We start from the raw sequence: 223,009 nt of genomic DNA on the forward strand, positions 1-223,009 counted from the left end.
CCGGGAGGTGGCGGCCCGCCGCTCTCGTGCATCGGGCGAGGCGTCGGGGCACGGGGTGGGCAGTGGTGCGTCGGGCGGCACGTCCGTGAGCCCGTATGGAGAATTTTGTGTTGGCGCATGCTCGATAATCCCGAGAAACGAGCAACTCTTGCCATTCGGGTGCACCGTCGTGAACTATGGGCCTGCCGCCGGTGAAGACGTCCCCCACGGAACAGCCGCACCACCAGCACCACCCGCACAGACAGAAGGGACCACCGTGTCAGACCTGCGACTCGGCGTCATCGGGCTCGGCCTGCGCCGCTCCATCGCGATGTCGGCCCACCGCCCCGGAGAGGGGTCGGCCATCACCGCCGTCTGCGACCTCGACCCGGAGGTGCGCCGACGCGAGGCCGAGCACTTCGGCACCGATGTCGCCGTCGACGACTACAAGCTGCTCCTCGGACGCGACGACCTGGACGCGATCATCGTCGCCACCCCGGACGACACCCACGAGACCATCGCCGTCGACGCGCTCCGGGCCGGCAAGGCCGTCTTCGTGGAGAAGCCGCTCGGCATCACGGTCGAGAGCTGCGACACCATCCTGCGCACGGCGTACGAGACCGGCACCCGGCTGTACGTCGGACACAACATGCGTCACATGGGTGTCGTGCGGCTCATGCGCGACGTCATCGCCCGCGGTGACATCGGCGAGCCGAAGGCCGTCTGGGTACGGCACTTCGTCGGCTACGGCGGTGACTACTACTTCAAGGACTGGCACGCCGACCGGACCCGCACCACCGGTCTGCTGCTCCAGAAGGCCGCCCACGACATCGACGTCCTGCACTGGCTGGCGGGTGGCTACACCCGCCGCGTCAACGCCCTCGGCGACCTCCTCGTCTACGGCGACCTGCCGCGCCGCGAGCCGGACACACCGCGCCCGGCGAACTGGCTGCGCGAGTTCGACTGGCCGCCGACGGCCCGCAATGACCTGCACCACGTGGTGGACGTCGAGGACGTCTCGGTGATGAACATGCAGCTCGACAACGGCGTCGTGGCCGCGTACCAGCAGTGCCACTTCACCCCCGACTACTGGCGGAACTACACGGTCATCGGCACGGAGGGCCGCCTGGAGAACTTCGGCGACGGTCCGGGCGACGAGGTCAGGGTGTGGAACTCCGGACCCACCGGATACCGCCGTGACGCCGACATCACCTACCGGGTGCCCGACGCCGGCGGCTCGCACGGCGGTGGCGACACCCGGATCATGGCGGAGTTCTGTCGCTTCGTGCGCGACGGCGGAGTCACCGACACCTCGCCGGTCGCCGCCCGGATGAGCGTGGCCGCCGGTGTGCTCGCGACGCGCTCCCTGCGCGAGGGTGGTGTGCCGTACGAGGTGCCTGGCCTCGATCCGGAGCTGAGCGCGTACTTCGAGCGCGGCCAGGTCCGCTGAGGCGCCCCGGGGCCCGATCGGTTCGATCGGTTCGACCGGGCCGGAGGGTGTCGCGCCCCTCCGGCCCGCCCCTCCGTCGCGCCCCTCCGGCTCGCCCCTCCGCCGCGCCCCTCCGGCTCGCCCCCTCCGGCCCTCCGACGAGTGTGTCGACCGCATCGCCGCGCCCTTCGCCGAAGGAGTCGCAGCGTCACTTTTTGGTCATGCTCGGTGGGTGACCGGCATCGGCGGGTTTGACGACCGCCCGGAGACGCTTCGCTGTGATGCGTGAGGGCTCCGGGGGAGTTGATGGCATTCACCCGGTAAGTCCCGCGCCAGGATTCGAGGTGTCGGTCTCTCAGGGTCACCAGACCGCCACCATGAGAGTTCGGTGTGATCGATTTCACGCCAATGGGGCACATTGATGGCCGACTTCGAACGCGTGGCCGGATCGCGGTCGGCATAATCGCGTCCATGTCGATCACGGGTGGAGACGTCGTTGATCTGGGGCGGGGCCTGTACGCATGGCTCCCGCCGAAACGGGGCTGGGGGCTGGCGAACTGCGGCCTGCTCGTCTCACCCCGCGGCGCGCTCTGGATCGACACCCCCTACGACAGGACGCTGGCCGGCCGGTTCCTGGCCGAGTCGAGCGCGCTCCTGCCCCACGGCGTCTCCGTCGACCGAGTGATCGTCACCCACGCGAACGGTGACCACTTCTGGGGCGCGGGTGTGCTCCCGGACGCGGAGATCATCGCGACCCGCGAGGCCCGCGAGCACATCCATTACGAACCCACGCCGCAGCAGCAGCACGCGCTCGTCACCGGCGGCGACCGGAAGTCCCCGCTCGGGGACTACCTCGCGCGCCACTTCGGCCCGTTCGACTGGTCGGGGACCGAGCCCGTGCACCCGACGACGTACTTCACCGGCGAGCTCGAACTGACCCTGGGGGAGTACCCGGTCCGGCTCACCGCCCTGCCCTCCGCCCACACCACCGGCGACCTGATGGTCCATCTGCCCGAGCAGAAGGCCGTGTTCAGCGGGGACGTCATCTTCTCCTCCACCGCGGCCCGGCCCGGTGACCACGCGGTGCACTGGGCGGGCCCGCTCGACAACGTGATCGCGGCCTGCGAACAGGTCCTCGCCACGGGCGCCGAGACGATCGTTCCGGGGCACGGACCGGTGCTCGACCGTGCCGGGGTGCGCGAGCACATCGTGTACCTGGAGTACGTGCGCGAGCGCGCCCACGCCTTCCACACCGCCGGCGTCCCCGCCCTGGAGGCGGCTCGCCGGGTCATCGGCGAGGGCCGCTATCCGGAACTCGGGCTCCCCGAACGGCTGGTGGTGACCATCGGCAGCGAGTACCGGCAGCTCGACGGCTCCGAACTGCCCGGAGTGCTCCAGGTGATGACCGATGTCGCCGTCGTCGCCAGGGAAGTGGAGCAGTCCCGCGAGCCGGTGGGTACGGCCGAGCAGTGAGCAGAGTCTCCGCGGCCGTTTCCGCCGGACACCGGTCCGGGCAGCCGGAGGCCCGGACCGGCCGAAGACCCACGTGGCCGACGACCGGTCCGACGACAGGGATGTGGTGACGGCATGGGATGGATCGTGGCGCTGATCGCCGCCTTCGTGGCCGTGGCGGCGGGCGTCCGCACACGGGACGTGGCGCGTTCGGAGCACCTGGCGCTGGCCCGCGCCGAGATGGCCGAACGGCAGGCGAAGGCCGCCGAGGCCCGTACCGCCGCCCTCACCGACGAGATCCGGCAGCTGGCCCGCCGTCGCATACCCGCCGCCGCGCTCGCCCTCTCCCACCCCACCGCACCGGTCCCCGGGCTGAGGGAGCCGGGCGAGATCGACAGCGAGGCCGCCCGGCTGCTCGCCGAGGCCGTACAGGCCACCCGCGCGGCGGTCGTCGAGGAGCGCGGACGGGTCGACGCCGCCGCCCGCGCGGCGATGCGCGGCACCTCCGCGAAGATCCAGTCCTTGCTCAACCAGTCGCAGCAACTGCTCCACGAGCTCCAGCACGAATACGACGACCCCCGGATCCTGCAGCTCGACTTCCGCAACGAACTGGCGTTGCGGCGCACCCAGGCCACCGCCGTGCTGTGCGACGCCTGGCCGGGGCTCGCCCGGCAGAACTCGCCGCTGGTCGAGATCGTGCTCGGCGCCCAGTCCCGCGTCGCGGGTTACGAACGGATCAAGGTCGCCAACCATCTGCGCGACGAACGGCTCGCACTGGTCGCCCGCGCCGCCGAACCCCTTGCCATCGCGCTCGCCGAACTGCTGGCCAACGCCACGGCGTACTCGCATCCCGACACCGACGTGCAGGTGACCGTCCAGCAGAACGGGGGTCGCGGGGCGTTCCTGGTCGTCGACGACGGTGGCATCGGCATGGACGACGACCAGCTGGAACGGGCCCGCGGGCTGCTGGCCGGCCGGTCCGAGGTGCTCCTGACCGAGCTGGGCGACCCTCCCAGGACCGGCTTCGCCGTCGTCGGACGGCTCGTGGCGCAGTACGGCTTCGGCTGTCACATCGAGGCGTCGCCGTTCGGCGGCATGCGGACGATGCTGCGCGTCCCCGCCCACCTGCTGACCGTGCTGGAGGACGACCACAGTCTGTCCGCGCTCGCCCCGGCACCGATCCGGTCCCACGGCCCGGCACCGGCGTCCGGGTCCGCCGTCCCGGCGGGTGCCGCGGCACCTTCGGGTTTCGCGCACGGCCCCACGGCGCCCTCCGGTTCCGCTGTGTCCTCTGGATCCTCCGGTTCCGCGACCGGGCACACGCCCGCCGCCGCGACCACGGCCACGGCCTCGTCCATCGCCCCCGACTCCGCCGAGTCCTCCACACCCGACTCCGCTCCCGGGAAGGCATCCGCCTCCGCCGGGCAGCCCACCGGGCTCCCCACCCGCCGCCGGCGCTCCCCGAGACCGGCCCCGGTCCGTTCCGCCACGGCGGCCGGCCGGGACCGCGAAAGCGTGCCCCGTACACCGGAGCAGGCGGGGGCTTCCTGGGCGGCGCTCCAACAAGGCACCCTCAACGGCAGGAGTTCGACCGGACGGGCGGCCGCCGCACCCGCACCGGACGGCCGTGCGTGCCACCGCCCCGACGACGAGCACGGCCACCACGACCACGAGCACCACCATGACGGCCAGGACGACCAAGGAGACGAGACGTGAGCGCCCCCACCCCCACCACCGGTGACCTCGCCTGGGTGCTGACCCCCCTGCTGGAACTCCCCGGGGTCCAGCACGCCGTGGTCGCCACCGGTGACGGCCTCGTCGAGGGCGCGTCGCCCGGCCTCGATCAGGCCTCGGGCGAGCGGGTCGCCGCCATGACCGCCACGCTGCACGCCGCGGCCCGCGCGTTCACCACCGCTTTCACCGACGTCCAGTCGCCGCACCTGGCGCAGACGGTCGTCGAGTCCGACCAGGGTTTCGCCATCGTCGTACCGGCCGGGAACAACACCACGCTCGCGCTGTTCGCGGAGCCCGGGGCCAAGCTCGGCGACATCGCGTACCAGATGCAGGTTCAGGTCAGCGCCCTGATCCGGGCGATGAACGCGCCCGCCCGCCGACCGGACATCGCCGACCGGCCATGACCGCCGGCCGAGGACGCCGCCTGATCCCCGCCTACCTGGTCACCGGCGGCCGGTCCCGGCCCGCCGGGCCCGCACTCGACCGGCTCGCCGTGCTCGTACGCACCGACACGGCACTGCCCCCGGACACCGGTTCCGAGCAGCGCAGACTGTGCGAACTGCTGGAACCGGGCGCGCTCACCGTCGTCGAGTGCGCCGCCCACCTGGATCTGCCGGTCAGCGCAACCGTCTTCCTGGCCACGGACCTCGCGGCCGCCGGACATCTGCACACCCGACCGCCCATCCCCAGCGCAGGGGAGATCGACCGGTCGCTCGTCGAGAGGCTGCTCGTTGGACTCCGCTCCCTCCACTGACCGCGCGGGCGTCGGCTATCTGCCGTCCGCCGCCCGGACCCTGATGAAAATCGTCGTCACAGGTCCGTTCGGCGTGGGCAAGACCACGCTGATCCGTACGCTCTCGGAGATCGCCACGCTCCACACCGAAGAGGCGATGACCCAGTCCAGCACCCGGTTCGACGACACCGCGGGCCTGCCGGACAAGACCACGACCACCGTGGCCGTCGACTTCGGCCGGCTCACCGTCCTCGACGACCTGGTGCTCTACCTGTTCGGCACCCCGGGCCAGCAACGGTTCTTCCCGCTCTGGGAGGACATCGTGCGCGGCGCGCTCGGCGCACTCGTCCTGGTCGACACCCGCAGGCTCGCCGACTCCTTCGCGGTCATGGACATGGTCGAGGAGCAGGGGCTGCCGTACGCCGTGGCCGTCAATCGCTTCCCCGACGCCCCCGCCCACAGCGACGAGGTCCTCCGCAAGCACCTCGACCTCGCCCCCGAGACACCGCTGGTGCAGTGCGACGCACGCGAACGCCGAGGCAGCATCGACGCGCTGATCGCACTGGCCGAGCACGTGCTGACCCGACTGCCCCGCCCCGAGGACGCGTCATGACACCGTTCGTACAGCCTCCGCAGCCCCTCGCGCTGTACGGCCCGGACTTCGCCGCCGATCCGCAGGGGCACTACCGGCGGTTGCGGGAGCACGGCCCGCTCGCCCCCGTCCGGCTCGCCCCCGGCATCGACGCGCTCCTGGTCATCGACTACCAGGCCGCCGTCGACCTGCTGCGCGACACCCACACCTTCACCAAGGACCCGCGCGCCTGGCAGGCAACCGTCCCCGAGGACTCGCCGGTCCTGCCGATGCTCGGATACCGGCCCACCGCGCTGTTCAGCGACGGCCAGGTGCACGCCCGCTACCGCGAGGCCATCAACGACGGCCTCGCCCTGATCGAGCCGCACGTCCTGCGGGCCGAGGTCGCCGGGGTCGCCCGCCGCCTGATCGGCGAGTTCTCCGCCACCGGCAGCGGCGACCTGATCGCCCAGTACGCCCGACGTCTTCCGCTGCACGTCTTCGCCACCTGGTTCGGCGTGGCTCCCGGTGATGCCGAGCGCGTCGTCGACGGCATCGCCGGGATGTTCAACTCCGCCGAGAACGCCGCCACCGCGTACGCCGACCTCGTCCGCGTCGTCACCGATCTGGTCGCCGCCCGGCGTGCCCGGCCGCTCCGCGACCTGACCTCGTACCTCCTCGCCCATCCGGCGGGTCTGGACAACGACGAGACGGTGCGTCAGATCACCCTGCTCATGAGCGCCGGTCACGATCCGACGACGAATCTGATCGGCAACGCGCTGCTGCACATGCTCACCGACGCCCGCTACGCGGGTTCGCTGCACGGCGGCGCGATGACGGCGCACGAGGCGATCGACGAGGTCCTCTGGCAGGATCCGCCGCTGGCCAATCTCTCGGCCCACTACCCGCGCCACGACACGGAGTTCCACGGCGTCCGGCTGCGCGCCGGACAACTGGTCCTGGTCTCCTACGCGGCGGCCAACACCCAGTCCGGGCCCGGCTTCTCGGCCCCGGGAACCCGCTCCGGATCCAGCGCCCACCTGGCCTGGTCGGCCGGTCCGCACCGGTGCCCGGCGAAGCAACCGGCGCTGCTGATCGCGATGACCGCGATCGAGCAGCTCACCAGTCAGCTGTGCGATGTGGAATTGAGTATTCCGGTCGATGGTCTGAAGTGGCGTCCGGGACCCTTCCACCGTGCCCTCGTGAGGCTTCCGGTACGTTTCACTCCTGTCGAGATGAACGCGGCCATGGAGCCGACGGACGCGGCCACGACGCCGGACGACGCAGCCGACATCGCGCACGACCTCGCACGGGGCGTCACGCACGACCTCACGCGAGGTGTCGCGCACGACCTCACGCGGGAAGGCCCGCCGGCGGCGTCGATCGGTCCGTGAACCGTGTCGGTAGTACGCCGAACGGGTGAGGGGCGAGAGAATTGCCCGATGAACAGCGGGCGCAGCGGGCGCAACGCCGATCGAAGTACAGACGGGGTGGTCCGGTGAGCAGGTATGACAGGTACGACGTCACGGACGAGCAGTGGGAGGGGCTTGCCCAGGTCGTACCTCTGCGCAGCCGCAACGAATGGCCGTCCAGGGTCGATCACCGCACGGTCCCGGACGAGATCCCGGAAGCCGAACAACGGCGCCTCGTCGTGATCCGGGTCCAGGTCTTCGCGGACGCGCGCGAGGTCGCGGAATACCTGGTCGCGCAGGTTCCGGTGCTGCTCGACCTGACCAGCGCCGAGACGGACGTGGCCAAGCGCATCCTGGACTTCACCAGCGGGGTCGTCTTCGGGCTGGGCAGCGGGATGCACCGGGTCGACCGGAACGTCTTCCTGCTGTCACCGGTCGGCATGGAGGTCGAGGGGGCCGCGGCGGCGGGCCTCCCGGGTTCGTAGCGGAGCCGGCCCCCGGTTCGTGGAGGGCGGGCGGCAGCGGTGTGCGGGCGCCGGTCGGGCGGGTGTGCGGCGGTCGCGTGGCGAGTGGGGTGTGGTGGTGCCGGGGCGGGTCGGTCGGTTGGGGTGCGGGTGCCGGGGTGGGGCGGGTCGGTTCGGGTGGGGCGCGGGTGCCGGGGTGGGCCGGTTCGGGGTGGCTCCGGTGGGGGAAGGTCCCTCGATCGAGGGAATTGCGGCCGTGCAGGATTGCCGCGACAGACGTAGCCCGATCGTAGGAAGGTCCGTCTGGCGGAACGATTCTTCTCCGCGTGGTCTGCATACGGTCCGCCCATGACTGCACTCCGCCCGGGTGTCACCACCCCGCCGCCCGTTCCCGGTACGTCGGGGCCCGGTGCCGTCGTCGCGGGGGTGCCCGGCGGTGAGGGTGCCCGCGTCCGTACCGGCCCGGTCGTGCGGCCCCTCGCGGACGCCGGGACCGTCGTGCGGGCCGTCACGGGTGCGCCGGGTTCCACCACCGAGTCCCTCCGCCACGCCGGAACCCGCCGGTCCGACGGCTGCGTCCGGACCGCCGGGCCGGTGGTGACCGAACTGCGCCTCTCCGCGTTCGCCGCGCACCGGGGCGCCACGTTCCCCATGGGCCCGGTCACGCTCTTCACCGGCCCCGGAGGCAGCGGCAAGTCGAGCGTCCTGCGGGCGTACGAGGCACTGGCCCGGCTGGCCGGCGGGGATGCGCTCGGCGAGGTGTTCTTGGATCCGGCGGGCTGTGTACCGGAGGGTGCCGCAGCCGATGCCCAGGGGCGGCGAGGGTTCCGGATCGGCTGCACGACGGACGGCCCGGCGGGGCCGGTGCGGCTCGATGTCGCCGTCCAGGCGGAACCCACCCTCCGCATCGTCGGTGAACGCCTCACCGGCGGCGGTGAGACGCTGCTCACCACCGCGTTGCGCGATCCGGGCCGCTCGATGGTCCAGGCGGCCTGGCACACGGCGGGCACGGTCCCGGTCACCAGGGCACCGCTGCCCGACGACCGGCTCGGAACGGCCCTGCTGCCCCTGCGGGTGGCGGGCAGGACCGCGGGACAGTTACGGGTCCTGGCCGCCGCGGAACAGACGATCGTGGCCCTCCGGTCCGTCTTCTCCTGCGAACCGCGGCCGTCGCGGATGCGCGCCCCGGTCCCGGCGGGCGACGACCGGCTGCGCCGGGGCTGCGACAACCTCGCGGCGGTGCTGGAGCGCACGCACACGCGGTGCGTGCGCCGCCACGCCCGCCTGGTCGCGGCGGCTCGCGTCGGCTGCGCGCGGCCGGTCACCGCGCTGGGCGTCGAACGGTCGGCGGACGGCTTGGTGCGTGCGACGCTCGGGCGTGACGGCGGGGGCGCCACACCGCTCGGACGGCTCGGCGACAGCGAGCTGAGGTACCTCGCGCACGCGCTGGTACTGCTCATCGGCCCCGGGGCGCTCGCGGTGGACGCTGTCGGGGAGGTGCCGTCGGCGATGCAGACACTCACCGTGCTGGCCGACGGATTCGACCGCGACCTGGACGGACGGCAGTTGCGCGGACTGCTGGATCTCGCGGTGTCGGTCGGCGCGACCGGGCACATCGGGCTGGTGGGCACGGTCACGGAACGGGGTGCGGCCGGGGCCAGGGAGACGGCCGGGGTGACGGTGGTAGACCTGTAACGGTGACAGAACTTGATGTACGGGCCCTGCAGCGACGACTTGCCGCGTTCGCGGCCGCGCGGGACTGGGAGCAGTACCACACCCCGAAGAACCTGGCGATCGCCCTGAGCGTCGAGGCGTCCGAACTGGTGGAGATCTTCCAGTGGCTGACGCCGGAGGAGTCGGCGCGGGTGATGGAGAGCCCCGGCACGGCGCATCGGGTGAAGGACGAGATCGCGGACGTCCTCGCGTATCTGCTGCAGTTGTGCGAGGTGCTGGGGGTCGACGTGCTGGCGGCACTGTCGGAGAAGATCGACCGGAATGAGATCAGATTTCCGGTTCCGGAAGGCCCCGAGGTCGCCGAATCCCAGGATCGTCACTCTTCGGAGTGATCAACTTGTCCACAGTTGGATTCGTGTCCACAGATTTCCGAATTCCCCTAGCTATTCGGTGCTGGTGCCCTCACTGTGGGTAATGGATGAGTTGAGCGGCTTTTCGTACGGACGGGGGCAACACATGGAAGCGGAGCGGCTTGTGGGAGTCAGTCGGCGTGCGCTGGCGCAGAGCCGGGGCACGCCGGACATCATCGCCGAGGCGTGGCAGGCCCAGGCGCTCGCCCAGGCGATCGGCAGCCGACTGGCTGCGGAAGGTCCGAAGGAGTTACGGGGCGAGGCGCGCGGACTCAGCGAGATCGGTGGCAGGAGCGGGGGGCCACTGGACCATCCGGCGGCTCGGGCGCAGGTGGCCAGGGCCGCCCAGTTGTCCGAACTGACCGAGCCCCGGGCTACGTTGACGGGATTGGGCGCGCTGCTCGGGGAGGTGGGGATGGCCCTGGTCGGGGTGGCGTGCGAGACCGACGAGCAGGCGCTCTACTGGCAGTGCATGGAGGCGATCGACGCGGCCGACGAGTCGATGGACCGGGTGCACGGAATGCTGCGGCGCCTCGACGAGCACGAGCGTGAACGACAACAGGATCTGGAGCGCGGCCGGGAGCGGGACGGCCCGTACGGGGCGGTGGGCGGACCGGCCGCGTCGGTGAAGGGCCGACCGTGAGCGACGCGGTCGTCGACGTCCACGACCGGTGCCCCGAGGTGCAGGATGGAGGCATGGATCTTCGAATCTTCACCGAGCCCCAGCAAGGGGCGAGCTACGACACCCTGCTCGCTGTGGCCAAGGCGGCCGAGGACCTCGGCTTCGACGCCTTCTACCGCTCCGACCACTACCTCCGCATGGGGCCGGGTGACGGGCTGCCCGGGCCGACGGACGCGTGGATCACCCTGGCCGGGCTGGCGCGCGAGACCAGGCGGATCCGCCTCGGCACGCTCATGACGGCGGGGACCTTCCGGCTTCCCGGTGTGCTCGCCGTCCAGGTCGCACAGGTCGACCAGATGTCCGGCGGGCGTGTCGAGCTCGGACTCGGCGCGGGCTGGTTCGAGGAGGAGCACAGGGCCTATGGCATTCCGTTTCCCAAGGAGAAGTTCGGCAGGCTGGAGGAGCAACTGGAGATCGTCACCGGACTCTGGGCGACCGAGACCGGCCAGACGTTCAGCTTCGACGGCACCTACTACCAACTGACGGACTCGCCCGCGCTGCCCAAGCCCGCGCAGGCCAAGGTGCCCATCCTGGTCGGCGGCCACGGCGCGAGGCGTACGCCGAGGCTGGCCGCTCGGTACGCGGACGAGTTCAACATCCCCTTCGCGTCGTTGGAGGACAGCGAGAAGCAGTTCGGCCGGGTCGGGGAAGCGGCCCGAGCTGCCGGCCGCGAACCCGGCGATCTGGTGTACTCCAACGCTCTGGTCGTCTGCGTCGGCAAGAACGACGCGGAAGTGGCGCGCCGCGCCTCCGCCATCGGCCGCGAGGTGGCGGAGCTGAAGGCGAACGGGCTCGCGGGCTCGCCCGCCGAAGTGGTCGACAAGATCGGCCGGTACGCGGCGATCGGGTCGTCCCGCATCTACCTCCAGGTCCTGGACCTGGAGGACTTGGAGCACCTGGAGCTGATCTCGTCTCGGATCCAGCCCCAGCTCGGCTGAGACGGCCTCCGGCTCGTACCACCCGGCCGGAGAGCGGCCCCGGCGCCGGGGCGGAGGGTTCGGATCGGGTCCTGCAGGCCGGGCCGGGCACCGTCGAGGCCCGGTCGTCGAGGCCGGCGGTGGGGAGAGGCCGAGGTGAGGCCCGGCCGATGAAGGAGGTCACCGTGCAACCCGTCCGACGACCGGCCGAGGGAGCACCCGCCCCTGGACCGGGACACGCGCTCTCCCGGGGGACGGTCCTGCTCGACGGCGGCCTCTCCAACCAACTGGAGGCCCAGGGCTGCGACCTGTCCGACGCCCTGTGGTCGGCCCGGCTGCTGTCGGACGGGCCGGAGCAGATCCTGGCCGCGCACACCGCCTATGTGCGGGCCGGTGCGCAGGTGCTCATCACGGCGAGCTACCAGGCGACCTTCGAGGGTTTCGAGCGGCGAGGGATCGCACGGGCCGGGGCGGAGGAGCTCTTCGCCCGCAGCGTTCGCCTCGCGCGGCGGGCCGCGGCCGGGGCCGATCGGCAGATCTGGGTCGCCGCCTCGGTCGGCCCGTACGGGGCGATGCTGGCGGACGGCAGTGAGTACCGGGGCCGGTACGGGCTCTCGGTCCGGGAACTGGAGCGGTTCCACCGGCCCCGGGTCGAGGCACTCGTCGAGTCCGGGCCCGATGTGCTGGCGCTGGAGACGGTGCCGGACGTCGACGAGGCCGAGGCGATGCTGCGCGCGGTGGAGGGGTGCGGCCTGCCCGTCTGGCTCTCGTACAGCGTGGCGGGGGACCGCACCAGGGCGGGGCAGCGGCTGGAGACGGCCTTCGCCCTGGCCGAGGGGCGCGACCAGATTCTTGCCGTGGGGGTGAACTGCTGCGAGCCGGCGGACGCGGACCGGGCGGTGCGGGTGGCGGCGGAGACGGCCGGGAAGCCGGTCGTCGTCTATCCCAACAGCGGCGAGCGGTGGGACGTCCGGAGCCGGGGATGGACGGGCGGTGCCACGTTCGATCCGGGGAGGGTGCGGTCCTGGCGGGACGACGGGGCCCGGCTGGTGGGCGGGTGCTGCCGGGTCGGACCGGCGACCGTCGCGGAGCTGGCCGGAATGCTCGACGCCGACGCCGACGCCGAGCGTGCGGAAGGGAGGAACGACCAGGAAGGACGGCAGTGTCGAGGCACTTGAAAATGCTTGGTGGTGGGCGAGTGGACCGGACCATACTCGTACGCGTGTTCCTGACGATCAGTACCACCGGCGATCCGGAACGTCCGGCGACCGACCTCGGTTTTCTGCTGCACAAGCACCCCGACAAGGCGCAGGCGTTCTCCACCTCCCACGGCACGGCCCACGTCTTCTACCCCGAGGCGTCCGCCGAGCGGTGCACCGCGGCGCTCCTGCTGGAGGTGGATCCGGTGGCGCTGGTACGTCGAGGCAAGGGGAAGGGCGGAACCCCCGACGCGGCACTCGCGCAGTACGTCAACGACCGTCCGTACGCGGCGTCCTCGCTGCTCTCCGTGGCGATGAGCACCGTTTTCAAGTCGGCGCTGAGAGGGGTGTGCCAGGCACTTCCCGAGCGTGCCCGGACGCCGCTCCCGTTGCGGATCGAGGTACCGGCGCTGCCGGCGCGCGGTGGGCCGGAGCTGGTGCGCAGGCTGTTCGAGCCGCTCGGCTGGACGAGCGTGGACGCCGTGGCCGTACCGCTGGACGAGCGGTTCCCGGAGTGGGGAGACTCGCGGTACGTACGGCTGGCGTTGAACGGCGAGTTGAGACTCGCCGACGCGTTGCGGCAGTTGTACGTGCTGCTGCCGGTGCTCGACGACGCCAAGCACTACTGGGTCGCGCCGGACGAGGTGGACAAGCTGCTGCGAGCGGGGGAGGGCTGGCTGGCCACGCACCCCGAGCAGAAGCTGATCACCAGCCGCTATCTGTCCCGGCGGTGGGGTCTGACCCGGCAGGCGGCACAGCGGCTCGAACTGGTGCGGCTCGCCGAGTCGGACGACCTCGACGTCGAGAACGTCGACAACGCGGTGGACGAGACCAAGGACACCGAGGAGAGGCCGGTGCCGCTGGCCGAGCAGCGGCGTACCGCGATTCTGGAGGCGCTGCGTACGGCCGGTGCGGGCCGGGTGCTCGACCTCGGCTGCGGCCAGGGCCAGTTGGTGCAGGCACTGCTCAAGGACGCCGCGTTCACGGAGATCGTGGGCGTCGACGTCTCCATGCGCGCCCTCACCATCGCCGCGCGGCGGCTGAAGCTGGACCGGATGGGCGAGCGACAGGCCGCGCGGGTCACGCTCCAGCAGGGTTCGCTCACCTACACCGACAAGCGGTTGAAGGGCTACGACGCGGCCGTTCTCAGCGAGGTCGTCGAACACCTCGACCTGCCGAGGCTGCCCGCGCTGGAGTACGCGGTGTTCGGCTCGGCCCGCCCCCGGACCGTGCTCGTGACGACGCCGAACGTCGAGTACAACGTCCGCTGGGAGACGCTCCCGGCCGGACAGGCGCGTCACGGCGACCACCGGTTCGAATGGACCAGGGACGAGTTCCGCGACTGGGCCGGGGACGTGGCGGAGCGGCACGGATACGGCGTCGAGTTCCGCCCCGTGGGGCCCGACGACCCGGAGGTCGGGCCGCCGACGCAGATGGCCGTGTTCACGATGACCGCCGCCGACGACACCACTCACCGGTCCGGAGGCCGGGCCGGGGACACCCCCGGGAACGCGCCCCGGGACAACCGTGGCAACGAACCCCGGGACCGGCCCCGGAACGGATCGGACAACGGGACCGAGAATCCGGCCGAGTGCCGGGCCGAGAAGGAGGGAGAAGCCGCATGACCAGTACGTCCCGCACCCTGCCCGTGACCGACCTCTCCCTCGTGGTGCTCATCGGGGCCAGTGGTTCCGGCAAGTCCACGTTCGCCCACCGGCACTTCAAGCCGACGCAGGTCGTCTCCTCGGACTTCTGCCGAGGGCTCGTCGCCGACGACGAGAACGACCAGAGCGCCAGCCGCGACGCCTTCGACGTCCTGCACACCATCGTCGGCAAGCGGCTCGCCGCCGGCCGGCTGACCGTGGTGGACGCCACCAACGTCCAGGCCGAGGGCCGCAGACAGCTGGTCCAGCTGGCCCGCAGTCACGACGTGCTGCCCATCGCGATCGTCCTCGACCTGCCCGAGGAGGTCTGCCTCGCCCGCAACGCGACCCGCCCCGACCGCGCCGACATGCCGCGCCATGCCGTCCAGCGCCACCGCCGCGAACTGCGGCGCTCGCTGCGCGGTCTGGAGCGCGAGGGCTTCCGCAAGGTGCACGTCCTGCGCACCGAGCAGGAGGTGGAGCACGCCGAGGTCGTACTGGAGCGCCGATACAACGACCTGCGCCACCTCACCGGCCCCTTCGACATCATCGGCGACGTCCACGGCTGCAGTTCCGAACTGGAGACACTGCTCGGCAAGCTCGGATACGTCGACGGCGCGCACCCCGACGGGCGCACGGCGGTCTTCGTCGGCGACCTGGTGGACCGGGGCCCGGACAGTCCCGGCGTGCTGCGCCGCGTCATGTCCATGGTCTCGACGGGCAACGCCCTGTGCGTACCGGGCAACCACGAGAACAAGCTGGCCCGGTACCTCAAGGGCCGCAAGGTCCAGCACACCCACGGACTGGCCCAGACCATCGAGCAGTTGGACCGGGAGGACGAGAAGGACCCGGCCTTCCGCGAACGGGTGCGGGAGTTCATCGACGGACTCGTCAGCCACTACGTGCTCGACGGGGGAGCGCTCGTCGTCTGCCACGCCGGGCTGCCCGAGAAATACCACGGCCGCACCTCCGGCCGGGTCCGCTCGCACGCGCTGTACGGGGAGACCACCGGCGAGACCGACGAGTTCGGCCTGCCCGTGCGCTACCCGTGGGCGGAGGAGTACCGCGGCAGTGCCGCCGTGGTCTACGGCCACACCCCGGTGCCCCGCACCTCCTGGGTCAACAACACCCTCTGCCTGGACACGGGCGCGGTCTTCGGCGGAAGGATGACCGCGCTGCGGTGGCCGGAGCGCGAGATCGTCGACGTACCGGCCGAGCGGGTCTGGTACGAGCCGGTCAGGCCCTTGGCCACCGAGGCACCCGGGGGCCGTGAGGGGCGGCCGCTGGACCTCGCCGACGTGCGGGGCCACCGGATCGTGGAGACCCGGCACATGGGCCGTGTCGCGGTCCGCGAGGAGAACGCGGCGGCGGCGCTCGAAGTGATGAGCCGGTTCGCCGCCGATCCCCGGCTGCTCGGCTATCTGCCCCCGACCATGGCGCCCACGGCCACCTCGCGCGAGGACGGTTATCTGGAGCACCCGGCCGAGGCGTTCGACCAGTACCGGGCGGACGGCGTCGCCCGGGTCGTGTGCGAGGAGAAGCACATGGGCTCCCGTGCGGTGGCCCTGGTCTGCCGGGACGCGGAGACCGCCCGCGAGCGCTTCGGTGTGGGGGACACCCCCCGCGTCCCCGGCGGTGCGGACGGCCCGACCGGCGCGCTGTACACCCGTACCGGACGCCCGTTCTTCGACGACGCCGCGCTCACCGAGGCGGTTCTCGACCGGCTGCGCACCGCTGTCACCGCGGCCGGGCTCTGGGAGGAGTGGGGCACCGACTGGGTGCTGCTCGACGCCGAGCTGATGCCGTGGTCCCTCAAGGCGTCCGGCCTGCTGCGCTCGCAGTACGCCGCCGTCGGCGCCGCGGCGGGGGCGGCCCTTCCCGCGGCGGGCGACGCCCTCGCGGCAGCGGCGGCGCGCGGTGTGGACGTGACCGCTCTCGCGGACCGCCGACGCGGGCGGGCCGAGGACGCGGCCGCGTTCACCGAGGCGTACCGCCGTTACTGCTGGAGCACCCGGGGCCTGGACGGGGTCCGGCTCGCGCCGTTCCAGGTCCTCGCCGTGGCGGGCCGCTCGCTGGCCCCGGTACCGCACGACGAGCAGCTCGCCTGGATCGACCGGCTGGTCGAGCACGACCCGACCGGACTGCTCCAGGTCACCCGTCGGCTCGTCGTCGACACGGGGGACGAGGCATCCGTGCGCTCCGGGATCGACTGGTGGCTGGAGCTGACGCGGAGCGGCGGCGAAGGCATGGTCGTCAAACCGCTCGCCGCGCTCGGGCGGGACGCCCGGGGACGGCTCGTCCAGCCCGGTCTCAAGGTGCGCGGCCGGGAGTACCTCCGGATCGTCTACGGACCCGAGTACACCCGCCCGGAGAACCTGGAGCGGCTGCGCGGCCGGTTCCTCGGCCACAAGCGCTCGCTGGCGCTGCGGGAGTACGCGCTCGGGCTCGAAGCGCTGGAGCGCCTGGCGGGAGGGGAACCGCTGTGGCGGGTGCACGAAGCGGTGTTCGCGGTGCTGGCCCTGGAGTCGGAGCCGGTCGATCCCCGTCTCTGACGCCCACCTCCGAGGCCCCTTCCGTCGGTGGGGCCATGAGGGCGCCCGCCGGTCACGGCACCCGGCCCCGCGCGGCACGTCGCGCCGGGACACGGTGCGCACGCCGTCCGTCCCGCCCGCGGCGGCCGGGACGGACGGCCTGCGTGCCGCGCAGTGCGGAAACCCGCTGGCGATTCGCCGGGTGAACGGCGCTCCGCACGGTGAGGATGGAGACATGGGATTCCACGTCGACTCCGAGACCGGGCGGCTGCGCCGCGTCATCCTGCACCGTCCGGATCTGGAACTGAAGCGGCTCACACCCGACAACAAGGACGCGCTCCTGTTCGACGACGTGCTCTGGGTCCGCCGGGCCCGGCAGGAGCACGACGGCTTCGCGGACGTGCTGCGCGACCGCGGGGTGGAGGTGCACCTCTTCGGCGAACTGCTGCGCGAGTCGCTGGAGATCCCGGTGGCCAGACGGCTCGTCCTGGACCGGGTCTTCGACGAGAAGGAGTACGGGCCGCTCGCCACCGAGCACCTCCGGGCCGCCTTCGAGGAGTTGCCCGCCCCCGAGCTGACCGAGGCGCTGGTCGGCGGGATGACCAAGCGGGAGTTCCTGGAGCGGCACAGCGAGCCGACCTCCGTCCGCTTCCACGTCATGGACCTCGACGACTTCCTGCTCGACCCGCTGCCGAACCATCTCTTCACCCGGGACACCTCCGCCTGGATATACGACGGGGTGTCCATCAACGCGATGCGCTGGCCCGCCCGGCAGCGCGAGACCGTCCATTTCGAGGCGATCTACCGCCACCACCCCCTCTTCACGGGCCCCGACGCGGGTGCCTTCCACCACTGGTCCGAGGGACAGGACGACTACCCCTCCACCATCGAGGGCGGTGACGTCCTGGTCATCGGGCAGGGCGCCGTGCTCATCGGGATCAGCGAGCGCACCACCCCGCAGGCGGTCGAGATGCTGGCCCGCGGGCTGTTCGACGCGGGGTCGGCGCGCACGATCGTGGCGCTCGACATGCCCAAGCGCCGGGCGTTCATGCATCTGGACACGGTCATGACGATGGTCGACGGCGACACCTTCACGAAGTACGCGGGTCTGGGCATGCTGCGCTCGTACACCATCGAGCCGGGCGACGGACCGAGGGACCTGAAGGTCACCGATCATCCGCCCGAGCACATGCACCAGGCGATCGCGCACGCCCTCGGGCTGGACTCGATCCGGGTGCTGACGGCCGTCCAGGACGTGCACGCCGCCCAGCGCGAGCAGTGGGACGACGGCTGCAACGTGCTCGCCGTCGAGCCGGGCGTCGTCGTCGCCTACGAGCGCAACGCCACCACCAACACCTATCTGCGCAAGGAAGGCATCGAGGTCATCGAGATCCGCGGCAGCGAACTGGGCCGGGGCAGGGGCGGGCCCCGCTGCATGAGCTGCCCCGTGGAACGCGACGCCGTACGGTGACCGGGTGCCGCCCCGGTGAGCGCCCCCGGTGAGCGAGGACTCCCTTCACGCCTCTCCGTGCCGGCCTGTGGGGTCTCTCCCCCGTCGGCCTTCCGGGAGGGGCTGTATAGCGATGCATAGTGTCGTATAGACTTCCAAAGTCGCTGTACGTTCGATCATCGCCCTACCCAGGAGCTGTTCCATGGCCATAGACCTCGCAGGCCGCCACTTCCTCAAGGAGCTGGACTTCACGGCCGAGGAGTTCCGCGGTCTGATCGATCTCGCGGCCGAGCTCAAGGCCGCGAAGAAGTCGGGGACCGAAGTGCAGCGGCTGCGCGGCAGGAACATCGCGCTGATCTTCGAGAAGACCTCGACCCGCACCCGTTGCGCCTTCGAGGTGGCCGCCGCGGACCAGGGGGCCTCCACGACGTATCTCGATCCTTCGGGCTCCCAGATGGGGCACAAGGAATCGGTGAAGGACACGGCTCGCGTCCTCGGTCGCATGTTTGACGGCATCGAGTACCGCGGCGACAGTCAGGCGGCCGTCGAGGAGCTGGCCGCCCACGGCGGCGTTCCGGTGTTCAACGGGCTCACCGACGACTGGCATCCGACGCAGATGCTCGCCGACGTCCTGACCATGACCGAGCACTGCGAGAAGCCGCTGGACCGGATCGCTTTCGCCTACCTCGGCGACGCCCGCTTCAACATGGGCAACTCGTACCTGGTCACCGGTGCGCTGCTGGGCATGGACGTACGGATCGTCGCGCCGAAGTCGTACTGGCCGGACGACGAGGTCGTCGGCGAGGCCCGCAGGCTGGCCGACGCGAGCGGTGCGACCGTCACGCTCACCGAGGACGTCGCCGAGGGCGTCAGGGGCGCGGACTTCGTCGCCACCGACGTCTGGGTCTCCATGGGGGAGCCCAAGGAGGTCTGGGCCGAGCGGATCGAGGCCCTCGCCCCGTACGCCGTGACCATGGACGTCCTGCGGGCCACCGGCAACGCGGACGTGAAGTTCCTGCACTGCCTCCCCGCCTTCCACGACCTCGGCACCGCGGTCGGGCGGGAGGTCGCCGCGGCCCACGGTCTGACGGAGCTGGAGGTGACCGACGAGGTCTTCGAGTCCGCGCACTCGATCGTCTTCGACGAGGCGGAGAACCGGATGCACACGATCAAGGCCGTCCTGGTGGCCACCCTCGCCGGCCCGGCGGCCGGTGCCGCGGCCCCGGCCGAAGGCAACTGACTGCATGATCATGCGCCCAATTGGGTGAACATGCACAGAGGCGATTAATATCGTGCTTCTTGGTGGGGTTCGGGCCCGGACGCTCGGACCCCGCTCGCGTGAGGGCCGCCCGCACCGGCATCGCGACCCCGTCCGGCAGCCTCGTCCCGAACCGGCCGCCGTACTCCCGTCCGGCTCCGAAGCCCCGGCGGCCCCGAACCCCCGGCGGCTGCGAAGTCCCACCGGCACCGAGGCCCCCCACAGGCCCCGTGTGCCGCCCCCCCACATGCTCCACCAGAGAAGAGATCCCCCCGTGAGTGCGCTGCGCCCGCCGAACCGCTCGATCCCGTCCGGTCCGCGCGTCAAGAACCCCCACCAGCTGATCGCCGAATCCGGCGCGGACCTGGAGGGGCACGGCCTCAAGCGCACCATGGGCCTCTTCCAGCTCGTGTGCTTCGGTGTCGGCGCCGTCGTGGGCACCGGCATCTTCGTCGGCCTCTCCGACAGCGTCGCCGAGGCGGGTCCCGCCGTGGTGCTCTCCTTCGTGCTGGCCGCGATCACCTGTGTCTTCACCGCCTTCTCCTTCGCCGAGCTGGGCAGCGCGATCCCGGTGTCCGGCAGCTCGTACTCCTTCGCCTACGCGACCTTCGGCGAGCGCGTCGCGTTCCTCGTCGGCTGGTGCCTGCTGCTGGAGTACGGGGTCTCGGTCTCCGCGGTCGCCGTCGGCTGGAGCCAGTACGTCAACGAACTCCTGGACAGCCTGTTCGGCGGCCAGCTGCCCGCCGTCCTCTCGGCGGGCCCCGGTGACGGCGGGCTGATCAATCTGCCGGCGGTTCTGGTGATCATGATGGCCGCCGTTCTGCTGGTGCGCGGCGTCCGGGAGAGCGCCGGGGCCACCGCCGCGATGGCCGTGCTCAAGATCGGCGTTCTGGCCCTGTTCTGCGCCATCGCCTTCACCGCCTACCAGCACGAGAACCTCACGCCCTTCGTCGCGCACGGGGCGGGCGGGATCACCGCGGGCGCGTCGCTGGCGTTCTTCTCCTACATCGGCTTCGACGCCATCACCACCGCGGGCGAGGAGGTCAAGAACCCGCGCCGCAACATCCCGATCGCGATCATGGTCTGCATCGGCCTGGTCACCCTCCTCTACTGCGCCGTCGCGCTCGCCGCCATCGGAGCGCTCGGCCCGCGGGACGTCGCCGACAAGCCCGCCGCGCTCTCGATCGTCGTCGACCAGGTGACCGGCTCGGCCGTCGGCGGCGCGGTCATCGCCTTCGGGGCGGTCGTCGCGATCGCCTCCGTCGTGCTCGCGGTGATGTACGGGCAGACCCGCATCCTGATGTCGATGTCCCGCGACGGCCTGATCCCGCGCGTCTTCGAACGGGTCTCGCCGCGCACGTCGACGCCGGTCGCCAACACCTGGATCGTGGCGGCCGTCTTCGCCGTTCCGGCGGCCTTCTCGTCGCTCGACGTGGTGGTGAACCTGACCACCATCGGCACCCTGGGCACCATGGTCGTGGTGAACCTGGCGGTGATCATGCTGCGCCGCCGCAACCCCGAGGTGCGGGGCTCGTTCCGGGTGCCGCTGTATCCGCTGAGCCCGCTCCTGGGCGTCGTCTTCTGCCTGTACCTCATGTACGGGACGGGCTGGGCGACCTGGGTGCAGTTCGCCGTGTTCCTGCTGGTGGGCGTGGGGGTGTACGCCGGCTACGGCCGCAGCCGCTCCCGGCTGGCCGCGGCGGAGCCCCGATAGGGACCGGACGGCTCCCGTTCATCGGACGGACCCCGGTTCGCCGGGCGGCGGCCGTCGCTGCGGGGTCAGTCCCGTGGCGACGCCTGGGACGGCAGGGTGAACCACACGGCCTTGCCCTGTTCCGTCGTGCGGTGACCGCAGGAGGCGCTGAGCGTACGGATGAGCAGCAGGCCCCGGCCGTGCTCCTGCCAGGGGTCCGGTTCGCCGCCGGGCGCGGGACGGGACAGGTCGCCCGGCGGTGTGGGGTCGCGGTCGTGCACCTCCACCTGCCAGCCGCTCGGACAGAGCTCCACCACCAGCTCGATGGGTTCGTCGCCGCGCGTGTGCTCCACCGCGTTCGCGACCAGCTCCGCGGTGAGGAGCTCGGCGGTCTCGGGGTCGGCCGCCTCCCCGATGTCCGCCAGTGCCGTACGGATCAGCGCGCGGGCGACCGGTACGGCCACCGTCGAGTGCGGCAGGACGATCCGCCAGGAGGCGGGAAACGGGGCATCGGAGGGCACGGCAGCGTTTCCGTTCCGGAGTCGGGGACTCTCTCGAGGTCAATAACTTCTGAGCTTCAACCTTACGAAGCGCAACAACACAGACAAGGGTCCGCCGACCGGTACGAAGGGGGACGTTCGGCACTACGCTCTCACGCCCCCGCTTATCTCGTTCCCATGACGGGAGTCACATACGAGTGATACGTTCGTGTGCAGGCAGCGGCCCGACGGCTGAAGGGGAGTCCCCTCCATGAGTCCGTTTCCCAGCTCCGCCCCCCGAACGGATGACTGGCGTCATCTGCGGCTGACGACCCACGACGGGGTCGCCACCGTCACCCTCGCCCGCCCCGAGAGACTCAACGCGCTCACCTTCGGCGCCTACGCCGATCTGCGCGACCTGCTCGCCGAACTGTCCCGCGAGCGTGCCGTACGCGCTCTGGTCCTCGCGGGGGAGGGACGCGGATTCTGCTCCGGCGGGGACGTCGACGACATCATCGGCGCCACCCTCACCATGGACACCGCCCAACTGCTCGACTTCAACCGCATGACCGGCCAGGTGGTGCGGGCCCTGCGCGAAGCGCCGTTCCCCGTCGTCGCCGCCGTGCACGGCGTGGCCGCCGGTGCCGGGGCGGTTCTCGCACTGGCGGCGGACTTCCGGATCGCCGACCCCTCCGCCCGCTTCGCCTTCCTCTTCACCAGGGTCGGCCTCTCCGGCGGCGACATGGGCGCCGCCTATCTGCTCCCGCGCGTCGTCGGCCTCGGACACGCCACCCGGCTGCTGATGCTCGGCGAACCGGTTCGCGCTCCGGAGGCGGAGCGGATCGGGCTGATCAGCGAGCTGACCGAGGAGGGCGGCGCGGACGCGCGGGCGGCGGCACTGGCCCGCCGCCTCGCCGACGGACCGGCGCTCGCCCTCGCCCGGACCAAGGCGCTGCTGACCGCCGAACTCGACATGCCCCTCGCCGCCGCAGTGGAGATGGACGCCGCGACCCAGGCCCTGCTGATGAACGGCGAGGACTACGCGGAATTCCATGCCGCCTTCACCGAGAAACGGCCGCCGAAGTGGCAGGGGCGGTAGTGCCGTGCCTCCCGATACGACGGTGCCCGAAGCGTCGGCGTCCGATGCGGCGGTGTGCGGGGCGACGGCCCTCGGCTCGGTGACGGCCGGCGCGAATCCGGCCGCCGGGCTACGCACGGGCGTGCAGCGGATCGCGGTCATCGGCGGCGGGCCCGGCGGTCTCTACGCCGCCGCCCTGCTCAAGCGGCTCGGCCCGGAGCGCGACATCACGGTCTGGGAACGCAACGCCCCCGACGACACCTTCGGTTTCGGTGTCGTCCTCTCCGACGAGACCCTCGGCGGCATCGAGCACGCCGACCCCGTCGTCCACGCCGCCCTCCAGGACGAGTTCGTCCGCTGGGACGCCATCGACATCGTCCACCGGGGGGTGACCCAGACCTCCGGCGGGCACGGCTTCGCGGCGCTGGGCAGACGCAGACTGCTGGAGATCCTGCACGCGCGCTGCGACTCCCTCGGCGTACGGCTCCGCTTTTGCACCGAGGCCCCGCCCGCCGCCGAACTCGCCGCCGCGCACGATCTGGTGATCGCCGCCGACGGGGTGCACAGCCTCACCCGCGCCGCCCACGCCGACGTCTTCGTCCCCCGCCTCACCCCGCACCGCTGCCGCTACATCTGGCTCGCCGCGGACTTCGCCCTCGACGCGTTCCGCTTCGAGATCGCCGAGACCGCGCACGGGGTGATGCAGCTCCACGGCTACCCCTTCTCCGCCGACGCCTCCACGGTCATCGTCGAGATGCGCGAGGAGGTGTGGCGCGCCGCCGGATTCGACACCGCCGACGTGACGCACTCGATCGCACACTGTGCCGACGTCTTCCGCGAGACGCTCGGCGGCCGGCCGCTGCGGTCCAACGACTCCGCCTGGCTCACGTTCCGTACCGTCGTCAACGCCCGCTGGTCGCACGGCAACACGGTGCTCATCGGCGACGCCGCCCACACCGCGCACTTCTCCATCGGCTCCGGCACCAAACTCGCCGTCGAGGACGCCCTCGCGCTCGCCGCCTGCGTCGAGGAGCAGCCCGGCCTGCCCGCCGCGCTGGCCGCGTACGAGGCCGAACGCCGGCCGGTCGTCGAGTCGACCCAGCGGGCCGCGACGGCCAGCCTGCGCTGGTTCGAGGAACTGGGCACCTACGTCGACCAGCCGCCCCGCCAGTTCGCGTTCAACCTCCTCACCCGCAGCCGCCGCGTCACCCACGACAACCTGCGGATGCGTGACGCCTCCTTCACCACCGCCGTCGAGGAGGAGTTCGGCACCGTTCCCGGCACCCCGCCCATGTTCACCCCGCTGCGGCTGCGCGGTCTCGCACTGCGCAACCGCGTCGTCGTCTCACCGATGGACATGTACTCGGCCGTCGACGGCGTTCCCGGCGACTTCCACCTCGTCCACCTGGGCGCCAGGGCGCTCGGCGGGGCCGGACTCGTCATGACGGAAATGGTGTGCGTGAGCGCCGTAGGCCGCATCACTCCTGGCTGCGCCGGGCTCTACACCGCCGAACAGGCCGCGGCCTGGGCCCGGATCACCGACTTCGTCCACGCGAGCTCACCCGGGACGGCCATCGGCGTCCAGCTCGGTCACGCCGGGCGCAAGGGCTCCACCAAGCTCATGTGGGAGGGCATCGACCAGCCCCTCGACCACGGCAACTGGCCCGTGGCCGCCGCCTCCCCGATTCCGTACACGGCCGGCGTCAGCCAGATTCCGCACACCCTGGACCGGGCCGGGCTCGCCGCCGTGCGCGAACAGTTCGCGGCTGCGGCCCGGCGCGCCGACCACGCGGGATTCGACCTGCTCGAACTCCACTGCGGGCACGGCTATCTGCTGTCCGGCTTCCTCTCGCCGCTCACCAACCACCGCACCGACGCGTACGGCGGGCCGCTGAGGAACCGGCTCCGCTACCCCCTCGAGGTCTTCGACACGGTCCGTGCCGCATGGCCCGACGACCGCCCGGTGATCGTCCGTATCTCCGCCACCGACTGGGCCGGGGGCGGCACCACGGCCGAGGACGCCGTCGAGATCGCCCGCGCCTTCGTCGCCCACGGGGCCGACGCCATCGACGTGTCGACGGGGCAGGTCGTCGCCGAGGAACGCCCCGAGTTCGGCCGCTCCTACCAGACCCCGTACGCCGACCGGATCCGCAACACGGTGTGCGTGCCCGTCGTCGCGGTCGGCGCGATCTCCTCCTGGGACGACGTCAACTCCCTGCTGCTCGCGGGCCGCGCCGACCTCTGCGCCCTGGCCCGCCCGCACCTCTACGACCCGCATTGGACCTTGCACGCCGCGGCCGAACAGGACTACGGCGGCCCCGGCGCGCCCTGGCCGCCCCCGTACCGCGCGGGCAGTCGCACCCCGCCGACCGGCCGCACCGACGCCCCGAGACCCCGGCTCACCCTGGGGTGACGGGGCTGCACTCGTGGCAGAGGCACGGATCGGGGTGCGGCGCCCCGTGGTGGGCGTGCCGCTCCTCCCGCGCCACCCGCTCCAGCAGGCCGGCCAGTTCCTCGGCCTCCTCCCTCGTGGCGCCGACCTGCCCCGGACATCTGCGCAGTACCGCCGGGGCGTACACCAAACGGGCCCGGAAGGTGTGCAGTTGACGGGTCCCCATGTCGATGGCGATCCAGCGACCGGTGCGCCGGGCGTGCCCCACCGCCGTCAGTTGCCCGTGCCCCGCCCCCGGGTGGGTGTCGACGACGTACACTCTCGCCCCGCCCCGGTACGCCTTCGTCCCGGGGCGGAACTCCCGGCCCAGGTCCCCGTACCGCCGCCACCGCACCACGGTCGCCGTGACCAGCCACCGCGGTTCGAGGGGCCGGGGCTCGGACGGCCGGGATCCGGGAGGCCCGCTCATCGGTCCGCCGCGGCGAGCAGCAGGCGGTCCGAGACCGGGCGGTAGCCGATGCGGCGGTACACGCCGTTGCTCGTCGGATTGGCGAGATCGGTGAAGAGGAGCACCTCCGCCGCGCCGGCCTTCCGTCCCGCCCGGCTCGCCTCCGCCACCACCGCGGCCGCGTAACCGCGGCGACGGTGCTCGGGAGGTGTGTAGACCGCGTTGACCCGCACCATGCCGGCGATGCGCGGCGAGACGCCCGCCATCGACACCGGGACGCCGCCGTCCTCCCAGAGCGTCAGCCTGCCGGACGCCGTCCGTTCGTCCACCAGCCGCTCGGCATGGGCAGCGGACTGGCCGGTGCCTTCGCCGAACGCGTGGTGCCAGCGCACCAGCAGTTCCCGGTCGGCCCCTGCGGCCGCCCTGGCCCGGCCCGGCGGCGCGGGTACGGGCGGGGTCAGCGTCCCCAGGCGGTACAGCCGCTGCTCCTGGACGACCCGGTGACCGGCCCAGAGCGCGGCGGCCAGGGCCTCGGCGGTGGCCCGGTCCGCGTTGACCTCCGCCGGGACGGTGCCCGTCCGGGAGAGCGCGGCGGCCAGCGGACCGACCGCCTCCGGGGCGACGAGGGCGAGCACCGGCGGCCGGGGCGGAGTCTGCACCAGCGTCCCCGCGACCCGCCCGTCCGCGCCGCGCCACCACCCCAGCAGCGGATCGGCGTCACAGAAGGCATGGGGGCCGCCCAGCCGCAGGGCGGCGGTGACGGTCAGAACCAGGGTGTTCTCGGTGGGCCGGGCGGTCAGCGAGGCCCCGGCCGCGTCGAGGAACACCCCGACGTCATGGGTGAGGGTCCAGGTCATGCCTCATCCTGCCGGGAGCGCCGGGGACGGAGCACCCGTATTTCCCTCAGGCCCCTTCGGGACGCTCCTCGCGAAGACGGAAACGCTGCAGCTTCCCGGTCGCCGTGCGGGGGAGGGCGGGCAGGAACTCGATGACGCGCGGACACTTGTACGGGGACAGCTCGCCCTTCACGTACGTACGCAACGCCTCGGCCGACAGCTCCGCGCCCGCGCGCAGCACCACGTACGCCACCACGATCCGGCCGCGCAGCTCGTCCGCCCCGCCCACCACCGCCGCCTCCGCGACCGAGGGATGGCGCAGGAGGACGTCCTCGACCTCGGGGCCCGCGATGTTGTAGCCGGAGGAAATGATCATGTCGTCCGCGCGGGCGACGTAATGGAAGTAGCCGTCCGCGTCGCGCACATAGGTGTCGCCGGTGATGTTCCAGCCGTGTGCCACGTACTCCCGCTGGCGCTCGTCGGCGAGGTAGCGGCACCCGATGGGACCGCGCACCGCGAGGAGACCGGGTTCCCCGTCCGGCACCTCTCGCCCCTCGCGGTCCAGCACCCGGGCCTGCCAGCCGGGCACGGGAACGCCGGTGGTGCCGGGGCGCACCGCGTCGTCGGCGGCGGAGACGAAGATGTGCAGCAGCTCGGTGGCGCCGATGCCGTTGATGATGCGCAGCCCCGTCCGCTCGTACCAGGACCGCCAGGTGGCGGCCGGAAGGTTCTCCCCGGCGGAGACGCAGCGCCGCAGCGCGCTCAGGTCGTGCGCGTCCACGTGGTCGAGCATCAGGCGGTAGGCGGTCGGCGCGGTGAACAGGACCGAGACCCGGTGGGCGGCGAGCGCGGGCAGCAGCCGCTTCGGACCGGACTGTTCGAGCAGCAGCGCACTGGCACCGGCCCGGAGCGGGAAGACCACCAGACCGCCGAGTCCGAAGGTGAAGCCGAGCGGGGGACTTCCCGCGAACACGTCGTCGGGCGTGGGGCGCAGCACATGGCGCGAGAACGTGTCCGCGATGGCGAGCACGTCCCGATGGAAGTGCATGCAGCCCTTGGGGCGACCGGTGGTGCCCGAGGTGAACGCGATCAGCGCGACGTCGTCCGCCGCCGTGTCCACCGGGACGTACGGCTCTCTTCCGTCCTCGGCCCCGTTCTTGGTGACGGCCCCGGCCCCCGCCCCGGTCAGGCGGAGCAGATCGTCCGGTGCGTCACCCCCGTACACCGTGATCCGCAGCCCCGGCACCTCTGCCCGCACCAGGTCGTCGACCGACCGGACGTCGCACAGGGCGTGGCTCACCCGGGCGATCGAGCAGATGGTGGCGAGTTCGGCCGCCCGCTGCCGGTCCAGGACCGTGACCGCTATGGCGCCCGCCTTCAGCACCGCGAGCCAACAGGCGGCCAGATGGGGGGTGGTGGGACCGCGCAGCAGCACCCGGTTGCCGGGGACGACCCCCAGACCGGAGGTCAGGACGTGGGCGATCCGGTCCACCCGCTCCCGCAGCTCCCCGTAGCTCCACACCCCGCCGTCGGGGGTGCGGAAGGCGGGACGGTCCGGGCCCAGCCGGTCGACGGTCCGGTCCAGGAGTTCCGCCGCGCAGTTGAGCCGGGCCGGATAGCGCAGTTCGGGGAGATCGAAGAGCAGGTCCGGCCACTGGTCCGAGGGAGGGAGGTGCTCCCGGGCGAAGGTGTCGAGGTGCGCTGAGGTCTTCGGGTCCATGAAGGATCGCCCCCTTGTCGCCTCTGGAGCGTATCGTTCGGGTGACGGTAGTCAACGGTCCGCGATGGACAAAGAGGCGCGAAACCGTCGAAGGGCCGGCGTGCGGACCGGGTACGGAACATGACGTACCGAGAGGTCCGGTGGGCGGAGGACGGAAGTCCGGCGGAAAGGAGACGCAAGAACGGGGAAGACGACAGTAACGAGAAGGACGACTCAGACGAGACGCGACAGGAGAGACGCCGCGATGACGGCATTCTCGCTCGATCCGGCACAGACCTCGTGGTGCGAGGAGTTGAGAGCCCTCGCCGAACAGCGACTGCGGCCCCTCGCCGAAAAGGGCGAACCGGGCCACGTGAACCGCCCCTTGATCGCCGCGCTCGGCGCGTCGGGTCTGCTCGACCGGATGTTGGACTCCGGAGCGCTCGACCTCTGTCTGCTCCGCGAATCCCTGGCCCGTGGCTGTACCGAGGCGGAGACCGCCCTGGCCCTCCAGGGGCTCGGCAGCCACCCGGTGCTCCGGGCCGGTACGCCCGCCCAGCGGGCGCGCTGGCTGCCCGAGGTGCGGGCGGGGCGCGCCGTGGCCGCCTTCGCGCTCAGCGAGCCGGGTGCCGGCTCCGACGCGGCGGCCCTGTCCCTGGACGCCGCCCCCGACGGGGGCCTCGGTCCCGGTTCCGCTTCCGGTCAGGGCCGCGGCTGGCGGCTCACCGGTGAGAAGTGCTGGATCTCCAACGCCCCGCAGGCCGACTTCTACACCGTCTTCGCCCGTACGACCCGGGGGGTCGGATCACGCGGCGTCACCGCGTTCCTCGTGCCCGCCGACCGTCCCGGACTCACCGGCTGCGCACTGGACATGCTCTCGCCGCACCCCATCGGAACCCTGTGCTTCGACGGTGTCCCCGTCACCGTCGAGGACGTGCTCGGCGAACCGGACCGCGGCTTCCGGGTCGCCATGGACACCCTGAACCTGTTCCGCCCCAGCGTGGGCGCGTTCGCCGTGGGCATGGCCCGCGCCGCCCTGGACGCCACGCTCGCCCACACCGCCGGACGCACCGCGTTCGGCGGCCCGTTGAAGGACCTCCAGGCCGTCTCCCACCAGGTCGCCGAGATGGCCACCCGCACCGAGGCCGCTCGGCTCCTGGTGTACGCGGCGGCAGCCGCGCACGACGCGGGCGAAGAGGGCGTGCCGCGCCGCGCGGCCATGGCGAAGCTGTACGCCACCGAGACCGCGCAGTACGTCGTCGACACCGCCGTCCAACTGCACGGCGCCCGCGCCCTGCGCCGCGGCCACCTGCTCGAACACCTCTACCGGGAGGTCCGCGCCCCGCGGATCTACGAGGGCGCCAGCGAGGTGCAGCGCACCATCATCGCCCGGGAGTCGTACGCGAACAGGGAGGCGTCCGCATGAGTCCGGTGCACCGGATCAACCCCGCCGAACTGTCGCCCCCGGCGGGGTTCTCGCACGCCACGACGGCCGTCGGTGGCCAACTGGTCTTCCTGGCCGGGCAGACCGCGCTCGACGTGGACGGCAAGATCGTCGGCGCCACGCTGCCCGAGCAGTTCGCGACGGCGCTCGCCAACCTGCTCACCGCCCTGCGCGCGGCGGGCGGCGCCCCGGCGGACCTGGCCCGGGTGACGGTGTACGCCACCGATGTCGCCGACTACCGGGACCGAGCAGGTGAACTGGGCCGGATCTGGCGCCGGTTGGCGGGCCGCGACTATCCGGCGATGGCGGTCATCGGGGTGGCGAGACTCTGGGACGAGCAGGCGCTCGTCGAACTCGACGGGGTGGCGGTCCTGCCCTGAGCGTGTCGGTCGGACACGAACCGGCCGGCCGGTGTCGGGCGCCTCCGCCCCCGTCCGTGAGGGGGCGGAGGCGGAGGCCGGGAGCGGACGGGAGGCGGGCGCCGGTCAGTAGGGCTTCACCAGTGCGTGGGCCGCGCCCGGTATCCCGATCCTCAGCAGTTCGTCCTCCTCGGGCGTGGTCTCCAGGCCCGTCTCCTGCTTGAGCACGGCACGCGACATGGCCTGTACCCACATGGCCCGGGGGCGGCGGCGAGCCTCCCACGCTTCGAGGGCGGAGTCCACATCGTCCTCGGCGTCCAGCGACTGCGCGAGCACCAGCGCGTCCTCGACGGCCATGGCCGCGCCCTGCGCGATGTGCGGAGTGGAGGCGTGCGCGGCGTCACCGGCCAGCACCACCCGGCCGACGTGCCACGGCTCCTCGACCGTGACCTGGGAGATCCGCGAATACACCACCGCGGCCGGGTCGGTGACCGCGGCGAGCGCCTCGGCGACCGGACCGGAGAACATCGTCAGCCGCTCAGCGAGCTGCTCGTGCGCGCGCTCCGGATCCGGACGGAAGTCCTCGGGCTCCGCGAAAACCGCTGCCAGATACATCAGTTCGTCGGTGATCGGGGTCAGCAGGGCCTTGGTGTCCTTGCCCGCGGTGCCCATCACCACACCCCGGACCCCGGGCTGCCGGGGGACCGTCACCCGCCAGTTGGCGAAGCCGGTGTACCGGGGGGTGCAGCGGTCCCCGTAGAGCCGGGCGCGCAGCGGCGAACCGATGCCGTCGAAGCCGGCCACCAGGTCCCAGCGGCCCGAGGAGCCGTCGGACAGGGTGACGTCCACGCCCGAGCCGTCGTCGGTCAGCTCGGTGATCGTGGTGCCGAAGCGGATCCGCGCACCCGCGCCGACGGCGGCGGAGTTCAGCACCCGGGCCAGGGCGGGGCGCGGGATGCCGTTGTTGGCGGGGACGTCGCCCATCCGGGGCTGGGGTATCTCGGCGAGGGTGTGGCCGACCGGGTCGGCGATGGTCAGGACCTCCCACGCGAAGCCCGCCTCCAGGCAGTCGTCGAGGACCCCGATCTCCCGCATGACGTGCAGGGCGTTGGACGGCTGGATGATGCCGACGCCGAGCGCGTCCACCTCGTCACGGAGCTCGGCGACCTCGACGGTGTGGCCGCGCCGGGCCAGTGCGGTGGCGAGGGTGAGCCCGCCGATGCCGCCGCCGTGGATCAGGACGCGCAGGGGTGATGCCATCTCGGAGCTCTCCGGAACGGGGAAGGGAGGGGCGGGGTGTCAGCCGGCCGCCGCGGGCAGACCCATCAGGTGGTCCACCAGCGCCAGCAGCACGTCCCGGGAGAACGTCCGCTGACGGACGTCGCCGATCAGCAGCGGCACCTGCGGATCGAGGTCGAGTGCGGCCCTGATCTCGTCCGGGGTACGGGTGTTGTGGCCGTGGAAGCAGTTGATCGCCACGACGAACGGGATGTTCCGGCTCTCGTAGAAGTCGATCGAGGCGAAACTCGTCTCCAGCCTGCGGGTGTCGGCGATCACCACACCACCCAGCGCCCCGTTGACCAGGTCGTTCCACATGAACCAGAAGCGTTCCTGGCCGGGGGTGCCGAAGAGGTAGACCACCAGCTCGTCACTGACCGTGATCCGGCCGAAGTCCAGGGCCACGGTGGTGGTGTCCTTCTGGTCGACGCCGGCCAGGTCGTCGACGCCGACGCTGGCCTGGGTCAGATACTCCTCGGTGCTCAGCGGGGTGACCTCGCTGACGGCACCGACCATGGTGGTCTTGCCGACGCCGAAGCCTCCGGCGATGAGGATCTTGACGGCGGCGGGAGCCGCCTGACTGCTTGTCATGTTGGTTCAGAGTCTCCGGAGTCCGTCACGAACGGCGGCCAGCAGGCCCATGTCGGCGCCGCCGGCCGCCCGCGCCACCGAGAGCGGCGCGCGGGCAGTCAGCAGCCCCTGGGCGACGAGGTCGGCCAGCAGGATCTTGGTCACCGACACCGGGAGGCCGAGGCCGGACGCGACCTCGGCGACCGCAGAGGGCCGACGGCAGCGCTCCAGGATCAGCCGGTGCTCCGGCTGGAGCCGCCCCGGCAGGACCGGCGCACCGTGCTCGTCCCGCGGGTCCTGTGCGGTCGTCAGCACGGTGATGAGGCTGAAGTCGTCCCGCTCGGGAGCGGTCCGGCCCCGGGTGATCGTGTACGGGCGCACCATCGTGCCCGCCCCGTCCTCCCCGGCGTCCTCATCCCAGTACTCGGTCACGCGTGCTGCCCGTCCGCGGAACCGAAGGCGTCGAATTCGCCGCGGGCCGGGGTGGAGAGCTTCTGGCCGACCTGCTGGACGAGGTTGTGCATGGCGAGGGACATGATCTCGGCGTCCACCTCCTGGGAGGCGATCACGGCCAGATGGGTGCCCTGCCCGGCCGAGATGATGAACAGCCACAGGTCCGCGAGTTCCACGATCACCTGGTGGACGACGCCGCCGTCGAAGAGCTGGCCGACGCCGCGGGCCAGGCTCTGCTGGCCGGTGCAGATGGCGGCCAGCCGTTCGGCATCGGCGCGCTCGATGCTGCGCGAATGGCTCACCACGAGACCGTCGTCGGAGAGCAGGACGGCGTTGCGGGTTTCGGCCACCGAATCCACCAGGCCGTCGAGCAGCCAGTCGAGGTCCTGGTGTGTGGCAGTTGTGCGTGTCATGACCGTTCTTCTCTCGTGGGATGCGGGGTGGCGGGCGGCGCGGGCCGCGGTGTCGTCTCCGAGGTCGCGCGGGCCGCGCGCGACCGGCGCTGGAAGGCGCCGATCGCCGCTCCGGCCCGGTGCGGGGCCGGTCGCGCCTGCGGGTTCTCTTCCGGGCCCGGCGGTCGGGGCACGGTGTTTCGGGTGGCCGGGCCGACCCGCAGCTCGTCCACCAGGCTGGCCTGCCGGACGCGGCGCGGCAGCGGCGGTTCCGCACCGGGCGCGGGCGGGGCGCCCGGCGCGGGCGGCGCGGCTCGGTCGGAGCCGTTCTCCGCGTGGACGGCTTCCGGGTCCGGCGGTGCCGGGTGGTCCGGCTCGGACACCGGCAGCCGCGCCGGGCGGTGGTCGTCCTGCCCGGACCGGTAGGGGACCGGGAGGCCGACGGTGTCCACGGGGCCCATGGGACCTGCGGGCCCGGCGAGCGGCGGGTGACCGGACTCGGTACTGGCGGAGTACGCAGCGGGGTAGGGCTGTTCCGGTCCCGCGGGGGTGGGGTAGGGCGGCGGCGGGTCCACCGGGTACTGCCCGGCGGCCGTCATGTAGGGCTGTTCGTCCGTGCCGTACGGGGACGGGGACGGGGACGGGTGCGAGGCGTACGGCCCGACGGGCGCGGCTGTGTACGTGTCGCCGGTGGGCGCGGGCGCCCCGTACTGCTCCTGCGGTGCCGGGGGGTGCGGGGCGGGAGCGGCGTTCTCCGGGGCCGCGTAGGGGTGTTCCGCGGCGGCGGGGTATCTGGTCCCGGACGGCTGCTGGGGCTGTTCGGCGGTCTGGTGCGGCTGCTGGGCGTAGGGGGTGCTCGCCGTGTTGATCGCGGTGACGTCGGCCAGGGCGCGGCCCTGGACGCGGGTGGGCAGCGGCTGCCCGTCGGTCGTCTCCGGTGCCAGGGGTGGGGCCGACGCGGACGCGGGGGCCTGCGCGGGTGCGGGCGCGGCGGCCGGGGGCGCCACGGCCACCGGGCCGGAGTTCGGTCCGGGGACGGTGAGTTCGTCGGGGACGAGCAGGACCACGCGGGTGCCGCCGTACGCCGAGGAGCGGAACTCCACCCGCAGTCCGTGCTGGTTCGCGAGCCGTGCGATCACGTACAGGCCGAGCCGGATGTCCTCGGAGTGGGCCAGCACGTCCATCCGGGGCGGATGGGCCATCAGCTCGTTGGCCTCGGCCAGCTGCTTGTCGTCCATCCCCAGGCCCCGGTCCTCGACCTCGATGGCCAGACCGCGGCTCACCTTGGCCGCACGGACCTCGACCGGGTTCGGCGGCCGGGAGAAGGTGAGCGCGTTCTCGATGAGCTCGGCCAGTACGTGCGTGACCGGGCCGACGACCCGTTCCGACAGCCAGGGGCTGTCGTTCAGGTCCAGCGCCACACGCCGGTAGTCCTGCACCTCGCCCTGGGCGGAACGCATCACGTCCAGCAGCGGGACCGGCTTGCGCCAGCGCCGGTGCGGGGTGCCGCCCGCGAGGATCACGAGGTTCTCCTCGTACCGGCGCAGACGCGCGGTGAGGTGGTCGAGGTCGAAGAGATCCTCCAGGATCTCGGGGTCCTCGTGCTTGCGTTCCAGGTCGTCCAGCTTCCTGAGCTGCTGGCCGATCAACTGCTGGGTGCGGCGGGCGATCCGCTGGAGGAGCCGCTCGAACCCGCGGTGCTGGTCGGCCTGCTTGACGGCCGCGGTCAACGCGCTGGTGCGCGCCAGGTTGAGCGCGTCGCCGAGCCGGCTCAGCTCGTCGCCGTTCTTGGCGTCGCGCTCGATGGCGCCGGCCTCGGCCTCGATGTCGATGCGCTCGCCCAGGGCCAGCCGGTCGACCACGTCGGGCAGCGCCTTCTCCAGCTCCTCGGCCCGTTCCTGGAGGCTGCTGATCCGGCGTCGGAGGTTGCGGGTCAGACGCCAGGTGGTCCAGATGACCGCGATCACGGCGAGCAGCCCGACCAGCGTGGTCAGCGCCACTGTGAACAGCAGGGACCGCACACTCTTGTCGCCCTCCTCGACCACGGAGGTGACGCGCTGCTCCAGCAGGTCCTTGAGCTGGGCGTTCACGCCGTCCATCGCGCCGCGCCAGGTCTTCTCGTCGTCGGGGTCGAGGGCGATGAAGCCGGAGCTGTCGGCCTGCGTGGGACGCAGCATCCGGTTCTCCAGCCGCGTCTTGGTCTTCCAGGCCGGGCTGCGGACGAGCTTGTCCCACGTGGCCCTCTCGTCCGCCGACAGATACGGGACGACCTGGGTGGTGAACAGGAGCGGCTGGCCCATGATGGCCTCTTCGACAGCGGCGAACTCCTCGACGCCGAGCTTCCCGTCGGACCAGCCGCGCGCCAGCAGGGCGTCCGAGCGGGAGACCATCTCCTTGCCGTAGAAGAGGTCGACGAGCGGCTGGGAGAGCGTGCTGATCCGGCCGTCGTCGACGTGGCTGAGCGCCCCGAAGAGTTCGAGGTCCGCCGCGATCAGGTCCGAGTAGTAGGTGTACACGGCCTGCTGCTGCTCGGCCCCGCTCTCGTCGACCAGGGTGCGCTGGGCAGGGAGTTGGGCGATCACGTCGTGTGCCGTACGAACGGCGTCCCGGACCTCGGACCGGTCGTCGTCGGCCACCACGTCGGAGAGCGCCTGAAAGCTCTTGATGGCGTCGTCGGTCAGCACGCGCTGCCGTCGCAACGGTTCCTCGGCGGCCTTGTGTCCGCCCAGTACGTCGGCGCTGAGCCGACGCTCCTCCTGGAGGCTGTAGTACACGATGGTGGACGGCTGGCCGGCCTTCTCGGCCGACTTGCCCTGGGCCGCCTGCCGTTGGAAGTCCGCCAGGGTCTGTCCACTGGTGACGGCCCAGAGGGCGGCCAGCGCGACTCCCGGAACGATGGCCAGTACGAGAAGGGCTGTCCGCAGCGACATGGTGGTCGATTTGGTCCGCCGTGAGACGCGCGTGCGCAGGGCGTGCTCCTAGACGATGGTGCCAGTTTCAGGACTGGCCAGATCCGTTGAGAACTTCGACAGACAGATAGTAGTCACATCGCAAAAGATGAAAAGAAAGTGGTCTCACAGGTGCATTACTGATCAGGCACAGTGTCATCACATGGTCCGGAAGTGCCCGTTCCATACCGGTTCGCGGGGCGGGGCGGGGCGGTCGGTCGGCCGGGAGCGGACGCGGGCGGTGTCCGTGCGCGTCGGGCCGCCGCGCTCCGGCGGCGTACGCGGACCGCGCCCGGCGGCGTACGCGGCGTGCCGGGACGGGTGCGGCGCGCCGTAGGGGTGAGATGCGGTCGGGGATATATCTGTATTGAGTGGCTTTTGTCCTTGATGCATCGTCCGGTTTCCGGATCTCGGGCCGGGGTGGGCGCGCGGCGCTCTCCGGGGCCGCATGACCGCGCTCATCGTCTGTCACTTCGTGCTCGCCGGCTGCGCGCGCCCGCTGGTACGACTCCTGGGCAGGCGCGCCTTCGTCGTGCTCGCGGCGGCACCGGCCGCCGCCACCGTGTGGGCGGCCACGCGGTGGAACGCCACCGCGTCGGGCGACGTGCTCACCTGGACATGGTCGTGGATGCCCGCCTACGGCGTCGGCGCCGACCTGCGGCTCGACGCGCTCGCCGAGCTGATGGTGCTGCTCGCGGCCGGAATCGGCACGCTCGTCCTGCTCTACTGCGCCTCGTACTTCACCGACTCGGCCCCGGGCCTGGCGGGCTTCGCGGGAAACCTGCTGGCGTTCGCGGGCGCCATGCTCGGACTGGTCCTCGCCGACGACCTGATGACGCTCTACGTCTTCTGGGAACTGACCACGGTCTTCTCGTACCTGCTGATCGGGTACGACAGCGAGCGCAAGCACAGCCGCCGCTCCGCGCTCCAGGCGCTGGTGGTGACCACGCTCGGCGGCCTCGCGATGTTCGTCGGCTTCCTGATCCTCGGTCAGGTGACTGGTACCTACCGGATCTCCGCGATCCTCGCCGACCCGCCCCCGGCCGACGCCGCCGTCTCGACCGCAGTGGTGCTGATCCTGTGCGGGGCCCTGTCGAAGTCGGCGATCTGGCCGTTCAGTCTCTGGCTGCCCAACGCCATGGCCGCGCCCACTCCCGTCAGCGCCTATCTGCACGCCGCCGCGATGGTGAAGGCCGGCGTCTACCTGATCGCGCGACTGGCCCCCGCCTTCGCCGACGTCCCGGTCTGGCGGCCAGTGGTGCTGGTCCTCGGCAGCGTGACCATGCTGCTCGGCGGCTGGCGGGCGCTGCGCCTGAACGACCTCAAGCTCGTCCTCGCCTACGGCACCGTCGGCCAACTCGGCTTCCTCACCGTGCTCGCCGGATTCGGCAGCCGCGACACGGCACTGGCCGCCGCCGTGATGATCCTGGCCCACGCCCTGTTCAAGGCCCCGCTGTTCCTGGTCACCGGCATCGTCGACCACGCGGCCGGCACCCGTGACCTGCGCGCCCTGTCCGGCGTCGGCCGGGCGCTGCCGCAGGTGTGCGCGGTCGCGGTGGCGGCCGCCGCCTCCATGGCGGCCCTGCCACCGCTGCTCGGCTTCGCCGCCAAGGAGGCCGCGTTCGACACACTGCCGCACGGCGACACCGGGGAACGCTGGGTCCTGGCCGCCCTCGTCGTCGGTTCCGCCCTGACCGTCGCGTACACCCTGCGGTTCGTATGGGGTGCCTTCGCCCGTAAACCCGGGGTCGAGGACACGCCCGTGCACCGGGTCGGTCCGGCGTTCCTCGCGGCGCCCGCGTTCCTCTCGGTGTGCGGGCTGCTGCTCGGGCCGGGTGTCGCATGGGCCGACCGGCTGCTCGGCGCGTACGCGGACGCGTTCCCCGCGCCCGCGCACCCGTACCACCTCGCGCTCTGGCACGGGATGGGGACCGCCGTGCTGCTCTCGACGCTCGCCGCGGCGGGCGGGGTGCTGCTCTTCGCGGGACGCGCCACCGTCACCCGGCTCTCCCGGCGGATCGCCTGGCCGACCGCCGACAGCGTCTTCGGCCATCTGCTGCTCGGCCTGGAACGGCTCTCCCTCCAGCTCACCGGCTTCGTCCAGCGCGGCTCGCTCTCCGTCTACCTCGCCACCACCCTGCTGGTGATGCTGGCCGGCCAGCTCACCGTCCTGGTGTTCGACCAGCCCTGGCGCGGGGCCACGGCCCCGCGCCTCTGGGACGCCCCGCTGCAGGGCGCCGTCGCCGTGCTGACCTGCGCGGCGGCGCTCCTCTGCCTCACCGTCAGACGCCGGATGAAGGCCGTGGTCCTGGCCGGGCTGACGGGATACGGCGCGGCGCTGCTGTTCGTCGTCGAGGGCGGGCCGGACCTGGCACTCACCCAGTTCTGCGTCGAGACCGTGGCGATGATCGTATTCGTGCTGGTGCTCCGCCGGATGCCGGTGCGCTTCCAGGAGTCGGCCAGCAGCCGGCGGCGGGCCGTGCGCATCCCGGTGGCGCTGGCCGCGGCGGCGACGCTCAGCGTGGTGGTGTGGGTCGCGGCGGCCGCCCGGAGCGCCGCCCCGGCGGGTGCGGCCATGGTCGAGGAGACCGCCCACCACGGGCTCAAGGACGTCGTGGCGACCATCCTGGTGGACCTGCGCGCCTGGGACACGATGGGGGAGTCCGCCGTGCTCGCCGCGGCGGCGATCGGGGTGACGAGCCTGATCTATCTGCACCGCCGTACGGAGGAGCCGTGGCTGAGGGAGGAGGTGCGGGGGCGCACCGCCTGGTCGTTGTCCGCACCCCCGATGACGGGTCTGCCGCGCGGCGACGAGGGGGCACCGGAACGCGGCTGGCTCGCGGCCGGTTCGACGCTCGCCCCCGAGCACCGGTCGATCGTCTTCGAGGTCGTGACGCGGCTGCTGTTCCATCCGGTCCTGGTGCTCTCGGTGTACCTGCTGTTCTGCGCCGAGAACATGCCGGGGGGCGGTTTCGTCGCCGGTCTCGTCGCGGGACTCGCCCTGATCACCCGATATCTGGCGGGCGGCCGTTTCGAACTCGCCGAGGCCGCCCCGCTGCAACCCGGACTCTTCACCGGCCTCGGGCTGTTCGTCTCCACCGGTGTCGCCCTGCTCGGTCTCATCGGCGGAACGGTCCTGCACTCCTGGTCCCACCACGGGCGGCTGCCTCTGTTCGGCGAGTACCACCTCGCCACCCCCGTCCTCTTCGACTTCGGGGTCTATCTGCTGGTCCTGGGCGTGGTGCTGGACATCGTGCGCGCGCTCGGCGCCAAGATCGACCGGCAGATCGAGCGGGCGGCGGCCGTCGAGGCGGGCACGGGGGGACCGGAGCAGGGGCCGGGGCAGGGGCCCGAGCAGGGATCCGGCGCCGGACCCGGACCGGGAGGCGGGCGGGAGCCCGGGACGGGAGGCGCCCCCGCATGACGGTGAGCGCCTCGCTCCTGGCCACCGCCGCGGTGCTGTGCGCGGTCGGCGGCATCCTCATGCTCACCCGGCCCCTGACCCGTATCCTGCTCGGCGCGGTGATCGCGAGCAACGGCATCAACCTGCTCGTCCTCGCCGCGAGCGGACCGGCCGGCCGGGAACCGCTCCTCTACGGCGTCCCCCTGGGACTCGTCACCGACCCGCTGCCGCAGGCCATCGCGCTCACCGCCATCGTCATCACCCTCGCCACCACGGCGTTCCTCCTGGCCATGGCCTACCGCAGCCACCAGTTGAACGGCACGGACGAGGTCCACGACGACGACGAGGACCGGCGGATCGCCCTGCGCGCCGAGGTGCTGGGGGAGCGGGACGAACTGCGTGAACGCTACCGGGCCGCCGCCGACGTCACGGCCGAGGACCGTGAGCGGTACCGCGAGGAGCGCCGCCGGCTGCGCGCCCGGCTGCGCGCCGATCGCGCGCTCCAGGCCCGGGGCCGGTACGCCACCGGGGACCTCTGGCACGACGTCCTGGGCGCGGACCCCGAGGACTACGCGGCGGGACGGGCCCGCCCCCAGAACCACGCACCGAGCGCGCCCGGCCCGCGCGGCGGTCCGAAGCCACCGCCCCGCCCCGGGGATCCGCACCCCGAGGATCCGCACCCGCAGGAGCCCCGCCCCGACGACGGCCCCTCGCGGCCGTCCCGCCCGGGGGACGGTCCGCCCCGGCCCGAGGACGCTCCGCCCCGGTCTCCCCGCCCCGACGACACCGACCCGGGAGCCACCGGATGAACGTCCTCGTCCCGCTGATGAACGCACTCGTCCCCCTGCCGGTGCTGCTGCCGCTCTGCGCCACCGGTTTGAGCCTCGCGTTCGGCACCCGGCTCAAACTGGTCCAGCGCCTGGTCAGCGTCGCCGTGCTCACCGTCGTACTGGTGCTCTCCGTCGCCCTGATGATCGTCACCGATCTGCACGGCCCGCTGGCCGTCCATCTCGGCGACTTCGCACCGCCGATCGGCATCACCCTGGTGGCCGACCGGCTGTCCGGGCTGATGCTGACCGTCTCCTCCGCCATCACACTCTGCGTGCTCGTCTACTCCATCGGCCAGGGCATGGCCGACCGGGACGAGCAGACGCCCGTGGCGGTCTTCCACCCCGCCTATCTGATCCTGGTCGCCGGGGTCTCCGACACGTTCCTCGCCGGTGACCTCGTCAACCTCTTCGTCGGCTTCGAGATCATGCTCGTCGCGAGCTTCGTCCTGCTCACCCTCGGCGGCACCGGCCCCCGCGTCCGCGCGGGCTCCACCTACGTGATCGTCTCGCTGCTCTCGTCGATGCTGTTCCTCACCGCCATCGCCATGACCTACGCGGCGACCGGCACCGCCAACTTCGCCCAGCTGGCCGGCCGGATCGCCGAACTGCCGACCGGCGTCCAGACCCTGATCCAGGCGATGCTGCTCACCGTCTTCGCCCTCAAGGCCGCCGCCTTCCCGCTCGCCGCGTGGCTCCCCGACTCCTATCCGACCGCGCCCGCCCCCGTCACCGCGGTCTTCGCCGGACTGCTGACCAAGGTCGGCGTCTACAGCATGCTCCGTACGGAGACGCTGCTCTTCCCCGGCAACCGGCTCGGGGACCTGTTGATGGCCGTCGCCCTGGCCTCGATGACCGTGGGCATCCTCGGGGCCGTCGCCCAGACCGACCTGAAGCGGCTCCTCTCCTTCACGCTCATCAGCCACATCGGGTACATGGTCTTCGGCATCGGCCTCGCCACCCGGGACGCGTACGGTGGCGCGATCGTCTACGTCGCCCACCACATCACCGTCCAGACCACGCTGTTCCTGGCGACCGGCCTGATCGAGCGCCGGGGCGGCACCACCGAACTCACCCGCATCGGCGGACTGGCCGCGGCGGCGCCCCTGCTCGCCGTCCTCTTCTTCGTCCCCGCCATGAACCTCGCCGGTATTCCGCCGTTGTCCGGGTTCATCGGCAAGCTCGGACTGATGCGGGCCGGTGTCGAGGACGGCGGCGCCTGGGCCTGGCTCCTCGTCGTCGGGTCGGCCGTGACCAGCCTGCTCACGCTGTACGTGGTGGCCAAGGTCTGGAACCTGGCGTTCTGGCGGGCGGCGCCCCCGGGGCAGGCGGCGTACGGCACCGTCCTGGAGTCCGGCTCCGACGAGGGCGACATCGACATCGGTCCGGGCCCCGACCACATCCCCGGCAGCGGCGACGAACCGGTCCCGCACCGCCACGAGCCCGCCGGACGCGCGGTCGCCGCCACCCTGCACGGACACGCCGTCACCACCACCACACAGCTGCCGCGCCCGATGACGGCGGCCACCGCCGCGGCCGTCGCCCTCGGACTGGCCTTCACCGTGTTCGCCGGGCCGCTGACCTCGTACGCCGACCGCTCGGCCGTCGAACTCCTCGGCCGTTCCCCCTACACGGAGGCGGTGTTCGGCCGGTGAAACGCGTCATCACTCTGTCCTTCCGGCACAAGGGACCGCCGCCCTACCGGGGTTGGTACGCGCGGCGACGCGTGCTGGACCTCCCGCTGATCGCCTGGCTCACCCTGATCTGGGTGCTGCTCTGGTCCGGGCCGAACTGGGCCAACGTGGTCACCGGCGCGGTCGTCGCGATCGCCGTGTGCCTGGCCTTCCCGCTGCCCCGGGTCGACCTCGGGCTCCGCCTGCACCCCTGGGGCATCCTGGTGCTCACCGGCTCCCTGCTCCACGACATGTACACCTCGGGCGTGCGGGTCACCCGGCAGATCTTCGTCGGCCATCCGCACCGGGCCGCGGTCATCGCCGTACCGCTGCGCTGCCGTTCCGACCTGATGCTCGCGGCCACCGCGGTCGCCGTGTCGAACGTGCCCGGCGGATCGATCGTCGAGGTGCGCCGCGCCACCGCCACCGTGTTCCTGCACGTCCTCGACGCGGACCGGCCCGCCGCGCTGGACGCGGCCCGGCGCTCCGTGTGGCGCCTGGAGCGGCTGGTCGTACGGGCCTTCGGCACCCCCGACGAGATCGCCCGGGTGGCCGGACCACCGCCGTCCGTCGCCCACCGAGGGAGGCACGAAGCGTGAGGAGCCACCTCGTACGAACAGGGGGCGGCACATGAGGAGGTACGGCGCATGAGTGTTCCGGAGACCGTCGACCGGGTGCTGCTCACCGCGGCCGTGGTCGTGATCGTCATCGCCGGCGCGCTGCTGCTCGCCCGTATCCGGCGAGGCCCATCCATGCTGGACCGGGCCATCTCGCTGGACGTGGCCGCCGCGCTCATCATCGCGGGCCTCGGCGCGAAATCGGCCTTCGCGCGCGACCCGTTCTACTTCCCGATCATGCTGGTGCTGGCCTTCCTGGGATTCACGGGATCGGTCGGCATCGCCCGTTTCATCGCCGCCCGCGACCGCCCGGCGCCCCGGAACGGAACGGGCCCGGCCGCGCACGGCGGCGGACGCGACGGCGTCGAGGGGGAGACACGGTGAACGTCTGGGTCCAGGTCCTCGACACGGCCGGTGCGGCACTGGTGTTCACCGGCGCGGCGATCTGCCTGCTCGGCGTGATCGGCATGCTGCGGCTGCCCGACGTGCTCTCCCGCAGCCACGCAGCCACCAAACCGCAGACCCTCGGCATGATCCTGGTGCTCGTCGGAGTCGCCCTGCGACTGCGCAGCGGCGTGGATCTCGCCACCCTGGCGCTGATCGCGTTCTTCCAGCTGATGACCGGACCGGTCGCGGCGCATCTGGTGGCGCGGGCGGCCTACCGTACCGGCCAGATCGACCACAGCGAGCTGCTCTTCGACGAACTCGACGAGCAACTGACCGAGGGGAACTGATCATGCTGCGCGTCACCGACACCCGCACCGGCCGCCTCGTGGAGGTACCCGCCCCACCGCGCCGGCTGCTGCGCAGCCGCGTCCATCTGCCCGCCCTCGACGCGGGGACGGACGACGGCACCGGAATCCGGCCGGTCCATCTGCGCGTGCTGCTGATCGGCGACGTACTCGCGCGCGTGGCGGAGCTCCAGGGGCTGCAGGTCGTCACGGTCCTCACCACCACCGCGCCTCCGGCCGACGACCGGTCCCGGGCGCTCGACCGGGTCATGGACGTGCTGGGCATCCACCCGCCTGTCGTCGTGGGAGCGCGCCATCCGGACGCCGCGCTCGGTGGCCCCGCCGACGTCCATGTGACCGCCCGGGGCGAGGGTCCGGCCGACGCCACGAGCGGGGTCCGGATCGAGGTGGGGCCGGTCACCACGGTCCCGTCGGGCGAGGACACCCCGCCGGACGGCCCCCGTCCCCCGGACAGCCCGGCCCCGGCCGGAGCCGAGGCCGCCACGCCGACCACGCCCGGCACACCCGTCGACCCGGCCGTGCCCACCGTGCCGGGCACGGGCACCGCGGGCGCACCGGACGCGGCCGATCCGCTCGCCCTGCGCCTGCTCCTGCTCGGGTGCCCCTACGCCTCGCCGGTGACGGTCACCGGCGAGGCCCTGGCCGCCGCCCGGCACACCCTGCGCGAGTGGCGCCGGCAGGTGGCCGGCTGGGCACGCGAGCCGTCCGCGCCGATCCCCGCCGAACTGCTGCGCCGCTCGCACGAGGCGCTCGTCGACGACCTCGGTGTCCACGCCGTCCTGGACCTGCTGGCCGACGTGGCCGCCCGGGGCGACGTGCGGTCCGGCGCCAAGTTCGAGACCTTCGCCCATCTCGACCGCGTCCTCGGCCTGGACCTCGCCCGCGACATCGGGCGCTGACCAGCCGTCGGGGCATCCGTGCGTGGCGGGCGGCGGTCCGGCGACGGCCCTCAGGGCAGGAGGCCGGCGAGCAGGCCGCGGACGCGTTGCTCGATCTCGTCCCGGATGGGACGGACCGCCTCGACACCCTGTCCGGCGGGATCGTCCAGCTCCCAGTCGAGGTACTTCCGGCCGGGGAAGACGGGACAGATGTCGCCGCAGCCCATGGTGATCACGACATCGGATGCCCGTACGGTTTTTGTGGTCAGCACCTTGGGGGTCTCGGCGGAGATGTCGATGCCGACCTCTGCCAGCGCTTCGACCACGGCAGGGTTGACGGTGTCGGCCGGAGCGGATCCGGCGGAGCGGACCTGAACGGCGTCGCCCGCCAGGTGGGTGAGGAAGGCGGCGGCCATCTGGGAGCGCCCGGCGTTGTGGACGCAGACGAACAGCACCGACGGCTTCGCGGATTCAGACACGGGCGGAACCTTCCGGGGACGCCGCCGGTTCGGCGGGGCGGGGTGGGGGGAAGCAGCGGCGGGCGGCCAGGGAGACATGGACCAGGCCGATCAGGACGGGGACTTCGATGAGGGGGCCGACGACTCCGGCGAGGGCCTGGCCGGAGGCGGCGCCGAAGGTGGCGACGGCTACCGCGATGGCCAGCTCGAAGTTGTTGCCCGCCGCGGTGAACGCCAGCGTGGTGGCTTTCGGGTAGTCCAGTCCGGCCGCGCGGCCGACGGCCATGGACCCGGCCCACATCACGGCGAAGTACACCAGGAGTGGCAGGGCGATCCGGGCGACGTCGAGCGGCCGGGAGGTGACGGCTTCGCCCTGGAGGGCGAACAGGACGACGATGGTGAACAGCAGTCCGTACAGGGCGAACGGGCCGATGCGCGGCACGAGCTTCGTCTCGTACCAGGTACGGCCCCGGGCCCTCTCGCCCAGGCGACGGGTCAGGAACCCGGCGGCGAGCGGGACGCCGAGGAAGACGAGCACGGAGCCGGCGATCTCCTGGACGGAGACGTCGAGCGCGGTCCGCTCCAGGCCGAGCAGGCCGGGCAGGAAGGTCAGGTAGAACCAGCCGAGCAGGCCGAAGGCGACGACCTGGAACACCGAGTTGAGGGCGACCAGGACGGCGGCGGCCTCGCGGTCGCCGCAGGCGAGGTCGTTCCAGATGATGACCATGGCGATGCAGCGGGCCAGGCCGACGATGATCAGCCCGGTGCGGTACTCGGGCAGGTCCGGCAGGAACACCCAGGCCAGGGTGAACATCAACGCCGGGCCGACGACCCAGTTCAGGACCAGCGACGGGACGAGCAGGCGCCGGTCGCGGGTGACGGTGTCGAGACGGTTGTAGCGGACCTTGGCGAGCACCGGATACATCATCACCAGCAGGCCGAGCGCGATGGGCAGGGAGACCCCCGCGACGGTGGCCCCGGCGAGCACGTTCCCCAGGCCCGGCACGAGGCGGCCCAGCCCCAGGCCGGCGGCCATCGCGGCGAGGATCCACACGGCGAGGAAGCGGTCGAGGAACGACAGCCGCCCGGCCACCGGCATGGCCGTGATCCCGTCCTCGCTCACGAGGCGGCCCCGGCAGTGGAGGGTTCGGCAGGCCGCTGCCCGGTGGGTCGGGCGAGGACCCGGGCGAGGTGGTCGGTCGTCTCGGGCAGCAGCCGGTAGTACACCCAGGTGCCGCGGCGTTCGGAGTCGATGAGCCCGGCCTGCTTCAGCAGCTTCAGGTGGTGGGAGATCGTCGGCTGCGACTGGTCGAAGGCCGGGGTGAGGTCGCAGACGCAGACCTCGCCTCCCTCGCGGGAGGCGATCAGGGACAGCAGCCGCAGCCGCACCGGGTCGCCGAGCGCCTTGAACACCTTCGCCAGCGTCTCGGCCCGGTCCTCCTCCAGCGGGGTGGTCAGCAGGGTGGGACAGCACTCTCGGGCGTCGTCCCCGCCGAGCACCACGAGCTCTTGTTTCGACATGCTTCTATGTTGACGTTCTTCGATCCAAGGCGCAAGGTTGCATCGACCAACATCGATACAACGTGATCGGGGAGACCGTCATGTCCCGTGTCCAGCTCGCGCTCAACGTCGCCGACCTCGAAGGATCGGTGGCCTTCTACGCCAAGCTGTTCGGCGTGGAGCCGGCCAAGCGCCGCCCCGGCTACGCCAACTTCGCCATCACCGACCCGCCGCTCAAGCTCGTCCTCATCGAGGGCGAGCCCGGTCGGGCCACTCGCCTGGACCACCTCGGCGTCGAGGTCGCCACGACCGACGAGGTCGCCGCGGCGGCCACCCGTCTCGAGGACGCGGGACTCGCGACGTTCGAGGAGAACGACACGTCCTGCTGCTACGCGCTCCAGGACAAGGTGTGGGTACACGGCCCCGGCAAGGAGCCGTGGGAGGTCTACGTCGTCAAGGCCGACGCCGACCGGCTGGGCAAGGGAACTGTCCTCGACGACGCCTGCTGCTCCGGCCGGACCGGCGTCGCCGACCCCGCGGCCGGGGCGGTCGAGCCGTCGATCGAGCGATGCGCCTGCGACGGCTGAAACGGGCCGTCCTGCGCATGGGGCGCGGCGGGTGTCCGTCCCCTCGGACGTCGGCGACGGCCGAGGGGAGCACGCCCACCAGTGCCGGCGCCGACAGGGGTGGGGCCGTGCGGTGGCGTCCGGGGGCGGAGCGCGACCGCGTCAGGCAGTGGGTGGCAGGGGCGGGGGCCGCCCGCCCTCCGACCGGTGGACCGGTCGCGGTGAGCATCGGGAACGGCGGGAGGGGATGCGGAGGTCGATCACCGTCGGGGCGCCGTGGTCACCAGCTCAGCTGTTCACCGCGCAGAGCGTGCTCGTACATGCGCTGGGTCTTGTCGTTCGGGGGCACCTGGAGCTCGTCGCGCAGCCGTTTGACGCAGAGCCTGTACCACCGCTGAACCTGCGTCAGCTGGCCCAGTTCGGCATGCACGGAGATGAGCATGCGATACGAATCCTCGTGCAGGGAGTCGACGGCCAGCATACGGCGGCACACATCGATGACACCGAGGTGATCGCCCTGCTTGAGATGCCTCTCGGAAAGGAAGTTCAACGCGACGAGTTGACGGCTCCTCAGCCACTCGCGCTGAGTGGCCGCCCAGTCGTCCGTGAGGCCCGGCAGGAATTCGCCTTCGTAGATTTCGCTCGCTTTGCTGTAGAGCTCGTCCGCGCGGTGGATTTCGTGGTTCTTCTGGGCGTTGTACGCCCGGTCGACCAGTGATTCGAACTCGTTGAAGTCGGTCCAGACGTTGTGCGTCTCCAGCTTGTAGCCGGATTCGTATGTGTGGACACGCAGTGAGGATTTCAGATGCTCCGAACTGTGCAGGAGCTGGGCCTGCTGCAATATTTTCCTGAGCGCATGCACCGCGACTTTGAGTGAGCTGGAGTTGGCCGCCGTCGATGCTTCCGGCCAGAGTGCGTCGTAGAGGCTGTCGCGTGACACCACCTGATCCCGGTGCGGCAACAGGAACTGAAGTAATTTCCGCGCCTTTCCGGCCTGCCACCTTCAACGGGGTCTCCGTTGAACGTAACCTTGAAGGCGCCCAAAGCGCGTACCGAAATAGTACAGTCGCCACTCATGAAACTACCCGTGAACCTTTCTCGGTAACGTCTCGACATGCTCGGTGACACCGATCGCGACTCGTGGCTCGTGGCCCGTGTGCCGCTCAGGCTCTCGAATTCCCCACAGCAGAAGGCCCCTGGCAGGAACGATCTCGCCGAGGACACGTCCGACCGAGGGGCTCCGCAGGGCCTGGGGTGTCACCTACGCCGCTGCGCTGGACATCGACCGCTTCATCGCCAGGCATACGGCCCGGCGGTCGGGAGGGCGCCGTACTCGGGCCGATGGCGTCCGGATCCGCGCGCCCGGGGCTGCCCGGGGCAGTCCCTTCCGGCGTGGCGCTGGTTCCTCGTCGGAATCCGGGGACCGTCGATCGACCCACGACAACGCACTGTCCACCCCAACCTCCCCGTTGGCATCACCGTGCTCGTCCGCATCGTCTCTGTCAATCCCCCCCGAGCTGTGGGGATCTTCTCTCCATCCGCCTCGTCACGGAGTCGTCCGAACGGTGGAGCGTGTCTTCTCCCGGCGCAAACACTCTCATTCCGCATGCTCGGCCTTCCGGAGTTTTCGGGGGCCTCCGCCACAGCACCGGAAAAATCCGGTCAGGCGTCGCTCGGGTATGGAGACGTGCAGCCGTGAACCCCATGAATCCCGACCTCCCGGAGAAATGTTCGGTCCATGCTGTGAAGGGGGTACGGTCCCGTTCCGTCCGTTCGGTGCGCAATGGTCGATCGGTCTCCCGCGCCCTCCGGTTCCGGGGCCGTGAAGACAATCGGAGGCGCGTGCTCCGATCGCGGGCTGGCCGCACGCGAATCACAGCGGATTCACAGGCGGGCGACACCGTCCGGCCTTCCCTTCGGAGTGTTCCGCGACAATTCGAACCCACTGAACTCGGGGAACGGTGAAAACCGTTCCCCGAGTTCAGTGGTGATCGACTATGTCGCGGCCTTTTCCTTCGTGAGGTGAATCGATGTCCGCCCGCCCCGAAGAGGAAAGGAATCCGCTTTACCGGCCCTTGGTGCCCCGTTGACCGCTCAGCCGTCGGTCGTCATGGACCGCCGACGGCTCGCGAGATCCCGGAGGGAGATGCCCAGCGGCCGTGCCGGAGCCGCGTCGGCGAGCCGCCGTGCGAGATCCGCCACCACGGGCGCCTCGAACACCGTCCGGATTGTGAGCTCCAGGCCCAGCGACGAGCGGGCGCGGTTCACCAGCTTCGCCGCCGTCATCGAACTCCCGCCGAGGGAGAAGAAGTTGTCCTCCCTGCCGACCGACGTGACGTCCAGTACGTGTTCGATCAGCAGACACGCCTTCCGCTCCCATTCGTCGCGCGGCGGCGCGCCGCCCGGCGCGACGGCCGCGCGGACCTCGGGCAGGGCCCGGTGGTCCAGCTTGCCGTTGCCGGTCAGAGGCAACGCGTCGAGCGCGACGAAGGCCGACGGAACCATGTACTCCGGGAGCGCCGCGGCGGCGTGCCCGCGCAGTACCGACGTGTCCGGGCAGCGCTCCCCGGACGACGGCACCACATAGGCCACCAACTGCTTCTCCCCGGAGGGCGACGCCTTCGCCACCACGGCGACCTGCGCCACCCCGGGACAGCCGGAGAGCACGCTCACGATCTCGTCCGGCTCGATGCGCACACCCCGGATCTTCACCTGGCCGTCGGCGCGCCCGAGGCAGTCGAGCTGCCCGTACCGTGCCACGGTGGAGCGCCGGGGCGGCACATACCTGCCCGTCGACGACCGGTACCCGACGGATCGCGTCGCGTTCATGCTCGACGACGTGCGACCGGCCCTGATCGTGACGGCGGGCACCGTGCGCGACACCGTCCGGCGGGCGGCGCACGACACCGACACCCCGGTGCTGACGCTCGACGGTCCCGGGACGACGGACGGGCCGGCCGGGGCCGACCGTGCCCTCTCCTTGCTGCCCGGTCACCTCGCCTACATCATCTACACCTCCGGATCCACCGGCCGGCCCAAGGGGGTCGCCGTCCCGCACGCCGGGGCCTTCGCCGGTCTTCGGTATCTGCTGGCCGGAGGCGATGTACTCGCCGCGTCGCAGTGCCGGGCGCTGCTGGAATCCGCCCCCTCGGTCGCCCTGATCAACGGATACGGGCCGACGGAGAACACGACGTTCACCACGACCCACCCCGTACGGGCCGCCGACCTGACCGGGAGCGCCGGTGTGCCCGTCGGGCGGCCCATCGGCAACACACGGGTGTACGTGCTCGACGAACACCTCGCTCCCGTGCCGCCGGGCGTGGTCGGCGAGCTGTACACCTCGGGCGCCGGTCTGGCCCGGGGCTACCACAATCGCCCCGGGCTCACCGCCGAGCGCCTGGTCGCCTGCCCCTTCGGCCCGGCGGGCGCACGCATGTACCGGACCGGGGACCTGGTCCGCTGGAGCCCCGAGGGGGTACTGGAGTTCGCGGGCCGCGCCGACGACCAGGTGAAGGTCCGCGGATTCCGGATCGAGCCCGGCGAGATCGAGACGGTCGTCCTGCAGACACCGGGGGTGGGCCGGGCCGTGGTCGTGGTGCGCGAGGACGCCCCCGGTGACCGGCGCCTCGTCGCGTACGTGGTCCCGACGGGACGGCCCCGCACGGGCGGCGACGCCGCGCCGCGGACCGTCGACGACCACGAGCTCGCCTCGTCCGTACGGCGGTTCGCCGCGTCACGGCTTCCGGAGTACATGGTCCCCGTCGCGGTGGTCGTGCTCGACGCCGTACCGGTGACCGCGAACGGCAAGCTGGACCGCCGGGCACTGCCCGCGCCCGGCCGCGCCGCGGCCGGCTCCGGGGCCGGGCCCGCCGGTTCGCACCGTACGCTCGCCACCGAACAGGAACGCGTCCTGTCCGGCCTGTTTGCCGAGGCACTCGGCCTCGAACAGGTCGGTCTGCACGACAGCTTCTTCTCCCTGGGGGGCCATTCGCTCCTGGCCACCAGACTGATCAACAGCGTGCGCTCCACGTTCTCCGTGAAGCTTCCGCTCAAGGCACTGTTCCAGGCGCCGACCGTGGCCTCACTGATGGGAGTCATCAGCAGCAACGAGGAATCCCGTCCCCCCTTGCAGCGCCAGGAGCGCACCGGGCCGGTCGAGCTCTCGCTTGGGTGGGAGCCGCTTCCGGTGCAGTACACGGACTACGCGGTGTGGCAGCGCCGGGTGCTGGGCGAGGAGTCCGATCCCGAGAGCCTGGCCGGCCGCCAACTGCGGTACTGGCGCGAGGCGCTGGCGGGGATACCCGATGGGCTGGCGCTGCCCTACGACCGGCCGCGTCCGGCGGTGAGTTCGCATCGCGGCGACCTCGTCCCGGTCGTCCTGGACGCGGAGCTGCACCGGGCGCTGACCGGGCTGGCCCGGCGCACCGGGACCAGCCTGTTCATGGTGTTCCAGGCCGCGTTCGCCGCGTTGCTGACCCGGATGGGTGCGGGGCGCGAACACACTGTGAGCACCGGGCACGGCCCGTCGGCTCCCGCAGACCGTCCCGCGGCCGTCCCGCGTCCCTGCGCCGATGCGGTGGCGGGACCGTGCTCCCGACACGGGCGGGGGCGATCCTGCCGGGCCGCGGAACGCGTCGGGTCCGCCTCGGGAGCCGGGCGGCCGTCAGGGAGGATCGAGCAGGACGGTGCACGTGAACCGGCATACGGCTCCCTGCCGGGCGGTCACCCGGACCGTACGGCGGGCCGTCGCGCCGTTCGCCGTCCCGGCACCGGACTCGGACTCGATCCAGCAGGGCGCGTCCAGCTCGGCATAGTGGTGGAACGAGGCGTCCATGCCGACCACGACCATCGGCGTCGGGGCGAGGGCGGCGTGCGCCGCCTGGCGGGCGCCCTCGAGCAGCAGCATCCCGGGGATGTGGTCGACGGGGTGGTCGAAGAGCACCGGATGGGTCAGGTCCACGCGCAGCCGGCTGCGGGCCGGGGAGCCGGCCGGGGACAGGACGACATCGGTGAGGCTGTCGCGGGCGACGTCGGCGGGAGCCATGGGCGGGGCGGGGGGAACGGCGTCGGCGAGTGCGGTGTCCAGGTCCCCGTAACGGCCGCGCAGCCAGGCGTAGACGGCCGGAGGGTGGTTGTGGAAGCCCAGTTCGGCGCGGCCGATCGTCCGCCCGCCGCGGACCATTCGTACCCGCATGGACAGCGACACCAGTCGTCCGGCGCGCCGGACGATGTCCGCGCAGGTGATGTGGAGTTCCACCTCGGGGCGTTCGGCGGTCGCCGCCAGGGCGGCCATGTCGGCCGTGCAGCGGAAGTAGTCCCAGGACTGTCTGTGCCCGAAGGGCACGTCGTACCCGGCGTGGCTGAGCAGTGGCACCGCCTGCCGTACGGACTCGGCGACCAGCAGCGGATCGTAGCCGCCGTGCACCGGGCGATAGAAGCGATGGCGCGTGGGCCAGCGGGCGACGACCCGGAAGGTGTCGGGGCCCGAGCGCCGGTAGGCGGCGAGCAGGACTTCGGACTCGTCGGTCTTGTGCACGTAGACACCCGGTACGCGGTCGACGGGGCCGGGTGCCCGGCGCGGGCCGTCGATCCCCGGAGCGTCGTCGATCACATGGACCTCCCGGAGGCGGGCACGGGTCTGACCCTGCCGGGTGTGAAGTGGCTCGATGTCATGGACGCAACCTATAGAGAACTCGCTCTGCCGTGCCGCGAGTTCGGTCAATCACCTTGATTCGCCCGGGAGTCGCGAATGCCCCGTGGCAGCCCGGATTCCTCCTTGTGCACCGCTCTTAGGATAGGAAGGGACGTTTCATTTGGAGTGGAGAGGGGCGGCCGATGGGTCGGCCACGACAAGAACGGGCCGCGCGGACGCGCGAAGCGCTGCTGCGGGCTGCGGCCGAGGCGTTCGATCAGCACGGCTACGCCGGTTCGAGCATCAACCAGATCCTCAGGGCGGCCGGGGTGACGGCGGGGGCGCTCTACTTCCACTTCAGTTCCAAGGAGGAACTGGCGCGGGCCGTGATGAACGCGCAGCCGGACACGATCCTGCCGCTGCTCGCATCGGAGGGGATGCAGCGCCTGGTCGACATCACCATGGTCTGGTCGCAGCGGTTGCAGGTCGACGTGCTTCTGCGGGCCGGGGTGCGGCTGACCGGTGAACAGGAGTCCTTCGGCATGCGGGACGCCAACCCCTACCGGGAGTGGGTGCGCATCATGGAGGACTGCCTGCGGGTGGCCCGGGACAAGGGCGAGCTGCAGCCCGGCGTGGAGCCGCGCGAACTCGCCGAACTCGTCGTCGAGTCCTGCACCGGCATGCAGATGTACGCGGCGGTGGAGAACGGCCGGGCCGACCTCCCTGAGCGAGTGGTGCGGATGTGGCGGCTCGTCCTGCCCGGTGTCGCCGTGCCGTCGGTGATCGCCCGCACGGAGGTGAGCCCCGCCCGGGTGCGCCCGCTGATGGAAGCGGTCGCCGCCGACCGGCGCGCCGAGGCGGGCCCCGGATCTCCGGGTGGCGCGGACGACCGGGGCCGGGGGGACTGAGATGCTGAACGGCAAGGTCGCCATGATCACGGGGGCGTCCAGCGGGATCGGCGCCGCGGCCGCGCGCCTGTTCGCCCAGGAGGGCGCGGCGGTGGTGCTGATGGCCCGTCGGCGGGAGCCCCTGGCGCGGATCGAGGAGGAGATCCGTACCGCCGGGGGCCGGGCTCTGGCCGTCCCCGGTGACGTGACGGTCCCGCAGGACGTGGAGCGGGCGGTGTCGATGGCCCTGGACACCTTCGGCACGCTGGACGCCGCGTTCAACAACGCCGGGTTCGCCACGGCCGGCACCCCGCTGCACGAGATCGACGACGAGGTGTACGCCCGGACGATGGACGTCAATGTGCGCGGCGTGTGGAACTGCCTGCGGCACCAGATCCCGGTGATGCTCGCCTCCGGCCGCGGCGGGTCGGTGGTCAACACCTCCAGCGTGGCCGGTGTGCGCGCCACCAGCGCCTCCGCCGCGTACATCGCCGCGAAGCACGCCGTGATCGGGCTGACCAGGGCCGCCGCACAGGACTACGGGCAGCGGGGCATCCGTGTCAACGCCCTGGTCGTGGGCAGCACGAGAACGGAGATGATGGACGAACTGATCTCCCGCTCGCCCCACTTGGAGGAGCGCTTCCGGTCGCACACGTTGCGCGGACGTATCGCGTCCGCCCAGGAGGTGGCGGAGGCCGCGGCCTGGCTCTGCAGCGACCGGGCGACGTTCGTGACGGGGATCGCGATGCCCGTGGACGGCGGCCGGACCGCGGTCTGACACCGCGCACCCGGGCGCGCACGGCGCAGGGGGCGGTCCCTGAGAGGGGGGCCGCCCCTCCGCATGGGGAAGCCCGCTTGTCGGTACCGGGGTAATTCGGGGTCCGCCCACCTCTGGAAAAATATAACGAGCGTTTGGTTTGCTTCTGCTGCTGCCCGGCCGGACCTCCGATCGCCCGCCCGTCGCCGTCCGCAGCGTGCCGGCCCACTGGAAGAGGTGACATGGGGACCGAGAAGAAATCCGATCGCACCCGGAGGCGGTTGATCCGGGCCGCGGCGGTCGAGATCGACCGGAACGGCTACGAGCGCGCCACGCTCGCCCGCATCTGCCGACTGGCCGATGTGTCCATGGGGGCTCTGACCTTTCACTTCGCCTCCAAGAGCGAGCTGGCGGACGCCGTTCGGGCCGATGCCCGCGTGCTCGTGGACGCCCGGATGGAACAGGTGGCGAACGACCCGTCGCCGGCCCTGGGCTCAGCCGTCGGCCTGACCGTCGGGCTCGCTCGTCTCCTGGAGGGCGAGGCGGTGGTGCGTTCCGCGGCGCGTCTGGCCCGGGACGACCCCCGTGGCGCCGTCGACTGGACGGCCGCGTGGATCCCCGTGGTGCGCGAGCTTGTTCTCAGGGCCGACCGCGAGGGGGAGCTGCGGCCGGGCGTGGATCCGGACACGGTGGTCGCGCTGGCCGCCTGCCTGCTGGCGGGGGCGGAGATCCTCGCCCGGACACCGGACGAAGCCGCTCCCGCCAGGGTTGTCGACCAGCTCGAATCCATGTGGCGGGTGGTGCTGGGCGGCGCTGCCCGTGCGTCGGGCGAATCGGGCGGCCGACGGCGGGGCTCCGCACGCTCCGGTCACCGATCCTGAGCGGACAGTATTGATCCCCTAGTAAACAAAGCGCGGATTCTGTATGTTTCATGGGCGCGGGCGCCCCAGGGCTCGAACGGGCCGGGTGCACCTGTGCGCGTTTCGCTTGCGAAGGACCGGGGGAAGGAGGGGGGACTTCGACGGCCGGCACCGCCGTGCGGCGCCCGGTACGCCGAGTTCATGACGTCTCTTCGACGGGCGAACGTTCCGATGGCCGGGGCCGCTGTGTCCGCCAGGCATCGACCGGGCAATTCCATGAGCCGTTCCGGCGGTTGAGGACCAGCACGAAGACGTGTCCGTGCCGGCCCCTCGGGGCCAGGGCACCTCCACGTTCCCGATCGCGTCTTCCGGTGCCGTCCCGTGTGCGCCGTCCCCGGTTGCGGGGTGTGCCCGGACCGGCGCTCCTTGCCCTTCCCGGCGCTCCGTCAACGTCGACGGTGCCATCTTCCGGGCCGCGAACCGTCCTGGTCCCGCGGCCTTCCGTTCGACGCTCCTGCCCGTCGTCCCGTCGGTGCCGCATGTTCGCAACTGCCCTCACCCGCACCGCAGATCACCTGAGCATCACGTCACACGGAGGATTCCCATGACAGTGAACACTGAGATCGCCCGGGCGCAGATCTTCGCGAACGACGGATTCGTCACCACGGGCCCGTTGCTGTCGACGGAGGAGGTGAGGACCTACCGGGACATCTACGACCGGTTCCTCAGCGGCGAGATCGAGAGCGGCGACAAGCGCTCCGACCTCGGGTCGCACGAGCCGCGCCGGGGCGGCGGCCAGGAGAACATCACCCAGATCATGTGGCCCTCCGCGCTCCACGAACCCCTGCGGGAGATGCCGTTGCACGCCAGGGCGCTGGAGACGGCGAAGGAACTGATCGGCGACGACGCCGTGTTCGACTTCGACATGCTGATCCACAAGGCGCCCCGCACCGGTGTGCCGACCCCGTGGCACCAGGACGCGGCCTACTGGATCGATCTGCCCGACAAGCGCGCGGTGTCCATCTGGGTGGCGCTGGACGACGCCGTCCTGGACAACGGCTGCATGTGGTACGTCCGGGGCTCGCACCGCGAGCCGATCCGGCCCCACTACGCGACCGGCGACGGCAAGAACATCCAGTGCGACTGCGCGGAGACGGAACCGGGCGCCACCGCGGTGCCGCTGTCCGCGGGCGAGGGCGTCGCGCACTCGGGCACCACCCTGCACTACTCGCGCGGCAACACCACGGACGGAGTGCGCCGCGCCTACATCCTCAACTTCCGGCCCGCAAAGATGCTCCGGCTGGAACGGGAACGCGGCTACGACGTGGGGCTGACGGAGAACGTAAGGCTCGTCCGCAACAGCGAGTTCGACGCGCAGAGCTGAACGCCCAGGCCCCTCCACCCCCTGACACCATCGAGGTATCCCATGAACACTCCGGACCGTCCGGTGAAACTGAGTGGCGCGGTGATGACCCACCCTCGCCGACTGGAAGAGGCCCGTGAGGTCGCGGCCACCGACCCCCAGGGCCGCATCACGGTGGTCGTCGACCCCGAGCCCGACGGACGCCCCACCGCGCTGCGGGTGGCGCCGCTCTCCTGGGACTGCGTCGCCCCCGACGCCACGCACCACATGGTGCTGCAGGACGACGTGGCGATCGCCGACGGCTTCTTCGCCTACGCCGAGCAGGTCGCCGCGGCGGCCGGTGACGAAGCGGTCGCGTTCTACGCGGGCTGGGAGACCCGCAACGGCGCCGTGGCGCGGCTCGCGGCCCTGACCGGAGATCCGTGGGCCTACACGCTCCAGGAGCACGTGCCGTGCTACGCGCTCATGCTGCCGGCCGAACTGGCCCGCGGTTACGCCCGGTTCCAGGCGGAGGACGAGCCCGGCTGGCCCTATGACGTCGTGGTGCAGCGCTATCTCAACGCACGCGGGGTCCGGGTCAGATTCTGCACGCCCAGCCTGGTGCAGCACATGGACATGCCCAGTCTCGCGGGCAACGCCTACCACGGGCTGCGCCAGGCGACGTCGTTCGCGGAGCGGGCCGGGGATCCGGAGCCCTACGAAGCGGTCCGCTTCCCGGTGGTGCCCTTCTACCAGTACGGTCTGGCCCGTTGTGCCGTCCGGCACGAGGAGGGCTGGGAGTACGTCGAGACCGAGCGTCACCTGAAGCGTATCGGGCTGCTGGACGACTGCCTCGCCGCCCTCGCGTCGGCCGCCGCGTCCCCGCTGTCCGACGAGACGCGCAGGGCGGTGTGGGTCACGGCCTACACCATCGGAGTCGTCACGGCCGGCTCCCCGGCCCCGGACGCGGCCACCGTCGAAGCGGCGATGCGGACACTGGGCCCCGGTGGCCTGTGCGAGGACTACCCCGTCGACGAACTGCTCGCCCTGGCCCGCCCGATCGCCGGTCTCGCGACGGACGCACTCTGGGCGGGGAGGGGGGCGCGCCGCGCCGACGCCGCCCGGCCGACGGCCCCGGCCGGGAGCAGGACCGTGGTGACCGGAGGATCGAGTCGCTTCGCCCGGCAGCTCGCGGGTCTGCTGGGCGACGGGGGTCTGGACGCCGTGCACCGGGCGGAGCCGCCGTCGGTGACGGATCTGACCGGGGCGCGGTACGTGGTGCATCTCGGTGGCGCCGTCCAGGGCGACGACCAGAGGCTCGACGGCGTGCTGAAGGCCGCGGAGGCCGCCGGCGTGGAGCGCCTGGTGTACGCCGGTTCGTACGCCGTGTACCGGGGGAGCGCGGCGGAGCGGATCGACGAGGACGCACTGACCGCGGCGCCGCAGGACCCCGTCGCGCTGGCCTGGTGGCAGGAGGAGCAGCGGTGCCGGGAATGGGGCGGGCGCACCGGCATCCCGGTGCAGGTGCTGCGGCTGGGCGAGCCGGTGGGGCCGTACGCCCCGCGCGAGGGCGCGTGCGTGCAATGGGTGCATTTGGCATGGACACGACACCCTGTGACTCTCTCCCCGGGGGACATCCACCAGGTCCTGGACTACCGGGACATGGCCGACGCGATCGGGGCCGTCCTCGCCGCCGAGCCGTCGCGGCCGGTGTTCAACATCGCCACGGCGGCCTGCGCCGAGGAGGAACTGGCCGGCCTGGTCGCGGACGTCTCCCGCCGCACCCCCCGGGAGACCGGACCGCACACGGCGCCGCGCAACCGGCACATGGCGACGGATCTCATCGAGTCCGAGCTGGGCTGGACGAGTTCGGCGTCCCTGGTCGAGGGGCTGCGCGATCTCGCCCAGTGGTACGCCTGCGACATCCACGGCGGCGACCTCCTTCCCTGACTCCCGCCCCGGCTCCCTTCCCGACCAACCGTTTCCTCAGTAACCGTCCTCCCTCCACACCCCTAGGAGCACTCGATGTCCGGTATAGCCGGATGGGTAGATTTCTCGCGCGACGTGTCGGCACGGCAGGACGTCGCCGACGCAATTACGCGGACCATGGCACGCCGCGGGCCGGCCGTCGGCGGCACCTGGACCTGCGAACACGCCGCCCTGGGACAGCGGGTCCTGTCGGCCCACGGCCTGGAAGGCCGTAGCCTGCCCCTCACCGCCGCCGACGGCTCCGGCACCCGCGCCGTCATCTCCTTCAACGGCGAGCTCTACAACGCCGGGGAACTGCGAGCCCGGCTCCGCTCGCTCGGCCGGATCCTCGAAACCTCCACGGACGCCGAGGTCGCCCTCCACGCCTACCTGGAGTGGGGAGCGGACTTCGTCGGGCGGCTCGAAGGCGTCTACGGCTTCGCCCTCTGGGACGAACGGCGCCAGGAGCTGCTCCTCGTGCGCGACCGCCTGGGCGTCAAGCCGCTCTTCTACGCGCCCGCGCACACCGGCGTGGTGTTCGGGTCCGAACCGAAGGCGATCCTCGCGCACCCGGATTTCTCCCCCGTCCTGGATGCGGACGGGCTGCGGGACATCCTGTCGGTCGCCAGGGTCCCCGGCCACGCCGTCTTCCGCGGCATGCGGGAGGTCCTGGCCGGCTGCACGGTGCGTGTCACCCGGGAGGGCACGACGCAGGAACGCTACTGGGGCATGCGGCTCGGGGAGCACACCGACTCCTTGGAGCGGACCGTCTCCACCGTGCGCGAACTGCTCGAAACGGTCGTCGGCGACCACATGGTCGCCGAGATCCCGCCCGCGGCGCTGCTGTCGGGAGGGCTGGACTCGAGCTCCCTGACGGCGCTGGCGGCCCAGGTCGCCCGGCGCGAAGGACTGGGCACGCTGCGCTCCTTCGCCGTCGACGACCACGACCCCTCGCTGCCCGACGGCACCTCCGGCAACGAGGACCACATCTACGCCCGGCTGATGGCGGACCACGTCGGCTCGGACCTGACCGAGATCCCGCTCGGCTCGCTGGACCTGCTCGACCCGGCCCTGCGGGCGTCCGTCCTGGGCGCCTACGACCTGCCCATCAACAAGGGCGACCAGTACGCCTCCCTGTACCGGCTGTTCGGCACCGCTCGCCGACACGCCACGGTGGCCCTGTCCGGCGAGTGCGGGGACGACGTCTTCGGCGGCTACAACTGGCAGCGTCTGCCGGAATGGGTCTTCGCCGGTACGTATCCCTGGGTGGCGCAGGGGCGGGACCGCTACGTCGGGAACGACGAGATCTTCGATGCCGGCCTGCTGGCCAAGCTCGACCTGACCGCCTACGAACTCGACACGCACAGTGCCGCGCTGGCGGAGCTGGGGGCGGCCGGGCAGATCTCCGACCCGAAGGAAGCACGGCACCGTGAGGTCACCTATCTCGCACTGACCCGCCACTCCCGCGTCCTGTTCGACCGGCTCGACCGGCTGGGCATGAGCTGCGGCCTGCAGATCCGCATCCCCTTCGCCGACCACCGGCTCATCGACTACACGTTCAACGTCCCCTGGGCCATGAAGAGCTTCGACGGCCGGGAGAAGAGCCTGCTGCGCGCGGCCATGCGCGATCTGCTCCCCGAACGCGTGGCCATGCGGATCAAGACCCCGTACCCCAATCTGCGCACCGGCGCCTACGACCGTGTCCTGCGCGAGCGCCTCGCCGGGATCGTCCGGGACCCGCACAGCCCGAGCGCCCCGCTCTTCTCGGAGGAACTCAAGCAGGCGGTGGCGTCGCACGGAGCGGACGGGCTGCGGCAGGGCGTGAGCCGGGCCGCTCTGGAGACCGCCCTCCAACTCGACACCTGGCTCACGTCCTACGACGTCCGCGTCGCTCTGTGAGCCCCCGCCTCCGCAGGCGGTGCCCCGGCCACGCGCAGCACGCCGGGAACCCGCCTGCGGCGGCGCCCCCTTCCTGTCCACAGCCCTGGAAACCTTCCTGCCCACAGTCCTGGAAAGTCAGATGAGCCTGTCCCTCGCCACGCCGTCCCGTCTGTGGACGCCGAACTTCGCGTTCTACTTCACCGCCCGCGTCGCGTCGCAGGTCGGCGACACCATGATCCCGGTCGCGACAGCCGTGGCGATGTTCTCCCTCGGATACGGCGTCAGTGGCGTCGGCTACTCGCTGGGCGCCTGGATGGGGGCCTTCGCGCTCTGCGTCGTCTTCGGAGGCGTGTTCGCGGACCGCTTCCACCCCCGTCCCCTGATGATCGGCGCGGACGCGACACGGTTCCTCGTGCAACTGCTGCTCGCCGCCTACCTGTGGCTCGGTCACCCGCCCCTCGCCGTCATGATCGTCGGATCGCTGATCGGCGGGGTGGCCACCGCCATGTTCCAGCCCGGCACCTCCAGTCTCGTGCCCCAGGTCGCGGCCGACCCGCAGAAGGCCAACGGTGTCCTGCGGGTCAGCGAGGGCTTCGCCACCATGGCCGGTCCGGCACTGGCCGGCACCCTCGTCGCCATGGCGTCACCGGCCTGGGTCTTCGCTCTCGACGCCGTCACCTTCGCGGTCAGCGGGCTCTGCCTGCTGGCACTGCGCCTCGCACCCGTCCGGGCCGACCGGGACGCCTCCACGCTCACCAACCTCCTCACCGGGTGGCACGAGTTCCGCTCCCGCGCCTGGCTGTGGTCCGTCATCCTCATCTGGTGGGTCCTGGGCGTCTTCGTCTGGGGCCCCATCGTCCCGCTCGGCTCCGCCGCCATCATCGCGGAGCACGGCAAGGCCGCCTTCGGTTACGCGGAGGCCGCCTTCGGCGCCGGCTGCGCGATCGGCGGTCTCGTCGCCATCCGCGTCCGCGCCGCGCGTCCGCTGCGCGCGGGCGGCATCGCCATGCTCCTGTTCCCCCTCATGCCCCTGGCCGCCGCCCTCGTCCCCGTCCAGCCCCTGCTCATGGCCGGGTACGCGATCAGCGGCATCGGCTGGGCGTTCTGGGGGGTCCAGTGGTCCACCACGGTCCAGACCCAGATCCCCGAGGACCGACTCAACCGGGTCGCCGCCTACCAGGTCGCCGGATCCATCCTCGCCGTCCCGCTCGGCCAGGTCATCGCCGGTCCGGCCACCCACCTCGCCGACCTGCGGTCGCTCCTGCTGGCCTCGACCGTGGCGGCCGTCGCCTGCGCCCTCGCCCTGCTCGCCATCCCCGCCATCCGCAACCTGCCACGCGCCCGTCCCTGACCGACGCCCGTCCCCGACCCACCGGCCACCCCACACCCACCAGCCCGCACACCACCGGCCACTTTGCACCCACCGGCCATCCGCGGCGCCTCCGGTCCCGTATGCCCGAGGCGCTCCTCACCCGTGCCCGAAAACCGCTGAAGGAAGGACCACGACCTTGCACGCGCCCCGCAGAATCACCGTGATCGGCACCGGATACCTCGGAATCACCCATGCGGCCTGCATGGCCGAACTGGGCTACGAGGTCCTGGGCCTGGACATCGACGTGGACAAGGTCCGCCGACTCGCAGGCGGCGACCTGCCCATCCACGAGAACGGACTCGGAGCCCTCCTGCGCAACGGGCTGGAGTCGGGACGGCTGCGGTTCACCACCTCCTTCGAGGAGGCAGCGGCCTTCGGAGACGTGCACTTCCTCTGCCTCGGCACTCCCCAGTCCGCCGACGGGCACGCCGCCGACACCTCCCAGCTCGACGCGGCCGTCGACGCCCTGGCCCCCCACCTCGTCCGGCCGTGCCTCGTCGTCGGCAAGTCGACGGTGCCGGTCGGCACGGCCGACCGGCTCGCCCGCCGACTCCAGGAACTGGCACCCGCCAAGACGGGCGCCGACCTGGCCTGGAACCCCGAGTTCCTGCGCGAGGGGTTCGCGGTCGAGGACACCCTGCGCCCCGACCGGATCGTTCTCGGCGTGCGGACCGCGCAGGCGGAACGCACCCTGCGCGAGCTGTACCGACCGCTGGGCGACCCCCCTTGCGTCGTGACCGACTTCGCCACCGCGGAGCTCGTCAAGACCGCCGCGAACTCCTTCCTCGCCACGAAGATCTCCTACATCAACGCCATGGCCGAACTGTGCGAGGCGGTCGACGCCGACGTCGTGGCGCTGGCCGAGGCCCTGTCCCACGACGACCGCATCGGCAAGCGATTCCTGCATCCGGGCATCGGATTCGGCGGCGGCTGCCTCCCGAAGGACATCCGTGCCTTCCGGGCCCGGGCCGAGGAGCTCGGAGTGGGCCACGCGCTGGCGTTCCTGGGCGAGGTCGACGCGATCAACACCCGACGCCGGGAACGGGCCGTGGAGCTGGCCCGCGACCTGGCGGGCGGATCGCTGGAGAACTGCCCCGTCGCGGTCCTGGGCGCGGCCTTCAAGCCGGACTCCGACGACATCCGCGACTCCCCGGCCCTGGCCGTGGCGAAGGCGCTCGCGGGAGAAGGCGCAAGGGTGTCGGTCTACGACCCGGCCGCGCTCGACAACGCCCGCAAGTCCTGCCCGGAACTCGGCTACGCGGGCTCCGCGGTGGAGGCGGCGACCGGCGCGCGCGTCACCCTGCTGCTCACCGAATGGGCGGACTTCACCGGTCTCGACCCGGTCGCGCTCGGCACCGTCAGCGGCGAACGCAACATCGTCGACGGGCGCAACGTCCTCGACGCCGCCGCCTGGCGCACCGCCGGCTGGAACTACCGGGCTCCCGGCCGCCCCTGAACCGGGCCGGCACCGACACCCCGCACGTCCTTGCGCCCCACCACGTTGCCACGCCGACAGACCTGGAGTGTTCCCCGTGTCTCCGCACGATCCTCAGCTGACCGGCATCATTGTCGTCAACGAACGCTACTTCCCCGACAGCGAACTGGCCCCGGCCCATGTCGGTGCGACGTCCTTCGCCCGCTCCGTACTGCGCTGCCTGCGGGGGGCCGGCCTGTCCGCGGGCGTCCTGCTCTACCAGCGTGACGAGGACCTCGTCGAGCCCCGGATACGCCTGGCCCGTCGCTCCGGAGTCGTCTGCGGGCTCCTGCAGTTCAACTTCCGGATGGCGCGGCGGGTGGTCAGCGGCGCCATCGCCGAGGCCGCGAGGCTCCTGCTCGCCGAGCACGGCGAGACGCGTCAGGCCATGCTCTACTACCAGACCGACTCCCTCCTGGGCTTCCACCCCGATGAGTTCGCCTGCTGCGTGACCCATCACGGCCCGTTCGTGCACGACTTCGTCGGTACGTTCTCGGCCGACGCGACCGGCCGGGCGTTCGGCGACGCGACGAAGGCACTGCACCTGCTCAAGCACCAGGAACTCGGCCTGGACAGGGTCCGTACGAACGAGCGCATGTTCGTCCTGCAACACTCCCGCCTGCAGCGCACCCACCTGATCAACCGCGGCGTCGACGAGCGTCGCATCCGGGCCGTGCGACCGCCCATCGTGCTGCCGGACACGGTCGAACCCCTGCGTGACCCGGTCCTCCAGGGCTTCGTGGAGGGCGCTGCCGTGCTCGCCTTCACGGCGGTCGCGCGACTGGACTACTTCAAGAACGTCGAACTGCTCGTCGACGGCTGTGTCCAGGCGCGCCGACGTGGTGTCCCGCTGCGCATCCTGGTCGTCGGGGACGGCGTCGACGACGTCGCCGCCCGTGAGAGCCTGCGCTCGCGCGTGCCCGCCGAGTACGCCGACGCGTTCATGGCCGTCGGCAAACTGCCCAAACCGCAGCTCTACGCGCTGTTCGACAAGGCGAGACCGGTCGGCGTCTTCATCTGCCCCTCGCGCTACGAGACCCTGGGGATCACCCCGCTGGAGGCCGCCCTCTCCGGCGTGTGCACCCTCATGATCGACTCGGACAAGGTCGAGGCCCGCAGGTTCTTCCCCCGGACCCACCTCTTCGGACCCACCGGTGATGCGCTGGCCGACGCCGTCGTCCGCGTGCACGACAGCCATCTGGGCATCGAGCAGCTCGGCAAGCAGTTGCGCGCGGACATCTCCACCGAGATCTCCCGGGAGAAGTTCGAGCAGGACACGCTCACCGCCTGGGAGCACTTCTCCCGGGCCGTGCACACGGCCACCGCCTGACCACCGGCCGTACACCGGCCGCCCGTTGGAGGAGCAACGACGATGGTCCACGAAACGATCTCTCCGGACGGTCTCCCCGTCCGCGGCGCCCACCGCCGCAATCCCTACCAGTACCTGATGTCCGGCCCACAGTTCGACGCCCTGCTCACCCGGCTCGCGCTGCGCCGGGCGGAGAGCGTCTGGCGCAACCACCACATCTCCCCGGAGCGCGCACCCCACGGCGTCTACCCCAGGCCGCACATGGCGTTCGTCCTGATGGACGCCACAGCGGGCCCCTGGGTACCCAACGAGGACGCCGTCCTGGCGGCCGTCACCCTGGGAGAACGGGGCCACGACTTCCTCCCCTACGCCGCGGCCAAGGCGGCCGGGCACCGAAGAACCGGCCACAACTGGGGCACCGCCGTCCTGGTGGACCCGCACCTGTGCGGCGACGGCGGCTTCCGCTACGGCCACTCCGCCGAGGTACGCGGCCAGATCGTCGGGGCCAGCTCGCAGAGCCCCGACCAGGACCTCCACGAAGCCGCGGCTCTCGGCACGGACTTCGTCCAGGCACTGTCCGAACTCCACCAGACATGGGAGCAACGGACCGGCCCGGGCGAGTGGTTCACCACCGACGGCGGCACCGGCCCCGAACCCGTCGCCATGACCCGCTGGTTTCCTGCCCCGGAGCCCGGCGCGGCGCCCTGACGCCTGGCAGCCGCACGCCGCCCGCCATCCGCCGTCCACAACGGAGGCGGAACGCGGCGCGGACGGCGCTGGTCCCGGAGGCGGCGGGGGACTGACCGAGATACCTGCACAGGCGAGGGCCCTGCCCGTCCGACACGGACGGGCAGGGCCCTCGCGCGTACAACTACCGGCTGTACTACTCCGCCGAGGCAAGCCCGACGAACCCCACCCACGCCTCACGCGACACCTGGAGAACGGGGCCGGTCGCCGCCTTGGAGTCACGAACGTGCACGGCTCCCATGCCCGCCGCAACCTCGATGCACTGGCCGCCCTCGGTTCCGCTGTAGCTGCTCTTGAACCAGGCGAGGGATTCAGTGTTGTTCATAGCTCTCCCAGCAACTTCTCGATGAACGTCAGCGACTCTCGCGGGGTGAGAGCCTGTGAACGGATAATCCCATAGCGCGCGGCGGCGAGAACCGTTTGCTCCGGGTCGGTCGCCAGGGTGCTGGTGCTCTGCGCTTCGACGTACAGAAACTTCTTGCCGTCCTTGCGCGTGACAACCGTGAACGGGCCGTTCACGCCTGCGTTGTCTTCGCAGTCGGTCGGCATGACCTGGAGTTCGACGTTGCGCCGCTGGCCGGTCAGGAGCAGGTGTTCCAGTTGCCCTCGAAGAACTTCCTTGCCACCGTACCTGTGCCGCAGGACCGACTCGTCCATCACGAAGCTCAGCAGCGGCGCTGGGCGACGGTCGAGGATGTCCTGCCGGGCCAACCGAGCCATCACCCGTTGCTCGATCGTCTCCTGATCCAGAGGCGGACATCGCATGGCGAGCAGCGCCCGCATGTACTCCTCGGTTTGCAGCAGGCCGTTGACCACTACCGTGTCGTACGCGAGCAACTCCATCGCCCGCTTCTCCAACTGCGCCATCCCCTGGAAGAACGCCGGGTACTGCGCCTTCTCCAACATCTCCTTCCACACCGTCAGTAGGCCGCCCGCGTCCAGCACCTCGTCCGTCCGGTCGATCGCCCGCGGCGGCGGGATTCTCCGGCCCTGCTCGAACGACGCGATGGTCGACGCCGAGTAGCCCAGCCGGTTCCCCAGCTCCTCCCGTTCCATCCCCGCCCGCGTCCGCAGCGTCTTCATGCTCTGCCCGAACGCGGTGACCACGCCCTGGCTTGACTTGTCCGCCGCCCGAGCGCCGCTCTCCTCGTCCCGATCCGCCCCGGCCCTGGCATCGGCCCCGGTCTCGGGCTTCGTCCGCTCTGCCGCCATCGCACCCTGCCTCCCCGGACCAACGCCCACCGCTGGGCGCGGTCACGCCGTGCTTCACGTACCGGCACCGACACCGCGCGTACAAGAGGTTCGCGTCAGTGCGTCACCGCTGGTCACGCTACGCCACCGCGACGAGCCTGGTGGTCATGAACAGCAACGTCGACACCCACGGCCGCATGACTCAACCTTCCGGCTCGTCCTCGTACTTGAGTGCCCATGTCTTCGCCATGGGGTTCACCTCCACCGCCCGTGGTGCCCGGCTCGCCCGTCGACTGGCCGCCGTCCGCCTCGACGAGTGGGGCGTGCCGTACGGGACCGGGCCGCACGAGGCGGTCGTGCTGGTCGTCGCCGAGCTCGCGGCGAACGCGGTGCGGCACGGGCACGTGTCCGGGCGGGACTTCCACCTCCTACTCCGCATGACGGCGGAGGACCGGCCGACCGTACGGGTCGAGGTGAGCGACACCCGGGGCGAGCGAGTGCCGTTCCGGCCCGGGGAACTCCCCGTGCCCGCGCCGGGATCCGGGCTCGCCGGCGGGGGGCGGGGGCTGCTGCTCGTCGAGGGGATCGCCGACCGCTGGGGCTGGCATCCGAGGTCGCACGCGCCGGGGAAGACGGTCTGGGCCGAGTGCGGGCTTACCGGGCCGTCCGCCCCCTGACGCGGGCGGACGGCCGTCGGCCGCCACCCGGGCCCGGGACGAGCTCGTCGTCACCTGAAGCGGCAAGGCAAGCCGCTTCCTGCCCGCGGACGCGGACGCCACCGCTCTCCGGGCCGTGGACCTGCTCCGGCCGGACGGTCCGACGCCCGGTTCGGCAGTGGCGTCCATCGCCTGACAGCCGGCCGGGGAGAGGGTAGGGAGGACGGACGTGCGCAACGCGGCCTTGAGGTCTTGGGGTCACCTCACATCCGCCGGACCCCTGGACCGGTTGGTTCTCTTCGCTCGGCACCGGCCCGCTTCTCCCGAATTCCGCATGGCACAAACGGATGTGGTCCGCCACCCGGGTGTGGCGCCGGTGCGGCCGGGTCAGCTCCGGTAGCGGGCGCGGCCCGCCGCGGCGGCGACCGTCAGCGGGACGGTGAGGACCGCGGCCGTCAGGAACATTCCCCGGTAGGCGTGGTGCTCGGCGGGTCCGGCGGCGAAAGCGCTGGCGAGGGCGCTGCCGACGTAGAGAGCCAGGCCGAACATGGCGACGCCGGTGGCGCGGGCTGCCGGAGAGAGGCCGGTGGCCCAGGACTGGATCGTGGAGTGCATGAACGACCAGCCGCCGCCGAGCAGCAGTGTGCACACCACCAGCGCGGGCACCGACCGGCTGGCCGCGGCGAGGCCGAACGCCACCGCCATCTGCACCCCGCCGACCACGATCAGCCGTACCGGTGTCCAGCGCCCGACCAGCCGCTTGACCGTCTGCGCCGCGGCCATCGAGCCCACGCCGTACAGCGCGGACACCGCACCGGCCAGCGTCGCCGAGGCGCCCTGGGCCTCCAGGGCTGGTGCGATGTACGTCAAGAAGCCCAGTAGGACGGCGCCTTCGAGCATCGCGACGGCCATGACGTACCACTGCCAGCGGGAGCGCAGGACGACCTTGAACGGGGCCAGCAGCGCACCGGGCGCCGACCGCGGCGGCTCCGGCAGCCGGCGCAGGGCGACGGCCAGGTATGCGGCGATCAAGCCGGGCAGGGCGAAGACCAGGCGCCAACTGACGTAGTGCGCCAGCGCTCCGGCAACGATGGTGGCCACAGCGGTGCCGAGTGCGAACGCGGTCATCAGTTCGCTGAGCGGGCGCTGGCGGACCGGGGCGGGCACGGTGTCCCCGATGTACGTGATGGACGCGGCGATGGACGCGGCGAAGAACGCGCCGGCCGCGGCGCGTGCCACGATCAGCACGGTCGCGTCGGGTGCGATCACCGAGCAGAGTGCGGCGACGGCGGCCCCGGTCAGCGAGAGCCGCATCACCCGCACCCGGCCGAGACGGTCGCTCGCAAGGCCCCAGACCGGCTGCATCAGGCCGTAGGCGAGGAAGTAGCCGCTGGCGGCGAGCATCACCGTGGGCAGCGAGACGCCCAGCTGGGTGCCGATGAGCAGCAGCATCGGGGTGATGCAGAAGCGGTCGAAGTTGCTGACGAAACCGGCGGCGCGCAACAGGCGCAGCGAGGCGGCGGGGAGCGGCGGGGCGGTCGGGCCCGCGGCGGCGGCCGGAGGGGGCGCGGGGGTGGTGCGGTCCGAGTCGGTGGTGTCCATGGGGCTCCTTATGTCGTGCCTGCCGGTGCTTTCGGACCGGCAGCTCCAGCTCACCACCGCGGACGGTCACGGTGGCCCCGTAGCCGATTACCCTTGCTCACACGTTGTGGACGTGGTGCCAGGCCCCGGGGCGGGTCGGCGTCACAAGGGGGACGGGTATGAACGGCGGCGGACTCAACGGCCCGGGCCGCGAACTGGGCGCGTTTCTGCGCTCTCGCCGCGAGCGGCTGGCGCCCGCCGATGTGGGGCTGCCCGGCTCACCACGGCGCCGTACTCCGGGGCTGCGGCGCGGGGAGGTCGCGGAGCTGGCCGGGATCAGCAGTTCCTGGTACGCGTGGCTGGAGCAGGGCCGGGTCCGTACGTCGGAACAGGTGCTGCGGTCGGTGGCGCGGGCCTTGCGCCTGGCCCCGGACGAGACCGCGCATGTGATGTCGTTCGTGGAACGAACCGCGCCAGCCGAGCAGCCGCCGGGGTGGGTGTCGCGCAATCTGCTGTCGTTGGTGGAGTCGCTGGCGCCGAACCCGGCCGTGGTGCTCGACCCGCACTGGGACCTGCTGGCCTGGAACCCGGGGTACACGGCGCTGCTCACCGACCTGGCACGGCTGGCGCCCAAGCAGCGCAATCTGCTGTGGCTGGTGTTCCGCTGGCCGCCGGCCCGTGCGCTGCTGGCCAGTTGGGAGCCGGAGGCGCGGAGTCTGCTCGGCCAGTTCCGGGCGAAGGCAGCCCGGCACCCGGAGGACAGCCGGTACGCCGAGATCACCGAGGAGCTCCTTGCCGACCCGGATGCGGCGCGCTGGTACGGCCGCCGGGAGACCTCGGCGTTCCATCCCGCAGTACGCCATTTCCGGCACCCCGTGGCCGGCGATCTGCGGCTGCGGTACGTCAAGCTCGCCGCCGTCGACGAGCCGGGCCACCATCTGCTGGCCTACCTTCCCGACGACCGGGCGACGGAGAAGGCCCTGAAGGTGCTCGTCGGATGAGCCGGCGCCCATCGTCGCGAGCGGGCGCACGGGCGGCGGTGACGGCCCGACCGCGCCGGTGGGCTGCCGTCGGGTCGTCACCGGTGCACCGCGGACGCTGGTGCGTCAGGAGGTGCGTGCCGGAAGGCGAGGTGTCAGGGCATGAGCACCGCCTTCATCACCGATCCGTCGGCGACCGCCGTGAGCGCGTCGGCGTGCCGCTCCAGAGGGAACGGCGTGACCAGGCTCGCCAGGTCGAAGTGGGCGGTGAGGGCCGGCAGCAGACGGACGTATTCGACGAGATGGGCGCCGGTGAAGGCCCAGGAGCCGACGACGTCGAGCTGCCGGTGGACGATCTGGTGCGGGTTGATCAGGGTGTCCCCGGCATCCGTGTACTGGCCGATGATCAGGTAGCTGCCGCCCCGGCGGGCGAGGGTGAGGCCCTGCCCGACGGCGGCCGGTACCCCGGCACACTCGATTACGAGGTCGGCGCCGCCCCCGCCGGTGGCGGCCCGTACCTGCTGCAGGACCGCCTCGGGGTCGGCGGCGCCGACGATGTCCAGGTGAACGTCACCGATGCCGGCCGAGGCGGCCCGGGCCAGCCGGCCGGCCGGGCCGCCGACGATGATGACCTTGGCGGCACCGGCAAGTCGCGCGAACGCGGCCGCCGCGAGACCGACCGGGCCGCTGCCCTGCACCACGACGGTCTCGCCCAGCCGTACCGGCCGCCGCTCGTACAGAGCGTGTGCCACGGTGGGTCCCGCGCAGGCCAGCGACATGGCAGCGAGCGGGTCGGTGGCGTCGGGGACCTTGATCACGGTGGTGCCGGGCTCCAGCACGATGTGGTCGGCCCAGGCTCCGGAGAGTTCCGGGCCGTCGGCCAGGGCGCGGTTGACGCCGTAGGTGCGGCGCCGCTCGCAGAGGGTCGGTTCGCGGTGCAGTCGGCAGGGCGGGCAGACGCCGCAGGCGATGGAGGAGGCCCACATCACCGTGTCGCCGGCGGCGAGCGGTGCCCCAGTGGCGTCGTGGCGAGTCCCGGCGCCCAACTCCCGTACGACACCGAGCCCTTCGTGGCCGAGGACGAGCGGGGTGGGGATGTCCAGGTGGCCCTGTTGCAGGTGCAGGTCGGTGCCGCAGATGCCGCCGTAGCCGCAAGCGACGATCACGCCGCCGTCGGGGGCCTGGGGCAGCGGGAACTCCCGGAGCCGCGGTGACGCGTTGAACTCCTCCAGGACGACTGCGCGTCCGGTGCGGGCCGTCATGCCATCACCGTCCGCAGCACCTCGGAGAACGGCGCTTCCAGCGGCCGCAGCGGCTCGGTGTCGCGGCACACGACGTAGTCCGGGCGGGGTGTGCCCTTGGGCCGCGGCAGGTTGGCGGTGTCGTTGTAGGTGGCGATGAGGAGCCGGCGGGCGAACGGTGACATGTTGGGTGCCGAACCGTGCACGATCTGCGGGGAGAACAGCACGACGGAGCCGGCCGGGCCCTTGGGGCTGGTCATGCCGTGCCGGTCGACGAGCTCGGCGAGCTGCTGCGGGGTCAGCGAGATGTCGTCGGGGTCGAGGTGCTGCTCGGACCTGGCGGTGGCCGAGCGGCCCTCGCGGACGAGTCCGCCGCGGTGCGAGCCGGGCAGGAAGATGACTGGGCCGTTGAACTCGGTGACATCGTCGAGGAACACCCCGATGTTGACCTGACAGGGAGAGGGAAGTCCATCGGCGAGGCGCCAGGCGAGGTAGTCCTGGTGCCAGGCCCACTTGCCGCCGCCGAACGCCGGCTTGGTGTTGATCTTGAACTGGTACACGTACACGTCGTCGGTGAGCAGATGCTGGACGGGCGGCAGGACACGTGGATCGCGGATCAGGCCGGCGTATTCGGGCTGGCGCTGGTGCGATGAGTAGACCGCGCGGACCTCCGGGCCGCCGCCCTCGGTCACCACCTGCGGGCCGGGGATCTTGGCGTCGCGTTCCAGGGCCTCCCGCAGAGTCTCCACCTCCTGCTGGTCGAGAAGGGATTCCAGCATCAGGAATCCGTGGTCGTGGTACTGGTCGACCTGTTGCTGGGTCAGTCGCATGCGCTTCTTCTCCTGAGGATGAAGGGGGCCGTCGGGGCGGTAGACCGGCGCTGGGGTGTCAGCCCATGAAGTGACCGCCGTCGACGACGAGTTGCTGTCCGGTGATGTAGCTGCTGCCCGCGGTAACCAGGAACTCGAGGGCATCTGCCATGTCCTCGTCCGTGCCGAGCCTGCGGCCGGGGATGGCGTTCAGGACGGTGGCCAGCCGCTCCGGGTCGTCGAGGCGATATCGCTCGACGACCTCGTCGGTGTCGGTGAATCCGGGCAGCAGGGCGTTCACCCTGATGTGCGGGGCCAGTTCGAGTGCCAGGCACTTGTTGAGCTGGAGCAGGCCCGCCTTGCTGGCGCAGTAGTTGGCGCCGCTCGTACGGGGCCGGATCGCCGTGGTGGAGGCGATGTTGACGATGCTGCCGCCGCCGGCCTCTACCATCGCAGGCGCCAGGGCCCGGCTGAGGTGGAAGGGGCCGGAGAGGTTGGTGGCGAGCACCGTGTCCCACTCCTCGGCGGTCATCGACAGGAACGGCCGGTCGAGATTGACGCCGGCGTTGTTGACCAGGACGGCGGGTGCGCCGTGCTCGCTGGTGATCCGGGCGCAGACCGCTTGGATCTCGTCGGACCGTGTGAGGTCGCAGCGCAGTGTCTCGATCCGACCCTCACCGGCCCTTTCGGTCTCTCGTGCGGCGAGGTCGTTGCCGCGGTAGAGGGCGATCACCCGGTGGCCGAGGGAGGCGAGCCGCAGGCTCAGTGCCCGTCCGATGCCGCGGGTGCCGCCACTGACCACGGATGTCGCCATGGCGCCTCCCTGAAGTGGCGTGCAATGACGGTCAGTTGGAGACAAGGTCGCCGCGCTTGAGCCCGGATCCCTCGGGCACGGCGGCCGGGTCGCCGCCGAGGTCGGTGACCGCGTTGTGCTTGTCCACGAAGACGACGTGCGGGACGAAGGAGGCAACCTCGGCGTCCGTCATGGCAGCGTAGGCGATGATGATGACGCGGTCGCCGGGGCTGATGAGCCGGGCCGCGGCACCGTTGATGCCGATGACACCGGATCCGGCCGGGCCCTCTATGACGTACGTGGAAAGCCGGGAGCCGTTCTCGATGTCCACGATGTCGACCTTCTCGCCGGGCAGTAGGTCGGCGGCCTTCATCAGGTCGGAGTCGATGGTCAGCGAGCCGACGTAGTGCAGGTCGGCCTGGGTGACGGTGGCACGGTGGATCTTCGACTTCATCAGGGTGCGGTACATGGAGATTTCCTCACGTGTGGTGGGTCGGTGCCGGCGCGGCCGCGGGTCGGGTCAGACCGGCCAGGTGGCGTAGCGCCGCATGCCGTACAGCAGCGGCGTCGCATCGGTGGCCGAGGTGTGCATCTCGGTGTGCAGCACCTCGCCGATGACAATGGTGTGGTCGTCCGCGGGGATGAGCCGGGTGACGCGGCACTCGGCGGTGGCGTGGGCGTCCTGCGGCAGCACCGGAAGGCCGGTGACGGGTCCGGGCCGCCAGGGGACGGTGCTGAAACGTTCGGCGGCGGGGCCGGCGAACGCCTCGGCGGCGCGGCGCCCGGCGCTGTGCAGCAGGTTGACGGTGAAGGCGCCGCGGACGGTGAGTACCGGCAAGGTGCTGCCGTTGTCGGCCGCGCACACCAGGAGCTGCGGCGGGTCGAGGGAGAGCGAGCACAGGGCGGTGCAGGTGAAGCCGTACGCAGTGCCCCGCGCATCGGCGGTGGCGACGACGGCGACGCCGCTGGGGTGGGAGCCCATCAGGGCCCGGAAGGCGTCGCGGGTGACCGCGAGATCGCCCTGGACGGGGGTCACCATGCGAAGGCCCGGGCATCGAACAGATTGACGCCGACAGCGGCCTTGCCCAGGTACTCCAGGCACTCCTGCGGCTTGGCCGGCATCACGTGCGCGAACGACGCCTCGCGGATCAGTCGCTCCAGGGGGTGGCTGCGGCTGACGGCGGCCGAGCCGCACAGTCGCAGCGCGTCCTGGGCGAGCTGTGGGCCGACCTCGCCGACGACGTACTTGGCGGCGTGGACCATGGTGTTGGCCTCCAGGCTGCCGCGCTGGGTGGTGACGAGGTCACCGGCCTCGTGGACCAGGGCGCGGGCGGCCCGGAGCCGGGCGTACATCCGGCCGAGCTCCTGGTGCACGACGGGCGAGTCGGCGCGGCCGGGGGCCGCGGTGACATGGTCGACGGTGTGCCGGAAGAGGGCTTCGGCGATGCCGAGGTAGGCGCCGGTGTAACCGGCGACCATCCAGTGCGGTTCGCGGACGACCTTGAACAGGGACATGCCCTCGACGCCGAGGTAGAGGCGGGAGCGGGGCACCGGGACCTCGTCCAGGGTCATCGCGGCGGTGCTGGTGCCGTACATCGCGGACATGTGGTGGACGGTGCCGAAGCTGAGGCCGGGGTCGTCGGCGGCGACGACGAAGTGTGAGACCTCACCGGTGTCCTCGGTGCCGTCGGCGGAAGCGGCCGCGACGACGTAGTAGTCGGCGGCGCCGGCGAGCGAGACGAAGGACTTCCTTCCGCTCAGGATGTAGTGGGTGCCGTCGTCGGAGAGCCGGTAACGGGTCTGCAGGCCGCGGAGTTTGGCGCCACGGCCGGCCTCGGAGGTGGCGGAGGCGAACAGCTTGTGCCCGTTCACGACCTCGTCCAGCATCCAGGAGCGGAACGTCTCGGCGGCCGGGGGCAGCCGGGTGCCGGCGGCGTCTGCGAGCGCGCCGATGACGACGTGATGCATGTTGAAGCCGAGGGCGGCAGCGCCGTTGTGCGCGCCGAGTTCGGCCAGCACCCGCCAGTAGTCCCCGAAGCCGAGGCCGGCACCACCCGCCTCCTGCGGGACGAGCAGGGCGAGCAGGCCGGAGTCGCGCAGGAGGCGGTAGGCCTCGTGTCCGTCGGCGCGCCCGGAGTCGGCATCGGCGGCGAGCGGGGCGAGCGCGGTGCCGGCCTCCGCGGCGAGTTTGCGGAGGTCGTCGAGTTGGGTCGGCAGCGTCATCGATGTCCTTCGGGTCGGTTCTCGGCCGGTCGGTGCTCGATCAGGCAGTGCTCGAACAGTCAGTTCTCGACCGGTAGGCCGAGTTGACGTGCGATACCCACGCGCAGCAGGTCGTTGGGGCCGGCGTAGGTGAGGGCCGCCATGGGGCTTGCCAGGTCGGCGGCCAGATCGAAGTCGGGGAGGAAGGCGCGTACGCCGGACAGCGCGGTGGCCTGCTCGGTCAGTCGGACGTAGTCCTCGGAGACGGAGATCTTGGTGAGGGCGGCCTCGGTGGCCAGCTGGCGGGCGGGCGTACCGCCGTCGAGCCGGGCGGCCATCGCGTAGAGCTGGACGCGAGAGCGGTGCAGCGCCAGTGCCATGTCGCTGACCCGGGAGGCGACTTGGTGGCTCGCGCCCATGCGGCGGCCGAAGTGGTCGCGCTTTCTGGCCCACGCGACGGTACGGGCCAGGGTGTGGTGCATCGGGCCGAGGGCGTAGCCGAGGATGACGGAGCGTTCCCAGGCGGTGGTGGAGGCCATCACCGCAAGGCCGGAGCCCTCCTCGCCGAGCAGCGCGCTCGTCGGCAACCGGGCGGCGTCGAAGAGGAGCTCCCCCATCGGCACGGTGGGCAGCGCGGTCTTGGTGAAGGTCTCGCCGCGGCGGACCCCCGGCAGGTCGAGCGGGACGAGGAACGCGGACAGCGCGAACGGGGAGCGTCCCTCGGCGGTGCGGGCGAAGACGATCGCCCGGTCGGCGACAGGGGCGGCGGTGATGAACGTCTTGGCGCCGTCGAGGACGAAGCCATCGCCGTCGCGCCGGGCGCGGGTCTCCATGGAGAACGGGTCGCTGCCGCCGCCGCGTTCGGTCAGCGCGTGGCACAGCAGCACCCGCCCGTTCTGGACGTCGGCGACCGCGCGCCGGGCCTCGGCGCCGAGGGCGGCCTGCAGTGGGAACTGCATCCCGAAGACCTGCGAGGCCAGCGCGTAGCACAGGCCCGGGTCGACGCCGGCCAGACCGATGCCCTCGATCATGGCGAGCGAGCGGACGACGGGGCCGGGCCCCCCGGCGTCCGGTGCGGCGAGCCGCAGGACGCCAAGGCCGGCCATGGCCTGCCACTGCGTGGTGAAGTCCTTGGCAGCGACCTGTTCCAGGACCGGTGCGGCCAGGTCCCGGTAGGTGTCGACGAGCCGCTCGGTCTCCGGGGTGCCGGTGCGCAGCGCCGCGAGGGTCACGGCGCTCACTCGTCGCCCTCGCCGGCGAGGTTCCCGATGGCGGCCCACAGGGCCTTGGGGGTACGGAAATTGGCGGCGACGATTGCGGTGTCGGGCAGGGAGATGCCGCCTTCCTTGTCGAGCGCCGTGACGATCTCCATGATCGCTAGCGAGTCGACCAGGCCCATCTCAAGCAGCGGGGTGTCGGCGTTCAGGGACCGGTCCTCGCCGGGGCCCCAGGTGATGCGGCTGCTGATGAGGGTGCAGAGTTCTTCGACACTGTTCATGCGGGGATCTCCTCCAGGTGTGCGGGGTCGGTGGCGTGGCTCAGGGCACGGCGGTCGACCTTTCCGCTGGTGGTGGTGGGCAGCGTGGCGACCGGGACGATCCGGTCGGGCAGCATCCGCTTGGGCAGCACGTCGCGCAGCGCGGCCAGCACGTCCCGTTCGGTGGCGTCCGTCTGTACGTAGGCCCAGATCTGGTCGGCGTACGGGCCGTCCTTGGCGACGACGGCGGCGACGGCGACCCGTGACAGGTCGAGGACGGCGCTTTCCACGTCGAGCAGGTCGATGCGGTGGCCGCGTCGTTTGATCTGGGAATCGCGCCGGCCGCGCAGGAAGACCCGGCCGTCGGGGGTGATCCGGCCGATGTCGCCGCTGGCGTAGGCGCGGCGGGCCACTCCGTCGCGGAAGGTGACGGTGCGGGTGGGGTCGCTCGGTTCGCCGCCGTGCAGATAGCCCTGGAAGACGGTGGGTCCGGCGATGTGGATCTCGCCTTCGCCGTCGGTGGGCCGGCCTTCCTCGTCGAGCACCTCGATGTGTACGTCCCCGATGCCGCGGCCGATGGTCAGTTCCTGGCCGGCGGTCCAGTCGGCCGGCACCCGGTAGTAGGTGCAGGCATTGGTCTCGGTGGGCCCGTACAGGTTGTAGAGGGGCACCCCGTCAAGGAGCCGCAGGTACCGTTCGAGGAGTTCCGGGGCGAACGCCTCCCCGCCGAAGGCCGCGAGACGAAGGGCGGGCGGGCGGGCGTCGGCGATGCCGCCCTGCTGAAGCATGCCGTGATAGAGGGAGGGTACGGCGATGAAGTGGGTGATGCGCTGTTCGGTCAGCCAGCCGACGACATCGCGCGGGAAGGTTCGCAGCAGGTCCGGCATCAGGACCGTGCAGGCGCCGGTGGCAGCGGCGCTGAACAGGTCGAAGGTGGTCAGGTCGAAGGTGAGGGCAGCCTGGGAGCCGATCCGGTCGTCCGGGGTGAGGCCGAACTCGCGGGCGGCCCACAGGGCGTAGTGGGCGACGTTCTCGTGCGAGAGCAGGACGCCCTTGGGCCAGCCTGTGCTGCCGGAGGTGAAGAGGATGTAGCCGCCGCGATCGGTGGGCGCGGGCAGTGGCGCGGGCCGCTCCTCGGGGGCGAGCACGCGCAGCCAGTGCAGGCCATGGTCGAGGGCGCCCTCGTCGGCCGGAGAGCCGTCGCGGACGCGGGTGGCGGCGCGGTGGGCCCCGGCCAGGGCGCGGTTGCTGGCCAGCAGCAGGGACAGGCCCGCGTTGCGGATCATGCGGGCGGTGCGTTCCGGAGGGTCGGCGGTGTCGAGGGGCGCCGCCACCGCACCGGCCCGCAGCGCCGCGTACAGGGCGATGACGGTGGCCGGGGTCTTGGGGGCGTAGACGCCGACCCGGTCGCCCGGTGCGACGCCGGCGGCGGTCAGCCCGGAGGTCAACACGTCGACGGCTCGGTCGAGTTGGGCGTAGGTCCAGCTTTCACCGGCGCCTTCCAGGGCGGTGCGGTCGGGGTGGGTCTGCGCGGAGCGGGCCAGGAGGGCGTCGAGGCGTGTGGGGTGCTCCGTGGTCATCAGGCGGCCTCCACGGAATGGGTGTTCGTGGTGTGTGTGGTGAGGAAGGCGCGGATGGTGTCGATGACGAGGTCGGGGCAGACCAGGTGGGGGTAGTGGTCGCAGCCCTCGGGCACCAGCTGCTGGAAAGGGCCGCGGACCGCGCGCTCGACGGCGTCGACCTGGCCGAGGGAGCCGTACTCGTCCGCGTCTCCCTGGATCACCAGCACCGGCGCGGTGACGTCGAGGTCGTCCTCGATGGACCAGCTGCGGAAACCGGGAGAGAGCCAGACCCCGCTCCACCGCTCGAAGACGGCCCGGGGGTCGTCGTGTACAAGGGCCAGCTTCTTGGCGAGCGGACCGGCCTGGTAGGAGGCGCTGGCGGCCTCGATGCCGATGCGGTTCTCCTGCTCGAAGTACATGTGCGGGCCCATCCCGACGACGGCTTCGACGGGCCGCACCGAGGCGTGCAGCAGCGCCATGGAGGCGCCGTCGCTGTGGCCCACCAGGACGGGGCGGTGCATGCCGAGCGCGTCGAGCAGCTCGGGCAGCAGGTCCTGGGCGTGCTCGTGCATGTAGCGGGGGGTGCGGGGCAACGGATCGGGGCCGCTGCCGCCGTTGCCGTGGCGGGAGTAGACCAGGGCGCGGCGTCCGGTGGCGGCGGCAAGGCGGGCGGGAAAGCGGCCCCAGGCGGCGACGCAGCCGAGTCCGCCGTGCAGGAAGACCAGGGGGGCCAGGTTCGTGTCACCGTCGATGACGACGTGTTCGAGGGGGCCGTTGCGCGTATCGATTACCGGCACATCAACATCCTTCTCCGTGATTTACGGCGGCAGAGCGGACATTCCAGAAAACCCGGCCGGATTTACCCCGCGTCGATCTGTCGCAGCGGGCGGAGTAGATCCGGGCGGCGGGAGCGGAAAGGCTGCTGAAACAGTTGAGGAAATAGCTTTCAATAGGGCGAAGGCAGGCGGCAGGACAGCGATGCAGGGCCGAAGTGCCGCGTTACATCGAACTGCCTGTGCCGAGCCTCATGCCGCTGCCGGGTGGTGCGGGCGGCAACGGGCCTCGGAGTATCCTCCGGGGTTGCGAAGTGGCTGGCTTGGGGCGCGGGTGCCCGCCGAGCGCCCCGCCGGCCGCGTTTTATTTCGCTCTTCCTTTGGTCGGTTTTGCGCCATTCCGTTTGACGGCGCGCACCAATACTCCCGCATGGCGTACCCCCGTTGAACGTACGACTGCACACCGGTGGCGTCCAATGCCGGCGCGTGACGATTCCCGGACGCCTGTCCGCTCGGTGATACCTAGAAGACTAGACAAACTATCGAGGCGGCGGAAATGACATTGCTGAACGACCTATACGCTCCCAGAATGAATATCGACCTGCGTCACTTGCGATGTTTTCTGGCCGTAGCCGAGGAAGGAGGCTTCACGGCCGCCGGCCGCCGCCTGCATCTGGCCCAGCCGACCCTGACCCGCAACATCAGAACCCTCGAGGAGTCCCTGGGCGTACGGCTCTTCGAACGCACCACCCGCAGAACCGAGCTCACCGACAAGGGAACGACGCTCTTGGGGACTGTCGCCCCACTGCTGCGCCAACTCGATTCGGCGCTCAAGGATGTGCGGGAAGGGGAGAAACTGTGCATCGGGTTCAGCTGGGGACTGCCCGAGGGCTTATCGCGGATCGCCGCGCGGTTCGGGGAGGTGACCGGGGTCCGAGTCGAATTCGCCCGCTGTGACACCCCCCAGGCCGGACTCGATACCGGCCGGGTGCATCTGGGCCTGCTGCGCGGCGCGCCCCTCCCGAAGGGGCTGCGCGGCGTCCTCCTCTACGAAGAGTCCCGCATCGCGGCCGTCCCCGCGAGCTGGCGGCTGGCCGAACGCACCGAACTGGACTGGGCGGAGCTCGCCGATCTGCCGTTGATCATCAACACCGTCAGCGGCACGACCTTCCCCGAGATGTGGCCCGCCGGCAGCCGGCCGACGGTCGGCGCCGAATGCCGAAACTGCGACGAATGGCTGGAGCAGGTGGCTGTCGGCCTCGGCGTGGGTACCGCACCGGTCTCCGCCGCCCGCCGCTACACCCATCCCTTCGTCCGCCTCGTCCCGCTGACCGGAGCACCCACCGTGCCCGCATATCTCGCACACCCCTCGCACGGTGCCCACCCGCAGGCCACGCGCTTCGCCGACCACGCCTGGCGGGTGGCGGACGAGCTCCAGACGTAGCAGGCACCGGCCGCGCGCCACTGTCCGCCGCCGTGTGCCGCTGGTCCATGTCCTGATCGCCCGGGCTCCACGCTCCCTGCGAGTGCCGACGCGCCTCCGTGACCGTCTCCGGCCCGCCCGGCAGTACCTCTACGATGCAGCGACGGTCCCGCATGCAGGTCGGGCACCGGCGCGGCGGAGCCCCGGACCCAGTCAGTACACGTGCCGGACCATTCGTGGCTGCGAGGCCTCCACGACCTCGGGCAGTGACCTGCTCAGGGCCTCGTGCCGATCCAGCACGATCGGTCCGCCGGCCGCCGCATCCGGGAGGATCGGGGCGTGGCCGCCCGAGCAGGTGCCGGCCGTACGGGGCGGCTATGCCGGAACGCTACCGGCTCCTCGTCGAGATCGGTGCGGGTCCGGGAGTCCGGCAAGGGGAGCCAGGGCTGAGCGTGGAGGACATCGACTTCGACAAGAAAGTCGTCCATGTCCGGCGCCGGGTCGAAACGGTACCGCCGGCGGAGGGCGTTTCCGACCTCGGTCACCTCCTCTCCCCGGACCGGCCGGACGTACTCGTGCCCGAGATCGCCGATCCACTGGCCGTGCGCCTACTGCTCCACCGTCCCTATGTCACGCCGGGTCATGGTCACCGGCGCGGCGCTGGCCGAGGTCCGGCGGACGCTGCGGCAGTGGCGTCAGCAGGTGTGGCCGGCTGGGCGCGGGAGCCGTCCCGGCCCATCCCCGCGGATCTGCTGCGGGAGTCGCAAGCGGCACTCGTCGACGACCTCGACGTCGCCGCCGTCCTGGATCTGCTGGCCGATGCGGCGGGACGGTCCGAGGTGCCGTTCGGCGCCAAGTCCGAGACCTTCGCCCGTCTCGACTGCGTCCTCGGCCCGGACCTCGTCCGCGACGTCGGCCAACTGCATCGGCCGGAAGGGCCGACGGCCCTGTGAAGCAGGTGGGGAGCGCCGCTGGACGAGGCGCCTGTGGCTGTCCGGTGGAAGGTTCTACGTACGCCGGGTTCCTGCCACTCGACGCGCGGCCGCGACCGGCGACCTGCGCGAGCTGCAACGGATCGTCGACCCCGTCGACGCGATCTTCGCGTGGCTTCGGGCCGGGCGGCGACGGCCCCGAACGGCGGATCGGATGAGCAGAATCAGGCCCAAAGTTCCAGAGAAGTCCCACGGGTGCAGCCGCACCCCCTCCAGGCCCGCATCAACGCAGGTCAGAGCGGGTGCAGCGGCAGGCTGTTCAGATGTCCCTGAAGATCTCGATCTGTGCCCCCACGGAGTTCAGGCGCTCCGCCAGCTCCTCGTAACCGCGGTTGATGACGTACACGTTGCGCAGCACGGACGTGCCCTCGGCCGCCATCATGGCGAGCAGCACGACCACGGCGGGGCGCAGCGCGGGCGGGCACATCATCTCGGCGGCGCGCCACCGGGTCGGGCCCTCGACCAAGACCCGGTGGGGGTCGAGGAGTTGGAGCCTGCCGCCGAGGCGGTTGAGGTCGGTGAGGTAGATGGCGCGGTTGTCGTAGACCCAGTCGTGGATGAGGGTCTGGCCGTGTGCCGAGGCGGCGATCGCCGCGAAGAAGGGCACGTTGTCGATGTTGAGCCCTGGGAACGGCATGGGGTGGATCTTGTCGATGGGCGCCTCCAGCTTGGAGGGGCGGACCGTGAGATCGACCAGTCTGGTACGGCCGTTGTCGGCGACGTACTCCGTCGTACGGTCGCAGTCGACGCCCATCTCCTCCAGCACCGCGAGCTCGATCTCCAGGAACTCGATCGGTACCCGGCGGATGGTCAGCTCGGATTCCGTCACCACGGCGGCGGCCAGCAGGCTCATCGCCTCGACCGGGTCCTCGGAGGGGGAGTAGTCGACGTCCACGTCTATGTGCGGGACGCCGTGCACGGTCAGGGTCGTCGTGCCGATGCCGTCGACGCGTATGCCCAGCGCCTCCAGGAAGAAGCAGAGGTCCTGGACCATGTAGTTGGAGGAGGCGTTGCGTATGACGGTCGTGCCGTTGTGCCGGGCGGCGGCCAGCAGTGCGTTCTCGGTCACGGTGTCGCCGCGCTCGGTCAGCACGATGGGGCGGCCGGGGGTGACCGCGTGGTCGACCTGTGCGTGGTACAGGCCCTCCGTCGCGGCGATCTCCAGTCCGAACCGGCGCAGCGCGATCATGTGCGGCTCGATGGTCCGCGTACCGAGGTCGCAACCGCCCGCGTACGGGAGCTTGAACGAGTCCATGCGGTGCAGCAATGGGCCGAGGAACATGATGATGGACCTGGTCCGGCGGGCGGCGTCGGCATCGATGGCGTCCATGTCGAGCCGGGCGGGCGGGACGATCTCCAGGTCGGTCCCGTCGTTGATCCAGCGGGTCCGTACGCCGATGGAGTTCAGGACCTCCAGGAGGCGGTAGACCTCCTCGATGCGGGCGACGCCGCGCAGCACCGTACGGCCCTTGTTGAGGAATGAGGCGCAGAGCAGTGCCACGCACGCGTTCTTGCTCGTCCTGACATCGATGGAGCCCGAGAGCCGACGTCCTCCGACCACGCGCAGATGCATGGGTCCGGCGTAGCCGAGCGACACGATCTCGCTGTCGAGCGCTTCACCGATGCGCGCGATCATCTCAAGGCTGATGTTCTGGTTGCCGCGCTCGATGCGATTGACGGCGCTCTGGCTGGTGGCGAGCGCCTCGGCGAGCTGACTCTGCGTCCAGCCCCGGTGCTGACGGGCGTCACGTATGAGCTTGCCGATGCGTACGAGGTAATCGTCTGACATGACGAAAGGTTATCTCAGATATGAGATGCGCCTTCCGGTGGGGTGCGCCGTTCGGGTGACGACGGTGCGCAGGCGCGACCATTGGCCGCTCACGTGCACGTCAGAGGCGCGGCACGGCACGGGTGGCACGTGCGTTCCATGGTCCTCCCGGTCCGCCGCCCCGGCGCGCGGAGTACGCCCGTTCGGGGACGGGGACGGGGACGGGGACGGGGACGGGGACGGGGACGGGGACGGGGACGGGGAGGAGGGGACGGGCGGGATCAGTCCGTGAAGCCGCCCTCGGCCAGGATGCCGTCGACCCGGGCGCGGTGCGCCTCCTGCCAGGTGTCGAGGGTCTCCCGGGCCTCCTCGGCGAGCTTCTCGCGGGCTTCGAGGAGCACCTGTTCGCGGCGGGCGCCCGGGGTGACCACGACGCCCTCTTCGTCGGCCACCACGATGTCGCCGGGGTGGACCTCCACCCCGCCGCACCGCACCGGGACGTTGAGCGGTCCGACGGCCTTCTTCACCCCCGGGACGGGCATGACGCCCCGGGCGAAGACGGGAAAGCCCATCTCGCGCACCTCGGCCAGATCGCGGATCACCCCGTCGGTCACGAATGCCGCGACCCCGCGACGCCGGGCGATGGCGCAGACGTTTCCTCCCGCGAGTGCGTAGTCCACGTCCCCCGCCTCGACGACGATGACCGAACCGGGTTCCGCGCGGTAGATGGACGCGTGCAGCATCAGGTTGTCGCCCGGAGGGCACCGTACGGTGAACGCCGGTCCGGCCACGCGCGGGGGCGACGGCCACAGCGGGCGGATGCCGATGTCCATGACGTGTTCGCGGCCCAGGAGTTCGGCGAGGATGGTCGGGGATATGCCGTCGAACGCGGCGATGTCGTTCACGCTTCTCCTTCGCTCGGGTGCTCGCGCCACCGGGCGGCGGCGCGGCCCGTGTCGCAGTGGGTCAGGTGTCGTACAGGCCGTCCCACGGGGCGCCGAACCCGAGTCCGTCGGGGAGGAGTTCGGCCCGGTCGTCCTCGTGGTCGCCGGCCTCGTGGTGTTCCGCGACGAGGCCGAAGAGCACACCGTCGATCGTCAGGCGGAAGGGGCGGGCCGCGATCTCCCCGCGCGCGTCCGGGAGGGCATGGGTGGTCGTGGCCAGGAACTGTCCATCCGCGTAGTGCCCGATGGTGTCGGTCCGGTGGTCCGGTTCGTGGGCGATGGGGACGACCGCGGGAACAGCCATGCCGGGATCATAGTCACGGCCTCGGACGGCCCGGAAGACGGGCCCGGAGGGCCGTGGGCGCGGGCTCAGACGTGGAGTTCGGGCGGCAGACCCGTCCAGCGCAGGTCGGCGGGGAGGTGTCCCGTGTCGTTGTAGAGCAGTACGGAGGCGGGGCGGCCGGGGGCGTAGCGGATGACCGTCAGCGCGGCGTTGGCGTGGTTCAGTCCGATCCAGCGCCACTTCGGGGCGTCGAGGGCCTCCCGGACCAGCCAGGCGATGAGGAAGTTGTGGGTGACGACCAGTTCGTGGCGGGGCTCGTCGCCGTCGACCGGGCCGGTGAACCGCGCGAGCGCCGCACGGGCGAGCCCGGGGCCGGCCTCACGCTGTTCGCGGGGGAATCGGGCCAGCCGTTCCAGCGTGGCGTCGGCGATGTCCGGCGGCAGCTCGTGCCGGTGGGGAAGGTGGGGCAGGTAGTCCCCGGCGAGTTCGGACGGCCGCAGCGCAGCGCCGTCGAGCCGGTCGCCGATCAGCTCGGCGGTCCGTGCGGCCCGGGGGAGCGGGCTGTGGTGGATCACCGAGAGGGGAACGTGACGCAGCCGCTCGCCGAGCGACTCGGCTTGCCGACGGCCGTTCGCGGAGAGCTCGCTCTCGTCGTCCGTGGCCTCCCCGTGCCGGGCGAGGTAGAGGTGGCGTGCGGCTGTTGCGACCATGACGTGCGGCGCCCTTCGACGAGTCCTGGTTCCTGCGTGTCCTGAACCTGTGGACGTCCGTCCGGGCGGACGGGGTTCCACCGCCGTCGCCCCGCCCTGCCGGTTCCGGCGCCGGCCGGTGGGCGGCGGAACGCGGGGGCGCGGTCAGTCCTGGGGGTGCAGGGACTCGGCCGCCACGGCGGAGACCGTCCGCGCCACGAGGGCGAGCGCGGGCACGTCCAGCTTCCACTGCTGCCAGTACAGCGGTACGTCCACACGCCGTCCCGGCGCCAGTTCGACGAGGGCGCCCGACCGCAGCAGGGGCTCCGCCTGCGGCTCCGGGACCAGCCCCCAGCCCAGACCGGTGGCCACCGCGTCGCAGAAACCCTCCGACGTGGGCACGTGGTGGCGCAGGCGACCGGCGCCCGAACCGTTGGGCGTGAGGGACCGGACGAACCGGTCCTGGAGGTCGTCACGCCGGTCGAAGACGATCACCGGCGCGTCGGGCAGGCGGCGCTCCAGCGGTCCCGACGACAGATGGCGCGCCGCGAACCCCGCACTCGCCACCGGCAGATAGCGCGCGAGGCCCAGCGGGCGCACCGTGCAGCCCGCCACCGGCTGTGCCGACGACGTCACCGCCGCCATCACCTGGCCCTCGCGCAGCAGCGCCGCGGTGTGCGCCTCGTCCTCGCGATGCAGGTCGAAGCAGATGGGCGGGTCCTGCGGCACCCGGGTCAGGACGGGCGGGAACCAGGTGGCCAGGGAGTCCGCGTTCACCGCGATGGGCACCCGGGCCGGGCCCGCCCCGGTCGCGATCCCCAGCTCCGTGCGCGCATCCCGTTCCAGAGCGGCCAACTGGCGCGCGAACCGCACCACCACCTGCCCGGACTCCGTCGGCCGCACCGGCTTCGTACGCATCAGCAGCACCCGCCCGGTGCGCTGCTCCAGTGCCTTGACCCGCTGGCTGACCGCCGAGGGCGTCACGTGCAGGGCCGCCGCGGCGGCGTCGAAGGTGCCCTCGTCGACGACGGCGAGCAGCGTGCGCACCTGGTCGAAGGGGAGATCGGTCATCACGAGAGCTAATGCTACGTAAGAAACTTTAGCTGTACTGATGTCAGCGTGGGTCATAGCGTCGGACGACATGAACAGCGGTGTCCTCTCGGCGGCCCTCGCCGGATTCGGTACAGGCATGTCCCTCATCGTCGCCATCGGCGCGCAGAACGCGTTCGTCCTGCGCCAGGGCGCGCGCGGGCAGGCCGTGCTCGCGGTGGTCGCCATCTGTGCCGCGTCGGACGCGGTCCTCATCGCCCTCGGTGTGGCCGGGCTCGGTGCCGTCGTCACCGCGTGGCCCGCCGCCCTGGTCGCGGTCGGCCTGGCCGGTGGCGCCTTCCTGATCTGCTACGGCGTGCTGGCCGCCCGCCGGGCGCTGCGACCCGCCGCCGGACAGTCGCTGACGGCGGGGGGCGCCGCCGCGGGCTCCGTCCGTGCCGCGGTGCTCACCTGCCTGGCCCTGACCTGGCTCAACCCGCACGTCTACCTGGACACCGTGCTGCTGCTCGGCTCGGTCGCCGCCGACCGCGGCCCGCTGCGCTGGGTCTTCGGTCTCGGCGCGATGCTGGCGAGCCTGGCGTGGTTCGCGGGTCTCGGCTACGGCGCCCGGCTCCTCGGCGGCGTCCTGGCCCGCCCCGGCGCCTGGCGGGTGCTGGACGCCCTGGTCGCGGCCACCATGCTCGTGATGGGCGTCCTGCTGCTGGCCCGTACCTTCTGACTCCGCCCCTGCCGAAGGCCCCGGCTCCCCGGCGGTCGGCCCTCGGCCGCGGCGGACACGGGTGCCCGCACATGACCGTGCAGCGCTGATGTACTAGAGTTATCTCGACATCGAGATATTTGCCGAAGGCGCACCGCAGTCCGCCATCGGGTAAGGGTTACCTAACTAAGTCTTACCTTAACGGATGGGCGAGGGGCCGCAGGCGGCACCACGCGGCGCCCGCCGTAATGAGGCGCGGCGCGGAGTACGCGCACATTGATGAAGGAGACTGTCGTGTCGGCGAACAGCTTCGACGCCCGCAGCACACTGCGCGTGGGCGACGAGTCGTACGAGATCTTCAGGCTGGACAAGGTCGAGGGCTCCGCGCGCCTCCCGTACAGCCTGAAGGTGCTCCTGGAGAACCTGCTCCGCACCGAGGACGGCGCGAACATCACCGCCGACCACATCCGGGCGCTCGGCGGCTGGGACTCCCAGGCGCAGCCCAGCCAGGAGATCCAGTTCACCCCGGCCCGCGTGATCATGCAGGACTTCACCGGCGTGCCGTGCGTCGTGGACCTCGCCACCATGCGTGAGGCCGTGAAGGAGCTGGGCGGCGACCCGGCCAAGATCAACCCCCTCGCCCCGGCCGAGCTGGTCATCGACCACTCCGTCATCGCCGACAAGTTCGGCACGAAGGACGCCTTCGGCCAGAACGTCGAGCTGGAGTACGGCCGCAACAAGGAGCGCTACCAGTTCCTGCGCTGGGGCCAGACCGCCTTCGACGAGTTCAAGGTCGTCCCGCCGGGCACCGGCATCGTCCACCAGGTCAACATCGAGCACCTGGCCCGTACGGTCATGGTCCGGGGTGGCCAGGCATACCCCGACACCCTCGTCGGCACCGACTCGCACACCACGATGGTCAACGGCCTGGGCGTGCTGGGCTGGGGCGTCGGCGGCATCGAGGCCGAGGCCGCGATGCTCGGCCAGCCGGTCTCCATGCTCATCCCGCGCGTCGTCGGCTTCAAGCTGACCGGCGAGCTGAAGCCGGGCACCACCGCCACCGACCTCGTGCTGACCATCACCGAGATGCTCCGCAAGCACGGCGTCGTCGGCAAGTTCGTCGAGTTCTACGGTGAGGGCGTCGCCGCCACCTCCCTCGCGAACCGCGCCACCATCGGCAACATGTCGCCCGAGTTCGGCTCCACCGCCGCGATCTTCCCGATCGACGGCGAGACGCTGAACTACCTGCGCCTGACAGGCCGCAGCGAGCAGCAGGTCGCGCTCGTCGAGGCGTACGCCAAGGAGCAGGGCCTCTGGCTGGACCCGGCCGCCGAGCCGGACTTCTCCGAGAAGCTGGAGCTGGACCTCTCCACGGTCGTCCCGTCGATCGCCGGCCCGAAGCGCCCGCAGGACCGCATCGTCCTCGCCAACGCCGCCGCGCAGTTCGCCCAGGACGTCCGCAACTACGTCACCACCGCCGACGAGGCGGGCCAGGAGTCCTTCCCGGCCTCCGACGCCCCGGCCGTCAGCAACGGCATCCCGTCGAACCCGGTCCAGGTGACCGCCCCCGACGGCACCACCTACACGATCGACCACGGCGCCGTCACCGTCGCCGCGATCACCTCCTGCACCAACACCTCGAACCCGTACGTCATGGTCGCCGCGGCGCTCGTGGCGAAGAAGGCGGTCGAGAAGGGCCTGACCCGCAAGCCCTGGGTCAAGACCACCCTCGCCCCGGGCTCGAAGGTCGTCACCGACTACTTCGACAAGGCGGGTCTGACCCCGTACCTCGACAAGGTCGGTTTCAACCTCGTCGGCTACGGTTGCACCACCTGCATCGGCAACTCCGGCCCGCTGCCGGAGGAGGTCTCCAAGGCGGTCAACGAGCACGACCTGGCCGTGACCTCGGTGCTCTCCGGCAACCGCAACTTCGAGGGCCGGATCAACCCCGACGTCAAGATGAACTACCTGGCCTCCCCGCCGCTGGTCGTCGCGTACGCCCTCGCCGGTTCGATGAAGGTGGACATCACCAAGGACGCCCTCGGCGTCGACCAGGACGGCAAGCCGGTCCACCTCGCGGACATCTGGCCGACCGAGGCCGAGGTGAACGACGTCGTCGCCAACGCCATCGGCGAGGACATGTTCAACAAGTCCTACCAGGACGTCTTCGCGGGCGACGCCCAGTGGCAGGCCCTGCCGATCCCGACCGGCAACACCTTCGAGTGGGACGCCGAGTCGACCTACGTCCGCAAGCCCCCGTACTTCGAGGGCATGACGATGGACCCGGCCCCGGTCGAGGACATCGCCGGTGCCCGGGTGCTCGCCAAGCTCGGCGACTCGGTCACCACCGACCACATCTCCCCGGCCGGTGCCATCAAGGCCGACACCCCGGCCGGCAAGTACCTCACCGAGCACGGTGTGGAGCGTCGCGACTTCAACTCCTACGGCTCGCGCCGGGGCAACCACGAGGTCATGATCCGCGGCACGTTCGCCAACATCCGCCTGCGCAACCAGATCGCGCCGGGCACGGAGGGCGGCTACACCCGCGACTTCACGCAGGACGACGCGCCGGTCTCCTTCATCTACGACGCCTCGCAGAACTACCAGGCCGCCGGCATCCCGCTGGTCGTCCTGGCCGGCAAGGAGTACGGTTCCGGCTCGTCCCGCGACTGGGCCGCCAAGGGCACCGCGCTCCTCGGCGTCAAGGCCGTCATCGCCGAGTCGTACGAGCGCATCCACCGCTCGAACCTCATCGGCATGGGCGTTCTCCCGCTCCAGTTCCCGGAGGGCGCGAACGCCGAGTCCCTCGGCCTGACCGGCCGGGAGACCTTCTCCTTCACCGGCGTGACCGAGCTGAACGACGGCACCACCCCGCGCACGGTCAAGGTCACCACCGACACCGGTGTGGAGTTCGACGCAGTCGTCCGCATCGACACCCCCGGTGAGGCGGACTACTACCGCAACGGCGGCATCATGCAGTACGTGCTGCGCAGCCTGATCCGCAAGTAGGCGACGCGGGGCGGCCGATCGGCCGCCCGGACGGCAAGGGGCCGCATCCCGGAGCACCGGGGTGCGGCCCCGCGCGTTCTCGTGCGACACCCGGGGGCGGGCACACCGCCCATCGGCCGGGGGAATGCGATCGTGGGCCCGCGGGTTTTCCGCACAGCGCCACTGGCACGGGGAAGGCACGGCCACTGGCACGGAGACGGCACAGGAGGCGGAACGCACCATGGGCGAGTTGATCCTGATCCGGCACGGCGAGACCGAGTGGTCGCGGTCCGGTCAGCACACCAGCTACACCGATCTGCCTCTCACCCCGTTCGGCGAGCGCCAGTCCCTCGCGCTGACGCCCCTGCTCGCCGAGCGGCGGATCGCGCTCACCCTGGTCAGCCCCTCGGCGCGCGCCCGGCGCACCGCCGAACTGGCCGGGCTCGCCGCTCCGCGCATCACGTCCGATCTGCACGAATGGGACTACGGGGGCTACGAGGGCGTCACCACCGACGAGATCCACCGCACCCGTCCCGACTGGAACCTGTGGACCGACGGCGTCGCCCCCGGCCCCGACGCGCACCCCGGGGAGACCCCCGTCGAGGTCGGTACCCGGGCCGACCGGGTGCTGGCCGAGGTGGCGCGCGAGGCGGGCCGGGACGGGGACGTCGCCCTTGTCGCCCACTCCCACTTCCTGCGGGTCCTCACCGCCCGCTACCTCGGGCTGACGCCCGCCGAGGGCACGTTGTTCCAGCTCGCCACGGGGGCCGTGTCCCGGCTCGGCACGGAGCACGGCAATCCGGTGATCACGGCGTGGAACGTGTGCCTGCCCGAGAGCCTCTTCCCGCAGGGGACGCCGGAGGGGCCGGAACGGGCCTGAGCGGTGGGCGGGGAGCCGCTCCCGCCCGTGCGGCCGTGGCGGGCACCGGCACGCGCGCCCGGCCGATGCCCCGAGGAGGGGCGCAGGGCGTGCGCGCCGGGCGAGCGGGCGGCCGGACCTCCGGTGAGCGGACACCGTCCTGACGGAGCCCTGCCGGGGGATGAGCAGGGAGCGCGCGAGCGAGGTGGCGCCTCACCTGCTCGACGCCGGTCGGCGGGGTGGCCGCGCGCGGTTCGACCGCGCGGGTCCGGGCCCGCGTCGAAGCGGAGACGGCCGGTCACGTCCGTGCCACCGCCGCCGGTCGGTCGCCCGCGCGCGGAGCGCGGCGCGTCGAGGACGTCGTACAGGAGGAGACGGGTGGCGAGGTCGTAACCGCCGCCGCGCACGTGGGAGAAGGCGGTGAGGAGCGGGGGAGGGATCGAGGGGGACGGCCTCGACCGGTTCCGGGAGGCCGGACTCCGGCCAGGTGGTGGGCTCGAACGACAGCCACCCGCTGCCGGGCTCCCCGTCGACCGGGCCCTCCCTCACCTCGTCGCCGGTGTTCTCCGCACCGGCCCGGACGTCTGTCACCTTGTCGGTGACCTTGCCCGGAATTCCAGTGGAGAATCCGTCGTCGACACCCGATGACCGCTTCTTTCCGTCGGGACCCCTTCGACGGTGTTGCACCGGTCCGGTCGGCCTTCGATCGATTCGAAAGACGAACGGAATGCCCGTGCCGCAGATGGGCTTAGGCCGCGCACGCCGCTTTCGGGCGACCGCGCCGCGGTGGGGGCGATCATGATCAATTCCGGTGAAGCCGCTATCGACGTGGTTGCTGCGGCTGTGTCACCCACGAGGCCCAGGTCGGTCCGCATGCAGAGCGGTACTTCCCGCAGGTGTATCCGGGCAAGGTTGTCGCGCCGATACGCATGGTGCGGCAGTGGCTCAAGTTGCGGATGTGTCAAGGGCGTTGGCGGCGCGTCGTCGAAGGAATCGACGCTGGTGCGGAATTGCTCGCGCCGGGGCCGGAACGTGCGAGGGACACGTATCCGCGAGGTCTCAACTCGGGAAAGACTGCTGCTCAACCTTGCATTCGATCTTGCTCAGTTGGGCGCGAGTGGACTATACCTGTCGGCGTCCGCGCAGCCGTTTCACGGTGACGCGGGCAAGGGGGCCAGGGGTGGGTCCGCGGGGCACGAAGGTGTCGGCGTCGGCCGTTCTTTCCCGAACTCCCATTGCACGTGGCTAGCCTGAAACACCAGCACCACCCAAGCGCAACTGACCGCGGTGGCGGGGCCCTTCGCCTGAGGCGAATATCGACGGGCGACCGGTACACACCGCCTGAGTCCTGGAGAAGGCGAGGACTTGAGCATGGGATCCACCTCCGCCCACAAGAATGAGGGCCTCGGCCGTCGCGATGTGATCAAGCGATCCGCCGCACTCGGTCTGCTCACCGTGCCGACGATGAGCTTCCTGGCGTCGTGCGCGAGCGGCGGCGACGGCGGCGACGAGAAGGTCGAGAAGGGCAAGGTCACCAAGGAGAACCCGCTCGGCGTCAACGAGACGGCCCCGCTCGAAGTCGTCATCTTCAACGGCGGATTCGGTGAGCAGTACGCCATCGACGCGGAGAAGAGGTACAACGAGGCCTTCCCGAAGGCCCCGAAGGTCAAGCACGTCGCGACGCAGAAGATCCAGTCGCAGCTGCAGCCCCGGTTCAACGGCGGCACCCCGCCGGACCTGATCGACAACTCGGGTGCCGAGCAGATGGACATGGGCATCCTGGCCGGCAAGAAGCAGCTCACGGACCTGACGACGCTCATGGACGCCCCGTCCTACGACGACCCGGCCAAGAAGGTCCGCGACACCCTGCGCCCCGGCGTCCTGGAGATGGGCCAGCTGGAGGGCGACCCGGTCTGGATCATGTACTACGCGTACACCGTGTACGGCGTCTGGTACTCGCAGACCGCGCTCGACAAGCTCGACGCGAAGTACCCGCAGACCTGGGACGAGATGCTCGCCCTGTGCGCGAAGGCGAAGAAGCAGGACATCGCCGGCTGGACGTACCCGGGCAAGTACCCCTACTACCTGGCGTACTCGCTCTACCCGTTCATCGCCAAGATCGGCGGCCGCGAGGTCCTCGACCGGATGGACAACCTGGAGCCGAACGCCTGGAAGGACCCCGCGGTCAAGACGGCGTTCGAGGCGTACTACGAGCTGTACCGGAAGGGGTACATCCTCCAGGGCACCCCCGGGCTGACCCACATCCAGTCGCAGACCGAATGGACCAAGGGCAAGGCCCTGTTCATCCCGAACGGTTCGTGGGTGGAGAACGAGGCGGCGCCGACGACGCCCGACGACTTCAAGATGATGGTGTCGGCACCGTCCGGCCTGGACGCCTCCGACAAGATGCCGTTCGGCACCATCTGGGCCTCCGGCGGCGAGCCCTTCATCGTCCCGGCCAAGGGGAAGAACCCCGAGGGCGCCATGGAGCAGCTGCGCATCATGCTCTCCGAGGAGTCCTCGAAGAACTTCACCAAGCAGGTCAAGTCGCTCACGTCCTTCAACGGCGGCACCGACGGCCTGACCCTGTCGACCGCCCTGCAGTCGGGTGTCGACGCGCTCAAGCTGGCCGGCGACAACGTGCTGAACCCGCGTCTCGAGGGCTGGTACTCGAAGTTCCAGAAGGAGCAGGTCGGCATCGCCGGTCTCGGCGAGATGCTGGCGGGCCGCGCGACTCCGGCCGAGACCATCAAGAAGATCCAGGCCTTCGCCGACGCGACGGCCAAGGACCAGTCCATCAAGCACTACAAGCACTAGTGAGCAACCGTCACCAGCGGCGGCACCCGCGGAAAGATCGGGGTCGGTAAACGATGCAGCATGGCAAGTACCGTTTCATCGTGGGATTCCTGCTGGTCCCACTGGCGCTCTACGCGGTCTTCGTGATCTGGCCGTTCGTCCAGTCCATCTACTACTCGTTCACGGACTGGACCGGCCTGAGCCCCGACTTCGAGATGGTCGGGTTCGCCAATTACACGAAGATGCTCAAGGACGACATCTTCTGGAAGTCCTTGCAGCACAGCGTGCTGCTCGTGCTCCTGCTGCCGCTGGTGACGCTGGGCCTGGCGCTGTTCTTCGCCTTCATGCTCAACGTGGGGGGCCGGCGGCGCAAGAACGCCACGATCTCCGGCGTGCGCGGATCGGGCTTCTACAAGATCGCCTACTTCTTCCCGCAGGTGCTCTCGATCGTCATCGTCGCCCTGCTGTTCCAGTTCGCGTTCAACCCTCGCAGCGGCATGATCAACGGGACGCTGAAGACACTCGGTCTGGACTCCGTCCAGCCGGAGTGGCTCGGCGACCCGAATCTGGCGCTCATCTGCGTCATGACGGTCCTGGTCTGGTCCACGGTCGGGTTCTTCGTCGTCCTCTTCTCCGCCGGCATGGCGTCCATCCCCAGGGACTTCTACGAGGCGGCGCTCCTCGACGGGGCCAGTCGCATCACCACGTTCTTCCGGATCACGCTCCCGCTGCTCTGGGACACGGTGCAGTCGGGCTGGGTCTACATGGGGATCCTGGCCCTCGGCGTGGAGGCGTTCACCGCCGTGCAGGTCATGACCGTGGGCCCCGGCGGTCCCGACTACTCGACCACGGTCCTGCCGCTGTACGTGTACCAGACGGCCTTCCGCGACGGGCAGGCCGGATACGCGACGACGATCGGTGTCGGGCTGCTCGTCGTCACCATGGCCTTCGCCGCCATCGTGATGCGTCTGGGCCGGCGCGAGCGGCTGGAGTTCTGATGCGGCGATCAACGGGAATCCCCGGCAGGCACCACAGGTCGGCCACCGTGTCCGGCTCGACAGTACGAGGTGAGTACGCGTGAAGACCACTGACACCCCGCCCGCGGCCCCGGCGCGGCGACCGGCCCCCGTGACCCGGGCGACGGCGCCCGCGGCCAAGGAGAAGAGCAGCGAGGGCCAGGTCCTCAACGTCTTCTCGCACGGCGTGCTGATCATCTGGGCGATCCTGGTCGTCATGCCGCTGCTCTGGGCGGTGATGGCGTCGTTCAAGACGGACGACTCGATCCTGTCGACCCCGTGGGAACTGCCCGACAAGCTGCACTTCGAGAACTGGTCGCGCGCCTGGAGCCAGGCGCACATGAGCGACTACTTCTTCAACACCGTCGTGGTGGTGGGCTGTTCGCTCGTCGGGACCCTGCTCCTCGGCTCCATGGCGGCGTACGTCCTGGCCCGGTTCGACTTCCCCGGCAACCGCTTCGTCTACTTCCTGTTCATCGGCGGGATGAGCTTCCCGATCATCCTGGCGCTGGTGCCGCTGTTCTTCGTCATGAACAACATGGCCCTGCTGGACACGCGGCACGGACTGATCCTGGTCTACATCGCGTACTCGCTGCCGTTCACGGTCTTCTTCCTCACCTCGTTCTTCCGGACGCTGCCGACCTCGGTGGCGGAGGCGGCGATGCTCGACGGAGCCTCGCACACCCGGACCTTCTTCCAGGTGATGCTGCCGATGGCGAAGCCCGGCCTGATCAGCGTCGGGATCTTCAACTTCCTCGGACAGTGGAACCAGTACATGCTGCCGACGGTGCTGAACACCGACCCGAACCAGCGGGTGCTCTCCCAGGGGCTGGTCGAACTGGCCAACAGCCAGGGGTACAAGGGCGACTGGTCCGGCCTGTTCGCCGGTCTGGTGATGGCGATGCTGCCCGTCCTCGGGGCGTACATCGTCTTCCAGCGCCAGGTCGTGGCGGGGCTCACGGCAGGGGCGGTGAAGTAGCGCCGCGCCCCACCCCGCCGTCCCTCTCCGAAACCGCCCGTCGGCCCCGTGCCGACGGGCGGTTCCGCGTGCGCAGGCCCCCTTCTCCGGGGCCGGGCAGGGGGAGGCGGTGGCACGTGCCCGCGCGGATCCCCGGCGGGCACGCCGTTCGGACGGCGGGTGCTTTCGGGTGGGCTCGGAGGCTCAAGGTCTTGACGGGGAGTGCCGCAAAACGCTCAGCTTGGAGTTCACATCTTGGAGAGAACACTAGGAGTGAGTCGATGGAGACTCCGGGGTCGCAGACATCCCTGCATCGCGCCAACCTGGAGCGGGTCGTGCGTGCGGTACGCATGGCCGGCTCGCTCACCCAGGCGGAGATCGCACGGAGCACCGGCCTTTCGGCGGCCACCGTCTCCAATATCGTTCGTGAACTGAAGGAAGGCGGCACGGTCGAGGTGACCCCCACCTCGGCGGGCGGCCGCCGGGCCCGCAGCGTCTCGCTCAGCGGCGACGCGGGCATCGTGGTGGGTGTCGACTTCGGCCATACGCATCTGCGGGTGGCGGTGGGCAACCTCGCCCATCAGGTGATCGCGGAGGAGGCCGAGCCGCTGGACGTCGACGCCTCGTCCGAGGAGGGGTTCGGACGCGCCCAGCGGCTGGTCGAGCGGCTGATCGGGGCGACCGGGATCGGCCAGGACAAGGTGATCGGGGTGGGGCTCGGCGTGCCCGGCCCGATCGACGTCGAGTCCGGAACGCTGGGCTCCACGTCGATCCTGCCGGGCTGGAAGGGCATCAATCCCCGTGAGGAACTGGCGGGGCGCCTCGGCGTGCCCGTGCACGTCGACAACGACGCCAACCTCGGGGCGCTCGGGGAGCTGGTCTGGGGGAGCGGCCGGGGGGTGAGGGACCTCGCGTACATCAAGGTCGCCGACGGCGTCGGGGCGGGCCTGGTGATAGACGGCCGCATCTACCGCGGGCCGGGCGGCACGGCCGGCGAGATCGGGCACATCACGCTCGACGAGTCGGGGCCGGTGTGCCGCTGCGGCAACCGGGGCTGCCTGGAGACGTTCACGGCGGCACGCTACGTCCTGCCGCTGCTCCGGCCCGGCCACGGGCCCGACCTCACCATGGAAGGGATGGTCGGGCTGGCCCAGGAGGGGGACCCGGGCTGCCGCCGGGTGGTCGCCGACATCGGACGCCACATCGGCAGCGGGGTGGCCAATCTCTGCAACCTGCTCAACCCCAGCCGGGTGGTGCTCGGCGGGCCCCTCGCCGAGGCGGGCGAACTGGTGCTCGCACCGATCCGCGACTCGGTCTCCCGTTACGCCATCCCCAGCGCCGCCAGACAGCTCTCGGTGCTGCCCGGGGCGCTCGGGGGACGGGCCGAGGTGCTGGGCGCGCTCGCCCTGGTACTCAGCGAGATGGGGGATTCCACCCTTTTGGAAAGCGCCTTGCCGACAAAGGGCCCTGCCTTCACTTAGAGAATGAATGGCACCGTTGTCATCTTGTTAATGATTTACTCCTTGACGCCCACTGCAAGGCCGAGTTGACTGCCTGCCACCTCGGCCGCGGTGCCGCGGCCTCGTCAGGGAGGCAATCCGTATGAACGCAACGACACGTCGCATCGTCATAGGAACGGCCGCACTCTCCATGGCCGTCTCCCTCGCCGCCTGCGGCAAGGCCGGCGGTGACGACACGGCCGGCGGCGGAGGTGACGGCAGGACCATCGGTCTGCTGCTGCCGGAGAACAAGACCACCCGGTACGAGACCTTCGACCGCCCTCTCATCGAGGCGAAGGTCGGGCAGTTGTGCGGCGACTGCAAGGTCAAGTACAGCAACGCGGCCCAGCAGAGCGACACCCAGAAGAAGCAGTTCGACGCCCTCGTCACGCAGGGGGTGAAGGTCATCATCCTGGACTCCGTCGACTACAAGGCCACCAAGTCCTGGGTGCGGCAGGCGGAGAAGAAGGGCGTCGAGGTCGTCGCGTACGACCGCCTCGCCGAAGGCCCGATCTCCGCGTACGTGTCGTACGACAACGAGAAGATCGGCCGCCTCCAGGGCGAGGCGCTGGTCAAGGCGCTCGGTGCCAAGGCCGCGGAGAGCGACGTCGTCATGATCAACGGCTCGCCGACCGACCCGAACGCCCCGTTCTTCAAGAAGGGCGCGCACAGCGTCCTGGACACCCGGGTCAAGAAGATCGTCTACGAGCAGGACATCCCGGACTGGTCCCCGGACGAGGCCAACAAGAAGATGGGTGCGGCCATCGACTCCCTGGGCAGGAGCGGTTTCCAGGGCGTCTACTCCGCCAACGACAGCATGGCCGGCGGCATCATCACAGCGCTGGACAAGCGCGGCATCAAGGTCCCGGTCGGCGGCCAGGACTCCGAACTCGCCGGTCTCCAGCGCATCATCAAGGGCGACCAGGCATTCACGATCTACAAGCAGATCAAGCCGGAGGCGGAGACCGCCGCCGAGATCGCGGTCAGGCTCCTCAAGGGCAAGAAGTTCGACGACCTGACCCCCACTCAGGTCGACAGTCTGTCCGGGGAGTTCAAGGGCATCCCGGCCCGGTTGTACGACGCGCAGGTCGTGACCGAGGAGAACGTCGCGAGCACGATCATCGCCGACCAGGTGTACAAGGCCGCGGAGATCTGCACGCCCGAGTACAAGGCGGCCTGCGAGGCGGCGGGAATCAAGTAGGGCGCAGCGCTCCTGTCGGCCCGTGCCATGAGCCGGCTCGGCATCCGTGCCGCTCCGCACCCGGTCCCGTCCGTACCCGGTTCCGTCCGCACCCGGTCCCGTCCGCACCCGGTCCCGTCCGTACCCGGTCCCGTCCGTACCTGGTTCCGGCCCGTCCGTGGTGACGCTTCCGTACCCGGCCGGTGCCGCGTCCCGAGCCGGTCCGGCGGCCCGGGCGGTTCCCCGGTCCGGGCCGCGGCCATGGGCCTCTCAGAGCCTGTCGGGCGACCTCTGACCGGGCGGCCACGCCCTGGCACGCACGCTTCCGGCGTTGCCGCAATGCCCTCGTAGCTCCACTACGCGGACATCCCGGCGCCTTGGAATCGCACGCACCATGCCGCGTCCGCTCTCCGATCGAAGGTCACCCGACAGGCTCTCAGCCGTCCGGCGCCCGCTCCGTCAACGCCCCGCAAGCAGGGGCGGGCGCCGGACCTCCCCCCACGCACACCCGTGCTCGGCACACCATTCCCGCCGGTCAGGCGGTGAAGGAGATGATTCACGTGTCCGCTCCGCCCGTGCTGGCGTTGCGCGGAATCTCCAAGCGGTTCGGCGCCGTCCAGGCGCTCACCGACGTGGACCTGGAGATCCGCTCCGGTGAGGTCGTCGCCCTGGTCGGCGACAACGGCGCCGGCAAGTCGACCCTCGTCAAGACCGTCTCGGGCGTCCACCCGATCGACGAAGGCGTCATCGAATGGGAGGGCGCACCGGTCCGGGTGAACCGGCCGAACGACGCCCAGGCCCTCGGGGTCGCCACCGTCTACCAGGACCTGGCGCTCTGCGACAACCTCGACGTCGTCGCCAACCTCTTCCTCGGCAGCGAACTGCGCAAGGCGTCCGTCCTCGACGAGATCGCGATGGAGAAGCGCGCCCGGGAACTGTTGGACACCCTCTCCATCCGCATCCCGAGCGTCCGGACGCCCGTCGCCGCGCTCTCCGGCGGTCAGCGCCAAGTCGTCGCCATCGCACGCGCGTTGATCGGCGACCCCAAGATCGTCACTCTGGACGAGCCGACCGCGGCCCTCGGCGTCGAGCAGACCGCCCAGGTGCTCGACCTGGTCGAGCGGCTGCGCGAGCGCGGCCACGGTGTCCTCCTCATCAGCCACAACATGGCCGACGTACGGGCCGTGGCGGACCGGGTCGCGGTGCTCCGGCTCGGCCGCAACAACGGATTCTTCGACGTGGCGGGCACCACCCATGAAGAGATCATCGCCGCCATCACCGGCGCCACCGACAACGCCGTCACACGCCGCCGGGCCCGCAGGGCCACGAAGGAGGACGTGAAGTGAGCGACCTCGCCAAGTCCCCTGATCTCCCCGACGGTTCCGGGAACTCCGAGAGCTCGCGGTCCCCGGAGGCCGGGGAGCATCCCCGGAACTCCGGGAATCCCGCGACCCCGGCGCGGACCGCGTCCGAGCAGCCGGTGGAAGCGTCCGTTCCCGCCGCCGACCCCCGGCTGCTCGTCCGCGAGGCCGGTTTCAAGGGCTACTGGGCCGAATTCGGCCGCAAGGTGCGCGGAGGTGATCTCGGCTCGCTGCCGGTCCTCGTCGGCCTGGTCGTCATCGCGATCGTCTTCCAGCTCCGGAACGACAACTTCCTCTCCGCCGGTTCCGTCGCCAACATCGCCGTGTACAGTTCCGGCCTCGGCATCATGGCGGTCGGCATCGTGTTCGTCCTGCTGCTCGGCGAGATCGACCTCTCGGTCGGTTCCGTCGCCGGGGTCGGCGCGGCCGTGTGGGCCGTGCTCGACGTCAACCGCGGCTGGAACGAGTGGCTCGCGATCGCCGCCGCCCTGCTCTCCGGGGCGGCCCTCGGCGCACTGCACGGCTTCTTCTTCGCCCGGATCGGCGTACCGGCCTTCGTGGTCACCCTGGCCGGATTCCTCGGCTGGAGCGGGCTCCAGGACTGGATGATGGGCGGCGAGGGGTCGATCAACACGCCGTCCGGCAGCGTCGTCGAGGACCTGACCAACTACTTCTTCGAGGACAAGGCCGCCGGCTACGGGCTCGCCCTGGTCGCAGTCCTCGCGTACGCCGCCTCGCTTCTGGTGGACGGCCGGCGCCGCCGGGCCGCGGGCCTGCCCGCCCGTTCCGACGGCGAGGTCGTGCTGCGCACCGCGTCCGTCGCGGTCCTGTGCTTCGCCGTCGCGTACGTACTGAACGAGCCCCCGGGGGCCCGGGGGCTGCCGCTGGCCCTGGTGCTGTTCCTCGCCGTCCTGGTCGTCGCGGACCTCGTCGCCCGGCGCACGAGCTTCGGCCGCCGGGTCTTCGCGGTCGGCGGGAGCCCGGAGGCCGCGCGCCGGGCCGGTATCGACGTCGCCCGGGTCCGGATCGCCGTCTTCGCGCTGTCCGGCACGCTCGGGGCGTTCGGAGGCCTGTTCATCGCCAGCCTGTCCGGCGGTGCCACCAAGAGCGTCGGCGGCGGCAACACGCTCATGCTGGTCATCGCGGCGGCCGTCATCGGCGGCACCAGCCTCTTCGGGGGCCGCGGCAAGGTCTGGTCGGCGCTGCTCGGCATGATCGTGATCCAGTCGATCCAGCAGGGGTTGAACATGATCGGCATGGCCAACGCCATCCAATACATGATCACCGGCGCGGTGCTGCTGGCCGCCGTGGTCATCGACTCGGTCTCCCGACGCACCCAGAAGACCGCGGGACGCGCGTGAGCCCGTACCGCCCGGCCTCGGGGTCCGGTGCCCGTCCCGGCGTCGGGCCCCGTCGCGCGCCGGGCGCGCGCGGTCCCGGACCCGTTACGTACCGTGCGTGCGCGGGCCCGGCGCACGCCGTCGCGTATCGGTTGTGCGCGCGGTCGTGTCCCGGTCGTGTACCGAGTCCGTCCCGAACGCCCCGCCCGATGACCCCCCGCACGGACGGAACACTAGACTCATCGGATCGGCATGCTCGACCCAGCTCAAAACGCAAGGAGGCACGGTGACACAGCCGCGCGAAGCGCGACGTGCAAGGGCGGCGGCGGGCGGGTGGGATCTGCTGACCCGCATCGCTGGACCGCGTGACCTGGACCGGCTCACTCCCGAGCAGCTGGACCAGCTCGCCGAAGAGATCCGGACCTTCCTCGTCGACGCGGTCTCGAAGACCGGTGGCCACCTCGGTCCCAACCTGGGTGTGGTGGAGCTCACCATCGCCCTGCACCGGGTCTTCGACTCGCCGAAGGACAAGGTGCTGTTCGACACCGGTCACCAGAGCTATGTGCACAAGCTCCTCACCGGCCGCCAGGACTTCTCGAAGCTCAAGAGCAAGGGCGGCCTCTCCGGCTACCCCTCCCGCGCGGAGTCCGAGCACGACGTCATCGAGAACTCGCACGCCTCCACCGTGCTCGGCTGGGCCGACGGCCTGGCCAAGGCCAACGAGTTGCTCGGCAAGGACGACCACGTCGTCGCGGTCATCGGTGACGGCGCGCTCACCGGCGGCATGGCCTGGGAGGCGCTGAACAACATCGCCGCCGCCAAGGACCGCCCGCTCGTCATCGTCGTCAACGACAACGAGCGCTCCTACGCGCCGACCATCGGCGGCCTCGCCAACCACCTCGCGACGCTGCGCACCACCGACGGCTACGAGCGCTTCCTGGCCCGGGGCAAGGACATCCTGGAGCGCACCCCCGTCGTCGGGAGGCCGCTCTACGAGACGCTGCACGGCGCGAAGAAGGGGCTGAAGGACTTCATCGCCCCGCAGGGCATGTTCGAGGACCTCGGCCTGAAGTACGTGGGCCCGATCGACGGCCACGACATCGAGGCCCTGGAGTCCGCCCTCCAGCGCGCCAAGCGCTTCGGCGGACCGGTCATCGTGCACTGCCTCACCGAGAAGGGCCGCGGCTACACCCCCGCCCTCGAGGACGAGGCCGACCGCTTCCACGCCGTCGGCAAGATCCACCCCGACACCGGTCTCCCGGTCGCCACCGCGGGCCTCGACTGGACCTCCGTCTTCGGCGAGGAGATGGTCAAGCTCGGCAGGGAGCGCAAGGACATCGTCGCGATCACCGCGGCCATGCTCCAGCCGGTCGGCCTCACCGGGTTCGAGAAGGAGTTCCCGGACCGGATCTACGACGTCGGCATCGCCGAGCAGCACGGCGCGGTCTCCGCAGCCGGTCTCGCGACCGGCGGGCTGCACCCGGTCTTCGCGGTGTACGCCACCTTCCTCAACCGCGCCTTCGACCAGGTCCTGATGGACGTCGCGCTGCACAACTGCGGAGTGACCTTCGTCCTCGACCGGGCCGGGGTCACCGGTACCGACGGCGCCTCGCACAACGGCATGTGGGACATGTCGATCCTGCAGTGCGTGCCCGGACTGCGGATCGCTGCCCCGCGCGATGCCGACCAGGTGCGCGCCCAGCTCCGCGAGGCCGTCGACGTCGACGACGCTCCGACCGTGGTCCGCTTCTCCAAGGGCGCGGTCGGCCCGGCGGTCAAGGCCGTGCGCCGGGTCGGCGGCATGGACGTCCTGCGCGAGCCCGGCACCGACCGGCCGGACGTCCTGCTGGTCTCCGTCGGCGCGCTCGCTCCCATGTGCCTGGAGATCGCCGACCTGCTCGACGCCCAGGGCATCTCGACGACCGTGGTCGACCCCCGCTGGGTCAAGCCGGTCGACGACGCCATGGCTCCGCTCGCCGAGCGGCACCGGGTCGTCGTCACCGTCGAGGACAACAGCCGGGCCGGGGGCGTCGGTTCCGCCGTCTCCCAGGCGCTGCGCGACGCCGGGGTGGACGTACCGCTGCGCGACTTCGGCATCCCGCCGCGCTTCCTGGACCACGCCTCCCGCAAGGAGGTCATGGCCGAGATCGGGCTGACCGCGCCGGACATCGCCCGCCAGGTCACCGGTCTGGTCGCCAAGCTCGACGGGCGCTTCGGGACGGACGCGGACGACGACTCCGTGGACGGCGGCTCCATGATCGAACCGGTCCGCGACTGACGTCCTCGCCGGGGCGTCCCCGGCGGGCCGCCTCTCGCACGTGCGGCGCGGTCCGCCACGCGCGGCGCGGTCCGTGAACCGGGCCGATCCGGTCCGTACGAGCGACCCCCGGCACGGCCGAACGGGCCGGTCGAACCACCCTGTACGAGTGGTTCGACCGGCCCGTTCGCGTGAAATCCTCCGATGCGCGGTCCTTCGCCGCCGAAGCTCCCAAATCATGGCGTACACGACGAGCGCGTGGAGGTACGCCGGTGACCGCCCAGCAGGACACACCACCCAGCAGTGACGGACTGTTCCGGACCAAGACGGTCGAGCAGTCCATCCGCGACACCGAGGAACCGGAGCACGCGCTCAGGAAGTCCCTCTCCGCGCTGGACCTCACCGTCTTCGGAGTGGGCGTCATCATCGGCACCGGCATCTTCGTGCTCACCGGCAAGGTGGCCAAGGAGACCGCGGGCCCGGCCACCGCCCTCGCGTTCGTGGTCGCCGGAGTCGTCTGCGCCCTGGCCGCGCTCTGCTACGCCGAGTTCGCCTCCACGGTCCCGGTCGCCGGTTCCGCGTACACCTTCGCCTACGCCTCGCTCGGTGAACTCGTCGCCTGGATCATCGGTTGGGACCTGGTGCTGGAGTTCGCGCTGGGCACGGCGGTGGTGGCGGTCGGCTGGTCCGGCTACGTCCGTTCGCTGCTGGACAACTTCGGCTGGACCTTGCCGGACGTGCTCTCGGGAACGGATGTGGCGAAAGGATTCGGCTTCGACATCCTGGCCTTCGCCCTGGTCCTCGTCCTGACCGTGGTGCTGGTGCTGGGCATGAAGCTCTCGGCCCGGGTCACGTCCGTCGTGGTCGCCATCAAGGTCGCCGTGGTGCTCGTCGTAATCATCGCGGGACTGTTCTTCGTCAGGGCCGACAACTACCGGCCGTTCATCCCCGAGGCGCAGCCGCAGCCCCCCGGTTCCGGGCTGACCGCGCCACTGATCCAGCTGATGTCCGGGTACGCGCCCACGAATTTCGGCGTCATGGGCATCTTCACCGCCGCCTCCGTCGTCTTCTTCGCCTTCATCGGCTTCGACGTGGTGGCGACCGCGGCCGAGGAGACGAAGCTCCCGCAGCGCGACATGCCGCGCGGCATCCTCGCCTCGCTGTTCATCTGCACCGCGCTCTACGTCGCCGTTTCCCTGGTGGTCACGGGCATGGAGCACTACACCCGGCTGTCCGTCGAGGCCCCGCTGGCCGACGCGTTCAAGGCCGTCGGCCATCCCGTCTACGCCGGGCTCATCAGCTTCGGCGCCGCGATCGGCCTCACCACGGTCTGTCTCATCCTGCTGCTCGGCCAGACCCGGGTGTTCTTCGCGATGAGCCGGGACGGGCTGCTCCCGCGGTTCTTCTCCAGGACGCACCCGCGCTTTCGCACCCCGTACCGCCCGACCGTCCTGCTGGGCGTGGTCATCGCGGTCGTCGCCGGATTCACCAGCCTTCACGAACTCGCGACGCTGGTGAACATCGGCACGCTCTTCGCGTTCGTCGTCGTCGCCCTGGGGGTGCTGGTGCTGCGTCGCACCCGCCCCGAGCTGCACCGGGCCTTCCGCACCCCGTGGGTCCCGCTCGTCCCCGCCCTGTCGGTGATCGCCTCGGTCTGGCTGATGCTCAATCTGCCGGCGGAGACCTGGCTGCGGTTCGCCGGCTGGATGATCCTCGGAGTGATCATCTACTTCGTGTACGGGCGCGGGCACAGCCGGCTCCACAAGCCCGCGGGCCGTCCGTAGGGCGACCGCCCTCAAGGGCGCGCGGGCCGCACCGCGCGCGGCCCCACGCACCGCGCGCCGTACGCCTCGACGCGGCGCCGCAGTTCCCGGTCCGCGGTGACGACGACACAGGCGCGGTCGCCCGCCGCCGCGGCCAGTTCCACGATCCGGTCGTCCCCGCTCCCGGGGGCCGGATCCACCCGCACCCCGGGGACCGGGTCGACGCTCCGGGCCGCGCCCTCGACGACCAGCACCAGATCGACGGGGCCGGGGACGCCCGGCAGCCCGTGCCCGGCCAGCGGGACCAGCGCGTCGCGCAGCCGAACGGCCGCGCCGTGCCGGTCCCGCCACCAGCCGTCGGGCACCGACCCGACCACGTTGGCCGCGTCGACGATCACCAGGGTGGTCCGTTCGTTCACCATGCCGGAAGCGTGCCACGCGCCGGCGGCCCCGCGCGGCGGCGACCGCACGCGCGGGGCGTCTCGCGCGTGCGGTCGCCGCAGGTCCGTCAGCCGCCGGTGGCGGGGGACTTCTTCGCCGACTCCGGGATCGGGGCGTCCTCGCGGATCGCCTTCCACAACGTCTTGGCCTGCGGCTGCGCCGCCACCACCCGGTTCGGGTCGGCCTTGTCGTAGGCCACCGGGAGCATGATCGTCTCCATGGAGCCCGGGTCGACCCCCTGCATGGAGCGGGCGAACTCCGAGAGCGAGGTCAGCGAGGCGAGGCCCTCGTCGGTCGTCAGCGACTTGGTCGCCGAGTCGGCGATCCGGTACATGTTCGCCGGGCTGCTCAGCAACCAGTGCTGTGACGGCGACGCGCCGGCTGCTCGGTCGGGCGGAGTGTGGGGGTGGACGGTCCACCGTACGGTGCGGCCAAGTGAAGCAGGTGTGTCGCAGGGGTGAAGATTAACAAGAAAATAAGGTTGATCATGAAAGTAAAAATCCCGAATCGGTTACGATTCGGACCTTTGGGTACACGAAAGCGGGCCGCACACACGAGGTGTACGGCCCGCCGTGATTCCGCTTGTGAGTGTCTCGTGAAGCCGGACCGGGTGTGTTCCAGCGGGCTACGCGGGAACGCTCGCCGCGCCCGGTGTCAGGAAACGCTTGCCGGTGACCCGCTCCGAGACGCCCTCACGGTCCAGGTACGGCGTGATGCCACCCAGGTGGAAGGGCCAGCCGGCGCCGGTGATCAGGCAGAGGTCGATGTCCTGGGCCTCGGCGACGACGCCCTCGTCCAGCATCAGACCGATCTCCTGCGCCACCGCGTCCAGGACCCGGTCGCGGACCTGCTGCTCGGTCAGGACGACATCGCCCTGCTTGAGGAGCGCGGCGACCTCCGGGTCCAGCTCCGGCTTTCCGGAGTCGTACACGTAGAAGCCGCGCTTGCCCGCCTTCACGACCGCCGCGAGGTTCTCGGAGACGGTGAACCGCTCCGGGAAGGCGCGGTTCAGGGTCTCGGAGACGTGCAGGCCGATCGCCGGGCCGACCAGCTCCAGCAGCACCAGCGGGGACATCGGCAGGCCGAGCGGCTCCACCGCCTTCTCCGCGGTCTCGACCGGGGTGCCCTCGTCGATGACGTTCTGGATCTCGCCCATGAAGCGGGTGAGGATGCGGTTGACGACGAACGCCGGGGCGTCCTTCACCAGCACCGCGGTCTTCCTCAGCTTCCTGGCCACGGCGAACGCGGTGGCCAGCGAGGCGTCGTCGGTCTTCTCGCCCCGGACGATCTCCAGCAGCGGGAGGATCGCGACCGGGTTGAAGAAGTGGAAGCCGACGACCCGCTCCGGGTGCTTCAGCTTCGACGCCATCTCCGTGACCGAGAGGGACGAGGTGTTCGTGGCGAGGATCGCGTGCGCCGGGGCGACCGCCTCGACCTCCGCGAAGACCTGCTGCTTGACGCCGATCTCCTCGAAGACGGCCTCGATGACGAAGTCGGCGTCGGAGAAACCCTCCGCCTTGTCCAGCACACCGGAGACCAGGGCCTTGAGGCGGTTGGCCTTGTCCTGGTTGATACGGCCCTTGCCGAGCAGCTTGTCGATCTCGGCGTGGACGTAACCCACGCCCTTGTCCACCCGTTCCTGGTCGATGTCGGTCAGCACGACCGGCACCTCCAGGCGGCGCAGGAACAGCAGCGCCAGCTGCGAGGCCATCAGGCCGGCGCCCACGACACCGACCTTGGTGACCGGGCGGGCCAGGTTCTTGTCCGGGGCGCCGGCCGGGCGCTTGGCACGCTTCTGCACCAGGTTGAAGGAGTAGAGCCCGGCACGCAGCTCGCCGCCCATGATCAGGTCCGCGAGGGCCTGGTCCTCGGCGTCGAAGCCGGCGCCCAGGTCGCCGTCCTTCGCCGCCGCGATGATGTCCAGCGCGCGGTACGCGGCCGGGGCGGCGCCGTGGACCTTGGAGTCGGCGACGGCCCGGCCCCGGGCGACGGCCTGGTCCCAGGCGTCCCCGCGGTCGATCTCCGGGCGCTCCACGGTGAGCGTGCCGTTCAGCACGTCCGCGGTCCACGTCAGCGAACGCTCCAGGAAGTCCGCGCCCTCGAACAGCGCGTCGGCGATCCCGAGCTCGAAGACCTGCTTGCCCTTGAGCTGACGGTTCTGGTTCAGCGAGTTCTCGATGATCACCGAGACCGCGCGGTCGGCACCGATCAGGTTCGGCAGCAGCGCGCAGCCGCCCCAGCCCGGAACCAGGCCGAGGAAGACCTCGGGCAGCGAGAAGGCGGGCACCGCCTTGGAGACGGTGCGGTACGTGCAGTGCAGCCCGACCTCCACCCCGCCGCCCATCGCCGCGCCGTTGTAGTACGCGAACGTGGGGACCGCGAGGCCGGCCAGACGACGGAAGACGTCGTGGCCGCCCTTGCCGATGGCCAGCGCGTCCGCGTGGTTCTTCAGCAGCTCGACGCCCTTGAGGTCGGCGCCGACCGCGAAGATGAACGGCTTGCCGGTGATGCCGACACCGACGATCGCGCCCTCGGCGGCCTCCTTCTCGACCTGGTCGACAGCGGCGTTCAGATTGCCCAGCGACTGCGGTCCGAAGGTGGTCGGCTTGGTGTGGTCCAGACCGTTGTCCAGCGTGATCAGGGCGAAGCGGCCCGCTCCGGCCGGAAGGTCGAGGTGGCGTACGTGCGCCGACGTCACGACCTCGTCGGGGAACAGCTCGGCCGCGCCCTTCAAAAGCTTGGCGGTGGTGCTCACTTGCTGCCTCCGGCGTCCTTGTGGTGAGGGTTCTCCCAGATGACCGTGGCGCCCATGCCGAAGCCGACGCACATGGTGGTGAGGCCGTAGCGGACCTCCGGCTGCTCCTCGAACTGGCGGGCCAGCTGCGTCATCAGACGGACGCCGGAGGAGGCCAGCGGGTGGCCGTAGGCGATGGCGCCGCCGTACTGATTGACGCGCGCGTCGTCGTCGGCGATGCCGTAGTGCTCCAGGAAGGCGAGCACCTGCACGGCGAACGCCTCGTTGATCTCGAACAGGCCGATGTCCCCGATCGACAGGCCCGCCTTGGCGAGGGCCTTGTCGGTGGCCGGGATCGGGCCGTAGCCCATCACCTCGGGCTCGACGCCCACGAAGGCGTAGGAGACCAGGCGCATCCTGACCGGCAGGCCGTTCTCGCGGGCGAAGTCCTCGGAGGCGATGATCGAGGCGGTCGCGCCGTCGTTCAGACCGGCCGCGTTGCCAGCGGTGACCCGGCCGTGGACTCGGAACGGGGTCTTGAGGCCCGTCAGGTTCTCCAGCGTGGTGCCCGGACGCATCGGCTCGTCGGCGGTGACCAGGCCCCAGCCCGTCTCGCCGACCTCCGGGTTGGTGCGGCGCACGGAGATCGGCACCAGGTCCTGCTGGATCTTGCCGTCGGCGTACGCCTTGGCGGCCTTCTCCTGCGAGCGGACCGCGTACTCGTCGGCCCGCAGCTTGGTGATCGACGGGTAGCGGTCGTGCAGGTTCTCCGCGGTCATGCCCATGAACAGGGCGGACTCGTCGACCAGCTTCTCCGACACGAAGCGCGGGTTCGGGTCCACGCCCTCGCCCATCGGGTGACGGTCCATGTGCTCGACACCACCGGCCACGACGACGTCGTACGCGCCGAAGGCGATGGAACCGGCCGTCGTGGTGACGGCGGTCATGGCACCCGCGCACATGCGGTCGATGGAGTAGCCGGGGACGGACTGCGGGAGACCGGCCAGGATCCCGGCGGTACGGCCCAGCGTCAGACCCTGGTCGCCGATCTGGGTGGTCGCGGCGATGGCGACCTCGTCGACCTTTGCGGGGTCCAGGGCCGGGTTGCGGCGCAGCAGCTCCCGGATGGCCTTCACGACGAGATCGTCGGCGCGGGTCTCGTGGTAGATGCCCTTCGGGCCCGCTTTGCCGAACGGGGTGCGGACGCCGTCGACGAAGACGACGTCCCGGATGGTACGAGGCACGGTGGCTCTCCTCCAGGGTGCGGGATGGCACTGCTGCGGAGCGCGCCCGAGGGCACGCCGTCCCCTCATGCTACTTGTGGGTAACCAGACTGCCCACCCCTTGCGACCGGAGCGGCGAAGGTCACACGGAGGCGCGGCGGCGCATGCGACCGCCGCGGCTGCGGCACGCCCCGCCCCGGCCCGGTCCGGGAACGGCGAGCGCCGGACGGGGCCGAGGAAACGGCCCGTCCGGCGTCCGGTGGCGCGGCGCACGGCGGTGCGGCGCGCGGTGCTCGTTCAACCTGGCGTGATTACGTCCCTCGGTCGGCGGAATCTCACGCCTTCGAGGAGAATGCGCGCGCCAGGAGCGGGGTCACCAGTTCGATCTGCCAGTGCCGGGCCCCGTAGCCGATGAGCGCGGCCTCGATCGCGTCCGGCGTCGCGCTCCCGGGCGGCTCCCAGCAGACCCGTCGCACCGTGTCCGGCGTGATCACGTTCTCCTGCGGCATGTGCAGTCGTTCGGCGAGCTCCGAAACCGCCGCGCGGGCGGCGGCGAGCCGTGCCGCCGCGGCGGGGTCCTTGTCCGCCCAGGCGCGGGGCGGCGGCGGACCGGCGACGGCCTGGCCGGGCTGGGGCAGCTCGGAGTCCGGCAGGGCCTTGGCCCGGTCGACGGCCGCCTGCCACTGCTCCAGCTGCCGGCGGCCCATGCGGTGGCCGAAGCCGGGCAGGGCGGTCAGCGCGTGCGCGTTCGCCGGGAGCGCGAGCGCGGCCTCGACGATCGCGGCGTCGCTCAGCACCTTGCCGGGGGAGAGGTCCCGGCGCCGGGCCACTTGGTCGCGGGCGGTCCACAACTCCCGTACCACCGCCAGCTGGCGGCGACGACGGAGCTTGTGCATGCCGGAGGTGCGGCGCCACGGGTCCTTGCGCGGGGGAGCGGGCGGCGCGGCGGCGATCGCGTCGAACTCCTCCCGGGCCCACTCCAGTTTGCCCTGCCGGTCGAGCTCCTTCTCCAGGGAGTCGCGGAGGTCGATGAGCAGTTCCACGTCCAGCGCCGCGTAGCGCAGCCAGGGCTCGGGCAGCGGCCGGGTGGACCAGTCGACGGCCGAGTGGCCCTTCTCCAGGGAGTAACCGAGCACGCTCTCGACCATGGCGCCGAGGCCGACCCGGGGGAAGCCGGCGAGCCGCCCGGCCAGCTCGGTGTCGAACAGCCCCGTGGGGGTCATCCCTATCTCCCGCAGGCAGGGCAGGTCCTGGGTGGCGGCGTGCAGGATCCACTCGCTGCCGTGCAGTACCTCCCCGAGCCTCGACAGATCGGGGCAGCCCACCGGGTCGATCAGCGCACTGCCCGCGCCTTCGCGGCGGAGCTGGACGAGGTAGGCGCGCTGGCCGTAGCGGTAGCCGGAGGCGCGCTCGGCGTCGACTGCCACCGGGCCGGTGCCCGCGGCGAACGCCGCGATCACCTGGGAGAGGGCGTCGTCGGAGGCCACCACCGGGGGAATGCCCTCGCGAGGTTCGAGCAAGGGGATCGGCGCCGGGGCGACGTCGTCCGGGGGAGCGCCCCCGGTGGTTCGCAGTGATGTGTCTGCTGCGGTCTCTTGGGCGTCGGTCACGTGTCAAGGGTATCCGTGGATGTACGGCGCCCGTCGACGGAACGTTCCGTCGACGGGCGCCGATGCATGCAAACCAGCCGGTCCCGGCGTCCGGTCGCCGGGGGCGCGGAGGGTCAGTGGATGATGCCCGTCCGCAGGGCGACGGCGACCATTCCGGCACGGTCGCCGGTGCCGAGCTTGCGGGCGATCCGGGCGAGGTGGCTCTTGACCGTCAGGGCGGACAGCCCCATGGAGACGCCGATGGCCTTGTTGGACTGGCCCTCGGCGACCAGCCGGAGGACCTCGACCTCGCGGCCGGAAAGCTCGCGGTAGCCGCCCGGATGGCTCGGGGTGCCCGGGGGGCGGCGGTGCATACGGGCGGCGTTGGCGCCGATGGGGGCGGCGCCCGGACGGGTGGGATGGCCGATGTTGGTCCGGGTGCCGGTGACGACATAGCCCTTCACACCGCCCGCGAGGGCGTTGCGGACCGCGCCGATGTCGTCGGCGGCGGAGAGGGCGAGGCCGTTCGGCCAGCCGGCGGCCCGGGTCTCGGACAGCAGGGTCAGCCCGGAACCGTCGGGCAGATGGACGTCGGCTACGCAGATGTCGCGCGGGTTGCCGACGCGGGGACGGGCCTCCGCGATGGACGACGCCTCGATGACGTCACGTACTCCGAGGGCCCACAGATGGCGGGTGACGGTGGAACGGACGCGCGGGTCGGCCACGACGACCATGGCCGTCGGCTTGTTCGGGCGGTAGGCGACCAGGCTTGCGGGCTGCTCTAGGAGAACGGACACCAGGCCTCCTGGGGAGTGGCGGGACGGGCCGGCTCGGGGATGAAGCCGGGGCGCACCGTGCTTGAAGGGTCATTGACCTCTTCGGCAGCGGACCCGTCCTCCTTTAGAGGAAGATCGCGATTTGCTGAGTAACAATTCGGGCAAATCAGACGCGCGATCGATTGTACGAAAAAAATGTCGGTAATTCCGCGCAAAGCGTGACACGGTGTTGATCTGTGGTGACGCGACGTCAATGGGGCGGGAAGGGGCGGCTCGGCCGCGGCTCCGCCGCCCGGGTGTCAGGGGGCCTGGGGGCCGCGCCGCTGCGGGAGCGTGACCACCGCCGCGTCGGCCGGACCCGACGGAGGCAGGCCCGCGATCTGGCACAGCAGATCGCCCCACGCCATCAGATGCGCCGCGGTGTCCGGCGCCCCGCCCCGGCTCTCGCGCGGTGTCCACGACGCCCGGATCTCGATCTGTGTCGCCGGCCGCCGCGCCCCCAGCGCGCCGAAGTAGTGCGACCCCGCCAGGGTCACCGTGCCGCCCGCCGCTCCGTACGACAGCCCGCGCGCCTCCAGCGCGCCGGTCAGCCACGACCAGCACACCTCCGGCAACAGCGGATCGGACGCCATCTCCGGTTCCAGCTCCGCCCGCACCAGGGTCACCAGACGGAAGGTGCCGTGCCAGCCCTCGTGCCCGTCCGGGTCGTGGAGCAGCACGAGACGGCCGTCGGCCAGATCCTCCTCGCCCTGCACGACCGCCGCCTCCAGCGCGTACGCGTACGGGGCGAGCCGCTTGGGCGGGTGGGTCGGCTCGACCTCCAGTTCGGGTCGCAGGCGCGCCGAGCGCAAGCCGTCCAGCGCCGACCGGAAAGCGGGCGGCACGGAGTCGCCCTCCGCGCTGTCCTTGTCGTCAGCGCCGTCGGGTCGATCGGAGAACTGTTCCTGAGCCGGAGCCATGCGGGGAAGAGTAGGCGGAACGGGAGCCGCGTGCAGGGAGGGACACCCGGCCGGGCCCGGCCGCTTGGACCTCGTGCGAAGATTCTGGGTGTGAGTGCCAACGATCGCCCCATGGGCCAGCAGACGAAGACCTCCGCCACCCATGAGTCGGCGTTTCTCAAGGCGTGCCGCCGCGAGCCGGTGCCGCACACCCCGGTCTGGTTCATGCGTCAGGCGGGCCGGTCGCTGCCCGAGTACCTCAAGGTGCGCGAGGGCATCCCGATGCTCGACTCCTGCATGATGCCGGAGCTCGTCGCGGAGATCACCATGCAGCCCGTGCGCCGTCACAAGGTGGATGCGGCGATCTACTTCAGCGACATCGTCGTCCCGCTCAAGGCCATCGGGATCGACCTCGACATCAAGCCGGGCGTGGGCCCGGTCGTCGCCGAGCCCTTCCGCACCCGCGCCGACCTGGCCCGGCTGCGCGACCTCACGCCCGAGGACGTGTCCTACGTCACCGAGGCGGTCGGCCTGCTCGTCGCCGAGCTCGGCGCCACCCCGCTCATCGGCTTCGCGGGCGCCCCGTTCACGCTCGCCAGCTACCTCGTGGAGGGCGGCCCGTCCCGCAACCACGAGCACACCAAGGCCATGATGTACGGCGAGCCGGAGCTGTGGGCGGACCTCCTCGACCGGCTGGCCGACATCACCGGCGCCTTCCTGAAGGTGCAGATCGAGGCCGGCGCCTCGGCCGTGCAGCTCTTCGACTCCTGGGTGGGCGCGCTGTCCCCCGCCGACTACCGGCGCTCGGTGCTCCCCGCCTCCGCGAAGGTCTTCGAGACCGTCGCCCCGTACGAGGTCCCGCGCATCCACTTCGGCGTGGGCACCGGCGAACTCCTCGGCCCGATGGGCGAGGCGGGCGCGGACGTCGTCGGCGTCGACTGGCGCGTCCCGCTCGACGAGGCCGCGCGCCGGGTCGGCCCCGGCAAGGCGCTCCAGGGCAACCTCGACCCGGCGGTGCTGTTCGCGCCGACCGCGGCGGTGGAGGAGAAGGCCCAGGAGGTGCTGGACGCCGCCGCCGGTCTGGAGGGCCACGTCTTCAACCTGGGCCACGGCGTGATGCCGTCGATGGACCCGGATGCCCTGACCCGGCTCGTGGCGTACGTGCACGAGCGGACCGCGCGCTGAGGGAAACGTCCGGGCGGGCGCCCGCGGCCGGGACGGTCCGGCCGGGCGCCCGCCGGGCTCTCAGGCGGTGCCCGCCCGCCGCAGCGCCGTCACCGTCTTGCGGGCGGCCACCAGGACCGGGTCCCAGACCGGTGAGAACGGCGGGGCGTAGCCGAGGTCCAGGGCGGTCATCTGGTCCACCGTCATTCCGGCCGTGAGCGCCACGGCCGCGATGTCGACCCGCTTCGCCGCCCCCTCCCGGCCCACGATCTGCACCCCGAGCAGCCGCCCGGTGCGGTACTCCGCGAGCATCTTCACCGTCATCGGCCGCGCCCCCGGGTAGTAGCCCGCCCGGCCCGTCGACTCGATCGTCGCCGTGACGAAGCGCAGCCCCACCGAGCGGGCGTCCTTCTCGCGCAGCCCGGTGCGGGCGATCTCCAGATCGCACACCTTGCTCACCGCCGTGCCCACCACCCCGGGGAACGTCCCGTAGCCGCCCGCCACGTTGGACCCGATGACCTGGCCGTGCTTGTTGGCGTGGGTGCCCAGCGCGATGTGCCGGGTGCGGCCCGCCACCAGGTCGAGCACCTCGACGCAGTCGCCGCCCGCCCAGATGTTGTCGTGCCCGACGACCCGCATCGACAGATCGGTGAGCAGGCCGCCGTGCGGGCCCACCGGGAGGCCGACGGCGTGGGCCAGCGTCGTCTCCGGCGCCACCCCGATGCCGAGCACCACCACGTCCGCCGGATAGGTCGTGCCGCCCGCGACGACCGCGTCGGCCCGGCCGTCCGGCCCGGTGCGGATCCCGGTCACCTCGGCGCCGTTGACCGTGGTGATGCCCAGGCCGTCCATCGCCTCGTGCACCAGCCGCCCCATGTCGGGGTCCAGCGTCGCCATCGGCTGCTCGCCCCGGTTCAGGACGGTCACCTCGAAGCCGTGCCTCAACATCGCCTCGGCCATCTCGACCCCGATGTAGCCCGCCCCGACGACGACCGCCCGGCGACGCCCCTGCGGCACCCGGTCCAACGACTCCAGCAGCGCCTGCCCGTCGTCCAGCGTCTGCACCCCGTGCACCCCGGGCGCGTCGATGCCGGGCAGCGCCGGACGCACCGGACGGGCCCCCGTCGCGATCACCAGCTTGTCGAAGCCCGTCCAGTACGTCTCGTCGGTCTCCAGGTCCAGCGCCCGCACCCGCTGCCCGGCCACGTCGATCTCCGTGATCTCGGTGCGCATCCGCAGGTCGATGTCGCGGGCCCGGTGCTCCTGCGGGGTACGGGCGATGAGGTCGTCGCGTTCGGTCACGTCGCCGCCGACCCAGTACGGGATGCCGCAGGCGGAGTACGAGGAGAAGTGGCCCCGTTCGAAGGCGACGATCCCCAGCTCGTCGGGACCCTTGAGCCTGCGGGCCTGGGACGCGGCGGACATGCCCGCCGCGTCACCACCGATGACCACCAGTCGCTCCGTCGCCATTCCCGGTCCCTTCGACACCGATCCGAAGGGACCCACGCTACGACGCCGGGGGCCTCGGCGAGGAATGCGGCGGCACGGGCGTCCGCGCCGCCCGGCGCCCGCGCAGCCGGCGCAGCAGCAGCCGCCCCGCCACCACCAGCACCACGATCGTGACCAGGAACGGAGCCGTGGCACCCAGCACCACGGAACCCCACCGCAGCACCGTGAGGAACGCGTCCCAGCCGTTGTCGAGCGCGTCCAGGAAGCCGGGCGGATCGTCGTCGTTCGTCTCCGGCGCCGTCACCGGCTCGGAGAGGTCGAGGGTGATCGTCGCCAGCGAGGTGCGGTCCTTCAGCGACGCCTGCTGGGCGAGCAGCGACTCCAACGCCGCCTGACGGCTGCTCAGTTCGCTTTCCAGTGTGACCACGTCGGAGAGGGCGTCGGCCCGGTCCATCAGCTTGCGCACCCGCGCAACGCTCGCCCGCTGGGACGCGATCCGGCTCTCCACGTCGACCACCTGGTCGGTGACGTCCTTCGCGGACGAGGTGCGCGACAGCAGCTTCCCGGTGCCCGCGAGGTCCTTCAGGACCGTCTCGTACGCGTCCTGCGGAACGCGCAGCACGATGTGCGACGTCTCGCGCGTCGCATCGACCCGTTCGGTCCTCTCGTCGGCCACCAGGCCGCCGGCCTCGGCCACCGCCGCGCGGGCGGCCGCGGCGGCCTTCGGCACGTCCCGCACCTCGACGGAGAGCGTGGCGGTGCGGATGACGTGGACGCCGGCGGGCAGGCCGCCGGTCTTCCGCCCGTCCGCCGACGAACCGCCCGCGCCCTGCCCCACCTGCCCGGCCGAAGCGCCCGAGGCGGCCCGCTCGCGCGGCGCGGCGGCCTTCCCGCTGTCGGCGGAACGCGTCCCGCCCGCGTCGCCGGCGCCGCAGCCGCTCAGTGCGAGGAGGCCGGCCAGGAGCCCGGAGGCCAGGGCGGTGCGCGTACGGCGCCGGGTGCGGCGCGGATGTCTGGCTGTCTGCATGAGTGTCCCCCCGGGACGGGTCGCCGACGTTGCCGGTTCGACGTGCGGGCCCGTCCGCGGGTTGCCCGATCCCGGTTTCGAAGCGGTCACGTTCGGGCCTCGAACCGGGGGCTGAGAGCCTGTCGGGCGACCTTCGACCGGAGAGTGGACACGGCATGGTGCGTGCGGTTCCGGGGCGTCGGAGGGGGCCCCTCCGGCCCTCAAGACCTGTGAGGGAGTGCGTGCCGGGGCGTGGCCGCCCGGTCAGAGGTCACCCGACGGGCTCTGAGAGAGTGGGGGTATGGAGCGTTCACTCAATCCCGCGCACACGGACACGGGCCATGTCGTCGTCATAGGTGGTGGTATCGCCGGTCTCGCCGCCGCCCACCGGCTGCTCGGGGCCGGGCTGCGGGTCACCCTCCTGGAGGCCACCGACCGGCTCGGCGGCAAGCTGATGACCGGTGAGATCGCCGGGACACAGGTCGATCTGGGCGCCGAGTCGATGCTCGCCACGCGCCCGGAGGCGGTGGAGCTGGCACGTGCGGTCGGGCTCGGCGACCGGCTCCGGCCGCCCGCCACGACCGCCGCGTCGGTGTGGACGCGCGACGCCCTGCGGCCCATGCCCAAGGGCCATGTGATGGGTGTGCCGGGCGATCCGGCGGCGCTCGGCGACGTGATCTCCCCGGAGGGCCTCGCCCGTGTCGCCGAGGAACGCGATCTCACCCCGACCGCCGTCGGCGACGACGTCGCGGTCGGCGCGTACGTGGCGGACCGGCTGGGCCGCGAGGTCGTCGACCGGCTCGTGGAACCGCTGCTCGGCGGCGTGTACGCGGGCGACGCCTACCGGATCTCGATGCGGGCCGCCGTACCGCAGCTGTTCGAGGTGGTGCGGGAGGGCGGTTCGCTCCTCGACGGCGTCCGGCGCATCCAGGAACGGGCCGCGGCACGGCCGAGGACCGGCCCGGTCTTCCAGGGCATCGAGGGCGGCATCGGCACGCTCCCGGGGGCGGTCGCCGAGGCGGTGCGCGCGGCCGGAGGGGAGATCCTCACCGGAATCCCCGTCCTCGGTCTGACCCGTACCGGAACCGGCTGGGAGGTGCGTACCGACGGCCGGGTGATCGCCGCCGACGGCGTCGTGCTGGCCGCCCCCGCCTGGTCCGCCTCCACCCTGCTCGCCGCCGAGTCCCCGGCCGCCTCCGCCGAACTCGCCGGGGTCGAGTACGCGTCGATGGCGCTCGTCACCATGGCGTTCCGCCGTTCCGACGTGGCCGGCACCGCGGCCCTCGACGGACGTTCCGGCTTCCTCGTGCCGCCGGTGGACGGGCGCACCATCAAGGCGTCCACCTTCTCCACCCGCAAGTGGTCGTGGGTCGCCGAGGCCGCTCCCGACCTCTTCGTCCTGCGTACCTCCGTCGGCCGGTACGGCGAGGAGGACCACCTGCACCGCGAGGACTCCGAACTGGTGGGTGTGTCGCTGCGCGATCTCGCGGCGGCCACCGGACTGGCAGCGGAGCCCGTGGACACCGAGGTCACCCGGTGGATCGGGGGACTGCCCCAGTACCCCGTGGGGCACCTGGCCCGGGTCGCCCGGATCCGGGAGGAGGTCGCCAAGCTGCCCGGTCTGCGGGTCTGCGGAGCGGTCTACGACGGGGTCGGCATCCCGGCGTGCGTGGCGAGCGCCCACCGCGCCGCCGACGAGATCGCCGCCGGTCTCGCTGGCGGCTCCGGAGAAGAGATCATCGCCACGCCGACCCCGGTTCAGGGCACAGGGAGCGAGGCGGGACAATAGCCGTATGAGTGCGCCTGAGAAGATTCCCAACGCCGGTAAGAAGGCCAAGGACCTCAACGAGGTCATCCGCTACACGCTGTGGTCCGTCTTCAAGCTTCGTGATGTGCTCCCCGTCGACCGCTCCGGTTACGCCGACGAGGTCCAGGAGCTGTTCGACCAGCTCGCGGCCAAGGACGTCACCGTCCGTGGCACCTACGACCTGTCCGGTCTGCGGGCCGACGCCGACATCATGATCTGGTGGCACGCCGAGACCTCGGACGAGCTCCAGGAGGCGTACAACCTCTTCCGGCGCACCGAGCTGGGCCGGGCGCTGGAGCCGGTCTGGTCGAACATGGCGCTGCACCGCCCCGCCGAGTTCAACAAGTCGCACATCCCGGCGTTCCTGGCCGACGAGACGCCGCGCAACTACGTCAGCGTCTACCCCTTCGTGCGCTCCTACGACTGGTACCTGCTGCCGGACGAGGACCGCCGCCGGATGCTCGCGGACCACGGCAAGATGGCCCGCGGCTACCCCGACGTCCGGGCCAACACCGTCGCCTCCTTCTCGCTCGGCGACTACGAGTGGGTCCTCGCCTTCGAGGCGGACGAACTGCACCGCATCGTCGACCTCATGCGTCACCTGCGGGGCTCCGAGGCGCGGATGCACGTCCGCGAGGAGATCCCGTTCTTCACCGGACGCAGGAAGTCGGTCGCAGACCTGGTGGCCGGGCTCGCGTAGCGAACGGGCTCCGACCACCCCAGCCCGGAAGATCAGACGGCGGGCACCGGCGCGTCACGCGTCGCCCGTCGTTCCAGCGACACCGGGTTCGGTTCCGGGTCCGCCGCGGGTTCGGCCCGCGGCGCCCCCGGGGCCCGAGGGACGAGTGGATCGTCCCGCCCGCCGGTCCGTCCCGCCCCGCCCTGCCGGGCGCGGGTGTGCGGCACGTACGGGGGCACGCTGGGCCCGGCCTCGAAAGAAGCCGGGCCCAGCGCCGTATCCGGCGGGAGGAACCCCCCTTTGCTGCTCCGCGCCCGTCGCGCTCAGAGCCTGTCGGGTGACCTTCGACCGGGAAGCGGACGCGGCTTGGTGCGTGTGATTCCAAGGCGCCGGGTTGTTCGCGCAGGGGAGCTACGTGGGCATTTCGGCAACGCCGGAAGCGTGCGTACCACGGCGTGGCCACCCGGTCGGAGGTCACCCCCGCTCCTCGGGGGAGTCGGGGCTCACCCGCCGACGAGGGCCGCGCGGGCGGCGCGCAGCAGCAGCGTGGTGCGGCCGGGCGGACGCCCGCCCGCCCGGTCCTTCCACCATCGGGTGAGGCGGCGCCGGGCCGCCCGGTCGGCCGGCCGACCGGTGCTCAGCAGTTCCTCGGCGAAGTCGAGCGCGTCCCGTCGGTACCCCCCGGACATGGGACGGCGTCCGGCGTACGCGAGGAACGCCTCCCGGTAGCCGGAGCCCAGGATCTCCGGCAGTTCCGGCGCCACCTTGGCGACCACCCCCGCCCGTTTGGAGGCCAGGGCGCGGCTCTGGACGCCGAGTCGGCGCTCGTCGAAGCCGGGCGGGGCGGGAGCGCCCGCGACGAGGGCACGGAGCAGCGCCGTCTGCGCCACCGCGACCCGGTCGCGCACGGAGTCCGGGGGCGCGGGAGCGAAGGGGTGCGCGGGAGCCGAAGAGGCAGTAGGAGCCGACGGGGATGCCGGAGCCGAAGGGCGCGCGTCTGTCGGCGCGGACGGGTTCGCGGCCGTGCGGGACACGCCCTTCCCGGCGTGTGCGCCGGGGCCCGCGACGGGGCGCGACGTGAGGTCTCCGGCGTACGCGGGCGCGTCGGTGCCCCGGACGGCCGCCCGGTCCAGCGTGGCGCGGATCGCGGCCAGTTCGCCCGCCAGTTCCCCGGCCGGCGGGAAGTCGTCGTCGCGCTCCAGAAGAACGCCCGGCGGTTCGACCCGGGAGCGGAGTTCGGCCAGCACGTCGAGCACCGGCCGGGTGACCGGATGGGCATGGGTGTCGTGCCAGACGCCGTCCTTCTCGACGCCGCCCGCCACATGCACGTACGCGATGGCCTCCACCGGCAGTTCGTCGAGCGCGGCGGCGGGATCCTCCCCGCGGTTGACATGGTTGGTGTGCAGGTTGGCGACATCGATCAGCAGCCGGACCCCGGTGCGCTCCACCAGCTCCGCCAGGAACTGCCCCTCCGTCAGCTCCTCGTCCGGCCAGGAGAGCAGGGCCGCGATGTTCTCCAGCGCCAGGGGCACCGGCAACGAGTCCTGCGCGATCCGCACGTTCTCGCACAGCACGTCCAGCGCGTCCCAGGTGCGGGGCATGGGCAGCAGGTGGCCCGCCTCCAGCGTCGGCGAAGCGGTGCGCTGCCCACCGGCCCGTACGAACGCGATGTGCTCGGTGACCAGCGGCGCGGCGAGCAGTTCGGCGCGGGCCGCGAGGTCCGCCAGCCGGCCGGGGTCGGGGCGCTCGGCCCCGCCGAGGCCCAGCGAGACGCCGTGCGGGACGACGGTGACCCCGCGTTCCCTCAGCCGCAGCAGCGAATCGGGCAGATGACCGGTGCAGATGTTCTCCGCGACCGTCTCCACCCAGTCGATGCCCGGCAGCGCCTCGACGACGTCCGCGATCTCCGGCCGCCAGCCGATACCGGTCCCCAGTCTCATGCCACCCCTCCTTCTTCTCCTCCGTGCAGGGGTGATGGCCCCGGCGGGCGGTGGCGAATCCGAAGAGGGGGACGTTCAGAGCTTGATCTGAGGTTCCCGGCGCTCCGAGGCGTCCGTCGAGGCCGCCGTCGCTCCGTCCCGTTCCCGGTGACCGGCACCGGGAACGGGACGGAACGACTCACGGCCCCTGACGGGCGCGGTTCAGTGGTCCAGCGGTCCAGCGGCACAGGGCCGCGTCCACGACATCCTCGACATGCCTCATGGGTCAGAACTCACGGCCGCCGCAGGGCGGCAGGGATCCGACACGGTGGTGACCCTCGACCGCGACGGTCTTCCCGGGGGCGATCTCGGTGAATCCGGCGTCATGCACCAGCGGAAGGTCGCTCGCCGCGAGTTCCCGCCAGCGGTTCGCGTCCGCGGTGGCGACGGAGAGCGGGAAGCCCGCCTCGCGCCACGCCTTGCGCTCCGTCTCCGACAATTCCCACCAGGCGAGCTGCGCGCCGTGCCCGACCTGTGCCATCGCCTTGCCCGCCGTCATGCCCAGCTCCGGGTTCATCCACAGCACCGGCCCCTGCGGACCGGGTGCGGCCGGGGGCTCCGGGTCGTCCAGGTCCGTTCCCGACACCTGGAGCCTCGCCAGTTCCCTGGGCCAGCCGTCCAGAGGCACCGGAGGGAAGACCCGTACCTCGGCACTCTCGCCCGTGACCGTGATGCCGGGCAGTTCGCAGGCCCTGCGCCACTCGGCGCCGCGGGCCCGCCGTACCACCTTGCGGATCCGGGCGTCCTCCCAGTCCCGGATCACGCGGGCCCATTCGCCCTCGCCCACCGAGCGCTCGTCGGAGAGCATCAGGAGCACTGCGCGGGCGGCGGTCCGCAGGGCGTCGGTACGGGCCGGGGGCGCCGCCCTCTCGATGCGCACGACCAGCGGCAGGACGTACTGCGGTGCCTCGTCGCGGTTCGTCCGTCCGGACTCGAACGGGCTGTCCGCCGCCGCGGAACCGGACGCCGGTACGGCCGGGTCCGGGTCCATGGCCGGGGACGCGGGGGTGTTGTCGTCGCTCACTCGTACCAGTGTGCCAGCAGCCCCGGACGCTCTTGTTGTGGGAACGGGCGGCTCCGGGTGAGGATGCACCGCATGAAGAGCGATCTCTTTTCCAGCGAATACCTGGCGCAGCAGGCCACGGCCCCCGGGATGACCCTGCAGAACGCCAAGTCCATCAAGTACGCGGTCAACGGTGAGATGCACGCCCGTCAGGGTTCGATGATCGCCTTCCGCGGCAACCTGGAGTTCGAGCGCAAGGGCCAGGGCATCGGCGGCATGCTCAAGCGCGCCGTCACCGGCGAGGGGCTGCCGCTGATGGCCGTCCGGGGCCAGGGCGAGGCGTGGTTCGCGCACGAGGCCGCCAACTGCTTCATCGTGGACATCGAGCAGGGCGACGCCCTCACCGTCAACGGCCGCAACGTCCTGTGCTTCGACCCCACGCTCGCCTACGAGATCAAGACCGTGAAGGGCGCGGGGATGGTCGGCGGCGGCATCTTCAACAGCGTCTTCACCGGCTACGGCAAGCTCGGCCTCATGTGCGAGGGCCACCCCATCGTGATACCCGTCACGGCCCAGCAGCCGGTGTTCGTCGACACGGACGCGGTGGTCGGCTGGAGCGCCCACCTCACCACCTCGCTGCACCGCTCGCAGAGCTTCGGGTCGATGGTGCGCGGCGGATCCGGCGAGGCCGTCCAACTGCGGCTGGACGGCGAGGGCTTCGTGATCGTACGGCCCAGCGAGCTCAAGCAGGAGAAGGCGTCGGCCAACTGAGACTGGACAAAGTGGGGCGCCGCTACGGACTGAGGGGGCCGTGGGTGCTGCGTGGGGTCGACCTCGCTCTGCCCATGGGCCGTCTGGTCCGGATCGAGGGGGCCAACGGCACCGGCAAGTCGACGTTGCTGCGCCTGCTCGCCGGGATCGACGCGCCGACGGAGGGCCGGATCCACGGCCGCAGGCCGCGTACGGCGTACGTCCCCGAGCGCTTCCCCGCAGCGCTCCCGTTCACCGCGACCGGATATCTCGTGCACCTGGGCCGGATCCACGGGCTGCGGACCGCCGAGGCGACGGACCGGGCCGCGGCATGGCTCGACCGGTTCGGAGCGGCCCGCCACGCCCGTACGCCGCTCGCGGAGCTCTCGAAGGGAACCAGCCAGAAGGTCGCCGTCGCCCAGGCGCTGCTCGCCGAACCGGAGTTGCTGGTCCTGGACGAGGCATGGACCGGTCTGGACGCCGAGGCTCGTGACGAACTGGACCGGGCCGTTACCGAGCGGGTCGAGGCCGGTTCCACCGTGGTCTTCGTCGACCACGACCCGCGTCGGCTCGCGGGGGCCGTCGACGCCGTGTTCCGGGTCGAGGGACACAGGCTCCTCGCCGTTCCCACGACAGGGTGCGCGGGAGGGACGGGGCCGGGGGCGCGCGCCGTGGTGACCGGGTCCCGGGTCCGGATCGAGGCGGCGTGCCCACCGGGTGCCGCACTCCCGGCGGCGCTGCCGGGAGCGCCCGAGCGCGAGCCCGCACCCGACGGAGGCGTACGGTTCACCGTCGACGCGGCGCACTCCGACGCCCTGCTGCGCGCCCTGCTCACCGCCCGTCCGCCCTGGCACATCCGGCGACTGACCGGCCACCTCGAACCGGACGCGCCGGGGGACACCGCGACCGTATCCGCGGACGGGACCCCGGCGATGGACGGCGCCGCGCCGACGGGTGGGGACGGGCCCGCCCCCGGCGCCGCGCCGACCGCATCGAAGGACGCGCCGCCGCCCACCGGCTCCGTCTCCGAGGCGTCATGACCGCCCTTCTCCGCTACCGGGCCGCATTGCTGGTCCGCTCCCAGCGCTGGCTCGCTCCGGTGCTGCTCTACGCCGCCTTCCTCGCCGTCGGCGTGCGGTGGGGGCAGCCGGTGCTCGACTCGCTGGGGTACGCCGCGGCCGGGCTCCTGCCGGTCACCGCGTGGTTCGTGCAGGTCTGTACGACTCCGGAACCGCCCGCCGCGCGTGCCGTCGTCGCCGCGGCGACGGGCTCGCCGCGCTCACATCTCGCCTCGTTCCTCGTGGCGCTGGGGTGCGCCGGGCCGCTGGGCGCGGCGGCCGTCCTGGCCGTGCTGCTGATCAGCGATCCGGCGAACACCGACCACTCCGTCCCGGTGCCGCTCCTGCCCGCCGCGGCAGCCGGACTGCTCGCCGTCGGCTGCTGCGTGCTGCTGGGGGCGGCGGTCGGTGCGCTGTGCACCCGGCCGGTGCTGCGCGGGCGCGGCTGGTCCGTCGCCGCCACCGTGCTCGCCGCGCTGCTGGCCCTGGTGACCACAGGCTCGCCCGCGAACAGCACGGTGACCGGTCTGGTCACCGGCTCGCGGACGGGAACGGTGCACCTGCCGCTCGTGCCGCTCCTGGCCTCCGCCGTCCTTGCCGCTGCGGTCGCCGTGTTCACCGGTCGGCTCACCGCGCTGCGTGGCTGAGTGCGGGACGTGGGGTATGGGAGGCGAGAGGTGGCAGGCCCGGCGCACGGCGTGCCCGGGCCGACGGCCGACGAAGGCTACGACCGGCCGGGCCTCAGCCCACTCGGGCCTCGGTCCGCCCGGGCCTCCAGCACGTCCACGAGGCCCGTCCATCCGCGCCCGGTACGGGCACGCCCGCCGTACCGGCGCACGGATGTGTCACGGCGTCAGCGCCACGGCCCCGTCACCGCGAACGTCGTCCCCGGGGTGTAGCAGTTGACGTACATCGTCCTGCCGTCCGGGGCGAACGTGACCCCGGCGAACTCGCCCCACTCCGGTTTCTGCGGCGTTCCGATGTTCTGCCGTCCCCGCGCCATCGCGTACACCTCGCCGCCCCGTGTCAGGCCGAACACGTGCTGCGCGCCGTCGCCGTCCTCGCACACCATCAGCCCGCCGTCCGGGGCCAGGCAGATGTTGTCGGGCGACTCGCCGGGCAGCTGGACGTCCGTGCCGGACCCGAACACGACGACCAGCGTGAGTCGGCGCCGCCCCGGCTCGTACCGCCACACCTGACCGTGGTGGTCCGCCGCCGAGCCCTCCGCGCCGCGTGCGTAACTGGAGACGAAGTAGACCGAGGAACCGCCCCAGTAGCAGCCCTCCAGCTTCTGTGCGTGCGTGATGCCCCGCGGCCCGAAGTCCTGGAAACGGATGGGGGTTTCGGCCGCCGGCGGGTCCGGTACGGGCACCCATTCCACGCGGTCGAAGCTCGCGCCGGTCTGCTGGACGGCGGACAGGTCGGGGACGCCCGGCACCCGCATGGCCTCCAGTCGGCCGCCGGCCCGCAGCGATCCCGTCCCGCCGAGCGGCTTGCGCGGCAGGAAGCGGTAGAAGAGCCCGAACGGTCGCTCGAAAGCGTCCTCGGTCTCGTACACGATCCCGTTCGCCGGATCGATGGCGACCGCCTCGTGCTGGAAGCGGCCCATCGCGGTGAGCGGCACCGCCCCGGAGCGGCGCGGATCGGCGCCGTCCACCTCGAAGATGAAGCCGTGGTCCTTGGTGTAGCCGTTGGTGCCGGCCTTGTCCTCGGTCTCCTCGCAGGTCAGCCAGGTGTTCCAAGGGGTACGTCCGCCCGCGCAGTTCACCGCCGTACCGGCGATGGCGACGCGTTCGTCCAGGACGTTGTTGCGGCCGTCCAGCTCCAGGGTGGTGCAGCCGCCCTTGCCCATCGGGTCGTAGGTGAGCCCTTCGACGGCCGGGACCCGGAACGCCGCGTCGGCGCGGTTCTCGTGGTTGCGTACGAGACGGACATGACCGTGCCGGCCCGCGAAGGCGGCCATGCCGTCGTGGTGGCTGGGGACCGGGCCCTCGCCGGAGCGGAGCGGGTCGCCCTCCCGGGACAGCACCCGGTGGCGGAAGCCCTTCGGGAGGTCGAGAAGACCATCGGGGTCCGGAACCAACGGCCCGTAGCCGCTGCCGCCGGAATGTCCTGCGTGGCCGCCGCGGCGATCGAGGTCCCGGGCGGTGGCGGTCCCGGCGAAGAGTTCCGAGAAGGCCCCGGCGAAGGCGATCGAGGCGGCGACCGCGCCGCTGCCGGCCAGGACCTGCCGCCGGGTGGTGAGGGTCCGTGACGCCGCGGACGACAAGTCCCGTGACGGCGCTGACGCCGTGCTCTGCGACGCCGCGGATGCCGTGCTCTGCGACGCCGCGGATGCCGTGCTCCGTGATGCTGCGGATGCCGTGCTCTGTGACGATTCCGTGTCCCGTGACGATGACATGTCCCGCGATGCCGCGGATGACCTGTCCCGTGACGACGACGTGTCGTGTGACGCTGCGGATGACATGAGGCGACTCCCTGCTGGCGGACAGGAGAAGTGACCCGCATGTGTGTACCACGCGCATCGGCGCGCGGGAACCACGCGGGTCACCGTGCCTCGTGCGTGTCACGCGCCCCCGGGGCGGCCGACCACCCGGGCCCGACGGCCCGTGCGCGGGGTCAGGCCAGGGACGCGGTGAGGGTGATCGTCGTGCCCGTGAGCGCCTGGCTCACCGGGCAGTTCGCCTTGGCGTCCTCGGCGGCCTCGGCGAAGCCCGCCTCGTCGAGGCCCGGCACCTCGCCCTGGACGGTGAGGTGGATGCCGGTGATGCCGGTGCCGGGCTGGAAGGTGACCTCGGCACGGGTGTTCAGCCGGGTCGGCGGGGTGCCGGCCTTCGCCAGCCCGTTGGACAGCGCCATCGAGAAGCAGCTGGAGTGCGCCGCCGCGATGAGTTCCTCGGGGCTGGTCTTCCCGTTCGCCTGCTCCGCGCGGGACGGCCACGAGACGTCGTGGTCGCCGATGCCGGAGGAGTCGAACGTGACGACCCCCTTGCCGTGGAGTAGATCGCCTTCCCAGACCGTGTGCGCCTGGCGCGTGGTAGCCATGGTGGATCCCTTCGAACGGTGTGCGCGGTGGATACGGGATGCCTCCGGTGCGCCCGTGCGGTACGCCTCGGAACCCGTGCGGTACCCCGGGGAAATGGGGCAGCACACACCTGAACCTACTGCGCCACGAGACCCTTCGCGTCGCGTGCCAGCGCCGTGAGCCGGGAGATCGCCCGGAAGTACTTCTTCCGGTACCCGCCGTTCAGCATCTCGTCGCTGAACAGCTTGTCGAAGGGCACCCCGGAGGCGAGCACCGGCACCTCGCGGTCGTACAGCCGGTCGGCCAGGACGACCAGCCGCAGCGCGGTCGCCTGGTCGGGCACCGCCTGCACCTCGGTGAGACAGACCGCCCGCAGGTCGTCCGTCAGCGCGCCGTAGCGGCTCGGGTGGACTCGGGCGAGATGCGCGAGCAGTGACGGGAAGTCGTCGAGGCTGGCACCCTCGGTGGCGTACGCGGCCCGGGTGACCTGTTCATCGGTGAACGGTGCCGGGGCCTCGGGCAGTCCGCGGTGCCGGTAGTCCTCGCCGTCGATCCGCAGCGGGCGGAAGTGCGCGGACAGGCCCTGGATCTCCCGGAGGAAGTCGGCGGCGGCGAACCGGCCCTCACCGAGCTTGCCGGGCAGCGTGTTGGAGGTCGCCGCGAGCGCGACACCCTCCTCGACCAGCCTGCTGAGCAGCGACGACACCAGCACCGTGTCGCCCGGGTCGTCCAGTTCGAACTCGTCGATGCACAGCAGCCGGTGCCCGCTCAGCGTCTTCACGGTCTGCTGGAAGCCCAGCGCGCCGACCAGGTTCGTCAGCTCGACGAAGGTGCCGAACGCCTTCAGTGCGGGCGCGGCGGGCGTGGCGTGCCAGAGGGAGGCCAGCAGATGGGTCTTGCCGACGCCGTAACCGCCGTCGAGATAGACGCCGAGGGGCGCGGTCGGCGCCGCAGCCTTTCGCGCGAACCACCTGCGCTTCGCGGAACCGCTGGCGTGCGCCCCGCCGAGCCCGGACGCGAAGCCGCTCAGCACGTCGACCGCCTCGCGCTGGCTCGGCTGCTTCGGGTCCGGTACGTACGTATCGAAACGGACGGCGTCGAAGCGCGGCGGCGGCACCATCTCGGCGACCAGCCGGTCGGCGGGGACGTGCGGCTCGCGGGCACACAGGGACAGCGGGGCCGTTTCGGCTATGGGGCTCTGCCCCGGCACGGCGGTGGAGGACGACACAACCCCCCACTCTACGGGCCGTGGAAGACTGCCGGACATGCGACGCCTGTTCCCTGTGACCGACCTGACAGCGACCGACGACGAGGGGGAGTGGAGCCTGGACGACCTGGCCGACGCCTACGCCTACCCCGACACGGACGGCCCCTGGCTGCGCGCCAACATGGTCTCGACGCTCGACGGCGCCGCCCAGCACGACGGGCGTTCGCAGCCGATCTCCTGCGAGAGCGACATGCGGATCTTCGGCACCCTGCGCGCCCTGGCCGACGTGGTCGTGGCGGGCGCGGAGACGGTGCGGCAGGAGGGGTACCGGCCCGCCAGGGCCCGAGAGGCGTTCGCCGCCCGCCGGGCCGCGGCGGGGCAGGGGCCCGCCCCGGCGATCGCGGTGGTGAGCGGCGGTCTGGACCTGGACTTCTCGTTGCCGCTCTTCGTCTCGCCGCTCGTCCCGACCCTGGTGCTCACCGGTGCCGGGGCCCCTCCCGGCCGGATGGCCGCGGCGCGCGACGCCGGCGCCGAGGTGGTGATCGCGGGGGAGGGCTCCCGGGTGGACCCCGCGAGGGCCGTGCGGGAGCTGGCGGATCGCGGTCTGCGGCGGCTGCTGACCGAGGGCGGTCCCAGGCTGCTGGGCCAGTTCGTGGCGGCGGGGGTGCTGGACGAGCTCTGTCTGACCGTCTCCCCGATGCTGACCGCCGGGGATGCGCAGCGGATCGCGGGCGGTCCGTCGATGGCCGTGCCGGAACGATTCGCCTTGGCGTCGGTCCTGGAGGAGGACGGGTTCCTGTTCACCCGGTACCGTCGGGGCCGGCACGAGGACCGTCGGGGCTGACACACGGCGGAACTCGTCGTTCCGTTTAACTTCCGGTGGGCACAATTACTCTCGCAGTCCCCGTGTGAGCACGGGGAAGGATGGTTTCAGCAGAGACCGGCGACGGTTACTGAAGCAGAAGGGCACCCGTGGTGTTCACCAGCGTTTTGATGATCGAGAAGGCCCTCACCTCCGAGGACGTCGATTTCGTCACCACCTTGCACGGTGACGAGTCGACCTCCTTCGTCGTGCTCATACAGCCGCGCGGTGACCAGGCCGACGTCCTGTTGCGGGCCATCGACGACCTGGCGATGGGCGAGCTGAAGGAAGCCGCCCGGGAGATCGAGGAGCCGGAGGGCAAGGACGCCCGGCAGTCCGCCGAACTGGCACTCGAAGTGTCGCTGGAAGCCCTGCGGCAGGCGGGATCCGAGGCGGTCGGGCAGGTGGTCGAGGACCACCCGCTGGACAAGCTGAAGTCCGTGGTGGAGGAGGCGGAGGCGGACGAGGTCATCGTGCTGACCGCGCCGCACTACGTGGAGGAGTTCTTCCACCGGGACTGGGCCTCGCGCGCCCGTCACAAGGTCGGCGTACCGGTGCTCAAGCTCTTCGCGCACAGCGAATAGGCTTGGCCCGCGGTCCGGAGTGGAGTGGCACCGGTCCGCGACCGAGAACGCACCCAGTACCCGGAGGACTCGCACATGACACCCGGTATCCCCGCCGCCATGGAACGGCCGCACTTCATCGGCATCGGCGGCGCCGGGATGTCGGGCATCGCGAAGATCCTCACCCAGCGCGGCGCGAAGGTCGCGGGCAGTGACGCCAAGGAGTCCGGCACGGCCGAGGCGCTCCGGGCGCTGGGGGCGACCGTCCACATCGGGCACGCCGCCGGGAACCTGGCGGACGACGCCTCGTGCGTGGTCGTCTCCAGCGCCATCCGCCCCGACAACCCGGAGCTGGTGCGCGCCGCCGAACTGTCCGTCCCGGTCGTGCACCGCTCCGACGCGCTGGCCTCCCTCATGGGCGGGCTGCGCGCCATCGCGGTGGCCGGCACGCACGGCAAGACGACCACCACCTCCATGCTGGCCGTCGCCCTGTCCGAGCTGAACCTCGCCCCCTCGTACGCCATCGGCGGCGACCTCGCCGGCCCCGGTACCAACGCCGCGCACGGCGAGGGCGAGATCTTCGTCGCCGAGGCGGACGAGAGCGACCGCAGCTTCCAGAAGTACGACCCCGAGGTCGCGATCGTCCTCAACGTCGAACTGGACCACCACGCGAACTACGCCTCGATGGACGAGATCTACGAGTCCTTCGAGGCGTTCACCGACAAGATCGTCCCCGGCGGCACGCTGGTGATCTCCGCCGACCAGCCCGGCGCCGTCGAGCTGGCCGGACGCGTACGCGACCGCTCCGGACTGAACGTCGTCACCTACGGCGAGGCCGAGTCCGCCGACGTACGCGTCCACAGGATCACCCCGCGCGGGCTGACCAGCGAGGTCACGCTCCTCCTGAACGGGAAGTACCTCACCTTCGCCGTCTCCGTGCCCGGCCGCCACTACGCGCTCAACGCGGTCGCGGCCCTCGCCGCCGGTGTCGCCCTGGGCATTCCGGCCCACAACCTCGCCTCCGCGCTCGGCAAGTACACCGGGGTCAAGCGTCGCCTCCAGCTCAAGGGCGAGGCCGCGGGCGTGCAGGTGATCGACTCGTACGCACACCACCCCACCGAGATGACCGCGGACCTCGAAGCGATGCGCGGCGCCGCGTCCGACGCCCGCCTGCTGGTCGTCTTCCAGCCCCACCTGTTCTCCCGCACCCAGGAGCTGGGCACCGAGATGGGCCGGGCCCTCGCCCTGGCCGATGTCTCCGTGGTCCTGGACATCTACCCGGCCCGCGAGGACCCGATCCCCGGCATCACCAGCGACCTGATCATCGACGCGGCCCGGGAGGCGGGCGCCGACGTCACCGCCGTCCACGACAAGGCCGCGGTCCCGGGCGCCGTCGCGGGAATGGCGAAGCCCGGCGACCTCGTTCTCACCATGGGCGCGGGCGACGTCACGGACCTCGGCCCGCGGATCCTGGACCACCTGTCGAGCTGAGGGAGCGACGTGTCGTACGACATCGAGAAGCCGGACGAGCAGTGGCGGGCGGAACTGACCCCCGCCGAGTACGCGGTCCTGCGCCAGGCCGGCACCGAACCCGCCTTCGTCGGTGAATACACCGACACCAAGGCCACGGGCGTCTACTCCTGCCGCGCCTGCGGCGCGGAGCTGTTCCGCTCCGACACCAAGTTCGAGTCGCACTGCGGCTGGCCCTCGTTCTACGACCCCAAGGACACGGAAGCGGTCGAACTGGTCGAGGACCGCAGCCACGGCATGGTCCGCACCGAGGTCCGCTGCGCCCGCTGCGGATCGCACCTCGGCCACGTCTTCGAGGGCGAGGGTTACCCGACCCCGACGGACCAGCGCTACTGCATCAACTCGATCTCGTTGCGCCTGACGCCCGAGGCATGACGCGTGAAGCCTGAGACATGACGTCCGGAGCCCGCTGCGGGCCCCGGACAGCGGCCTGTACGCCCGGCGCGGGCGTGCGGGCCGCTGTCGTAATGACGGTCCGTCAGGAAGCGGCGCTCCCCGGCCCGCGAAGTCCCCGCCGTTCCCGAAAGTCGAGTCCGGCATGCCGGACGTTCCGGCCAAGTGCAGGGTTTGCGCCCATGGCAGGACGTCAATGGTGCATGGCTCGTTCGTTCGATAGCGTGGCGTGAAACAGTCTTTTGATCATGCACCACGGGGGTTTCACACCATGTCGTTCGAGGACGAGTGGCGGGCGGAGAAGGCCGCTGTCGCCATGCGGCTGAACCAGGCGGGCAGCGGCGGCGGTGGCGGCGGTGGGTCGACGTCCGGGAAGGGGTCGGCGGACTACGTCGTCGTGGACGACGAGTTGGGGGACATCGGTCACGCCGCCTACGGGCTCTTCAACGGCCTCGAATCGGGTGGCAAGCACGCGCAGGCGGCGAGCGAGACCGCCGGCACGAGCCTCAAGGGCGACGGCTTCGACTCCGGCGCGGCGTTCGCCGAAGTGACCAAGACCTGGGAGACGCAGGTGAAGACCCTCCTCCAGGCATGTGCGCACATCTCCAACCACCTCGACTACACGAAGTCCTCGAACAAGGCACAGGACGAGTGGATCGCGGCAGACTTGCGCCCCGCCGGCTTCGTCGGCCCGGTCGCCCCCGGCTCCGTGCCCGCGTCCCAGATCGACAAGTACTTCCGGTAAGGAGCCGCCACCATGCCCACCTTCGAGCAGCTCCTCAACGCCAAGCTCGCCCCGCTCGACACCGCTGCCACCCAGTGGACCGAGATGATCACGAAGCTGACGGAGCTTCAGACCGATGCGAAGGCCATGAAGTCCAAGGCCGACAAGGCGACTTGGAAGGGCGAGAACGCCACCGTCACCAAGGAGTTCGTCACCAAGTCGGCCAAGGAGTTCAGCGACGCCGTCATCGAGGCCACGTCCGTGCGTGACCTCATCAAGGACGCCCACGCCCTCCTCAAGACCGCCCAGAGGGACCTCAAGGACGCCTACGAGAACCCGCCGCCGGGTATCACCATCTACCCCGACGGCGTACTGAGTCACCGCGTCCATCCCGACCGCCGGTCCGCCGACAACACCGACCCCATCGCCACCGAGGCACAGTTCGACGCGCTGCGCGGCAAGCTCGAAGGCATCCTGAAGCGCGCCAACGAGGCCGACGAGCTCTGCGCCTGGGGCCTGCGGGCGCTGATCAAGTACCACCCCAACGACTTCGGCAGCGCCAGCCTCAGCGGTGTCGCCGATGCGAAGAAGATGCGCGCCGAGGAGAAGCAGCAGACGGAGGACGGCCGTGAGGCCGCCAAGCTCTATGCCCGTTGGGAGACCCTCGGCGACAAGGAACGCGAGCGACTGCTGAAGCTCGCCGAGGACGGCAAGGACTCGCCGGCGTTCGCTGCCGCGCTCATGCAGAACCTCAGCTACCACGGCCGGGACCAGCAGGAGGCGGTACTGCTGCTCGCCGGCAGCCTGGACGACAGCGGCAATGGCCAGGTCTCCGCCACCGAAGCCCGCCTCTACAAGGCCCTGTCGGGCAGCCTTGCCACTGCCACCGGCCCCGACTCCCCGATCGGCACGCCCGGCGGAACCCCCTCGGCCTGGACCAAACAGCTCATCACCATGGCCCGCGACGGCAACGGCCTGCCCGACCGGCACCCCGGCGCGCTCAAGGGCGGTATCTCGGGCTGGAACGCCCTCACCCACCTGATGGCGGCCGACGCCGGAGACCGGACGTACGACCCGGATGCAGAGGCGGCAGCCGCCCGCGAGGAAGGGGACAAGCACAAGAGGACGTCGCCTTGGGACAAGGACAAGGGCGACCCGGTCTACAGCGAAGCTTTCCTGACCGAGGTTGCGGACTCCATCCGTGATTGGGAGACCCACGACAAGAACGCTTACAGCGACGACTACATGAAGTCCTGGGTGGGCACGCAGTCGGACCCGATGAAGGGCCTGCTGAACGCGATGAGCCGCAACCCTTCCGCCTCCACCCACTACTTCGACCCGAACACCACGGACAATCTGAAGTACTTCATGGACGACCGGCACTGGCCGGGCGCGGATGTCGAGAGCAAGATGGAAGACCCCAAGACCCAGTACACCTCGGCCCGCGCCGAGTTCGGCGCCGCGCTGGAGGCGGCGGCGACCGGCCGGGCACCGGGCACCCCCTTGAACCCTGTCGGCACCCATCACGACGGTGCGCAGGCCGCGATCTTCGAGCGGATGGTGAACGAGTACGCCGAGGTGACGAAGACAGACAAGAGTGCTGTTCCCGTCCCGCTGCGCATGGCCATGGGCGACATGATCGGCGACTACGCCTCCGACGTGCACCAGATCTTTGGCAAGGACATGGACGGACACACCCAGTTCAGCGACCTCAGTATCGACCGGGGTGCCCTCACCCGGGTCATCCGGTCCTCTGCCGAAGACCCCAACGCCTTCGGCGTCATTCATGCGTCGCAGACCGCGGTCATCGCCGAGGGGATGGAGCGTTTCTCGGCGGACGCCTACCGCAACAGGGGCGAGGAGAGCGACGAACTGGAGGCATGGCTCAAGCAGTCCGGTCAGGTACTGGGCCACCTCGACACCGCGCGCGCCGACGTCATCTACGACCTCGGCCAGGCGGAGAAGGACACGATCGCCTGGAACAAGATGATGAATTATCACGTCTATGGAGCGCCGCTGACCCCCATCCCGGTCGTCGGTGACATCGCCCAGCGCGCGGTCGATGCCGGCACGGCCGCATACATGAACGACCTGACCTCCAAGGTCGATGCCGAAACCCGAAAGGATCTGATCAACCACTTCAACGACGGCGAGCGCGAGTTGAAAGCCATGATGAAAAAAACGGCGTTGGGTAGGGGACTTGCGCTGGAGGAGCTGGACAAGAGTCCGGGCGTGTACGAGGACGTCCTTCAGACGGCAGCCCAGCAGGGGTACCACGGGGGTATCACTGACGCCAATCTGAAGATGAAGGGACAAGCCGGGTGAAGGAGAGGAACCGAACCCGGCGTTGTCGACCGTCTGCTTCGTCGGGCGCGAGATGGACAACGGCACGACTCCTCGGGTTCGGTGCACCCTCGATGCGCGGCCCGTCGACACCCTGAACGAGCCCATGAAGGGCGCCACCCGGCTCGCTGACGGCGGGTCCGGGTGGCTGGCCTGCGGCCCAGCAGTGGTACCAGAGCGGCATCAAGGACGCCGACATGAAGATGGGCGAGCGGTGATGAACCGAAAGTACCTGGTGCTTCCGGCTGTGCTCGTGGTCGCGGCGGTCGTCGTGACCGTCGGCCGGCTGTGGCCCAGTCCGCTGAAGGACCTCCGGGCGAAGAACCTGTGCCTGGGGATGCTCACGGAGGAGACGGCGGGCCTGCTCTACGACGGCGAGGGCGGCAAGCTGGTCGTGGACGAGTTCCGGCCCGGCAAGGGCGACAAGGACGAAGGGGCGGCGGACCCGGTGTTCTCGACCACCTGCTTCGTCGGACGCGAGACGGGTAAGGGCAACAATTTTCGCGGCCAGTACTCCCTCGATGTCCAGCCCACCAACACCCCGAACGAACCCTTGAAGGGCGCCGGCCCGTTCACCGACGGCGGGTCCGGGTGGGTGAGCCCCCGGCAGAGCGAGGTCCAGCTTCCCGCCTCGTGCCCGAAGAAGATGAGAACGACCGCCGAGCACGTCACCGTCATCCTGAAGGTCGCGCCCGGAGTCGTCGTGGCGGAGGACTGGGACGACGCCGCCCTGATCGAAGCCTCCCGCCCGATCGTCCAGGAGGCCGTCACCAACCTGGCCAAGCAGTACGAGTGCGGCTGACCGGTCACAGCAGCCGACCGGTCGCGGCGGAGGTCCGGTTGCGGGCGGAGTGCCGCCGCGACCACCGCTACGACCTCCGCACCCGCGCCGCCAGCCGGCTGCCGAGGCGTCGCCCGAAGCCGCTCGGGCGGTTCCATGCGCGGAACGCCTCGGCGGTGCGGCTGCTGCCGAGACGTTCCGCGGCCTGCTCCACCGCCGCCAGGTCACCGGCCGACAGGGCACGGACCACCGGCCTCAGCACCTCCTCCAGCAGCGCCGTCCGGGTCTCGGTCCAGGCGGTGCCCGCGTGCGGGTGGGAGCTCCATACGGTGAAGCAGTCCGCCACATACGCAGGGTCGGTGCACAGGCGGGTGAGGACCGGCGTCCCGCGGGCGGCTCGGCCGTAGGCGGTGATGAGGTCGGCGTCGCCGCTGTGGACGAACGCGTAGAGCTCGGTCTCGGGCCGGTCCGGGGCGAGCAGCCGTTCGGCCAGGGCGTTCAACGCCTTGTCGAGGACGCCGGGTTCGACCGGTTCGGCCCCGGCGCGCAGCTCGCGGGCCCCTTCCGCCCAGCCGGGCTCCGCCGCACCCGACCGCAGGTCCCGTGCGAACTCCAGGAGCAGCAGGGATCCCCGTGCCCGCGCGTCGATGTCCTGCGGGAAGCCGCGCAGCAGGTCATGGGCCAGTTCGGAGGCCTCTTCGTCATCGGCGGAGGCGCCGAGAGCGGCGGCGACGAGGACGGGCCAGGTGCCGGCCGTGCGGTGTGCGTCGGAGGTGGTCGCGGCCAGCAACTGCCGTGCCTCGGGCGCGGTGGGCGTGTCGGCGCCCCAGACCAGCCCCACTCCGGTCCGCAGCACCAGCGGTTCGGTGAACGGCGACAGGCCCCCGGCGCGGAGCACCGCGTGCAGTGCCCGCATCCGGTCGTCACCGGCGCCCGTCCTGGCGTCCGGCGCGGCGGCGCACATCCGCAGATGCGGCAGCGCCTGTGCCCCGGTGAACGGCAGGGCGACATCGAGCAGCAGCCGTTCCGCCGCCGCAGGGGCGTGCGGGGCGAGCCCGTCCAATTCGCCCAGCAGCGCGGTGCGGACGTCGAACTGCTCGTCCAGGAAGCCCAGCAGCGCCCGTGCGTAGTCGCCCGCCCCCTCGTCCAGCAGCGAGCGTGCCATGCGGTGCACGACATCGGGGAGCAGATCCGCGCAGTCCACCTCCAGCAGCCGTACGATCCGCAGCAACTGCACCGTGCGGCCGACACCTCGGCCGGGTGCGCCGTCCATGTATGGCGTGCCGTCAGCCAGTTCCGTACGTAGATCGCCACCCAGGGCCGTGACGAGCGCGGCGGCGACACGTTCCCCGTCCGGTCCGGCGAAGGCGGTCCGCGCGGGTGGTTCCGAGGTGGTGTCGCCGCCACGTACCGCCTCGGTCACCAGCAGGGCGCCGAGGGACGCCGTGACGGCCGACGGGGAACGGCCGTCCAGTGCCGTCAACAGCCGTGAAACGCACGAAAGTTCGTGAGCCGTATGGTCGATGCCGGGAGCGGTCAGCGCCTCGGTCAGCAGACGGGTGCGGTTCTCGTCGAGCGCGTACGGCCGGTCGGCGGCCCAGTCGGCCGCCGCCGCGCGCCCATCGGCCCCGAGGGGGATGCCCGCGCAGAGCGCCGTCACGGCAAGCGGTCCGGCGGAGAACGGTGCGCCCGGCAACTCGGCCGCATCCCGGAACAGTTCGGGGGAGCGGTTCCGCCAGATCCGAGCACAGGTCTCGGCCCAGACGTCGTCCACGGCCTCCTCCGGGCGCGCCCCGGCGCAGGTGTGCACCCGTAGCGCGGGGGCAACGGCTGCGTCCTGGCCCAATGGGTCCGAAGATGCGTCCGGGCTCGGCGCGTCCGGGCTCGGTGTGTCCTGACCCGGTGCGTCCTGTGGCAGCACGCCGACGACCTGGTGCGGGGAGTGGGCGGGGCGGCGCGTATAGGTCGTGAACGTGAGACGGTGTGCGTGTTCCGAGGGGAGTACGGCCCCGGCGAGGGCGAGCCACCGTGCGACGTCGGCGCTCTGTCGTTCCACCAGAACCACCCGTGCCGACGACGGCTCCTCGCACACCCGGCGCAGATCGGCGAAGACCGCCGCCAGCCAGGGGCTTCGGGAGACCGCGAAGTCGTTCAGCGCCCCCGCTCCAAAGACCGAGGAGGCCGGAAGGGCGGATATCCGGCCGAGCGCTCCGCCGTCCGGCGGGGTGGTGGCCCAGTTCGGCGACCGCCATGCGGTGATCGGCAGGGCGTCGCCCGGTAGCCGCGTACCGGCCGGGAGATGCACCGCGTGCGTGTGGAAGCCGACGGTCCCCTGCCCGGCGACGGCGACCGTACGGCTCAGCAGATGACCACCGTCGGACAGCGCGCTGAAGCCGAACGCCTCGGGAAACGAGCGGATTTCTTCGGTCGTCGGGTGGTGCGATGCCCCTGCCGGCGGTTCGTAGCCGAGGAGCTGCTCGGCGTCGGCCAGCACCTGCGTGGGCAGTCCGGCGCTGACCGCCGTGAACCGTGCGCCGCCCCCGGCACCACCCGCGCAGGCAGCAGAGGCAGAGGTGTAGTGCAACTGCGCGAGGCTCATGCGTCGGCCCTCTTCGTCCATGCCGCGACCTCCCCGTGCCTGACAGCACACCCGCTCCGTCGGCGCTGCCGAGGGCGGGCCGTACGGGTCGCGGGGGCGACCCCGGCGGGGAGCGGGTCCGCGATCGCGGGAGCGACGCTATCAAGGACGCAACTCCCTTACGCACCCCGCTGGATGGACGCACACGCGACCGGAGGCGGACACCGTCGCGAGTCCTGGCGTTCATGCCCGGGTCATGCGGAGCTGGGTGCGAGGCAAAGGCGCGTTCAGTGCTCCTTCATCACCCGAATGGCCTACGTACCCAGGTCGTCTCCGGTCGTTGAGCGTCATCGGATCGAACGATCCCCCTGGGGCACCGCGATCCGGGCCCGAGGGTCGCCTTCCGTATAGGAGTTACTCGAATGAACCTCAAGTCTCTCTCCCTGGTGGCCGCCGTTCTCGCCCTGTCCGGTCCGGCCGGTGCCGCGACGGCGAACGCGGTGCCCGGCACGGTCTCCGGCGACGGCGGCAACCGCGTCGGCACCCTGCGGGCCAACGGTGACGCCTACGCGAAGGAGGGCGGCCTCGGCGCGTCATGGGTCCTGGAGCACGACAACGTCAAGCAGATCACGCTGTCCGGAAGCCGCATCGGTGTGCTCACGGGCGCCGGTACCGCCTGGGTGAAGGAGGGCGGTCTGAGTGCCAACTGGGTGCGGGAGGCCGACGACGTCAAGCAGATCGCACTGTCGGGCAACCGCATCGGTGTCCTGAAGGACAACGGCGAGGCATACGTGAAGGAGGGCGGTCTCAGCGCGAGTTGGGTCAAGGAGGCCGACAAGGTCAAGGAGCTGGAGCTGTCCGGCAACCGCATCGGCATCGTCAAGGGCAACGGTGAGGCGCATGTGAAGGAGGGCGGCCTCAGCGCGAACTGGGTCAAGGAGGCCGACAACGTCATCGGCATCGACCTGGCGGGCAACCGTATCGGTGTCCTCAACGCCGACGGAGCCGCCTGGGCGAAGGAGGGCGGTCTGAGTGCCAACTGGGTGCGGGAGGCCGACGACGTCATCCAGCTCGAACTGTCCGGCAATCGCATCGGTGTCCTGAAGGACAACGGCGACGCGTACGTGAAGGAGGGCGGACTGAGCGCCAACTGGGTTCACGAGTACACCCACGCCGTCCAGATCGCCCTGTCCGGCAAGCGCATCGGCGTCCTCAAGGGTGACGGCGCGGCCCGGGTCAAGGAAGGCGGCCTCAGCGCGTCGTGGGTCAAGGAGGCGGACAACGTCACCGAACTCGCCCTGTCGTGACGTGCGGGTCCGACGACTGACCTCGGGACCTCCGACCTTGTGACTCCCGACCTCGTGACTCCGGGCCTCGTGACACCGGACCTCTGAGCCCCGACCGCTGTCCCGACAACTGTCGCGTCGCGCAGCGGAGTCGATCCGGTGCGCGGCGCGGTGCCGTTCAGGCCCCGCGCCGTCGGTTCAGGCGCTCTGTTGCCCTTCGTTATGGCCGAACCACTTGTTCTCCGGAGTCTCCAGCAGTTGCATGGGGCCGTTCGGCCCCGAGTGGCTCTCCCGTACCTGCGGCATGCCATCGAGCCCGCCGTGGCAGACGCTCCGCCTTCGGCGTGGCCCGGCATGCCCCTGCGCGTCCCGGCGGCGCGCCCTTCCGGAGCATGGGGTGGCGCCGGGATGCGTCGGTGGTGGCCTCAGGGAAGTTGAGCAGTGATCACGGCCACCGTGCAGAGCAGCGCGCCGAAGACGAGCGTGGGAACGGCGAAGGAGAGCACGCGCAACCAGGTGTGCGAGCCGCGGGCCACGGGGAGCCGTTGCCAGGCACGGACGGAGGCTGCTGCCGCGAGCACCAGCAGTCCGACGCCGATCGGCCAGACGACGGTGGGGACATGACCCCATTCGCCGATGCGCAGGGAGAGCAGGGACAGGGCGGCTCCGGTGACCAGCAGCGAGATCACCTTGAGCCGGTCCAGCGGCCGGGAGAAGCGGCTGCGGCGCGGCCGGACGACACCCACGAGGACCAGTGCGGGGGCGCCCGCAGCGAGCAGGAGCGTCAGCGCGATGAACGCCGGATGCGGCGACTGCGGTTCGTCGAACTCCGGTGCGGCTATGCCCAGCAGCGAGAATCCGATCTTCTCGACCGGTGTGCGGGTGGAGTTCGCGAGAACGACGACGGCGCGCCCGTCGCCGGTCTTGGCGACAAAGGTGCGGGAGCCGTTGGTCAGGCCGTTGTGCCAGCTGACGGAGGTGCCCGCAGCCTTCCAGATCTGCCAGCCCAGCCCTATCCGGCCGTCGTGCTTCGCGTAGTCAGGGACGTCCGCCAGAGGCGTGTGGGTACGGGTCAGAGCCGTGGGTGCGGACGGGCTCCGGCCGGCGGTGAGGAACTTGACGAGGTCGGCGCTGGTGGTCCAGGTGCCCGTACCCACCGCTGCCCAGGGGAGGTTGGTGAAGGGGACTGTGGGAACGCCTGCGGTGCTGTGCGGCAGCGCCGCGCCGCGCGGGGTGCCGGCGGTGTCGCGGATGGTGGTGTCGCGCATGCCGAGCGGGTCCAGGACGTGAGCGCGCAACGCCGTGCCGTAGTCGCGCCCGTCGACCTCGGCCAGGGTTTCGGCGAGGACGGCGTACCCGAGGTTGGAATACGCGAAGGAGGGACTCTCACCGGGACCGACGCCTGTCAGCGTGGCGAGGGTGCGCATGGGGTCGCTGAGCGCCGCGTAGCCGTTGCCCCCGAGGAGATGAATGGCCATGGCGGGGACGAAGGCCGGGTCCTGCGGAGGTATGGACGGCAGTCCGGACGTGTGCGTGGCCAGCTGCCGGATGGTGATCGCACCGACGGCGGGGTCCGCGAAACGGACATCGGGCCACAGCTCGGCGAGCGTGTCCTTGAGTGTGATCTTCTTCGCCTCCAGCAGTTCGGCGAGCAGCGTGGCGGTCAGCACCTTCTGCACCGACCCCGTCTCGAAGACGGTGTCGGGCGTGACGGGTGTGGAGCCGTCGGTGGTGCCCAGGGCCGCCCGGGTCGTCCTTCCTCTTTCGACGAGGGCGACGGACAGGCCCACCGAACCGCCCGCGCTCTGACCGTCCGGGAGCAGCTCGGCGACACGGCCGGCGAGAGCGGCGTCACCGGTGGTGCGGGACGTGACCCCGGCGCTGCCGGGCGAGGCCAGGAAGGCGACGACCAGGGCGAGTGACGCAGCGGCGAACGCCCACCACATGCTCCTCGGGCGTCCTGGGCTTCTCGTGCCTCTCCTGTTTCTCGTGATTCGTATGCTTCTCGGGCTTCGCGTGCTTGTCGGACGGCCGTCGTGGCCGTTGCGGAACGCGGACATGGGACTTCCTCTCAGGCCGCATCGGACGGCCCCGGCTGGGGAATTCCACGTTCGCCCAGGTCACAGCGGCGCCGCGTCGGCCGTCCGGCCCGTAATCGGCACCCCGGAAATAGCCATTCGGCCACCGTGCCGGGCCCACTTCCCGACGTACAGTGCGGAACATGCACAACCAGCCAGCTGCCCGGTTCCGGCCGGGCGGCACGATCAAACTGCCCACCCCTCGGGTCCTGCTGTTCGGCTCGGCGGCGGCCCTGCTCCTGTTCGCCCTCCTCGTCGATGTCGACAGGCTGCACGGCCTGAGCCCTGGGGGTGCAGGCCTGGGCCCCGGAGGCATCGACGGTGCGCTGTTCCTGGGGTCGGGCGCGATCGCCGCCGCGCTGGTGGTGTGGGCGCTGCGCCCGGGGACCTCGCCCGGGGCGACCGCCGCCGCGGCGACCGGGTCGCTCGTCGCCTCCCTCGCGGCCTCCGCCGGTTGTCGGCTGCTGTCGACGGGACACCAGCCGATCGGTGTCACGGAAGCGGCGGCCACCGCCCTGATCGTCCCGGTTGTCGCGTACCGCTGCCGCTCATGGCTCGTCGCGGGCGTCTCGGTCCTCACGTTCGTCGCGATGCTCGCCTCTTCGCAACGCGCGGGACACCCGCTGGACCCGGACAACGCGCTCCTCGTCCTCGCCCTCCTCAGCCCGGGTTTCGCCCTGCGCTGGCGTGACGAGCGGCGTGCCTGGCACATCGAGCGCGCGCTGCGGCAGGAACGCAACGCACTCGCCCGTGATCTGCACGACGTCGTCGCCCACCAGGTCACCGGCATCGTGGTCCAGGCACAAGCCCTCCAGCACCTCGCCACCCGCGACCCCGACACCCTCTCCACCGCTCTCGCCGACATCGAGGACGCCGGAGTGAACGCGCTCACCGCCATGCGCCGCCTGGTCTCCGCCCTGCGTGACGGGGAACACCCGAGCGCCGAGACGGACCCTCCCACCGCGGCCCTGCTCGCCCTGGAGCGCCCTGCCGTCGGGGACCGACCCGCCGTCTCCGTGGTCCTCGACGCCGGGGTGGACCTCGACCGGGCTCCCGGCGAGATCGCCGCCGCAGTGGTGCGCATGGCCCAGGAATCGGTCACCAACGCGGAGCGCCACGCCTGCGGAGTCGGCCGCGTCACGGTACGGGTGAGCACCGACGAGGGAAGCATCCGACTCGACGTCCGCGACGACGGACAGGTGGCCCACCGGGCCCACGCAGGTGAGGACTACGGCCTGATCGGTAACACCGGCACCAGAACCGGCACCGGCACCGGCACCGGCAGTGGGCATGGTCCGGCCGGCACCAGGACCGGTACCGGCGGCGGGTACGGATCGATCGGCACCCGCGGCGGTGGGTACGGACTGATGGGCAGCGGCGGAGGTGGGTACGGTCTGATCGGCATGGCCGAGCGGGCCAAGCTCCTCGCCGGGACCTTCCACGCGGGACCCGCACCGGACGGTTCCGGCTGGCAGGTCAGCGCAGCCCTTCCCACCGGCGCCGACGCGCGGAGGAAGAGGTGACCATTCGTGTACTCGTCGCCGACGACCAGCGCATGGTCCGTTCGGGCTTCCGCTACATCCTGGACGCCGAGCCCGACATCGAGGTCGTGGCCGAGGCGGGGGACGGTCACGAAGCACTCCGCCTCGCCGAGCGGCACCGGCCGGACGTGTGCCTGCTGGACATCCAGATGCCCGGCATCACCGGTCTGGAGGTCACCCGCCGCCTGGCCGCACCGGACGTGGCTGATCCGCTTCGGGTCGTCGTGGTGACCACCTTCGACCTCGACGAGTACGTCTACGAGGCGCTGTACGGAGGTGCCGTCGGCTTCCTCCTGAAGGACGCCGGTCCGACGACGCTCATTGAAGCCGTGCGCGCCGCCGCCCGCGGCGACGCGATGATCTCCCCCCAGATCACCGTCCGCCTCCTGAAGCACTTCACCGCGGCCGGTCGTCCGACCCGGCAGTCGGGCAAGCAGGACCATCCGCTCACCAGCCGTGAACTGGAAACCGTACGGGCCGCCGCGCGCGGCCTGACCAACGCCGAGATCGCTCAGACCCTGTACGTGTCGCTCGGCACGGTGAAGAAACACCTGGCCGCCGCCCAGCTCAAGCTCGACGTCCGCAATCGCGTCGAACTCGCTGCCTGGGCCCACCGCCAGGGACTCGTCCGTGACACGGACGACCCCTCCCCCTTCGCCCGGTGATGGTTCTCCCGGGTGGTCGTGGGGGCGGGACGGTCCGGGGCGGGTAGGCAGGAGAGCGGTGGACCGGCCGTCCCTTCCCGCGCCCGTCCCGTACCCGACCCCTTCGAGGAGCCGCCGTGAAATTCGGGGTATCGACCTTCATCACCGACCAGGGCATCAGCCCCACCTCGCTCGGGACCGCCCTTGAGGAGCGCTCGTTCGATTCGTTGTTCATCGCCGAACACAGCCACATCCCGGCGAAACGCGAGACGCCCTATCCCGGCGGGGGAGAACTGCCGGACATCTACTACCGGACCCTCGACCCCTTCGTCGCCCTCACCGCCGCCGGGGTGGTGACCGAAAGGCTGCTCCTGGGTACCGGCATCGCACTGATCCCGCAGCGCGACCCGATCATCACGGCCAAGGAAGTGGCCTCGCTCGACCTGGTCTCCGGCGGCCGGGTGATCCTCGGCGTCGGTATCGGCTGGAACCGCGAGGAGATGAGGAACCACGGCACCGATCCCACCACCCGCGGTCGGCTCACCGATGAGCGGCTGCATGCCATGCGGGACCTGTGGACCGAGGAACAGGCCGAATTCCACGGTGAGTTCGTGAACTTCGACCCGGTCTTCTGCTGGCCCAAGCCCGTACAGCGCCCTCATCCGCCGATCTACGTCGGTGGCGGCGAGGGTGCGTTCCGTCGGGTGGCGCGGTTCGGAGACGCCTGGCTGGCCCTCGGCGAGTCGCCCGAGAAGCTCGGTCCGCAGATCGAGCGGCTGCGGGACCTCGCCGACCGGGAGGTGCCGGTGGCGGTCTACGGCGTGCCCGACGACCCCGAGCAGGTCGAGGGATACGGCCGTCTGGGGGTCGAGCGGCTGTTGTTCTACGTGCCGACGATGCCCGAACGGGAGACTCTGGAGCATCTGGACCGGCTGACCGGGCTCGTCGCGCGGTACAGCTGAGGAACGGGGGCTGCGCTCACGCGGCGCACGCGCTGTCCCGCGTTGCGTGCGCTGTCCGTACATGCCGGCGCGCTGTCCGCACAGGCAGTGCGTGCTGTGTTCGGGTGCCGTGTGCGCCGGGCCCGCGTGTCGTCCGTGCTGTGCCCAGGCGCCGCGTGTGCCCTGATGCTCTGACTGCTTCGCGTGCGTGCTGTGATCGCTGGAAGGGGTGCGATGCCCGCTCTGACGAGCGTCGAGGCGCGGGAGCTGTTCGCCGCGGCGCGTGTCGCCCGCCTGGCGACGGCCGACGCGTCGGCCCGCCCGCATCTGGTGCCGGTGGTGTTCGCCCTGGACGGCGATGTGCTGGTGCTGGCCGTGGACCACAAGCCGAAGCGGACGACGCGGTTGAAACGCCTGGCGAACATCGCGGTCAATCCGCCGGTCTGCCTCCTCGTCGACCACTACGAGGACGACTGGGAACGCCTGTGGTGGGTCCGGGTCGACGGGGAGGCCCGTGTGCTGCCGCCGTCGGACCGGTCCGACGAGGCGGCCCGGCGCGTCGGAGCGCTCGTGGCGAAGTACTCCCCATACACGGACCGGCCACCGGAGGGACCCGTCATCGAGGTCGCGGTCATGCGCTGGAGCGGTTGGCGCGCGGCGTGACAGGGCAGCACCCGACAGCCGCCCCTTCACCGCACCCTCCTATCGCCCCCGCGCGTCGAGGCTGCTCACCGTGCACGCCGTCACCGCACCCGCGCGTCGAGGGCGCTCATCGGACGATGTTCGTTCGCGGTGGACAGCGCCGGGCGGTCAGGGCATCAGTGGCTGTCGAGTCAGCGGCGTGCCGCGGTGCTGGGCGGCGGCTCTCCCGGTTCGTCCATCGCACGCCCCCGGCCGGGGGCGTGCGGCGAGGAGGTCAGGACCGGGGGCGTGCGGCGAGGAGGTCAGGACCGGGTCGCGCCCTCCCGTACCGACACCGTCACGTGCTGGACGCGCATCGGGTGGCCCGGTTCGGTGTGCGGGCCCAACGTGGCGCCGTCGGTGGACGGGAGCATCCCGCCCATGGCGACGTTCAGGACCAGGAACATGCCCTGCTGCACGGCCCTGTCCCAAGTACGCTCATACATAAGGGACTTCGCGACACGGTGGTACGCACGCCCGTCCACGTACCAGCGCACCTCCTCGGCGTCGGGTGTCGTCCGGTCGACCTCGACCGCGTACGTGTGAAAGGCGCCACGGCAGCCGGGACACGGCTGTGGCTGCGAGGTGAGGCCCACGGGCTCCTCGCACGGACCGCCCTCCAGGACGCCGCAGTGCATGGTGCCGAACACGGTGTTGCGGCCGTTGACGGACTCCATGATGTCGAGTTCCCCGACGCCCGGCCATCCGGTGTAGCCGTCGCGCAGCTTCGCGCCCAGGGTCCAGAAGGCGGGCCAGTACCCGGCCGCCGCGCGGCCGGTGACGTCCGGCAGCGCGATCGACGCCTCGATCCGCAGCGCACCGCCGGGCGGCGCGGTGAAGTCCGCCCGCCTGGACTCGATACGGCCCGAATACCACCTGCCGTTCCTGAGCGTCGGGACGATCTCCAGCGAACCCTTCCCGTCCAGGCGGACGTTGTCCGTCGAGTCGGTCATGGTCTCGACCTCGCCGGTGCCCCACTGCGGGGCGGGGCAGCCGGGGTAGCAGGTACCGAGGTCGTACGTCCAGTTCTCGGCGGACGGGCGGCTGCCCGCGGGCCCGTCGAAGTCGTCGTGCATGATCCGCCGCCAGCCGGTGCCCCCGGTGCCCCCGGCGCCTCCGGGGAATCCGTCACGTCCGTCGGTCCCCGTGGCGGGCGAGGCGGCGGGCAGGACGCCGATGTCCGTGAGGAGCCGTTCGAGCCGGGGCGTCAGGACCACCGCGGCGACGTTCGTCAGATGGGCGTCGTCCCGGTACAGCAGGATCCGGTCCCGTACGGCGGGGCAGGTCGCTCCCCTCCCCGGGCACAGGACCGGGTTCACCGAGACGCCCCGCACCCCCGGCGTCCGCCCGTCCGCGATGCTTTGCGCCAGCGGGTCGGGCCACCGGGCGGTGTCGCGGTCGAACGCGCAGGCCGAGGGGTCCGTGGGGTGTCCGGACACGCACGCGGGGATGTCCGTGCCGGGAACCGGGGTGTCCTCCAGGTACACGATCGGGGCGCCGAGCGCGCGCAGCTTCCTCAACGTCTTCTCCCAGCCCCGGGCGAGGAGTTGTCGGTCGTCGGTGTAGCGGTTGAGGGAGGCGATCACGATGAGGCGGGGCTTCGGGCCCTGTCCCAGCCGGTCCAGGGCATCCGCCCGCCAGTTGTCGCACTCGCGATAGGTGCGTCCCAACTGTGGGTTGACCACGCTCAGTTCGGGCAGCGGGCAGCCCTGTTTCACCAACTCCTGAAGGGTCCAGCCGCGTTCGGCCGCCAGGGCGAGCATCGGGGAGAACCACTGCCCGGCATGCGAATCACCGAGCAGCACGATCCGGTCCTCGCTGTCCGCGGCGCCGAACAGGCACGGAGGGCTGCTCGTCACCGCGGGCGCCACCTCGCACGCCCCGTCCGGCGGAAAGTCCTTGCGCGCCTGGAGGGGGCTGGGCACCACGGGCCCGTCCCGGAACGGGGTACCGTTCCGCGCCAGCAGGTGCGGTCCCTCGGCCGCACCCGGCGGCAGGCCCTTCACGTCCACCGGGGCGGCCGGGCCGAGCAGGCGCAGTGCCGTCGTCCCCGTCACCAGGGCCAGGGCGACCGGGAGAACGACCGCGGCGACACCCACCGACAGTCCGCGCCGGGGAAGTTCGGTCACCGTCCTGTTGCGGCGCAACGGACGCTCGACCCAGCGCATGGTGGCCAGCGCGGGCAGTACGGACGCCAGGGTCAGCGCGACCTTGGCGGGCCAGCCCAGTGTCCCCAGCTGTGCCTCGGCGATCACGAGCACGGGCCAGTGCCACAGGTAGAGGGTGTACGAGAGCCGCCCGAGCGCCCGGGGCCCCGGGCCCGCCAGCAACCGGCCGATACCGTAGGCGATTTGGACATCGGGGCCGGAATTCCCGGGCCGGCGGCCGGGTGTGCCGGCCAGGATGATCGCCGCCGTCGCGAGCGTCGGGACGAGGGCCGCACATCCGGGGTACGGCGTCGACGCGTCGTATGCCGTCATGCACCACACCAGGGCCGCCGCCCCGCCCCAGCCGCTCAGCAGGCGCATCGGGCGCGGGCCGCGCAGCAGATGCCAGGGAAGCAGCGCCAGCAGCGCGCCGACCCCGAACTGCCAGACGCGTGACGGGGTACCGAGGTAGGCCATCGGCGCGGAGTCGCCCGTCCAGTGCAGCGCGAGAGCGAACGAGGCGAGCGTGAGCGGCACGGTCACGGCCGTCGCCAGGGACCGCACGGCCCGGCCCCTGCGCGCCGCCCTCGTGGCGGCGTACACGCACACGGCGAACAGGGGCGCCCAGACGAGACAGAACTGTTCCTCCACCGCCAGCGACCAGAAATGCAACAGCGGGCTCTGGGCCTGACCGGCGGCGAGATAGTCGGTCTTCTGGTGTACGAAACGCCAGTTGGCGAGGGACAGCGCCGCCGCCACGACATCGTGCTCCAGGTCGGTGCGGCGCAGCGGGACGGTGAGCCAGGCGCCGGCGAGCGCGACCGCGGCGAGGACCACAGCGGCGGACGGGAGCAGCCGGCGGGCCCGGCGGGAGAAGAACTCGCCCAGCCGGATACGCCCGTTGGTGACGGCCTCACGCACCAGCAGTCCGGTGATCAGGTATCCGGAGATGACGAAGAAGACGTCGACGCCGACGAATCCGCCGGCCAGCCCGGGTACGGCGGCGTGGAAGAGCAGGACACCGAGCACCGCGATCGCGCGCAGGCCCTCGATGTCGGGGCGGAAGCCGGTCGGGTGTGCGTCGGGACGGGAGGCGTCGTGGTGGGGAACGTGCGGGCCCGGGGGACCGGAGCCGTCCGAGGGCGGTCCGGGAGGTGCGGTGCTCCCACGGTGGACGTCGGCGGGAGTCACGAGGGTGGACATCGGTGTGGCGGGCCTTTCAACTCAGCCAGGGGAGCATCGGGTCGACCCAGCCGGACGCGAGCAGGGCGACGAGCAGAAGGGCCGAGGTCGCGGCCAGTGCTTCCGGCCAGCGCCGGGGCAGTACGGGGCGCGCGCGGCGTACGCGGGGTGCGCAATCCATAGGTTCTGCGGTCGCCCACGGGTCCGGCAGCGGGCGGGGCGCCTCTCGGGCCGGGCGGCGCAGCTCGGCCAACAGGTCCCTGATCAGGGGAAGGTTGATCTGGCACTGCACCAACAGGTGGAGCACAAGCCCCCAGTTGGGCTCCCAGCCGTTGCGTGCGACGGCGAGGACGATTCCGACGGCGGCCGCTCCGGTCGAACAGCAGAGCCAGGCCAGCGAGACGAACACGACCCGGTGGGCCATCGCCCCCTTCGCCCCGCCCGAGACCCCGGTGGGTACCCAGGCGGCACTGCGCCCGCGCAGGGTGTGCAGGAACGCGGCCCCGGCGGCGACGCTCGTGAGGACATTGGCGCGGATCACCTCCACCCGCCAGCGGGTCCGGCTGATGCGCGGCAGCAGCACATGCCAGAGCCAGAGCGGGGCCAGCAGCGGCAGCACGTGCCAGGGCCGGATGTCGTCCGGATACCCGAACAGCATCACCAGCGGCGGAAGGGGAGCGGCGAAGGTGTTCACCGCGGTGGTCAGGTAGCCGACGATGCCTTCGTAGAAGCACAGTCGCATCCGCCAGGGCGCCCCCATGCGTTTGAGGACGGGAGTGCCCAGCAGGTGCAGATTCCCCATCGCCCAGCGGTACTGCTGGTTGACGAACGAGGCCAGGTTGTCCGGCGAGGTGCCCTTCGCCACCAACACCGGTACGTACAGGGTGCAGAACCCGTGCTCGTGGAGCGCGAGCCCGGTGTACAGGTCCTCGCTGTGGTCGAGTCGCGCGAAACCACCGGCCAGATCGATGGCGCTGCGCCGGTAGACCGCGTTGCTGCCGCAGCAGATGGCGGCGTCGCTGGCGTCCCGGGAGGGCTGGATCCAGCGGAAGAACCACTCCTGGGCCGAACCTGCCGCGCGTTGGATCCAGCCCATCGACTCGTCGGTGTCGAAGCACTGCGGACTCTGCACGATGCCCACGCCGGGGTCGGCGAGGTACGGCACCAGATGGCGCAGGAAGTCGGGGCGCGGCGCGAAGTCGGCGTCCAGGATGGCGATGTACTCCGCGTTGCTCAGGGTGAGCGCGTGGTTGAGGTTGCCGGCCTTCTTGAGGTGCCCCCGGTCGGGGCGCACGACGTAGCGGTAGCCGTACGCGGCGGCCAGTTCGCCGACCTCGGCGCGGTCGGCGTCGTCCAGCACCCAGACGGTCAGCGCCCCGGGCCAGTCGACCGAGGCGACGGCCCGGTAGGCGTTCTCCAGCACGGCGAGCGGTTCCCCGCAGGTGGGCAAGTAGAGGTCCACCGTGGGGAGTTCGTAGGGCTTCCAGGCGTGGACGAGCACCTCGTGCGAACGCCTGCTCAGTCTGCGCCGGCGCAGGCTGTTGACCGAGGAGAGTACGAGCGCGACGACGTTGAGGGCGAGCACCGCGAGGAACGCCCACAGGGCCGGGGCGCGCAGGGAGAAGGTGAGCATGGTCGCCGCGGTGAGCACGAAGGCGAGCGAGGTGGCGATGAGCACCCAGCGGCGTTGTGGCCCGAAGTACCAGTAGAGCTCGTGGTCGGACGGAGGCTGAGGTAAGTGATGAGTCGTCATAAATCCCCCATGGCTGTGCATGTGGCGGCATCGGGTGACCGTTGAGAGCGCTCACCCTATCGTCAAAGGTATGGACCATTTATCAAGGGCGTGTTAATTGAGCCGCCTGACCGGGGCGCCCCTTGATTGGTCCAGACCTATTCGATCACCCGTGCTCACGTCGTGGGGAATCAGCAGGTCGCGGCGCGGTGAACAGTCGTCCAACTCCTGCTGCGCGAGGGCCGGTGCGCGGTGCCTTCGGCGCGGGGGCGTCGCGCGCCTCCTTCGGGGAGGTCCTCACAACTCGCTTGTGAATCAAGTGTCTTGATGTGGCAACAATCCCGGCCTGAGCCCTTCGGGTCGGACGCATGGCCGTAGCATCGACGCGGCGCCGGGGGGACGGTGCCGGGGGAGACGATTCCGGGGAACGGAGGTGTCCTGTCGTGTCATGGTCCGGGTCCGGGGCGAAGCCCGGGTACGGAGTCCGGGTGGCGGCCCCGCTGCTGGTCCTGCTGGCGGCGTGCTCCGGTGGCGGGGAGGGTGTCGACGGAGCAGTGACGAGCGCCCGGCCGGCCGATGGCGCCGCAGCGTCCCCGGCCGGCGATGCGGGAACGGCCGGTGGCGCGGGAGAGTCTCCGGACATCGACGCGGACCCTGCCCGGCTGCCGGCCACGCGTGGGGCGGCGCTCGACCTCGTCCGGCGTGTCATCGCGGGCCCCGAGAGCTTCGGGCCCGGAGTCGTGCCGCGCAGCCCGTACGAGAGCGGGCCCGACACTTGGCCCGTGCTCGGGGCCGACTGCGTCTGGCGCCAGGAGAAGCCGAAGCCCAGCGTCCTCGCCACCCTCACCCGCTCCTTCGAGGTGCCCGCGGCCCGGGGGCGGGGGCCGCTGCGGCTGGCGGCGGTCGTGACCGTGCACCGGACACGGGAGGACGCGCGGTGGGAGATGGCCGAGTCGGTCGAGGAGACGATGCGTTGCCCCACGCAGCAGCTGCGGCAGGGCGAACAGATCGGCTCCATGGTCGCGGGCCCGTTGGCGAGGGGGGAGGCCACCCAGACCACCTCCGAGGACGCGCTGATGGAGATCGGCGAGTACCGGAGCGCCGCGCTCGGCGGTCCCTATCCGTATCTGTGGGCCCAGGCGCAGATTCTGCAATTCACCGTGGCCGTGACGGGCAAGGGGGCCAAGGGGTGGTCCGCGAACGACATCGAGGGCTTCGTGTCCCCGGCCCTGGTCGCCATGGGGCTCCGGCTCGAGTCCGCCGTGAAGAAGCAGAGTTGAGGAGGGCGGACGGCTGATGGACGCGTTGAGGGCCTCGGATCCGTCACGGATCGGCGGGCACCGGCTGCTGGGGCGACTGGGCGCGGGCGGGATGGGGGTGGTCTACCTCGGCCGCGCGGACTCCGGGGCGCTCGCCGCGATCAAGGTGATCCTGCCCGAGTACGCCGAGGACGGCGACTTCCGGGCCCGCTTCCGCCGCGAGGTGGAGGCCGCCCGCCGGGTGGACAGCCCCTGGGTGGTGGCGGTCACGGATGCCGACACCGGGGGTGAACGCCCCTGGCTGGCCACGGAGTTCGTGGCGGGCCCCGCACTGTCGGAGGCGGTGGCCCGGTGCGGACCGCTGCCCGCGCGGAGCGTCCGGGTGCTCGGACGGCTGCTCTCCCGCGCGCTGGCCTCCGTGCACGCGGCCGGACTCGTCCACCGCGACGTCAAACCGGGCAACGTCCTGCTGACGACCGACGGACCGCGCCTGATCGACTTCGGCATCGCGCGTGCCGTCGACGCCACGGCGCTGACCGCGACGGACCTCGTGGTGGGCACCCCCGGCTTCCTCTCGCCGGAGCAGGCCACCAGGAGCGGCACGGCCGCCGGACCCGCGAGCGACGTGTTCTCGCTGGGATGCCTCCTGGCGTACGCGGCGACCGGGCGGCCCCCGTTCGGCAGCGGCGCCGTCGAGGCCCTGCTCTACCGCACCGTCCACGACGAACCCGACCTCGACGGGATGGACGACCCGGAACTGCGTTCCCTGCTGGGCGAGTTGCTGGCCAAGGAGCCCGCAGCGAGGCCCGATGCCGCCCGGCTCGACGAACTGATCGTCGAGGACGCGCCCGACGGCTCCATCGACTGGCTGCCCGAGGACGTCGTACGGCTGATCGCCGTCCGGTCCACCGCGATGCTCGCCCTGCCCGACATCGACGCCACGGTGGCCGACGAACCCACGACGGCCGCCGCCGCGCCCGCGCCGGGGCGACGGGGCCTCCTCCTGCTGGCGGGCGCCGGAGCCGTCGTCGCGGCGGGCGGCGGCGCGTTCGCCGTCCGGGAGTGGCTGGGCGGCGGTTCGCACGATTCCGGTGCGGCCGGCACGGGCGGACCGACCTGGACCATCGGCGTACAGGCGGATCTGTCCGGCCCCAGGAGCGCCGACGGACGGGCGCAGGAGCGAGGCGTGCGCCTTGCCGTGGAACGGTTCAACTCCCATGGGAACGAACCGTTCACGCTTCGGGTGAAGGCGCTCGACGACCGGGGGGAGGTGAGCCGGGCCGTGCGGGTCGCCGAGCGGTTCGCCCGCGACCGCGACGTGCTCGCCGTCATCGGCCCGACCGGCGACCCCGCCACCGACGCCGTGCTCGGCGCGTACGACGAGGCGATGCTGCCCGTCATCACCGTTTCGTCGCTGCTGCTCGCCTACACCGCCAGGAACCAGAAGTCCTTCTTCCAGGCCGCCCCGTTCGACGCCGTGCTGTCCGTGCCGATCATCAGGCGGCTGCTGCTCAGGCCCGATGTCGAACGGCTCGGGGTGCTGCTCGACCGGACCGGTGGCCAGGCCGCCTACCAGGTGGGCTACGCCACCCAGATGAACGCCGGTGTGCTCACCACCGGGACGGCGTATCCGAGAGTGGTGCCGGCCGGAACACGGGACTTCGCGTCGGTCGTCGCGGACATGCTCGCGCACGCCAGTGACGCCTTCTTCTACGCGGGTGACGCGGCCGGAGCCGCCCGCATGGCCCGCGCCCTCGCCGCCACGTCCTTCAAGGGGCCGCGGATGGCCATGCACACGGCCATGAACGCCGCGTTCCTGAAGGACGGCGGGGACGCCGCCGAATCCTGGGAGTTCACCGCCCCCTGCATCGCCGCGACGGCACCCGAGGCCAAGAAGTTCGCCGCCATGCACCGGAGACGGTTCGGGTCCGCCCCGGCCCGCTGGGCCGCCGAGGCGTACGACGCGGCCGGGCTCGTGATCGCCGCGCTCACCGCTCTCCTCGCCCCCACCGCCACGGCCACCACTGCCACCGCCGGTCCCACCCCCCGCGCCGGGGAGGCCCGGCGCCCCACGCGGGCCGCACTCGTGGAGAAGATCGCCGCGTCCACGTACGAAGGAGTGTCGCGGACCTACGCCTTCGACGAGGACCACCGCCTCAAGAGCTCGGACGCCTACCTCTACACGGTGCGGAACGGCGGCTACCACTATCTCGGCCGGGCGCCGAGGACCGAGGCCTGAGCCGATATGCGGCCCCTCACCCAAGACGACCCCCGCACCATCGGCGAGCACTGCACCCTGGCACGGCTCGGCGCGGGTGGCATGGGGGTGGTCTATCTGGCCCGTTCGCCCGGCGGAGCACTCGCCGCCGTGAAGGTGATCCGCGCCGAACACGCCGCCGACCCCGGCTTCCGCACCAGGTTCCGGCGCGAGACCGAGGCCGCCCGGAGGGTCACCGGACCGTGGGTGGTGCCGGTGACCGGAGCGGACCCCGAGGCCCGTGAGCCCTGGCTGGCCACCGCGTTCGTGCCGGGCCCCTCGCTGGCCGAGGCCGTCGCCACCGAGGGCCCGCTGCCCGAGACGACCGTCCGCCTGCTCGGCGCCCGACTCGCCGGCGCACTCGCCGCCGTGCACGACGCCGGGCTCGTCCACCGCGACGTCAAGCCCGGCAATGTGCTCCTCGCGCTGGACGGCCCCCGGCTCATCGACTTCGGTATCGCACGCCATGAGGGCGCCACCGCTCTCACCGCGACCGACGCCGTCATCGGCACGCCCGGCTACCTCGCCCCCGAACAGGCTTCGGCGGGGCCGCTCGGCCCGGCCTGCGACCTCTTCTCGCTGGGCTGCGTCCTCGTGTACGCGGCGACCGGGCGGCGGCCGTTCGGGCAGGGCAACGCCGCGGCGATGCTGTTTCGCACGGTGCACGAGGAACCGGACCTGAACGGTCTGCCGCCCGGACTGCTGCCCCTCGTCGCGAGCTGTCTGGCCAAGAACCCGGCGGACCGGCCGACGGCACGCCAGGTGGAGCAGCAGCTCACCGCCGCCACGGACCACACCGTTCCTACGGGTACCGCTGGTCCCACCCGAGCCGCCGATGACGCGCACACGGCCGCGCGTTCCTGGGCGCCGGCCGGGCTGTCCGCCCTGATCGCCGAACGCGCCACCGCCGCCCTCGCCCTTCCCACCCCCGAACCGCCCACGGTCGTGACGGACACCGATCCGGGGCCGCCGCGCCCGGCGCGGCGACGCGTCCTCACCGCCGCGGCCGCTGCCGCCCTCCTCCTGGCGGGCGGTGGAACCGCGGTCCGGATGATGGGCCGACAACGGGACGAGGAAACCACCACCCGCACACTTCCCACGTACACGGTCGGTCTGCACGCGGACCTGACCGGCCCGGGCAGAGCGGTCGGCGTGGCGCACGAGCGCGGCGTCCGGATCGCCGTCGCCGACCACAACTCCCGCGCCGCCGCCGGTTTCCGGCTCTCCCTGCGCACCGAGGACGACGGCGGGGACGCGACCCGCGCCCTTCGCGTGGCCGACCGGCTGGCAGCCGATCCGAAGGTGCTCGCGGTCATCGGCCCCACCGGGAACATCGCCGAGAACGCCGTCATCAGCCGCTACGAGAAGGCACGCCTCGCCCAGGTCGTCGTCGCGGCAGGGTCCACCACCGCGGAATCGTCGGTCACCAAGACCCTGTGCGTGACACGGCACTTCGACTCCGTCCTGCCGAACGCCCTGACCCGCTACGTGACCGTCCGCTCGATGAAACGGCTGGTCGTCGTCGAGGACCGCGCCGACCCACAGGCCGGCTGGTCGATCGCGAACCACTTCCGGGACACCCGGTTCCGGGAGACCGAGGTGACCGTGCGCCCGGTCGCGGCGGACTCCGCCTCCTTCGCCCCGGCCGCCCGCGCGGCGGTCGCGGCGGGAGCGGACGCCGTCGTCTACGCCGGGTCGTCACCCGTTCGGGGTGCCCGCTGCGCCCTCGCCCTGGCCGACGCCGGATTCACCGGGACCGGCATGTCCGTCGGACCGGTCCTGGCGCCCGCCTTCCGCCGGGACGCGGGGAGGGCGGCCGAGGGGTGGGTGTTCGCGGAGGCGTACACCGACCCGCCCGGGCTCCCCACCGCGAAGGCGTTCACCGCCGCGTACCGGAGACGGTTCGGGACCGCCCCGGCCCGCTGGGCCGCCGAGGCGTACGACGCGGTGGGGCTGATCGCCCGGGCGGTCCGGTCCACGAGCGCGGAGGACGCGGAACGCGGCGGCGTCGTGCAGCGGCTGTTCCTCACCCGCCATCCGGGCATCACCCGGACGCTGTCCTTCCGGCCCAACCGTGAGGTGGAGTACGAGACGGGGATGTTCCTCTACCGGATCGAGGGCGGGCAGGCGCGCTTTCTGGGGCCGTACGAAGACGTGTGAGGCGTACGAGGCGCACGGGCCGGGGCAGGGGACCGCCGGGCGCACCCGGCCGCCGGGGAGCGGACGGCTCCGTTCCCGACCGCGGGGCGCGGGCATGAAGCGGAACTGCGGGCGCGCTTAAGAAATCCTCGATGGACCCCGGGCGCGGGGTGCGGCAGATTTTGCCCGGGACGGCGCAGGATGGTGCGCGGCAGCCGACCGACGCGCTGCCATGCCGTCCCTCATCTTCGTCCCCGGGCCCGCGGATTCCCCCACGAATGCGCCGGTCCGGGGCACTCGACGTCGTACAGCGCAGGGAGCCACCGCCGTGAAGGCACTCGTGAAGCAGAAGGCCGAGCCCGGACTCTGGCTGATGGACGTGCCGGAGCCGGAGATCGGTCCCTCGGACGTACTGATCAAGGTGCTCCGCACCGGCATCTGCGGCACCGACCTGCACATCCGGAACTACGACGGCTGGGCCCAGCAGGCCGTCAGCACGCCGCTCGTCCTCGGGCACGAGTTCGTCGGCGAGGTCGCGGAGACCGGCGCCGACGTCGCCGACATCAAGATCGGTGACCTGGTCAGCGGCGAGGGCCACCTGGTGTGCGGGAAGTGCCGCAACTGCCTGGCCGGACGGCGTCACCTGTGTCGCTCCACCGTCGGGCTCGGCGTGGGACGGGACGGGGCGTTCGCGGAGTACGTCGCCCTGCCCGCGTCCAACGTCTGGGTGCACCGGGTCCCCGTGGACCTGGACGTGGCCGCGATCTTCGACCCGTTCGGCAACGCCGTGCACACCGCGCTGTCGTTCCCGCTGGTCGGGGAGGACGTGCTGATCACCGGCGCCGGGCCCATCGGCATCATGGCCGCCGCCGTCGCCAGGCACGCGGGCGCCCGCAACGTCGTCATCACCGACGTCAGCGAGGCCCGTCTGGAGCTGGCGCGGAAGGTCGGCGTCAGCCTCGCCCTGAACGTCGCCGAGGAGACCATCGCCGACGGGCAGCGACGGCTCGGCCTGCGCGAGGGCTTCGACATCGGTCTGGAGATGTCCGGGCGGCCCGAGGCGATGCGCGACATGATCGCGAACATGACGCACGGCGGCCGGATCGCCGTGCTCGGACTGCCGTCCGAGGAGTTCCCCGTCGACTGGGCCCACGTCGTCACGTCCATGATCACCATCAAGGGGATCTACGGCCGTGAGATGTTCGAGACCTGGTACGCCATGTCCGTGCTGCTGGAGGGCGGCCTCGACCTCGCCCCCGTGATCACCGGCCGGTACGGGTACCGGGACTTCGAGGCGGCCTTCGACGACGCGGCGAGCGGCCGTGGCGGCAAGGTCATCCTCGACTGGACCTCCTGACCCGCCACCGCCGTCCTCGAAGCCACCGACCGCCCGCCGAAGCTCAGGGCCCGCCCGCCGGACCCCGGGGACCGACAGCCGAAACCCGGGGGCCGGCCGCTGAGATTCAGGGCCCGCCCGCCCGAAGCCGCGCCCGACCGTCCGACACCCGACGCTCAACACCCCACGCCCGTACACGGCGAACCCTCGCGACCAGCTGGGAGACACCCCTCATGTTCGACTCCGTACGCGACGACCTGCGCACCACCCTCGACGAGATCCAGGCCGCCGGACTGCACAAGCCCGAGCGCGTGATCGGCACCCCGCAGTCCGCGAGCGTCGCCGTCACCGGGGGCGGCCGCCCCGGCGAGGTGCTCAACTTCTGTGCCAACAACTACCTCGGCCTCGCCGACCACCCCGACGTCGTCGCCGCCGCCCACGAGGCCCTGGACCGCTGGGGCTACGGCATGGCCTCGGTCCGCTTCATCTGCGGCACCCAGGAGGTCCACAAGGAGCTGGAGCGACGGCTCTCGACGTTCCTCGGCCAGGAGGACACGATCCTCTACTCCTCCTGCTTCGACGCCAACGGCGGTGTCTTCGAGACCCTCCTCGGCCCGGAGGACGCGGTCATCTCCGACGCCCTCAACCACGCCTCCATCATCGACGGCATCCGGCTGTCCAAGGCCCGGCGCTTCCGCTACGCCAACCGAGACATGGCCGACCTGGAGACCCAGCTCAAGGAGGCGTCCGGGGCCCGCCGCCGCCTCGTCGTCACCGACGGCGTCTTCTCCATGGACGGGTACGTCGCCCCGCTGCGCGAGATCTGCGACCTGGCCGAGCGCCACGACGCCATGGTCATGGTCGACGACTCGCACGCCGTCGGTTTCGTCGGCCCCGGCGGCCGGGGCACCCCCGAGCTGCACGACGTGATGGACCGCGTCGACATCATCACCGGCACCCTCGGCAAGGCCCTCGGCGGCGCGTCCGGCGGCTACGTCGCGGCCCGCGCCGAGATCGTCGCCCTGCTGCGCCAGCGCTCGCGCCCGTACCTCTTCTCCAACTCCCTCGCCCCGGTCATCGCGGCGGCCTCGCTCAAGGTCCTCGACCTGCTGGAGGGCGCCGACGACCTGCGTGGACGGCTCACCGCCAACACCAAGCTCTTCCGTACCCGGATGACCGAGGAGGGCTTCGACGTCCTGCCCGGCGACCACGCCATCGCTCCCGTCATGATCGGGGACGCGGCGAAGGCGGGCCGGATGGCGGAACTGCTCCTGGAGCGCGGGGTGTACGTGATCGGGTTCTCGTACCCGGTCGTCCCGCAGGGCGCGGCCCGCATCCGGGTCCAGCTCTCCGCCGCCCACTCCACCGAGGACGTGAACCGGGCCGTGGACGCCTTCGTCGACGCCCGCGCCGCACTGGGGGAATAGCCCCCGCTCTCCCGGTGTGTCGGGAGTACCTTCGTGACCTGGGACAATGGGTCACATGATCGATGCACGGCGGCTGCGTATCCTCCGTGCGGTGGCGGACCACCGCACGGTGACCGCAGCCGCCGCCGCGCTGTACCTCACCCCCTCCGCGGTCTCCCAGCAACTCGCCGCACTGGAACAGGAGACCGGCCATCGGCTCGTCGAACGCGGCGCGCGCGGTGCCCGGCTCACGGCCGCCGGGGAGATCCTGCTGACCCACACCAACGCGGTGCTGGCCCAGCTGGAACGGGCCGAGGCGGAGCTTGCCGCCTACGGCGCCGGGGACGCCGGAACGGTCACCGTCGCCGCGTTCGCCACCGGCATCGGCCTGGTCCTCGCCCCCGCGATCGCCGAACTCGCCGGCACCGCGCCCGGCATCCGGGTCCGCGCCCAGGATGCCGAGGGCGACGCGAGCGTGCCGATGGTGCTGGACCGGCAGGTGGACGTGGCGGTCGCCGTCGAGTACCGGGGCGCGCCGGGCGAGGACGACCGGCGGCTGACCCGGGTCCCGCTGTACTCGGAGCCGTTCGACGCGGTGCTGCCGGTGGCGCACCCGCTGGCCGGGGAGGACCGGGTGGCGATCGCCGACCTGGAGAAGGACCGGTGGGTCGGCCCGTACCCCGGCAACCCGTGCCACGACGTGGTGGTCCTTTCCTGCGAGTTCGCCGGGTTCCAGCCGAGGATGGAGCACTCCTCCGACGATTTTCGCGCCGTCGTCGCACTGGTCGGCGCGGGCGCCGGGGTGGCGCTGGTGCCCCGCTCGGCGCTGCGCGGCATGGAGCTGACGCGCGTGGTGGTACGGCCCGTACGGGGCAGCGCGCCGACCCGCCGGGTCTTCGCCGCGGTACGGCACGGGGCGGAGGGCCACCCGCTGATCGCGCCGGTGCTCGCCGCCCTGGCCGCGGCGGCGCGGCGCGAGGCCGCCCTTTCGCTGTCCGCGTCGCCGTGACGTGAACGGCCGGGGCGCGTCCCGGAATCCGTCCTGTCCCGCCGGGCCGGGCGTCGGCCCGGGAGTATCAACGGGTCACGTAGAAGAGGGAGAGCCCGAAGAACACCGCCAGCGCGACGGACGCCTGCAGCGTCCAGGGGCCGGATGCCTCTTCGTAGGGAATGTCGGGATCACTCAGTATGGTGCGCAGCGCCTTGCGATGCCCCAGAATCCCGACCGGAACGGCGAGGACCAGTCCGCAGTACACGGGGAGTATCTCCGTGAAGGCGTCACCGGACTCGGCGCAGTACGCCGCGACCGCCGCGAAGATCGCCGGCGGGCCGAGCGAGACGAATATCTTGTGATTCCTGGTGGGCATGGCGGGAAGCATGACGCCGAACCAGACCGCCACGCAGATCGCCGAGAAGAGCCACCACAGCGGCGAATTCTGCAACGCCATCTTTCGTTCCTCACTGGCAGACGGGGCGTTGAGGTGGTCCCTCACCGCCCCTGCCCGTTACTGGCTACGTGCTATGACCCGTTACTGGCCCGTAGGCCCTGGCATTGTACGAGGCGCTTGTTCCGGCGAAGACCGGTGACGGAGGTCGGTGCCACCACCGTGGGCATCGAGCGGGACGGCGGGAGCATCAGCAAGGGCGATGCGGGTGGTCCCACGCTGCGCGAGAAGGACGGCGATGTCGAACTCGTCGCCGTGCACAGTGCGTCGTGGCAGGCAGGCTGCCTGGGTTCCGACGCGACCCGCGGCGGCGCCGTGGAGACGCGCCTTGACGACATCGGCGACCGGGTTCAGCAGGTGCGTGGCACTGGACCGGCAGCGTCGTCCGACCGGTTCGGGGCAACGAGTGACCGGCTGCCCGGTCCCGAACGTGCGCCGTTCGGGACCGGGCAGCCGCACGGAGTCAGCCGGACCGGCCCCCGAGGACGCCGCGTCCCCCCGACGCGCCCGGGCGGATCGTGCCGAGTCCGGCCGCCACCACGACGGCCAGCGCCAGCACCCCGTACCGGGCCGGGGACAGATACGGCAACGAGCCGGTCGTCGACAGCGCGAACGCCGCCAGCGGCACCGCCGCGACCAGGGTGCCGATCACCAGACCGGCCACCGCCACCAGCGCCGTCTCCAGGACCAGCATCCGCCGCACCTGACGGCGGCCCGCGCCGACCAGGTGCAGCAGGCGGAATTCCGGGGTGCGGCCCACCGAGATCAGGGACAGTGTGCCGACCACCGCCAGCAGGGCGAAGCCGCCGATCACCCCGACCCCGATGATCACCAGGGCGTCGTCCTGCTCCGATGCCGGCGGGTCGATCCGTACGTCGTCCGGCGTCGCGGCACGGACCCGGGCACCCGGGTACGGGGCGAGCGCACGCCGCACCGCGTCGGCCGAGGCGGGCGAGCCGTCCGTGCGCACCAGGACGCTCCGGTCGAGCGGCGCCGTGGTGTGCGCGGCCAGCGCCTCGCGCGGCAGCATGAACTCGCCGAGCCCCAGGGACCGTTCGTAGACCGCGACCACGCGGGGCGCGACCCGCGTGCCGTCGCCGAGGCGGAGCTCCACCGTGTCGCCGATGCCCGCGTCCAGGTCGGCCGCCCGGTCCTCGCCGACCGCGATAGTGCCCCGGCCGACGAGGTCCGCGAGATCACCGGCCGTGACGTGCGGATCGAGCGCACCGGTCAGCCGATCCGCCGTCACGCCCAGCACGGGCAACCGCTCCAGGCGCGGTTCGCCCAGCTCGCGGTGGGCCAGCACGACCGCGGAGCGCAGCACCCCCGTCGCCGCCACCACCCCGGGAACCTCCCGCACCGCACGGGCGGCGTCGGCCGGAAGACCCGCCGGGCCCGTCACCACGAGGTCGGCCCGCAGCGCGGCGGCGGCCTGCCGGCCGGCGGCCCGCTCCAGCGTCGAGGCCGCCGACAACTGCACGCAGACGAACGCGACGAGCAGCACGATCGGGGTGATCGCCGCACCCAGCCGCCGGTGGTGCGCGGCGGCGGACCGGGCGGCAAGGAAGCCGGAGACCCCGCCCACCACCCGCACCGGCGCCCCCAGCACCCGCAGCGCCACCCGGGCGATCCGCGGTCCGAGCAGCGCCACCGCGATGATCAGCGAGGTCGCCGCGCCCGACGCGGCCACCGCGGCGGCCTGCCCGCCCTGCGCGGTCGCCGCACCGGCCGATCCGATCCCCGCGACGGCCAGCACCACCCCGGCGACCGTGCGCACCCGGCCCGGTTCGCTCGACTCGGGCGCACCCGCGGCGCCCAGGGCCGCCGCGGGCCGCAGTCCGGTGACGGACCGGGCCGCGAGCAACGACACCGGACGGGCCGGGAGGACGACGAGCACCGCGGCCACGGCGCCCGCCACCGGCGGCAGCCACAGCGGCACGGGCAGCGGCAACGGCTCCGTGGCCAGCAACGACCGCAGGTACAGCCCCAGCGGCACGGTCCCGATCGCGCCGAGCACCGCCGCCGCACCGGCCACCCGGCCCACCTCGCGCCCGACGGCCGACCTGAGCTGGCGCGGTGTCGCCCCGACCGCCCGCAGCAGAGCCAGTTCGCCGGACCGCTGGTGGACCGCCTGGGAGATCGTGGTGGCGATCACCAGCAGCGCCACCATCAGGACCGTTCCGGCGACGGAGGCGAGCAGCTCAAGCAGCTCGCCCCGGGTGCCGAGAGCGTCGACGTGTTCGGCCCGCCCGCGCTCCGCACCGGTGAGGACCACGACCGCGCGGTCGCCGCGGGCCCGGTCGGGCAACGCGGCCTCCAGCGAGGCCCGCAGCTCGCCGGCCGTCACCCCCCGTTCGGCGACGACGCCGATGGCGTCGACGGTGCCGGGGTGTCCGGCCAGGTCCGTCAGCCGGCGCTCGGTGAAGAACACCGCGGGGCCGTCACCCCGGTGCGCGGACGCGGCGACACCGCTGACGGTGTAGGGCCGGGGTGTCCCGTCGGCCCGCACGGTGATCCGGCTGCCGGGGCGGAGGGCGGCCGCGGCGGCGAGGGCGTCGTCGACGACCACCTCGCCCGGGGCGCCCGGCGCGTGACCGCCGGTCAGCCGGTACGGGGTGAGGACCGCGGCCTGCCAGGACCGGCCGACGGCCCCGGCCGCGCCCCGTCCGGTACCGTCGCCGGGGGCGCCGCCCACGGTCACCGGGACCGAGTCGTCCGCGACGGCCTTCGCGACCCTCTCGGCACCGGCCGCCCGTGCCACCGCCGAGCGGTCGAGCCTGACGCGTTCCGGCAGATGGGCCTCGGCGGTCTTCGGCTCGCTGCCCCACGGTTTCGCCGTGTAGGTGACCCGTTGGTCCCCGACCACCACCGCGTCCGCCCCGGCGTACCGTGCCACCGGGGGCGCGGCCAGCAGCAGCGAACCGAGGACGAGGGCGAACGAACCGATCAGCGCGACCGCGGCCGCCGTCGCGGCGAACACCGCGGCCCAGGCCCGCCGATGGGCCCTCAGCGAGCGCCGGGCGAGAAAGGCCGAAGCCCGCCGCACCCCAAAACGCACGTCCGGGCCGGGCCCGCGGGGCGTGACGCCCGTACCCGTGTCCGCCTCCGTGCGGGTGTACGTGCTCATCGCAGCCGGCCGCCGTCCATCGTCAGTACGGTGTCCGCCCAGCTCGCCGCCGCCGGCTCATGGGTGACCATGACGACCGTGCGGCCGTCGGCCCGGACCGCGTCCCGCAGCAGCCCGAGCACCAGGCCCGCCGACTCCGGGTCCAAGGAGGCCGTCGGCTCGTCCGCGAAGATCACCTCGGGTGCGGTCACCAGCGCCCGTGCCACCGCGACCCGCTGCTGCTGACCGCCCGAGAGCGTCGCGGGGACCTGCCCGCCCCGGCCCGCCAGGCCGACCCGGGCCAGCAGATCACGGCCGCGGGCGAGCACCCGCTCGTCCGTCGGACCGGCGCCCGCCAGCACCAGCGGCAGCACCACGTTCTCCTCGATGGTCAGCGAGGGCACCAGGTTCAGGGCGTGCGACTGGAACACGAACCCGATCCGGTCCCGGCGCAGCCGGGTCAGCGCGGCCTCGGACAACGAGCCGAGATCGGTCCCCCCGACCCGTACCGTCCCCGAGCTCGGGCGGTCCAGGCCCGCCGCGCACTGCAGGAACGTGCTCTTCCCCGACCCCGAGGGCCCCACCACCGCGGTGAAGCTCCCGGCCGGGACCGCGCAGCTCACCGCGTCGAGCGCGAGCGTCCCCCGGCCGCCCCGCGGCCCATGGCGCCGGGTCACCGACTCCAGGGCGAGCGCGGTCGCCCGCACCCCCGTGACCGTTGTGACCGTGTCCACCCTCGAACCCACCGTTCCTCTCCCATTCCTTGGCTGACCTGCGTAAACGCTAGGTGCGCCGGGATCGAGGAGCGAGGGCGCGCACACCCGGACCGGGGTTCAGCCAGGTACACCGGGGGCCGGGGGGAGACCACCACTCCGGCGACGGGTAACGCCCCGTAACGTGGTGCGGCATGAGCACCACCCCCACCCCACTGACGATCGCCGTCCGGCGCTCCTGGGACGCCTCGCGCCACCTGCTCATCGGCATGGGGACGGCCATGGTCTGCTACGTGGGCACCTTCCTGGTGGTGGCCGTCCTGCTGTTCGCGGCGGTGCTCATCGGGTTGCCCGCCCTGCCCGAGGCCGTGAAGCCGCTGCGGCTGCTGGTGGAGTTCGAGCGCCGCAGGGCGGCCGAACGGCTCGGCGTCCCCCACGCCCCGGCGCCCCGGCCCGCCCCGGACGGCGGTGAACTCTCCGAACGGGTGCGCCGTGTCCTCACCGATCCGATGGTCTGGCGGGGGGCGCGCTGGATGCCGTTCCACGCGCTCGCGGGGAACGGCCTCGGATGTCTCGCGATGGTGCTGTGGCCGGTCGGGCTCTTCGTCGACGGGGTCGTGCTGCCGGTCCAGCACCTGCTGGACCGGCGGAGGGCCGACGAGTACGGCACGCCGCCTCCGGTGCGGCATGGTTGGGCCCTGCGCTGGCACGGTGTCCTCGCCGACCTGGCGGCGAGCTGGACCCGGTCCCTGCTCACACCCTCGCCGTCCGCCGCCCTCGCCGGCCGGATCGATCAGCTGACCGAGAGCCGGGCCGGGGCGGTCGAGGCGCACGGCGCCGAACTGCGCCGCATCGAACGGGACCTGCACGACGGAGCCCAGGCCAGGATCGTCGCCCTGTCGATGCGCATCGGCCTCGCCAAACAGCTCCTCGACCGCGACCCGGACGCCGCGCGCCGGCGCCTCGACGAGGCCCAGGACGGGGCGGAGGAGGCGCTGGCGGAGCTGCGGCACGTGGTGCGCGGCATCCACCCGCCGGTCCTGACGGACCGCGGACTCGCGGGCGCGGTACGGGCGTTGGCCGCCGACGTCGGCGTGCCCGTCAGCACGGACGTGGACGGTGTGGACGACGGACGACGGCTTCCGGCCGCGATCGAGGCAGCCGCGTACTTCGTGGTCGCCGAGGCTTTCACCAACATCGGAAAGCACAGCGGCGCCACGGCCGCGACCGTGCGGATCGACCGGCCCCCCGGCATCCTGCGCGTGGTCGTCGGCGACGATGGTCGTGGCGGCGCGGACGAAGGCGCCGGCAGCGGGCTGGTCGGCATCAGACGGCGGATCGCCGCCCTCGACGGCACCACCCGCATCAGCAGCCCCACCGGGGGGCCTACGGAGATCGAAGTGGAGCTGCCGTGCGGATCGTGATCGCGGAGGACAACGCGCTGCTGCGGGAGGGCCTGATCCTGCTGCTCACCAGCTCGGGCCACGAGGTGGTGGCGGCCGCGGCGGCCGGGCCCGAGGTGCTGCCCGCCCTGCTGGAGCACCGCCCGGACGCCGCCGTGCTCGACGTGAGGCTCCCGCCCACCTTCCGGGACGAGGGCCTGCGTGCCGCGCTCGCCGCCCGCGACCGGCTGCCCGACCTGCCGATCCTGGTCCTGTCGCAGTACGTCGAGGAGACGTACGCCGCCGAACTGCTCGCCCGGGGCGCCCAGGGCATCGGCTACCTGCTGAAGGACCGGGTGGGCCGCGTCGACCAGTTCCTCCAGGCGCTCGAACGGGTCGCGGGCGGGGGCACGGCGCTGGATCCCGAGGTGGTGACGCAGCTGCTGACCCGCAAGTCGTCGGCCGAACCCCTGCAGAACCTCACCCCGCGCGAGCGCCAGGTGCTGGAACTCATGGCACAGGGCAAGGCGAACGGCACCATCGCCGACGAACTGGTGGTGACCGAGCGCGCCGTGAGCAAGCACATCGGGTCGATCTTCCTCAAGCTCGGTCTGGAACCGGACGACGGCACGGTGCACCGGCGGGTGCTCGCGGTGCTGGCGTACCTGGAGGGCAAGGGCGCGCGCTGACCGCGGTCCGGGACCGGACCGCGCCGCACGGGGCTGTGTGGGCGCCCGCTACCGGCCGGCGGGCGCGGTCCGCCGTTCGCGGGTCGCGCGTGCCGTGGGCACCACGACGGGGGCGCCGTCGCCGGGCGCGTCCATGATGTCCGCCTCGACCCCGTACAGCTCCCGGACGAGGGCGGCGTCCACCACGTCACGGGCCGCGCCCCGGGCGACGATCCGGCCCCCGTTCATGGCCACCAGGATGTCCGCGTACCGGGCGGCGCCCGCCAGGTCGTGCAGCACCATCACGACCGTGCGGCCGGCCGCCGCCACCTCCCTGACCAGTTCGAGGACCTCGACCGCGTGCCCCAGGTCGAGTGCGCTGGTCGGCTCGTCGAGCAGCACGATCGGCGTCTGCTGGGCGAGCACCATCGCGAGCCAGCAGCGCTGGCGCTGGCCGCCGGACAGCTGGTCGATGCGGCGGTCGGCCAGCCCGGTGGTGCCGGTGGCGGACAGGGCCTCGCGCACGGCTCGTTCGTCCTCGCGGGACCACTGCCGGAACAGGCCCTGGTGGGGGTGGCGTCCGTACCGGACGAGACCGGCGACGGTCACCGCCTCCGGAGCCTGCGGGGACTGCGGCAGCAGGGCGATGCGGTGTGCGGCGGCGCGCTGGCTCAGCTGCCAGACGTCAAAGTCGCCCGCCCGGACGGTGCCCGACTCCGGGCGGTGGAGGCGGGCGATCGACCGCAGCAGGGTGGACTTGCCGCAGCCGTTGGGGCCGACGATCGCGACGACCTTGCCGGCGGGCACGGACAGGTCGACCCCGTTCACGACGGTGTGGCCGGGGTACCCGGCGGTGAGCGCCTCGATCATCAGGTCCATGCCGCCCGCCGCGGGGCCCGTGGCGGGCGGTGTGCGGGGCGGGACCGTCGTCGTGGTGGCGTCTGTCATGCCGGTCATGCCTTTCCTCGGGGCTGTCCGGGCCGGAACCGGCGGTCGGGGCCGCCCTCCCGCACAATCAGCATAGGTAAGCCTAGCCTAATCACCGTTCGGTCTCCCGGAGGCTGCGGTGCACGGCCCGGCCCCGTCCCGTCCGTCAAGCCCGGCGGGCCGCACCGAACTCGGCCGCCGCGCGCCCCGTATGCGCATGCCGTGCGCGACGCGCGCACCTCGCCGCAGGGGTACCGCTCCGCGCGTTCCTGCGGGGTGCCGCTCGCGTCGACCCGGTGGGTACGGGCAGGATGCCGTACGCCGTGTCATGTCTCGTCTTGACGTCCCGCGCTCAGGAGGCCCGTATGCCCAGCCCGAACCAGCCCGTGCCCTTCACCGCCGACGACTACCGGGCACGGATGGCGCGCGCGGCCGACGCCGCCGCCGAGGCGGGGCTCGCGGGGGTGCTGGTCGCCCCCGGCCCCGACCTCGTCCACCTCACCGGCTACCAGCCCGTGAGCACCGAACGCCTCACGCTCCTCGTCCTCACGCCCGGTCAGGACCCCGTCCTCGTCGTCCCGACCCTGGAGGCCCCCGATGCGGCGGAGGCCGTCGGCGGACCGGCCCTCACCCTGCGGGACTGGACCGACGGCAAGGACCCGTACGCCGTCGCCGCCCCGCTCCTGTCGGACCAGGGGCGGTACGGGATCAGCGACAACGCCTGGGCCATGCATCTGCTCGGACTGCGGCACGCGCTCCCGGACACCTCGTACGTCTCCCTCACCGAGGCCCTGCCGATGCTCCGCGCGGTCAAGGACGCCCCCGAACTGGAGCGTCTCGCGGCCGCCGGGGCCGCCGCCGACGCCACGTACGAGGAGATCCTCAAGGTGCGGTTCTCGGGGCGCAAGGAGACCGACATCGCCGCCGAACTGTCCGACCTGCTCAAGCGGTTCGGGCACTCCCAGGTCGACTTCACCGTCGTCGGCTCCGGCCCGAACGGCGCCAACCCGCACCACGAGGCGGGCGACCGCACCATCGAGCAGGGCGACATGGTGGTGCTCGACTTCGGTGGTCTGAAGCACGGTTACGGCTCCGACACCTCCCGCACGGTTCATGTCGGCGAACCCACCGCCGAGGAGCAGCGGGTCCACGACATCGTGCGGCAGGCGCAGGAGGCGGGCTGCGCCGCGGTCCGGCCCGGGGCCGCCTGCCAGGAGGTCGACCGGGCGGCCCGCGCCGTCATCACCGAGTTCGGCTACGGCGAGCGCTTCATCCACCGCACCGGCCACGGCATCGGCGTCACCACCCACGAGCCGCCGTACATGATCGAGGGCGAGGAACGGCCGCTGGTGCCCGGGATGTGCTTCTCGGTGGAGCCGGGCATCTATCTGCCGGGCCGGTTCGGCGTACGGATCGAGGACATCGTGACCGTGACCGAGGACGGCGGCCGACGCCTCAACAACACGGCGCGCGAACTGGCGATCGTCGAGTAGCCGGGCCGTTTTGGGCAGGCCCTCCGCCGCGGTCGGGCGCCCAGCGTGGTGGAGGGCAGGTGCCCCCGGCGCGCTCCGACGGCCGTGTCGGTCGTTTTGCGGCTCGCGCCCGCGCAACCGGTGCGGCATGTCGCTGAGCGGGCCTCATGGGTGCCGGGCTCGACCGCCGTCATGCCGCGCTTGTACGTGCCGGCCGGCCGCCCCGGTGCGGGCTCCACGGCCGGGAAATCGCTGCTTCATGAGATCCTCCCGTCTCGTTCCCGGCAGGGGTGCAGGAGTTGAAGTGCGCTTCAGAGCGAGGAAGCCGACCTCGCACCAGGAGCGGGTCGGGTCGTGTCCCGGTCGTCGGCCAGCAGCACGCACGACTCCGGCGGCAGGTGCAGCAGCCCGTCGCTCCCCGGCGCCTCGACGGGCTCCCACGCCGCCACCACCCGGCCGAAGCCGCCCCTGCGCCGTCCGTCGCCCAGCGGGATCGTGGCAGGCCTCCCGTCGAGGTTGACGGCGATGCGCAGATCGCCCCGCCGGTAGGCCAGCCAGCGCGCGTGCTCGTCGAAGGCGGTGCGCACCGACGCCAGATCGGGGTCGGCGAGGTCGGGCAGCGTGCGGCGCAGCGCGATCAGTCGGCGGTACCAGGCCAGCAGGCGGGCGTGCGGCTCCCGGTCCGGTTCGCTCCAGTCCAGGCAGGAGCGGTCACGGGTGGCCGGGTCCTGCGGGTCGGGGACGTCGTCGGTGGCCCAGCCGTGCGACGCGAACTCGCGTCGCCTGCCGGTGCGGACCGCCTCGGCCAGCGCCGGATCCGTGTGGTCGGTGAAGTACTGCCAGGGGGAGCGGGCGCCCCATTCCTCGCCCATGAACAGCATCGGGGTGAAGGGGCCGGTCAGCACGAGCGCGGCGGCGCAGGCCAGCAGGCCGGGGGAGAGCGTGGCGGTGAGCCGGTCGCCCCGTGCCCGGTTGCCGATCTGGTCGTGGGTCTGGGCGGAGCCGATGAAACGGTGGGCCGGGGTGCGGGCGATGTCGACCGGGCGGCCGTGGGTCCGGCCGCGGAAGACGGAGTACGTACCGTTGTGGAAGAACCCGCTGGTCACCGTCTTGGCGACGGCGGCCAACGGGGCGGCGGCGAAGTCCGCGTAGTACCCCTGGGACTCGCCGGTCAGCGCGGTGTGCAGGGCGTGGTGGAAGTCGTCGTTCCACTGGGCGTGCAGTCCGATGCCGCCGGCCTCGCGCGGTGTGGTCGTCCGCGGATCGCAGCGGTCGGACTCGGCGATCAGCGGCAGCGGGCGGCCCAGCTCGGCGGAGAGCTCGTCGGCCGCCGCGGACAGCTCCTCCAGAAAGGTCAGCGCCCGGGAGTCGGCCAGCGCGTGGACCGCGTCCAGTCGCAGCCCGTCGAGCCGGTAGTCCCGCAGCCAGGCGAGCGCGCTGCCCAGCAGATAGGCCCGCACCTCGTCCGAGCCGGGTGCGTCGAGGTTGACCGCCGCGCCCCACGGGGTCCGGTGGGTGTCGGTGAAGTACGGGCCGAAGGCCGGGAGGTGGTTGCCCGACGGGCCGAGGTGGTTGTGCACCACGTCCAGGACCACCGCGAGCCCCAGACCGTGCGCCGTGTCGACGAAGCGCTTGAGGCCCGACGGGCCGCCGTACGGCTCGTGCACGGCCCAGGGCGCCACCCCGTCGTACCCCCAGCCGCGGGTGCCGGGGAAGGGGCACACCGGCATCAGCGACACATGGGTGACGCCCAGTGCGGTGAGATGGCCGAGCCGGGCCGCCGCGGCGTCGAAGGTGCCCTCCGGCGTGAACGTACCGATGTGCAGTTCGTACAGGACGGCGCCCGGCAGCCCCCGCCCCGCCCATGCGTTGCGCCAGGCGTACGCCGAGTGGTCGACGACGGCGCTCGGCCCGTCCGGCCCGTCGGGCTGGCGGCGCGAACGGGGGTCGGGCAGTACGCGTACCCGATCGGCCTCGCCCCCGCCACCGCTTCGGTCCCCGCCCCCGCCTCGTTCCCCGTCCCCGTCTCCGTCCCCGTCCTCGTTCCGTTCCCCGTGCGCGCCGCCGTCCTCGTTCCCGCCCCCGGCCAGGACGAATCCGTAACGGTCCCCGTCCGATGCCTCGGCCTCCACCGTCCACCAGCCGGCCCGCTCGGCGTCGCGCGCCATCGCCCGTCGCGCGCCCGCCAGCCACAGGCCGACCGTGTCCGCGTCCGGTGCCCATACCTCGAACAGCATGCAACGCTCCTCGTCTTCTCGCGCACCCGTGCCCCGTCGTCGGCAGCAGCCGCGACGGCTGGCTCACGACACTGGATCGAGCCCGTTACTGGCGATTAAGGTCTGGTCCTGATCATTGCCCTGCCCGCTTTCGCTCAATACGCACTCCCTCTTACGGCTGTGGAGGCCGAGATGAACGTGCCGCGGTCGAATGTGCCGATGCCGAACTCTTCGCCGCCCCCATCCTCACCGGCCGCTACCCCGACGAGAGCTTCGCCGCGCTGATGCCCGGCCCCGTCGCGGACGACCTCGCGACCATCTCCACCCCGCTCGACTGGTACGGCGTCGACTACTACAACCCCACCCTCGTCGGTGCCCCCGACGCACAGGCCCTCGATTCCTTCTCCGGCTTCGAGATGCCCGCCGAACTCCCCTTCGGCATCCGGGAGATAGAGGGTTACGAGAAGACCGACTTCGGCTGGCCCGTCGCCCCCGACGGACTGCGCGAAACCCTCGTGCAGCTGCACGCCCGCTTCGGCGACCGCCTCCCGCCGCTGTACATCACCGAGAACGGCTGCGCCGTCGACGAACCCGCCCGCGACACCCGCCGGATCGCCTACCTCGAAGGACATCTGAAGGCCCTGCACACCGCGATCGGCGCGGGCGTCGACGTCCGCGGCTACTTCACCTGGTCGCTGACCGACAACGTCGAGTGGATCGAGGGGGCCGGCAAGCGCTTCGGACTGGTGCACATCGACTACGAGACGCTGCGCCGCACCCCCAAGGACTCCTACGCCTGGTACCGCGACCTGATCCACGCCCAGAAGAACGGACACGCTGCGGCCGGGCGCGCCTGACGGCGTCCCGCGCCCGGGTCCCTCACGGCCGTCCTTCCACGGCCGCCCGGGCCTTACGAACGGCCCCGTGCGTGATCAATACTTCGCGCCATGGTCGCTTCGTGGTGGTCCCGGGCCCGACTGGGGATCTTCGTGCACTGGACGCCCGCCTCCGTGCCGGGCTGGGCCCCGCCGTACGTCCCCCCGGACGAACTCCCGGCGGAGGGCCGACGCGCCCCGCTCGCCTGGACGGCGTACGCCGAGTGGTACGAGAACGCGCTCCGCTTTCCCGGCAGCCCCGTCTCCGCCCACCACCGGGCCACCTACGGCACCCGCCCCTACACCGCCTTCGGCGGCGACTTCAACGACGCGCTGGACTCCTGGGACCCGGCCGCCTGGGCCCGCGGGTTCCGGGCCGCCGGTGCCCGCTACGCCGTCCTCGTCACCAAGCACCACGACGGGTTCTGCCTCTGGCCCTCCGAGGTCGCCAACCCGCACCGCACCGGCTGGCACACCGTGCGCGACGTGGTCGGGGAGTTCGCCGAGGCCGTACGGGCGGAGGGGATGCGCTTCGGCGTCCACTACTCCGGAGGACTCGACTGGACCTTCGACGACCGCCCCATCGGCACCGCCGCGGACACCGTCTCCGCGGTCCCCCGCGGCGGCTACCCCGCCTACGCGGACGCGCAGGTGCGCGAACTGATCCGCCGCTACCACCCCGACATCCTCTGGAACGACATCGCCTGGCCCGCCTCCCGGGCCGACGTCCAGCGGCTCATCGCGTACTACCGGTTCACCGTCCCGCACGGCGTCGTCAACGACCGGCTGTACCCGTACACACCGATGTGGCGCGCGCTGCGGCTGCCGGGGGTCGGGGCCCTGTACGACCGCCGCGAGCGCCGCACCGTCGCCCGGGGCGAGGGGTTCGTCCCCCGCAAGCCCCCGTACTACGACTTCCGCACGCCCGAGTTCGCCCGCTGCACCGGCCCCGACCCGTACGAGATCACCCGCGGCATCGACCACAGCTTCGGCTACAACCGCAACTCCCCGCCCGAGGCGTTCCTCGGCCGGGACGCGCTGGAGGCGCTCGTCCGCGAGACGGCGGCGGAGGGCGGCAACGTGCTGCTCAACGTGGGGCCGCGCGGCGAGGACGCGACGATCCCCGCCGAACAGCGCCTGCGTCTGGAGTGGCTGGCGGAACTCGCCCGCCGGGACGGTCAGTCCCAGACCATGTCGAAGGACCGCCCGAAGTTCGCATAGCCGAGGCGGGCGAAGGACGCGGCCATCGGGGCGTTGCCGAGATCGGTCGCGGCCCGGATCCGGTCCACTCCGTCCTGCGAGGCCAGCAACCGGGTCCCCTCGGCGAGGATGCCGTCCACGTACCCGTGGCCGCGCCGGGCGGGAAGGACGCCGATGTACGCGATGATCGGGTTGTAGTCGTTGCGCGCCGGGATCACGAACCCGACCGGATCGCCGTCCGGCAGTTCGGCGATCCGCCACCACTCGCGCGGGGTGGCGTACAGGGCCAGCTCCTCGTCGTAGTGCTTCTCGGCCGCCTCCCGGGCGCTGAGCCCGGACGCCAGATCGGCCCGGCCGTGGGCGTCCAGGGTGCCCTCCATCACCGCCGTCATCAGCGCGAGCAGATCCTCACGACCCTCCACCGGGCGGAACCGCAGCCGTCCGTCGTCCGGCGGCACCGGCGTACCGGCGCGCCACTCCAGGCGCAGCCGCTCCACCAGCATCCGCGCCCCGGAACGCTCCATCACCCGGATCCGCGCCTCGACGCTCTCACGGGTGGCCGGGTCCTCGCGCCAGTCCGGCGGTACGAAACGGCCGTACTCGGGGCGCGGCGCGCCGGCCGGTACGACCGCCGCCGTCGCCGTCTCCAGCAGCCGCAGGCCCGCCTCCTCGCGTTCGGGCCGTGGCAGGGTGTCGTCCAGGTCGAAGACGTCGAGGAGCAGAGGGGCGTCCCCGTCCCGGCTCCACCAGGCGATCCGGGCCACCACGCGCTCGCCGCGCAGCGCCACCCACATCCACCCGGGACGTCGGCGCCCGCTCTCCAGGTCCTCGGTGAGCTCGTCGTCGAGGAGGTAGGACAGCCGGAGAAAGAGCCCGAGTTCGTCCGGGCCGGTCAGCGGACGGATGGTCAGTTCCTGCGACGTCGCTTCCGGTGAAGCTGGGGGCACGAGGTCTCCTCGGCGGTTGTGGAAGGCCGCCCGGGGACCACGGGCGGCGCGAGGCGGGAGACGGTAGCAACCGCTCCCCGGCCCCGCTCCCGGTTTTCGCGGCGCCGCGAAAGCCGGACGGGAGCGTGCCCGTGCGGGCCGGGGTTCTTCTGGACACCCCGGGGCGGTCGGGCCGACAATTGGGCGCGTGACGTCCTCCTTCGAGTCCCACACGTACTCCGCGCGGCCGTCGGACGCCCAGCGCGACCGTGTGATCGGCGTACTCAGAGACGGCGCCGCACAGGGCAAGCTGTCGCACGACACGTTCATGCGCCGCATGGAACTGGCTCTCGTCGCCCGGAGCCCGGAGGAACTGTCCGCCCTCACCGCCGACCTGGCGGGGAGCGAGGGCCGCTGGTCGCGGCGGCTGCTGAAGGTCGTGGGCGGGGTGTCCGGCTTCCCCGGCCGGGTGCGCCGGGTCTGGCGGACCGAACGGCTGCCGAGGCTGCTGCTTCCCGTCCCCGGTCCGTACCCCCTGCTGATCGGCCGCGATCCCGGCAGCGGACTGCGGCTCAACCACGAGTCCGTCTCCCGGCTCCACGCCGAACTCACCACGCGGGACGGCCGCTGGATGCTCCGCGACCTCGGCTCGACCAACGGCACGTGCGTCAACGGGCAGCGCGTCGTCGGTGTGGTACGGGTCCGCGAGGGGGACCAGGTGAGCTTCGGGGGAATGAGCTTCCGGCTCACCGCGCCCGCCCTCGAACCTCCCGCCTGACGGCGCCCCCCGCCGCCCGACGCGCGCCGGACCCGACCGGCCGGGTCCCCGGTCGTGGCGGTGGTTTCGAGGGGCGGTCCCCTCTCCCGGGCCCACAGGGGCTCGTGGGCCCGGCCGGAACCGGCGCGCGGGACAAGGGAACGGCCACGGGTTCCGCCGGACCGCCCTCAGCCGGTCCCGGTCCGGGCGAGCAGCGCCACCGGCCGTTCGGCGAACAGCTCGGCGACCGCGACCGAGGGCCCGGTGAACTTCCGGCCCGGAGCCAGCAGATCGGTCCACGGCCCGTCGTCCGGGAGCACCAGATCCGTGCCGTGCCAGCCGCCCGACTCCGCCAGCCGCAGCGACAGCCGGGTCACCGCCGTGACCACCTCGTCCGAGCGGCAGAACGCCAGACAGTGCGCGGCCGCCGGACCGCGCGCGCTCAGCGGGACGTACGTACCGGACTCCCCGAACACCCCGGGCCGCTCGCGCCGCAGCCGCAGCACCACCGACGTGAGTTCCGCCTTCTCCTCGCAGGGGCCGTCCTCGGGCGGGAGGCGGAAGGGCCGCCGGTTGTCCGGGTCGACCAGCGCCACGTACTCGCGTTCCGTGCCCTGGTACAGATCCGGCACCCCCGGCATCGTCAGATGCACCAGCGCCGCGCCGAGCACATTGGCCCGCGCGTACGGGGCGAGCGTGGCCGTGAACCGGTCCAACGTCTCGCGCACCCGACCGCCGTCCGCCGCCGGTCCGGCCGCGACGAAGTCCGTCACCGCCCGCTCGTACCCCGGATCGCGCTCGGTCCACGTGGTGGACAGCCCCGCCTCGCGCACCGCCTTCAGCAGCGCCGGTTCCAGCCGTCCCGCCGCCTCCCCGGCCGGCAGCCGCGCGCAGCCCGCGGCCGTCTGCCACGCCTGCCAGGCGAACTGCTCGTCGGGCGCGGTCGCGGGGGTCGTCCGCGCCAGCTCCACCACCAGCCAGGACCACTGCTCCGGGCACTCCGTCAGCACCGCGACGCGAGCCCGCACATCGGCGCTCCGCTTGGTGTCGTGCGTGGTCAGGACCGTGCCCGTGGCGGGCCGGTCCCGGGCCAGCCGGGCGCAGAACGCGTGGAACTCGTCCGGCGTCACGGCCGGCCGCCCGGGGTCACCGCCCACCTCGTTCGCCGAGACCAGCGGGACGTACCGGTAGAACGCCGTGTCCTCGACCGACTTGGCGCGCAGCGCCGACGCGGTCTGCGCGAACCGGGCGCAGAACGCGGCCCGGTCGGGCCCCCCGCCCAGCCGTCCCAGCGCCAGGTCCCGCACCACGTCCACCGCCGACGCCTCCTCCGGTACGGCGAACGCCGCCTTCGCGTCGCGCACGACCACGTCCGGCAGCGTCTCCGGGGGCGTCCCGGGTTCCACATCCGGGGGAGCCCCCGGGACCACCGCGGAGCCCGCCCCGGGGCACGGACCGCCCGCCGTCACGTACGCGCGGTAGACCGGCATGCGCACCAGCAGCTCGCGAACGGCGGCGTGCAGGGCCCACGGCGCATGGTCGCGCAGCGCGGGGTCCTCGGCGCAGACGCGTGCGGCGAGCCTGGTGAGCAGGCCGGTCTCGGCGGCCAGCTCGTGCGTCACGACCTCGTGCGCGGCGCGCCGGACGGTCGCCTTCCACGACCCGCCGCGGTCCATGGCCGGTCCCGCGTGCTCCCGGTAACGCCCGATCAGCTCCGCGGCCCCCATCGGGTCGACGAAGAGGCCGTCGATCCGGTGCAGCGCGTCGTACCCGGTCGTGCCCGCGACGGGCCAGTCGGCGGGGAGCGGCTCGTCACCGGTGAGGATCTTCTCCACGACCGTCCACCGCCCGTCGGCCGCGTCCGCGAGTCGCTCCAGATACGCCCCGGGATCGGCGAGCCCGTCCGGGTGGTCGACGCGCAGCCCGTCGATCACCCCGTCCCGGACCAGTTCGAGGATCTTGCCGTGGGTGGCGTCGAAGATCTCCGGGTCCTCGACGCGTACCCCGATGAGGCCGGAGATGGTGAAGAACCGGCGGTAGTTCAGTTCGGTACGGGCCAGCCGCCACCAGCAGAGCCGGTAGTGCTGGGCGTCCAGCAGCTCCGGCAGCGGCAGGTGCGCGGTGCCGGCCCGGAGCGGGAACTCCTGCTCGCCGTGGCGGAGCACCTCCCCGTCGACCCGGAACGCGTCCAGCTCGTCGCCGATCCGCCCGCCGAGCACCGGCAGCAGCACCCTGCCGCCGCCCGCCTCCCAGTCGATGTCGAACCAGCGCGCGTACGGTGACGCGGCGCCCTCGCGCAGCACTTCCCACAGCGGGCGGTTGAGGCGCGGCACGGCCGCCATGTGGTTCGGCACGATGTCCACGACCAGCCCGAGGCCGTGCTCCCGGGCCGTACGGGCCAGCCGCCGCAGCCCCTCCTCGCCGCCGAGCTCGGCGCGCACCCGCCCGTGGTCGACCACGTCGTAGCCGTGCCGGGAGCCCGGCACGGCCTCCAGGACCGGGGAGAGATGCAGATGCGAGACCCCGAGCGCGGCGAGGTAGGGCACGGCGTCCTCTGCGGCCGGGAACGGGAAGTCGGGCTGGAGCTGGAGCCGATAGGTGGAGGTGGGCGTCATGCGCCGTTACGTACCCGGCCCGCGCGCCCCTGTGTCACGGAACGCCGCAAAGGGCCCGACCGGCGGTGTCGCGGCCCGCCCCGCGACGCGCCGGGGCGTGCACGCCTGGAACCCGCGCCCGATGCCCGCGCCGGGCGTGCACGCCGCGTGCGGACACCGCTCACGCCCCGCGCCGCGCGTACGCCGGACATCCTCGCGCCCCACGTCCCCGCGTCCCGCCGCGCACGTACGCGCGGGCGTGCGAGACGTCCGCACCGGACAGTCGTGCGCGGCGCCTACGCCGGGCGCTGGAGCACCGCCATGCTCCGCCCGACCAGCGTCACCCGTTCGCCCGCCGACACCTTCGGCCCGCAGCCCGGCAGGACCCCGGCCGGGCGCGCCGTGTCGACGACCACCATCCACTGCCGCCCGTGATGCACCGGCACGCGGAACTCCAGGGTCTCGGCGCTCGCGTTGAACATCAGCAGGAACGAGTCGTCGGAGATCCGCTCGCCGCGCGGCCCCGGCTCCGAGATCGCGTGGCCGTTGAGGAAGACCGTCAGCGCCTTGGCGTGCGCCGCCTGCCAGTCCCGCTGCGTCATCTCCCGGCCCCCGGGCGTGAACCACGCGATGTCCGACAGCTCGTCGTGCGTGCCCTCGACCGGACGGCCGTGGAAGAACCGGCGGCGGCGGAAGACCGGATGGTCGCGGCGGAGCCAGACCATCGCCCGGGTGAACTCCAGCAGGCTGCTGCCCAGACCGTCCGCCTCGCCCGCACCGTCCTCCCCCTCGCCGTCCTCCGCCCCGGACCCGCCGTCCATGACGCCGCCCTGCGGTCCGCTCCGCGCGGCGTCGGCCGGGTCCGGCCAGTGCACCCACGACAACTCGTTGTCCTGGCAGTACGCGTTGTTGTTGCCGCGCTGGGTGCGCCCGAACTCGTCGCCGTGGCTCAGCATCGGCACGCCCTGGGACACCATCAGCGTGGCGACGAAGTTCCGCATCTGCCGCATCCGGAGCTCCAGGACCTCCGGATCCTCCGTCTCGCCCTCCGCCCCGCAGTTCCAGGACCGGTTGTAGCTCTCGCCGTCCCGGTTGCCCTCGCCGTTTGCCTCGTTGTGCTTGTCGTTGTACGCGACCAGGTCGTGCAGCGTGAACCCGTCGTGGCAGGTGGCGAAGTTGATCGAGGCGAGCGGGCGCCTCCCGTCGTCCTGGTACAGGTCGGAGGAGCCCGTCAGCCGTCCGGCGAACTCGGCGAGCGTCCGCGGTTCGCCCCGCCACAGGTCCCGCACGGTGTCCCGGTACTTGCCGTTCCACTCGGTCCACAGCGGCGGGAAGTTGCCGACCTGGTAGCCGCCCTCGCCCACGTCCCACGGCTCGGCGATCAGTTTCACCTGGCTGACCACCGGATCCTGCTGCACCAGGTCGAAGAACGACGACAGCCGGTCCACCTCGTGGAACTGCCGGGCCAGCGTGGCCGCCAGATCGAACCGGAAGCCGTCGACGTGCATCTCCGTGACCCAGTACCGCAGCGAGTCCATGATCAGCTGGAGCACGTGCGGCGACCGCATCAACAGGGAGTTCCCCGTCCCCGTGGTGTCCATGTAGTACCGCTGGTCGTCCGCGAGCCGGTAGTACGAGGCGTTGTCCAGGCCCCGGAAGGAGAGCGTCGGCCCCAGGTGGTTGCCCTCGGCGGTGTGGTTGTAGACCACGTCGAGGATCACCTCGATGCCCGCCTGGTGCAGTGCCCGCACCGCCTGCTTGAACTCCAGCACCTGCTCGCCGCGGTCGCCCCAGGACGCGTAGTCGTTGTGCGGGGCGAAGAACCCGATCGTGTTGTAGCCCCAGTAGTTGGCCAGCCCCGCGTCCACCAACCGGTGGTCCTGGACGAACTGGTGAACGGGCATCAGTTCGATCGCGGTGACGCCGAGTTCGGTCAGGTGGGCGATCACCTCCGGATGGGCCAGTCCCGCGTACGTCCCGCGCAGCTCCTTCGGGAGCCCCGGATGGAGCATCGTCAGGCCCTTCACATGGGCCTCGTAGATCACCGTGCGGTGGTAGTCGGTACGCGGCCGCCGGTCGTCGCCCCAGTCGAAGTACGGGTTTACCACGACCGAGGTCATGGTGTGCGGCGCCGAGTCGAGGTCGTTGCGCGCGTCGGGCCGGCCGAACGGATAGCCGTACACCGCCTCGCCCCACCGGACCTGCCCGGCCACGGCCCTGGCGTACGGATCGAGCAGCAGCTTCGCCGAATTGCAGCGGACCCCGCGCTCGGGCTCGTACGGGCCGTGCACCCTGAAGCCGTACCGCTGTCCGGGCATCACCCCGGGCAGATAGGCGTGACGGACGAAGGCGTCGGTCTCCCTGAGCTCCACCGCCGTCTCGGAACCGTCGTCGTGCAGCAGGCACAACTCGATTCGATGGGCGGCCTCCGAGAAGACCGCGAAGTTGGTCCCGGCGCCGTCGTACGTGGCTCCGAGGGGATACGCCTGTCCCGGCCAGACCTGCATAGCTTCGACTCTTCCACTTCTGATCCGGGTGCCTGGTGGTTATGGGTCGTTCGAGCACGGTCTCTCATAAATATTCCGTATCTTCTCGATCTTCCCGAATCTTCCCCGAAATGGGGGCGGCTTCCTAGGACGTCGCGCGGGCCGGTCAACATCGGTCCGCTCCGTGTCGCCCCCAGGGCCGGAATCCCGGGCCCCGAAATCGCTCCGGCCCCGGAACGAAGCCTCGGGCAGAGGGTCCAATCGCTATGAATCCGCTCACTACGGCGGATCTCGCCCCGGGGAACGCGCTTTCCCCGTTGGGGAGTTGATGAAAGCGGCCTGTGCATCCGGCTGCACCGGATCGTGCTCGCGGAGTACCCTTCCTTGATCGTTGGTGGGGGAGTGGAAGGCGGTGCACGGGTGAGCTCGGAAGGCTTCGAGCTGCCCCCGGGTGACACAGGTCACGAGGGGGAATCCGCCGATGCCCCACCAGGGGCGGTCTCGCTTGCCCGGCCCGTGGAGATCGGTGCGGAACTGGACTGGGGGGCGGACGCCTGGAGCGAGGTGCGCACCCGAGCCCAGCGGGCCGGACGCGCCTACATCTGGCTGAACCTCGTGGAGCAACGACTGCGGGCCGTGGTCGCAGCGGTGCTCCGGCCCATCTACGAGCCGGTCCACGGCGAGGAGTGGGTGGTGGCCGCCGCCGGGCCCGCCGGGCAGGAGTGGGTGCAGCGTGCCGTCGCCGTGCGCGAGGTCTCCCGACGCAAGGGCTATCTGCTCGATCCGGCCGACGACAACGTGCTCAGCTTTCTCACCCTGCCCCAGCTGCGGGAGCTGCTGGTCCAGCACTGGCCGTGCTTCGAGCCCTACTTCGACGACCGCCGCGAGGTCGAACTGGCGCTCGACGAGCTGGAGGTCGCGCGCAACGTGGTCTCCCGCAACCGCGCGCTGAACGAGGCGGTCCTCGCCCAGGCCGAGCGCGCCTCCGCCCGGCTCCTGGAGATCCTGGGCGGCGGCGCGGCGGTCCCGTCGGCCGACCGGCTCCCGGTCGACGCCGTCGAGGAGCTGGTCGGCGACCGGTACGCGGACGTGGTGTCGGTCCATCCCGACCGGGTGCGGCTCCAGCGCCAGCTGCCCGCCGAGGACCTGTTCGGCGGCTCACGGCGCCTCGACGCGATCGGCATCGGACTCAACCTGCTGGTGCAGAACTTCTCCGGCCGCAGGCTGATCCGGCTGGCCGAGTCCGGCTGCCGGGTCCGGCTGCTGTTCATCAACCCGGCGAGCAGCGCGGTCAAGCGGCGCGAGCGGGAACTGGGCCTCAAGAAGGGTGAACTGAGCCGGTCCGTGGAGATGAACATCCTCCACATGCGCCGCGTCCGTTCCAAGCTCCGCGACCCCGGAGCATTCGAGATCCACGTCTTCGACGAGACACCGCGCTTCACGGCCTACCTCGTGGACGGAGACGGGACGGACGCGGTCGGGGTGGTGCAGCCGTATCTGCGGCGCGCACGCGGCATGGAGTCGCCCGTGCTGGTGCTGCGGGGCGGCGGGCGCGCGGTGGTGCGGGCAGGCCAGGACAGCGAGCACGGCCTGTTCGAGACGTACCGCGAGGAGTTCGAGTCCGTGTGGACGGACTCCCGTCCCGTCTCCTGAGGGGCCGTGAGCCCGTTGTCAGTGGTGCGTGCGAGGGTGGTCACCACATGGGGGAGGAACACGAAGGAGGTACCCGATGAGCTGGCACCGGGAGGCGCTGGTCGGCTTCGACCTGGAGACGACGGGCACGGACCCGCTGGAGGCCCGGATCGTGACGGCCGCGGTCGTGGGCGTCGAGACCGGGGACGGGGAGCCGGTGCGGCAGCGCACCTGGCTGGCGGATCCGGGCATCCGGATCCCCGCGCAGGCGTCGGCGATCCACGGCATCAGCAGCGAGCGGGCGGCGGCCGAGGGACGGCCGGTGCGCGAGGTGGCCGACGAGATCGCCGACACGCTCACCGGCCACTGGCGCCGGGGCGTCCCCGTCGTCGCGTACAACGCGGCCTTCGACCTGACGCTGCTGACGGCCGAGCTGCACCGGCACGGGCTGCCGTCCCTGAGCGACAGGCTCGACGGCGCCGGGATCGGACCGGTCGTCGACCCGTACACCATCGACCGGGCCGTCGACCGCTACCGGAAGGGTAAGCGGACCCTCGAAGCGGTCTGCGTCGAGTACGGGGTGGTGCACGGCGGCGCCCATGACGCGGCGGCGGACGCGCTCGCCGCGGTCCGGGTGGCGTACGCGATAGCCGAGCGGCACGGCTCGGTGGCCGGGCTCGCCGCCACCGAACTGCACGAGCGCCAGGTGGAGTGGTACGCGCGATGGGCGGCCGACTTCCAGGAGTTCCTGCGCCGCAAGGGAACCGCGGACGCGGTGGTGGACGGCCACTGGCCGTTGCGGGAGCCCGCCCGGGTGGCCGGCTGAGGCGGGATCGTGCCCCGGCCCACCGGGCTCACCGGGCGGCCTCCGCTCCGCCGGGGTCGCACGACGGCCGTCGGCCTCGTCGGGAAGCCCGGGACGGGGCCTCAGAACGGATACCACCGTACGGTCGTGTCCCCGTCGCGCAGCGACGCCACCCTGCGGCGGAACTCCACGAGCGCCTTGGGGTTCGTCGGCGCGTGCTGGGACACCCACGCGCAGCTCGCCGTTTCCCGGGCGCCGCGCAGTACCGCGCAGCCGTCCCACTCGCGGACGTCCCAGCCGTACGCGGCGGTGAAGGCGTCGTACGCCTCGGTGGGCAGACCGTACCGGTCCCGGGACAGCGCGAGCACCACCAGATCGTGCTCCCGCAGGTCCGCCGAGAAGGTCTCCAGATCGACCAGTACCGGCCCGTCCGGGCCGACGTGCACGTTGCGGGGGAGGGCGTCGCCATGGATCGGACCGGGGGACAGACGCGGGATCAGCGTCGCCGCGGCCGCGGCGAAGCCGTCACGGCGCTCACGCAGATAGTCGGCGTCGGCCGGGTCGATCGCGTCGCCCGCGAGCCGTAGCCAGCGCTCGACGCCGCCCAGCAGTTCCCGGGGCGGAAGCGCGAACCCGTCCGGGGCGGGCAGGGCGTGGACCAGCCTGAGCAGCCCCGCCAGATCGCGCGGCTCGGCGGGGCGCACGGCCGTCGGCAGCCGGTGCCAGAACGTCACCGGATGACCCTCCACCAGCCGCACCCCGGGCTCCGCCGCCCGTACGGCGGGGACGCCGGAGGCGGCCAGCCACCGTGCCACCGCCACTTCGCGCTCGGCCCGGTCCCGCAGCTCCGGGCTGCGCACGGCGTCCCGGCCGACCTTGACCACCAGATCGTCCACGGCGAACACCGCGTTCTCGCCCAGCGCGAGCAGCTCCGCGCCGCCGGACAGTCCGGCAGCGACCAATACCTCACGCGCACGCATTTCGTCCATGAATCTGATTTTCGCACTCAAGGTCGGCCGGGTTGACGAACCGACGGCCCGTCAGCACGATGACGAGGATCACCTGAGCGTTCAGAGCGGTAAGAATCCGATCAAATAACGCAAGGGGTCCCATTCGTGACATCAGCCAGCACAGCCGTGCGAACGGGGCGAAAAAGCCCGCGTAGGTGGACCGTACGGGCGTCGGCCCCGACCGCCCGGAGCCCGTGCCCGGTCGGCCGGCGGCGGCCCGGGTGCCTGGTTCCTCGTCCTTCCCGCGCTGATCCCGATCCTGGTCCTCAGCGTCGGACCGCTCCTCCACGGCGTCGCGCCGGCCTTCACCGATGCCCAGTCCGGCCGTACCCGTGCCACCCAGTGGGTGGGCACGCTGAACTTCCAGGACCTGCTGCACGACACCCTCTTCTGGGAGTCGTTCCGGATCGGTCTGCTGTGGGCGGTCGGTGTCACGGTCCCGCGTCGCGATGGTCTGACGGTGAGTCCGGAGCAGACCGTGGCGGAGGTTCCGCTCGCCGGACCGATGGGGCCTTCGGGGTGCGGCTCGTACGGGGCCGAGGGCCGGGGTGCCGCGCCGTCGGGCCCCGGGCCCCGGGCCCGGCGCGGTACGGGGCCCGAGCCGGGCTCGTGTGAGCCCGGGGTCGGCCGCGGGCCGGGACGGCGCCGACGGTCGGGGGCGTAAACAAGCCGAGTCCTCGTCGGCGCGCGCGGCCCGGTGCGGTCCGCCTTCCCTCGTGCGAAGCGTACGGGCCGTCCTGGCGAGGGCGTCGGAGCCGTGCGAATGGTCCATCTTGGGGTGCCCGCGCCCGACTTGGGCACGCCTGGCCGAATTCCTATTACAAAACTTTGTTGTGTAAGTCACAGCCGCAAGAAGGTCTTGATCTGAGCGCGTCAATCGGCCAGGGTTTCGAGCCAACCCCCGGAGATCTTCCGGCCGGAGGTCAATCCCCCCACAAAGAATGACGAGGAGACCCCTCTTCATGGCTATTCACAAGCGCGCACGCCGGATCAAGCTCACCGCCGCGATAACCGCCGTGGCGGCGGCTGCCGGAGTCACCCTGCTGAACACGCCCGTCGCCGGAGCCGCGTCCGCTCCCGCGATGGGCGTCGTCTACGGCGCCGACGCGGCGGACGCCGTCCAGGGCAGCTACATCGTGATGCTGGACCACAAGGCCGACAAGTCGAAGCTGGCCAAGAAGTACGGCGGCAAGCTCGACCGGAACTTCACGTCCGCCGTCAACGGCTTCTCCGCCAGCGGCCTCTCGCTCACCGAGGCCAAGCGACTCGCGGCCGACCCGGCCGTCTCCAAGGTGGTCCAGAACAAGAAGTTCCACATCGACGCCACGCAGGAGAACCCGCCGTCCTGGGGGCTGGACCGGATCGACCAGACCGAGACGGCCGGCGACGACGCGTACACCTACCCGGACAGCGCGGGCGAGGGCGTCACGGCCTACGTCATCGACACCGGTGTCCGCACCACGCACAGCGAGTTCGAGGGCCGGGCCACCTCCGGCTACGACGCGGTGGACGACGACGACAGCGCGGACGACGGCAACGGCCACGGCACGCACGTGGCCGGGACCATCGCCGGTGCCAGCTACGGTGTCGCCAAGAAGGCGAAGATCGTGGCCGTCCGGGTCCTCGACGACTCCGGCTCCGGCACCACCGAGCAGGTCGTCGCGGGCATCGACTGGGTCACCGCCAACCACGAGGGCCCCTCCGTCGCCAACATGAGCCTCGGCGGCGGCGCGGACGAGGCGCTCGACGCCGCGGTCCAGAAGGCCATCGCCTCCGGGGTCACGTTCGCCGTGGCCGCGGGGAACGACTCCTCCGACGCGAGCCAGACCTCGCCGGCGCGCGTCCCCGAGGCGATCACCGTCGCCTCGTCCACGGTGGACGACGAGCAGTCGTACTTCTCCAACTACGGCTCGATCGTGGACATCTACGCACCCGGTTCGGACATCACCTCGTCCTGGAACGACAGCGACGACGCCTCCAACACCATCTCCGGCACCTCCATGGCGACCCCGCACGTCGTCGGTGCCGCCGCCATCTACCTCTCCGGACACCCGGACGCCACCCCGGACGAGGTCGCCACGGCGCTGACCGAGGGCGCCACCCCCGACGCGATCTCCAACGCGACCGAGGGCACGCCCAACAAGCTGCTCAAGATCGTCGAGTAGTCGCCCCCCGGGCGTGACCGGTGTCCGGACACCGGTCACGCCCGGGGCCCCACGGCCGCCGTGCCCTCCCCCACGGGGCGCGGCGGCCGCTCCGCGCGGGCGCGTCGTCCTATGGTGTGACCATGACGATGTACGCGGCGCTGTTGCGCGGGATCAATGTGGGCGGCCACAAGAGGGTGCCGATGGCCGAACTCCGCACGCTGCTCACCGAACTGGGCCACGGAGACGTCCGTACCCATCTGCAGAGCGGCAACGCCGTCTTCAGCAGCCCGTCGGACGACGAGAACCTGCTCGCCGCCGAGCTGGAACGGGCCATCGAGAAGCGGTTCGGGTTCGCCGTCCCCTGTCTGGTCCGCGACGGCGCCTACCTCGCGGCGGTCGCCGCGGCCTGTCCCTTCCCGGCCGCCGAGCTGGAGGGCAGGCAGTTGCACGTCACCTACTTCGGGCAGCCCGTGGACGCGGCGCGCTTCGAACGGATCGAGGCGGCGGACCACCTCCCCGAGGAGTTCCGGCTCGGGGACCGTGCGCTGTACCTCTACGCACCCGACGGGCTGGGCCGGTCCAGGCTCGCCGACGCGCTGTCCCGCCCCTCCCTCGCCCCGGGCATCACCGCCACCTCCCGCAACTGGAACACCGTGCTCAAGCTGGTGGAGTTGACGGCGGCCGGGGAGACCACGCACCAGGGAGCCGGCGCATGACCGGGACGCCACCCGGCGTGGCCGCGGCGGTGGAGGGCGAGCTGCGCCTCCTCGACCCGGCGGTACGCGCCTGCGCCGACGTCCTCGCCCAGGTGCTGCACCCGGACTACCGCGAGATCGACTCCACCGGCCGGGTCTGGGACCGCGACGCGATAATCGCCTCGCTCACCGGTCGGGGCGCCCCGCGCCCCGGCCCCCTCACCGCGTCGCGGATGCGCGGGGTCCAGCTGGACGGCGGGCTGGTCCACCTCACCTACGACACCGAACGCAAGGGGCACCTCGCCCACCGCAGTTCGCTGTGGCTGTTCACCGGGACGGGCTGGGCGCTCTACTTCCACCAGGCCACACCGTTCGCCGCGACGGCAGCGGACATCGTTCCCCGCGCCGACGACTGAGCCCGCGCGGCGGCACGTCACGGGCTGCGAGCCGCGGCGAACGGACCCCTGCGCGGGCGATGGCCGCGCTCGTCGGTGGGCGGTCACGGTCGTCGGTGGACGGACGCGGACAGGCGTGGACGGTCGCGCGGTCGGGGGCGGACCCGCTCGTTCAGCGGCGTGCGGCCCGGTGGGCCCGCGCCGTCCACCGGCCGTCCGTACGGGAGATCCGCACCGGATGTCCGAAGCAGTCGCTGACCAGGTCGGTGGTCAGCACCTCGTCCGCGTCGCCCGACGCCACACAGCGTCCGCCGCGCAGCAGCATCGCGTGCGTGGTGGACGCCGGCAGCTCCTCCAGATGGTGTGTGACCAGGACGGTGGCCAGCTCCGGATGCTCCTCGCGCAGCGCGTCCAGACTGTCCAGCAACTGCTCGCGGGACGCGAGATCCAGGCCCGTGGCCGGCTCGTCGAGCAGCAGCAGGCGCGGCTCGGGCATCAGCGCGCGGGCGATGAGCGTACGGCCCCGCTCGCCCTGCGAGAGCGCGGGCCAGCGCGACTCCGTCTTCCCGCCCATGCCGAGGGTCTCCAACAGGGTCCCGGCCCGGTTTCGCTGCTCCCGGGTCGGGGACCAGCGAGGCACCGGCTCGATCGAGTTGGTCAGACCGGTCAGCACCACCTCGCGCACCGACAGCGGGGAACGCAGCGGATGCCGCGGATCGACATGCCCGAGCATCGACCTCAGCTCCCGCAGATCGACCCGGCCCAGGGTGCGTCCGAGCACCTCGACGGTGCCCCGGGTGGGGTGGTTGACCGCGCCGAGCAGACCGAGCAGCGTGCTCTTGCCGGCCCCGTTGGCGCCGAGCAGGGCCCAGTGCTCACCACTGCGCACGGTCACGGACACCGAGTCGAGCAGGACGTTGCCGTCCCGTACCAACGAGACCGCCTCGGCCCGGATCACCGGGGCGGCCGCGCCGCGAGCGGGTGCCCCGGCCGGGGCGGGAACGGGGGTGGTGGTCTGCGTGGTCACCTACGAGCACTCCTTCATGCGGGGCGGGTCCTTCGGGCGGGCACGAGCCCTTCCAGACGGCTCATGTCCTCGGCGGACAGCCGGACCTCCCGAGCCCCCATGTTCTCCGCGAGATGGACGGGCGAACCGGTGCCGGGGGTGGGGCACAGGACGGGGGAGCGGTGCAGCAGCCAGGCGAGGGCGATCTGCCCGCGCGTGGCGCCGTGCCGATCGGCGGCACCGGTGAGTGCGGCGCCCGCCTCGCCGGTCAACGCCCCGTCGGCCAGCGGGAACCAGGGCAGAAACGCCAGGCCGTGGGCCTCGCACACCCTCAGTACCGCGTCCGACGAGCGGTCGAGGAGATTGAACCGGTTCTGCACCGAGGCGATCCCGGTCAGGGAGAGGGCCTGCTCCAGCTGGTCGGCGGTGAGGGTGTCCAGACCGATATGGCGGATCTTACCCTCCTGCCTCAGCTCATCCAGTGCGCCCAACTGGTCGGCCATGGGCACCTCGGGGTCCAGCCGGTGCAGCTGGTAGAGACCGATCCGTTCCGTCCGCAGGCGTCGAAGGCTCGCCTCGCACATCGCCCGCAGCCGCTCGGGGCGGCCGTCGACGTGCCAGGCGCGGTCGCTGGTGCGCACCACACCGCCCTTGGTCGCGACCACCAGTTCGTCCGGGTACGGGTGCAGGGCCTCGGCGACCAGTTCCTCGGCCAGACCGGGGCCGTAGTTGTCGGCGGTGTCGACCAGCGTGACCCCCTGTTCGACGGCCGCCCGCAGCACCGCCACCGCCTCCCGCCGCTCCCCGCGCGGTCCCCAGTAGCCGGGACCGGTCAGCTGGGCGGTGCCGTAGCCGAGGCGGCGCACGGGCGACCCGCCGCCCAGCAGGAACACGTCGTCGAGGGGGTGTGACACGGGAGACATGCGCAAAGGCTAACGGCGACGGTGCGCCGTGCCGTGAGGCCCCGGCCTCGGACGGCCGCCGTCGGCCGGGGAATGGGCGGCCGGGGTGGGTAACCACTCAGCGAGAGAGCGGGAGGCGCTGTGCAGTGTCCCAGATGCGGCAAGCAGATGAGCCGTAACGTCGGTGGCTGGTGGACCTGTTGGAGCTGCGGCAACACCCAGCCCGGATACGGGGCGCCCTCGGCGTCCCGGCCGGTCGTGGGCGCAGGCGTGTCGATGTATCGCGTGCTCATATGAGACCGGCTCCGGCACCGGTTCTGGGACCCGCTGCGGGACCGGCGAGATCCCTGCCGTCTACATCGATCTCCCGCTTCCCGCCGTCCGGGGCCGCCCAGGTGCCCTATGGTGGTGCGGTGTCGACAGGAAACACCGTGGTCGCGCGCAACATGCGCTTCCTCAGAGAGCAGCGCGGGTTGTCGCTGGCCGAACTCGCCCGCCAGGCCGGGCTGGCCAAGCAGACGCTCTCCAAGGTCGAGCTGGGCACAGGAAATCCCACGGTGGAGACGCTGTTCGCGGTCGCGGCCGCCCTCGGCGTGCCGGTGACGCGACTGGTGGCCGAACGCGAGCAGGTCATGACGGTGCGTCGGGGCCGGGACGCGTCCTGGCAGGAGCGGTCCGGCTACGAGGTCCGCAGCCTCGACCATGTCTACGGCTCGGGTGTCATCGAGAACTACGTGCTGCGGATCCGGGGCGAGGGGCACTCGCAGCCCCACCCGGTGGGCACGCTCGAGCATCTCTACGTCATCAGCGGCCGGGTCAGGGTGGGCCCGGAGGACAGCCCGGTGGAGCTGTCCGCCGGTGACTTCGTACGTTTCCCCGGCGACCGCCCGCATCTGTACGCGTCCCTCGACGGGGAGAGCGTGGTGCACATCGTGGTGAGCGTGCCGCGGGTCCAGCCGGGCACCGGCGGGGTGCACGGCGGTGTGCGCCGCGAGAACGGCGTGGCCACCGAGGACTGACCCCCGACGGGCGAGCGACGCCGTCGGCGCCCCGGCGGCACGTCGTCGCGCGACGGTGCCGGGGTCCGGGCGGGGCGGCGCGGTTCAGGCGGCCGCGGGCTCCGCCGACGCAGGGCGGCGACGACCGCGCGGGCGGGCCGCGGCGCCCAGCTCCCTGGCCGCCTCGAAGGCGACCCGGCGCAGCTCCGGCGCGACCCGGGCGGGTTCGAAGCGGTGCAGTGCGCCGGAGACCGAGATCGCGGCGACCGGGCGGCCGGCCGCGCCCATGACCGGCACCGCCACGCACGTGACGCCCGGCAGGATCTCCTCGCGCTCGTACGCGATTCCCTCGCGCCGGACCCGGTCCAGTTCGGCCCGGAACTCCGCCGGATCGGTCACCGAGTGCTCCGTCGGCGCGGGCAGCCCCTGGGCGATGGCCAGCTCCGCCGCGTCGTGGTCGAAGGCGAGCAGCGCCTTGCCGACCGCGGTGCAGGACGCGGGCAGCCGCGAACCGATCCGGGTGGGCGTACGGGCCCGGCGGTGGCCGTGCAGCTTGTTGACGTACATGACGTCCGTGCGGTGCAGCACCGCCAGGTGCACGGTCTCGTGGGTGAGGACGTACAGCTCGGTGAGGAAGGGGAGCAGCCGTTCCTGGAGCATCAGCGGCGTCGGCCCGTAGGCCCGGCGCCCGATGTCGAACAGCTGGGGGCCGAGCCGGTAGCTGCTCCCGACGCGCTCGACGACGGCGTTGCGCTGGAGGATGCCCAGCAGCCGGAACGCGGTGGACTTGGTGAGCCGGGTACGGCGGGCGAGTTCGCTGACGCCGACCTCGCGGTCCTCCTCGGCCAGCGACATCAGCAGGGTCAACGCCTTGTCCACGGCGGTCTGCTGATCCTGCGAGGGGCCGGTGCCGGACGCGCTCCCGGCATCGGTGGTCGAGATGGGGTCGAGCATGTCCGCCTCCGCAACACTCCGGCGACCACTTCAATGGACGCATGTCCACTTTAGATGACTGTCTCGGCGTCGTGAAGAGCAAAGGCTCCGCAAAATGGAGAAAGTGGTGCCTCGCATGTCATATCCGAGGGGCCGGGTGACCGGGGGGACACGTACCGTGTCCGGGCGGCGTACGCGGCGCCTCACCCGCAGAACCGGGCCGGACGGGCGTCGCGCGCACCGTCGTCCGGCCCGTGTCCGGCGCGCGGTCCCGGTCAGGGGCGGACGATCACCTTCCCCGTGACCTCACCGTCGATCATGGCGCGGAAGCCGTCGTGGATGGCGGTCAGCGGGATCTCCCGGTCGATCCGGGGCCGCACCCCGGCACTCTCCATGAACCGCAGCAGCGACACGAACTCCTGGCGCGTTCCTCCGGTGGAGCCCAGCACCCTCTGCTGGAGGTAGAAGACCCGGTTCAGGTCGGCCGGCGGGTTGGCCCCGCTGGTCGCGCCGGCCACCACCACCGTGCCGCCGGCCCGCAGCGAGCGCAGCGAGTGGGACCAGGTGGCCTCGCCGACCGTCTCCACGACCACGTCGACCTTCTCCGGAAGCCGTTCCCCGGTGGGCAGCGCCACATGGGCCCCCATCTCCAGGGCCGCTTCCCGCTTGGCCTCCGACCGGCTGGTCGCGTACACCCGGGCTCCGGCCGCCCGCGCCAGCGTGATGGCCGCCGAGGCCACACCGCCCCCCGCGCCCTGCACCAGCACCCGGTCGCCGGGACGTGTCCGGGCCTGGGTGAACAGCATCCGGTACGCCGTCAGCCAGGCCACCGGCAGACAGGCGGCCTCCGCGAAGGACAGCGCGGCAGGCTTGGGGATCAGATTCCGCCGCGGTACGCACAGGAACTCGGCGAACGCCCCGTCGTGCCGCTCCGACAGCAGCGCCCGGCCGGGGTCCAGGGTCTCGTCGCCGCCCCCGGCCTGCGGGTCGCCGATCACCGGATGGACGACGACCTCGTTCCCGTCCTCGTCGTACCCGGCCGCGTCACAGCCCAGCACCATGGGCAGCCGGTCCGCCGGGTGGCCGACCCCGCGCAGCGTCCAGATGTCGTGGTGGTTCAGCGCGGCCGCGACCACGCGGACCACTGCCCAGCCGGGCGGGGCCACCGGGACGGCGACCTCGCGCAGCTCCAGCCCGCCGAGCGGATCGGCGGGGTCCTGGCGTACGGCGACGGCGGCGAGCATCGGTCCTCCTGGGGGCGGGGCGTCATCGGGATCGGCGCACGGGCACCTGCCGGCGCACCGCGCGAACCTCCGACCCTTCCCGGACCGGGCGTCCGGCGGCCAGCGGCCGTGCCGGAAAGCGGCACGAACGTCCGGCGGGCCCGCCGGAACCGGCCCGACCCGGCGGACACGCAGGGCGCGGGCGCGGCCGGTGACCCGGCGCCGGGCGGGCGGGACCCGGACGCGTTCCACAGGGCGGCACAACGCGTGGCAGCGCCGCCCGGGACGTCGTCTGCTGGGTGCTGCCCGTACGGACCGATCAGCCCGTCCGGCCCCCGCCCGTACCCCCTGACCAGACCTGAAGGGACGGCCCGTCATGCAACTCAGCGGACTGGGATACTTCGGACTCCGCACCCGGCACGTCGACCGATGGCGCGCCTTCGCCGAGGACGTGCTCGGACTGTCGGCACGGACCACCGAGGACGGGCTGCGGCTGCGCGCGGACGACCGGGCCTGGCGCATCGCCCTGCACGAGGCCGACACCGAGGAATTCGGCTACGTCGGCTGGGAGGTGCCCGGCCCCGCCGAACTGGCCGCCGCCGCGGCGGAGCTGGCCGCCGCCGGTGTCGAAGTGACGCACGCCGACGAGCGGTTGCTGCGCGAGCGCGATGTGCTCGGTCTCTTCCACGTCGAGGACCCCGACGGCGTCCGGGTCGAGATCTTCCACGGCGCCCGTACCGCCGTCACGCCGTTCGTCTCGCCGACCGGCGCCCGCTTCGTCACCGGCGAACAGGGCTTGGGCCACGTGGTGTTCTCGGTGCGCGACTACGCCGCGACGCTCCGGTTCTACACGGAACTGCTCGGCTTCCGGATCTCCGACTTCTGCGACCTCGGCCGCAAGCGCATCGCGTTCCTGCACACCAATCCGCGCCACCACTCGCTCGCCTTCGCCGGGCTCGTCATCGAGCCCGAGCGCAAGCCGCGCAAGGACGTCGACCCGGGCGAGCTGTTCCACTTCATGCTGGAGGTCGACGACCTCGACACCGTCGGCCACGCCTACGACCGCTGCCTCGAAGGCGCCGCGCCCGTCGCGCTCACCCTCGGCCGGCACAGCAACGACAAGATGCTCTCCTTCTACGCGATCACACCCTCCGGCTTCGAGATCGAGTACGGCCACGGGGCGATCACCGTCTTCGACCCGTGGACCGCGACCCGTGTCGACGGCACCAGCCTGTGGGGCCACCACCGACCGCCCGCCCCCGCCGTGCCCCCGGCCCCGTCCGCGGCCGGCCCGGAAGGAGCCACGGCATGAGCGCCCTGAACCGCGCCCCGGCCCCCTCCGTCGACGTCAGCGGGTACTTCGACATCGACCAGGGCCTCGTCGACCGCGGGATCTTCAGCGACAGCGGGCTCTATCAGCAGGAACTGCGCCGTGTCTTCGCGCCCAGCTGGCTGTTCCTCGCCCACGAGTCCCAGTTCGCCAAGCCCGGTGACTTCTTCAGCACGTACATGGGCGAGGACCCGGTCATCGTGACCATGGGCAAGGACCGGCGCATCCGGGCCTTCCTCAACGCCTGCCGGCACCGCGGCATGCGGATCTGCCGCGCCGACGCCGGAGCCACCAAGGCGTTCACCTGCAACTACCACGGGTGGTCCTTCGACACCTCCGGCAAGCTGATCAACGTCCCCAACCGTGAGGGCTATCCGGCCGATTTCGACGAGAGCCGCTGGGGCCTGATCGAGGTCGCCCAGCTGGACACGTACAAGGGCCTGATCTTCGCGACCTGGAACCCGGACGCCCCCGCGCTGGTCGAGGCGCTCGGCGGCATGACCTGGTACATGGACGCCATGCTCGACCGCGACCCGGAGGGCACCGAGGTCGTCGGCGGGGTCCACAAGTGGGTGCTGGAGGGCAACTGGAAGCTCGCCGCCGAGCAGTTCTCGTCCGACTGGTACCACGTCAACATCTCGCACGCCTCCGCCCTGATGGTCATGTCACCCACCGGCAAGGGGCCCAAGACCGAGATCGTGCAGACGCCGGGCCGCCAGTACACCGACCCGAACGGGCACGGCGCCGGCTTCCCGACCCACCCCAAGAGCCGTTTCGACGACCAGGTGGTGCACGAGTACTACGACTACGACCGGCTGCGCGAACGCCTCGGCAAGGAGCGCGTCGAGGGTCCGATGACGACCGGACACGCCAACGTCTTCCCCAACTTCTCCTACCTCCCCGTGAACGGAAGCATCCGCGTCTGGCACCCCAAGGGCCCGGACCGGATGGAGGTCTGGGCATGGACGATCGTCGACAAGTCGATGCCCGACGAGGTGAAGAACGCCCAGCGGCTCTACAACCTCCGCACGTTCGGACCCACCGGCATCTTCGAGCAGGACGACGGCGAGAACTGGAGCGAGGTCCAGGCCACCGCGCACGGCTTCGTGGCCGGCGGCATGGCACTCAACTACCAGATGGGCATCGGGACGGGAGCCGAGGACGGCGTCCACCCCGGTACCACCGGACACCTGTACTCCGACGGGGCCGCCCGTGGCTTCTACACCCGCTGGCGCGACCTGATGAACACCCCGGCCTGGCACGAGAAGGCGGCTGAAGAACGATGAACACCACCGGCAACGTGGTCCGGGTCGCCGACGTCGGCGACATCGAGGAGGGCGAGGCCCTCCAGGTGCCCGCCGAGCGGACCGGCCACCGCGACGCCATCGCCGTCTTCCACGACGGTGGCGCATACTACGCGCTCGACGACACCTGCTCGCACGGCCAGGCGTCGCTCGCCGACGGCTGGATCGAGGACGGCGAGGTCGAATGCCCCCTGCACAGCGCCCGCTTCTGCCTCAGGTCGGGCGAGCCGCAGTGCATGCCCGCCACCATCGCCGCCCGGACCCACAAGGTCGAGGTACGAGAGGGCGGGATCTGGCTGCACCCCGGTCAGGAGCCCACGGCATGAAGAGGATCGCCCTGGTGGGCGCGGGCATCTCCGCCGTCTCCACCTGCGACGCGCTGCGCTCCGGCGGATACGACGGCGAGATCGTGCTGCTGAGCGACGAGGAGGGCGTGCCCTACGACCGTCCGCCGCTCAGCAAGGACGTCCTGCTCGGCAGGGCCACCGTCCGCGACGACGTGGCGCTGCGACCGGCCGACTGGTACGAGAAGCAGCGCATCGACCTGCGGCCCGCGACCGCCGTGACCGCGCTGCGCCCCGACGAGGGCGTACTGGAGCTGGCCGACGGCACCGAGTTGACGGCCGACCGGATCGTCCTCGCCACCGGCGGCACCGCCCGCACCCTGCCGGTGCCGGGCGCCGACGACCCCGCCGTGCACACCCTGCGCACATGGGCCGAGGCCGAACTCCTGCGCTCCCGGCTGACCCCGGGGGCCCGGATCGCCGTCGTGGGGGCCGGTCTGATCGGCGCCGAGACCGCGGCGGTCGCCGCCGGACTGGGCTGCCGGGTCACCCTCGTCGACCCGGTGCCCGTGCCGCTGACCGCCGTCGTCGGGCCCGACATCGCCCGTGCGCTGCACGACCGGCACCGGGCCGCGGGCGTCGACGTCGTCACGGGCGGCGTGGAGCGCATCGACCGGGCGCCCGGCGCCGACGAGGTCACCGTCACCGTCGGCGGCCACGCCTCGCCGATCACCGCCGACACGGTCGTCGTCGGCATCGGGATCCGGCCGGACACCGCGCTCGCCGAGGCCGCCGGGCTCACCGTCGACAACGGCATCGTCGTGGACGCCGCCCAGCGCACCTCGCACCCGAGGGTCCACGCGGTCGGGGACGTCGCCCGCCGCGCCGACCATCCGGTGCGCCACGAGCACTGGGACGCCGCGCAGCGCTCCGGCCAGGCCGCGGCCGCCGGACTGCTGGGGACGGACGCGCCCGGCGAACCGGCCTCCTGGTTCTGGTCCGACCGGTACGGCAGCCGCCTGGAGGCGGTCGGCTCGATGGCCGACGCCGAGGAGACCGTACGCCGCCCGGAGACCGGGTCCGCCGCGTTCACCGTGTTCGGGCTGCGCGCGGGACGGGTGGTCGCCGCCGCGGCGATCGACCGGCCCAAGGACATCAAGGCCGCCCAGCGGCTGATCGCCCGCGCCGTCGCCGTCACCCCGCAACGGCTCGCCGACGAGTCCGTCGAGCTGCGCGCCCTGCTGCGCGGCTGACCGGCCACGCCCGCCCCTTGTCGTTCCCCGCCGTCCGGCAGCCGGCCGAGGTCCACCGCCCGGCCCGTGCCGCGGACCGGCACACCCGCTCCCCGCGCCCGCCGCCGTGCGATGGGATAGCCGACGCAGCGCGGCCTTCTAGGAGGATCCATGAGCATCCACACCCAGGACTCCGCCGCCCACACCCGAGGTGCGGCGCTGGACGACATGCTGCTCCACTTCGAGGTGCAGCGTTTCTACACGCTGGAAGCCCAACTCCTCGACCAGCACCGCTACGCCGACTGGCTGGAGCTGCTCGCCGAGGACCTGCACTACTGGGCGCCGGTACGGACCAACCGGCTGCGGCGCCAGCAGTCGCTCGCCGACGGCGCCCCGGGCGAGGTCGCCGTCTTCGACGAGACCAGGGCGAGCCTCGCCTGGCGCATCCGGCGGTTCGACTCCGGCATGGCCTGGGCCGAGGACCCGCCGTCGCGCACCCGGCACCTGATCACCAACGTCGCCGTGCGCGTCGGTGACGAACCGGGCACGTACGTCGCCGAGTCCGACTTCCTGGTCTACCGCAACCGGCTGGAGCGCGAGGTCGACGTGTACGCGGGCGGCCGTACGGACCTGCTGCGCCGCGGGGAGGACGGCAGGCTGCTGATCGCCCGACGCCACATACTCCTCGACCAGAACGTGCTGCTCGCCAAGAACATCAGCACATTCCTCTGACCGCGCGCCCCCTCCTGCCGCACACCGGGCCCGTTCTCCGACCGCCGCCCGCCGTGCGACGCCCGGCACGCGCGTGGCGACCGCCCTTCCCGCACCCGCGGCAACGACCGCCCGCCGTTCCTGCCCCGTACCGACCGGCAAGCCCACCCCCGCCGGCCCCGCATCCCCGTGGAGTTCCCGTGACGTCCGTCCGCACCCCCGACGCCGTAGAGCCCGAGATCACCGAGCACACCGTCCAGACGTCCCTGGGCACGATCTCGGTCGGTGAGGCCGGGCAGGGCCCCGTCCTGGTCATGCTGCACGGCGGCGGCCCGGGCGCCACCGGTCTCGCCAACTACCGGCAGAACCTCCCCGCGCTCGCCCCGCACCACCGGATCCTCCTGCCCGACCAGCCGGGCTTCGGCGGCAGCTACCGGCCGTCCGAGGCGGATCTGGACGCCCGCTCCATCACCGAGATCACCGTGGACGCGCTTCTCCAGGCCCTCGACGCCCTCGGCGTCGAACGGTTCCACCTGCTGGGCAACAGCCTCGGCGGCGCGGCCGCGATCGCCACCGCCCTCGCGGCGCCCGAGCGGGTCGAGAAGCTGGTCCTGATGGCGCCCGGCGGCGGCTGGCTGCCGTTCGGCCCGACTCCCACCGAGGGCCAGAAGGCGATGTTCCGCTACTACAACGGCGAGGGCCCGACCGTGAAGAAGATGCGGGACTTCATCCGCGTCATGACGGCCGAGCCCAAGCGCTGGGAGGACACGGTCCAGGCCCGGTACGAGGCCTCCCTCGACGCGAGCCACATCGAGTTCTACCACCGCTACAACGCGGCCTTCGGCAAGCGGCACGGCATGGACCCGCTCTGGCGCGACGTGCACCGGATCAAGGCTCCGACGCTGCTGCTCTGGGGACGTGACGACCGCACCATCACCCTCGACGGCGCCCAGCTCATGCTCAAGCAGATCCGCGACGTCCAGCTGCACGTGTTCGGAGGCTGCGGCCACTGGGTGCAGCTGGAGCGGCAGGCCGAGTTCGAGCGGCTCGTCAACGACTTCCTCCAGGAGCGCTGAGCCATGACCACCCCGGCACACCCCGCCACCACGGAACCGTCCGCCGGCTGGCTCGACGGCGACGTCGCCCTGATCACCGGTGGCGCCGGCGGCCTCGGGCGCGCCGTCGCGCTGCGGTACCTCGCCGAGGGCGCCGGTGTCGCGGTGCTCGACCGGGACGCCGAGCAGCTGGAGGTACTGGTCGAGGCCGCGGGCGAACACGCCGACCGGGTGCTCGCCGTCACCGGTGACGTACGCTCGACGCAGGACCTGCACGCGGCGGTCGCCGCCACCGTCGAGCGGTTCGGGAAGCTCGACGTCCTGGTTCCCAACGCCGGGATCTGGGACTACCACCGCAGTCTCACGCGGCTCACGGGCGAGGAGCTGGCGGAGGCGTTCGACGAGGTCTTCGCCGTCAACGTCAAGGGCTATCTGCTCGCCGTGGAGGCGGCCTGGCGCGAGCTGGTAGCGACCCGGGGCAGCATCGTCATGACTCTCTCCAACTCCTCCTTCCACACCAACGGCGGCGGCCCCGTCTACACGGCGAGCAAGCACGCCTGCCTCGGCCTGGTCCGGGAGTTCGCCTACGAACTCGCCCCCAGGGTCCGGGTCAACGGTGTCGCCTGCGGCGGCATGCGCACGCAGCTGCGGGGCCCGGAGAGCCTCGGTCTCGACGAGCGCAGGATCGAGGACTCGTTCGCCCGCGCCGAGGCGGCGGGCGAACGCCCGAACGTGCCGCTGTACGAGGCGAGCGTGGAGCCGGAGGACTTCACCGGGACGTACGTCCTTTTGGCTTCCCGCCGCAACAGCGGCAACATCACCGGGGCCGTGGTCCCCGTGGACGGCGGCATCGCCGTACGCGGCTTCCGCACCGCGGCCGGCGGCGCCGGTCTCTGACCGGTCGCCCCCGTTTCCCCGACCGCCTCAGCCCCACCGACACAGCTCTCCCCTCCACCGCCACAGCCGACAGTCACCGAAGGAGCCGCTCGGGTCATGGTCGACATCAGTCCTGCTGCCGCCGTGCAGCGCAGAGCGCGGTACGACTCAGCCGCACCCGCTCTCGTCTACGAGGGCCGGACCATCACGGCCGGCACCCTCGCCGCGACCACGGGCAGGCTCGCCGCCGGGCTCGCCGCCCTCGGCGTGCGGCGCGGCGACCGCGTGGCGTTCCTGGGTCTCAACAGCGCGACGCTGCTGGAGACCCTGCTGGCAGCCACCCATATCGGCGCGGTGTTCGTGCCGGTCAACCACCGGCTGGCCGCCGACGAGGTACGGCACATCCTCGCCGACTCGGGAACACACACGCTGATCGCCGAGGAGAGCCACCGGTCCCTGGCGGAGTCGATCCTCTCCGAGGTCCCGGTCCGCCGGCCGGTCCTCGTCGACACCGATCCGGCCTGCCCCGCGGCCCCCGCCCCGCCCGCGGTGTGGACCCCGCTGTCCGAGGTGCTCTCCACCGACACGACGCCGCAGCCCGCGGTCCCGGTGCGGGACGACGACCTGGCCGCGCTGATGTACACGTCGGGGACCACCGGTCGGCCCAAGGGGGTCATGCTCACCCACGGCAATCTGTGGTGGAACGCGGTGAACGTCGACACCATGGTCGACACCCGGCCCGACGACGTGAACCTGGCCGTGGCCCCGCTCTTCCACATCGGCGGGCTCAACGCCCTCACGCTGCGCACGCTGACCCGCGGCGGTGTCGTCGTCGTACGCCGCCACTTCGAGCCCGAGCAGTGCCTGGCCGACCTGGTGGCGCACCGGGTCACCAGCGTCTTCGCGGTCCCGGCGATGTTCGCGGCGCTGAGCCGCGCAGCGGGGTTCAAGGAGGCCGATCTGTCCGCGCTGCGCGCGGTGATCGTGGCGGGCGCCGCCGTGCCGCCCCAGCTCATCCGGGACTACGCGGAGTCGCACGGTGTGCTGCTGCAGCAGGCCTGGGGCCTGACCGAGACGGCGCCGTTCGCCACGTATCTGCCCGCCGCGCGCACCCTGGAGAAGACCGGGTCCGCCGGTCTGCCCATGCCGTACACCGATGTCTGCCTGATGGTCCCGGGCCGGAGCACCGTCATCGAGGAGCCGCATGTGCGCGGCGAGATCTGCGTGCGCGGCCCGAACGTCGTGGCCGGCTACTGGAACAACCACCGGGCGACCCGGGAGGCGTTCGACGACGCGGGCTGGTTCCACAGCGGCGATGTCGGATACCGCGACGAGGACGGCCACTACTACGTCGTCGACCGGCTCAAGGACATGATCATCAGCGGTGGCGAGAACGTCTATCCCGCCGAGGTCGAGCGGGTGCTGAGCGCCTTCCCCGGAGTCCACGAGGTGGCGGTCGTCGGCATCCCCCACCCGAAGTGGGGCGAGACCGTCGTCGCCGTCCTCACCTGCGATCCGGGGGTCGAACCGACCCTCCAGGAGGTGCGCGACTTCGGTTCCGGCCGGCTCGCCCGCTACAAGCTGCCCACCCGCCTGGTCCTCGCCCCCGAACTGCCGCGCAACGCGAGCGGCAAGCTGATCAAGAGCCGGGTACGGGACATCGTGACCGACACCGGGCCGACCACCGGCTGACCGCCCCGACCGGCCCGACCGGCCCGGCCGCTCTCCGTCGGGCCGTCGGGCCGTCGGGCCGCCCGTCCTCCCGGGCCGACGGCCGTCCCCACCGGGCGGCGCGAACCCTCCGGCCGAGGGCCGGGCGGCCGTTCCCCGGCCCCGTCCGCCGCACGCTCCGGTCCCCGGACCGATCGCAGTCCCCGTCCCACCGCCTGCCGGGATCCCCCCTCACGAAGGGTTGCCGCCCATGACGCTCACCACCGTCGGCCACCACCCGCTGCCCGTGCCGGCCCTCCCCGGCCACGTCTGCGGATGGACCCTGCGCCCTGCCGGGTCCGCTCCCGCCACCGGGGCCACCGTCCCGTTCGGCACGGATCCGGCGGGCGCCGTCCGCACCTGCACGGCGAACAGCGGCCACGACGGCGGACCGGTCGTCCGCGTGACGATCCACCGGGTGCTGCACCATCCGCTGCGCGGCTGCTACCCGGTCGGCGCGCACGACCTGCTGCTGGAGCTCGACATCACGGAGCCGCGGAACCCGGCGACCGGCGACGGCCGGGACACCGCGGGGCTGCTCCGCTCCCTGGTCGCGGCCCTCTTCGCGGCCGATCCGTCCTGCCGCCGCATCACGGCGGCCCCGCCCGTCGAGGACACCGCCGCCCGGGAGCGTTACGCCGCCGGTGGCTTCCGCCCGGTGGCCGAGGCCGATGTGCGCGAAGGAACCGTGGTGCTGATGGTGGTCGAGCCAACGCAGGTCACCACGATCGACACGGCCCTCTCCGCCATGCCGCACTGACCTGCCGCGCAGGCCGTGAAACGTGCGCGCCGGGGGCGGCGGCCCGCAGGCCGTCCGTCCGACGGCCGGACGGCGTGGGGGTGCGTGCGGATGCCGTCCGATCGGGCCGACGGTGCCCGGTCGCGGGGCCGCCCGATCGGACCGAGCACGTCCGGTCGCGGGGCGGTCCGGTCGGACCGGGAGCGTCCGGGCGCGGAGACCGTCCCGGAACGGGTTACGCGCTGAGCGTGCCCGTCCGCGCGAACCCGGCCACGTGCCCGACCGGCGCCGCCGCTCGCGCGGCCGGTGCGCGGGCCTCGTCGTAGCGGTGCAGCAGCAGGCTGGCCAACTCCTGCGCCGGGCCCAGGACGTCGGCCAGCACGTCCGCGCCGGTCGCGCCCGCCGCTATCCGGTCGGGGAGCCGGCCGGGGGCGACGACGTACGGGGCCACCGCCACCCGCCGCACCCCCTCGGCCCGCAGGGCCCGCACCGCGTCCTCGGTGCGGGGGAACCCTGCGGCAGATGTGGCGGAGGCGAACGCAGGCCGCACGGCGCACCAACCGGTGTGCCGCAGCTCCCGCGCGATTTCAGCGATCACTGCGATCGCCTCCGGGTCGGTGGAGCCCGCCGAGGCCAGGACGAGCCCGGTCGAGGCGCGGTCGCCGGGGCGGACCCCGGCTTCGCGCAGCCGACGTTCCAGCGCCGCGTTCAGCAGCGGCGACGGGCCGAGCACCTCGGCCTGACGGACGCGCAGCCGGGGCAGCCGGGTCCGGGCCTCGTGCAGCACCGTGGGGATGTCGGACTTGGCGTGGAAGGCCCGGGTCAGCAGCAGCGGCAGCGCGACGACGTCGACGGTGTCACCGGCGTCCTGCGCCGCCAGGCGTTCCAACACCCTGGGTACGGACGGGGCGTTGAAGTCCAGGAAGCCGGTCTCCACACGCAGCCCCGGCCGCAGCGACCGCACCCGCGCGGTGAGCGCGTGCACGGTCGCCCCGTGCCGCGGGTCGCGGCTGCCGTGGGCGATGACGAGGAGTACCGGGGCGGACATGGCGCGGCTCAGTTCTTGACGAGGAGACCGCGGCCGCGCAGCACCCGCCGCTCCAGCGGACTGAAGATCAGCAGGTCGATCGCGATGCCGACGAACAGGATCAGGATGATGGCGAGGAAGATGCCGGGCATGTCCGCGTTGTTGCGGCCGTTCTCCAGCAACTGCCCGAGCCCCAGGCCCAGATCGGGCGAGGAGGCGATGATCTCGGCGGCCATCAGCGAGCGCCAGGAGAACGCCCAGCCCTGCTTGAGACCGGCGAGGTAACCCGGAAGCGCCGCGGGCAGCACGATGTGCCGGGTCCCGCGCAGTCCCGTCGCGCCCAGCGTGCGGCCCGCCCTGAGGAACAGCGGCGGCACCTGGTCGACACCCGACACCAGGCCGTTGGCGACCGAGGGCACCGCGCCCAGCAGGATCACCGCGTACATCATCCGGTCGTTCAGGCCGAGCCAGATCACGGCGGGCGCCACCCAGGCGACCGACGGCAGGGACTGCAGCCCGGACAGGATCGGGCCGATCGCCGCCCGCACGGGCTTGACCCGGGCCACCAGCAGGCCCAGCGGCGTACCGATCGCCACGGCCAGCAGGAAGCCGAGCAGACCGCGCGAGACGCTGGTCCAGATGACGTCCAGGAGCGTTCCCTGGAGCCACATGTCGGTCGCGCTCCGCCAGACCGCTGCCGGTGAGGGAAGCTTGTAGTCGTCGGTGACCCGGGCCCGGACGAGGAGCTGCCAGACGACGAGCACCAGGGCCACGGCCAGCAGCGGCGGCAGGACCTTGCGCAGCAGCACCTCGCGCACGGGCGTGCGGCGCTCCTGCACGGCGTCCAGGGCGTCGAGTCCGGCCTCCAGGCCCGCCAGGTCGTCGGGCTTGGTGTCAGTGCTGGCCATGGCGGCGGATCTCCCCACGCAGTTGTTCGGTGATCTCGACGGACAGTTCCGCGACCGCGTTGTCCTCGATGCGGCGCGGCTGCTCGATGCCGACGGTCCACTCGCGGGCGATCCGGCCGGGGCGGGAGGACAGCAGGACGACCCGCTGGGCGAGCCGCACCGCCTCGCGCACGTTGTGGGTGACGAAGAGGACCGAGACGTTCGTCTCCCGCCAGATCCGGGTCAGTTCGTCGTGCAGGACGTCCCTGGTGATGGCGTCGAGCGCGGCGAACGGCTCGTCCATCAGCAGCAGTTGACTGTCCTGGGCGAGGGCGCGGGCCATCGCCACGCGCTGTCGCATGCCGCCCGAGAGCTCGTGCACGCGCTTCTTGTACGCCCCGCCGAGCCGGACGAGTCCGAGCAGCCGCTCCGCCTCCGACCGCCGCTCCGACTTGGGCACGCCGCGCAGCCGCAGCGCGAGTTCGACGTTGCGGCCTGCGGTCAGCCACGGGAACAGGGCGTGCTCCTGGAACATCAGGGCCGGCCGCCCGCCGGGGGTCTCGATGGACCCGGTCGTCGGGCGGTCGAGCCCGGCCACCAGGTTGAGCAGCGTCGACTTTCCGCACCCGGAGGCCCCCAGGAGGGTGACGAACTCGCCGGGCGCCACATCGAGCGAGATGTCGTCCAGGACGAGTTGCGGTCCCTCGGGTCCGCCGAAGGACTTGGACACGTGCGAGATGCGGGCGGCGTGCCCGACCGCGGTACGGTCCTCGGCCCTGGTGAGCGTGGTCGCCATGGTCGTCACCTCCTGGGGATCTGAATCCGGGTCCCGGGGGTGGGACCCGGGTTCGGGTTCGGTTTCGGGCGGGGCTACTTGACGCCGAGACCGGCGTCGGAGACCTCGGGCCTGCCCGCGGCCTTCAGGACCTTGTTCAGCGGCTCCAGGTCGTAGATGCCGTTCAGGTCGGGCTTCTCCAGCAGCCCGGCCTTCACCGCGTGCTCCGCCTGCGCGTCGAGCGTGGCGGCCAGCGGGTCGTCGGTGATCTGGATGGACTTCCACGCCGGGTCGAGGATCTCGGCGGGCAGCGGCTTGCCGGTCAGCTTCTCCAGCGCGGCGTTCGCGGACGCCTTCGCCCTGTCCGGGTCGGCGTTGATCCACTCGTTGGTCTTCACCGAGCCGCGCAGCACCGCCTCGACGACGTCCGGGTGCTCGGTGAGAAACTTCTGCGACACGATGATGTTGGTGATCACGAACTTGTCGTCCGGCCACAGCGACGACTCGTCGAGCAGCTCCTTCGCGCCCTCGGCGACGAGCTTGGACGCGGTGGGCTCGGGGACCCAGGCGCCGTCGATGGAACCGGACTTGAAGGCGTCCGGGGTCACCTTGTTGTCCGTGCGGACCACGGACACGTCGCCCTTGCCGCTCTGGGCGTCGACCTTCCAGCCCTTCTCGGAGATCCAGTTGAGGAAGGCCACGTCCTGGGTGTTGCCGAGCTGCGGGGTGGCGATCTTCCTGCCCTTGAGGTCGTCCAGGGTCCTGATCTTCTTCGGGTCGACGACCAGTTTGACCCCGCCGGAGGCCGAACCGCCGATGATCCGCAGGGACTTGCCCCTGGACTTGGTATATCCGTTGATGGACGGCGAGGGGCCGATGAAGCCGATGTCGATCGATCCGGCGTTCAGCGCCTCGATCTCGGACGGGCCCGCGTTGAACTGCGAGGTCTTGAGCGCGGTGCCGCCCAGTTCCTTCTGGAACAGGCCCTCCTGGTCGCCCACCAGGGCGGTGGCGTGCGTGAGGTTGGGGAAGTAGCCGATCCGTACGGTGTCCACGGAGAGCTTCTTCGCGCCGGCGGCGAAGGCCGGTTTCTTCGTGTCGTCGGCCTTCGCCGCGGAGCCGTAGCCGCAGCCGGTGAGCGCGACGGCGAGCAGCGGCAGGGCGGTGACAGCGGCCAGTCGGTGGCGCGCGGAGGTGCGGAGGGCAGGCACGGGAGGCGTTCCTCTCGTCGGCCCGGCGCTCACGTCCCTCGGAATCCAGGGGGACGCGGCCGGGAGTCGGCGGGTCTTCGTCTGAGCCGGCTGAACCGGATGAATCGGCCGTACGCGCGGACGAACCGGTTGTGCGCGCGGTGCGCGCGCGGGCACGGCCGGTGCGCGCGGGGGCGTGAGCGGTGGGCGTACGTCATCGGGCGCATCGCGCACACCGCTCGCACCGCGCACATCGTGCGACCCCGCCCTGACCACTGCCGAGGGCGCCGCTGCCGACGCGGCCGCCCTCCTTCGCGAACGTGGCGTAGACGTCCGCGAACACGGAGCGGACGTCACCGGACACGGTGCGGACGTCGATGCCCATCAGAAGTCCCATTCGGCGTCGTCGGCGGCGTCCTCGGCCCCGGCGCCGGACGCGGCGGCGAACGAGGCGCCCGCCATCCCGGCCGTCAGCGTCGTGCCGTCCGCCGGGTCGATCAGCAGGAAGGAGCCGGTGCGCCGGGAGTGCGCGTACGCGTCGAGGGCGAGCGGCTCCGCCGTGCGGATCACGACCCGGCCGATGTCGTTGGCGACGAGGCGACCCGGCGCCGGGTGCTGGGAGAGGTCGTCCAGGGCCAGGCGGGAGGGGATGTCCTTGACGATCGCCTTCACCGTGCGGGTGGTGTGCTTGAGCAGCACCCGCTGTCCGACGGCGAGCGGCCGGTCGGCGACGTGGCAGACGGTCGCCTCGACGTCCTGGGTCACCGCGGGAGCGTCGGCCGACGGGGCGATCAGGTCGCCGCGCGAGATGTCGATGTCGTCGGCCAGGCGCAGCGTCACGGACTGCGGAGCCCAGGCGATGTCCACGCTCTCGCCGAGCGCGTCGATGGCGCTGACGGTCGACGTACGGCCCGAGGGCAGCACGGTCACGGCCTCGCCGACACGGAACGCGCCCGCCGCTATCTGGCCCGCGTAACCCCGGTAGTCGGGGTGCTCGGCGGTCTGCGGCCGGATGACGTACTGCACCGGGAAGCGGGCGTGGCAGGCCGTGAGGTCATGGCTGACCGGCACCGTCTCCAGGTGCTCCAGCACGGTCGGCCCGCCGTACCAGTCCATGTGCGCGGACGGCTCCACCACGTTGTCACCGGCCAGCGCGGAGATCGGGATCGCGGTGATCTCCGGCACGCCCAGCGACGCGGCGTAGGCGGTGAACTCCTCGGCGATCGCGGCGAACACCGGCTCCGCGTAGTCGACCAGGTCCATCTTGTTCACGGCCAGTACCACGTGCGGCACCCGCAGCAGCGCGGCGACCGCGGCGTGGCGGCGGGTCTGCTCGACGACCCCGTTGCGGGCGTCGACCAGGACGACGGCCAGTTCGGCCGTCGAGGCGCCCGTCACCATGTTCCGGGTGTACTGCACATGCCCCGGGGTGTCGGCCAGGATGAACCGGCGGCGCGGCGTCGCGAAGTAGCGGTACGCCACGTCGATGGTGATGCCCTGCTCGCGCTCGGCCCGCAGCCCGTCGGTCAGCAGCGCCAGGTCGGGGGCCTGCTGGCCGCGGTTGCGGGAGGCGTGCTCGACGGCCTCCAACTGGTCGGCCAGGACCGACTTGGAGTCGTGCAGCAGACGTCCGACGAGGGTGGACTTGCCGTCGTCGACGGACCCGGCGGTGGCGAACCGCAGCAGGGTGGTGGCCGACAACTGGTCGCTGGTGATGGTCATCTAGAAGTACCCCTCGCGCTTGCGGTCTTCCATCGCGGCCTCGGACAGCTTGTCGTCGGCGCGCGTCGCGCCCCGTTCGGTGAGCCGGGAGGCGGCGATCTCGGCGATCACGGCGTCGAGCGTGACGGCGTCGGAGTCGACCGCGCCGGTGCACGACATGTCGCCGACCGTGCGGTAGCGGACCTGACGGGTCTCGACCCGCTCGCCCTCCTTGGGCCCGCCCCAGTCGCCCGCGGTCAGCCACATCCCGGACCGGCTGAAGACCTCGCGCTCGTGCGCGAAGTAGATCTCCGGCAGCTCGATGCCCTCCCGGGCGATGTACTGCCAGACGTCCAGCTCGGTCCAGTTGGAGAGGGGGAAGACCCGGACGTGCTCGCCGGGGGCGTGCCGGCCGTTGTACAGCTGCCACAGCTCGGGGCGCTGGCGGCGCGGGTCCCACTGGGAGAACTCGTCGCGCAGCGAGAACACCCGCTCCTTCGCGCGCGCCTTCTCCTCGTCGCGGCGCCCGCCGCCGAACACCGCGTCGAAACGGTTCTGCTGGATGGCCTCGGTCAGTGGCACCGTCTGGAGCGGGTTGCGGGTGCCGTCCGGGCGCTCGCGCAGCTTCCCGGCGTCGATGTACTCCTGCACCGAGGCGACGTGCAGCCGCAGCCCGTGCCGGGCCACGGTGCGGTCGCGGTACTCCAGCACCTCGGGGAAGTTGTGCCCGGTGTCGACGTGCAGCAGCGCGAACGGCACCGGCGCGGGCGCGAACGCCTTGAGCGCCAGGTGCAGCATCACGATGGAGTCCTTGCCGCCGGAGAACAGGACCACCGGCCGCTCGAACTCGCCCGCCACCTCACGGAAGATGTGCACCGCCTCCGACTCCAGGGAGTCCAGGTGGCTGAGCGCGTACGGGCTGTCGGTGCCCTCCGACACGTTCGCGACGGCTCTCATGCCGCACCCCTCTCGCTCAGCAGCGCGTACAGCCGCGCCGCGGACTCCTGCACGGTCTGCCGGTGCGACTCGATCCGCAGGTCCGGGGACTCGGGCTCCTCGTACGGGTCGTCGACCCCCGTCAGCCCGCTGATCTCGCCCGCCGCCTGCTTGGCGTAGAGGCCCTTCACATCGCGCTGCGAGCAGACCTCGACCGGCGTCGCGACGTGCACCTCCAGGTACGGGGTGCCCTCCGCCTGGTGCCGCTTTCGCACCGCGTCCCGGCTGTCCGCGTACGGGGCGATGACCGGGACCAGTACCTTCACCCCGTTGGCCGCCAGCAGCTCCGCGACGAAGCCGATCCGCTGCACGTTGGTGTGGCGGTCCTCGCGGGAGAAGCCGAGACCGGCGGAGAGGAATTCCCGGATCTCGTCCCCGTCGAGGACCTCCACACGGTGGCCCTCGCCACGCAGCCGCCCGGCGAGCTCGTACGCGATGGTGGTCTTGCCCGCGCTCGGCAGACCGGTGAGCCAGATGGTGGCTCCCGTCTCCGTCACGCTCATCGAAGTCTCCCGATCAGTCGTCATCAGTCGTTCCTCGGCCGGCCGTCCCGCAGCCGTCGTCCGTCGCCCCTCGGCGGGTCCTTCGCCGCCCGTCATCAGCCGTGCAGCCCGCACTCGGTCTTGCCCCGGCCGGACCAGCGCCCGGCTCGGGCGTCCTCGCCCGCCAGCACCCTGCGCGTGCAGGGCGCGCAGCCGACGGAGGCGTAGCCGTCCATCAGCAACGGGTTGGTGAGGACGCCGTGCTCCGCCACGTACGCGTCGACGTCGTCCTGCGTCCAGCGGGCGATCGGGGAGATCTTGACCTTCCGCCGCCTCTCGTCCCAGCCGACCACCGGGGTGTTCGCCCGGGTGGGGGACTCGTCGCGGCGCAGCCCGGTCGCCCAGGCCGTGTATTCGCTCAGGCCCTCCTGGAGGGGCTGGACCTTGCGCAGCCGGCAGCACAGGTCGGGGTCGCGGTCGTGCAGCCCCGGCCCGTACTCGGCGTCCTGCTCGGCCACCGTGCGGCGCGGGGTGAGCGTGATGACGTTGACGTCCATCACCGCCTCGACCGCGTCGCGGGTGCCGATGGTCTCGGGGAAGTGGTAGCCCGTGTCGAGGAACACCACGTCGACGCCGGGACGGACGCGCGAGGCGAGGTGGGCGACGACCGCGTCCTCCATCGAGGAGGTGACGCAGAACCTCTCGCCGAAGGTGTCGGCGGCCCACTTCAGGATCTCCGGCGCGGAGGCGTCCTCCAGCTCCCGGCCCGCCCGCTCGGCCAGGAGCCTGAGGCCCCCGGTCCCGGGGTCACCGTTCCCGGCGTCGCGGGCGTCGGCGAAGTCTCCGTCCTCAACACCCGCACTCGGCTGACTAAGCGTCATATCGCCTCTCCTTCACCGTCGTTGCGCTGAAGACCCCGGGTCAGCAGGCCCAGGAACCTGAGCTGGAACGCGCGGTTGCAGGAGGCGCATTCCCAGGCGCCGTGCCCGGTCCCGTGCGGGCGCAGGTCCTCGTCGCCGCAGTACGGGCAGTGGAACGGCGCGGCACGTCCGCTCATGACAGCGACTCCGCGCTCGCCCGCGCCGCCCAGGCGGCGAACCGCTCGCCTTCCTCGCGCTCCTCCCGGAAACGGACGAGCACGCGCTCGACGTAGTCGGGCAGTTCGTCCGAAGTGACCTTCAGGCCGCGGACCTTGCGGCCGAACCCGGCCTCCAGGCCGAGGGCGCCGCCGAGGTGCACCTGGTAGCCCTCCACCTGGTTGCCGTCGGCGTCCAGCACCAGCTGGCCCTTGAGACCGATGTCCGCGGTCTGGATGCGGGCGCAGGCGTTGGGGCAGCCGTTGATGTTGATGGTGAGCGGTTCGTCGAAGTCCGGGAGCCTGCGCTCCAGTTCGTCGATCAGCGAGGCGCCGCGCGCCTTCGTCTCGACGATCGCCAGCTTGCAGAACTCGATGCCGGTGCAGGCCATCGTGCCGCGCCGGAACGGTGACGGCTTCACCTGGAAGTCCAGCGCCTCCAGCCCGGCGACCAGCGAGTCCACCCGGTCCTCGGCCACGTCGAGGACGAGCATCTTCTGCTCGACGGTGGTGCGCAACCGGTCCGAACCATGGGCGGCGGCCAGGTCCGCGACCTTGGCCAGGGTGGAACCGTCCACGCGGCCGACCCGGGGGGCGAAGCCGACGTAGAAGCGGCCGTCCCGCTGCCGGTGCACCCCGACGTGGTCGCGCCAGCGGCTGCTGGGCTGCTCGGGTGCGGGCCCGTCGATCAGCGGACGCTTCAGGTACTCGTCCTCCAGCACCTGGCGGAACTTCGTGGGGCCCCAGTCGGCCATCAGGAACTTCAGCCGGGCGCGGTTGCGCAGCCGCCGGTAGCCGTAGTCGCGGAAGATGCCGACGACCCCGGCCCAGACGTCGGCGACCTCGTCGAGCGGCACCCAGGCGCCCAGCCGTTCGGCGAGCCGGGGGCTGGTGGAGAGCCCGCCGCCGACCCACACGTCGAAGCCCGGACCGTGCTCGGGATGGACCACACCGACGAACGCGATGTCGTTGATCTCGTGCACCACGTCCTGCACCGGCGAACCGGAGATCGCGGTCTTGAACTTGCGCGGCAGGTTGGAGAATTCCTTGTTGCCGATGTAGCGGTCGTGGATCTCGTCGACCGCCGGGGTGCCGTCGATGATCTCGTCGTCGGCGATGCCCGCCACGGGGGACCCGATGATCACGCGGGGGCAGTCGCCGCACGCCTCGGTGGTGGAGAGCCCCACGGCCTCCAGCTTCTCCCAGATCGCGGGGACGTCCTCGATGCGGATCCAGTGCAGCTGGACGTTCTGCCGGTCGGTGATGTCCGCGGTGCCGCGGGCGTATTCCTGCGAGATCTCACCGATCACTCGCAGCTGTGCGGTGGTCAGCCGGCCGCCGTCGATCCTGACCCGCAGCATGAAGTACCGGTCGTCCAGCTCCTCCGGCTCCAGGATCGCCGTCTTGCCGCCGTCGATCCCGGGCTTGCGCTGGGTGTACAGACCCCACCAACGCATGCGCCCGCGCAGGTCGTTGGGGTCGATCGAGTCGAATCCGCGCTTGGCGTAGATCGTCTCAATGCGTGTCCGCACATTGAGACCGTCGTCTTCCTTCTTGAACTGCTCGTTGCCGTTGAGCGGCGTGTGGTGCCCCACGGCCCACTGACCCTCGCCACGGTGGCGTCCGGCCTTGCGGCGGGCCGTGGTGGTCGCGGGCTGATCCGGGGTGGCGGCCATGACAGTACGTCCTTCGGGACTGCAGGAGGGCGGCTCTGAACCGCACACTCGCATCGAGGCGCGGCGGTGCGCGGGGAATCACAGAGGAGAAGAGAAAAGGGGAGAACAGGGAGAACAGGGAGAACGCGGAGGTGCTGGGACTCTCAGCTCGCCGGACAGATGGCGCTGGACATGCGGCCGAGGTCGACGTGGCGTCGACTCACCAAGGCGATTCCAGTTCCGGGCATGATGGCAGCCTGGCACGCCTTTCTCGGGCCAGTCCACTACCGTCCATGATGCGGACGTGAAAGTCCTGCGATACGAGACGGCGTGCCCCCGGTGCGGTAGTGCACGCGAGGTGTTAGGGCCGTGATGGACCCGATCGCCCACCCGCGCGGGCACCGTGCCGTCGTGCCACCGCCCCGCCGCCGATTCCGTCGTCGCCCGCCGTCCGTTACCGCTGCGCGCCCGGCCACGGACCGGGGGTGTCCACCACGGGCTCCCGCTCCACCTTCGTGTCGAACAGCCGGAATCCCCGCCGCAGATAGTTGTCCATGGCGTGCGGACCGTCCTTGGAACACGTGTGCAGCCACACCCGCTTCGTCGGCGTCCGCTCCGGCCAGCGCTCCGCGAGGTCCCAGGCGCGGGCGACCCCGTACGAGAGCAGGTGACCGCCGATGCGGCGCCCCCGGAAGGCGGGTATCAGCCCGAAGTACATGATCTCGACCACGCCGTCGTCCTGCGGGTCCAGTTCGATGTATCCGGCGGGGGTGCCGTTCTCGTACGCCACCCAGGTCTCCGCCCCGGGACGCTCCAGGGCCTGCTGCCACTGCGCGTACGTCATCGGGAGCCGGTCCGTCCACCGGATGTCGCCGCCGACCGCCGTGTACAGGAACCGGCTGAACTCGGGCAGCGGCACCTCGGACCGCACGATCCGCACATCGCCCTCGGGGAGCGCGGCGGGGCGCAGGTCGTCCGGGGAGGTCTGCTCCAGGGACCAGATGGTCACCTCGTCGGTGGCGGGGGAGACACCGGAGTCTGCGGGGCCGTCGGTGGCGGCGGGGCGTGCGGGGTTGTTCATGGCTGCCAGGGAACCATGCCGGACGCCTCGCGCCCAAGCCGGTCCCGCCCGTCCCTGCCCGGGCCGCACGCCCGCCCCCGCTCACGTCGTACGGTGCGCCCCCGGGCCCTACGCCCCCGGCCCCGGCCGTGACACCCGCCCCGGCCCGGAACCCGGACCGTGCGCACGGCCCGGCACCACTCACGCCGTGCGGGCCCTGACCACCACCGGCGCCGTCGAGCGCGGCAGCAGATCGGCCGGCTGTTCCGGATGGATCACCTCCACCTCGACCCCCTCGCCGAAGCGGTACGGGCGGTGCGCCAGGACCTCCACGAGATGGCGGCGGATCCGGGAGATCTCCGCCCGTACCGTCACCGTCCGGGTCGCGTCGCCGAAGATGTCCTCCGCCAGTTCGGAGGCCGTACGGCCCTCGCGGTGCAATGCCAGCGCGTACAGCAGCTCCGCGTGGCGCGGCGACAGCCGCTGCGTCCAGGTGTCCACCGCGCCCACCACGCTGACCGAGAGCCCGTGCGGCCGGCTCAGGTCCAGCACCACCCGTCGGCGCGGCCCGTCCCCCGGTCCTTCCGTCGCCCGCACCAGCCAGCCCCCGGGCAGCGGCTCCGCCTCGCACATGCCGAGCGACGGCAGCCAGATCCGGCCCGGCCGCATCGACTTGGGCAGCGGCAGCCGCTCCACCGGAGGCATCCCGGTCACCGCCGCCAGCCACCCGTGGGTGTCCACCGCCACGGCCCGGCCGCCCAGTCGGCACAGCAACGGCGCCGCCACCGAACGCAGCCGGTCGATCGCCCGCAGATGCCGGTTCCTGAGCTCGCTCTCCGCCAGCCTGGCCACCGAACCGACCAGGGCCAGCGAGGTCGGATGGAAGGTGGACGCCGGGCCGCTCATGTCGACGATCCCCATCAGCCGGCCGTCCCTCGGATCGCGGACCGGGGCCGCCGCGCACGTCCACTTGTGCAGACGGCGCACGAAGTGTTCCGAGGAATGGACCTGGACCGGCGCGCGCGAGACGAGCGCCGTACCGATCGCGTTCGTCCCCGTGCTCTCCTCCGCCCAGGCGGCGCCCTCCGCCAGACAGATGCTGTCCGCCCGGCGCAGCACGCCCGGGTTGCCCCGGCGCCACAGCACCCGGCCCTCCACGTCGGTGACCACCACGATCTGCTGGGCGGCGTCCGCGAGCGACACCAGGCTCTCGTTCAGCAGCGGCATCACCTCGTTCAGCGCCGACGTCCGGCGCCGGCGCTCGACCTCGTCCGTTTCCAGCAGCACGCTCTCCGTGGACTGGTCCGGATCCAGGCCGCTGCGCAGCACCCGGTCCCACGAGGCGCCGATCTCGGCGCGGAGCGCGGTCGGCGGGCCCTCGCCCCCCGACTTCCTCTCCCCGGAACGGCGGATCCGGCGCGGGGGCTGGGCCGGCCGCGGGACGGCAGGTCGCCTCACCTCGGCAGCGCTTGTCTCCACTCTCATTCCCCCAGTCGCCAGAGCGGCCCGATGGCCCGCCGGCCCATCCTGCCCCGACAGGGGGCCCGATAGCGCGCACTCCACACAATGGTTGCAACCCTTTGCAACTCTGGCGAGGGGGTGCGGGTCCGTACGAGAGTGACGGAACACCGTGCGGCGGCGCCTGTGCACCGCCGGTCGGTGTGCACAGCATGGGGGGTGGTGCCGTGTCGGCGCAGCACCACCCCCCGTCGCTGCGCCCGCACGCGCCACCTCCCACGTACGCGTGAACCGGGCACCCGACTCGCGCGTTTCACCCCCGTCGCCGGGGCACCCGCGCACGGCCCCGCGGCCCCGCCCGGGACGGCTACCGATCGACCGGACGGGCCCGTTCCACCACCGCCGCCAGATCGAGACTGTGCGGCAGCGTCCCGAAGGCCGAGCCCCGGTCCCCGCCCAGCCGTGACGCGCAGTACGCGTCGGCGACCTCCGGCGGCGCCCAGCGCACCAGCAGCGAACCCTGGAGCACCGTCGCCATCCGCTCCACCAGCCGACGGGCCCGGGCCTCGATCCCCTCCAGGTCGGCCAGCTCCGTCAGCATGCCCTTGATCGCCCTGTCCAGCCGGTGATCCGCGCCGCGCGCCCGGCCGACCTCCTGGAGGAAGGCGTTCAGCGCCGACGGCTCGCGCCGCAGCGCCCGCAGCACATCGAGCGCCTGAACGTTCCCCGAGCCCTCCCAGATCGAGTTGAGCGGCGCCTCCCGCAGCAGCCGCGGCATCCCGGACTCCTCCACGTACCCGTTGCCGCCCAGGCACTCCAGCGCCTCGGCCACCATCGGCGTGCACTGCTTCGTCACCCAGTACTTCGCCGCGGGCACGGCGATCCGCAGGAACGCCCGTTCGCCCTCGGTGTCCGCGTCGTACGCCGCGGCCAGCCGCACGGCCAGCACCGTCGCCGCCTCCGACTCCAGCGCCAGATCGGCCAGCACGTTGCGCATCAGCGGCTTCTCGATCAGCGGCCCGCCGAACACGCCGCGGTACGTGCAGTGGTGGATCGCCTGCGCCGCCGCCTGCCGCATCAGAGCCGCCGAACCGGTCACGCAGTCCAGCCGGGTCGCCGCCACCATCTCCATGATGGTCCGCAGCCCGCGGCCCTCCTCGCCGACCCGGCGCGCCCACGTGCCGTCGAACTCGACCTCGGCCGACGCGTTCGACCGGTTGCCCAGCTTGTCCTTCAGTCGCTGGATCGCGAAGGGGTTGCGGGTGCCGTCCGGCAGCACCCGGGGCAGCAGGAAGCAGGTCGGGCCGCCCGGTGCCTGCGCCAGCACCAGGAAGGCGTCGGACATCGGCGCCGAGCAGAACCACTTGTGTCCGGTGAGCAGGTACTCGCCCGCCGCCGACAGCGGCTGCGCCCGGGTCGTGCTGGAGCGCACGTCCGTGCCGCCCTGCTTCTCCGTCATGCCCATCCCGAAGAGCACCCCTGCCTTCTCCCCGGGCGGCCGCAGCCCCTCCTCGTACACCGTCGACGTCAGCAGCGGCTCCCACTCCCGGGCCAGTGCCGGATCGGTGCGCAGCGCGGGAACCGCCGCGTGCGTCATCGACAGGGGACAGCCGTGGCCCGCCTCGGCCTGCGTCCACACCAGGAAGCCGGCCGCCCGCCGCACATGACCGCCGGGCCTGCCCCACGCGTCGGTCAGACCGGCGCCGACCGCGTGCCCCAGCAGCCGGTGCCAGGCCGGGTGGAACTCGACCTCGTCGATGCGGTTCCCGTACCGGTCGTGGGAACGCAGCACCGGCGGATTCCCGTCCGCCTGCGCGCCCCACGCCTGCGCCTGCGCGGAACCGGCGGCCCTGCCCAGCTCACCGAGTTCGGTCAGGGCCGCGGCGGACGGCTCGGCCGGCAGATGACGCCGTACCGCCTCGGAAAGCGCGAGATCCGCCGCGAAGACGTCATAGCCGACCAGCGGCGGTACCTGGTTGGTCACGGTGTGGGTGGTGGGTGCCATGCCGATACGGTAAAGACGTGCAGGCAGCGAATGAAACACCCGAACGGCCGGCGGGGCGGCTCCACCGGGTCCGAGCCCTCTACCGCAACGTGTCCAAGCGGAAGCTGGCCTGGCACTTGCTCAAGGACACCGTCAACTCGTGCATGGAGTACCGCATCCTGGGACTCGCGGCGGAGGCGGCGTTCTTCACCCTGCTGTCCCTGCCCCCGCTGCTCCTCGGGCTGATCGGACTGCTCGGCTACGTCGACGAGTGGACCAGCACCACGACGGTCGCCTCGATCGAGCGCAACATCCTCAACGCCGCGCACACGGTGCTCAGCGAGCGGGGCGTGAACGAGTTCGCCAAGCCGCTGCTGTCGGACGTCACCACCGGTGCCCGGCCCGACGTCATCTCGATCGGCTTCGCGATCGCGCTCTGGTCGGGCTCCCGCGCGGTCAACGTCTTCATCGACACGATCACGGTGATGTACGGGCTCGACGGCCAGCGCGGCATCGTCAAGACCCGGCTGCTCGCCTTCCTGCTCTATGTGATCGCGCTGCTGCTGGGAGCCGTCGTGCTGCCGCTGCTCGTGGTGGGCCCGGACCGGGTCGTGGAGCTGGTGCCGTGGGGCACCGAACTCATAAGCATCCTGTACTGGCCCCTGGTGGTCCTGCTGTCGATCGCCTTCCTGACGACGCTCTACCACGTGTCCGTGCCGGTCCGTTCGCCGTGGAAGGAGGACGTGCCGGGAGCGCTGGTGGCGTTCGTGATGTGGGTGCTCGGCAGCTTCCTGCTGCGGATCTACCTCACCAGCGCGGTCGAGGGCCCCACGATCTACGGATCGCTGGCGGCGCCGATCGCGGTCCTGCTGTGGATCGGCGTCTCCGCGTTCGCGGTGCTGGTCGGGGCGGCGGTCAACGCCGCCATCGACCGGGTGTGGCCCTCGCTGGCGACGGCCGCAGCACGCGCGGCCAACGACCGGGTCCGGGCGGCCCAGGCGGCCGAACTGGTCGCGCGGGCGCGGGCGGAGGGCAGCGGCGAGGGGGACGACGGCGAGGACGACGACTGCGCCTACATGCCGTCCGAGTTCCCGGAACGCTGGTCGCGGTTTTTGCCGCCGGAGGACGTGAAGTCGCGGCTGCAGCCGGGCCGCGACAAGGACCCGGACAAACCGGCCGGACCGCCCGAGGACTGAGGCGGCCCGGGAGCGGCGCGGGAGAAGCCGCGTGGAGGGGACGGTCGTACGAGGAGAGGACGTTGTACGAGGAACGGGCGTCGAGGTTCGACGGCGCGACCCTCTGGACCCTGCGCGTGCCGGAGGGCTCCGCGCATCCGGTGCTGCCCGACGGATGCATGGACCTGCTCTGGATCGGCGGCCGGCTGCTCGTCGCGGGCCCCGACACCCATGCCCACGTGCCGGACGGTGTGAAGGGCGGCCGGTACGCCGGAATCCGTTTCGCTCCCGGTACGGCCCCCGCCCTGCTCGGCGTACCGGCGCACGAACTGCGCGACCGCCGGGTCGGCCTCGCGGATCTCTGGCCGAGCGCGCTGGTCCGCGACCTCACCGAACGCGTTGCCGAAGCCCTCGATCCGGCCGCCGCGCTGGAGGCGATCGCCCTGCGCCGGGCCGCGGACACCGCGCCTCCGGACCCCCTCATGCGATCCGTCGCCGCGCACCTGGGCGAGGGCCGGTCCGTCGCGGACACCGCGCGGTCGGCCGGCCTGGGCGCCCGCCGACTGCACCGCCGTTCGCTCGCGGCCTTCGGCTACGGACCCAAGACGCTCGCACGGATCCTGCGGCTGCGGCGCGCCCTCGCCCTCGTCCGCTCCGGAACCCCGTACGCCGAGGCTGCGGTCATGGCGGGCTGCACCGACCAGGCCCACCTCGCGCGGGAGATGCGGGACCTGACCGGCACCACCCTGACCGCGCATCTGAGGGCCGGCCCGTAGTCCCCGGCGGCGACCGACGACAGCCGCGGCACCTCGTCGCGTTCGTCGGAAAACCCGCATACGTCCCGCATACGTCCCGAGTGCGGGCGCCCTTTCGCCCTGCGACGCACCACATCCGACGCCGCGTGCCGATCCACCACGGACGACGGGACGGCCCTCGGCCCGGGCGTGACGGGACCGGCGCTCCCGCGCCCACCCCCGGCCTCAGTCGCGGTCGGCGAACAACGACACCGCGCAGCCGTCCGGGTCGAGGACCATCGCGTACCGCTGCCCCCACACCGCGTCCCACGGCTTCAGATGCCCCCGGTACCCGGCACCCGTCAGGTCCTCGTACACCGCGTCCACCTCCGCCGCGCCGTCGCAGCGGAAGGCGAGCCCGAGACGCTCACCGCCGCTCGGCGCCGTCCAACCGGGGTCGAACGACCGGACGACGTCCTCGGTGTCCCACAGCAGGCGCTGCCCGCCCGGCAGTGCCACCTCGACATGGGGTGCGGAATCCGCGTCGGCGGGGATGTCGAGCCCGAGCCTGCGGTAGAAGGCGAGCGAAGCGGCCAGATCCGCGGTGATGATGCCGATCGTGTCCATGTGTGGAGTCATGCCCCGACCGTAGGCCCGGCACCGCGCCGGGTCTTGTACGAAACGGACACGTCCGGGCCGCCGGCACCGGCCCGGACGGTAAGGGCGGGGAGCCACCGGGTCGAGCGCCGGGGCGCCCCCGCCCGCCGCCGCGCGGCTACGGGGCGTCCGTGCCGTTCGCGCGGTCCGCACCGTCCACGCAGTCGTCGGGCGACGTCCCCGGATCCGTCAGCGCGAGACCGAGCAGGGCGCGCTCGGTCACCCAGCGGCTCGGGCGGTGGCGCGGGTCGCCCGTCGTGCGGTGCAGCGCCCGGTGCAGTTCCAGCATCCGGGCGGCGCCGATCCGGTCGCCCCAGGCCAGCGGGCCGACCGGGTAGCCGAGCCCGGCCGTGACGGCCAGGTCGATGTCGGCGGGGGAGGCGATGGAGCGTTCCGCGATCGACGACGCCACCGACACGATCGACGCCAGCAGCCGCTGTGCCACCGAACCCGCCGTGTCCCGCACCACCGAGACCGCGTACGCGTCGCCGTCGCGCGCCCGGCCCAGTACCGCGCGGGCGTCGCGCGCGGCGGCCGGATCCGCCGCCGGGGTCACGGCCAGCACCCGGCGCCGCCCGGCCGCGGGCAACGGGTCGACCCCGAAGGAACGGCTCGCGGGCAGCCCGTGCTCGGCGACGGCCGAGGCCACCGACGTACCCCAGACCGGAACCAGCACGATCGCCCCGGACGTGGGTTCGGCGCCCGTCTCCACGACGGCGCCCGCGGCCGTCAGGGCCTCGCGCAGTGCCGCCGCGTCGCCCTCCCCGGGACCGGAGCCGTGGACGAACACGGGACGGTCCGCGTCGCCCGTGACGGGAGGCTCCGGGGCTTGGGCGGGGGCGTCGGGGCCGTACGCGAACCAGCCGCGCCCGGTCTTGCGGCCGTGCAGCCCGGCGGCCACCCGGTTCGGAGTGAGGTAGGAGGGGCGGAGCCGGTCCGCGTACCGGAACCCCTGCCAGATGGAGTCGATCACCGCGGCCGTCACGTCCAGACCGGTGAGATCCATCAGCTCGAAGGGGCCCATGCGCAGACCGAGCACGTCACGGGCGATCCGGTCGATGTCGGCCGGCTGCGCGACCGACTCCTCCAGCAGCGCGAGGGCCTCCGTCACCAGGCCGCGACCGGCGTGATTGACGAGGAAGCCGGGGGTGTCGGCGACGGTGACGGCGCGGTGCCCGCAGCCCTCGACGAACGCGGTGAGGGCGGGCGGGATCTCCGGGCGGGTGGCAGCGCCCGGCACGATCTCGACGATCCGCATCAGCGGCACCGGATTGAAGAAGTGCAGCCCGGCCAGCCTGGTCGGGTCCTTCAGCGTGGCGGCGATGCGGGTGACCGACAGGGACGAGGTGTTGGTCGCGAAGACCGCCGTCGCGGGCAGCACCTGTTCGAGCCGGCCGAAGACCTCCGTCTTGGTGCCGAGATCCTCCCGCACGGCCTCGACGACCAGCTCGACGTCGGGGCCCGGTGCCCATGGGTCGTCGAGCGGGACCAGCCGCTCCAGGGCGGCCGCGGACTCCTCGGCGGACGACCGGCCCTTCTCCACGGCCCGTTCGAGCATGGACCGTACGAAGTCCACCGCGGCCGTCACCGCTTCCGTCCGCGCGTCGCACAACTCGACGGTGTGTCCGGCGGTCGCCGCCCACTGGGCGATGCCGCGGCCCATGGCCCCGGCGCCGACGATCCTGATACGCATGGCGGTTGAGGTCCTCTCGGGGTGACAGGTGATCCGACCCAGCGACGATAGACGCGATCGCGGCGCGCGGTCCGGTTCCCGGGCGATCCCATGACGCCGACCTGCCACCGGTTTCCGGCGGGGCAGGGGCTATTGATCACCGTTGCCCGCGAAATTAGAGTCGCGTCGGGACTACCGTCCGGTGATCCGGGACCAAGGGCCCCGACCGTCGGGAAGGGCGCCCGCCCACCCGCCGCACGACCTCACCACCGAAAGGTCACGCCGTGCCCGACCAGCAGCCCGACGTCGTCATCTGCGAACCGCTGCGCACCCCCATCGGCCGCTTCGGGGGAGCGTTCGCCCGGCAGACCCCGGCGGCCCTCGCCGCACGCGTCGTCACGGAGGTCCTCGCCCGCACCGGCATCGATCCCGGGGCGGTCGACGAGGTGATCCTGGGGCACGCCTATCCCTCCGCCGAGGCCCCCGCCATCGGCCGGGTCGTCGCTCTCGACGCCGGACTGCCCGAGACCGTCACGGGCATCCAGATCGACCGCCGTTGCGGCTCCGGGCTCCAGGCCGTTCTCGACGCGGCCATGCAGATCCGGGCCGGCTTCAGCGAGGTCGTCGTCGCGGGCGGCGTCGACGTGATGAGCGCCGCCCCCTACTACACGCACGAGGGCCGCTGGGGCATCAAGGGCCCCGGCCTCCAGTTCCACGACGCGCTGGCCCGGGGCAGGGTCACCGCAGGGGGCCTCCATCACCCCGTCCCGGGCGGCATGATCGAGACCGCCGAGAACCTGCGCCGCGCCTACGGCATCGGCCGCGCCGACCAGGACGCCCTCGCCCTGCGCTCGCAGCAGCGGGCCGCCCGGGCGGCGGCGGAGGGACGGTACGACGCCGAGATCGTCCCCGTGACCGTACGGACCCGCAAGGGCGAGACGGTCGTCACCGTCGACGAGCACCCCCGCCCCGACACCACCGCCGAACAACTCGCCGCGCTGCGCCCGGTCATGGCCGGGTCCGACCCCGACGCGACCGTGACCGCGGGCAACGCCAGCGGCCAGAACGACGCGGCCGCCGCCTGCCTGGTGACCAGCGCAGCCACCGCCGAACGGCTCGGTCTGAACCCGCTGGTCCGACTCGTCTCCTTCGCCCGCGCCGGGGTGCCCGCCGCGACCATGGGCCTGGGCCCCGTCCCCGCGACCCGCGCCGCCCTCGACCGCGCCCGGCTGACGCTCGACGACCTCGACCTGATCGAGATCAACGAGGCGTTCGCCGCCCAGGTGCTCGCCTGCACCCACGAACTGGGGCTCGGCGAAACCGATCACGAGCAGCGCGTCAACGTCAACGGCTCCGGCATCTCGCTCGGCCATCCGGTCGGCGCGACCGGCGCCCGCATCCTCGCCACCCTGGCCCGTGAGATGCACCGCCGTGAGGCCCGCTACGGCCTGGAGACGATGTGCATCGGCGGCGGCCAGGGCCTCGCCGCGGTCTTCGAACGCGTCCGGCCCTGACACGCGGGGGCTCAGCGCGTCGTGTGCGCGCCGGGGTTGTCGGTACGCCGCTGTCCCTCGGCACCGCTCCGGAGTTCGAAGGACAGGCCGGCGCATGCCGAGGCGAGAGCGCGCTCGGCCCCCGACACGAGGTCGGCGACGATGTCGGCGGCCGGTTCGACGGCGGTGACGAGGTCCAGTCCCTCACCGGCCCAGACCGGAACGGCGTCGAGATCGCCGCGCGCGACCGCGTCGCGGAACGCCTGACGGACGGCGGTGTCCCGGCTCAGTTCCTCCTCACGGCCGCGCCACCGCTCCAGGAACGCGTTGCGCAGGGTGCGGGCGGTGTAGGGGTGTGGCCACTCGGCATCGCGCGCGATGTCCAGCACCCTGCTCCGTTCCGTGTCGCCGCCCCGGGCGTCGATGAGGGCCTGGACGACCCCCGGCGGCACCAGGGCCTCGGAACCGACCTGGAAACGGGTGCCCACCAGGGCACCCGCCGCCCCGAGCGTCAGCGCGGCGGCCACCCCGCGCCCGTCGACGATGCCGCCCGCGGCGAGCACCGGGACCGGCGCGACCAGATCCACCACCGCGGGGACGAACGGCAGGGTGCCGCGCGTTCCACCGTGCCCGCCCGCCTCACCGCCCTGGGCGACGATCACGTCGGCCCCGGTGTCGCGCGCCCGTCGAGCCTCCTCCAGATCGGTGACCTGCACGATCAGCGCGACGCCCGCCTCACGGACCTGCGGGGCGAAGCGGCCGGGATCGCCGAAGGACAGCATCACCGCGTCCGGTCCGTGCTCCAGGACCCGGGCCACGGTCTCCGGCCCGACGGCCCACGTCCACAGGCCGACACCCCAGGGCCCTGTGGACCGTTCGGTGACGATCGCGAGTTCGCGTGCCAGCCAGTCCGGCTCGCCCCGGCCACCACCGACCAGCCCCAGCCCGCCGCTGTTCGACACCGCCGCCGCCAGGGCACCGCCCGCCGAGCCGCCCATGGGGGCGAGCGCGATGGGGTGCCGCAGCGCAAGGGCCCGGGTGAACGCCGTGGAGAAGGACATGTGACGCATCATCGTCCATCCGGGGCCGTCCCGTAAGCCTTCACGTCACCGCCGCGTCGAACGGGAGGCGGTGCTCAACGGACCGGGGTCAGCCCGGCGGCACGCAGACGCCGGGCGACCAGGGCGACCGACTCGGCATTCAGCGGGATCTGCGGGAACGCGGTGTCGGCGCACTCGATGACGCCCAGCAGACGGAGCGCCGCCTTGAACGAGCCGAGCGCCGACGAACTGCGGCCCATCTCCGCCTCGGGACCGGCATCGACCATGGCGAACAACTCCACGAGCCGCTCCTGCTCCTTCGCGGCGAGCGCCCAGTTCCCGGCCCGCGCGGCGTTGTACAGCCGGACGTACCCGGCCGGGTCGACATTGCCGATGCCCGGTACGACGCCGTCCGCACCGGCCAACAGCGCTGCGTCGACGGTGAGTTCGGAACCGGTGAGCACACTGAACCGCGGCGCCGGGCCCTTCTCGCGGCCGTCCCGTCCGCCCAGCCCGACGAGCAGCCGGCGCAGTGCGCCCTCGTCGCCGCTGCTGTCCTTGAGCCCGGCGAGCGTGCCGTCCTCGGCCAGTTCGCGTACCAGGGCGACGGGCAGCTTGCTGTGCACCGCGACCGGGATGTCGTACGCGAACAGTGGCAGATCGACCGCCGCGCGCAGCCGCCGGAAGTGCCCGGCGACCTCCTCGGGATGGGTCCGGGTGTAGAAGGGCGCGGTGGCGACCAGGGCGTCCGCGCCGAGTCCGGCGGCGGTCCCGGCGTGGTCGATCACGCGTGCCGTGGTCGTGTCGATGACGCCCGCCAGCACCGGGACCCGGCCCGCGACCGCCTCGACCACCGTCCGCAGCGTCGTGGCCCGCTGCTCGTCGGTGAGGTACGCGACCTCACCGGTGGAACCGAGCGCGAACACCCCGTGCACCCCGCCGTCGAGGAGACGCTCGACGAGCCGGGCGAGGGACGCGGTGTCGACCTCCCCCCGGGAGTCGAGCGGAGTGCAGACCGGCGGGACGACGCCCCGCAACGGTGTGGTCAGGGACATGGCGGTGACTCCCACTCGGTCGAGGCGCCGACCCGTGGCCCGGTTCGGTCGCACGGGAACGAGAAGACATGAGACGTAAGATGTCCTATGTCTCGCTCACCATAGGCAGAAGCTCCGGCGACCGGTCAAGTGCCGTTCGAGGAACGGAAGATCGTGTCGGACCGGCCGCCGTCACGGCCGATGCATGCGGCCGTACAGAGAGCTCGCGGTGCCGTTCAACGCGGCACGGCTCCACGCCTCCACGTCGGCGGGCCCCATCCCCGCCCAGTCGGGCGTGTGCCCGCCCGGGAACCCCGGCGTGACCCAGGCGGTCCGCAGCAGTTCCAGCGGCTTCGGACGGTCGCGCAGCGCGGTCAGCGGGATCGTGCCCCGCCACACCAGATGTCCGGCGGGCACGGGCCGTACGTCGAGCGCGACCAGCGCCCGGGTGACGGAACGGTGCCCGTCCGCGCCGACCACGACGTCGCACTTCCGCTGCCCGTCGCCGGTGCGGAACAGGGTTCGGCCGGAGGCGGACCGCCCGACGGACACGACGGGCACTCCCCGGTGGTACGCGCCCTCCCCGACCTTCGCGCGCAACGCCCGTCACAACAGCCCCCAGTTGCACGCCGTCACCGCGGCCTGCTGGCGGGCCGGTTCGCGCGAGGACCGCCCTCCCGGCGCCCGGGCGATCCAGACGCGGTCGGCATGTCCGTGCCCAGACAGCCACCCGTCACCAGCTCCCGGTGCAGCGACGGCGGGACGACGATGCCGAACCCCCGGTCCTGCAGCGCGCCGCCGCTTCTCTCGTGGACGGTGACGTCCGCCCCGGCCGGACCCCGGCGCTCGCCATGGCGCAGCCGGCGATGCTGCCTCCGACCACTCCGACGCGTAAGTTCGCCCCGATGCGTGAATCCGTCACTGTCATCCGTGCTCCCGCATGTTGACACCCCGACAGGCATCGAGCCGCCTCCGTCGTCGCACCCGGAACGTGGCCGGGGCCCGTGTCCGCACGGCTGTTGTGCCGATGGTTCAGCGCCGGGCCGGGCCGTTCCCGTCCCGGCGGCCCCGGGACCGGGCGTCCCGCTCGCGCTCCCGGTCGTGCCGGGCGCGCGCCTCGGAGATCCGGCGCCTGACCGGCGCGTAGTGCTCGCTCAGCGCCCGCGCGAAGCCGGGTACGTCCTCGGCCCGCGCGGCGTCCACGATGCTCTGGTGCGAGGCGATCGTGGCCGTCTCGTCGGCGTGGGTGAAGCCGTCCAGATGCGGTGCGACGATCGCGTACACGTCCCAGAAGGCCATCGAGAGCTGGCCGACCAGTTCGTTGCCCAGCGGCGCCACGAGCAGGGCGTGGAACGCCCGGTCCGCCTCGACGAAGCCGTGTCCCTCCTGCGCGCCGGTCGCTCGCATGGTGGCCACCAGGCCGTCCAGCGCGTCGAGTTGGTCGTCGGAGAGCAGCGCGACGATCCGCTCGGCCATTCCGCGCTCGAAGAGTTCCCGCACGTCGACCAGGTCGGCCAGCACCCGGAAGTCGTCGCCGGGGGAGAGCAGCCCGCGGAACGCCAGGCTCTCCACGAGGGCGGACAGGCTCAGCCTGCCCACATAGGTGCCGTGTCCGTGCCGCACCTCCACGATGTCCAGCGCGGCGAGGATCTTGACCGCCTCGCGGACGCTGGAACGGCTGGCGCCGAGCGCCTCGCACAGGGCCGGCTCGGGAGGCAGCGGATCCCCGGGGCGCAGCCGCTCCTCGAGGATGTGACGCTTGATGCCCTCGACGACTTCCTGCCGGAGCGACCGCCGACCGGACCTCGCGCCGGACATGCGTGGAACCCCCACCTCTCGACCCTCTGCCTCTCGGCCCTCCCGCTCGTCGGGCCGGGGCCCCACGCTACCAAGGCATCAGACATCCGATGTTCCGTGGCGACGGGCATGCGGAAGGTCCGTCGGTGCAGCCCCGGCTGCACCGACGGACCCGTCCGTCACCTGCCTGTCGGCAGTCGGTTGCGCGCGTCAGCCCTTCGAGGCGCGGGTGCGGCGCACCAGCAGGGCGCCACCGAGTACCAGCGCGGCGCTCGCACCGCCGGCCAGACCCAGGTTGGTGTCAGCACCGGTGTGTGCCAGCTGCGGCTTGTGGTGGTGCTGCCAGTGCGGCTTCTCGTGGTTCGACTCGTGCTGCCAGTGCGGCTTCTCGTGGTTCGACTCGTGCTGCCAGTGCGGCTTCTGGTGGTCTGACTCGTGCTGCCAGTGCGGCTTCTGGTGGTTCGACTCGTGCTGCCAGTGCGGCTTCTGGTGGT

The 223,009-nt window shown here is 72.0% G+C and carries 187 protein-coding genes and 6 pseudogenes; 107 read left to right on the plus strand and 86 right to left on the minus strand.

Annotated elements, in window-relative coordinates; translation table 11 throughout:
- The first annotated feature begins 256 nt into the window (after positions 1 to 256).
- From AMK22_RS14285 to AMK22_RS14370, 18 genes are all read left to right on the plus strand, one after another.
- Positions 257 to 1,429, plus strand: a complete 1,173-nt coding sequence (locus AMK22_RS14285; protein WP_073785019.1) for a Gfo/Idh/MocA family protein — start codon at positions 257 to 259, stop codon at positions 1,427 to 1,429.
- 450 nt (positions 1,430 to 1,879) lie between these two features.
- Positions 1,880 to 2,881 carry an MBL fold metallo-hydrolase gene (locus AMK22_RS14290; RefSeq protein ID WP_073785021.1) on the plus strand — a complete coding sequence of 334 codons (1,002 nt, stop codon included), beginning with the start codon at positions 1,880 to 1,882 and terminating at the stop codon, positions 2,879 to 2,881.
- 114 nt (positions 2,882 to 2,995) lie between these two features.
- Entirely contained in the window at positions 2,996 to 4,576 is a 1,581-nt protein-coding gene (locus tag AMK22_RS14295; protein ID WP_073785023.1) for an ATP-binding protein, read from the plus strand.
- Positions 4,573 to 4,998 carry a roadblock/LC7 domain-containing protein gene (locus AMK22_RS14300; protein WP_073785025.1) on the plus strand — a complete coding sequence of 142 codons (426 nt, stop codon included), beginning with the start codon at positions 4,573 to 4,575 and terminating at the stop codon, positions 4,996 to 4,998. The genes AMK22_RS14295 and AMK22_RS14300 overlap by 4 nt, the downstream gene beginning before the upstream one ends.
- Entirely contained in the window at positions 4,995 to 5,348 is a 354-nt protein-coding gene (locus AMK22_RS14305) for a DUF742 domain-containing protein (RefSeq protein ID WP_073785027.1), read from the plus strand. Before AMK22_RS14300 ends, AMK22_RS14305 begins: the two co-directional genes overlap by 4 nt.
- Positions 5,326 to 5,940 carry a GTP-binding protein gene (locus AMK22_RS14310; protein ID WP_073785029.1) on the plus strand — a complete coding sequence of 205 codons (615 nt, stop codon included), beginning with the start codon at positions 5,326 to 5,328 and terminating at the stop codon, positions 5,938 to 5,940. The genes AMK22_RS14305 and AMK22_RS14310 overlap by 23 nt, the downstream gene beginning before the upstream one ends.
- Complete coding sequence (locus tag AMK22_RS14315) at positions 5,937 to 7,292, plus strand: cytochrome P450 (RefSeq protein ID WP_242433975.1); 1,356 nt, start codon at positions 5,937 to 5,939, stop codon at positions 7,290 to 7,292. Before AMK22_RS14310 ends, AMK22_RS14315 begins: the two co-directional genes overlap by 4 nt.
- 104 nt (positions 7,293 to 7,396) lie before the next feature.
- A complete protein-coding gene (locus AMK22_RS14320; RefSeq protein WP_073785031.1) occupies positions 7,397 to 7,795 on the plus strand; it encodes a cell division protein SepF in 399 nt (132 codons plus the stop codon).
- A gap of 327 nt (positions 7,796 to 8,122) precedes the next feature.
- A complete protein-coding gene (locus AMK22_RS14325; RefSeq protein WP_079186146.1) occupies positions 8,123 to 9,469 on the plus strand; it encodes a biotin transporter BioY in 1,347 nt (448 codons plus the stop codon).
- A gap of 2 nt (positions 9,470 to 9,471) precedes the next feature.
- Complete coding sequence (locus AMK22_RS14330) at positions 9,472 to 9,840, plus strand: nucleotide pyrophosphohydrolase (protein WP_073785033.1); 369 nt, start codon at positions 9,472 to 9,474, stop codon at positions 9,838 to 9,840.
- Between the two features lie 124 nt (positions 9,841 to 9,964).
- The gene (locus AMK22_RS14335) at positions 9,965 to 10,501 is read left to right on the plus strand and encodes a DUF6099 family protein (RefSeq protein WP_073785035.1); all 537 of its coding nucleotides are present in this window, start codon (positions 9,965 to 9,967) and stop codon (positions 10,499 to 10,501) included.
- 53 nt (positions 10,502 to 10,554) lie between these two features.
- Complete coding sequence (locus tag AMK22_RS14340; RefSeq protein ID WP_073785304.1) at positions 10,555 to 11,478, plus strand: LLM class F420-dependent oxidoreductase; 924 nt, start codon at positions 10,555 to 10,557, stop codon at positions 11,476 to 11,478.
- 164 nt (positions 11,479 to 11,642) lie between these two features.
- Positions 11,643 to 12,635 (plus strand): homocysteine S-methyltransferase, encoded by a 993-nt coding sequence (mmuM, locus tag AMK22_RS14345; RefSeq protein WP_073785306.1) that lies wholly within the window; start codon positions 11,643 to 11,645, stop codon positions 12,633 to 12,635.
- A 44-nt stretch (positions 12,636 to 12,679) separates the two neighbouring features.
- Complete coding sequence (locus AMK22_RS14350; protein WP_079186168.1) at positions 12,680 to 14,281, plus strand: 3' terminal RNA ribose 2'-O-methyltransferase Hen1; 1,602 nt, start codon at positions 12,680 to 12,682, stop codon at positions 14,279 to 14,281.
- Positions 14,278 to 16,851, plus strand: a complete 2,574-nt coding sequence (locus tag AMK22_RS14355) for a polynucleotide kinase-phosphatase (RefSeq protein WP_073785039.1) — start codon at positions 14,278 to 14,280, stop codon at positions 16,849 to 16,851. Before AMK22_RS14350 ends, AMK22_RS14355 begins: the two co-directional genes overlap by 4 nt.
- Positions 16,852 to 17,065: 214 nt before the next feature.
- Positions 17,066 to 18,301 carry an arginine deiminase gene (locus AMK22_RS14360; protein WP_073785041.1) on the plus strand — a complete coding sequence of 412 codons (1,236 nt, stop codon included), beginning with the start codon at positions 17,066 to 17,068 and terminating at the stop codon, positions 18,299 to 18,301.
- Between the two features lie 181 nt (positions 18,302 to 18,482).
- Complete coding sequence (argF, locus tag AMK22_RS14365) at positions 18,483 to 19,520, plus strand: ornithine carbamoyltransferase (RefSeq protein WP_073785043.1); 1,038 nt, start codon at positions 18,483 to 18,485, stop codon at positions 19,518 to 19,520.
- 265 nt (positions 19,521 to 19,785) lie between these two features.
- Positions 19,786 to 21,252 (plus strand): amino acid permease, encoded by a 1,467-nt coding sequence (locus AMK22_RS14370; protein ID WP_079186148.1) that lies wholly within the window; start codon positions 19,786 to 19,788, stop codon positions 21,250 to 21,252.
- 65 nt (positions 21,253 to 21,317) lie between these two features.
- Here AMK22_RS14370 and AMK22_RS14375 read toward each other — a convergent pair whose 3' ends face one another.
- On the minus strand, positions 21,318 to 21,752 hold the full coding sequence (locus tag AMK22_RS14375; protein WP_073785047.1) for an ATP-binding protein: 435 nt from the start codon (positions 21,750 to 21,752) through the stop codon (positions 21,318 to 21,320).
- A 229-nt stretch (positions 21,753 to 21,981) separates the two neighbouring features.
- Here AMK22_RS14375 and AMK22_RS14380 point away from each other — a divergent pair, with 229 nt between their 5' ends.
- Positions 21,982 to 22,809 (plus strand): enoyl-CoA hydratase family protein, encoded by an 828-nt coding sequence (locus AMK22_RS14380; RefSeq protein ID WP_073785049.1) that lies wholly within the window; start codon positions 21,982 to 21,984, stop codon positions 22,807 to 22,809.
- Between the two features lie 79 nt (positions 22,810 to 22,888).
- Positions 22,889 to 25,201: a bifunctional salicylyl-CoA 5-hydroxylase/oxidoreductase gene (locus tag AMK22_RS14385; RefSeq protein ID WP_073785308.1), complete on the plus strand. Its 2,313-nt coding sequence runs from the start codon at positions 22,889 to 22,891 to the stop codon at positions 25,199 to 25,201.
- Here AMK22_RS14385 and AMK22_RS14390 read toward each other — a convergent pair.
- The 3 genes from AMK22_RS14390 to AMK22_RS14400 are packed head-to-tail and all read right to left on the minus strand — an operon-like array spanning position 25,188 to position 28,184.
- Positions 25,188 to 25,649: a hypothetical protein gene (locus AMK22_RS14390; protein ID WP_073785051.1), complete on the minus strand. Its 462-nt coding sequence runs from the start codon at positions 25,647 to 25,649 to the stop codon at positions 25,188 to 25,190. The genes AMK22_RS14385 and AMK22_RS14390 overlap by 14 nt on opposite strands.
- Positions 25,646 to 26,485, minus strand: a complete 840-nt coding sequence (locus AMK22_RS14395; RefSeq protein ID WP_073785053.1) for a GNAT family N-acetyltransferase — start codon at positions 26,483 to 26,485, stop codon at positions 25,646 to 25,648. Before AMK22_RS14395 ends, AMK22_RS14390 begins: the two co-directional genes overlap by 4 nt.
- A 46-nt stretch (positions 26,486 to 26,531) precedes the next feature.
- Positions 26,532 to 28,184 (minus strand): AMP-binding protein, encoded by a 1,653-nt coding sequence (locus AMK22_RS14400; RefSeq protein WP_073785055.1) that lies wholly within the window; start codon positions 28,182 to 28,184, stop codon positions 26,532 to 26,534.
- Positions 28,185 to 28,428: 244 nt separating this feature from the next.
- On the opposite strand from AMK22_RS14400, the gene AMK22_RS14405 reads away from it, so the two are divergent.
- Both AMK22_RS14405 and AMK22_RS14410 read left to right on the plus strand, forming a co-directional pair.
- Complete coding sequence (locus AMK22_RS14405) at positions 28,429 to 29,589, plus strand: acyl-CoA dehydrogenase family protein (protein WP_073785057.1); 1,161 nt, start codon at positions 28,429 to 28,431, stop codon at positions 29,587 to 29,589.
- Positions 29,586 to 29,987, plus strand: a complete 402-nt coding sequence (locus AMK22_RS14410; protein WP_073785059.1) for a RidA family protein — start codon at positions 29,586 to 29,588, stop codon at positions 29,985 to 29,987. The genes AMK22_RS14405 and AMK22_RS14410 overlap by 4 nt, the downstream gene beginning before the upstream one ends.
- A 105-nt stretch (positions 29,988 to 30,092) precedes the next feature.
- On the opposite strand, the gene AMK22_RS14415 is transcribed toward AMK22_RS14410, so the two are convergent.
- From AMK22_RS14415 to AMK22_RS14435, 5 genes are read right to left on the minus strand one after another with little or no spacing between them, the layout of a single operon-like run.
- Positions 30,093 to 31,226 (minus strand): FAD-dependent monooxygenase, encoded by a 1,134-nt coding sequence (locus AMK22_RS14415; RefSeq protein ID WP_073785061.1) that lies wholly within the window; start codon positions 31,224 to 31,226, stop codon positions 30,093 to 30,095.
- A 39-nt stretch (positions 31,227 to 31,265) separates the two neighbouring features.
- Positions 31,266 to 31,835, minus strand: a complete 570-nt coding sequence (locus tag AMK22_RS14420; RefSeq protein ID WP_073785063.1) for a GTP-binding protein — start codon at positions 31,833 to 31,835, stop codon at positions 31,266 to 31,268.
- Between the two features lie 6 nt (positions 31,836 to 31,841).
- Positions 31,842 to 32,246, minus strand: a complete 405-nt coding sequence (locus AMK22_RS14425; protein ID WP_391666376.1) for a DUF742 domain-containing protein — start codon at positions 32,244 to 32,246, stop codon at positions 31,842 to 31,844.
- Positions 32,243 to 32,680: a roadblock/LC7 domain-containing protein gene (locus tag AMK22_RS14430; protein WP_073785065.1), complete on the minus strand. Its 438-nt coding sequence runs from the start codon at positions 32,678 to 32,680 to the stop codon at positions 32,243 to 32,245. Before AMK22_RS14430 ends, AMK22_RS14425 begins: the two co-directional genes overlap by 4 nt.
- Positions 32,677 to 35,589 carry a sensor histidine kinase gene (locus AMK22_RS14435; RefSeq protein WP_073785067.1) on the minus strand — a complete coding sequence of 971 codons (2,913 nt, stop codon included), beginning with the start codon at positions 35,587 to 35,589 and terminating at the stop codon, positions 32,677 to 32,679. The genes AMK22_RS14430 and AMK22_RS14435 overlap by 4 nt, the downstream gene beginning before the upstream one ends.
- A gap of 466 nt (positions 35,590 to 36,055) precedes the next feature.
- On the opposite strand from AMK22_RS14435, the gene AMK22_RS14440 reads away from it, so the two are divergent.
- Genes AMK22_RS14440 through AMK22_RS14470 form a run of 7 tightly spaced genes read left to right on the plus strand, consistent with a single transcriptional unit; the run spans position 36,056 to position 43,778 of the window.
- The gene (locus AMK22_RS14440; RefSeq protein WP_079186150.1) at positions 36,056 to 39,031 is read left to right on the plus strand and encodes a Na+/H+ antiporter subunit A; all 2,976 of its coding nucleotides are present in this window, start codon (positions 36,056 to 36,058) and stop codon (positions 39,029 to 39,031) included.
- Positions 39,028 to 39,819 carry a Na(+)/H(+) antiporter subunit C gene (locus AMK22_RS14445; RefSeq protein WP_079186151.1) on the plus strand — a complete coding sequence of 264 codons (792 nt, stop codon included), beginning with the start codon at positions 39,028 to 39,030 and terminating at the stop codon, positions 39,817 to 39,819. The genes AMK22_RS14440 and AMK22_RS14445 overlap by 4 nt, the downstream gene beginning before the upstream one ends.
- A gap of 17 nt (positions 39,820 to 39,836) precedes the next feature.
- Positions 39,837 to 41,492, plus strand: a complete 1,656-nt coding sequence (locus AMK22_RS14450) for a Na+/H+ antiporter subunit D (RefSeq protein WP_073785312.1) — start codon at positions 39,837 to 39,839, stop codon at positions 41,490 to 41,492.
- The gene (locus tag AMK22_RS14455) at positions 41,489 to 42,109 is read left to right on the plus strand and encodes a Na+/H+ antiporter subunit E (protein WP_073785069.1); all 621 of its coding nucleotides are present in this window, start codon (positions 41,489 to 41,491) and stop codon (positions 42,107 to 42,109) included. The genes AMK22_RS14450 and AMK22_RS14455 overlap by 4 nt, the downstream gene beginning before the upstream one ends.
- Before the next feature lie 48 nt (positions 42,110 to 42,157).
- On the plus strand, positions 42,158 to 42,511 hold the full coding sequence (locus AMK22_RS14460; RefSeq protein WP_073785071.1) for a monovalent cation/H+ antiporter complex subunit F: 354 nt from the start codon (positions 42,158 to 42,160) through the stop codon (positions 42,509 to 42,511).
- Positions 42,508 to 42,861 (plus strand): monovalent cation/H(+) antiporter subunit G, encoded by a 354-nt coding sequence (mnhG, locus tag AMK22_RS14465; RefSeq protein WP_073785073.1) that lies wholly within the window; start codon positions 42,508 to 42,510, stop codon positions 42,859 to 42,861. Before AMK22_RS14460 ends, mnhG begins: the two co-directional genes overlap by 4 nt.
- Positions 42,862 to 42,863: 2 nt before the next feature.
- Entirely contained in the window at positions 42,864 to 43,778 is a 915-nt protein-coding gene (locus tag AMK22_RS14470) for a hypothetical protein (protein WP_073785076.1), read from the plus strand.
- A gap of 50 nt (positions 43,779 to 43,828) precedes the next feature.
- On the opposite strand, the gene AMK22_RS14475 is transcribed toward AMK22_RS14470, so the two are convergent.
- The 3 genes from AMK22_RS14475 to AMK22_RS14485 are packed head-to-tail and all read right to left on the minus strand — an operon-like array spanning position 43,829 to position 45,736.
- The gene (locus AMK22_RS14475) at positions 43,829 to 44,236 is read right to left on the minus strand and encodes an arsenate reductase ArsC (protein WP_073785078.1); all 408 of its coding nucleotides are present in this window, start codon (positions 44,234 to 44,236) and stop codon (positions 43,829 to 43,831) included.
- Positions 44,229 to 45,314, minus strand: coding sequence for an ACR3 family arsenite efflux transporter (gene arsB / locus AMK22_RS14480; protein WP_073785314.1), 1,086 nt, complete (start codon positions 45,312 to 45,314; stop codon positions 44,229 to 44,231). Before arsB ends, AMK22_RS14475 begins: the two co-directional genes overlap by 8 nt.
- Before the next feature lie 20 nt (positions 45,315 to 45,334).
- Positions 45,335 to 45,736 carry an ArsR/SmtB family transcription factor gene (locus AMK22_RS14485; RefSeq protein ID WP_073785080.1) on the minus strand — a complete coding sequence of 134 codons (402 nt, stop codon included), beginning with the start codon at positions 45,734 to 45,736 and terminating at the stop codon, positions 45,335 to 45,337.
- A gap of 80 nt (positions 45,737 to 45,816) precedes the next feature.
- Here AMK22_RS14485 and AMK22_RS14490 point away from each other — a divergent pair, with 80 nt between their 5' ends.
- The gene (locus AMK22_RS14490; RefSeq protein ID WP_073785316.1) at positions 45,817 to 46,302 is read left to right on the plus strand and encodes an ArsI/CadI family heavy metal resistance metalloenzyme; all 486 of its coding nucleotides are present in this window, start codon (positions 45,817 to 45,819) and stop codon (positions 46,300 to 46,302) included.
- A gap of 259 nt (positions 46,303 to 46,561) precedes the next feature.
- Here AMK22_RS14490 and AMK22_RS14495 read toward each other — a convergent pair whose 3' ends face one another.
- The 3 genes and pseudogenes from AMK22_RS14495 to AMK22_RS14500 all read right to left on the minus strand — a co-directional run bounded on the left by AMK22_RS14495 (position 46,562) and on the right by AMK22_RS14500 (position 49,110).
- Positions 46,562 to 47,143, minus strand: a complete 582-nt coding sequence (locus tag AMK22_RS14495) for a bacterial transcriptional activator domain-containing protein (protein ID WP_274535423.1) — start codon at positions 47,141 to 47,143, stop codon at positions 46,562 to 46,564.
- Positions 47,123 to 47,257, minus strand: a pseudogene (locus tag AMK22_RS41770) (helix-turn-helix domain-containing protein); the annotation flags it as partial. The pseudogene AMK22_RS41770 and the gene AMK22_RS14495, both read right to left, overlap by 21 nt.
- A gap of 1,118 nt (positions 47,258 to 48,375) precedes the next feature.
- Positions 48,376 to 49,110, minus strand: a complete 735-nt coding sequence (locus AMK22_RS14500) for an AMP-binding enzyme (protein ID WP_079186152.1) — start codon at positions 49,108 to 49,110, stop codon at positions 48,376 to 48,378.
- On the opposite strand from AMK22_RS14500, the pseudogene AMK22_RS42300 reads away from it, so the two are divergent.
- Both AMK22_RS42300 and AMK22_RS42305 read left to right on the plus strand, forming a co-directional pair.
- Positions 49,109 to 49,288 (plus strand): annotated as a pseudogene (locus AMK22_RS42300) (hypothetical protein); the annotation flags it as partial. The gene AMK22_RS14500 and the pseudogene AMK22_RS42300 overlap by 2 nt on opposite strands.
- Positions 49,262 to 50,782, plus strand: a pseudogene (locus tag AMK22_RS42305) (AMP-binding protein); the annotation flags it as partial. The pseudogenes AMK22_RS42300 and AMK22_RS42305, both read left to right, overlap by 27 nt.
- 162 nt (positions 50,783 to 50,944) lie before the next feature.
- Here AMK22_RS42305 and AMK22_RS42310 read toward each other — a convergent pair.
- Positions 50,945 to 51,892 (minus strand): ScbA/BarX family gamma-butyrolactone biosynthesis protein, encoded by a 948-nt coding sequence (locus AMK22_RS42310; RefSeq protein ID WP_443333291.1) that lies wholly within the window; start codon positions 51,890 to 51,892, stop codon positions 50,945 to 50,947.
- Between the two features lie 224 nt (positions 51,893 to 52,116).
- Here AMK22_RS42310 and AMK22_RS14530 point away from each other — a divergent pair, with 224 nt between their 5' ends.
- The 10 genes from AMK22_RS14530 (at position 52,117) to AMK22_RS14575 (ending at position 64,471) form a co-directional block, all read left to right on the plus strand.
- A complete protein-coding gene (locus AMK22_RS14530; protein ID WP_073785086.1) occupies positions 52,117 to 52,821 on the plus strand; it encodes a ScbR family autoregulator-binding transcription factor in 705 nt (234 codons plus the stop codon).
- A gap of 1 nt (position 52,822) precedes the next feature.
- A complete protein-coding gene (locus AMK22_RS14535; protein WP_073785320.1) occupies positions 52,823 to 53,578 on the plus strand; it encodes an SDR family NAD(P)-dependent oxidoreductase in 756 nt (251 codons plus the stop codon).
- 221 nt (positions 53,579 to 53,799) lie between these two features.
- Entirely contained in the window at positions 53,800 to 54,438 is a 639-nt protein-coding gene (locus AMK22_RS14540) for a TetR/AcrR family transcriptional regulator (RefSeq protein WP_073785088.1), read from the plus strand.
- Between the two features lie 583 nt (positions 54,439 to 55,021).
- Positions 55,022 to 55,801 (plus strand): phytanoyl-CoA dioxygenase family protein, encoded by a 780-nt coding sequence (locus AMK22_RS14545; protein ID WP_073785090.1) that lies wholly within the window; start codon positions 55,022 to 55,024, stop codon positions 55,799 to 55,801.
- 42 nt (positions 55,802 to 55,843) lie between these two features.
- Positions 55,844 to 57,709 (plus strand): NAD-dependent epimerase/dehydratase family protein, encoded by a 1,866-nt coding sequence (locus tag AMK22_RS14550; RefSeq protein ID WP_073785092.1) that lies wholly within the window; start codon positions 55,844 to 55,846, stop codon positions 57,707 to 57,709.
- Positions 57,710 to 57,784: 75 nt separating this feature from the next.
- A complete protein-coding gene (asnB, locus tag AMK22_RS14555) occupies positions 57,785 to 59,626 on the plus strand; it encodes an asparagine synthase (glutamine-hydrolyzing) (RefSeq protein ID WP_073785094.1) in 1,842 nt (613 codons plus the stop codon).
- A gap of 121 nt (positions 59,627 to 59,747) precedes the next feature.
- The gene (locus AMK22_RS14560; protein WP_073785096.1) at positions 59,748 to 60,959 is read left to right on the plus strand and encodes an MFS transporter; all 1,212 of its coding nucleotides are present in this window, start codon (positions 59,748 to 59,750) and stop codon (positions 60,957 to 60,959) included.
- 223 nt (positions 60,960 to 61,182) lie between these two features.
- Positions 61,183 to 62,436, plus strand: coding sequence for a UDP-glucose dehydrogenase family protein (locus AMK22_RS14565; RefSeq protein WP_242433984.1), 1,254 nt, complete (start codon positions 61,183 to 61,185; stop codon positions 62,434 to 62,436).
- Between the two features lie 76 nt (positions 62,437 to 62,512).
- Positions 62,513 to 63,784: a glycosyltransferase gene (locus AMK22_RS14570; protein ID WP_073785098.1), complete on the plus strand. Its 1,272-nt coding sequence runs from the start codon at positions 62,513 to 62,515 to the stop codon at positions 63,782 to 63,784.
- 42 nt (positions 63,785 to 63,826) lie between these two features.
- Positions 63,827 to 64,471 (plus strand): hypothetical protein, encoded by a 645-nt coding sequence (locus AMK22_RS14575; protein ID WP_073785099.1) that lies wholly within the window; start codon positions 63,827 to 63,829, stop codon positions 64,469 to 64,471.
- A 175-nt stretch (positions 64,472 to 64,646) separates the two neighbouring features.
- Here AMK22_RS14575 and AMK22_RS14580 read toward each other — a convergent pair whose 3' ends face one another.
- Together AMK22_RS14580 and AMK22_RS14585 are read right to left on the minus strand one after the other, a co-directional pair.
- Positions 64,647 to 64,835, minus strand: coding sequence for a DUF397 domain-containing protein (locus tag AMK22_RS14580; protein WP_073785101.1), 189 nt, complete (start codon positions 64,833 to 64,835; stop codon positions 64,647 to 64,649).
- Positions 64,832 to 65,722, minus strand: coding sequence for a helix-turn-helix domain-containing protein (locus AMK22_RS14585; RefSeq protein WP_073785102.1), 891 nt, complete (start codon positions 65,720 to 65,722; stop codon positions 64,832 to 64,834). Before AMK22_RS14585 ends, AMK22_RS14580 begins: the two co-directional genes overlap by 4 nt.
- Before the next feature lie 146 nt (positions 65,723 to 65,868).
- On the opposite strand from AMK22_RS14585, the gene AMK22_RS14590 reads away from it, so the two are divergent.
- On the plus strand, positions 65,869 to 66,378 hold the full coding sequence (locus tag AMK22_RS14590) for an ATP-binding protein (protein ID WP_199883219.1): 510 nt from the start codon (positions 65,869 to 65,871) through the stop codon (positions 66,376 to 66,378).
- A gap of 366 nt (positions 66,379 to 66,744) precedes the next feature.
- Here the strand turns inward: AMK22_RS14590 and AMK22_RS14595 are convergent, their stop codons facing one another.
- Positions 66,745 to 67,959, minus strand: coding sequence for an MFS transporter (locus tag AMK22_RS14595; RefSeq protein ID WP_073785104.1), 1,215 nt, complete (start codon positions 67,957 to 67,959; stop codon positions 66,745 to 66,747).
- 158 nt (positions 67,960 to 68,117) lie between these two features.
- Between AMK22_RS14595 and AMK22_RS14600 the strand changes: the two genes are divergently transcribed.
- Complete coding sequence (locus AMK22_RS14600) at positions 68,118 to 68,939, plus strand: helix-turn-helix transcriptional regulator (RefSeq protein ID WP_073785105.1); 822 nt, start codon at positions 68,118 to 68,120, stop codon at positions 68,937 to 68,939.
- Between the two features lie 134 nt (positions 68,940 to 69,073).
- Here AMK22_RS14600 and AMK22_RS14605 read toward each other — a convergent pair whose 3' ends face one another.
- The 10 genes from AMK22_RS14605 to AMK22_RS14650 are packed head-to-tail and all read right to left on the minus strand — an operon-like array spanning position 69,074 to position 77,799.
- Positions 69,074 to 70,180 carry a zinc-binding dehydrogenase gene (locus tag AMK22_RS14605; protein WP_073785106.1) on the minus strand — a complete coding sequence of 369 codons (1,107 nt, stop codon included), beginning with the start codon at positions 70,178 to 70,180 and terminating at the stop codon, positions 69,074 to 69,076.
- Positions 70,177 to 70,989 carry a phytanoyl-CoA dioxygenase family protein gene (locus tag AMK22_RS14610; RefSeq protein ID WP_073785107.1) on the minus strand — a complete coding sequence of 271 codons (813 nt, stop codon included), beginning with the start codon at positions 70,987 to 70,989 and terminating at the stop codon, positions 70,177 to 70,179. The genes AMK22_RS14605 and AMK22_RS14610 overlap by 4 nt, the downstream gene beginning before the upstream one ends.
- A 58-nt stretch (positions 70,990 to 71,047) precedes the next feature.
- Positions 71,048 to 71,782 carry an SDR family NAD(P)-dependent oxidoreductase gene (locus AMK22_RS14615; protein ID WP_073785108.1) on the minus strand — a complete coding sequence of 245 codons (735 nt, stop codon included), beginning with the start codon at positions 71,780 to 71,782 and terminating at the stop codon, positions 71,048 to 71,050.
- A gap of 31 nt (positions 71,783 to 71,813) precedes the next feature.
- The gene (gene panD / locus AMK22_RS14620) at positions 71,814 to 72,230 is read right to left on the minus strand and encodes an aspartate 1-decarboxylase (protein ID WP_073785109.1); all 417 of its coding nucleotides are present in this window, start codon (positions 72,228 to 72,230) and stop codon (positions 71,814 to 71,816) included.
- A gap of 51 nt (positions 72,231 to 72,281) precedes the next feature.
- On the minus strand, positions 72,282 to 72,800 hold the full coding sequence (locus AMK22_RS14625; RefSeq protein WP_073785110.1) for a flavin reductase family protein: 519 nt from the start codon (positions 72,798 to 72,800) through the stop codon (positions 72,282 to 72,284).
- Positions 72,794 to 73,984: an acyl-CoA dehydrogenase family protein gene (locus tag AMK22_RS14630; RefSeq protein ID WP_073785111.1), complete on the minus strand. Its 1,191-nt coding sequence runs from the start codon at positions 73,982 to 73,984 to the stop codon at positions 72,794 to 72,796. The genes AMK22_RS14625 and AMK22_RS14630 overlap by 7 nt, the downstream gene beginning before the upstream one ends.
- Positions 73,985 to 74,043: 59 nt before the next feature.
- A complete protein-coding gene (locus AMK22_RS14635) occupies positions 74,044 to 75,204 on the minus strand; it encodes an acyl-CoA dehydrogenase family protein (protein ID WP_242433977.1) in 1,161 nt (386 codons plus the stop codon).
- Positions 75,201 to 75,461 carry an acyl carrier protein gene (locus AMK22_RS14640; protein WP_073785112.1) on the minus strand — a complete coding sequence of 87 codons (261 nt, stop codon included), beginning with the start codon at positions 75,459 to 75,461 and terminating at the stop codon, positions 75,201 to 75,203. The genes AMK22_RS14635 and AMK22_RS14640 overlap by 4 nt, the downstream gene beginning before the upstream one ends.
- Positions 75,458 to 77,020 (minus strand): AMP-binding protein, encoded by a 1,563-nt coding sequence (locus AMK22_RS14645; protein ID WP_073785113.1) that lies wholly within the window; start codon positions 77,018 to 77,020, stop codon positions 75,458 to 75,460. The genes AMK22_RS14640 and AMK22_RS14645 overlap by 4 nt, the downstream gene beginning before the upstream one ends.
- Positions 77,020 to 77,799, minus strand: coding sequence for an alpha/beta fold hydrolase (locus AMK22_RS14650; RefSeq protein ID WP_073785114.1), 780 nt, complete (start codon positions 77,797 to 77,799; stop codon positions 77,020 to 77,022). Before AMK22_RS14650 ends, AMK22_RS14645 begins: the two co-directional genes overlap by 1 nt.
- A 565-nt stretch (positions 77,800 to 78,364) precedes the next feature.
- Between AMK22_RS14650 and AMK22_RS14655 the strand changes: the two genes are divergently transcribed.
- Together AMK22_RS14655 and AMK22_RS40060 are read left to right on the plus strand one after the other, a co-directional pair.
- Entirely contained in the window at positions 78,365 to 79,219 is an 855-nt protein-coding gene (locus AMK22_RS14655) for a LysR family transcriptional regulator (RefSeq protein WP_073785115.1), read from the plus strand.
- 356 nt (positions 79,220 to 79,575) lie between these two features.
- Positions 79,576 to 80,151: a hypothetical protein gene (locus AMK22_RS40060; protein WP_073785116.1), complete on the plus strand. Its 576-nt coding sequence runs from the start codon at positions 79,576 to 79,578 to the stop codon at positions 80,149 to 80,151.
- Positions 80,152 to 80,449: 298 nt separating this feature from the next.
- Here the strand turns inward: AMK22_RS40060 and AMK22_RS14665 are convergent, their stop codons facing one another.
- From AMK22_RS14665 to AMK22_RS14690, 5 genes are all read right to left on the minus strand, one after another.
- Positions 80,450 to 81,979: a helix-turn-helix domain-containing protein gene (locus tag AMK22_RS14665; protein ID WP_073785117.1), complete on the minus strand. Its 1,530-nt coding sequence runs from the start codon at positions 81,977 to 81,979 to the stop codon at positions 80,450 to 80,452.
- A gap of 260 nt (positions 81,980 to 82,239) precedes the next feature.
- Positions 82,240 to 82,863, minus strand: a complete 624-nt coding sequence (locus tag AMK22_RS14675) for an RraA family protein (protein ID WP_073785119.1) — start codon at positions 82,861 to 82,863, stop codon at positions 82,240 to 82,242.
- Between the two features lie 61 nt (positions 82,864 to 82,924).
- Positions 82,925 to 83,206, minus strand: a complete 282-nt coding sequence (locus tag AMK22_RS14680; protein ID WP_073785120.1) for a hypothetical protein — start codon at positions 83,204 to 83,206, stop codon at positions 82,925 to 82,927.
- A 65-nt stretch (positions 83,207 to 83,271) separates the two neighbouring features.
- Positions 83,272 to 83,895 carry a histidine phosphatase family protein gene (locus tag AMK22_RS14685; protein ID WP_073785121.1) on the minus strand — a complete coding sequence of 208 codons (624 nt, stop codon included), beginning with the start codon at positions 83,893 to 83,895 and terminating at the stop codon, positions 83,272 to 83,274.
- Positions 83,896 to 84,039: 144 nt separating this feature from the next.
- The gene (locus tag AMK22_RS14690) at positions 84,040 to 84,945 is read right to left on the minus strand and encodes a LysR family transcriptional regulator ArgP (protein ID WP_073785122.1); all 906 of its coding nucleotides are present in this window, start codon (positions 84,943 to 84,945) and stop codon (positions 84,040 to 84,042) included.
- 70 nt (positions 84,946 to 85,015) lie between these two features.
- Here AMK22_RS14690 and AMK22_RS14695 point away from each other — a divergent pair, with 70 nt between their 5' ends.
- The 12 genes from AMK22_RS14695 (at position 85,016) to AMK22_RS14750 (ending at position 103,659) form a co-directional block, all read left to right on the plus strand.
- Positions 85,016 to 85,642, plus strand: coding sequence for a LysE/ArgO family amino acid transporter (locus AMK22_RS14695; protein ID WP_073785123.1), 627 nt, complete (start codon positions 85,016 to 85,018; stop codon positions 85,640 to 85,642).
- A gap of 273 nt (positions 85,643 to 85,915) precedes the next feature.
- Positions 85,916 to 88,630 (plus strand): aconitate hydratase AcnA, encoded by a 2,715-nt coding sequence (gene acnA / locus AMK22_RS14700; RefSeq protein ID WP_073785326.1) that lies wholly within the window; start codon positions 85,916 to 85,918, stop codon positions 88,628 to 88,630.
- Positions 88,631 to 88,850: 220 nt separating this feature from the next.
- Positions 88,851 to 89,489 carry a histidine phosphatase family protein gene (locus AMK22_RS14705; RefSeq protein WP_073785124.1) on the plus strand — a complete coding sequence of 213 codons (639 nt, stop codon included), beginning with the start codon at positions 88,851 to 88,853 and terminating at the stop codon, positions 89,487 to 89,489.
- A gap of 1,350 nt (positions 89,490 to 90,839) precedes the next feature.
- Positions 90,840 to 92,285, plus strand: a complete 1,446-nt coding sequence (gene ngcE / locus AMK22_RS14710) for an N-acetylglucosamine/diacetylchitobiose ABC transporter substrate-binding protein (RefSeq protein ID WP_073785125.1) — start codon at positions 90,840 to 90,842, stop codon at positions 92,283 to 92,285.
- Positions 92,286 to 92,338: 53 nt separating this feature from the next.
- The gene (locus tag AMK22_RS14715; RefSeq protein WP_073785126.1) at positions 92,339 to 93,262 is read left to right on the plus strand and encodes a carbohydrate ABC transporter permease; all 924 of its coding nucleotides are present in this window, start codon (positions 92,339 to 92,341) and stop codon (positions 93,260 to 93,262) included.
- Positions 93,263 to 93,341: 79 nt separating this feature from the next.
- Positions 93,342 to 94,259: a carbohydrate ABC transporter permease gene (locus tag AMK22_RS14720; protein ID WP_073785127.1), complete on the plus strand. Its 918-nt coding sequence runs from the start codon at positions 93,342 to 93,344 to the stop codon at positions 94,257 to 94,259.
- Between the two features lie 260 nt (positions 94,260 to 94,519).
- Positions 94,520 to 95,719 carry an ROK family transcriptional regulator gene (locus AMK22_RS14725; protein WP_073785128.1) on the plus strand — a complete coding sequence of 400 codons (1,200 nt, stop codon included), beginning with the start codon at positions 94,520 to 94,522 and terminating at the stop codon, positions 95,717 to 95,719.
- Between the two features lie 121 nt (positions 95,720 to 95,840).
- Positions 95,841 to 96,938, plus strand: a complete 1,098-nt coding sequence (locus AMK22_RS14730) for a substrate-binding domain-containing protein (protein ID WP_073785129.1) — start codon at positions 95,841 to 95,843, stop codon at positions 96,936 to 96,938.
- 530 nt (positions 96,939 to 97,468) lie between these two features.
- Positions 97,469 to 98,263: an ATP-binding cassette domain-containing protein gene (locus AMK22_RS14735; protein WP_073785130.1), complete on the plus strand. Its 795-nt coding sequence runs from the start codon at positions 97,469 to 97,471 to the stop codon at positions 98,261 to 98,263.
- Positions 98,264 to 98,397: 134 nt separating this feature from the next.
- Positions 98,398 to 99,639, plus strand: coding sequence for a sugar ABC transporter permease (locus tag AMK22_RS14740; protein WP_073785328.1), 1,242 nt, complete (start codon positions 98,398 to 98,400; stop codon positions 99,637 to 99,639).
- A gap of 319 nt (positions 99,640 to 99,958) precedes the next feature.
- Positions 99,959 to 101,896, plus strand: a complete 1,938-nt coding sequence (dxs, locus tag AMK22_RS14745) for a 1-deoxy-D-xylulose-5-phosphate synthase (protein ID WP_199883224.1) — start codon at positions 99,959 to 99,961, stop codon at positions 101,894 to 101,896.
- Positions 101,897 to 102,147: 251 nt separating this feature from the next.
- Positions 102,148 to 103,659 carry an amino acid permease gene (locus AMK22_RS14750; protein ID WP_073785132.1) on the plus strand — a complete coding sequence of 504 codons (1,512 nt, stop codon included), beginning with the start codon at positions 102,148 to 102,150 and terminating at the stop codon, positions 103,657 to 103,659.
- A gap of 11 nt (positions 103,660 to 103,670) precedes the next feature.
- On the opposite strand, the gene AMK22_RS14755 is transcribed toward AMK22_RS14750, so the two are convergent.
- The 7 genes and pseudogenes from AMK22_RS14755 to AMK22_RS14785 all read right to left on the minus strand — a co-directional run bounded on the left by AMK22_RS14755 (position 103,671) and on the right by AMK22_RS14785 (position 111,360).
- Positions 103,671 to 104,060, minus strand: a complete 390-nt coding sequence (locus tag AMK22_RS14755) for an NTP pyrophosphohydrolase (protein ID WP_073785330.1) — start codon at positions 104,058 to 104,060, stop codon at positions 103,671 to 103,673.
- Between the two features lie 86 nt (positions 104,061 to 104,146).
- Positions 104,147 to 104,434: pseudogene (locus AMK22_RS14760) on the minus strand (LCP family protein); the annotation flags it as partial.
- 270 nt (positions 104,435 to 104,704) lie between these two features.
- On the minus strand, positions 104,705 to 106,834 hold the full coding sequence (locus AMK22_RS14765; RefSeq protein ID WP_073785133.1) for a 3-hydroxyacyl-CoA dehydrogenase NAD-binding domain-containing protein: 2,130 nt from the start codon (positions 106,832 to 106,834) through the stop codon (positions 104,705 to 104,707).
- Complete coding sequence (locus tag AMK22_RS14770) at positions 106,831 to 108,057, minus strand: thiolase family protein (RefSeq protein ID WP_073785135.1); 1,227 nt, start codon at positions 108,055 to 108,057, stop codon at positions 106,831 to 106,833. Before AMK22_RS14770 ends, AMK22_RS14765 begins: the two co-directional genes overlap by 4 nt.
- A gap of 314 nt (positions 108,058 to 108,371) precedes the next feature.
- Positions 108,372 to 109,646 carry a ribonuclease D gene (locus tag AMK22_RS14775; protein ID WP_073785137.1) on the minus strand — a complete coding sequence of 425 codons (1,275 nt, stop codon included), beginning with the start codon at positions 109,644 to 109,646 and terminating at the stop codon, positions 108,372 to 108,374.
- A gap of 113 nt (positions 109,647 to 109,759) precedes the next feature.
- Positions 109,760 to 110,422 carry a helix-turn-helix transcriptional regulator gene (locus AMK22_RS14780; RefSeq protein ID WP_073785139.1) on the minus strand — a complete coding sequence of 221 codons (663 nt, stop codon included), beginning with the start codon at positions 110,420 to 110,422 and terminating at the stop codon, positions 109,760 to 109,762.
- Positions 110,423 to 110,700: 278 nt separating this feature from the next.
- Positions 110,701 to 111,360, minus strand: coding sequence for a DUF3000 domain-containing protein (locus AMK22_RS14785; protein WP_073785141.1), 660 nt, complete (start codon positions 111,358 to 111,360; stop codon positions 110,701 to 110,703).
- 90 nt (positions 111,361 to 111,450) lie between these two features.
- On the opposite strand from AMK22_RS14785, the gene hemE reads away from it, so the two are divergent.
- The gene (gene hemE, locus AMK22_RS14790) at positions 111,451 to 112,524 is read left to right on the plus strand and encodes a uroporphyrinogen decarboxylase (RefSeq protein ID WP_073785143.1); all 1,074 of its coding nucleotides are present in this window, start codon (positions 111,451 to 111,453) and stop codon (positions 112,522 to 112,524) included.
- Between the two features lie 60 nt (positions 112,525 to 112,584).
- On the opposite strand, the gene AMK22_RS14795 is transcribed toward hemE, so the two are convergent.
- On the minus strand, positions 112,585 to 113,973 hold the full coding sequence (locus AMK22_RS14795) for an FAD-dependent oxidoreductase (RefSeq protein ID WP_073785145.1): 1,389 nt from the start codon (positions 113,971 to 113,973) through the stop codon (positions 112,585 to 112,587).
- Positions 113,974 to 114,010: 37 nt separating this feature from the next.
- Positions 114,011 to 114,979, minus strand: a complete 969-nt coding sequence (locus tag AMK22_RS14800) for a DUF4349 domain-containing protein (RefSeq protein WP_073785147.1) — start codon at positions 114,977 to 114,979, stop codon at positions 114,011 to 114,013.
- 280 nt (positions 114,980 to 115,259) lie between these two features.
- Between AMK22_RS14800 and hemG the strand changes: the two genes are divergently transcribed.
- Together hemG and hemQ are read left to right on the plus strand one after the other, a co-directional pair.
- Positions 115,260 to 116,747: a protoporphyrinogen oxidase gene (hemG, locus tag AMK22_RS14805; RefSeq protein ID WP_073785149.1), complete on the plus strand. Its 1,488-nt coding sequence runs from the start codon at positions 115,260 to 115,262 to the stop codon at positions 116,745 to 116,747.
- 4 nt (positions 116,748 to 116,751) lie between these two features.
- Entirely contained in the window at positions 116,752 to 117,465 is a 714-nt protein-coding gene (gene hemQ / locus AMK22_RS14810; RefSeq protein WP_073785151.1) for a hydrogen peroxide-dependent heme synthase, read from the plus strand.
- Positions 117,466 to 117,947: 482 nt separating this feature from the next.
- Here the strand turns inward: hemQ and AMK22_RS14815 are convergent, their stop codons facing one another.
- Positions 117,948 to 119,384 (minus strand): DUF692 domain-containing protein, encoded by a 1,437-nt coding sequence (locus tag AMK22_RS14815; RefSeq protein WP_073785152.1) that lies wholly within the window; start codon positions 119,382 to 119,384, stop codon positions 117,948 to 117,950.
- Between the two features lie 265 nt (positions 119,385 to 119,649).
- Entirely contained in the window at positions 119,650 to 120,447 is a 798-nt protein-coding gene (locus AMK22_RS14820; RefSeq protein ID WP_073785153.1) for a peptidyl-tRNA hydrolase, read from the minus strand.
- A gap of 72 nt (positions 120,448 to 120,519) precedes the next feature.
- On the opposite strand from AMK22_RS14820, the gene AMK22_RS14825 reads away from it, so the two are divergent.
- From AMK22_RS14825 to AMK22_RS37500, 3 genes are read left to right on the plus strand one after another with little or no spacing between them, the layout of a single operon-like run.
- A complete protein-coding gene (locus AMK22_RS14825; protein WP_073785154.1) occupies positions 120,520 to 121,197 on the plus strand; it encodes an AIM24 family protein in 678 nt (225 codons plus the stop codon).
- Positions 121,194 to 122,216 carry an ATP-binding cassette domain-containing protein gene (locus AMK22_RS37495; protein ID WP_424863328.1) on the plus strand — a complete coding sequence of 341 codons (1,023 nt, stop codon included), beginning with the start codon at positions 121,194 to 121,196 and terminating at the stop codon, positions 122,214 to 122,216. Before AMK22_RS14825 ends, AMK22_RS37495 begins: the two co-directional genes overlap by 4 nt.
- A complete protein-coding gene (locus AMK22_RS37500) occupies positions 122,213 to 122,881 on the plus strand; it encodes an ABC transporter (protein ID WP_079186159.1) in 669 nt (222 codons plus the stop codon). The genes AMK22_RS37495 and AMK22_RS37500 overlap by 4 nt, the downstream gene beginning before the upstream one ends.
- Before the next feature lie 206 nt (positions 122,882 to 123,087).
- On the opposite strand, the gene AMK22_RS14835 is transcribed toward AMK22_RS37500, so the two are convergent.
- From AMK22_RS14835 to zapE, 3 genes are all read right to left on the minus strand, one after another.
- Positions 123,088 to 124,503, minus strand: a complete 1,416-nt coding sequence (locus AMK22_RS14835; RefSeq protein ID WP_073785155.1) for an alkaline phosphatase PhoX — start codon at positions 124,501 to 124,503, stop codon at positions 123,088 to 123,090.
- Positions 124,504 to 124,853: 350 nt separating this feature from the next.
- Positions 124,854 to 125,279: an OsmC family protein gene (locus AMK22_RS14845; RefSeq protein WP_073785157.1), complete on the minus strand. Its 426-nt coding sequence runs from the start codon at positions 125,277 to 125,279 to the stop codon at positions 124,854 to 124,856.
- Between the two features lie 116 nt (positions 125,280 to 125,395).
- Complete coding sequence (zapE, locus tag AMK22_RS14850; protein WP_107430557.1) at positions 125,396 to 126,487, minus strand: cell division protein ZapE; 1,092 nt, start codon at positions 126,485 to 126,487, stop codon at positions 125,396 to 125,398.
- Positions 126,488 to 126,524: 37 nt separating this feature from the next.
- On the opposite strand from zapE, the gene AMK22_RS14855 reads away from it, so the two are divergent.
- From AMK22_RS14855 to AMK22_RS14885, 7 genes are all read left to right on the plus strand, one after another.
- Positions 126,525 to 127,310, plus strand: coding sequence for a pyrimidine reductase family protein (locus AMK22_RS14855; RefSeq protein WP_242433978.1), 786 nt, complete (start codon positions 126,525 to 126,527; stop codon positions 127,308 to 127,310).
- Between the two features lie 149 nt (positions 127,311 to 127,459).
- A complete protein-coding gene (locus AMK22_RS14860) occupies positions 127,460 to 127,912 on the plus strand; it encodes an indole-3-glycerol phosphate synthase (protein WP_073785334.1) in 453 nt (150 codons plus the stop codon).
- A gap of 75 nt (positions 127,913 to 127,987) precedes the next feature.
- Positions 127,988 to 129,382 carry a UDP-N-acetylmuramate--L-alanine ligase gene (gene murC / locus AMK22_RS14865; RefSeq protein ID WP_073785336.1) on the plus strand — a complete coding sequence of 465 codons (1,395 nt, stop codon included), beginning with the start codon at positions 127,988 to 127,990 and terminating at the stop codon, positions 129,380 to 129,382.
- A 9-nt stretch (positions 129,383 to 129,391) separates the two neighbouring features.
- A complete protein-coding gene (gene msrB / locus AMK22_RS14870; protein WP_073785159.1) occupies positions 129,392 to 129,796 on the plus strand; it encodes a peptide-methionine (R)-S-oxide reductase MsrB in 405 nt (134 codons plus the stop codon).
- Positions 129,797 to 130,085: 289 nt separating this feature from the next.
- Positions 130,086 to 130,559, plus strand: coding sequence for a hypothetical protein (locus tag AMK22_RS14875; protein ID WP_073785160.1), 474 nt, complete (start codon positions 130,086 to 130,088; stop codon positions 130,557 to 130,559).
- A gap of 12 nt (positions 130,560 to 130,571) precedes the next feature.
- Positions 130,572 to 132,863, plus strand: coding sequence for a DUF6571 family protein (locus tag AMK22_RS14880; RefSeq protein ID WP_073785161.1), 2,292 nt, complete (start codon positions 130,572 to 130,574; stop codon positions 132,861 to 132,863).
- Positions 132,864 to 133,098: 235 nt separating this feature from the next.
- Positions 133,099 to 133,683, plus strand: a complete 585-nt coding sequence (locus tag AMK22_RS14885; protein WP_073785162.1) for a hypothetical protein — start codon at positions 133,099 to 133,101, stop codon at positions 133,681 to 133,683.
- A 67-nt stretch (positions 133,684 to 133,750) separates the two neighbouring features.
- Here the strand turns inward: AMK22_RS14885 and AMK22_RS14890 are convergent, their stop codons facing one another.
- On the minus strand, positions 133,751 to 136,261 hold the full coding sequence (locus AMK22_RS14890) for a GTPase-associated protein 1-related protein (RefSeq protein WP_073785338.1): 2,511 nt from the start codon (positions 136,259 to 136,261) through the stop codon (positions 133,751 to 133,753).
- Between the two features lie 401 nt (positions 136,262 to 136,662).
- Between AMK22_RS14890 and AMK22_RS14895 the strand changes: the two genes are divergently transcribed.
- Positions 136,663 to 137,547, plus strand: a complete 885-nt coding sequence (locus AMK22_RS14895; protein WP_073785163.1) for a peptidase S1 — start codon at positions 136,663 to 136,665, stop codon at positions 137,545 to 137,547.
- 404 nt (positions 137,548 to 137,951) lie between these two features.
- Here the strand turns inward: AMK22_RS14895 and AMK22_RS14900 are convergent, their stop codons facing one another.
- Positions 137,952 to 139,472, minus strand: coding sequence for a serine hydrolase domain-containing protein (locus AMK22_RS14900; protein WP_073785165.1), 1,521 nt, complete (start codon positions 139,470 to 139,472; stop codon positions 137,952 to 137,954).
- Positions 139,473 to 139,747: 275 nt separating this feature from the next.
- Between AMK22_RS14900 and AMK22_RS14905 the strand changes: the two genes are divergently transcribed.
- The 4 genes from AMK22_RS14905 (at position 139,748) to AMK22_RS14920 (ending at position 143,393) form a co-directional block, all read left to right on the plus strand.
- Positions 139,748 to 141,127, plus strand: coding sequence for a histidine kinase (locus AMK22_RS14905; RefSeq protein WP_073785166.1), 1,380 nt, complete (start codon positions 139,748 to 139,750; stop codon positions 141,125 to 141,127).
- Positions 141,124 to 141,810, plus strand: coding sequence for a response regulator (locus AMK22_RS14910; protein WP_073785167.1), 687 nt, complete (start codon positions 141,124 to 141,126; stop codon positions 141,808 to 141,810). Before AMK22_RS14905 ends, AMK22_RS14910 begins: the two co-directional genes overlap by 4 nt.
- A gap of 116 nt (positions 141,811 to 141,926) precedes the next feature.
- Positions 141,927 to 142,751, plus strand: coding sequence for an LLM class F420-dependent oxidoreductase (locus tag AMK22_RS14915; protein ID WP_073785168.1), 825 nt, complete (start codon positions 141,927 to 141,929; stop codon positions 142,749 to 142,751).
- Between the two features lie 213 nt (positions 142,752 to 142,964).
- Positions 142,965 to 143,393, plus strand: coding sequence for a TIGR03668 family PPOX class F420-dependent oxidoreductase (locus AMK22_RS14920; RefSeq protein WP_073785169.1), 429 nt, complete (start codon positions 142,965 to 142,967; stop codon positions 143,391 to 143,393).
- 281 nt (positions 143,394 to 143,674) lie between these two features.
- On the opposite strand, the gene AMK22_RS14925 is transcribed toward AMK22_RS14920, so the two are convergent.
- Positions 143,675 to 146,761 carry an SGNH hydrolase domain-containing protein gene (locus AMK22_RS14925; protein WP_073785170.1) on the minus strand — a complete coding sequence of 1,029 codons (3,087 nt, stop codon included), beginning with the start codon at positions 146,759 to 146,761 and terminating at the stop codon, positions 143,675 to 143,677.
- 16 nt (positions 146,762 to 146,777) lie between these two features.
- Positions 146,778 to 148,493, minus strand: a complete 1,716-nt coding sequence (locus AMK22_RS14930; RefSeq protein WP_073785171.1) for a glycosyltransferase family 2 protein — start codon at positions 148,491 to 148,493, stop codon at positions 146,778 to 146,780.
- A gap of 422 nt (positions 148,494 to 148,915) precedes the next feature.
- Here AMK22_RS14930 and AMK22_RS38370 point away from each other — a divergent pair, with 422 nt between their 5' ends.
- The 6 genes from AMK22_RS38370 (at position 148,916) to AMK22_RS14960 (ending at position 157,878) form a co-directional block, all read left to right on the plus strand.
- Positions 148,916 to 149,752, plus strand: coding sequence for a hypothetical protein (locus AMK22_RS38370; protein WP_242433979.1), 837 nt, complete (start codon positions 148,916 to 148,918; stop codon positions 149,750 to 149,752).
- 16 nt (positions 149,753 to 149,768) lie between these two features.
- Positions 149,769 to 151,970 carry a bifunctional serine/threonine-protein kinase/ABC transporter substrate-binding protein gene (locus tag AMK22_RS14940; RefSeq protein ID WP_073785172.1) on the plus strand — a complete coding sequence of 734 codons (2,202 nt, stop codon included), beginning with the start codon at positions 149,769 to 149,771 and terminating at the stop codon, positions 151,968 to 151,970.
- A gap of 6 nt (positions 151,971 to 151,976) precedes the next feature.
- Entirely contained in the window at positions 151,977 to 154,148 is a 2,172-nt protein-coding gene (locus AMK22_RS14945; protein ID WP_073785173.1) for a bifunctional serine/threonine-protein kinase/ABC transporter substrate-binding protein, read from the plus strand.
- A 307-nt stretch (positions 154,149 to 154,455) separates the two neighbouring features.
- A complete protein-coding gene (gene tdh, locus AMK22_RS14950; RefSeq protein ID WP_073785174.1) occupies positions 154,456 to 155,484 on the plus strand; it encodes an L-threonine 3-dehydrogenase in 1,029 nt (342 codons plus the stop codon).
- 212 nt (positions 155,485 to 155,696) lie between these two features.
- Positions 155,697 to 156,890: a glycine C-acetyltransferase gene (locus tag AMK22_RS14955; RefSeq protein ID WP_073785175.1), complete on the plus strand. Its 1,194-nt coding sequence runs from the start codon at positions 155,697 to 155,699 to the stop codon at positions 156,888 to 156,890.
- Positions 156,891 to 156,945: 55 nt separating this feature from the next.
- Positions 156,946 to 157,878 carry a LysR family transcriptional regulator gene (locus AMK22_RS14960; protein ID WP_073785176.1) on the plus strand — a complete coding sequence of 311 codons (933 nt, stop codon included), beginning with the start codon at positions 156,946 to 156,948 and terminating at the stop codon, positions 157,876 to 157,878.
- 67 nt (positions 157,879 to 157,945) lie between these two features.
- Here the strand turns inward: AMK22_RS14960 and AMK22_RS14965 are convergent, their stop codons facing one another.
- The 3 genes from AMK22_RS14965 to AMK22_RS14975 form a co-directional block, all read right to left on the minus strand.
- The gene (locus AMK22_RS14965; RefSeq protein ID WP_073785178.1) at positions 157,946 to 158,317 is read right to left on the minus strand and encodes a hypothetical protein; all 372 of its coding nucleotides are present in this window, start codon (positions 158,315 to 158,317) and stop codon (positions 157,946 to 157,948) included.
- Positions 158,318 to 158,777: 460 nt separating this feature from the next.
- Positions 158,778 to 161,441 (minus strand): FtsX-like permease family protein, encoded by a 2,664-nt coding sequence (locus AMK22_RS14970; protein ID WP_073785180.1) that lies wholly within the window; start codon positions 161,439 to 161,441, stop codon positions 158,778 to 158,780.
- Positions 161,438 to 162,154 (minus strand): ABC transporter ATP-binding protein, encoded by a 717-nt coding sequence (locus AMK22_RS14975; RefSeq protein ID WP_073785182.1) that lies wholly within the window; start codon positions 162,152 to 162,154, stop codon positions 161,438 to 161,440. Before AMK22_RS14975 ends, AMK22_RS14970 begins: the two co-directional genes overlap by 4 nt.
- 173 nt (positions 162,155 to 162,327) lie before the next feature.
- Here AMK22_RS14975 and AMK22_RS14980 point away from each other — a divergent pair, with 173 nt between their 5' ends.
- Together AMK22_RS14980 and AMK22_RS14985 are read left to right on the plus strand one after the other, a co-directional pair.
- Positions 162,328 to 163,557: a sensor histidine kinase gene (locus tag AMK22_RS14980; protein ID WP_073785184.1), complete on the plus strand. Its 1,230-nt coding sequence runs from the start codon at positions 162,328 to 162,330 to the stop codon at positions 163,555 to 163,557.
- Complete coding sequence (locus AMK22_RS14985; protein WP_073785186.1) at positions 163,545 to 164,204, plus strand: LuxR C-terminal-related transcriptional regulator; 660 nt, start codon at positions 163,545 to 163,547, stop codon at positions 164,202 to 164,204. Before AMK22_RS14980 ends, AMK22_RS14985 begins: the two co-directional genes overlap by 13 nt.
- A gap of 48 nt (positions 164,205 to 164,252) precedes the next feature.
- Here AMK22_RS14985 and AMK22_RS14990 read toward each other — a convergent pair whose 3' ends face one another.
- The gene (locus AMK22_RS14990) at positions 164,253 to 165,062 is read right to left on the minus strand and encodes an ABC transporter ATP-binding protein (protein WP_073785342.1); all 810 of its coding nucleotides are present in this window, start codon (positions 165,060 to 165,062) and stop codon (positions 164,253 to 164,255) included.
- Between the two features lie 413 nt (positions 165,063 to 165,475).
- Here AMK22_RS14990 and AMK22_RS14995 point away from each other — a divergent pair, with 413 nt between their 5' ends.
- Complete coding sequence (locus tag AMK22_RS14995) at positions 165,476 to 166,603, plus strand: aminopeptidase P family protein (RefSeq protein ID WP_073785188.1); 1,128 nt, start codon at positions 165,476 to 165,478, stop codon at positions 166,601 to 166,603.
- 290 nt (positions 166,604 to 166,893) lie between these two features.
- Here AMK22_RS14995 and treZ read toward each other — a convergent pair whose 3' ends face one another.
- Positions 166,894 to 168,819: a malto-oligosyltrehalose trehalohydrolase gene (treZ, locus tag AMK22_RS15000; RefSeq protein WP_073785190.1), complete on the minus strand. Its 1,926-nt coding sequence runs from the start codon at positions 168,817 to 168,819 to the stop codon at positions 166,894 to 166,896.
- Between the two features lie 161 nt (positions 168,820 to 168,980).
- On the opposite strand from treZ, the pseudogene AMK22_RS15005 reads away from it, so the two are divergent.
- Both AMK22_RS15005 and AMK22_RS15010 read left to right on the plus strand, forming a co-directional pair.
- A pseudogene (locus AMK22_RS15005) lies at positions 168,981 to 169,655 on the plus strand (family 1 glycosylhydrolase); the annotation flags it as partial.
- Between the two features lie 90 nt (positions 169,656 to 169,745).
- Positions 169,746 to 170,894 carry an alpha-L-fucosidase gene (locus AMK22_RS15010; protein WP_073785192.1) on the plus strand — a complete coding sequence of 383 codons (1,149 nt, stop codon included), beginning with the start codon at positions 169,746 to 169,748 and terminating at the stop codon, positions 170,892 to 170,894.
- Here the strand turns inward: AMK22_RS15010 and AMK22_RS15015 are convergent.
- Positions 170,852 to 171,820 (minus strand): GNAT family N-acetyltransferase, encoded by a 969-nt coding sequence (locus AMK22_RS15015; RefSeq protein ID WP_073785194.1) that lies wholly within the window; start codon positions 171,818 to 171,820, stop codon positions 170,852 to 170,854. The genes AMK22_RS15010 and AMK22_RS15015 overlap by 43 nt on opposite strands.
- A gap of 187 nt (positions 171,821 to 172,007) precedes the next feature.
- On the opposite strand from AMK22_RS15015, the gene AMK22_RS15020 reads away from it, so the two are divergent.
- Positions 172,008 to 172,577, plus strand: a complete 570-nt coding sequence (locus tag AMK22_RS15020; RefSeq protein ID WP_073785196.1) for a DUF1707 and FHA domain-containing protein — start codon at positions 172,008 to 172,010, stop codon at positions 172,575 to 172,577.
- 167 nt (positions 172,578 to 172,744) lie between these two features.
- On the opposite strand, the gene treY is transcribed toward AMK22_RS15020, so the two are convergent.
- Positions 172,745 to 175,171, minus strand: coding sequence for a malto-oligosyltrehalose synthase (gene treY / locus AMK22_RS15025; protein ID WP_073785198.1), 2,427 nt, complete (start codon positions 175,169 to 175,171; stop codon positions 172,745 to 172,747).
- 275 nt (positions 175,172 to 175,446) lie between these two features.
- A complete protein-coding gene (gene glgX / locus AMK22_RS15030) occupies positions 175,447 to 177,657 on the minus strand; it encodes a glycogen debranching protein GlgX (protein WP_073785200.1) in 2,211 nt (736 codons plus the stop codon).
- 399 nt (positions 177,658 to 178,056) lie between these two features.
- Here glgX and AMK22_RS15035 point away from each other — a divergent pair, with 399 nt between their 5' ends.
- A complete protein-coding gene (locus AMK22_RS15035) occupies positions 178,057 to 179,289 on the plus strand; it encodes an SAV2148 family HEPN domain-containing protein (protein ID WP_073785202.1) in 1,233 nt (410 codons plus the stop codon).
- Between the two features lie 76 nt (positions 179,290 to 179,365).
- Positions 179,366 to 180,094: a 3'-5' exonuclease gene (locus AMK22_RS15040; protein ID WP_073785204.1), complete on the plus strand. Its 729-nt coding sequence runs from the start codon at positions 179,366 to 179,368 to the stop codon at positions 180,092 to 180,094.
- A 101-nt stretch (positions 180,095 to 180,195) separates the two neighbouring features.
- Here the strand turns inward: AMK22_RS15040 and AMK22_RS15045 are convergent, their stop codons facing one another.
- The gene (locus AMK22_RS15045; protein ID WP_073785206.1) at positions 180,196 to 181,062 is read right to left on the minus strand and encodes a phosphotransferase enzyme family protein; all 867 of its coding nucleotides are present in this window, start codon (positions 181,060 to 181,062) and stop codon (positions 180,196 to 180,198) included.
- Positions 181,063 to 181,255: 193 nt separating this feature from the next.
- On the opposite strand from AMK22_RS15045, the pseudogene AMK22_RS40835 reads away from it, so the two are divergent.
- The 4 genes and pseudogenes from AMK22_RS40835 to AMK22_RS15065 all read left to right on the plus strand — a co-directional run.
- Positions 181,256 to 181,528 (plus strand): annotated as a pseudogene (locus tag AMK22_RS40835) (sugar ABC transporter permease); the annotation flags it as partial.
- A gap of 517 nt (positions 181,529 to 182,045) precedes the next feature.
- Positions 182,046 to 183,248, plus strand: coding sequence for a S8 family peptidase (locus AMK22_RS15055; protein WP_073785208.1), 1,203 nt, complete (start codon positions 182,046 to 182,048; stop codon positions 183,246 to 183,248).
- Positions 183,249 to 183,370: 122 nt separating this feature from the next.
- Positions 183,371 to 183,946 carry a DUF1697 domain-containing protein gene (locus AMK22_RS15060; protein ID WP_073785210.1) on the plus strand — a complete coding sequence of 192 codons (576 nt, stop codon included), beginning with the start codon at positions 183,371 to 183,373 and terminating at the stop codon, positions 183,944 to 183,946.
- Positions 183,943 to 184,341: a nuclear transport factor 2 family protein gene (locus tag AMK22_RS15065; RefSeq protein WP_073785212.1), complete on the plus strand. Its 399-nt coding sequence runs from the start codon at positions 183,943 to 183,945 to the stop codon at positions 184,339 to 184,341. Before AMK22_RS15060 ends, AMK22_RS15065 begins: the two co-directional genes overlap by 4 nt.
- Before the next feature lie 151 nt (positions 184,342 to 184,492).
- Here the strand turns inward: AMK22_RS15065 and AMK22_RS15070 are convergent, their stop codons facing one another.
- Entirely contained in the window at positions 184,493 to 185,347 is an 855-nt protein-coding gene (locus AMK22_RS15070; RefSeq protein ID WP_079186164.1) for an ATP-binding cassette domain-containing protein, read from the minus strand.
- 14 nt (positions 185,348 to 185,361) lie between these two features.
- Positions 185,362 to 186,249, minus strand: a complete 888-nt coding sequence (locus AMK22_RS15075; RefSeq protein WP_073785214.1) for an aldo/keto reductase — start codon at positions 186,247 to 186,249, stop codon at positions 185,362 to 185,364.
- A gap of 392 nt (positions 186,250 to 186,641) precedes the next feature.
- On the opposite strand from AMK22_RS15075, the gene AMK22_RS15080 reads away from it, so the two are divergent.
- Positions 186,642 to 187,247, plus strand: coding sequence for a helix-turn-helix domain-containing protein (locus AMK22_RS15080; protein ID WP_242433980.1), 606 nt, complete (start codon positions 186,642 to 186,644; stop codon positions 187,245 to 187,247).
- An 84-nt stretch (positions 187,248 to 187,331) separates the two neighbouring features.
- Here AMK22_RS15080 and AMK22_RS15085 read toward each other — a convergent pair whose 3' ends face one another.
- Entirely contained in the window at positions 187,332 to 188,180 is an 849-nt protein-coding gene (locus AMK22_RS15085; protein WP_073785218.1) for an IclR family transcriptional regulator, read from the minus strand.
- Between the two features lie 254 nt (positions 188,181 to 188,434).
- Positions 188,435 to 189,403 carry a zinc-binding dehydrogenase gene (locus AMK22_RS15090; RefSeq protein WP_073785220.1) on the minus strand — a complete coding sequence of 323 codons (969 nt, stop codon included), beginning with the start codon at positions 189,401 to 189,403 and terminating at the stop codon, positions 188,435 to 188,437.
- Between the two features lie 355 nt (positions 189,404 to 189,758).
- Between AMK22_RS15090 and AMK22_RS15095 the strand changes: the two genes are divergently transcribed.
- From AMK22_RS15095 to AMK22_RS15135, 9 genes are all read left to right on the plus strand, one after another.
- A complete protein-coding gene (locus AMK22_RS15095; RefSeq protein WP_073785222.1) occupies positions 189,759 to 190,694 on the plus strand; it encodes a VOC family protein in 936 nt (311 codons plus the stop codon).
- A complete protein-coding gene (locus tag AMK22_RS15100; RefSeq protein WP_073785224.1) occupies positions 190,691 to 191,998 on the plus strand; it encodes an aromatic ring-hydroxylating dioxygenase subunit alpha in 1,308 nt (435 codons plus the stop codon). The genes AMK22_RS15095 and AMK22_RS15100 overlap by 4 nt, the downstream gene beginning before the upstream one ends.
- Complete coding sequence (locus tag AMK22_RS15105) at positions 191,995 to 192,342, plus strand: bifunctional 3-phenylpropionate/cinnamic acid dioxygenase ferredoxin subunit (protein WP_073785226.1); 348 nt, start codon at positions 191,995 to 191,997, stop codon at positions 192,340 to 192,342. Before AMK22_RS15100 ends, AMK22_RS15105 begins: the two co-directional genes overlap by 4 nt.
- The gene (locus AMK22_RS15110; protein WP_073785228.1) at positions 192,339 to 193,553 is read left to right on the plus strand and encodes an NAD(P)/FAD-dependent oxidoreductase; all 1,215 of its coding nucleotides are present in this window, start codon (positions 192,339 to 192,341) and stop codon (positions 193,551 to 193,553) included. The genes AMK22_RS15105 and AMK22_RS15110 overlap by 4 nt, the downstream gene beginning before the upstream one ends.
- Before the next feature lie 150 nt (positions 193,554 to 193,703).
- The gene (locus AMK22_RS15115; protein ID WP_073785230.1) at positions 193,704 to 194,264 is read left to right on the plus strand and encodes a 3-phenylpropionate/cinnamic acid dioxygenase subunit beta; all 561 of its coding nucleotides are present in this window, start codon (positions 193,704 to 193,706) and stop codon (positions 194,262 to 194,264) included.
- 179 nt (positions 194,265 to 194,443) lie between these two features.
- A complete protein-coding gene (locus AMK22_RS15120) occupies positions 194,444 to 195,319 on the plus strand; it encodes an alpha/beta fold hydrolase (RefSeq protein WP_073785232.1) in 876 nt (291 codons plus the stop codon).
- Between the two features lie 3 nt (positions 195,320 to 195,322).
- Complete coding sequence (gene hcaB, locus AMK22_RS15125; protein ID WP_073785234.1) at positions 195,323 to 196,195, plus strand: 3-(cis-5,6-dihydroxycyclohexa-1,3-dien-1-yl)propanoate dehydrogenase; 873 nt, start codon at positions 195,323 to 195,325, stop codon at positions 196,193 to 196,195.
- Positions 196,196 to 196,291: 96 nt separating this feature from the next.
- Complete coding sequence (locus tag AMK22_RS15130; protein ID WP_073785236.1) at positions 196,292 to 197,866, plus strand: acyl-CoA synthetase; 1,575 nt, start codon at positions 196,292 to 196,294, stop codon at positions 197,864 to 197,866.
- Positions 197,867 to 198,095: 229 nt separating this feature from the next.
- Positions 198,096 to 198,644, plus strand: coding sequence for a GNAT family N-acetyltransferase (locus AMK22_RS15135; RefSeq protein WP_073785238.1), 549 nt, complete (start codon positions 198,096 to 198,098; stop codon positions 198,642 to 198,644).
- Between the two features lie 214 nt (positions 198,645 to 198,858).
- Here AMK22_RS15135 and AMK22_RS15140 read toward each other — a convergent pair whose 3' ends face one another.
- The 14 genes from AMK22_RS15140 to AMK22_RS15205 form a co-directional block, all read right to left on the minus strand.
- On the minus strand, positions 198,859 to 199,671 hold the full coding sequence (locus tag AMK22_RS15140; protein ID WP_073785240.1) for a sirohydrochlorin chelatase: 813 nt from the start codon (positions 199,669 to 199,671) through the stop codon (positions 198,859 to 198,861).
- Between the two features lie 8 nt (positions 199,672 to 199,679).
- Positions 199,680 to 200,558: an ABC transporter permease gene (locus AMK22_RS15145; RefSeq protein WP_073785242.1), complete on the minus strand. Its 879-nt coding sequence runs from the start codon at positions 200,556 to 200,558 to the stop codon at positions 199,680 to 199,682.
- A complete protein-coding gene (locus tag AMK22_RS15150) occupies positions 200,545 to 201,333 on the minus strand; it encodes an ABC transporter ATP-binding protein (RefSeq protein ID WP_073785244.1) in 789 nt (262 codons plus the stop codon). The genes AMK22_RS15145 and AMK22_RS15150 overlap by 14 nt, the downstream gene beginning before the upstream one ends.
- Positions 201,334 to 201,407: 74 nt before the next feature.
- A complete protein-coding gene (locus AMK22_RS15155) occupies positions 201,408 to 202,523 on the minus strand; it encodes an aliphatic sulfonate ABC transporter substrate-binding protein (protein WP_073785246.1) in 1,116 nt (371 codons plus the stop codon).
- A 363-nt stretch (positions 202,524 to 202,886) separates the two neighbouring features.
- Entirely contained in the window at positions 202,887 to 204,224 is a 1,338-nt protein-coding gene (locus tag AMK22_RS15165) for a sulfate adenylyltransferase subunit 1 (protein WP_073785250.1), read from the minus strand.
- The gene (cysD, locus tag AMK22_RS15170; RefSeq protein ID WP_073785252.1) at positions 204,225 to 205,160 is read right to left on the minus strand and encodes a sulfate adenylyltransferase subunit CysD; all 936 of its coding nucleotides are present in this window, start codon (positions 205,158 to 205,160) and stop codon (positions 204,225 to 204,227) included. It abuts the gene before it with no gap.
- Entirely contained in the window at positions 205,157 to 205,702 is a 546-nt protein-coding gene (cysC, locus tag AMK22_RS15175; protein ID WP_073785254.1) for an adenylyl-sulfate kinase, read from the minus strand. The genes cysD and cysC overlap by 4 nt, the downstream gene beginning before the upstream one ends.
- 95 nt (positions 205,703 to 205,797) lie before the next feature.
- On the minus strand, positions 205,798 to 206,562 hold the full coding sequence (locus tag AMK22_RS15180; RefSeq protein WP_242433981.1) for a phosphoadenylyl-sulfate reductase: 765 nt from the start codon (positions 206,560 to 206,562) through the stop codon (positions 205,798 to 205,800).
- A complete protein-coding gene (locus tag AMK22_RS15185; protein ID WP_073785256.1) occupies positions 206,559 to 206,738 on the minus strand; it encodes a hypothetical protein in 180 nt (59 codons plus the stop codon). The genes AMK22_RS15180 and AMK22_RS15185 overlap by 4 nt, the downstream gene beginning before the upstream one ends.
- Entirely contained in the window at positions 206,735 to 208,432 is a 1,698-nt protein-coding gene (locus AMK22_RS15190; RefSeq protein WP_073785258.1) for a nitrite/sulfite reductase, read from the minus strand. Before AMK22_RS15190 ends, AMK22_RS15185 begins: the two co-directional genes overlap by 4 nt.
- Positions 208,433 to 208,575: 143 nt before the next feature.
- On the minus strand, positions 208,576 to 208,659 hold the full coding sequence (locus AMK22_RS42045) for a putative leader peptide (RefSeq protein WP_310739661.1): 84 nt from the start codon (positions 208,657 to 208,659) through the stop codon (positions 208,576 to 208,578).
- Positions 208,660 to 208,865: 206 nt separating this feature from the next.
- A complete protein-coding gene (locus AMK22_RS15195) occupies positions 208,866 to 209,492 on the minus strand; it encodes a GNAT family N-acetyltransferase (protein WP_073785260.1) in 627 nt (208 codons plus the stop codon).
- 180 nt (positions 209,493 to 209,672) lie between these two features.
- Positions 209,673 to 210,956 (minus strand): helix-turn-helix domain-containing protein, encoded by a 1,284-nt coding sequence (locus AMK22_RS15200; RefSeq protein ID WP_073785262.1) that lies wholly within the window; start codon positions 210,954 to 210,956, stop codon positions 209,673 to 209,675.
- A gap of 340 nt (positions 210,957 to 211,296) precedes the next feature.
- Positions 211,297 to 212,934: an acyl-CoA dehydrogenase family protein gene (locus AMK22_RS15205; RefSeq protein ID WP_073785264.1), complete on the minus strand. Its 1,638-nt coding sequence runs from the start codon at positions 212,932 to 212,934 to the stop codon at positions 211,297 to 211,299.
- A gap of 17 nt (positions 212,935 to 212,951) precedes the next feature.
- Between AMK22_RS15205 and AMK22_RS15210 the strand changes: the two genes are divergently transcribed.
- Both AMK22_RS15210 and AMK22_RS15215 read left to right on the plus strand, forming a co-directional pair.
- On the plus strand, positions 212,952 to 214,109 hold the full coding sequence (locus AMK22_RS15210; protein ID WP_073785266.1) for a YihY/virulence factor BrkB family protein: 1,158 nt from the start codon (positions 212,952 to 212,954) through the stop codon (positions 214,107 to 214,109).
- A 62-nt stretch (positions 214,110 to 214,171) separates the two neighbouring features.
- Positions 214,172 to 214,864: a helix-turn-helix domain-containing protein gene (locus AMK22_RS15215; RefSeq protein WP_073785268.1), complete on the plus strand. Its 693-nt coding sequence runs from the start codon at positions 214,172 to 214,174 to the stop codon at positions 214,862 to 214,864.
- A gap of 204 nt (positions 214,865 to 215,068) precedes the next feature.
- Here AMK22_RS15215 and AMK22_RS15220 read toward each other — a convergent pair whose 3' ends face one another.
- Together AMK22_RS15220 and AMK22_RS15225 are read right to left on the minus strand one after the other, a co-directional pair.
- Complete coding sequence (locus AMK22_RS15220) at positions 215,069 to 215,461, minus strand: VOC family protein (protein ID WP_073785270.1); 393 nt, start codon at positions 215,459 to 215,461, stop codon at positions 215,069 to 215,071.
- A 136-nt stretch (positions 215,462 to 215,597) separates the two neighbouring features.
- Positions 215,598 to 217,172, minus strand: a complete 1,575-nt coding sequence (locus tag AMK22_RS15225; RefSeq protein ID WP_073785272.1) for a 3-hydroxyacyl-CoA dehydrogenase — start codon at positions 217,170 to 217,172, stop codon at positions 215,598 to 215,600.
- A gap of 263 nt (positions 217,173 to 217,435) precedes the next feature.
- Between AMK22_RS15225 and AMK22_RS15230 the strand changes: the two genes are divergently transcribed.
- Positions 217,436 to 218,665, plus strand: a complete 1,230-nt coding sequence (locus tag AMK22_RS15230) for an acetyl-CoA C-acetyltransferase (protein WP_073785274.1) — start codon at positions 217,436 to 217,438, stop codon at positions 218,663 to 218,665.
- 11 nt (positions 218,666 to 218,676) lie between these two features.
- Here the strand turns inward: AMK22_RS15230 and AMK22_RS15235 are convergent, their stop codons facing one another.
- The 5 genes from AMK22_RS15235 to AMK22_RS40840 form a co-directional block, all read right to left on the minus strand.
- Positions 218,677 to 219,705: an NAD(P)H-dependent flavin oxidoreductase gene (locus AMK22_RS15235; protein ID WP_073785276.1), complete on the minus strand. Its 1,029-nt coding sequence runs from the start codon at positions 219,703 to 219,705 to the stop codon at positions 218,677 to 218,679.
- Positions 219,706 to 219,779: 74 nt separating this feature from the next.
- The gene (locus AMK22_RS15240) at positions 219,780 to 220,739 is read right to left on the minus strand and encodes a dihydrodipicolinate synthase family protein (protein ID WP_073785348.1); all 960 of its coding nucleotides are present in this window, start codon (positions 220,737 to 220,739) and stop codon (positions 219,780 to 219,782) included.
- A gap of 171 nt (positions 220,740 to 220,910) precedes the next feature.
- Complete coding sequence (locus AMK22_RS15245) at positions 220,911 to 221,279, minus strand: hypothetical protein (protein WP_158072051.1); 369 nt, start codon at positions 221,277 to 221,279, stop codon at positions 220,911 to 220,913.
- 471 nt (positions 221,280 to 221,750) lie between these two features.
- On the minus strand, positions 221,751 to 222,536 hold the full coding sequence (locus AMK22_RS15250) for a FadR/GntR family transcriptional regulator (protein ID WP_073785280.1): 786 nt from the start codon (positions 222,534 to 222,536) through the stop codon (positions 221,751 to 221,753).
- Between the two features lie 189 nt (positions 222,537 to 222,725).
- A partial coding sequence (locus AMK22_RS40840; protein WP_143203564.1) for an LPXTG cell wall anchor domain-containing protein occupies positions 222,726 to 223,009 on the minus strand: 284 nt, incomplete at its 5' end.

It is taken from the genome of Streptomyces sp. CB01580 (assembly GCF_001905795.1).
GTDB lineage: Bacteria > Actinomycetota > Actinomycetes > Streptomycetales > Streptomycetaceae > Streptomyces.

Bases quoted from the DNA above. Each gene is read 5' to 3' on its own strand.
- AMK22_RS14545 (WP_073785090.1), top strand. From the start codon at position 55,022: ATGACAGTGAACACTGAGATCGCCCGGGCGCAGATCTTCGCGAACGAC.
- AMK22_RS15105 (WP_073785226.1), top strand. From the start codon at position 191,995: ATGAACACCACCGGCAACGTGGTCCGGGTCGCCGACGTCGGCGACATC.
- hemG (WP_073785149.1), top strand. From the start codon at position 115,260: ATGGAGCGTTCACTCAATCCCGCGCACACGGACACGGGCCATGTCGTC.
- AMK22_RS14855 (WP_242433978.1), top strand. From the start codon at position 126,525: ATGCGACGCCTGTTCCCTGTGACCGACCTGACAGCGACCGACGACGAG.
- AMK22_RS14355 (WP_073785039.1), top strand. From the start codon at position 14,278: ATGACCAGTACGTCCCGCACCCTGCCCGTGACCGACCTCTCCCTCGTG.
- AMK22_RS14565 (WP_242433984.1), top strand. From the start codon at position 61,183: ATGGCCGAACTGGGCTACGAGGTCCTGGGCCTGGACATCGACGTGGAC.
- panD (WP_073785109.1), bottom strand. From the start codon at position 72,230: ATGTACCGCACCCTGATGAAGTCGAAGATCCACCGTGCCACCGTCACC.
- AMK22_RS14420 (WP_073785063.1), bottom strand. From the start codon at position 31,835: ATGACAAGCAGTCAGGCGGCTCCCGCCGCCGTCAAGATCCTCATCGCC.
- AMK22_RS42045 (WP_310739661.1), bottom strand. From the start codon at position 208,659: ATGCCCGGAACTGGAATCGCCTTGGTGAGTCGACGCCACGTCGACCTC.
- ngcE (WP_073785125.1), top strand. From the start codon at position 90,840: ATGGGATCCACCTCCGCCCACAAGAATGAGGGCCTCGGCCGTCGCGAT.
- AMK22_RS15165 (WP_073785250.1), bottom strand. From the start codon at position 204,224: ATGACCATCACCAGCGACCAGTTGTCGGCCACCACCCTGCTGCGGTTC.
- AMK22_RS14885 (WP_073785162.1), top strand. From the start codon at position 133,099: ATGAACCGAAAGTACCTGGTGCTTCCGGCTGTGCTCGTGGTCGCGGCG.
- AMK22_RS14895 (WP_073785163.1), top strand. From the start codon at position 136,663: ATGAACCTCAAGTCTCTCTCCCTGGTGGCCGCCGTTCTCGCCCTGTCC.
- AMK22_RS15045 (WP_073785206.1), bottom strand. From the start codon at position 181,062: ATGGACGAAATGCGTGCGCGTGAGGTATTGGTCGCTGCCGGACTGTCC.
- AMK22_RS14705 (WP_073785124.1), top strand. From the start codon at position 88,851: ATGGGCGAGTTGATCCTGATCCGGCACGGCGAGACCGAGTGGTCGCGG.
- AMK22_RS14695 (WP_073785123.1), top strand. From the start codon at position 85,016: ATGAACAGCGGTGTCCTCTCGGCGGCCCTCGCCGGATTCGGTACAGGC.
- glgX (WP_073785200.1), bottom strand. From the start codon at position 177,657: ATGCAGGTCTGGCCGGGACAGGCGTATCCCCTCGGAGCCACGTACGAC.
- AMK22_RS14880 (WP_073785161.1), top strand. From the start codon at position 130,572: ATGCCCACCTTCGAGCAGCTCCTCAACGCCAAGCTCGCCCCGCTCGAC.
- AMK22_RS14875 (WP_073785160.1), top strand. From the start codon at position 130,086: ATGTCGTTCGAGGACGAGTGGCGGGCGGAGAAGGCCGCTGTCGCCATG.
- AMK22_RS15010 (WP_073785192.1), top strand. From the start codon at position 169,746: ATGGTCGCTTCGTGGTGGTCCCGGGCCCGACTGGGGATCTTCGTGCAC.
- AMK22_RS14540 (WP_073785088.1), top strand. From the start codon at position 53,800: ATGGGGACCGAGAAGAAATCCGATCGCACCCGGAGGCGGTTGATCCGG.
- AMK22_RS14435 (WP_073785067.1), bottom strand. From the start codon at position 35,589: ATGTCGCTGCGGACAGCCCTTCTCGTACTGGCCATCGTTCCGGGAGTC.
- AMK22_RS14445 (WP_079186151.1), top strand. From the start codon at position 39,028: ATGACGGTGAGCGCCTCGCTCCTGGCCACCGCCGCGGTGCTGTGCGCG.
- AMK22_RS14615 (WP_073785108.1), bottom strand. From the start codon at position 71,782: ATGGCGACATCCGTGGTCAGTGGCGGCACCCGCGGCATCGGACGGGCA.
- AMK22_RS14370 (WP_079186148.1), top strand. From the start codon at position 19,786: ATGCTCCACCAGAGAAGAGATCCCCCCGTGAGTGCGCTGCGCCCGCCG.
- AMK22_RS15205 (WP_073785264.1), bottom strand. From the start codon at position 212,934: ATGGCACCCACCACCCACACCGTGACCAACCAGGTACCGCCGCTGGTC.
- AMK22_RS14645 (WP_073785113.1), bottom strand. From the start codon at position 77,020: ATGACCACGGAGCACCCCACACGCCTCGACGCCCTCCTGGCCCGCTCC.
- AMK22_RS14640 (WP_073785112.1), bottom strand. From the start codon at position 75,461: ATGAACAGTGTCGAAGAACTCTGCACCCTCATCAGCAGCCGCATCACC.
- AMK22_RS14315 (WP_242433975.1), top strand. From the start codon at position 5,937: ATGACACCGTTCGTACAGCCTCCGCAGCCCCTCGCGCTGTACGGCCCG.
- AMK22_RS14795 (WP_073785145.1), bottom strand. From the start codon at position 113,973: ATGGCGACGGAGCGACTGGTGGTCATCGGTGGTGACGCGGCGGGCATG.
- AMK22_RS14530 (WP_073785086.1), top strand. From the start codon at position 52,117: ATGGGTCGGCCACGACAAGAACGGGCCGCGCGGACGCGCGAAGCGCTG.
- AMK22_RS15220 (WP_073785270.1), bottom strand. From the start codon at position 215,461: ATGACTCCACACATGGACACGATCGGCATCATCACCGCGGATCTGGCC.
- AMK22_RS15130 (WP_073785236.1), top strand. From the start codon at position 196,292: ATGGTCGACATCAGTCCTGCTGCCGCCGTGCAGCGCAGAGCGCGGTAC.
- AMK22_RS14655 (WP_073785115.1), top strand. From the start codon at position 78,365: ATGAATATCGACCTGCGTCACTTGCGATGTTTTCTGGCCGTAGCCGAG.
- AMK22_RS14360 (WP_073785041.1), top strand. From the start codon at position 17,066: ATGGGATTCCACGTCGACTCCGAGACCGGGCGGCTGCGCCGCGTCATC.
- AMK22_RS14785 (WP_073785141.1), bottom strand. From the start codon at position 111,360: ATGGCTCCGGCTCAGGAACAGTTCTCCGATCGACCCGACGGCGCTGAC.
- AMK22_RS14680 (WP_073785120.1), bottom strand. From the start codon at position 83,206: ATGGCTGTTCCCGCGGTCGTCCCCATCGCCCACGAACCGGACCACCGG.
- AMK22_RS15225 (WP_073785272.1), bottom strand. From the start codon at position 217,172: ATGCGTATCAGGATCGTCGGCGCCGGGGCCATGGGCCGCGGCATCGCC.
- cysD (WP_073785252.1), bottom strand. From the start codon at position 205,160: ATGAGAGCCGTCGCGAACGTGTCGGAGGGCACCGACAGCCCGTACGCG.
- AMK22_RS14955 (WP_073785175.1), top strand. From the start codon at position 155,697: ATGTTCGACTCCGTACGCGACGACCTGCGCACCACCCTCGACGAGATC.
- AMK22_RS14405 (WP_073785057.1), top strand. From the start codon at position 28,429: ATGACGGCATTCTCGCTCGATCCGGCACAGACCTCGTGGTGCGAGGAG.
- AMK22_RS14610 (WP_073785107.1), bottom strand. From the start codon at position 70,989: ATGCGACTGACCCAGCAACAGGTCGACCAGTACCACGACCACGGATTC.
- hemQ (WP_073785151.1), top strand. From the start codon at position 116,752: ATGAGTGCGCCTGAGAAGATTCCCAACGCCGGTAAGAAGGCCAAGGAC.
- AMK22_RS14965 (WP_073785178.1), bottom strand. From the start codon at position 158,317: ATGGCGTTGCAGAATTCGCCGCTGTGGTGGCTCTTCTCGGCGATCTGC.
- AMK22_RS15055 (WP_073785208.1), top strand. From the start codon at position 182,046: ATGGCTATTCACAAGCGCGCACGCCGGATCAAGCTCACCGCCGCGATA.
- AMK22_RS14395 (WP_073785053.1), bottom strand. From the start codon at position 26,485: ATGACCTGGACCCTCACCCATGACGTCGGGGTGTTCCTCGACGCGGCC.
- AMK22_RS14340 (WP_073785304.1), top strand. From the start codon at position 10,555: ATGGATCTTCGAATCTTCACCGAGCCCCAGCAAGGGGCGAGCTACGAC.
- AMK22_RS15085 (WP_073785218.1), bottom strand. From the start codon at position 188,180: ATGCTCGACCCCATCTCGACCACCGATGCCGGGAGCGCGTCCGGCACC.
- AMK22_RS14535 (WP_073785320.1), top strand. From the start codon at position 52,823: ATGCTGAACGGCAAGGTCGCCATGATCACGGGGGCGTCCAGCGGGATC.
- AMK22_RS14430 (WP_073785065.1), bottom strand. From the start codon at position 32,680: ATGACACGCACAACTGCCACACACCAGGACCTCGACTGGCTGCTCGAC.
- AMK22_RS14970 (WP_073785180.1), bottom strand. From the start codon at position 161,441: ATGAGCACGTACACCCGCACGGAGGCGGACACGGGTACGGGCGTCACG.
- AMK22_RS15060 (WP_073785210.1), top strand. From the start codon at position 183,371: ATGACGATGTACGCGGCGCTGTTGCGCGGGATCAATGTGGGCGGCCAC.
- AMK22_RS15150 (WP_073785244.1), bottom strand. From the start codon at position 201,333: ATGGCGACCACGCTCACCAGGGCCGAGGACCGTACCGCGGTCGGGCAC.
- AMK22_RS14945 (WP_073785173.1), top strand. From the start codon at position 151,977: ATGCGGCCCCTCACCCAAGACGACCCCCGCACCATCGGCGAGCACTGC.
- AMK22_RS14860 (WP_073785334.1), top strand. From the start codon at position 127,460: ATGATCGAGAAGGCCCTCACCTCCGAGGACGTCGATTTCGTCACCACC.
- AMK22_RS14485 (WP_073785080.1), bottom strand. From the start codon at position 45,736: ATGTCGAAACAAGAGCTCGTGGTGCTCGGCGGGGACGACGCCCGAGAG.
- AMK22_RS15110 (WP_073785228.1), top strand. From the start codon at position 192,339: ATGAAGAGGATCGCCCTGGTGGGCGCGGGCATCTCCGCCGTCTCCACC.
- AMK22_RS14715 (WP_073785126.1), top strand. From the start codon at position 92,339: ATGCAGCATGGCAAGTACCGTTTCATCGTGGGATTCCTGCTGGTCCCA.
- AMK22_RS14390 (WP_073785051.1), bottom strand. From the start codon at position 25,649: ATGAGCGGGCCTCCCGGATCCCGGCCGTCCGAGCCCCGGCCCCTCGAA.
- AMK22_RS37500 (WP_079186159.1), top strand. From the start codon at position 122,213: ATGACCGCCCTTCTCCGCTACCGGGCCGCATTGCTGGTCCGCTCCCAG.
- AMK22_RS14735 (WP_073785130.1), top strand. From the start codon at position 97,469: ATGATTCACGTGTCCGCTCCGCCCGTGCTGGCGTTGCGCGGAATCTCC.
- AMK22_RS15075 (WP_073785214.1), bottom strand. From the start codon at position 186,249: ATGTCTCCCGTGTCACACCCCCTCGACGACGTGTTCCTGCTGGGCGGC.
- AMK22_RS15135 (WP_073785238.1), top strand. From the start codon at position 198,096: ATGACGCTCACCACCGTCGGCCACCACCCGCTGCCCGTGCCGGCCCTC.
- AMK22_RS14380 (WP_073785049.1), top strand. From the start codon at position 21,982: ATGAGTCCGTTTCCCAGCTCCGCCCCCCGAACGGATGACTGGCGTCAT.
- AMK22_RS14980 (WP_073785184.1), top strand. From the start codon at position 162,328: ATGAGCACCACCCCCACCCCACTGACGATCGCCGTCCGGCGCTCCTGG.
- cysC (WP_073785254.1), bottom strand. From the start codon at position 205,702: ATGAGCGTGACGGAGACGGGAGCCACCATCTGGCTCACCGGTCTGCCG.
- AMK22_RS14580 (WP_073785101.1), bottom strand. From the start codon at position 64,835: ATGAACAACACTGAATCCCTCGCCTGGTTCAAGAGCAGCTACAGCGGA.
- AMK22_RS14990 (WP_073785342.1), bottom strand. From the start codon at position 165,062: ATGGACCTGATGATCGAGGCGCTCACCGCCGGGTACCCCGGCCACACC.
- AMK22_RS14415 (WP_073785061.1), bottom strand. From the start codon at position 31,226: ATGGCATCACCCCTGCGCGTCCTGATCCACGGCGGCGGCATCGGCGGG.
- AMK22_RS14410 (WP_073785059.1), top strand. From the start codon at position 29,586: ATGAGTCCGGTGCACCGGATCAACCCCGCCGAACTGTCGCCCCCGGCG.
- AMK22_RS14690 (WP_073785122.1), bottom strand. From the start codon at position 84,945: ATGACCGATCTCCCCTTCGACCAGGTGCGCACGCTGCTCGCCGTCGTC.
- AMK22_RS14605 (WP_073785106.1), bottom strand. From the start codon at position 70,180: ATGACGGCCCGCACCGGACGCGCAGTCGTCCTGGAGGAGTTCAACGCG.
- AMK22_RS15145 (WP_073785242.1), bottom strand. From the start codon at position 200,558: ATGGCCAGCACTGACACCAAGCCCGACGACCTGGCGGGCCTGGAGGCC.
- AMK22_RS14905 (WP_073785166.1), top strand. From the start codon at position 139,748: ATGCACAACCAGCCAGCTGCCCGGTTCCGGCCGGGCGGCACGATCAAA.
- AMK22_RS14825 (WP_073785154.1), top strand. From the start codon at position 120,520: ATGAAGAGCGATCTCTTTTCCAGCGAATACCTGGCGCAGCAGGCCACG.
- AMK22_RS14305 (WP_073785027.1), top strand. From the start codon at position 4,995: ATGACCGCCGGCCGAGGACGCCGCCTGATCCCCGCCTACCTGGTCACC.
- AMK22_RS14730 (WP_073785129.1), top strand. From the start codon at position 95,841: ATGAACGCAACGACACGTCGCATCGTCATAGGAACGGCCGCACTCTCC.
- treZ (WP_073785190.1), bottom strand. From the start codon at position 168,819: ATGCTGTTCGAGGTATGGGCACCGGACGCGGACACGGTCGGCCTGTGG.
- AMK22_RS15190 (WP_073785258.1), bottom strand. From the start codon at position 208,432: ATGGCCGCCACCCCGGATCAGCCCGCGACCACCACGGCCCGCCGCAAG.
- argF (WP_073785043.1), top strand. From the start codon at position 18,483: ATGGCCATAGACCTCGCAGGCCGCCACTTCCTCAAGGAGCTGGACTTC.
- AMK22_RS14590 (WP_199883219.1), top strand. From the start codon at position 65,869: ATGAACAGCAACGTCGACACCCACGGCCGCATGACTCAACCTTCCGGC.
- AMK22_RS15195 (WP_073785260.1), bottom strand. From the start codon at position 209,492: ATGAACAACCCCGCACGCCCCGCCGCCACCGACGGCCCCGCAGACTCC.
- AMK22_RS14550 (WP_073785092.1), top strand. From the start codon at position 55,844: ATGAACACTCCGGACCGTCCGGTGAAACTGAGTGGCGCGGTGATGACC.
- AMK22_RS15250 (WP_073785280.1), bottom strand. From the start codon at position 222,536: ATGTCCGGCGCGAGGTCCGGTCGGCGGTCGCTCCGGCAGGAAGTCGTC.
- AMK22_RS14685 (WP_073785121.1), bottom strand. From the start codon at position 83,895: ATGGTCGCAACAGCCGCACGCCACCTCTACCTCGCCCGGCACGGGGAG.
- AMK22_RS14925 (WP_073785170.1), bottom strand. From the start codon at position 146,761: ATGTCCACCCTCGTGACTCCCGCCGACGTCCACCGTGGGAGCACCGCA.
- AMK22_RS15065 (WP_073785212.1), top strand. From the start codon at position 183,943: ATGACCGGGACGCCACCCGGCGTGGCCGCGGCGGTGGAGGGCGAGCTG.
- AMK22_RS14815 (WP_073785152.1), bottom strand. From the start codon at position 119,384: ATGAGACTGGGGACCGGTATCGGCTGGCGGCCGGAGATCGCGGACGTC.
- AMK22_RS15090 (WP_073785220.1), bottom strand. From the start codon at position 189,403: ATGCTCGCCGCCGTCGCCGTACGCCAGGACCCCGCCGATCCGCTCGGC.
- AMK22_RS14560 (WP_073785096.1), top strand. From the start codon at position 59,748: ATGAGCCTGTCCCTCGCCACGCCGTCCCGTCTGTGGACGCCGAACTTC.
- AMK22_RS15240 (WP_073785348.1), bottom strand. From the start codon at position 220,739: ATGTCCCTGACCACACCGTTGCGGGGCGTCGTCCCGCCGGTCTGCACT.
- AMK22_RS15235 (WP_073785276.1), bottom strand. From the start codon at position 219,705: ATGTCCTTCTCCACGGCGTTCACCCGGGCCCTTGCGCTGCGGCACCCC.
- AMK22_RS14995 (WP_073785188.1), top strand. From the start codon at position 165,476: ATGCCCAGCCCGAACCAGCCCGTGCCCTTCACCGCCGACGACTACCGG.
- AMK22_RS14500 (WP_079186152.1), bottom strand. From the start codon at position 49,110: ATGAACGCGACGCGATCCGTCGGGTACCGGTCGTCGACGGGCAGGTAT.
- AMK22_RS14295 (WP_073785023.1), top strand. From the start codon at position 2,996: ATGGGATGGATCGTGGCGCTGATCGCCGCCTTCGTGGCCGTGGCGGCG.
- AMK22_RS14845 (WP_073785157.1), bottom strand. From the start codon at position 125,279: ATGGCTACCACGCGCCAGGCGCACACGGTCTGGGAAGGCGATCTACTC.
- AMK22_RS14585 (WP_073785102.1), bottom strand. From the start codon at position 65,722: ATGGCGGCAGAGCGGACGAAGCCCGAGACCGGGGCCGATGCCAGGGCC.
- AMK22_RS15185 (WP_073785256.1), bottom strand. From the start codon at position 206,738: ATGAGCGGACGTGCCGCGCCGTTCCACTGCCCGTACTGCGGCGACGAG.
- hcaB (WP_073785234.1), top strand. From the start codon at position 195,323: ATGACCACCCCGGCACACCCCGCCACCACGGAACCGTCCGCCGGCTGG.
- AMK22_RS14890 (WP_073785338.1), bottom strand. From the start codon at position 136,261: ATGAGCCTCGCGCAGTTGCACTACACCTCTGCCTCTGCTGCCTGCGCG.
- AMK22_RS14450 (WP_073785312.1), top strand. From the start codon at position 39,837: ATGAACGCACTCGTCCCCCTGCCGGTGCTGCTGCCGCTCTGCGCCACC.
- AMK22_RS14470 (WP_073785076.1), top strand. From the start codon at position 42,864: ATGCTGCGCGTCACCGACACCCGCACCGGCCGCCTCGTGGAGGTACCC.
- AMK22_RS15140 (WP_073785240.1), bottom strand. From the start codon at position 199,671: ATGTCCGCCCCGGTACTCCTCGTCATCGCCCACGGCAGCCGCGACCCG.
- AMK22_RS14940 (WP_073785172.1), top strand. From the start codon at position 149,769: ATGGACGCGTTGAGGGCCTCGGATCCGTCACGGATCGGCGGGCACCGG.
- AMK22_RS14400 (WP_073785055.1), bottom strand. From the start codon at position 28,184: ATGGACCCGAAGACCTCAGCGCACCTCGACACCTTCGCCCGGGAGCAC.
- AMK22_RS14325 (WP_079186146.1), top strand. From the start codon at position 8,123: ATGACTGCACTCCGCCCGGGTGTCACCACCCCGCCGCCCGTTCCCGGT.
- AMK22_RS14290 (WP_073785021.1), top strand. From the start codon at position 1,880: ATGTCGATCACGGGTGGAGACGTCGTTGATCTGGGGCGGGGCCTGTAC.
- AMK22_RS14665 (WP_073785117.1), bottom strand. From the start codon at position 81,979: ATGTCAGACGATTACCTCGTACGCATCGGCAAGCTCATACGTGACGCC.
- AMK22_RS15200 (WP_073785262.1), bottom strand. From the start codon at position 210,956: ATGAGAGTGGAGACAAGCGCTGCCGAGGTGAGGCGACCTGCCGTCCCG.
- AMK22_RS14900 (WP_073785165.1), bottom strand. From the start codon at position 139,472: ATGTGGTGGGCGTTCGCCGCTGCGTCACTCGCCCTGGTCGTCGCCTTC.
- AMK22_RS15100 (WP_073785224.1), top strand. From the start codon at position 190,691: ATGAGCGCCCTGAACCGCGCCCCGGCCCCCTCCGTCGACGTCAGCGGG.
- AMK22_RS14575 (WP_073785099.1), top strand. From the start codon at position 63,827: ATGGTCCACGAAACGATCTCTCCGGACGGTCTCCCCGTCCGCGGCGCC.
- AMK22_RS15040 (WP_073785204.1), top strand. From the start codon at position 179,366: ATGAGCTGGCACCGGGAGGCGCTGGTCGGCTTCGACCTGGAGACGACG.
- AMK22_RS14920 (WP_073785169.1), top strand. From the start codon at position 142,965: ATGCCCGCTCTGACGAGCGTCGAGGCGCGGGAGCTGTTCGCCGCGGCG.
- AMK22_RS14335 (WP_073785035.1), top strand. From the start codon at position 9,965: ATGGAAGCGGAGCGGCTTGTGGGAGTCAGTCGGCGTGCGCTGGCGCAG.
- AMK22_RS14440 (WP_079186150.1), top strand. From the start codon at position 36,056: ATGACCGCGCTCATCGTCTGTCACTTCGTGCTCGCCGGCTGCGCGCGC.
- AMK22_RS15095 (WP_073785222.1), top strand. From the start codon at position 189,759: ATGCAACTCAGCGGACTGGGATACTTCGGACTCCGCACCCGGCACGTC.
- AMK22_RS15115 (WP_073785230.1), top strand. From the start codon at position 193,704: ATGAGCATCCACACCCAGGACTCCGCCGCCCACACCCGAGGTGCGGCG.
- AMK22_RS14625 (WP_073785110.1), bottom strand. From the start codon at position 72,800: ATGGTGACCCCCGTCCAGGGCGATCTCGCGGTCACCCGCGACGCCTTC.
- arsB (WP_073785314.1), bottom strand. From the start codon at position 45,314: ATGCCGGTGGCCGGGCGGCTGTCGTTCCTCGACCGCTTCCTCGCCGTG.
- AMK22_RS14630 (WP_073785111.1), bottom strand. From the start codon at position 73,984: ATGACGCTGCCGACCCAACTCGACGACCTCCGCAAACTCGCCGCGGAG.
- AMK22_RS14930 (WP_073785171.1), bottom strand. From the start codon at position 148,493: ATGACGACTCATCACTTACCTCAGCCTCCGTCCGACCACGAGCTCTAC.
- AMK22_RS15180 (WP_242433981.1), bottom strand. From the start codon at position 206,562: ATGACGCTTAGTCAGCCGAGTGCGGGTGTTGAGGACGGAGACTTCGCC.
- murC (WP_073785336.1), top strand. From the start codon at position 127,988: ATGACACCCGGTATCCCCGCCGCCATGGAACGGCCGCACTTCATCGGC.
- AMK22_RS14595 (WP_073785104.1), bottom strand. From the start codon at position 67,959: ATGGACACCACCGACTCGGACCGCACCACCCCCGCGCCCCCTCCGGCC.
- AMK22_RS14800 (WP_073785147.1), bottom strand. From the start codon at position 114,979: ATGCAGACAGCCAGACATCCGCGCCGCACCCGGCGCCGTACGCGCACC.
- AMK22_RS14960 (WP_073785176.1), top strand. From the start codon at position 156,946: ATGATCGATGCACGGCGGCTGCGTATCCTCCGTGCGGTGGCGGACCAC.
- AMK22_RS14490 (WP_073785316.1), top strand. From the start codon at position 45,817: ATGTCCCGTGTCCAGCTCGCGCTCAACGTCGCCGACCTCGAAGGATCG.
- AMK22_RS40060 (WP_073785116.1), top strand. From the start codon at position 79,576: ATGCCGGAACGCTACCGGCTCCTCGTCGAGATCGGTGCGGGTCCGGGA.
- treY (WP_073785198.1), bottom strand. From the start codon at position 175,171: ATGACGCCCACCTCCACCTATCGGCTCCAGCTCCAGCCCGACTTCCCG.
- AMK22_RS14725 (WP_073785128.1), top strand. From the start codon at position 94,520: ATGGAGACTCCGGGGTCGCAGACATCCCTGCATCGCGCCAACCTGGAG.
- AMK22_RS14755 (WP_073785330.1), bottom strand. From the start codon at position 104,060: ATGGTGAACGAACGGACCACCCTGGTGATCGTCGACGCGGCCAACGTG.
- AMK22_RS14600 (WP_073785105.1), top strand. From the start codon at position 68,118: ATGAACGGCGGCGGACTCAACGGCCCGGGCCGCGAACTGGGCGCGTTT.
- AMK22_RS14460 (WP_073785071.1), top strand. From the start codon at position 42,158: ATGAGTGTTCCGGAGACCGTCGACCGGGTGCTGCTCACCGCGGCCGTG.
- asnB (WP_073785094.1), top strand. From the start codon at position 57,785: ATGTCCGGTATAGCCGGATGGGTAGATTTCTCGCGCGACGTGTCGGCA.